Source organism: Azospirillum lipoferum 4B (assembly GCF_000283655.1).
Lineage (GTDB): Bacteria > Pseudomonadota > Alphaproteobacteria > Azospirillales > Azospirillaceae > Azospirillum > Azospirillum lipoferum_C.
The window spans coordinates 167,786-391,751 of the sequence record NC_016587.1; the positions used below are offsets into that span (position 1 = coordinate 167,786).

Here is a 223,966-nt window from a genome sequence, read left to right on the forward strand (position 1 = left end):
GAACGCCCAGCACGATGTAGATGGTGATCAGCGCCGCCAGGATCAGCAGCGGCTGGCTGGAGGAGGATTGCTGGAAGGCCCGCGCGTCGCCCTGGAAGCCGGCGCGGATGCCGGCCGGCATGCCGATGTCCTCCGCCGCGCGCTGGATCACCTCGGTCGCCTGGGACAGCGAGACGCCGGGCGCGAGGTCGAAGGTCAGGTTGGCGACCGGAAAGCCGCTCTGGTGCTGGATGCTGGAGGCCTGGTTGCCGATGACGACGCGCGACACCGCCGACAAGGGCACCATGCCGTCGCGGCCCGGCACGTAGATGCGCTTCAGGTCATCGGGGCCGAGCGCCTCGCGCGGATCGACCTCCAGCACCACCTTGTGCTGGTTCTGCGCCAGATACATGGTGGAGACCTGCCGCTGGCCGAAGGCGTCGTACAGCGTCGCCTCCAGTTCGCTCAAGGTCACGCCGAGGCGCGCGGCGGCGTCGCGGTCGACGATCACATTGGCCTGGATGCCGCCGTTCTGGCGGTCGTTGGCGACGTCCACCAGCTCCGGCAGGGTGCGCATCTTTTCCACCAGCTTGGGCGCCCATTCGTTCAGCGCGGCGATGTCGGGATCCTGCAGGCTGTAGCGGTACTGGCTGCGGCCCTGGAAGCCGCCGACGCGGATGTCCTGCACCGGCATCAGGAACAGCTGCACCCCCGGCACCTTGCCGGCGCGCATGCGCAGCCGCTGGGTGACGGTCGCCAGATCCTCGCGCTCCGCCTTCGGCTTGAGCGCGATGAAGATCTGGCCGGAATAGGTGCCGCCCGGCCCGCCGCCGCCGATGGTGCCGCCGACGCTGGCGACCGCCGGATCGCCGGCCACCGCCTCCTGCAAGGCGCGCTGGCGCGTGACCATGGCGGTGAAGGAGATGTCCGGCGGCGGGTCGCTGAAGCCCATCAGCAGCCCGGTGTCCTGCTGCGGCACGAAGCCCTTCGGCACCTGCCCGTAGAGCCAGACGCTGACGCCGACGATGGCGAAGGTCGCCGCCAGCATGGTGCGGCGATGGGCCAGCACCCAGTCCAGCCCGTCGGCATAGAGCCCGAACAGCCGGTCGCCGATCCAGGCGAGCGCGCGGGCAAGCCGTCCGGGGGGCTTGCGCTCCGAGTCCGGCTGCAGCAGGTGGGCGCACATCATCGGGGTCAGGGTCAGCGAGACCACCGCAGACACCGCGATGGCGACCGACAGCACCACCGCGAATTCGCGGAACAGCCGGCCCTGAATGCCGCCCATGAACAGGATGGGGATGAAGACGGCGACCAGAGACAGGCTGATCGACACCACGGTGAAGGCGACCTGCCGGGCGCCCTTCACCGCCGCCTCGAAGGGTTTGGCGCCCTTTTCGATGTGGCGGACGATGTTCTCGATGACGACGATGGCGTCGTCCACCACGAAGCCGACCGAGATGGTCAGCGCCATCAGCGAGAAATTGTCCAGGCTGTAGCCGACGATCCACATCACGCCGAAGGTGCCCGCCAGCGACAGCGGCACCGAGGCCGCCGGGATGATCGTGGCCCACAGGCGGCGCAGGAACAGCGCCATCACCATCACCACCAGCGCCACGGTGATCGCCAGCGTCTTCTGCACGTCGTCGATCGAGGCGCGGATGGTCGGCGTGCGGTCGGTGCGCACCGAAAGCTGCACCCCCGGCGGCATCCAGCCGCGCAGGGTCGGCAGTTCGGCGCTCACCCGGTCCACCGTTTCCACCACGTTGGAGCCCGGCTGCTTCTGGATGTTGATCAGCACCGCGCGTTGGCCGTCCTGCCAGGCTGCGGTGCGGCTGTTCTCCGGCGCCTCGATCACCTCGGCGACATCGCCGAGCCGGATGGTGGCGCCGTTCTTCTCGGTTACGATCAGCCGGCGGTAGGCGTCGGCGCCGAACAGCTGGTCGCTGGCGCCGATCGACCAGGATTCATGGGTGCCGTCGAAGCTGCCCTTGGGGCCGTTGGCGTTGGCGCGCGAGATGGCGCTGCGGATCGTCTCCAGGCTGACGCCCATGTTGGCGGCGGCGGTGGCGTTGACGCGCACGCGCACCGCCGTCTTCTCCGCCCCGTTGATGGAGACCTGGGCCACCCCCTCGATCTGGCTCAGCCGCTGGCCGATGACGCTGTCGGCGAGGTTGTAGAGTTCCGATGGCGCCAGGGTGGTGGAGGTCATGGCGAGCGTCATCACCGGCGCGTCGGCCGGGTTGATGCGCCGCATCTTGGGCGGGCTGGGCAGGTCGGCCGGCAGGTCGCCGCCGGCGGCGTTGATCGCCGCCTGCACGTCGCGCGACGCCGCCTCCACGTCGCGGTTCAGGTCGAACTGCACGACGACGGAGGTGCTGCCGAGCTTGCTGTTCGACGTCATCTCGGTGATGCCGGCGATGCGGGACAGCCGCCGTTCCAGCGGGGTGGCGACGGAGGCCGCCATCGTCTCCGGGCTGGCGCCGGGAAGCGACGCGGTGACGACGATGGTCGGGAATTCCACCTGCGGCAGCGGCGCCACCGGCAGGAAGCGGTAGGCGACCATGCCGAGGATCATCAGCCCGATCATCAGCAGCGAGGTGCCGACCGGCCGTTCGATGAAGGGGGCGGAGAGCGACAGCTTGGCGGCCGACAGCTTGGGGGAGGCCATGGGCGGCTACTCCGCCGCCGCGCGGCCGGGCGCCCGGTCGTTGCCCGGCAGTGCCGCCGCCTTGGACCCCGGCCGCAGCCAGCGCCGCAGGCGGGTGCCCAGCCGGTCCATGTAGAGATAGACCACCGGCGTGGTGTAGAGCGTCAGCACCTGGCTCAGCACCAGACCGCCGACGATGGCGATGCCCATCGGCTTGCGCAGCTCCGATCCCGTGCCGTTCTCCAGCGCCAGCGGCAGGGCACCCAGCAGGGCCGCCATCGTCGTCATCATGATCGGGCGGAAGCGCAGCAGCGACGCCTCGTAGATCGAGCGTTCCGGCGCCATGCCCTGGTGGCGTTCGGCCTCCAGCGCGAAGTCGATCATCATGATCGCGTTCTTCTTGACGATGCCGATCAGCAGCACGATGCCGACCAGCGCGATCAGCGACAGGTCGTGGCCGGTCGCCATCAGCGCCAGAAGCGCGCCGATGCCCGCCGAGGGCAGGGTCGACAGGATGGTGACGGGGTGGATCGTGCTCTCGTACAGGATGCCAAGCACGATGTAGACCGCGACCACCGCCGCCAGGATCAGCCAGGGCTGGGTTTCCAGCGAGCTGCGGAACTCGGCGGCCGTGCCGGCGAAGCGGGCGGTCGCGGTGTCGGGCATGCCGATGCTGTCGCGCGCCTGCTGGATCGCCGTGACCGCCGCCCCCAGCGAGACGCCGTGCGCCACGTTGAAGGACAGGGTGACGGAGGGGAACTGGCCCTGGTGGGTGATGACCAGGGGCGCGGTCCTGCGCTCCACCGACACCACGGCGCCCAGGGGCACCACGCCGCCGTTGCCGGACTTCACATAGATCTTGGACAGCGACGCCGGATCCATCTGGAAGGACGGCTCCACCTCCAGGATCACGCGGTATTGGTTGGTCTGGGTGTAGATGGTGGAGACCTGCCGCTGGCCGAAGGCGTCGTACAGCGTATCGTCGATGGCCTGCGGCAGCACATTCAGGCGGGATGCGGCGTCGCGGTCGATGGTCAGGTAGACCTGAAGCCCGTCCGGCTGCTGGTCGGTCGCCACGTCGGTCAGCTCCGGCCTTGCGCGGAGTGCGTCGAGCAGGCGCGGGGTCCAGTTCTCCAGCTCGCGCGGGTCGGCGTCCTGCAGGACATACTGGTATTGGGTGCGGCTGACGCGGCTGTCGATCTGCACGTCCTGCACCGCCTGCATGAACAGCGAAACGCCCTTCAGATCGCCGGTGGCGGCGCGCAGGCGGGCGATGATCTCCTCCGCCGAGGAGGTCCGCTGGTCGCGCGGCTTCAGCGCGATGGTCAGGCTGCCGGTGTTGGTGGTGGCGTTCACCGTGCCGGTACCGACGAAGCTGGCCACCCCGGCCACGTCGGGGTCGCGGCGGACGATGTCGGCGACCTCGCGCTGCCGCTCCGCCATCGCCTTGACCGAGATGGACGGGGCTGCGTCGGTCACGCCGGTGATGACGCCGGTGTCCTGCTGCGGCAGGAAGCCCTTGGGCACCACGTCATAGAGGTAGAGCGTGGCGGCCAGCGTGGCGATGGTGAAGATCAGCGTCGCCGGCTGGTGGCGCAGCACGACGCGCAGCGAGGCGGCGTAGCCGTTCAACAGCGCGTCGAAGCCGCGCTCGGTCCAGCGGAAGACGGCGTTGGGCCTGCTTTCAGTTTCGGGCTTGAGCAGGCGGGCGCACATCATCGGCGTCAGCGTCAGCGAGATCGCCGCCGACACCAGAACCGCGATGGACAGGGTAATGGCGAACTCGCGGAACAGCCGGCCGACCACGCCGCCCATGAACAGCAGCGGGATGAACACCGCGATCAGCGACAGGGTCAGCGAAACGACCGTGAAGCCGATCTGGCGCGCCCCCTTGAGGGCCGCCGGCAGCGGCTTCTCGCCCTTCTCGATGTGGCGGACGATGTTCTCGATCATCACGATGGCGTCGTCGACGACGAAGCCCGACGCGATGGTCAGCGCCATCAGCGACAGGTTGTCCAGGCTGAAGCCGCACAGCGCCATGATGCCGAAGGTGCCGATCAGCGACAGCGGCAGCGCCGCCGCCGGGATCACCGTCGCCCACGCCTTGCGCAGGAACAGGAAGATCACCAGCACCACCAGCCCGGCGGTCAGCACCAGCGTCTTCTGCACGTCCACCACCGAGGCGCGGATGGTCTCCGTCCGGTCGGTCAGCACCGCCATGTGGATCTGCGGCGGCAGCGTGGCCTGCAGCGACGGCAGCAGGGCGCGGATGCGGTCCACCGTGTCGATGATGTTGGCGCCGGGCTGGCGCAGCACGTTCAGCAGCACCGCCGGCTTGCCGTCGTGCCAGGCCGCCAGCCGGGTGTTCTCCACCGAATCGACCACGGTGCCGATGTCGGACAGCCGCACCGGGCCGCCGTTCTTGTAGGTGACGATGATCGGGCGGTAGGCGGCGGCGGTCTCGATCTGGTCGTTGACGCCTATCGACCAGGACTGGCGCGGGCCGTCGAAGCTGCCCTTCGGCGCGTTGACGTTGGCCTGGGTGATGGTGGTCCGCACATCCTCCAGCGTCAGGCCGAGACCGGCGACGGCGGCGGGATTGACCTGCACGCGCACGGCGGGGCGCAGGCCGCCCTCGATCCCGACATAGCCGACGCCGTCGACCTGGGACAGCTTCTGCGCCAGCAGCGTGTCGGCGGCGTCGCTGACGGTCTCCAGCCGCAGGGATTCCGAACTCAGCGCCAGCACCATCACCGGCGTGTCGGCCGGATTGACCTTGTCATAGACCGGCGGGTTCGGCAGGCCCTTGGGCAGCGTGCCCGATGCGGCGCTGATCGCCGATTGCACGTCCTGCGAGGCGGCGTCGATGTCGCGGGACAGGTCGAACTGCAGCGTGATGACCGACAGCCCGAAGGAGCTGGTCGAGATCATCGAGGAGATGCCGGCGATCTGGCCGAGCTGCCGTTCCAGCGGCGCGGTGACGGAGGACGCCATCACGTCGGGGGCCGCCCCCGGCAGTTGGGTGGTGACGCGCACCGTCGGGAAATCGACCGTCGGCAGCGAGGAGATCGGCAGTGTGCTGTAGCCCAGCAGGCCCAGCAGCACGACCGCCAGCATCAGCAGCCCGGTGGCGACCGGCCGCAGGATGAAGGGGGCGGAGATGTTCATGAGGGCTGCCGCCCGTCACGCTGGCCGGGCTGGCCGGGAGGGGGAGCGGTGCCGTTGTTCTCGCGCTGCTGCCGCTCGCGCCGCCGCTCCTCGCGGGCGGTCGGATCGGGCGCGGTGCCGGTGGGTGCGTTTGCAGCGGGTGCAGCCCCAGCCGGTGCGGCGGACGCGATGGGCTCGACGATGCGCACCTTGGAGCCGGGCTGCAGGCGGTATTGGCCGTCCACCACCACGCGCTCGCCGGGGGCCAGGCCATCGTCGACGATGGCCTTGTTCTCCTCCTGGCGGGCGACCTTGATCGGGCGCTGCTCCACCGTCAGGTCGTCCTTGATGACATAGGCGTAGGTGCCCTGCGGCCCGCGCTGCACCGCCGTCGAGGGCACCGTGGTGGCGTCTCGGCGGATGGTGGACAGCAGGCGGACATTGACGAACTGGCCGGGCCACAGCTTTTGCGGGTCGTTCGGCATCTGCGCCTTCAGGCGGATGGTGCCGGTGCCGCTGTCGATCAGGTTGTCCACCACGGCGAGAGAGCCGGTGTCGAGCACGCGCCGGCCCTCGCGGTCCTGCACCTCCACCTTGACCGGGCCCTGAGCCTGGGCGGCCAGCACGGCGGGGAGCTGCTTCTCCGGCAGGGTGAAGAGCACGGCGATGGGCTGGATCTGGGTGATGGTGGCGATGCCGCTCTGGTCGCTCGCCCGCACCACATTGCCCTGGTCGACATTGCGCAGGCCGATGCGGCCGCTGATGGGGGCGGTGACGGTGGTGTAGTTCAGCTGGACCCGCACCGCCTCGATCGCCGCCTCGTCGGCGCGGATCTGCGCTTCGTACTGGGCGACCAGCGCGCGCTGGGTGTCGACCGTCTGGCGCGACGCGAACTCCTTCAGGTTCATGTTGCGCTCCAGGTCGCGGCGGGCGTTGGCGAGCTGCGCCTCGTCCTGCGCCTTCTTCGCCTCGGCCTGGGCCAGCTGGGCCTGGAGCGCGCGGGAATCGATGGTCGCCAGCAGGTCGCCGGCCTTCACCAGCTGGCCTTCCTGCAGCGAGACGCGCTGAAGCTCGCCATCGACGCGGGCGCGCACGGTGACGGTGTTGAAGGCCTGGATCGTGCCGATGCCGTCGAACCAGATCGGCACGTCCTCGCGAGCCACCGTGCCGGCCTGCACTGCCACCACGGCGTTGCGGGAGCCGCCCTCAGGGCCGGGAGGGGCGCCGGGCGGACCGGGGGGCGGACCGCCGGCACCGGCGAACGGCGGTGTCGCAGGGGTGGTCAGCTTCTGCTGAACCGCGTAGCCGATGCCGCCGACCAGACCGGCGAGAACCACACCGGCGATCACCGGCTTCCAACGAATCGTCATGACTGTCCCGACGCTTGCCGGGAGGGCCGCAGGGCCGCCCCGGTCTTTCCCTAGTGCCCTTGATACGGGGCGGCGGTGCCAATTCGTCGGGGAGGCGGGAGAAATTTTTTCTGCGCCGGGGCAGTCAGCGCATCGTGCCTGCCGGGTTGGGCGCGGACGCCAGGGCGGCGCGGGCCATCGCCAGCGCGCCGTCGCGCGAGCGGGCGGCGGCGACGAAGCGGTTCAGGTGGCAGAAGATGGCATCCTCCACACCGCAGACGCGGGCGAGCTCGGCATCGCGCAGGCCCGCCCAGGCCGCGGGCAGCGGCAGCTTCTGGGCGAAGCTGCCCGGTTCCGGCGGCATGCAGCCGACCATCCAGGCTTCGCCGCCCTTGTCGGGATAGACGGCGAACAGCACCGGCAGGTCCGCCTCATGCGCCGGTCCCTGCCAGGGCATGCCGCGGCCGAGCTCCAGGATGCGCGGGTCGGCCGAGCGGGCATGCGCCTCCAGCACGATGTCGCGGGCGGCGATCCGGGCGCGGATCTGTTCGATGCGGCCGTCGAGGACGGCGCCCGCGATTTCCGCCGCGCGGGCGAAGCGCTCGTCCTCGGCCGGCGCCCGGTCGGCCGTGGCGGCATCCCAGGGCAGGTTCAGCACCTCGACCAGGGACGGCAGCGCCAGCCCGTCGGCGATCCGGGCCGCCCGGTCGAGCGCCTCGTCGCCGAAGCCCGGAACCGGGCGCAGCCCGTTGTCGGCAAGGTCGACGAGGCGGATGAGCTGCTCGTCCATCTCCGCCCAGATCTGCCCGACGACCTCCTCGCCGCCGCGGCCGGCCAGGACGGTGCGCACCGCATCGTGGCCGAAGGCGGACCACAGCAGGCCCGCCGAGGAGTAGGGCGACCCGTCGGCACGGGCCGGGGCGCCGCGCTGGTGATGGTCGAAGCGCCGCCGCGCCGGGTCGAAGACGCCGCCGACATCCCAGACGATGTCGGCGGCCTCGATGGCGCGCGGATCGCGGGTGCGCAGCAGGGTTGAGGCGGCCAGCGCCTCGGGCGGCAGGGCGCGGCGCAGGATGGCGTAGCCGAGCACCTCGTCGCAGTGGAACGAGCCGCCATGGGTGACAAGTCGAAGTCCGTCGGTCATGCCGCTCTCTCGTCTCCAGGATTTGGGCGTTGCGGCCGCCGTCATTCCGGCGGCGTCTTCCGGGTCAGCGGCGGCCGACCGCAGCATCGGGCTCCAGCGCGTCCTCGCCGAGCGTGTGCAGGACGGCGCCGGATGCCAGGTTCCGCGCCTCTTCCCGTGACATGCTTCCAATCGGGCCGCCGGTGGGGGCGCCGGTGGGGCCGGCCGCCGTCGCCTCGCCGGCGAAGCGGACCGTCACCTCGCGGTGGGCGAAGCGGATACCCTCCCGCTGGAACAGGGCGTGCAGTTCCTGGAACACCCGCCGGCGGATATCCCACTGGTCGCCCGGCCGGGTCATGAACTTGACGCGGAGGATCATCGCCGAATCCTCCATCTGGATGACGCCCTGCGACTTCAGCGGCTGCAGGAACTTCGGCCCCAGCTCCGGATCCTCGAGCAGCGTCTGCCCGAGCTGCTTGATGTGCTTGCGGAGTTTCTCGACATCGGTGTCGTAGGTGATGCGCAACGGCAGCTTCATGATGACCCAGTCGCGCGAGTAGTTGGTCAGCTGGTGGATCTCGCCGAAGGGGACGGTGTGCAGCGGGCCGCGATGGTGGCGGAGCTGCATCGACCGCACGGAGATCTTCTCCACCGTGCCGCAGATCGACCCGATCTCGATGTATTCGCCCTTGCGGAAGGCGTCGTCGATCAGGAAGAAGGCGCCGGAGAAGATGTCGCGGATCAGCGTCTGCGCGCCGAAGCCGATGGCGATGCCGACGATGCCGGCCCCGGCGAACAGCGGCGCGATGTTGACCCCGAGATCCATCAGCACGCTGATCAGGACCGTGCCGACGATCGACAGCAGGATGACGTTGCGCACCAGCGGCAGCAGGGTCGCCAGCCGGCTGGACGAGCCGCCCCCGCCCCCTTCGTCGCCGGGAACGGTGCCGGCCACCGGCCCCTCCTCGGCGATCCGGCGGTCGATCCCGATGCGGACGGCATGGTAGGCGACATAGCCGATCAGGCAGACCGTCATGATGCCGATGAGCCGGTCGGCGGCATCGCCATGCATGCGCGGGACGTTCCACACCGACAGGGTCACCGCCACCCCGGCGACGGCGGCGAGGATGCCCGCCACCCGCCGGGCCAGCGCCTCGTAGCTGTCGAGGGTCGCGGCGCGCGGGGCATCCCGGACTTCGCCGTCGGCATCCTGCGGACCGTCCCCACCTTCGTCCTGGCTTTCATCCAGCGGCCGCCACAAGGTCCGCCGCTGGTGGACCAGCCATTCGGTCGCGTAGGTGACGGCGGCGTAGACGCCGAGGATTGCGCCGGCGACCGCATAGGCGCCGACCAGCATCGGCAGCTCGGTCGGCCAGCGCAGGATGAGGCGGTTGACCATCGCCACCCAGGCATAGGCGAAATAAGCCACCACCACCGGAAACCACAGGCGCAGGGTCAGCCGTTCGAGCGCGGCGACCGTTCCGGCCGGGCGTTCGGCAAGGAAGGCGCGCTCCACCGTCCGCCGGTTGACGTAGAGCGCGCCGAGCGTCGTCAGCACGGTCAGCAGGCCGAACAGCGCGACCAGCACCGCATGCGGGTCGTAGGGCATCCCCAGCGCCTCCAGCCAGATGGAGCCGGTGATCAGGGCGACGCCGAGGGCTCCGCTGACGGTCAGGTCGCGCCGCATCCGGCAGATGGCCGAGGCCAGCCCGTCGTCCGCCGCGGCGCCCGGGGGCAGCACCAGCCGCCAGAACAGGGCGATGGCCCAGACCAGCAGATAGCTGGAACCGGTGAGGATGACGGTCTTCTCGGTCAGCGGCGCCGGGTCGGGGATCAGCGCGGTGGCAATGGCGAATCCGATCAGGCTGGCGAGGATCATGCCGACCAGCGTCAGCAGCGCGCGGGCCGCCAGATGGGGGAAGCGGGCCGCCAGCGCCGAACCGCCCGGTCCGGGCGCGCGCGGGCGCGGCAGAAGGCGCCGGGCGACCGGCCGCTCGAAGACGATGTGCTGCACCGCGTGGCCGACTGCCATCACGGCGAGGGTCAGGCCGACGATCCGCAGGAAATGGCCGGGGTCTCCGGTCGGGCTTCCGGCGGTCAGGGCCTTCGCGACGGCCGACGGGATCTCGGGCGCGGCGCGCAGCCGCTTGGCCAGCTTGCCGCGGAACCCGGCCATGCGGCCCTGTCCCTCGCTGAGGATCGTCATCATCATGCCGTCGGCCGCACCCGCGGCAGCGGGGGGCGTGGCAGCGGGAGGCGCGGCAGAAGAGGGTGCCGGAGCGGCGGGCGTCGCCTGGATGGCCGGTGCGGGCGTCGATGCCGCTTGAGCTGATGCCGCGGCCGGCAGCAGCGCCAGCAGCAGAAGCAGCACGGCGGTCCTGAGCCGGACCGGCCACCGGAGACGCCAGGGGAAGGCGCGGGCGAAAAGCGAGGCGGTCGGCATGGCGTGATATCGCTAAGCTGGCGTCGGGCCCCGCCAGAGTAGCGCAGATCGTGCCTCCGTGAAGCGTCTCCTGAAATCCGGCGGCCGAACCGGCTCAACTGCTGGCGCGTCGCAACGCCGTGGATCGCCTGACGATGGCCTTCAAGCCGATGGGGCCGTCTTGACCCTCGGTCATCCTTGCGTCATGATGATGCATCATACAGCGAATGGCGGCCGGGCGCGGAAGGCAGACGATGAGCGGGTTCGACCTCACCCTTCTCGATCACGACAATCTCGGCAGCACGATCTATCAGAAGCTGTGCGAGGCGCTGATGAAGGGGGCGTTCAAGCCGAACGACCGTCTGAAGATCCGCGATCTGGCCGAACGGCTGGGGACCAGCGTCACGCCGGTGCGCGACGCCATCCTGCGGCTGGTGCAGGATCAGGCCCTGGTGTTGCGCTCGCCACGCGACATCCGCGTTCCGATGCTGACCCGCGCCGCCTATCTGGAGATCCGCGACATCCGCGTCAGCCTGGAGGGGATGGCCGCCGCCCGCGCCGCCGGGAAGGCCACGCCGGCCCAGATCGCGGCGCTGGAAAGCCTGCTGGCGCGCAACGAGGACGCGATGGCCGCCGGCAACACCGCGCTGGCAACCGAACTCAACCAGATCTTCCACTTCAAGCTGGCGGAGATCGCGGACATGCCGGTGCTCGGCGACATCCTGCGGCGGCTGTGGCTGCAGATGGGACCGTTGATCGCCGACGTCTATGGCGGGGCCGGGCGCACGATGATCGACCATCATTACCCGCTGATGGACGCCATCCGCCGCCACGACGGCCCGGCCGCCGCCATCGCCATCCAGGCCGACATCCTGCTGGCCAGCGGCCCGATCCTGGAGCGGATCGACGCGGAGATCCCCGCCCCAGCGCCGGCCCCTGCCGCGCTCGTCTCCTGATCCCGCCGCCAGTCTGCCTGTTTTCACCTCCGCCTGTTTTCATGTCCGCCAGTTGCCGAGCCCCGGTCCGCCGATGACGATGATGCATCAAACATTGAACGCCTCGAACCTCAAGGAGACATCGGCCATGACATCCGGTGACGTTCTGACCACCGTCGCGCCGCCGATCTCCCCGGAGGCCGCCGCCGCCATGATGCAGCGGTGGTTCGGGGTGACCGGCACCATCCGCGAATTGAGCAGCGAGCGCGACCGCAACTTCCACATCGCCGCCGCCGAAGGGCAGGGCTATGTGCTGAAGTTCACCAACCCGGCGGAACCGCAGCCCGTCACCAGCTTCCAGACCGGGGCGATGCAGCATGTCGCCGCGCGCGACCCGTCCCTGCCGGTGCCGCGGGTGGTGCCGACCCTGGATGGCGAGGCGCAGGCGATTGTCCGCATCGACGGACAGGCCATGGTGCTGCGGCTGCTGACCTATCTGGAGGGCACGCCGCTCCATGCGGCGCCGGCCTCACCGGGGCAGATGCGGGCGCTGGGGACGGTGCTGGCACGGCTGGATCTGGCGCTGGCCGACTACGCGCATCCCGGCTCGGAACGTGACCTGCTGTGGGACATCACGCGCACCGCCAGCGTCGCCGACCGGCTGCATTATCTGCCCGACGGCCCGCGCCGCCGGATGGTGGAGCGCTTCGTCGCCCGCTTCGCCGAGCGGGTGGCGCCGCGGCTGTCCGCGCTGCGGCATCAGGTGATCCACAACGACCTCAACCCGCACAACGCGGTGGTCGATCCGGTCGGGCACGAGACGGTCACCGGCATCATCGATTTCGGCGACGCGCTGAAGGCGCCGCTGGTCAACGATCTGGCGACGGCGCTGGCCTACCATGTCACCAGCGGCGAGACGCCCTTCGGCTCGCTGGTCGAGATGACCCGCGCCTACAATGCCGTGCTGCCGCTGACGCCGGAGGAGGTGGAGCTGCTGCCCGATCTGGTGGCGGCCCGGCTGGCGCTGACCATCGGCATCACCGGCTGGCGGGCTGCCGAATATCCTGACAACGCCCCCTACATCCTGCGGAATTCCGAGCGCGCCTATGCCGGCCTGGAAAAGCTGACCGGCGACGAGGCCGCCACCGCGCACCGCCTGCTCCATCTCGCCTGCCAGAGAGTGTGACCCGTCATGACCATGATCAACGCCTACGCGCCCGACTCCGCCGGATCCCTGCCGGAGCGCGAGCGCGCCCTGATCGCCCGCCGCGAGAGGCTGCTCGGCCCGGCCTACCGGCTGTTCTACGCCGACCCGATCCATGTGGTGCGGGGGGAGGGCTCCTACCTCTATGACGCCGACGGCAACCGCTATCTGGACGCCTACAACAACGTCGCCTCGGTCGGCCATTCGCGGCCGGAGGTGGTGGAGGCGATGGCAAAGCAGGCGGCCGTGCTGAACACCCACACGCGCTACCTGACCGACGGCATCCTCGACTTCGCCGAAGCCTTCCTGGCGGAGTTCCCGGCCGAACTGTCGCACCTGATGCTGACCTGCACCGGCAGCGAGGCCAACGACCTGGCGCTGCGCGTCGCCCGCGTCCACACCGGCGGCACCGGCGTCGTCATCGCCCACAACGCCTATCACGGCGTCACCTCGGCGCTGGCGGAGATGTCGCCCTCGCTGGGGGCCGCGGTGAAGCTGGGCGACCATGTCCGCGTGGTGCCGGCGCCCGACAGCCACCGCATCCGGGAGGCGGAGGTCGGCGCCGCCTTCGCCCGCTCGGTGGAGGCGGCCATCGCCGATCTGCGCGAGAAGGGCATCGCCCCGGCGGCGCTGCTGGTCGACACCATCTTTTCCAGCAGCGGCGTCTTCACCGATCCGGCCGGCTTCCTCGCCCCGGCGGTGGAGGCGATGCGCAAAGCCGGCGGTCTCTTCATCGCCGACGAGGTGCAGCCCGGCTTCGGCCGGCTCGGCACCCACATGTGGGGCTTCGCCCGCCACGGGTTGGTGCCCGACATCGTGACGGTCGGCAAGCCGATGGGCAACGGCCACCCGGTGGCGGGGGCGATCTTCCGGCCCGAGGTGATCGAGGCGTTCGGCAAGAGCCAGCGCTATTTCAACACCTTCGGCGGCAACCCGGTCTCCTGCGCCGTGGCGCTGGCCGTGCTGCGCGTCATCAAGACGGAGCGGTTGCAGGAGAACGCCCTGGCCGTCGGCACGCAGATGATCGAGGGCCTGCGCGCGCTGGCCGCCAAGCATGACCTGATCGGCGACGTGCGCGGCAGCGGTCTGTTCATCGGCGTCGAGATGGTGCGCGACCGCAAGCTGAAGACGCCGGCACCGGAGGAGACCGCCCGCGTGGTGAACGACATGCGCCGGCGCCGGGTGCTGATCAGCGCCACCGGGCAGGAGGGGCACATCCTGAAGATCCGCCCGCCCCTGGTGTTCTCCTCCGACGATGCCACGCTGTTCCTCGCCACGCTGGACGAGGTGTTGGCGGCGCTGTGATCCGGGCCGGCCACGGGTGCGGCCGCCCGGTGGCTGCACAAGAGAATGGCCGGAAGCGGCCGGCGGCATCCTGACGGGTCCGCCGGCCGTTACGCCTCAGCCAGCGGCGATGGCGGTGGCGTAGTCGCCCAAATCGTAGCCTTCATAGGGAAGCGCCGCGGTTGCCCACAGCGAAGCCCCTTGCGACTTCCAGCCCTGCATGTCGGACGTCGCCTGCGACGGCGTGACGTTGGGGGGCGCGGTGGTGTCGCAGGAGAAGATCGGCCAAATGAAGGAGGACGCATCGGCGACGCCGGTTCCGGACTCCGCCGCGACGGCCTTCACCCATGCCGTGGGATCGTTCCCGGTGCCGCCGGCATAGATTTGCAGATTGAAACCGACCACGGGCTGGGTGTGCAGGGCCGAGTAAACAGTCGACAGGGACGAAATCCAGGGGGAAACAGCCTGATTTCGTGCCGGCAAATGCTGGAACGGACAGAACGTGAATTTGCAGTTGAATTCATTGTAGAACGCGATGGTCATGTTCGAGACGAGGGTGTGAAGATCCCCTTCGGCCTGCTCGAAATCGAGATCGAAGCCGGCGAAATTGGCGCCTTCGATGCCCTCGATGGCCGCGATGATGGCCTTGAAGTTGCTGAATAGCGTCGTCTTGTTGTCGGCAGGGCCTTCGAGGATGTCGTTGATGTTGGTGAAGGCATTCGAACCCCAGCCGCCGATGGAAAGCCAGACCCGCTGACAGCTTCCCTGTTTGACGCCGGCGCTGACAATTGGGGTGATGATGTCGGATGTGCCCTGCTGTACAACCCCATCGGAGGCCAGAACAGGGCCGGTCAGACCGAAATTGATGTCCGCACTGCTGCTGCTGTTCACATTCAGGCTGAAGATGATGTAGTCGGTGGTTCCGCTGTTCGGGATCTGCTTCAGCGCATTTTGCAGCCCGCTTTCCTGGTCCAGGCTGTTGAAATAGGCACCATTCATCAGCATCGCCATTTATACCCCCCTGAGAGAGATGGAATACAACCCTTGATGAGCGATATATGGGTTGCGTCCATACTATGAGAGAGTTCCTCAAGAACTTCTTGCAATAAATTGCAATATTTTGTAGCGACCTATTCTATTACGTGCATATGAAGGAATAAGAAAAGCCGGCCGGACAGGTCGCGCGGGCCGGCCTGCGATTGCGGGCGGGGCGATCCCGCCGCCCGGTCAGTTGGAGGCGGGATAGAGCGGAAGCAGGGTCTGCTGGCGGCGCTGGTAGCTGATCAGCTCCCAGGCCGTCAGCGGCCTGGCACCGTGCGCCCGGCAGGCGTCGGCGACCTCGAACATCAGCGCCTGCTGGTGGAACAGGGTGGCGTAGGCGTCGGCCAGCCGGAACTCCGGATCCCACATGTGGATGGCCTCGGCGCCCGCTCCGTTCACCTCGATGATGCGGAAATCCTCGCCCACCGCCAGCCGCTCCACCGAGGCGAAGCGCACGTCGAAGCGGCCGAAATGGAAGCCCGGCATCTGGTCGGCGATCTCGTCGAAGCGCGCGGTCAGCGTCGCGGTGACATGGCCGCAGGCATCCTTGTAGAGCCCGCCGACCCGGCTGCTGCCGACCAGCGACAGCCGCACCGTGCGGCCGGCCTCCGGCACCTCGTCCAGCCGGTCGGCCAGCGCCTCGTGGTGCAGGCCGGCCTTCCAGGCGGCGCGCGGGTCGGCGGCGATCAGGTCGCGCAGGCTGGAGCGGCCGTCGCCCACCACATGCGGGTAATAGCGGAAGGTCATGGAGAAGATGCGGCCGTGCCGCTCCCCCGGCTTGCGGACATAGAAGATGCCGGCCTCGCCCGCGTAATCCACATGCTCCTGCAGGATCACCCGCGCTTCGGCCGGGAAGCCGGCGAGATAGGCGTGCAGGTCGGCGCAATCGCGCACCAGCCGCACGCCGATGCCGCGCCAGCCGATGTCCGGCTTGGCGACCAGCGGGAAGGACAGGCCGGCGCCGGACGCCAGCCGATCGAGCGCCGCCGGGGTCAGCGACGGCCGGTTGACCAGCGCGACGGAGCGCGCGGCCCAATGCCGGGCCGCCGGGCCGATCAGGTCCATGCAGGCGATCTTCGATTCGCCCAGCAGCCCGCCGGCCTCGATGGATGGGTTGGCGGCGGTCGGCAGGCTCAGGCTGCGGTGGCGGATGCCCAGCGCGAACCACTGGACCACCAGCGGGATGTAGAACAGCAGCGGCGGAATGCGCTCCGCCCAGCCGATGGTGGGGGCACCGGCCGGCACCACCGGCAGGCCGGGCAGGGCGATGGCGCGCGGCGTCGGGCTGCCGTGCAGCGCGTCGCGCAGGCCGCGGGGCAGATGCGGCTCCGCCGTCTTCCGGATGCGGGCGAACAGGCTGCCGGCGACGGACCGGGCGCGCCGCGTGCGCAGAAGCACCAGCAGGGCCGCGCAGCCGATGCCGATCACCTGCACCTGGATCGCCGCAGCCTCCAGCGACGAGGTCATCAGCGTCAGCAGAAGCCCGACATGCACCCCCGCCGTCACCAGCGTGATGACGATGAAGCGCAGGAACGGCACCCGCATCACGCCGCAGGCGAAATAGGTCGGGAACAGGACGCCCGGAACAAGCCGGCAAGTCACCAGCGTCGGCAGCAGGTTCTTCTGCAATGCCGTGCGGCAGCGCTCAAGCATCGCGCCCTCGGTCCGCCGCCGGATCCAATTGACCCGCAGCGACAACAGGCCGAGGACATAAATGAACAGGTCGCCGACAACAATCCCGCACAGCAACGTGACGGCGGTGACGCCGATGCTGACGGTACCGACGCTGACCAGACTGGCTCCAACCGCAATTGCAACGTCTTCGTGCAGAAGCGTAAGGAAGGCAAGGCCCAGCAAAAGAGGGAATCCGGCAAGGGCGGTTATTGGTTGCAGTGCAGAAAACACGGGCGGGATGTCCGATGGATGAATGGCGGTCAGGGTGCCATCGGCAAAATTGCATAGGTAATCGTAAGCATCACGTTAAAACTTTTGTGGAACCGATTGGATTACGGACTGTTGCTCTTTGTCCATATCGAAAAGTTATGACCAAGATAGAAAATATGTGTTTGCAGGTATGGCGCCAGCACGGCACAGTGCGGTTCAATCAATGACCGGCCACTCGGCAGCTGGCCGGTAACCGGCGGACCAGCCGCCACACGACACGACCAGGAGACGCACCGTGCAGAGCATCCAGTGGGACGACGCCTTCCTCCTTGAAGCCCAGCTGACCGAGGATGAGAAGCTGGTGCGCGACAGCGCCCGCGCCTACTGCCAGGACCGGCTGCAGCCCCGCGTCATCTCCGCCTTCCGCGAGGAACGCTTCGACCGCGAGATCATGAGCGAGATGGGCGAGCTGGGCCTGCTGGGTCCGACCATCCCGGAGGAGTATGGCGGGCCGGGCGTCAGCCACGTCGCCTACGGGCTGGTCGCCCGTGAGGTGGAGCGGGTGGACAGCGGCTATCGCTCCGCCATGTCGGTGCAGTCCTCGCTGGTCATGCACCCGATCTACGCCTATGGCAGCGAGGAGCAGAAGAAGAAGTGGCTGCCGCGGCTGGCCACCGGCGAACTGGTCGGCTGCTTCGGCCTGACCGAGCCGGACCACGGCTCCGATCCCGGCGGCATGAAGACCCGCGCCACCAAGGTCGATGGCGGCTATCTGCTGTCGGGCTCCAAGATGTGGATCACCAACTCCCCCATCGCCGACCTCGCCGTCGTCTGGGCGAAGTCGGACGCCCATGACAACAAGATCAAGGGCTTCGTGGTGGAGCGCGGGACCAAGGGCTTCTCCACCCCGAAGATCGAGGGCAAGCTGTCGCTGCGCGCCTCGGTCACCGGCGAGATCGTGCTGGACGAGGCCTTTGTGCCCGACGAGAACCTGCTGCCCAACGTGTCGGGCCTGGGCGGTCCGTTCGGCTGCCTGAACAAGGCGCGCTACGGCATCGCCTGGGGCGTGATGGGGGCCGCCGAGTTCTGCTGGCACGCCGCCCGCCAGTACACGCTGGACCGCAAGCAGTTCGGCCGTCCGCTGGCCCAGACCCAGCTGGTCCAGAAGAAGCTGGCCGACATGATGACGGAGATCGCGCTGGGCCTGCAGGCTGCCTTGCGCGTCGGCCGCATGATGGACGACGGCAGCTGGTCGCCGGAGGCGATTTCGCTGATCAAGCGCAACAACTGCGGCAAGGCGCTGGACATCGCCCGCGTCGCCCGCGACATGCACGGCGGCAACGGCATCTCCGAGGAGTTCCAGGTCATCCGCCATATGGTGAATCTGGAGACGGTGAACACCTACGAAGGCACCCACGACGTCCACGCCCTGATCCTGGGCCGGGCGCAGACGGGCCTGCAGGCGTTCTCGTAAGGTCTTGAGAAACCCCTCTCCCGCCCCGGGAGAGGGAGGGGCCCACCGTGAAGCGGTGGGAGGGTGAGGGGTGAACCGAGAATCGGTGTGGTTGCGGATTCTCGGACTACCCCTCACCCTCCCCACTCCGTGGGTCCCCTCCCTCTCCCAGGGCGGGAGAGGGTGTTTTCAAGCCGCCTTCACATCCCCCGTCGCCTGCTGGCGCACCTCGGTCAGGAAGCGCTCCACCTCGGCCGCCAGTGCGCGGGTCTGGCCGGACAGGCCGCGGGCGGCGTCCTGCACGCCCAGCGCGGTGCTGCCGGCGCTTTCCGCCGTGTGGGCCAGCGCGGCGATGGTCGCAGACACGTCCTGGGTGCCCAGCGCCGCCATCTCCACCGCCCGCGCGATTTCCCGCGTGGCGGCGTTCTGTTCCTGCACCGACTGGGTGATGGTGCCGGAAATGCCGTCGATCTCGGTGATGGTGCTGCCGATGGCGCCGATGGCGTCGGCCGCCTCGCGCGTCACCGACTGCATGGCGTTCACCTGGGCGGCGATCTCGTCGGTGGCCTTGGCGGTCTGGTCGGCCAGCCCCTTTACCTCGGTCGCCACGACTGCAAAGCCTTTTCCGGCCTCCCCGGCACGCGCGGCCTCGATGGTGGCGTTCAGCGCCAGCAGGTTGGTCTGCTTGGCGATGGCGTGGATCAGCCCGACCACCTGGCCGATGCGCTCGGCATTGGCGATCAGCCCCTGGACGGTGGCGTTGGTGCGGTCGGTGTGGGACACCGCCTCCCCGGCGATGCGGGCGGAATGGCCGACCTGCTCGGAAATCCCGCCGATGGAGCTGGCGAGTTCGGTCGCCGCGGCGGCGGCGGAGCGGACGTTGGACTGGATGTCGTCGGATTCGCGGGCGACGTTGCGGGTCTGGCTCGACGCCTCGCCCACCACCATGGCCATGCGGTCGGCGCTGTCGGCCATGCCGGATGCGGACTCGGCGATGCCCTCGACCAGACGCTTCACCGTGCCCTGGAAACGGTCGGCAAGGTCGAGCAGGGCGGCACGCTTGGCCTCCTCCGCCTTGGCGTCGGCTTCGGCCTGGGCTGTGTGCATGCGCTCGATGGCGCGGGCGTTGTCGCGGAAGACGGTGACGGAACCGGCCATGGCGCCGATCTCGTCGGAGCGGGCGGTGCCGGGCACCTCGACCGACGTGTCGCCGCCGGCAAGCCTTGCCATCGCCGCCGACATGGCGCGCAGCGGGCGGATGACGATGCGGCCGAGCAGGACGTTCAGCAGGGCGATCTGCACCACCAGCGCGATCAGGCAGATGGCGATCTGGTTGCGCATCTGGGTGGCGATGGCGTCGATCTGCTGATCCAGGCTCCAGGCGATCTGCAGGGCGCCGACCAGCCGGTTGCTCTTTCCGGTCACCACCGGCACCGTCACCACGATGTGGCCGTTGGCGGAGCGGGTCTGCGCCCCCTTGCCGGCCAGCACCGCCTCGACCAGATCCTGATCGGCCTTCAGGTCGTATCTGGCGAAGCGCTGGTTGGAGAAGTCGGCCAGCGTTCCCGATGCGGTCGCGGCGCGCAGCGAGGCCAGTTGCACCTCGCTGCTTGCGGCCAGAGGCATGAACTCCGTCTCGATGGAGGCGCCGTCGCCGGCGACGAAGCTGGTCTTGGTGGCATTGGCCAGCATGTCCGTCTTGACGCGGGCGTCATGCGTCGCCAGCCGCACCGCGTCGTCATACTGCATCTTGGCCTGCAGCCCCATGATGACGATGAAGCCGCCGACGATGGCCGCGACGAAGGCCGCCGTCACCTTGCGCCCGACGCTCCAGAACCGCCGCGACCGGGATGCGGCCGCCTTGTCCACTGCCATGCTCTTGCCCCTTCCCATGCCGCCTTCGCTTGCCTCCGATCGCCGACCGACAGGGCACGACGACGCGTCGCCGGCAGGGCCGGCGTTCTTTGGCAAAGCGTCAACGAATTGCAAAATTTAAATGGTATTGTAACAGCATATCATGGTCTGCACCATGATCTTCATCTCTGACTTTCGGAAGATTGCCAGTTGTCATGGCAATCCCAAAGTCGCGGCCCAGATCGGGCAAAGTGAAGGCGCCGCCGTCGCTTGGACAAAGCGGCGCCTTTTCGTGCCGGGACTTTCACAAATCCGACTTCAGTTCTTCTTCGGCTGTGCTTTGACGGAGCCGCTTCAGCCGCGGACCGGTTTGCGCTCCCGCCAGCCGAACGGCCCGGCAGTCTCATAGAGCCACGGATACTGGTTGACCATGCGCCGGGCGATGGCGATGCGATGCGCCGTCAGCGTGATCAGCCCGATCACCACGGTGTGGACGATGAAGCCCCACAGCGACAGCAGCTGCTCGCCGAACAGGCCCCAGGCCAGGAAGCGGTCGCCCAGCCCCAGCAGAAGCGAATAGGCCAGCACGTTCGACACCGGCTTCCAGCCCTCCGCCAGGGTCTGGCCGGTCAGCACGCCGCAGCCGCCGAACACCAGAACCGTCAGGAACACGAAGACCGGAACCGAAGAGCCAAGGATCGTTTCCATCTCAATGGCCCCCTTCCAGATAAGCCGCGCGAACCTCCGGGTCGGCCAGAAGCTGCGCACCCGTCCCCGTCATCGTGATCTTGCCCGTCACCATCACATAGGCCCGGTGCGCCAGCTTCAGCGCGTGGAACGCGTTCTGCTCCACCATGAACACCGTCATCTTCTGTTCCCGGTTGATCTCCTGGATCACCTGGAAGATCTGCTTCACGATCAGCGGCGCCAGACCCAGGCTGGGCTCGTCCAGCAGCAGCAACCGCGGCTGGCTCATCAGCGCACGCCCGATCGCCAGCATCTGCTGCTCGCCGCCCGACATCGTGCCGGCGCGCTGGTTGATGCGCTCCTTCAGCCGCGGGAACAGGGTCAGCACCCGCTCCAGCTCGCGCTCGAAGCTGCCGGGCTGGGCGACGATGGAGCCCATCTGCAGGTTCTCCAGCACCGTCATCCGCGGGAAGATGCGACGGCCTTCGGGAGACTGCGCGATGCCGCGCCGCACGATCTCGTGGGTGGGGAGGTCGGTGATGTCCTCGCCCTCGAAGAACACCCGGCCCTGGCGCGCCCGCGGACTGCCGCAGATCGTCATCAGCAGCGTCGACTTGCCCGCCCCGTTGGCGCCGATCAGCGAGACGATCTCGCCGGCGCCGATCTCGATGTCGATGCCCTTCAGCGCCTCGATGGCACCGTAGAAGGTGTGGACGCCCGATACCTTCAACATGGCTCAGGCCCCCTTCTGCGCGTTTTGCGGCATATGCAGGTCGGCGGCGACCTCCGGCGGCAGGGCCTCGTCCTCGTCCTCGCCCAGATAGGCGCGGATCACCGCCGGGTCGTTCTTCACATGCTCCGGGTCGCCGTCGGAAATCTTCCGGCCATAGTCCAGCACCACCACATGGTCGGAAATGCGCATCACCACGCTCATGTCATGCTCGATCAGCAGCACGCCGGTCCGGTGACCCTGCGGCGTCTGCACATCGCGGATGAAGGTCAGGATCTCGGCCAGCTCCGCCGATTCGCGCGGGTTCAGGCCGGCCGCCGGCTCGTCCAGGCACAGCAGCACCGGCTCCGTGCACATGGCCCGCGCGATCTCCAGCCGGCGCTGGGCGCCATAGGGCAGGTTGCCGGCTTCCCAGTCGGCGAACTCGGTCAGCCGCACCCGCTCCAGCCAGTATTTCGCCAGCTCCACCGCCTCATGCTCGGCCTTGCGGTAGCTGGGGAAGCCCAGCAGCCCGCCGATGGCGAAGGTCGAGGCGCGCATCAGCTTGTTGTGCTGGGCGACGATCAGGTTCTCCAGAACGCTCATGCCGCTGAACAGCCGGATGTTCTGGAAGGTGCGCGCCACGCCGGCCAGCTGGGCGATGCGGTAGCCCGGCATCCGCTCCAGCAGGAACTCCTTGCCGGTGGGATGGCGCAGCGTCAGCCGCCCCACCGTGGGGGTGTAGAAGCCGGTGACGCAGTTGAACAGCGTCGTCTTGCCGGCGCCGTTCGGGCCGATCAGCGCGGTGATCTCGCCCGCCCGCGCCTCGAACGACACGTCGTTGTTCGCCACCAGACCGCCGAAGCGCATGGTCAGGTGTTCGACGGTCAGAAGGGGCTTGTCAGTGCTCATCGGTGCGGCGCTCATTTCGCGGCTCCCGTCGCGGCCGGATTCTTGCCGCCATGCAGGAGGATGGTCGGGTCGCGGTGGGCCAGCAGGCCGCGCGGACGCCACAGCATGATCACCACCATGCCGGCGCCGAAGGCCAGCATGCGGTAGTCGGCCAGCTCGCGGAACGCTTCCGGCAGGCCGATCACCAGCAGCGTGGCCACCACCACGCCGATCTGGCTGCCCATGCCGCCCAGCACCACGATGGCCAGGATGATCGCCGACTCGATGAAGGTGAAGCTCTCCGGGCTGATGAAGCCCTGCCGCGTGGCGAAGAAGGAGCCGGCGAAGCCGCCGAACATCGCGGCGATCGCAAAGGCCGCCAGCTTCATGTTGGTGCGGTTGATGCCCAAGGACGCGCAGGCGATGTCGTCCTCGCGCAGGGCCTCCCACGCCCGGCCCAGCGGCAGCTTGCGCACCCGCAGCGTGAACAGGTTCACCACCAGGGCGAGCGCCAGGATGAGGTAGTAGAGGAAGATGATGCGGTGCAGCGGCGAGAATTCCAGCCCGAACATCTCGTGGAAGGCGGCCATGCCCTCGGCCGGGCTGCGGGAGAAATCGGCGATGCCGAAGAAGCTCGGCCGCGGAATGCCGGAGATGCCGTTGGGGCCGCCGGTGAACTGGTACCAGTTGACCAGGATGATGCGGATGATCTCGCCGAAGCCCAAGGTCACGATGGCGAAATAGTCGCCGCGCAGCCGCAGCACCGGGAAGCCCAGCAGCACGCCGGAGATGGCGGCCAGCACGCCCGCCAGCGGCAGGCAGACCCAGAAGCTGAGCCCGAAGTAATGCGCCAGCAGCGCGTAGGAATAGGCGCCCACCGCATAGAAGGCGACATAGCCGAGGTCGAGCAGGCCGGCCAACCCGACGACGATGTTCAGGCCCCAGCCCAGCATGATGTAGGTCAGCAGCAGGATGCCGATGTCCAGGATCATGCGGTCGGCCAGCGGGGTGAAGGGCAGCACGACGGCAAACGCCACGGCGACCGGGCCGATGTAGCGGCTGGCGTGCTGCACCTTGGCCGCGACGCGGTCCATGCGCTTGTCGCGGTCGGCCTGGGACAGCTTGGAGCGGCCGGTGGCGACGGTCATGGCGGCACGGATGGCGATGACGCCGCCGCCCAGCACCAGCACCAGGCGCAGCACCTGGGTCGGCATCGGCAGCAGCAGCCCGATGCCGGCGCAGACCAGCGCCAGGATCAGCACCGGCAGCGCCATGCCCTGGCGGATCAGCCCGAGCCCGAGGCGGCCGAAGAAGACCAGCAGCAGCGAGGCGACGACCTCCTCCGGCCGGGCTTCGATGCCGAGCCCGGTGGGGCGGTCGACGGTGCGCAGGCCCACCAGCGGAACGGTCAGCAGCAGGGCGACGAAGGCGGCGAGCCCGGCGTCCTTGACGGTGGCGGCCCAGTCGACGCCGCGGGTGGCGGCACGCCCGGAGGACGAGACGGTGTTGGAGTGCATGGTCATGGCGCTTACACCTTCTCGATCTCGGGCCGGCCGAGCAGGCCGGTGGGCCGGAAGATCAGGACGAGGACGAGGATGGAGAAGGTTGCGACGTCCTTCCATTCGGAGCCGACATAGCCGGACCAGAAGGCCTCGATCAGGCCGATGACCACGCCGCCGAGCATGGCGCCGGGCAGCGAACCGACCCCGCCGAGCACGGCGGCGGTGAAGCTTTTCACGCCCGCCAGGAAGCCGATGTAGAAATCGATGACGCCATAGATCAGCAGCACCATCATGCCGGCGACGGCGGCGAGCGCGGCGCCCATGACGAAGGTCAGCGAGATGACGCGGTCGACGTTGACGCCGAGCAGCCCGGCCATCTTCTTGTCCTGCTCGCAGGCGCGCTGGGCGCGGCCGAGCGAGGTGCGGTTGATCAGCATGGTGAAGCCGACCATCAGGACCAGGGTGATGACGATGGTGGCGAGGCGCACGTAGCTGACGGAGACGGCGCCGTCCATCATGGTGAGGTTGCCGGGCAGGATGGGCTGCAGCGGCTTGGAGCGGGCGCCCTGGAGGAGCTGGATGTAGTTCTGCAGGAAGATCGACATGCCGATGGCGGAGATCAGCGGCGCCAGCCGCGGCGAGGAGCGCAGCGGCCGGTAGGCGATCCGCTCCACCGTCCAGCCATAGACGCTGGTGAACAGCATGGAGGCGAGCAGCATGACCAGAAGCGCCAAAGGCACCCAGGTGATGCCCAGCGCGCCGATGGCCAGGAAGGTGATCAGCGCCACGAAGGAGCCGATCATGTAAATCTCGCCATGGGCGAAGTTGATCATACCGATGATGCCGTACACCATCGTGTAGCCGATCGCGATCAGGCCGTAAATCGCCCCAAGCGACAAGCCGTTGATCAATTGCTGTATGAAATAATCCATCAGGCGCTCTTCTCCCACTCTCCCAGATCACCGTGTAGGCAGGCACTCGAAAAAAACTGGATTGAGCCGTGTGCGGCGGCGGAGTTCCGATCCGGATGAACGGGGGAGAACATCCAGGACCGAGGCAGGGGACGCTTGGAACCCCGCCGCCGCACCCGGTTCTTGCCGAAGCCCCGCCGGATGCGGGATCCGGCGGGGCTTCGGTCAAAGGCGGACTGGGGGACCCCTGCGGGTCTGCATGCGGAGGACCGGAACGGTCCGGCGGCCCGGAACCGGGCCGGCGACCATCGGGACGAGCGGCGACGTCGACCGGACGCGCGACGCTGTCATTCGGACGCGCGACACTGTCGCTGGGGCGCGGTCCCGCACCCGGGCGGCATTCCGTCGTTCGGCCATGGTCAAAAGCTCCCACTTGCGCGGCACGGCTTGCGGCCGTGGCGTCCCCACCGGCATCGCTGCCGGGCAAACCTGTTGTGAATCGGCCGGAATGGACGGAACGGCCGCCCAGCCCGGCCCAGTCGGCGAAAGGCGCCGAGCCTTACCCTGTTCTATTCTGTTCTTGGCCTCTCACCCCGGCACTTGGGTGCCGGTGGCGGATGCTACCCTTTTTCTTGTCACAGACAGGTAAAGCAACTTGATCCGTAGACGCAACACTCTCTTTTCTGTGGCGAGAAAAAACAACATTCCTCGCGCCGCCACCGTCGATTTCAGAACGAAATTTCTGGAAATCCTATTCCCGGCAAATTTCGTTCAGTTCTTTGTCAACAGCTGTTCACATGGTCAGCCGACGAGGTTGCGGGGGTCGGTGAAGGGCTGCCCCAGGGCGTCGGCGACCGCCTCGTAGGTCAATTGACCGGCATGGACATTCAGCCCCGCCAGCAGGTGCGGATCCTCGGCCAGCGCCCGCTTCCACCCCTTGCCGGCCAGCGCCTGGACGAAGGGCAGGGTGGCGTGGTTCAGCGCCTCGGTGCTGGTGCGGGCGACGGCGCCCGGCATGTTGGCGACGCAGTAATGCACCACGCCGTCCACCACATAGGTCGGGTCGGAATGGGTGGTGGCGTGGCTGGTCTCGAAACAGCCGCCCTGGTCGATGGCGACGTCCACCAGAACCGATCCGCGGCGCATGCCGGCCAGCTGGTCGCGGCGCACCAGCTTCGGCGCTGCCGCCCCCGGCACCAGCACGGCGCCGACCACCAGATCGCTGTCGGCGACCAGCCGGTCGAGCGTGTCGGCCGAGGCGTAGACGGTCTTCAGCCGCGGCCCGAACAAATCGTCGAGCTGGGCCAGCCGGGGCATGGAACGGTCGGCGATGGTCACGTCGGCACCCAGCCCCATCGCCATGCGGGCGGCGTTGGCGCCGACCACCCCGCCGCCGATGACCAGCACCTTGCCGGGCAGCACGCCGGGCACGCCGCCCAGCAGGATGCCGGAGCCGCCGTTGCTCTTCTGCAAGGCGACGGCACCGACCTGGATCGCCATGCGGCCGGCGATCTCCGACATCGGCGCCAGCAGCGGCAGGCGCCCGGCGCGGTCGGTGACGGTCTCATAGGCGATGGCGGTGCAGCCGCTTTCCATCAGCAGCCGGGCCTGCTCCGGATCGGGGGCGAGGTGCAGGTAGGTGAACAGCACCTGATCCGGCCGTAGCCTGCGACATTCCGCCGGCTGCGGTTCCTTCACCTTCACGATAAGGTCGGCCTTTGCGAACACCTCTTCGGCGGACCCGGCGATCTCGGCACCCGCCGCGCGGTAGGCTTCGTCGGAGAAGCCGATCTCGGCCCCGGCGCCGCTCTGGATCAGCAGGGCATGGCCCTCCGCCGCCAGTTCGCGGACCGATGCCGGCGTCAGCCCGACACGGTACTCGTGGTTCTTGATTTCCTTGGGCACGCCGATGCGCGTGACCATGCGAGAAGTGACCATGAGAGTTCTCCCCGATGCGAACCCCCGTCGAACCCGATCTGGTGTCACTGGAAACCATCGGTCAGGCGGATTGTCTCGGATGGGCCACTATACGTCCGTCCGAGCGGGTGAATCTCTGCAAAGCCTTGCATGAATCCCCCATAGTGTGGTGGAGCTTTCGCATGATCCGCCACGTCTTCGAATAAAGTTGCATGCACGCCCTGGACGCCCTGGACCACAAGATCCTGCGCCTTCTCCGCAAGGACGGCCGGATGAGCAACGCCAAGCTGGCGGCGGAGGTCGGGCTGTCGCCATCGGCCTGCCTGCGCCGCCTGCACATGCTGGAGCATTCCGGCGTGATCCGCGGCTATACCGCCATCATCGAGACGGCGGACGAGGAGCGGTCGGTCACCGTCATCGTCCAGATCACGCTGGAACGCCAGACCGACGAGTATTTGCGCCGCTTCGACGCTGCCGTCCGCCGCTGCCCGGAGGTGCGGGAATGTTACCTGCTGTCGGGCAGTTCGGATTATCTGCTGCGGGTGGTGGCGCAGGACCCGGCCGATTACGACCGCATCTACAAGGACTCGCTGTCGCGCCTGCCCGGCGTCCAGCGCATCCAGTCCAGCTTCGCCATCCGCAGCGTCGTGCGCCCCGGCAGCCTGCCGGTGGAAGAGCCGGCAGGCTGAGCCGCTCCGCCGGATCTACGCCCTGGTCGCCGCGATGTAGCGATGCTCCTGGGTGAGGCCTCCATAGCCGTAGGCGTCGGCCTGCACCTCATGCACCAGGGCATAGCTTTCCTCGTGCAGAGGCCCGAGTTCCGATTCCATGAAGGCGAACAGGTCGCGCAGGTAGCGGGCCTTCTCGTCCTTCAGGTTGGTGCCGTCCACCACCTTGATGTCGAGCCAGAAGCTGGCCTTGCCATGGTCCGCCAGGCTGCGGCCGCCGACGATCCAATGTTCCGGCGCGGTGTAGTCGACGGTGACGGCGGTGATGTCCGGCCGCTTGCGCAGAATGCCGGCGGTCAGCGCGACGATGCCGTCGGCCAGGCGGCGGGTCAGGTCCGGCGAGGGAGCCGTCGAGACTTTCACGGAGATGATGGGCATGGAACGCCTCCTCGGTTGCGATGGGAGGCAGGGTAGAGCGGCTGTGATGAACAGAAAAACGGGTTTATCGGCATCGATGATGCAGTTAAACTGAAGCATGAGCCGCATCCTGGATCTTGCCCAGCTGCGTTCCTTCCTGCTGATCGCGGAAGGGCGCAGCTTCGCCGAAGCCGCCGAACTGGTCGGACGCTCGCCGTCGGCCGTCAGCCTGCACATCCAGAAGCTGGAGGAGGCGGTGGGTGCCAGCATCCTCCGCCGCAATGCCCGCGGGGTGGAGCCGACGCTGGCCGGGGAGAGGCTGCTGGGCTATGCGCGGCGCCTGCTGGCGCTGAACGACGAGACGCTCGCCGCCTTCCGGCCCTCGCCGCGCCGGTCGCTGCGGATCGGCGTCACCCAGGACATCGCCGAGTCGGTCCTGCCCGCTCTGTTGCGCCGCTTCGCCGGCGAGCATCCGGAGGCCGAGTTGATCCTGCGCATCGACCGGTCGCTGGCGGTGATCGAGGCGGTGCAGGCCGGCGGCCTCGACGTCGCCGTCGCCCTGCACCGCGACACGCCGGACAATCTCGGCACGGTGGCGGAGGAACCGATGCTGTGGATCGGGTCTGCGGATTGGCGCGACCGCATGCTGGATGCCGGGGGACTGGATGCCGGGGGATCGGATGGAGGGAGGCCGGCGGTGCCGCTTGCCCTGTTCGAGCCGCCCTGCAGCTTCCGCACGGCCGCTCTCGACGCCCTGTCCGCCAGTGGCCTGCCCCACCGGATCGCGGTGACCAGCCCCAGCCTTGCCGGGCTGCGCGCCGCGGCGGAGGCCGGTGTCGGGCTGACCGTCCGCACCCGCCACAGCCTGACGGGACCGCTGCTCTGCGATGTCGGCAGGGCGCTGTCCCTGCCGCCGCTGCCGACCGCAGCCTTCTGTCTCTATGCCCGCCGCGACGAGGCGTGGCCGGCGCGCGACGATTTCCTGGAACTCTGCCGGCGGCTGGGCTGAGAAGCCGTCCTTCTCACCCGAACAGGTCGAGTTCCGGATCGGGCGCGGTTTCCGGGTGGGTGAGGTCGGTGCAGCCGATGCCGATCAGGCGGAAGGCGCGGCCGTCCACCTCGCGTTCCAGCAGGGCGATGCCGGCGGCGAGGATCGTCTCGGCCGAGCGGGTCGGCTCCACCCGGCGGGAGCGGGTCAGCTGCTGGAAATCCTTGGTCTTCAGCTTCAGCACCACGCTGCGGCCCAGCAGCCCTTCGCGCTCCAGCCGGCGGGCGACCTTGTCGGCCAGCGGGCGCAGCTCCTGCGCCAGGGCGGGCAGGGTGGTGACGTCCCAGTCGAAGGTTTCCTCCGACGAGATGCTCTTGCTCGGCGAATCGGGCTGGACCCGGCGGGAATCCTCGCCGCGGGCATAGTTGAACAGCACCCGGCCCATGGCGCCGTAGCGCTTGACCAGCCAATGCTCGTCCTTGTCCTGCAAATCGCCGACGCGGGTGATGCCGTCGGCGAACAGCTTGCGCTCCAGCGCCGGGCCGACGCCCCACAGGATGGTGACCCGCTTGGGCGCCAGGAAGCCCGCCGCCTCCGCCCGGCCCAGCGCGGAGAAGCCGCGCGGCTTGTCGAGGTCCGAGGCGATCTTCGCCAGCAGCTTGTTGTAGCTGAGGCCGATGGAGGCGGTGATGCGCAGCTCCTGCTCGAAGCGGCGGACGATCTCCACCAGCGCCTGGGCCGGGCTGATGCTGAGCCGCTCCTCCACGCCGGTGAGGTCGAGATAGGCCTCGTCGATGCTGATCGGCTCCACCAGGGGGGTGAAGGCCTCCATGATCGCGCGGGCCCGATGGCCGACCTCTTTGTACTTGGCGATGTCCGGGCGGATGATTGTGGCGTCGGGGCAGCGGTCCAGCGCCTCGCGGATCGTCATGGCGGAGCGGACGCCCGACATCCGCGCGACATAGCAGCAGGCGGCGACCACCCCGCGATGGTCGTCGCCGCCGACGATCACCGGCCGGCTCGCCAGTTCCGGCCGGTCGCGCTTCTCCACCGTGGCATAGAAGCTGTCGCAGTCGATGTGGCCGATGGACAGGCTGTGCAGCTCCGCATGGCGGAACAGCCGCCGGCTGCCGCATTTCGGGCAGCGCGTGACGTCACCCGATCCTGCGCTTGATGGGGCGGCGGCGCAGTCGCGGCAGACGCTGGGCGGGGGCGCGGTCATTTGCACTGGCACTCTGGCTTCAGGTGCAGAAGGGCCACTTTATCAAAGGGCGGATGCCGCGGCCAGGGGTAAGCACATATAGTGAACGGAGCGTGGTGCGCCAGAGCACCTGACTGTTCACTTCCTGCGTTTGCCGTCCGCAACTTGGGGAGGCTGGGAGGGGGGCTGACTGCGCCGTGCCTGCTTCCAGGCATTGATGAAGGCCGGAACAAGGCCAAGGGCGCTTGCCCCAACCAGAGCAAGTGCAACCTGCTCATGGCCGGTGACCGCACAGAAGATCGCGCCGATTATCAAGCCGGCAGCTATCAGGAAGCCAAAGCAGAGACCCCAGAATGAATTTCTGGCCTGCGAGTGGATCGCGGTTCTTTCCCAATGGATCTGGTGGTCGAGCTGGCGCTCTGCCATCGATAACATGCGCTCCGCAGCGCCGGGCACGATCTCTTCATATTGTCGAAGCAATGCGGGCGGCGGCATGGGGCCTTCGAAACGCTCATGCCTTTCAAGGATGCTTACGACGGCGGCACTGGCCTCTTCGGCCTTTTCTGGCCCGAGCATTCCTTCAAGGACCTGCTCGATTGTGTTTTCCAACGGCTCTGGAACAGGAAACGCTCCCTGCTGGGCAGAAGGCGCTTTCGTTGAAGCGGTCTTTTGATTTTTTTGATTGGGCATCATGGGGGCGATGGCGTCAGAAGGCCTGCCCGTCCCGTTCACGCCGCATCACTGTGCGAACATGATCTCCAACCGCCCGCCAGCTGCCGCGAATGCCCTCACCGCTGTAGCGCGGTGGGTTGAATTCGGTTGGTCCGAGCAACGTCATCGCACCCAGCCCCATGACGAGACCGGACCAGAATGCGTGGCCAGCTTTCGGTGTCGCCGACGCACGGTCTTCCCGTTGCCTACGATACACGGCTTTCTTGCTGTTCCCCACGACATCCTCCCCGCTCATCGAGCGTCACATCATGCCATGTGCCTCAATGCGTCTCAACGCGTCATAACATGACACGCTATAACAGATGGATGCGCAGGGTGGTTATGGCAATCTGCACGAACATGCTGTCGGCTTGGCGTATGCAAGTTACTTTCAGGCGCCTGCCACTCCTCACCGCAGCACGTTGCCGCCCACCGCCAGCCGGCCGGCGACCACGGCGGCCTGGGTGCGGCTGACCACGTTCAGTTTGCGCAGGATGCTGGAGACATGGACCTTCACCGTCTGCTCCGACACGTTCAGCTCGCCGGCGATCTGCTTGTTCAGCTTGCCGTCGACGATCATGGTCAGGATGCGCAGCTGCTGCGGCGACAGCGAGGCGAAGCGGCGGGCGGATTCTGCCTCGTCGGCTTCGGATGAGGCGGCGGACAGCGGCGGCGCCCAGGTCTCGCCCGACAGGATGGCGCGGATGGCGTCGGCCATCGCCGGCATCGACAATGATTTCGGGATGTAGCCCGAGGCGCCATAGGCCAGCGCCCGGCGGATGGTGTCGGAGTCCTGAAGCGCCGACAGGATGGCGACCGGCACGGTCGGGTGGTGGGCCAGCATCATGAACAGGCCGGCGAAGCCGTGGGTGCCGGGCATGTTGAGGTCGAGCAGCACGAGGTCGATGTCGGCCGGCCGCTGTCCCACCGCGGTCATCACCGAGTCGAGGTCCGGGCATTCGATCACCCGCACCTCCGGCATCGCCTTGCCCAGCGCGTCGCGCAGTGCCGCCTGCACCAGCGGGTGGTCGTCGCCGATGACGATGGTCGTTCCGTCGCCGGCCGTTGCTTCGGTCGCTGCGCCCGCCGCGCTGTCCTCGCCCATGGCCTTCGTATCCCCCCATTCGCGGCCGTCCGGCTTTTTTCCGGTTCCGGCCTTACCGTTCGGCCACCGCAGACGTCTGCAGGGCCGCCCCGTTCAGGAAGCGGCGCAGCGACGCCGGCTTCACCGGTTTGTAGAGCACGCCGCAGCCGCACCGCTCCGCCTCGGCCCGCACCGCTTCGGACCGGTCGGCGGTCAGCAGCAGCCCCTTGACCGGACGGCCCCACAATTCCCGCAACCGCTGCAGAACCGCAAGCCCCGTCTGCCCTCCGCCTACGTGATAATCCACGCAGACCACATCTGGAAGTGTGCCGTCGAAGGGGGCGAGCGCCGCCAGCGCGCCGGCCACGTCCGACGCCGTCGCCACCCGGCAGCCCCATTGGCCGAGCAGGGCGCGCAGGCCGGCCAGGATCGGCTCTTCATTGTCGATGCACAGCACCAGCAGCCCGGCCGACAGGGCGGCGGGGACGGTGACCGGGCGGGCGACCGGGGCGGCGCGCGCCTGCTCCATCGGCACCTCCACCGCGAAGCCGGTGCCGCGCCCGACGATGGAGTGCAGAGTCACCCGATGGCCGAGCAGCCGGGCGATGCGATCGACGATGGCAAGGCCGAGGCCCAGCCCCTTGTCGGCCGGGTCGCCGCCGCCATCCGCGCCGCCCAGCCGGCGGAACTCCTCGAACACCTCGCGCCGCTTGGCCTCGGGGATGCCGGGGCCGGTGTCCCACACCTCGATGCGCAGGCGGTCGCCCCCCAGAGAATTGTTATGGGTTGGATCGCGGCGGCGCCGGCAGCCCAGCAGCACCCGGCCCTTGGGCGTGTAGCGGATGGCGTTGGACAGGAAATTCTGCAGCACCCGGCGCAGCAGCTGCGGGTCCGACCGCACCACCGCACCGCAGCCGACCACCTTCAACGTCAGCCCGCGTTCCTGCGCCAGGGCGGAGAACTCCACCCCAAGTCCGCCCAGCAATTCGTCGATGGCGAAGCTGCGCATCTGCACCCGGACATTGCCGGCATCCAGCGAGGAGATGTCGAGCAGCCCGCCCAGCAGCATCTCGGTGGAGCGCAGGGCGGCGGCGGCATTGTCGATCATGCCGCATTCGGACACCCGCTGCTCCACCGTCGGCAGGGGAACGCGGATGCTTTCCTCCAGCGCCGAGACGAACAGGCGGGCGGCGTTCAGCGGCTGCAGCAGGTCGTGGCTGGCGGCGGCGAGGAAGCGGGTCTTGCTGGCATTGGCCGCCTCCGCCTCCGCCTTGGCCTGCTGCAGGGCGTCGGTGCGCTCCTGCACCCGGTGCTCCAGGCTTTCGTTGGCCTCGCGCAGGGCCTCGGCGGCGCGGTAGCGCTCGGTCACGTCGGTGTAGGTGGAGACGTAGCCGCCCTCCGGCAGCGGGTTGGCGACGATCTCCAGCACCGTGCCGTCGGGCCGGCGCCGCTCGTAGCGGTAGGGCCATTGCAGGTTGGCGGTGTCGCGGTTGATCAGCAGCGCCTTCATGTCGTGGGCGCTGTATTCGCCGCGCCGCTCGTTGAAGCGGATCAGGTCGGCGAAGGGCACGCCCACCCGCACCATGTCCGCCGGCAGGTCGAGCAGTTCCAGGTAGCGGTGGTTCCAGGCGGCGATGCGGTGGTCGGCGTCGATCACGCAGATGCCCTGGCCGATGTTCTCCAGCGTCGCCTGCAGCAGCTTGCGGTTGAAGCGCAGCGCCTCCGACGCCTCGTCCAGCATCGCCATGGCGTCGCCGCGCGACAGCGACCGCCCCTGGAGCGAGGCCGCCATCACCACCCGCGCCGACGCGGCACCGATGGCGCCGGCGATCAGCGTCTCGGTGAAGCGGACGGCGTCGAGGTCGGCCGGTCCTGCCTCGCCCTTGCGGCCGGCGGCATAGGCGTCGAAGGCGGCGTTGCCGCGTTCCGCCCCGACGAAGCGGATGGCGAGCGCCCGCAGGTCGGCCAGCTTGGCGAGCGCCTGGGGGGTGTCGTCGTCGTCCTGGTCGGCGGTGGCGGTGGTGTAGAAGACGGCCTGCGTGCGCTCCACCGCGCTGGGCCGGGCGAGCAGCGATCCGGCGACGAAGGCGATCAGGTTGGCGAGCAGGCTCCACAGGCTGGCGTGGGAGATCGGGTCCAGCCCCTCGATGCCGAACAGCGCCTGCGGCCGCAGCCAGCCGATGCCCCAGGGACCGACATCGAACAGCGCGTCGGGCACCGGGACGATGCGGGCCATCGACGGCACCAGCAGGGTGTAGACCCACAGCAGGAAGCCGGCGCCCAGCCCCGCCAGCGCCCCCACCCGGTTGGCCCGCGGCCAGTAGAGCCCGCCGAAGAAGGCCGGCCCGAACTGGGCCACCGCGACGAAGGAGAGGAGGCCGATGACGGTCAGCGGATAGTCGCGGTCGACCAGCCGGTGCATCACATAGGCCAGCAGCAGGATGCCCAGCACCGACAGCCGCCGCACCAGCAGCAGCGTGCCGACCATGTCGCGCCGGCCGACGCGGGCGGCGAAGCGCGGTCGGCTGAGCAGCAGCGGCATCGCCACGTCGTTGCACAGCATGGTGCTGAGCGACACCGCGGCGACGATGACCATGCCGGTCGCCGCCGACAGGCCGCCGATGAAGGACAGCAGGCTGAAACCGCTGGCTCCCGCCGCGATGGGCAGGGTGATCATGAAGGTATCGGGGTTGATCCCGTCGCCGAAGGTGACGAGGCCTGCCACCGCGATGGGGATCATCAGCGCGCTGAGCGCGACCAGATAGGTCGGATACATCCAGGCGGCGGCGCGCAGATGGCGGGGATTGTCGTTCTCCACCGTCATCACATGGTACATCTGCGGCAGGCAGAGGAAGGCGATGATCGAGATCGCCGTGTTCGACCACCAGGTCGGATCGGAAAAGCTGGGCGACAGCAGCGGTTCCGCCTGCGGCCGGGCGATCAGGTCGGTGTAGCCGTCGAACATGCCCCAGACGATGAAGGCCGCCACCGCCAGGAAGACGGTCAGCTTCACCAGACTTTCGAAGGCGATGGCCAGCATCAGGCCGCGGTGATGTTCGCTGGCGTTTATGTGGCGGACGCCGAACAGGATGGTGAAGACCGCCATCGACAGCGCCACCGCGAAGGCGGTGTCGCCCCAGATCGGCGGCGGCAGGGCCGCCGGAGAGGCCAGCGAGGGCGCGGTCAGCACGTCGAAGCTGGCGGCAACCGCCTTCAGCTGGAGCGCGATGTAGGGCAGCACGCCGACCAGCGCCGTCAGCGTCACCAGCGCCGCCACCGCCTGGCTCTTGCCATAGCGGGCGCCGATGAAGTCGGCGATGGAGGTGACGTTCTGCGCCTTGGTGATGGCGATGATCTTGGTCAGCACCGGCCTCGCCGCCAGCAGCAGGATCATCGGCGCCAGATAGATCGGCAGGAAATCGAAGCCGCTGGCCGACGCCCGCCCGACCGACCCGTAGAAGCTCCAGCTCGTGTTGTAGATGCAGAGCGTCAGGGCATAGAGAATGCCGGCCGCGCGCGGGGAGGACAGCACCAGCGTTCCGCCCGCGGTGCGCCGGTCGCCCCACCAGGCGATGGCGAACAGAACGCCCAGATAGGCCGCCGACACGGCCAGGACCAGCCAACTCTGCACGACCGACGGACCTCTCGGGAGGGAGGGGAGGGGGAACGGAACGGGGGATGGAAAAGCCGGCAGACCCTATCCCAATCGCCCCGCCGGCAACAATGGCCGGCGGTCCGCGGCTGGAACGATCGGGGGTCTCCGTCGGTTTACTGCGTCGCCGCCGCTGGGAAAGCGTCGCGAAAAGCCCAATCTGTGGCAAGATGGCTTATCGTGAACGAGCCCGGCCCTCGGTGCCGGACCCGGTGCGTGGCCTGAAACGGAAGACGGACACCCAACAGAATGCTGATAGACGCCTATTTGGGGTTCCGGGTCGGGGACATGGTCCTGGATCGCGCGGAGCTTGCCGCCGGTACCGCCACCATCAAGGAGATCCACGTCGTCCCGTGCGACTGGGCGCATGGCCTGACCGGCATCGCCGTCATGGAGAATGGCGCCGAGCGCTTCATCGTCCAGCTGAAGAAGGTGCGCCCGACCGAAGAGGTCGAGACCGAAAGCAACATCCGCCCCCTGCGCCACCGCGCGCGCTGAGCGGAACGATAGTGCGCTGAAGACGGCCTGAGAACGGTGAGGCCCGCCGCCCCGGATCGGAGCGGCGGGCCTTCGTTTTCAGGCGATGACTGCGCTGGCCGGGGAGCCGGGGCGGCGTCAGTGGCGCAGCTGGACGCGTCCGCCGCCCATGCGCGCGTCGTCGACGCGGGCGATGGCGGGCAGGCCGCGCAGGAAGGCGGCGCCGGTGTCGGTCGCCTCGAACAGGACATGGCCCTGGCGGTCCTGGCCGCGCAGGCGCGCCTCGGTCGCCATGCCGGCATTGCGGACGGCGGCCGACAGCTCGGACACGGCCTTCCAGATGCGGGCACGGTGTTCGGCGGCGCTGGAACAGCCGGAGGAATCCGCGACGGCCAGCGTTACGGTAAAGGAATGAAGCTCGATCGCCATGGTGGCACCACGGAACATGAATTTCGGGATTGAAGCACCCGGATCGTTCCGGCCATCGGCCGGATACGGCGCCGGCCCTTGGGATCGAGAAACTCAGTCGTAACGGGGAAGCTTCGACAGGACGATGTCGCTGATGAGGCCGCGGAGCTGGCTGACCGGGAGCTGTTCGACCGGCATGCGGACGGCGCGGGCGTAGGTCTCGCAAACGTGCCAGGCATGGTCGGGTTCGACCAGGATGTGCCGGGCGAGATCTTGGTCGTCGGCGTTCGCCCGACCGGGGAGCGCCTTTTCACAGGCCAGGACGGTTTGCACCATGTCGCTGGCCAGACTGTGCAGATTCATGGATGGCACCTTCCCATGTTCGGAAATTGGTTGGGGGCACGAACAGATTAAACCTTCGAGCCAGTCCCCACAACGGTGCCTATGACGTTCGGCTGTGACAAATGGACGTTCGTGCCACAGCGGGCGCATCGGCAAAGCTGACGGTGGCCGGCCTCTAACCGGCATCAACATAGGTCGGGGCGATTTATTCCGCCTGTGACCGTTTCGCGGGTCAGACGCGGCAAATTCCGGCGGACTCCACCGGCAATCCCCTCTTGCGCCGGCCGCGGTTTTCCCCATTGGGGCAAGGCGTTGCCGGTCGCTCCCGATCCCGGCGGGCCGGGACCGGGAGCTGCCTTCACCCGGCCGTCAGGCGTCCAGCACGGTCCGGCTGTTCTTCACCACCAGCGCCTGGAAATAGGGCTGCAGCTTGGCGTCGTCGAAGCCGAAGGCCTGCTGGAAGCGGATGATCAGGTCGCGTTCGCCCTGCTCCGCCTCGCCGTCGGCCATGGCGCTGTCGATCATGTTCAGCAGGATGCACAGGCGCTGCTGCTCGGTCAGCTTCGGCGCGACCTCTCCCAGGAAGGTGTCGGGCGGGGTGCTGCGCGCGAACTTGAAGCAGCGGTCCAGCTCCTCCCGCGTGGCGTTGCGGCCGAGCACGGAAAGGAGATGGCCCACCTCCTCCGGATCGATTTCGCCGTCCGACCCCATGCAGTAGATCAGCGAGACGACCAGCGCCCGGCGCGGGTTCAGCTCCAGCGGAGCGTTGCCCTTGAACATATCGAACAGACCCATGTTCCTAGCTCCCCAATGGTCGAGATGCCCGCGCATTTGGGCCCGTGGGGTAGCCCGTGCAAGATGGGGGCGGCGGCGATTTTTCCGTGCGAGATCGGCCGATGCCGCCAGCCGCCGCCGCCCTCCATCGGGGCAAACCCTGAGGCGGGCCGCCGTCGAATAGCGCGCCGGCCCGGCGGGTTTCGTGATAGTTTGGACCTGAAGCATCGGTGTGGCCGCGTCGGTCGGGCTGCATCGCGCGGCGGGTCGGGGAATTCCGGGAGGATCTGTGGGACGCTTCGTCCGGGGCGCTCTGGTGGTGGTCGTCGTCCTGGCCGCATTGGCCGGGAACGCGGCGCACAGGATCTATTACGACTACCAGGACACGCAGCAGCGCCGCTTCGCCATGGTCCGCGACATGGCCCGGCTGGTGGACGACCATGTCCACCGGACGGTGCGCACGGCCGACATCGCGCTCGACCAGACGGCGGCGATGGTGGCGGAGGCCGGCGGGCTCCAGAAGGTGCGCGACCTGAAGCACTGGACCCGCCTGCGCGAATACGCCGCCCACATCGAGGGCGCGGACGCGATCTGGATCTATGACGCCGAGGGGCGGGCCGTCCTGGAATCGGCCAGCTTTCCCAACCGCATCGCCGGCTTCGCCGATCCGGCCGGGCTGGAGGCCCTGCGGAGCGGCGTGCGCCTCCATATCGGCGCCGGGCAGCCGGGCCGCACCGGCAGCCAGCCGCTGGTCTTCCCGGTATCCCGCCCCCTGCATGACGACGAGGGGCGCTTTGTCGGCGTGGCGTCCGCCGCGATCCGGGTCGATACCCTCACCGATTTCTACAACATGCTGGGTTTCGAGTTCGATCCGCTGATCGGCGTCTACCGTCCGAACGGCGAGGTCGTCGCCCGCCGCCCGGCGACCGAAGCCTCGGTGGGCCGGTCGGTCGCCGACGGACTGCTGTTCCAGACCAAGCTGCGCGAGGCGCCGGAGGGGCAAATTCTGTTGCCGTCGATGCTGGACGGCGTGCTGCGCATCGCTGCCTACCGCACGATGCGCGATTACGGGCTGGTGGTGCTGACCGGCATCGACCGGACCGAGGCGATGGCCGCCTGGCGCACCCGCACGCTGTACACGGTGGTGGAGACCATCGTCGGGTTGCTGGCGATCCTGGCGGCGCTGGCCTGGGGCCTGCGTTACCTGGACCGCGAGCGCAAGGCGCAGGTGGCGCTGGCCGAGGCGCGCAACGCGGTGGAGCGGACCAGCGCCGAGCGCGACGAGAGCGCCCGGCTGGCCGCCGCGCTCGACCATGCCCGAGACATGGCGGAGACCGCGCGTCAGGCCGCCGAGGCCGCCAACCGCGCCAAGGGCGAATTCCTGGCCGGGCTGAGCCACGAGCTGCGCACCCCGCTGAACGCGGTGATCGGCTTCGCCGACCTGATCGCGCGTGAGGCGGAGGGGCCGGCCGGCACCCCGGTCTACCGGCAATATGCCGCCAATGTCCGCGATTCCGGCCAGCATGTGCTGGAGTTGATCAACGAGATCCTCGACCACGCGCGGGCGGAGGCCGGGGTGCTTCCCATCGAGGAGGGGCGCTGCGACCTGGAGGCGGCGGCCGACTTCGCCGTCCGCATGCTGACCCCGCGGGCCGAGCGTGCCGGCGTGCTGCTGTCGGCGGTGGTGGCGCCGGCGGCGCGGCACCTGCGCGGCGACGAGCGGCGCATCCGCCAGATCCTGCTGAACCTGATCGCCAACGGGGTGAAATACACGCCGTCGGGCGGGGCCGTGACCCTGTCGGCCGCGGTGGATGACGGCGTTCCGGTGATCCGCGTCACCGACACCGGTCTCGGCATCCCTGCCGAAGATGTCGACCGCGTGCTGGAGCCCTTCGCCCGCGTGGAAAGCGCCGCCAACCGCGGAATCGAAGGTGCGGGGCTGGGGCTGCCGCTGACCAAGCGGCTGGTGGAACTGCATGGCGGCACCCTGGCGCTGCGCAGCACGCTGGGCGTCGGAACCACGGTGACGGTGCGCCTGCCCGCCGCCCGCCTGTTGCCGCCGGAACCCCGGCTGGCGCCGCAGCCGATGCCTGCGCCCGCTCCCGCCGCGATCCCTGCCGCTTCGGCAACGCCCCCGGCCCCGACCCCGACCCCGACCCCGACCATGCAGCCGCTGTCGGTCCTGCTGGTGGACGACGATCCGACCGTGCGCGACATGGTGGCCGGGCTGCTGCGCGGCTGGGGGCACCGTGTGATCGCGGCAGCCAATGCCAACGAGGCGCTGGTGATCCTCGACGGGTCGGAACCGCTGGACCTGATGCTGAGCGATGTGGTCATGCCGCCGGGCATGGACGGCACGGAGCTGGCGCGGCAGGCCGCCCGCATGCGCCCCGGCCTGCCGGTGCTGCTGGCCTCCGGCTTCGCCGCGCATGCCGTCGGCAACCCCGCCGCCTTCGGACCAGAGGTGGCGATGATCGCCAAGCCCTTCTCCATCGACGAGTTGCGGCAGCATTTGGCCCGCATCGCCGGTGGGCGCGGGGCGGCGACCCTGACTGCACCGTCCTCCCTCCCGGCCCCTCCCTTGGTTTCCGTGCCGGCTCCTGCCGCACCCCGGCCGGCGGGGCCGCCGCGCCTGCTGATCGCCGAGGATCTGTCGATCAACCGCGAACTGCTGGCGGCCCTGTTCCGCGACAGCGGCTATGGCATCGATCTGGTTGCCGACGGTGCCGAGGCGGTGGAGGCGGTGCGGGCCGGCGACTATGATGTGGTGCTGATGGACGTGCAGATGCCGGGCATGGACGGGCTTGAGGCCAGCCGGGCCATCCGCGCGATGCCGCCGCCCCGCGGCGATGTGCCGATCCTGGCGCTGACCGCCGGCTCATCCGAAGAGGAACGGCGCCAATGCCGCGAGGCCGGCATGAACGGGCATATCGGCAAGCCCTATGACCGCGAGATCCTGCTGCGTCAGGTCGCCCGCACCCTGGCATCCGGCCGCAGCCGCACGGGCGTCGCGTAAACGGTCGTGGACAGCCCTCAGGGCCGCTCGACTCAAGGCTGCTCGAACACCTGCGGGAAATGGGCGAGGCGGCGGCCGAACAGGCTTTGCGCCGTGGCCTCTCCCGAGGTCGAGGTCTGGACCTGGGTCATCGCGGCCGGCATCACCGCAGGCATCGCCGGGGTGGCGGGCAGGGCGCGCGCGGAGGTCGGGCGGGACCGGCGTTCGGACTTCTCGGGCGGGGCGTAGAAATGAAGGGTCAGCTGGCCGTCGGCTTCCGCCGCATAGGGCAAGCCGGGGGCCGTCCGGCGTTCGGCGCCGGGAAGCACATACTGCTCGCCTTGGTCGGTGCGTTCGATATGCGGCATGACCGGTATCCTGTCTCCACCGTACCGATCCTGCCGTTCCCGCCCTTCCGGGTCAAGGCCGCGCTGCTGAACGAAGGGTTTATCCGTTCGCGTCGTGTTCCTGCCCCCGATTCCCCGCCCCGGCCGCCCCTCCCGGTTACCCATCCGGGCGGGCCGGCGGCGTGCCTACGGGCGCAGCAGGCCGGCCACCAGCAGGTAGGACAGGGCGGCGACGATGCCGGAGGCGGGAATCGTCAACACCCAGGCCCAGACGATTCGGCCGGCCAGACCCCAGCGCACCGCCGAGGTGCGGCGGGCGGAGCCGACGCCGACGATGGCGCCGGTGATGGTGTGGGTGGTCGAAACCGGAATGCCCAGCCACGTCGCGCCGAACAGCGTGATGGCGCCCGCGGTCTCGGCGCAGAAGCCCTGATAGGGCTTCAGGTCGGTGATGCGCGAGCCCATGGTGCGGACGATGCGCCAGCCGCCCATCATGGTGCCCAGCCCCATCGCCGCCTGACAGGTGATGATGACCCAGAAGGGCACGTAGAAGGTATCGCCCAGCATGCCCTGGCTGAACAGCAGGACGGCGATGATGCCCATCGTCTTCTGCGCGTCGTTGCCGCCATGGCCCAGGCTGTAGAGTGCGGCGGAGACGAGCTGGAGATGGCGGAACTGTCGGTCGACCGTGAAGGGGGCGGCGCGGCGCAGCACCCAGGACACCACCAGCATCAGCAGCAGGGCCAGCAGCAGGCCGATGCCCGGCGACAGCACGATGGCGACCGCCGTCTTGGTGAAGCCGCTGGCGATGATGGCGCCGAAGCCGGCCTTGGCGATGCCGGCCCCGGCGATGCCGCCGACCAGCGCATGGGACGACGAGGACGGCAGCCCGAGATACCAGGTGATCAGGTTCCAGCCGATGGCGCCGATCAGCGCCGCCAGGATCACCGCCGGGTCCATCACCAGCGGATCGACCAGACCGGTGCCGATGGTGGTGGCGACATGCAGGCCGAAGAACAGGAAGGCGATGAAGTTGAAGAAGGCCGCCCACAGCACGGCCAGCTTGGGCGACAGCACGCGGGTCGACACCACGGTGGCGATGGAGTTCGCCGCGTCGTGCAGGCCGTTGATGAAGTCGAAGGCGAGCGCCACGAAGACGATGAAGACGATCGCCGGCAGGGCGAGCTGGAGGGCGTCCATTGCCGCCGCCTCAGACCTGATCGAGCGTGATGCCCGCGACCAGGTCGCCGACGTCGTCGCAGCGGTCGGTCACCGCCTCCAGCATCTCGTACAGCTCGCGCCGGCCGAGGAAGGCGATCATGTCCGGCTTCTCGGCGATCAGCGACTGCAGCGCGTCGCGCAGCACGTCGTCGGCCTCGTCCTCCAGGTCGGACATGCGGCCGCAGAGATGGTCGATGCGCTCCGCATTGCGGGCGATGGCGCCCAGCAGCGGCATCAGCTCCACCATCACGTCGGCCTGCTGGCGGATCAGGACGACGAAGCGGCGCATCGGCTCGTCGAACGTTTCGATGCCGTAGAGGCCGGCATGGCGCGGCACCTCGTCCATCAGGTCGATGGCGTCGTCCAGCGCGTTGATCAGCGACAGGATGTCCGACCGGTCGAAGGGGGTGATGAAGGCGCGGTGCAGGTCGCGCCCGGCATCCTTGGCGATGCGGTCGGCGTCCTTCTCCACCCGCTTCAGCGCCGCGATCTTCTGCGCCCGCTCCTCTGGCCCTGCGTCCATCACCGCTTCCAGCGCGGCGGCTGCGGCCACGATGTGGCGGGCCTGCTCGACGAACTGGTCGACGAAGCGTTCCTCCTTCGGCATCAGCGAACGGAAAGCGCGCAGCAGCATGGGACGGTGACTCGCGGTGACTGGGGTGATTTGGCGCCGCTCTTAGCACGCTTCGCCGCGCGGTGCAGCGGCGCTTTGTCATGTAACAGTCATGAAACAGTCATCCGGTAGCAAAATCGCCACAGGTTGCGGCCCCTGCGCACTTTCCAGACACGTGACGGAATGATCCGGATCGGCTGTACGGGGCCATGGAAAGGGGGATGCCGCCTCCCCAAATGACCGTCAGGCCCCCTCAAGACCGCAGGTTTGCCCGCATGACGTGCCCATCCAGCCCCATCCGCCGCCTTGCCGTGCCGGCCCTGGCGGTCCTGCTGCTCTCAACCGCCCCGCTGCAGGCGCAGACGGCGGCGCCGGCGGATCCCGCCGGGCGTTGCAGCCCGACCGTCTCGGCCGCGCTCAGCACATGGGACGCCGGCCTGGCGACGGCGGAGCGGTTCGGCGACAGGGCGGTGGCGCTGGCGCGCGAGAAGGGGCGGGAGTATCTGCTGCCTCTGCTGGGCATCGACCCGAAGACGGCGCCGCCCGACGCCGGGAACGGCGGGACGGCCGACGATGTCGGCCGCGCGCTGCAGGAAAGCCGCGACGATCCCAAGCGGCGCGCCGAACTCTGCGCCGCCATCACCCGCGCTGCCGACGAGGCCAAATCCTCCGCCGGGGCCGGGCTGGATGCGCTGAAACGCGCGCTCGACGGCTGGCAGCTGTCGCCTGGGCCGGTCAATCCGCCGGCCGAGCCCTCCAGGACGGACGGGCTGATCCGCACCTGAGGGGATGGGAAGAGGCCGGAGCCTCTTCCACGGTAACAGCCCCTACAGCCAGAACTCCTTACAGCCAGGACTCCTTACAGCCAGTCGGGCACGCGCTCGGCCGCCAGCATCTCCTCCACCGTCGGGCGGGGGCGGATGACGGAGAAGCGGTCGCCGTTGACCAGCACCTCCGGCACCAGCGGCCGGGTGTTGTAGGTCGAGGCCATCACCGCGCCATAGGCGCCGGCCGACAGGAAGGCGACGAGGTCGTCGTCGGCCAGCGGCGGCAGCGGGCGCTGCACGGCGAAGGTGTCGCCGCTCTCGCACACCGGGCCAACCACGTCGTAGGGCTCCGCCGCGACGCCGTCGGCCGGCTCCGCCACCGGGACGATGCCGTGATAGGCGTCGTAGAGCGACGGCCGGATCAGGTCGTTCATCGCCGCGTCGACGATGGCGAAGCGTCGGTGCAGACCCTGCTTCACATAGATGACGCGGCTGACCAGGATGCCGGCATTGCCGACCAGCGAACGTCCCGGCTCCAGCGTGATGCGGCAGCCGAGATTGCCGGTGATGGAGCGCACCATCGCGGCATAGTCGGCCAGATCGGGCGGCGCCTCGTTCCTGTAGGTGATGCCGAGCCCGCCGCCGAGATCCAGGCGCTGGATGTCGTGGCCGTCCTCGCGCAGCTGGTGCAGCAGCGCCGCCACCCGCTCGTAGGCCGCCCGGAAGGGGGCGAGGTCGGTCAGCTGCGAGCCGATATGGACGGCGATGGCGACCGGCTTGATGCCCGGCAGGTCCGCCGCGCGCCGATAAATCTCGCGCGCGTGGTCGTAGTCGATGCCGAACTTGTTCTCTTTCTTGCCGGTGGAGATCTTGGCGTGGGTCTTGGCGTCGACGTCCGGGTTGACGCGGAAGGCGATGGGGGCCTCCACGCCGAGGCTGGTCGCAACCTCGCTCAGCGCCTCCAGCTCCGGCACCGACTCGACGTTGATCTGGTGGATGCCGGCCTCCAGCGCAGCGCGCAGGTCGTCGCGGGTCTTGCCGACGCCGGAGAAGACGATGCGCTCGGCCGGGATGCCGCCGGCCAGCGCGCGCTTCATCTCGCCCACCGACACCACGTCGCCGCCGGCGCCGAGCCGGGACAGGGTGCGGATGACGGCGAGGTTGGAGTTGGCCTTCAGCGCATAGCAGACGCCGGCATCCTGCCCGGCGAAGGCGCCGGCATAGGCGTTGTAATGCGATTCCAGCGCCGCGGTGGAATAGAGGTAGAAGGGCGTCCCCACCTCGCGCGCCACATCCTCCAGCGACACGGACTCGGCGTGCAGCACGCCGTTGCGGTAGGCGAAGACACTCATGGGAGAACCGTTGGGCGAACTATAGGCGGACGAACCGGGGCGGGCGGCGTTCATGGGAACTGGACTCCGGATCCGGCCGGCTTACCGGGCTTCGGGTCCAGCGAGGGGTTGGGGTAGGGGCGCGGGAAGGGATCGGCCTGACCCTCCGGACGCGGGCTGTCGACGGTGCTGGGCTTCTTGCCGCAGCCGGACAGAGCCAGGACGCCGGCCAGGGCGAGGACGGTCAGGGTGACGGTACGGTTCACAGAAAACGCTCCCGGGCGGCCTTCACCGCCTCCTGCACGCGGACAGGGGCCGGCCCGCCGAAGCTGGTGCGGCTGTTCAGCGACGCCTCGATGCTCAGCGCCGGATAGACCGCTTCGGTGATGCGCGGCTCGATGGCCTGCAACTCCGCCAGCGACAGGTCGGTCAGGCCGACGCGGCGGTCTTCCGCCGCCTTCACGGCGCGGCCGGTGACGTGGTGCGCCTCGCGGAAGGGCATGTCGAGCTCCCGCACCAGCCAGTCGGCGAGGTCGGTCGCGTTCAGGAAGCCGCGGTCGGCCGCCTCGCGCATCGCCGGGACGTTCGGCTGCATGTCGCGCACCATGCCTTCCATGGCGGCGATGCACAGCGCCAGCGTGTCATCGGCCTCGAACACCGGTTCCTTGTCTTCCTGCATGTCCTTGGAATAGGCCAGCGGCAGGCCCTTCATGGCGATCAGCAGGCTGTTCAGGCTGCCGATCACCCGGCCGGCCTTGGCGCGCACCAGCTCCGCCGCGTCGGGGTTCTTCTTCTGCGGCATGATGGACGAGCCGGTGGTGAAGGCGTCCGACAGCTTGATGAAGCGGAACTGGGCGGAGCACCAGATCACGATCTCTTCGGCGAAGCGCGACAGGTGCATGGCGCAGATCGACGCCGCCGACAAGTATTCCAGCGCGAAGTCGCGGTCGGACACCGCATCCAGCGAGTTGGCGGTCGGCCGGTTGAAGCCCAGCGCCTCCGCCGTCATGAAGCGGTCGATGGGGTAGGGGGTGCCGGCCAGCGCAGCCGAGCCGAGCGGGCATTCGTTCAACCGGCAGCGGGCGTCGCGGAAGCGGCTGCGGTCGCGCCCGAACATTTCGACATAGGCCAGCAGGTGATGGGCGAAGCTGATCGGCTGCGCCGCCTGCAGGTGGGTGAAGCCGGGCATCACCGTGCCGGTGTGCTGCTCCGCCAGGTCGATCAGCGCGGCCTGCAGCGCGGTCAGGCCGGCGATGGTCCGGTCGATGGCGTCGCGCACCCACAGCTTGAAGTCGGTCGCCACCTGATCGTTGCGCGAGCGGCCGGTGTGCAGGCGCTTGGCCGGTTCGCCGATCAGCTCGGCCAGCCGGGCCTCCACATTCATGTGGATGTCCTCCAGCTCCACCTTGAAGGTGAAGCTGCCGGCGTCAATCTCTGCCTTTACGCGGTCGAGGCCGGCGATGATGGCGTCGGCGTCGGCCTGGGATATGATGCCCTGCTTGGCCAGCATCGCGGCATGGGCCTTCGACCCGGCGATGTCCTGGTCGGCGAGCCGCTTGTCGAAGCCGATGGAGGCGTTGATCTTCTCCATGATGGCGGCGGGACCGCGCGCGAAGCGCCCGCCCCACATCTGGCTGGCGGCGGGCGCGGCAGAGCCGGTGGGGACGCCGGTGGTTGCGGCGGAATTCTGCGGGGTCTGATCGGCGCTCATGGGGACGGTTTTCGCGGCATTCGTGTGAAGGGGAGCGAGGAAGCGTGAGTATGCGGACTTTGGCGGCTGTCGCAACGGTTTGTGTGTGCATGGCCGGGGCCGGCCTGTGGTGGAGCGCCGGTGCGGTGCCCACGCCACCGGAGGTGCTGCGGCTGGGCGCGCCGGACGCCCCGTCTGGCGCTACGCCCGTCGCCTCATCCGGCGTCGACAAGCTGGAGAAATTCAAGGGGGCGGAGCCCAAGCCGATGCCGCCGCTGTCCTTCATCGACGCCGAGGGGCGGCGGGTCGATCTGGCCGACTTCAAGGACCGGGTGATCCTGCTGAACCTGTGGGCGACGTGGTGCGGGCCTTGCGTGAAGGAGATGCCGTCGCTCGACCGGCTGCAGGCCCAGCTGGGCGGCGACGCCTTCCAGGTGGTGGCGCTGTCGCTCGACCGCGGCGGGCGGGCGGCGGTGGAGCCCTTCTACAAGAAGACGGGGGTGGAGCATCTGACGGTGTTCCTCGATCCCGCGTCGGAGTCGATGAAGGCGCTGTCGCTGCGCGGCCTGCCCACCACCATCCTGGTCGATCCGGAAGGCCGTGAGCTTGGCCGCGTCGAGGGCGCGGTGGAATGGGATGCGCCGGAGGTCGTCGCCTTCCTGCGCCAACATCTGGGCCGCGGCGGCGGGCCGGCGCGCGACCGCAGCGGGGTGATGAAGACCGGCGGCTGACGGCCCTGGCGCCATGGGGTAGAGTGCCGCGCTGACCTTTCGCCTCTCCCGAGCCGCTCCATGACGCAATCCGCAGCAACCGGTCCCAAGCGCTTCACCATCGGTGCCGGCATCGTGATGATGCGGCAGGGCGAACGCGCCGACCGGGCATGGCTGATCGAATCCGGCGAGCTGGAGGTGCTGCTGACCACGCCGGACGGCGGCACCCGGCGGCTGGGGGTGGTCGGCAAGGGGGCCGTGGTCGGCGAGATGGCGCTGATCGACGATGGCGAGCGCAGCGCCACCGTGCGCTCGCTGACCGAGGTCGTTTGCGTCGAAGTGACGCGGGAGGCCTTCCGCGGCCTGCTGAAGCGCAGCCCGCCGCTGGCGTCATACCTGCTGCAGAGCCTGATCGCCGCCATCCGCCGCGACTATGGCTTGCCGCCGACCGCAAGGTTCGGCAATCCGGTCGATTTCCGTTCCACCAACTCCTTCCAGAAGGTGGTCGACCGCCGCATGATCCGCGAGGGGCATGTCTTCTTCGGCCCCAACGAGCCGGTCAACGCCGCCTACCTGATCCAGTCCGGCCGGGTGGCGCTCCGCCCCGGTCGCGGCACGCTGGGCGAGGACATCACGACCTTCGGGCCGGGCAGCCTGTTCGGCGAGATCTATCTGCTGACCGGCCGTCTGCCCGACGTCACCGCGGTGGCGGTCGCCGGCGGCATCTGCGAGGTGATCGACAAGCGCAGCTTCGAGGACGCGGTGATGGCGATGCCGCCGATTCTGAAGTCGCTGACGCGGATCTACATCTCGCAGCTGACGAAGGCGAAGGCGGGGTGAAGGGCTGTGAGTTTGTAGGAGTGATGCGGAAAGTTGAATGGTAATTGAAGTTATTCTATGTTTCGTCAGTCGGGTGTGATGGCGCACGCGAATCGGATTGTGAGGACGGGATCGAGTTGGTGATTTTCAGCGTTGCATTTGCGCCTGATGCAGGATCAGCCAGCTCAGGACCGTCAAGGCAGTTCAAACAAGAGTCGCATCTTATCAAGAGATTCGTCAATCAGTGCCTAAAATCACTGGACCGTGTTGAGGCGCACGAAATAGGCCCGCTTCAAAACGCATCGCGGGTTCGCTCCAAAACCAATTTGGACCTGCGCCGATTTTCCGTGATTGTAGAGAACACCGCTTTGAAACATGCGCTGAAACAACACGGCGATGCTTCAAAAGAGGCTAAAAGAGGTCAGGAAGCTGTAGTTGAGGACGATTTCTGCCTGATCCCGGAAATCATCCAGGACGGCACCCCTTCGAACGGTGATGGCTCGAAGCGCGGCGTATCGACGATTTTGTTCCGTAAGTCGATCAATGGCTTTGAATACACAATCGTTGCCGACGTGCGCTCAAGCGCGTGTCAACTTGCTTTCAAAACAATGATGAAAAGCCGGCAAAAACATGCTTAGGGAGAAGCACCTGGGGACCTGCGATGCTGTCTCGTAAGGCGGACGCTCGTGTGAAGCGTATACCGTGCGAAACCCCTCGAGATTGACGTCCGAAACGAGGCCCAGGTGCTGTCAAACAGATAATGTGGTTTTGCCTTGTGGTCAAGTTTCCAGCTGGTGCGATCACCGGAGTTGTATGCGGCGCCTTGTTTTCGGGGCAGAGGAGAATGTCTCCTTCAGTTCACCCACGCACCTCCAGCCCGCGCATGACCAGCGTCCACACCGCTTCGAACGCCGCGGTGCTGTCGGGGGAAGCCCATTCGGCGGCGTGGGCGGGGTTGTGGAAGCGGGCGGTCGCGTCGAGCAGGGCGCGGGCGACCGTGGGGGCGTCGCCGGGGGCGAAGCTGCCGTCGGCCATGCCGTCGGCGACGATGCGGGCGATCTGGCCGCAGAGATGCGCCACATGCTCCGCCACCACCTCGCGGGCTTCGGCGGCGAGCGTCATGTAGGTGGCGAACAGTTCCGGATCGTCGCCGGCCTTGCGGTGCTTGGCCTGGATCAGCGCGTCGAACCAGCGGCGCAGGCGGGCGGGCGCCGGTCCGGATTCCTCGGCGATGGCGGCCAGCGGGTCGGAGACGCGGGCGAGCCAGCGCTCCGTCACCGTGTCGCGGAGCGCGGCCTTGCTGGGGAAATGGCGGTAGACGCTGCCGTGGCTGACGCCCAGCGCGCGGGCGACGTCCACCACCGTGGCCTTGGCGGGACCGTAGCGGCGCAGGACCTCCTCCGCCGCCTCCAGGATGCGGTCCGGGGTCAGCGCCGCCTCAGCCATGCGACACCGCCTCAGCGCCGCTCGCTGTCGAGCATCGCCATCTGTTGCGGGGCGTAGCGGTCGCCGGCGGCCGCACCGGGCGGCACCGCCCGTTCGATCGTGGCGAGGTCATCGGGGGTGAGGTCAAATTCCAGGGCTCCCAGCGCTTCGGTCAGCCGGTCGCGCCGCCGCGCGCCGACCAGCGGCACAATATCCGAACCGCGCGACAGCACCCAGGCAATCGCGATCTGCGCAACGCTGACACCCTTCGCCGCGGCGACCCGGCGCAGTTCCTCGACCAAGGCGAGGTTGTGGTCCAGGTTCTCCCCCTGGAATCGCGGGCTGTGGGCGCGGAAATCGCCGGTCGCGCCGGCGCTGTCCTTCTTCCAATGGCCGCTGATCAGGCCGCGCGACAAGACGCCATAGGCGGTGATGCCGATGCCGAGCTCGCGGCAGGCCGGCAGGATGGCGTCCTCGATCCCGCGGGAGATCAGCGCATATTCGATCTGCAGGTCGCAGATGGGGTGGACTGCGGCGGCACGGCGGATGGTGTCGGCGCCCATCTCCGACAGGCCGATGTGGCGGACATAGCCGGCCTTCACCATGTCGGCGATGGCGCCGATGGTGTCCTCGATGGGCACGTTCGGGTCGAGACGGGCCGGGCGGTAGATGTCGATGTGGTCCAGCCCAAGCCGGCCCAGCGTGTGGGCCAGGAAGTTCTTCACCGCAGCCGGCCGCGCATCGTAGCCGAGCCAGCTGCCGTCCGGCATGCGCAGGGCGCCGAACTTCACGCTGACCTGGAAGCGGTCGCGCGGCATACCGCGCACCGCCTCGCCGATCAGCATCTCGTTGTGGCCCATGCCGTAGAAGTCGCCGGTGTCGAGCAGCGTCACCCCGGCGTCGAGCGCCGCATGGATGGTGGCGATGCCCTCCGCCCGGTCGGCGGGGCCGTAGAAGTCGGACATGCCCATGCAGCCGAGGCCGAGGGCGGAAACGGTGGGGCCGGATGTGCCGAGTGTGCGCGTGTCCATGTGTCCCTCCATCGATGCGTGATGGAGAGGTTATCGGCTGTCGACTGACAAATGTCAATATCTGTCAGTCGTATCCCGTTAGTGGTCAGCTGCGGTCGATGACGATCACCCGGAAATCGTTGACGTTGGTGCGGGTCGGGCCGGTGACGACCAGATCGCCCAGCGCCTTGAAGAAGCTGTAGCCGTCGTTGTCGGCGAGAAAGGCCTTGGCATCCAGGCCCATGGCTTCCGCCCGTTTCAGCGTGTCGGGGCGCAGGATGGCGCCGGCATTGTCCTCCGTCCCGTCGATGCCGTCGGTGTCGAAGGCGGCGGCCCGGATGCCGGGATGGCCGTCGAGCGCGACCGCCAGCGCCAGCAGGAATTCGACGTTGCGGCCGCCGCGGCCCTGGCCGCGCACCGTCACCGTGGTCTCGCCGCCGGACAGGATCACGGCGGGGACCGGTGCCGGCTGGCCGTGGCGGGCGGCTTGACGGGCGATGCCGGCATGGACCTTGGCGACCTCGCGCGCTTCGCCCTCGATGGCGTCGCCCAGGATGACCGGGCTGTAGCCACGGTCGCGGGCGAGTGCCGCCGCGGCCTCCAGCGCGTCCTGCGGGGTGGCGATGATGGTGGTCTCGGCGCCGGCCAGCCGCGGGTCGCCGGGCTTGGGCGTTTCGTCCGCCGCCGCTTCCAGGAAGGCGGCCACGGCCGGCGGCGGGGTGATGCCGTATTTCGCCAGGATGGCGCGGGCGTCGGCGAAGCTGGTCGGGTCTGGCACGGTCGGACCGCTGGCGATCACCGACGGATCGTCGCCCGGCACGTCGGAGACCAGCAGCGAGACGACGCGCGCGGGATGGGCCATGGCCGCCAGCCGGCCGCCCTTCACCGCCGACAGATGCTTGCGCACGCAGTTCATCTCGCCGATGTCGGCGCCGCTCTTCAGCAGCGCCTTGGCGACGGCGCGCTTGTCGTCCAGCGTGATGCCGGGCGCCGGCAGGGCCAGCAGGGCGGAGCCGCCGCCGGAGATCAGGCAGAGCACGAGGTCGTCGGCGGTCAGCCCCTGCACCATCTCGACGATGCGGCGCGCCGCCTCCTGCCCGGCGGCGTCGGGCACCGGGTGGCTGGCCTGCACCACCTCGATCCGCCCGGTCGGCAGGTCATGGTCGTAGCGGGTGACGACGAGGCCGGTCAGCGGCCCCGGCCAATGGTCTTCCACCGTCTTCGCCATGGCCGCCGCCGCCTTGCCGGCGCCGATGACCACCGTGCGGCCCTTCGGCGGCTGCGGCAGGGCCGCCGGCAGCCGGGTCTCGGCGGTCACCGCGGTGAGCGCCGCCTGGAACAGGTCGTGGAGCAGGGCGTCTGTGGTCATGGCGGTGCTCATGGTCGCGTCGGGAGCGGGGCGGATAGGATGCACGGGAATGAGGGGTGGGGGAATGGTGCGGGTGGGGTGGTGAAGTGGTGGCGGCGGTTGCCCCCTCCCTAACCCTCCCCCGCTGGGCGGGGGAGGGGATGAATGCTGATGTGGGAGAGTGGCGGCAGTCCCTCCCCCGCCCAGCTCTCGCACAAAGCTACGCTTTGTGCTGACGCGGCAGGCGGACCGTAGGTCCGCTGAGAGCGGGGGAGGTTAGGTGGGGGCATCGTCAGCCGACGACTCTCCACCCGCTCACTTCGCCCCCACCTCATGCCCCGCCAGCAGTTCCAGCGCGCGCAGCATGCCGGAATGGTCCCAGGCGGAACCGCCCTGCGCGGCGCAGGCGTTGAACAGTTGCTGACAGCTTGCGGTGTGCGGCAGCGACAGGTTCAGCGCCTTGGCGCCGTTCAGCGCCAGGTTCAGGTCCTTCTGGTGCAGCTCGATGCGGAAGCCGGGGGTGAAGTTGCGGTTGATCATCCGCTCGCCATGGACCTCCAGGATGCGGGAGGAGGCGAAGCCGCCCATCAGCGCCTGACGGACCTTGGCCGGATCGGCGCCGGCCTTCGACGCGAACAGCAGGGCCTCGGCCACCGCCTCGATGGTCAGGGCGACGATGATCTGGTTGGCGACCTTGGTGGTCTGGCCGTCGCCGTTGCCGCCGACCAGCGTGACGTTTTTTCCCATCCTGTCGAACAGCGGCTTGACCGTGTCGAAGGCCTCCTGCGGGCCGCCGACCATGATGGTCAGCGACGCGGCCTTGGCCCCGACCTCGCCGCCCGACACCGGCGCGTCGAGGTAGGCGCAGCCGAGATCGTTGATGCGCTTGGCGTATTCCTTGGTTTCGATGGGAGAGATCGAGGACATGTCCACCACGATCTTGCCAGCCGACAGGCCGGCGGCGACGCCGTTCTCGCCGAACAGGGCGGCGCCGACATGGGGCGTGTCGGGAACCATGGTGATGATGACCTCGGCCGCCGCCGCGACCTCCTGGCCCGACGGGCAGGGGATGGCGCCCTTGTCGGTCAGCTCGGCCGGGACCGGCTTGATGTCGTGGACGTAGAGGGTGTGACCGGCGTCGAGCAGATGCCCCGCCATCGGGGTGCCCATGATGCCGAGACCGATGAATCCGACCTTCATGACTGTGGTCCTTCTCTTGAAATTGGTGGGGTGCTGCGGCGGGTGCCCCCTCCCTAACCCTCCCCCTCTTCGAGGGAGAGGGGACTGCCGCCGCTTCGGCAGATGGTTCACTCCTGCAAGCGTCCTGCCCCCTCTCCCTCGAAGAGGGGGAGGGATGGGGAGGGGGCAATCGGCCTTGCCTCAGGCGTGCGCCGGTTCGGTCTTGTAGGGGGCGAACCAGCCGAGCCCCTCGTCGGTCGTCGTCTTCGGCTTGTATTCGCAGCCGACCCAGCCGCTGTAGCCGATGGCGTCCAGATGCTTGAACAGGAAGGGATAATTGATCTCGCCGGTGCCGGGTTCGAAGCGGCCGGGGTTGTCGGCCAGCTGGACATGGGCGATGCGGGCGAGGTTGGCCTCGATGGTGCGGGCCAGATCGCCTTCCATGATCTGCATGTGATAGATGTCGTACTGCACGTACAGATTGCCGGAGCCGACCTTGGCGATCAGGTCCAGTGCTTGGCGGGTGCGGTTCAGGTAGAAGCCGGGGATGTCGCGGGTGTTGATCGGCTCGATCAGCAGCTTGATCTCGGCCCCGGCCAGCGCGTCGGCGGCATAGGCGAGGTTGCCGGTCAGCGTGCTTTCCGCCGCGGCGGCGTCGCCGTCCTGCGGCAGGATGCCGACGAGGCAGTTCACCTGTTTGCAGCCCAGCGTGCCGGCATAGTCGATGGCGCGGGCAACTCCGTCGCGGAACTCCTGCACGCGGTCGGGCATGATGGCGATGCCGCGCTCGCCGCCGCCCCAGTTGCCGGCGGGCAGATTGTGCAGGACCTGGGTCAGGCCATGCTGGCGCAGCTTCTCGGCCAGCGCGTCGGCGGGGAAGTCGTAGGGGAACAGATACTCCACGCCACGAAAGCCGGCATCGGCCGCCGCGGCGAATCGGTCGAGGAAGGGATGCTCGTTGTAGAGCATCGTCAGGTTGGCGGCGAACTGCACCATGGCCGAACTCCCGGTTGCGCGAATTGGCCGCCGCGGATGGAGGGGCGGCCCTTGGGTCGGGAGCTTGACTGCCGCGCCGGGCCTTGAGCCAGTTCGGCGGACGGCTTTTTCATCCAGCGGAAAGCGGGGAGGGCGAACAATGTGGAAGAGGGTGCATGGGTCGTCGCGGAACCATGTTGACGCTTACGTCACCCTGAACTAGGCTCCGCAGCACGGATCATCCGTATCCCCAGCGCCACCAGAAGCGCCGTCTTCACAAGCCGGAGGAACCACCCAGTGACCCAGCCCGTGACCATGTCCGGCTCCCAGCCCTACCCGCATCTGCTGGCCCCGCTCGACCTCGGCTTCACGGTGCTGAAGAACCGGGTGCTGATGGGATCGATGCACACCGGGCTGGAGGACCGCCGCCGCCACTTCCCGCGGCTGGCCGCCTATTTCGCCGAGCGGGCGCGCGGCGGGGTCGGGCTGATGGTGACCGGCGGCTTCTCCCCCAATGTGGAGGGGTGGCTGTCGCCCTTCGGCTCCACCCTGGCGCGGCATGGGGCGGCGCGGGCGCACCGGGTCATCACCGATGCGGTCCATGCCGAAGGCGGCAAGATCGCGCTGCAGATCCTGCATGCCGGCCGCTATGCCTACAGCCCGCTGTCGGTGGCGCCGTCGCGCATCAAGTCGCCGATCACCCCCTTCACCCCGCGCGCCCTGACCGCGCGGGGGGTGGAGCGCCAGATCCGCGCCTATGTCCGCTGCGCCGAGCTGGCGCGCGAGGCCGGCTATGACGGGGTGGAGGTGATGGGGTCGGAAGGCTACCTGATCAACCAGTTCCTGGTGACCCACACCAACCAGCGTACCGACAAATGGGGCGGGCCTTACGAGAACCGCATGCGCTTCCCGGTGGAGATCGTGTCGCGCATGCGCGAGGCGGTCGGGCGAGACTTCATCATCATCTACCGCCTCTCCATGCTGGACCTGATCCCCGACGGCAGCACATGGGAGGAGGTGGTGCAGCTTGCCCAGGCCATCGAGCGGGCCGGGGCCACCATCATCAACACCGGCATCGGCTGGCACGAGGCGCGGGTGCCGACCATCGCCACCAGCGTGCCGCGCGCAAACTTCGCCTGGGTTACCGGCAAGCTGAAAGAGGCGGTGTCGATCCCGCTCTGCACCACCAACCGCATCAACACGCCCGAGGTCGGCGACGCGGTGATCGGGGAGGGGCTGGCCGACATGGTGTCGATGGCGCGGCCGTTCCTGGCCGACCCCGATTTCGTCGCCAAGGCGGCGGCCGGCAAGCCGGAGGCGATCAACACCTGCATCGCCTGCAACCAGGCCTGCCTGGACCATATCTTTTCCGGCAAGACGGCGAGCTGTCTGGTCAACCCGCGCGCCTGCCACGAGACGGAACTTGTGATCGTCCCCGCCGTCACGCGCAAGCGCGTCGCCGTGGTCGGCGCCGGCCCGGCCGGGCTCGCCTGCGCCACGACGGCGGCGGAGCGCGGGCATGAGGTGCATCTGTTCGACGCGGCCGACGAGATCGGCGGCCAGTTCAACATGGCCAAGCTGATCCCCGGCAAGGAGGAGTTCCATGAGACGCTGCGCTATTTCCGCAACCGGCTGGCGGAAACCGGGGTGGCGCTGCATCTGGGCCGGCGGGTGAGCGCCGACGACCTGACGGGCGCCGGGTTCGACGCGGTGGTTCTGGCAACCGGGGTGGTGCCGCGCGACCCGAAGATCCCCGGACAGGACCATCCGAAGGTGCTGACCTACATCGATGTGTTGCGCGGCGCCAAGCCGGTCGGCCGGCGGGTCGCGGTGGTCGGGGCCGGCGGCATCGGCTTCGACGTCAGCGAATTCCTGGCGCATGAGGGGCCGTCGCCCAGCCTGGAGCCGGCGCTGTGGCGCGCCGAGTGGGGGGTTGCCGATCCGGCCGAGGCGCGCGGCGGCGTCGCCGGCATCCGCCCGCACCTGACGCCCCCGGCGCGGGAGATCGTGCTGCTCCAGCGCAAGGCGAGCAAGCCCGGCGCCGGGCTGGGCAAGACCACCGGCTGGATCCACCGTGCCCAATTGAAGATGAAGAACATCCAGGCGCTGTCCGGCGTGAACTACGAACGCATCGACGACGGGGGGCTGACCATCAGCTTCGGCGAGAAGCGCGAGCGGGTGCAGACTCTGGCCGTCGACAGCATCGTGCTGTGCACCGGCCAGGAGCCGTTGCGCGAGTTGCAGGCCCCGTTGGAGGCCGCCGGACTCGCCGTCCACCTGATCGGCGGCGCCGACATCGCGGCCGAACTGGACGCCAAGCGCGCCATCGCCCAGGGGACCAAGCTGGCGGCCGCCCTTTAAGGACGCGCCGCCCATCACTCCACAGCCATGGCGGGAGTGCGGGCGCCTTTGTCACACCCCGACGCAACGGGGGATGAGCGAAATTGCTTGCCGCCCTAGCTGATATATTAGTATTCTGGCGTCAGTCGCTCCTGAGGAGGCTGGACGTCATGCCATCGGGCAACCCGCCGGCCAAAACCGGTTCCACCGCAGCCACCCGTCCGGCCAAGTCCGGCAAGGCCGCTCCGCTCCAGCTCCGCCTGCCGGCACGGCGCGACGTGCGGCGCGGCCCGACGGCGGCCGACGCCATCCACCGCGATCTGCGGGCGGAGATCGTGTCGCTGAGGCGCAAGCCGGGCGACCCCATCGTCGAGAAGCAGATCGCCGAGGCCTATGGCGTCAGCCGCACGCCGGTGCGCGAGGCGGTGCTGAGGTTGGCGGACGAGGGGCTGATCGAGATCTTCCCGCAATCCGGCACCTTCGTCGCCCGCATCCCGCTGGAGGCGCTGCCGGAAGCCGGCGTGATCCGCAAGGTGCTGGAGCGCGCCACCGTGCGTTTCGCGGCGGAGCGCGCCAGCCGCAGCCAGATCGCCGCCCTGCGCGCCTGCCTGGAGCAGCAGCGCGAGGTCGATGCGGCCGGCGACGCCAACGGCTTCCATCAGGCCGACGAGACCTTCCATGCCCTGATCACCGAAATGGCGGGCTATCCCGGATTCTGGACGATCATTCAGCAGGCCAAGGTCCAGCTCGACCGCTGCCGGCGGCTGACCCTGCCGGTTCCCGGCCGCATGCGCACGGTGATCGCCGAACATGAGGCCATCGTCGAAGCCATCGCCAACCATGACCCGGACCGGGCCGAACAGAGCCTGATCCTGCATCTGGACAACCTGCAGATCACGGTGGACGACGTGCGCAATGCCGCACCGCTCTATTTCTCCGGCAGCCTGAGCGACGCAGGACTGACAGGCGCAGCCATGGAAGGAACGCCCTGATGGCCGCCCCGATCGCTCCTTCGGCCGCATCCGGCCGCCGCCGCATCGGCGTGATCGGCCTGGGCATGGCCTCGGCCCCCCATGCGCAGAGCCTGATCGACCTTCGGGACCGGGTGGAGGTGGCGGGCTGTTTCAGCCCGTCGGCCGAGCGCCGCGCCGCCTTCGCCGCCCGCCACGGACTGCCGGTGGTCGAGCGGATGGAGTCGCTGCTGGAGGATCCGGCGCTGTCGGCCATCCTGCTGCTGACCCCGCCCGACAGCCATGCCGAACTGGTCGCCCGCTGTGCCGCCGCCGGAAAGCATGTGCTGCTGGAAAAGCCGCTGGACGCCACGCCGGAGGGCGCGCGCGCCGTGGTTTCGGCGATGGAGGCGGCCGGGCTGACGCTGGGGGTCGTCCTGCAGCACCGCTTCCGCGCCTCGGTGGAGCGGCTGGCCGGGCTGATGCGCGACGGCACGCTGGGCCGGCCGCTGTCGGCGGCGGTGTCGGTGCGCTGGTGGCGCGATGCCGCCTATTACGCCCAGCCCGGCCGCGGCATGAGGTCGCGGGACGGCGGCGGGGTGCTGCTGACCCAGGCGATCCACACGCTGGACGCCTTCGTCGGGCTGCTCGGCCTGCCGGAGCGGGTCGCCGGCTTCGCCGCCACCAGCGTACTGCGCAGCCCGGCCACGGGCATGGGTAAATGCATGGATACGGAAGATGTGGTCGCCGCCGCACTCGGCTATGGCAACGGCATGCTGGCGACCATCGACGCCACCACCGCCGCCTATCCCGGCTATCCCGAGCGGATCGAGATCGCCGGAACCGGCGGGTCCGCCGTGCTGTCCGGCGACCGGCTGGAGGTGCAGCTGGTCGGCGGCGGGCGCATCTCCGCCGGCGAGGACGGCGCCACGCTGGGCGGCGGCGCCGACCCGATGGCCTTCTCGCACCAGCATCACCGCGCCGTTCTGTCCGATTTCCTCGACGCGCTCGACGAAGGGCGCCGGCCGCGGGTGGACGGGCGGGAGGCGCTGAAGGTGCACCGCCTGATCGAGGCCATCCTGCAAGCCGCCGCCGGAAACTCAACCGTGGAGGTCGCCGACCGCTGATCTTGCAACTGCAGACCCATCCGCCGGTCCGCGCGGTGTGCGGCCTTGCGGAATCCACCGCTTTGGCGTAAAGCGCCAGCACCAGGCCGGGCCCCTCTGGCAACCTCACCGGTTGCGATGTCGGACTGGGAACACCAAGGAGCGGCCCGCGCCCCGTGCCCCCGACCGACGCCGCCCGTCGATGCTTCGGCATGACCCGGCCGGTCCGAACAGCCCTCGCGCGGTCGCTCCGACCGACTTTTTCGTGATGCGAGGACATCCGCTCAAATGATGGAGCTATTCACAACTGAGGCGCTTCTCGCGCTGCTTCAGGTCATCATGATCGACCTGGTGCTGGCCGGCGACAACGCCATCGTCATCGGCCTGGCTGCCGCCGGACTGCCGCGGGAACAGCGCGGCAAGGCCATCCTGATCGGCATCCTGGCCGCCACCGTGCTGCGCATCGCCTTCGCGGCGGTCACCACCCAGCTTCTCCAGATCATCGGGCTTCTGCTGGCCGGCGGCGTGCTGCTGCTGTGGGTCTGCTGGAAGATGTGGCGCGAGCTGCGCCAGTCCCATGAGGAGGACGAGGCGGTCGAGGTGCTGGAGGACGACGGCGGAGCCGAGGCGGCCGGCCCGCGCAAGACCCTGGGACAGGCGGTCTGGCAGATCGTCATCGCCGACGTGTCGATGTCGCTGGACAATGTCCTGGCCGTGGCCGGCGCCGCGCGCGAGCATCTGGGGGTGCTGGTCATCGGCCTGACCCTGTCGATCGCCCTGATGGGCCTTGCCGCCAGCGTCATCGCCCGCATTCTGCAGAAGCACCGCTGGCTGGCCTATGTCGGCCTCGCCGTCATCCTGTATGTCGCCCTGCACATGATCTACCGCGGCGCCCTGGAAGTGTGGCCGCTGGTGAACGGTCACGGTTGACCGGCCAGAGAGTATCGGCCTCGATATGACCGGCCGCCGCATTTGAGCGAATGGGGGGAAGGGCTGCGGCGAGAGCTGGGGCCGAATGTCGCACCCAACCCCCTGCGGCGATGCGTGTACTGGCTGAAACCCGCGTCTGCAGCCACTTTGTCTCTCTCCCCGCAAATCCGAATCAGTTTAAAGTCCAAACGGTAGTTGCCGCCTTGAACTTTCAGGCTTGCACGCAGATTGATATACTAATATCCTAAGTGACGTGAACAGGGCGCCGCCGGGGGGCGGCACCGTTGCCAAGCGGAGCGGAACGGGGATGGGGGCAAGGGCAGGGCCTGTGTCGGCCATGCGCAATTTCCGGCCGCGCGTGGCGCGGTCGCAGCGCTGCGAAAAACGGTGGCCGCAACGGGTCCTCACCCACGCTCCGCCTGCAACCGGTCCACGGTTCACCCAGTCACACACGGGCGGCCCACCGGCCACCAGGCAATCCGGAAACACCAGAACAAGAGAGGCCGGCCCGCTCAGGCTCCGGCCCCGCTCTCAGGAGGAGAACCTATGAAGTTTGCACTGACTTCGGTCCGCACCGCGCTGCTGGCCGCCTGTGCCGTCTGCAGCATGATGGCTGCGCCGATGCTGTCGGCTCCGGCCGCCGCGCGCGACTTCCGGTCCGCCGACATCCACCCGACCGACTACCCGACCGTCGAGGCGGCGCGCTATGTCGGCAAGCTGCTGGCGGAACGCACCAACGGCCGTCTCGGCATCAAGGTGTTCCCGAACGGCGCCCTCGGCAACGAAAAGGACACCATCGAGCAGCTGAAGATCGGCGCGCTCGAGATGATGCGCATCAACGTGGCGCCGCTGAACAACGTGGTGCCGGAGACGATGGTCACCGCGCTGCCCTTCATCTTCCGTGACACCGGCCATATGCGCCGCGTTCTGGACGGCCCGGTCGGCGACGAAATCCTGGCGGCGATGGAAAGCCAGGGCATGGTCGGCCTCGCCTTCTACGACAGCGGCTCGCGCAACATGTATTCGGCCGCCAAGCCCTACAAGACTCTGGCCGACATGAAGGGCGCCAAGATCCGCGTCCAGCAGTCCGACCTGTTCGTCGCCATGATCCAGGCGCTGGGCGCCAACGCCACGCCGATGCCCTTCGGCGAGGTCTACACCGCGCTGAAGACCGGCATCGTGGACGCGGCGGAGAACAACTACCCGTCGTATGAGTCCTCGCGCCACTTCGAGGCAGCCAAGTACTACACGCTGACCGAACATGCGATGGCGCCGGAAGTGCTGGTCTTCTCCAAGGTCGCCTGGGACCGCCTGTCGAAGGACGACCAGGCCCTGGTCCGCAAGGCCGCCAAGGAGTCTGTGCCCTACATGCGCAAGCTGTGGGAAGAGCGCGAGCAGAAGTCGAAGGACGTCGTCGTGAAGGCCGGCGCCCAAATCGTCGAAGTCACCAACAAGCAGGAATTCATCGATGCGATGAAGCCTGTCTACGACAAGTTCGCCAACACGCCGAAGCTCCAGAGCCTCGTGCAGCGCGTCCAGGAAACCAAGTAAGCAAGGGGTGAGGCGCGGCGCCGTCCCCGGCGGGACGGTGCCGCCACCCAAGGGGAGCCGCAGCATGGATATCGAGCTGCAAGCAATGGATGTCAGCCCGCCGCATTCCGCCGGCTGGCTGACCCGGATGAACGCGGCGCTGGCCAGGACCGGCATGTATGTCGCCATCATCGGTCTGATGGCAATCGTCGCGGTCGTCTTTTATCAGGTGTTCGGCCGCTACGTGCTGAACAACTCGCCGACCTGGGCGGAAAGCCTGGCCATCGTGCTGGTGCTGTACGTCACCCTGATCGGTGCCGCCGTCGGCGTCCGCGACGCCGGCCACATCGGGCTCGAATCCCTGCTGGTGATGCTGTCTGACAGTGCGCGGCGCAAGATGGACATCTTCATCTACGCGCTGGTCGGAATCTTCGGCGGCTGCATGGCCTACAACGGCTGGGTTCTCGGCAGTTCGGTCATGTCCTACACGATCCCCAACCTTCACATCTCCGAAGCCGTGCGTTACGTGCCGCTGGTCCTGTCGGGTGTGCTGATCGTCCTGTTCTCCATCGAGCATATCGTCGCCATCCTGCGCGGCGAGGAGGTAAAGCCGTCATGGAACTGATGATCCTCAGCATCACCTTCTTCGGCTTCCTCATCCTCGGCATTCCGGTCGCCTTCGCCATCGGCCTGTCGGCGCTCTGCACCATCCTCTATGAAGGCCTGCCCGTCGCGGTGGTCTTCCAGCAGATGATGTCGGGCATGAACGTCTTCTCGTTCCTGGCCATTCCCTTCTTCGTCTTCTCGGGCGAGCTGATGCTGCACGGCGGCGTCGCCGACAAGATCGTCGCCGCGGCGAAGAGCATGGTCGGCCACATCCGCGGCGGTCTCGGCATGTCCAACGTGGTGGCCTGCACCCTGTTCGGCGGTGTCGCCGGCTCCCCCGTCGCCGACGTGTCGGCCATGGGCGCCGTGATGATCCCGATGATGAAGCGGGAGGGCTACCACGCCGACTACGCGGTCAACGTCACCACCCACGCCGCGCTGGTCGGCGCGCTGATGCCGACCAGCCACAACATGATCATCTATGCGCTGGCCGCCGGCGGAAAGGCGTCCATCGGCGCGCTGATCGCCGCAGGCCTGATGCCGGCGCTGCTGCTGATGGTCTGCAACCTGGGCGCCGCCTATTACGTCGCGGTGAAGCGCGGCTATCCCAAGGGGTCCTTCCCCGGCTGGGACATCCTGCTGCACAGCTTCGCCGCCGCCCTGCCGGGCATGCTGATCGTCGTCATCATCCTGGCCGGCATCACCAGCGGCGTGTTCACCGCGACCGAATCGGCCTCCGTGGCCGTGATCTACGCGCTGCTGCTGACCACGCTGGTCTACCGCACGCTGACCCTGGAGAAGTTCCTGGCCGCCGCCGCCAAGACGGTGAAGACCACCGGCGTGGTGCTGCTGCTGATCGGCGTGTCGACGATGTTCCAGTACCTCATGGGGCTCTACGAGGTGGCGGACATGACCGGCGAGCTGCTGGCTGGCATTTCGTCCAACCCCATCGTCATCTTCCTGCTGATCAACATCATCCTGTTCCTGCTGGGCACCTTCATGGACATGGCCAGCACGATCCTGATCTGCACGCCGATCTTCCTGCCGATCGCCATGACCTATGGCATGGACCCGGTGCAGTTCGGCATCGTGATGCTGATCAACTGCGCGCTTGGCCTGAACACCCCGCCGGTCGGCACCACCCAGTTCATCGGCTGCGCCATCGGCGGCGTTTCGGTGGGCGAGGTGATGCGCTCCATCACGCCCTTCTACGGGGCGCTGTTCGTGGCGTTGCTGCTGGTCACCTATGTTCCGGCCTTCTCGCTGTGGCTGCCGCGTCTGCTGATGAACTGAACCGGGGCGGGCCAAAGCGCTCCTGAACAAACACTCTCCTGAACGATTTCTCTCCTGGACTGGGCCGTCGGCTTCTCGCCGATGGCCCATTTTTTTAGCGCCGGCGTCGGGCCATGGGTTTCTGGCTGAAGCGGCGGCGGGTGCCGTCCCTGCACGGGGGTGGCGCCCGTCCCTTCATTCCCCCTGCCAACGGTCGCGGAACACCAGATCCTCCAGCGGCAGGCGCTTGCGCCAGCCCTTGCTTTCCAGTTCCGGCGTCGCCTCGAAATGGGTAACGTGGCCGAGGCAGAGATAGGCGATCGGCACGATCCGCTCCGGGATGCCCAGCGCGTCCCGCAGCGCGTCCTCGTGCAGGATGCTGACCCAGCCGACCCCCAGCCCTTCCGCCCGCGCCGCCAGCCACAGATTCTGCACGGCGCAGACGCAGCTGTAGAGGTCCATCGCCGGCATGTGGGTGCGGCCGAGCACCACCGGGCCGGAGCGTTCGCGGTCGCAGGTGATGCAGAGATTGATCGGCGCCTCGCGGATGCCTTCCAATTTCAGGCGGCTGTAGAGGCTGCGGCGCTCGCCCTCGAACATCGCCGCCGCTTCCTCGGTGGCGCGGGTGAAGTCGGCGTGGATGCGCGACTTCACCTCCTGGTCGGTGATGACGATGAAGTTCCAGGGCTGCATGAAGCCCACCGACGGCGCATGGTGGGCGGCCAGCAGGATGCGGGTCAGCACCTCGTCCGGCACCGGATCGGGCCGGAACTGCCCGCGCACGTCGCGGCGGGAGAAGATCGCCTTGTAGAGCGCGTCGCGCTCGGCCGGCGTGAAGGCGTCATCCTTCTCTTCGGCCATCCGTTACCCCCGCGCGATCAGGTGGACGAAGGACCCCAGCGCCAGTCCGCGCCGGCTGCCGAGCGCGCCCAGGTCGCTGCCGTCCGCTGCCGTGGCATGCAGCAGCGGCGCGTCGTTGCCGCGGGCAAGGGTCGAGGCATAGTGGAACTCGTGCCCCATCAGCGGCGATCCCGCCGGTCCCAGCGGCCCGTCGGCCAGCAGAGCCGCCCGGCGATAGCCCAGATGCAGCCGACGCTTGGCGAAGGAGGTGCGCACCCCCAGCAGCCCGGTCATCGGGTGGGAGACGCCGTCGGCATCCTCCAGCGTCTCCCCCATCACCATGTAGCCGCCGCACTCGCCATAGACCGGCACCCGCTCCGCCGCCGCGCGCAGCCCGTCGCGGAAGGCGTGATTGGCGGCGAGGCGGCCGGCATGCAGCTCCGGATAGCCGCCGGGCAGATAGACGGCATCGGCATCCGGCGAGGGCGCTTCGTCCGCCAGGGGGGAGAAGAAACACAACTCCGCCCCGGCGGCCTGCCAGCCGGCGGTCAGGTGCGGATAGACGAAGGTGAATGCGGCATCCCGCGCGATGGCGATGCGCTGGCCCAGCGGCGGCAGGGCGGGGGCATCGCTGCCGGGACCGGCCTTCGACGGTTTCGCCAGCGCGACGACGCGGTCGAGATCGACATGCTCGGCGACGAAGCGGCCGAGCGCGGCCAGCCGGTCGGCCAGCCCCTCCGTCTCGTCGGCCTGGACGAGGCCGAGGTGGCGTTCGGGCAGGCTGAGATCCGACGCGCGGGGCAGGGCGCCCAGCAGCGGAATGCCCAGCGCCTCGATGGCGTTGCCGGCCAGCGCGGTGTGGCGCGGGCTGCCGACATTGTTCAGCACGACGCCGCCGATGGTCACGTCGTCGCGGTAGGTGGCGAAGCCCTTCACCAATGCTGCGGCCGACTGCGACTGGCCCTTGGCGTTCACCACCAGCAACACCGGCCAGCCGGTGCGCGCCGCGATCTCCGCCGTCGAGCCGGTGCCGGTGGCGCCGACGCCGGCAACCCCGTCGAACAGGCCCATCAGCGCTTCGCAGACCAGCAGGTCGGCGCCCTCGGCGGCGCGGGCGGCCAGCCCGTCCAGCAGGTCCGGCCCCATCGCCCATGTGTCGAGGTTCACGCTCGGCCGGCCGGTGGCGGCGCGGTGGAAGGCCGGGTCGATGTAGTCCGGCCCCGACTTCACCGCCCCCACCGCCACGCCGCGGGCGCGGAGCGCCGCCAGCAGCCCCAGCGTCAGGGTGGTCTTGCCGGTGCCCGAGGCCGGGGCGGCGATGATGAGGCCCTTAGCCATTGTTCTCTCTGGCATTTTGCAGCGCCATCTGGCCCGGCAGCCAGTCCAGCGCCGGGCGCAGCCGCACCATCTCGCCGATCACGATGATGGCGGGCGGCTCCAGCCCGCTCGCCGCCAGATCGGCGACGCAGGTGCCGAGGCTGGTGACGAGGCTCTTCTGGTTGGCGGTCGTCGCCTCCGTCACCACGCCGACGGGGGTGTCGGCGGACAGGCCGCCGGCCATCAGCTCCGCCGCGATGGTCGGCAGCGCCTTCCAGCCCATATAGAGGATCAGCGGTGCCTTGGTGGCGGCCAGCGCCCGCCAGTCCGGCCCGCCGCCCAGCGAGTGGCCGGTCGCCAGGATCACCGCCTGGTTGGTGTCGCGGTGGGTCGCCGGAATGCCGGCATAGGCCGGGCCGGCGATGCCGGAGGTGATGCCGGGGACGATGCGGAAGGGGATGCCGTGGGCGGCCAGCGCCTGCGCCTCCTCCCCGCCGCGGCCGAAGACGAAGGGGTCGCCGCCCTTCAGGCGTAGGACGCGGTGGCCCTCCTTCGCCAGTTCGATCAGGCGGTTGGTGATGTCGTCCTGATGGGCGGAGGGACGGCCGCCGCGCTTTCCGGCGAACTCCAGCCTTGCCGACGGGCTGGCGAGCGCCATGATCCGTTCGGCGACCAGCGCGTCATGGACGATGACGTCGGCTTGCCTTAGACCTTGCAGCGCCAGCAGGGTCAGCAGGCCGGGATCGCCGGGGCCGGAGCCGGCCAGCCAGACGCTGCCGGGGGCGAAGGGGACCAGGACGCTTTCGGGAATGGACGACTCAAACGACATGAACGCGGACTCGGAGCTGGAAGGCGGGACGGCGGACGGCGGGGCCGGAGAGGGTGCCGGCATGCCGGAGCATGCTACACCCTTGCGCCGCGGCTGGACGACGGGAACCTGCGCCACCGCGGCGGCGCGGGCGGCGGCAGAGGCGCTGTTCGGCCGGGAGTTTCCCGATCCGGTGACCGTGACCCTGCCCGGCGGCCAGACCCCGGCCTTCGCGCTGGCGGTGACGGAGCGGGGGGAGGGGGCGGATGGTCCCTGGACCGCGGCCGGCGTGGTCAAGGATGCCGGCGACGATCCCGACGTGACCCATGGCGCGCTGGTGCGGGCGCGGGTCTGGCGCGGCGCGCCCGGCAGCGGCGTGAGTTTCCGCGCCGGCCCCGGCGTCGGCACCGTGACCCTGCCCGGCCTGCCGCTGCCTGTCGGCGAACCGGCCATCAACCCGGTGCCGCGCAGCATGATCGCGCAGGCGCTGGGGGAGGCGGCGCGTGAGGCCGGCCAGCCGGCCGATCTGGTGGTCGAGGTCGGGGTGGAGAATGGCGAGCAGCTCGCCAAGCGCACCATGAACGGCCGGCTCGGGATCATCGGCGGGCTGTCGATCCTGGGGACGACGGGGATCGTCGTGCCCTATTCCTGCGCGGCCTGGATCGCGTCGATCCAGCGCGGCATCGACGTGGCGCGCGCCGCTGGTCTCACCCATGTCGCGGCCTGCACCGGCGACCTGTCGGAAAAGGCGGTGGTGGCGCGCTACGGCCTGTCGGAGCAGGCGCTGCTCGACATGGGCGATTTCGTCGGCGGCACGCTGAAATACCTGCGCCGGCACCCCATCCCGCGCCTGACCCTGTGCGGCGGCTTCGCCAAATTCGGCAAGCTGGCGCGCGGGCTGATGGACCTGCACAGCAAGCGCAACAGTGTCGACTTCGACTGGCTGGCCGGGCGGCTGGCGGAACTGGGCGCCGGGCCGGACCTGATTGCCGAGGTGCGTGGCGCCAACACGGCGGCCCAGGTGCTGGGCATGGCGGACGCCGCCGGCCTGCCGCTGGCCGACCATGTGGCCGAGCTGGCTCGCCGCGCCGCCCAGGATGTGCTGGAGGATGCGCCGATCGCCGTCGAGGTGCTGGTCACCGACCGCCAGGGGCGCATCGTGGGGAGTGCTCCCTCTCCCGCCCCGGGAGAGGGAAGGGGCCCAAGCGAAGCTTGGGAAGGGTGAGGGGTTAGGCACGTAGCCATGCGGTTCGGGATTTTTGGAGGCCCCCTCACCCTCCCCGCCGCGGATGCGGCGGGTCCCCCCCCTCTCCCGGGGCGGGAGAGGGTGATCGTACGCGGGGAGGGAAAACCTCACTCCCCCAGCCCCCGGTAACGCCGCACATGGCTGCCGTCATACAGGGCGCTGCAGCGGAATTCCTCATGGCCCAGCGCCGGGCCGACCAGGATCAGCGCGGTGCGTTCCATCGGTGAGGCCGCCACCTGCGCCGCGATGTCGGCCAGCGTGCCGCGCAGCACCCGTTCGTCCGGCCATGTCGCCCGATAGACCACCGCCGCCGGGCAGTCGGCGCCGTAGAGCGGGGTCAGCCGCTCCACCACCCGGTCGATGACGTGGATCGACAGGTGGATCGCCAGTGTGGCGCCCGAGGCGCCCAGCACCTCCAGCGTTTCGTTCGCCGGCATGGCCGACGCGCGCCCTTCGGTGCGGGTCAGGATCAGCGTCTGGCTGACCTCCGGCAGGGTCAGTTCCCGCCCAAGTGCTGCCGATGCGGCGGCGAAGGCCGGCACGCCGGGGGTGATGGTGTAGGGGATGCCGAGTTCCCGCAGCGCACGGGTCTGTTCCCCCAGCGCGCTGTAGACCGACAGGTCGCCGGAATGCAGCCGCGCCACGTCCTTGCCGGCGGCATGGGCGGCCTGGAACTCGGCGACGATCTCCTCCAGCGTCAGCGGGGCGGTATCGACGATGCGGGCGTCGGCGGGGGCGTGGGCGATGATCTCCTTCGGCACCAGCGAGCCGGCATAAAGGCAGACCGGGCAGCGCGCGATCAGGTCGCGCCCGCGCAGGGTCAGCAGGTCGGGAGCGCCCGGTCCGGCACCGATGAAATGGACGGTCATGAACGGGACTCCGAGAGAGCGACGGCAGGCAGGGCGAGCGCCACGGTGGCGCGGGGGGTGGAGCGGCGCGGCAGCAGCAGGCGCGAACCCGGCCCGGCGGCGGCCAGCGCCGCGGCCTCCGCGACCGACGCCAGCCCGACGGCGGCCAGCACGGTGGAGGAACGGGTGTGGACGCGGTCCTGGGCCGCCAGCATCGCCTCCTCCTCGATGAAGCGCAGCGGCAGGCCGAGCGCGCGGGCAGCCTCCGCCAATCCGGCCTCGTCGGCCTTCATCGCCGGGGCGGCCAGCGCCGCCAGCTGGCGCGCGGCGTCGGGCTGGGCCGCTTCGTCGAAGGCGGCGGCGACCAGACCGGCGATCTCTTCCCAGCCGCAGCCGCGGCGGCAACCCAGGCCAACAAAGACGGGGCCGAACAGCAGGGAGTCGGGCGTCAGGCGGTCCATGCACCCTCCGCATACGGCTTTTCCGCTCGCCACAGCGTGACCGGCATGGCAGCGCGCCAACCGCGGAAGCCGCCGACCGCCGAGGCGCGCGCAACGGCGATCTGGGTCAGCTCGCCGCCCAGTCGCTTGTGCGCGTCTATCAGCACCGCTTCGCTTTCCAGCGTCACCGCATTGGCGGCGATCCGCCCACCGGCGGGCAGGGCGTCCCAGCAGGCCGCCAGCACGCCGTCAGCGGTCAGCCCGCCGCCGATGAAGATGGCGTCGGGCCGCTCCAGACCCTCCAGCGCCGCCGGGGCCTTGCCGCGCGCCAGTGTCAGGCCGGGCACGCCGAAGGCTGAAGCGTTGCTCAGGATGCGGGCGATCCGCTCCGGGTGGTGTTCGACGGCGATGGCACGGTTGGCGGGATCGCGCAGCATCCATTCGATGCCGATGGAGCCCGACCCGGCGCCGACGTCCCACAACAGCTCGCCCCGGCGCGGCGCCAGGAAGGACAAGGTGACGGCGCGCACCTCGCGTTTGGTGATCTGGCCGTCATGCTCGAACCAGTCGTCGGGCAGGCCGGGGGCCAGCGGCAGGACGCGGGCGCCGGGGGCGGCGACGCAGTCCAGCGCGATGGTGTTGAGATCTGCGACCTGTTCAGCGCTCCAGGCATCGGCGGTGGCCTCCAGCCGGCCCTCGCGCGGGCCGCCCATCGCCTCCAGCACGGTCAGGCGCGAAGCGCCGAAGCCGCGGGCGCGCAGCAGGGCGGCGAGCTTCGCCGGAGTCGTTCCGTCCCAGGAAAGAAGTAGAAGCTTGGCGTTCGGTTGCAGATGCGGAATGACCTGCTCCAGCGGGCGGCCGTGAACGGTCAGGCAGCGGCAGTCCTGCAACGGCCAACCCAGCCGTGCAGCGGCAAGACTGAAGGCGGACGGGGCTGGAATCAACGTCGTTTCCGCAGCCGGAACGAGCCGCGACAGCGTGGCGCCGACGCCGTACCAGGACGGATCGCCGCTCGCCAGCACACAGACCCGCTGTCCGCACCGGGCCAGCAGGTCGGGGAAGGCGTCGGTCATCGGCGACGGCCAAGACAACCGTTGCTGTCCCGCAACGACCGGCACGAGATCGAGGTGGCGGCTGCCGCCATAGAGGATTGTGGCGCCTTCCACCGCCGCGCGGGCGGCGGGCGACAAACCGTCCCAGCCATCCTCGCCGATGCCGACGATGGTGAGCCAGCGGGCCGTTCCCATGCTATCCATGGCGCCGATCCTGACGGGTGGGGAGGGGGAATTGGTCAAAGTTCTGATCTTGGGCGGCACGACGGAGGCGACGGCGCTGGCGAAGCGGCTGGCCGGCCATTCCAGCATCGACGCCCGCGTGTCGCTGGCTGGCCGGACGAAGAACCCGGTGCTGCCGCCGCTGCCCACCCGCATCGGCGGTTTCGGCGGGGTGGAGGGGCTTGCCGGTTACCTGCGCGCCGAAGGGATCGGTGCGGTGATCGACGCGACGCATCCCTTCGCGGCGCAGATCTCCGCCAATGCCGCCGCGGCCTGTGCACAGGCCGGCGTGCCGCTGCGTGTCCTGACCCGGCCGGCCTGGGTGGCGGGGCCGGGCGACCGCTGGATCGGCGTGCCGGACATGGACGCTGCGGCGCTGGCGCTGCGCGACCTGGGCGACACCGTGTTCCTGACCATCGGCCGGCAGGAGGTCGCGTCCTTCGAGGCGATGCCCGACAAGCGCTACCTGATCCGCGCCGTCGATCCGCCGGAACCGATGCCGGCCCTGCCGCGCATGAGCCTGATCCTCGACCGCGGACCGTTCACCGTGGAGGGCGAACTGGCGCTGATGCGGGGGGAGCGGATTGAGGTGGTGGTGAGCAAGAACAGCGGCGGGCGCGCCACCGACGCGAAGCTGGAAGCCGCGCGCACGCTGGGCCTGCCGGTGGTGATGGTGGAGCGGCCGGCGGGCAACGGCGTGGCGGAACTGCACGGGGTGGAGGACGCGGTGGGGTGGTTGGAGGGGGTGTGAGGCACTCCACTCCCTCTCCCCCCCGGGGAGAGGGTCGGGGTAAGGGGGATGCACCGCGTGCCTTCCCGAGAATCCACTCCGCGCATCCCCCTTACCCAGCCCTCTCCCCAGGGGGGAGAGGGTTACTCGCGGTGGGTTGGTCGCCGGCATCTCCGCCCGCACTGCCATCACGCCCATCCTCACCCCCGATAATGCCGGGGCGTGTACACCCAGCGCCTGCCGTCGGCCCGCGCGACGAAGCGGGTGTGCGAGGCGCCGATGATGACCAGCGTGCGCATGTCCGCCTGCTCCGCCCGCACCTCGCCCAGCGTCGTCACCGTCAGCTCCTCGTCCGGTCGGCCGACGGCGCGGCCCAGCACGATGGGAGTTTCCGGCGCGCGGATGTCGCGCAGGGCGTCGAAGGCGGCGCCGAGTTGCCAGGGGCGGGCGCGGGAGATCGGGTTGTAGAGCGCGATGACGAAATCCGCCTCCGCCGCGAGACGCAGGCGCTTCAGCACCACGTCCCACGGCTTCAGATTGTCGGACAGCGAAATGGCGCAGAAATCATGCCCCAGCGGCGCCCCGGCCCGCGCGGCGGCGGCCTGCATGGCGGACACGCCGGGATCGACCGACAGATCCACCGCGCGCCAAGCCTCCGGCGCGTCAGGATCGTCGAGTGCCTCGAAGATGGCGGCGGCCATGGCGAAAATGCCGGGGTCGCCGCCCGAAACCACCGCCACCCGCCGGCCCTGCGCCGCCAGATCGAGCGCGAAGCGGGCGCGGTCCAGCTCCACCCGGTTGTCGGAGGCGTGGCGCACCTGATTTCCCGGCGGCACCCGCTCGACATAAGGGAAATAGCCGACGAGGTCGGTCGCTTCGGCCAGATCGCGCCGGGCCTCCGGTGTCAGCCAGTCTTCGGGACCTGGGCCTAGCCCCACCACCTTAAGCCAGCCATTGTTCTCCGGGGCAGTCATCCGCGCTTGCCCTCGCCCGGAATGACGATCTGGGAGAAGTAGGGGGCGACGTCCGGCGCCTCCAGGAAGGGCATGAAGCGCTGTTCGTCCATGCTGGCGCGCTCCACGTACCATGCCCGCTCGGCCAGCCCGGCGGCGGCGATGGCGCGGCGGACCTTGGGCAAATTCTGGCCCAGCTTCATCACCACGCAGGCATCGGCGGCGGTCAGCGCGCGGACCAGCGCCGCCTCGTCCAGCGTGCCGGGGATCACCGACAGCACGTCGTCGCGCAGCATCAGCGGGCGCGGCAGCAGCGAGGCGCTGCAGACCATGCTGGTGACGCCGGGGATGACCTCCGACTTGAAGCGCCCGGACAGCCGTAGGAACAGATGCATGAAGGAGCCGTAGAAGAACGGATCCCCCTCGTTCAGCGCGGCGACGGAGCGGCCGGCGGCGAGATGCTCCGCGATGCGCTCGGCGGACTCGTCGAAGAAGGCTTCGATCTGGCGGCCGTATTCCGGGTGGGTCGGCGGCAGTTCCACCGTGACCGGATAGACCATCGGCAGTTCGATCTGGTCGGGCGTGATGGCTTGGTCAGCGATGCGGCGGGCCTGCCCCCTGGTGCCGCGCTTGCAGAAATAGGCGACGACCGGGCAGGCGCCGATGGTGCGCACCGCCTTCAGCGTCATCAGTTCCGGGTCGCCGGGGCCGACGCCGACGCCGAACAGGGTGCCGGGGGGAAGGGGCTCGCCGCTCATTCGACGTCGCTCGCCAGGGCGTTGACGGCGGCGGCGGCCATGGCGCTGCCGCCGCGCCGGCCCCGGATCGCCAGATAGGGGACGCCGAAGGGGTTTTCGGCCAGTGCCTCCTTGCTTTCCATCGCGCCGACGAAGCCGACGGGGAAGCCCAGGATCGCCGCCGGTTTCGGCGCGCCGGCCGCCAGCATCTCCAGCAGGTAGAACAGCGCCGTCGGCGCGTTGCCGATGGCGACCACCGATCCGCCCAGCCGGTCGCCCCACAGGTCGAGCGCCGCGGCGGAGCGGGTGTTGCCGATGCTCTTGGCCAGATCGGGCACGGCGGCGTCGCGCAGGGTGCAGACCACTGCGTTGTCGGCCGGCAGGCGGGCGCGGGTCACGCCATGGGCGACCATTTCGCTGTCGCAGAGGATGGGTGCGCCGGACCGCAGGGCGGCGCGGGCGGCGCTGCCGACATCGGCGGAGAACAGCAGATCCTGGGCGGCATCGACCATGCCGCAGGCGTGGATGACGCGCACCGCCACCGGCTTCAGGTCGTCGGGAATGGCTGACAGGTCGGCCTCCGCCCGGATTGTGGCGAAGGACTGGCGGTAGATGGCCGCTCCGTCGCGGATATAGTCGTAGAGCGGCTCAGGCACCGGTGGACTCCTCGGTCAACAGATCCGCGACGCGGGCCACGGCGTCGGCGGGGGACAGGCCGGTGTGCCCCTGCTTATGGCGGGTGGCGTCACCGGGTCTTGCGTTCAGGGCGACGTCATACACGCCGTCGCGGGCGGTCAGGGTGACATCGGCGATGGCGGGATGGGCGCAGCCCTTGGCGCAGCCCGACACATGCACCATTCGCACATGGTCCAGCAAGGGGCCTGCGCGCTCGGCGATGGCGAGCGCCGTCGCATGGGTGTCGGTGGTGCCGACATCGCAGCCGCCCGCCCCGCTGCACGCCGTCAGCTTCAGGCGGCGGTCGGTGTGCGACAGGATGGCGCTGCGGGCGCGGGCGATGGTTTCGGCGTCCGGGGAGGGGGCGACGAGGATCAGGGCGCGCCAGGGGGTGATGCGGATCTCGGCGCAGGCGGAAGCCAGGGCGGCCAGGGTGGCGGCGGTCAGGCGGCCGAAGGGGAAGGCGACCACTTTCCCGGCTATAAGTCCCTTCTCCCCCCCGCTCTCGCGCAAACAAAGTTTGCGCTGACGCGACAGGCGGACCTCCGGTCCGCCGATAGCGGGGAGAAGGTTAGGATGAGGGGGTTCGGCAACGCCGAAGAGATCCATGAGGTGCGTCCCCCTCACCTTGATCCTCTCCCCGGGGGGGAGAGGAGAAACCGAAGGGGGAAGGCGCTTTCCTATCTCTTCAGTGCCAATCACCGCGACCAAACCAGCCATGCGGCGCGGTGGTTCCGGCAGCGATGCGCGCAGCTCCAGAAAGGCGCGGCCCAGCGCGGAGGCCACGTCCGCCACATCCTCCGCCCGGCACAGCCCCAGCGGTGCGGCCTTCGCCAGCGTGCCGCCCAACGACACCCGGAACCGCTCCGCGTCCGCCGCGTCGAAGCGTATGTCGGTGCTGCTGCCGGCCAGATGGCCGATGCCGCCGCCGCACACCAGCCAGCCGAATTTCGGCGGCAGGCGGTGCAGGGCCGTATCCGCCGCCAACCGCGCGTCGAGCGTACGTGCCACCGCCCGTACGTCCATCAACGCGCTGGGGTCCAGCCCGGCGGTGGGGGAGCACAGCAAATTGCGCACCGCCTCGCTCGCCGCATCGTCGGAGACATAGCCCATCTCGCGCAGGGCATCGGTCACCGGCTCCAGCGCCTCGGCGGGAATACCGCGCAGCTGCAGATTGCCGCGGTGGCTGAGGTCGATCAGGCCGTTTCCGTAACGATCCCCCAACTCCGCGATGCGGCGGGCGTGGTCGGCGGGCAGCACGCCGGCGGGGACGCGGACGCGCAGCAGGAACCCGTCGCCGACCTGCATCGGCGCCAGCACGCCGGGGCAGGTGCCGCGCCGTCTCGGCTGGTTGGCGACAGGGTTCGTCATGCCGCGATCTCCCGGAGGCGCCGCAGCTCCTCGGCCAAATCCTCCGCGGTGGAGTTGCGGCGGGGATGCCACAGGCCGCGGTCGAGCGCCTCGCTCATGCGCGCCAGAATGTGCCGGGCGGCGGCAGGATTGGCATGCGACAGGAAGTCCCACACCTCCGCATCCTCGACGTACGCGTCATACAGCTGGTCGAAATGGGCGGGACGTACGGCGTCGGTGGTGGCGGCGAAGGCGAACAGCGTGTCGACGCCGGCCGCCAGCTCCGCCGCCCCGCGATAGCCGTGGCGCATCATGCCCTGGATCCAGCGCGGGTTGGCCGCCCGGCCGCGCAGGGTGCGGGCGATCTCCTCCGCCAGGGTGCGGACGGTGAGCTTTTCCGGATCGGCGCTGTCGAGGTGGTAGAGCGCCGGTTCGGACTCCTCCAGCGCCGCCGCGGCGGCGAAACCGCCCTCGAACTGCATGAAGCCGTCGGTGGACAGCACGTCATGCTCGCGCTGGTCCTGGTGGTGGACCAGGGCGTCGGCCCCACCCACCCGGCGGCGGAACAAGGCCGGCAGCGGCACGCCCTCCAGCCCGGCGCCATAGGCGTGGCAGCCGCCCTCCAGATAGGCGGCGCCGAAATCGGCCCGCGCGGTCCAGTCGCCGCGCGCGATCATGCCGGACAGTGCCGTGCCGTAGATGCCGGGGGCGGCGCCGAAGATGCGGGCGGTTGCCCAGCGGCGGGCGTCCGCCGCGTCGGTGCCGGATGTTGCGAGGCGCTGTTCCTCGGCCCGCGCGGTGGCGGCGAGCGGGTTGGTGTCGTCGGGCTCGTCCAGCCCGGCGACGGCGCGCACCGCCTGATCGAACAGGGCGATCTGCTGCGGGAAGACGTCGCGGAACAGGCCGGAGATGCGCAGCGTCACATCCACCCGCGGGCGGCCCAGCACGCCGGCCGGCATGATCTCGTAGCCGGTGACGCGGCCGGAGCCATTCTCCCAGATCGGGCGGACGCCCAGCAGGGCCAGCGCCTGGGCCAGCTCGTCGCCGCCGGTGCGCATGGCGGGGGTGCCCCAGCAATCCACCACCAGCCGCTGCGGCCAGTCGCCATGATCCTGGAGATAGCGGGTGATCAGCGCGTCCGCCGCCTGCCAGCCCAGCGTCCAGGCGGTCGGCGTCGGCACCCCGCGCGGGTCGAGCGCATAGAGGTTGCGGCCGGTCGGCAGGGTGTCCGCCCGCCCGCGCGCCGGCGAGCCGCCGGGACCGGGGCGGACGAAACGGCCGTCCAGCCCGTCGAGCAGCGCCCGCATCTCCGCCTCGCCGCAGGCGTCGACGGCTGTGGCAACGGTGAGCGGATCGGCGGTGCGGGCGACGGCGGCGGTCAGGCGGTCGCGGCGCTCGCCGGCCGGGCTGTGGCCGAAGACATGCAGGCCGTCGCGGATCTGCAATTCCTTGATGTCGCAGAGATGGGCGTCCAGCCGCGACAGGATGGCGTCGGGATCGTCGTCCGGGCGCAGATTGCAGTCGGCGGCGACACCGGATTTCCAGGCAAGGTCGAGGATCGTCTCGCGCAGCATGCCCAGCCGCCGCGGGTCGAGTCCGGTCGCCTGCGAATACTCGTCGATGGCGGTTTCCAGCGCGGCGAGTTCGCCATAGAGGCCGGATTCGACGGGCGGCGGGGTCAGATGGCCGATCAGCACGGCGCCGAGGCGGCGGCGGGCCTGCACCCCCTCGCCCGGATTGTTGACAATGAAGGGATAAAGGGTCGGCAGGGCGCCGCCGACGATCTCCGGCCAGCAATCGGCCGACAGCGCCACCGCCTTGCCCGGCAGCCATTCCAGCGTGCCATGGGCGCCGATCTGCACCAGCGCGTGGATGCCGACGACATGGCGGAGCCACAGGTAAAAGGCGAGATAGCCGTGGCTGGGGGGCGTGTCGGGGTCGTGATGCTGGGCGGTGGTCAGGGGACCGTGGCCGCGGCTGGGCTGCACCGCAACCACGGCATTGCCGCAGGGCAGGGCGCGGAAGGCGAAAGCGTTCTCGCGGCAGGCGGGATCGGTCTCGGGCTCACCCCAGGTCACGGCGATGCGGGCGCGCAGCTCCGGCGGGGCGAGGCGCCGGTAGTCGGCCAGCGACAGGGTCGGGGTGGGGGCGGAGGTCAGGGCCGCCATCAGGTCGGCGCCCCCACCCAAGATGGTGTCCGGGATGGCGGACAGGCCGTAGCCCTCGGCGGACAGGCGGTGAAGCATCGCGATGGTGCTGGCCGGGCTGTCGAGGCCCACCGCATGGCCGATGCCGCCGCCGGGGCCGGGATAGTCGGACAGGACCAGCGCCAGCCGCCGCTCCGCCCGCGGGGTGCGGGACAGCCGGACCCAGCTTGCCGCGAGGTCGGCGGTGAAGGCCACCCGGTCGGGGATCGGGCGCAGGACCGGGGCGGCGAATTGCAGGTCGGGGTCGGGCTCTCCCGCCGTCTTGAAGGCGATGGCGCGGGCGACGATGCGGCCGTCCATCTCCGGCAGCACGACGTTCATGGCGAGGTCGGACGGCGCCAGCCCGCGCGTGGACGCCTGCCAGCCGGCTTCGGGCGTGGTGGAAAGGATCGCCTGAAGGACCGGGCTGCCGTTGGCTTCCAGCGGCGAGCCGTCGTCGCGGGCGGCGGAGAAAGCGGTGGTGTTGACGACGACGGCGGCGTTCTGGGCGGTCAGGCTGGCGCGCGTCCAGGCGGCGCAGTCCGGCTCCTTCAGGCTGGCCACGAACAGCGGGCGGGGGGCGAGGCCGCGGGCGGCCAGCGCGTCGCAGAGCGCGTGGATCGGCGCGAGGTCGCCGGCCAGCAGGTGGGAGCGGTAGAAGACGACCGCGGCGACCGGGGCATTGGCCGGCACGGGACCGCTCCAGCCGTCATAGGCGCCGAAGCGCGGGACCGGGGCAGGGTCCTCATGGGGCAGGGGCGTGCCGGCCAGCGTCGCGGCGCAGGCCAGCAGATGGGCCATGTTGGCCGGGCCGCCCTCGGTGAAATAGCGCCAGAGGCGGTCGGCGGTCTCGGGGGCGACGGTGCCGTAGGCGGTGAGGTTCGGGTCGGGCTGCGCCTCGCCGGACAGGACGGCCAGCGGGATGCCGCGCTCGCGGCAGAGGGCGGAGAGCCGGTCGAGGCCGTAGCGCCAATAGCCGCTGCCGCCTAGCAGGCGCAGGACCACCAGCTTCGCCTTGGCGACGATGGCGTCGGCGTAGAGATCCACCGACAGCGGATGGCCGAGCCGGTTGAGGTTGGCGAGGCGGAGGCTGGGCAGCCGCCCGCGCCCGGCCCGCCACGCGGCGGCGAGCGCGGTCAGGTCGCTGTCGGAGAAGGACAGCATGACGAGGTCGGCCGGCGTCTGCCCCAGGTCTTCCGCCTGGGGGCCGGCGTCCAGTTCGTCCTGGCGGGCGGCGAGCAGGTGCATGGTTCGATGTCCAGGGGCGGCGGTGCCCCCTCCCTCCCGGGCTTACGCCCGGGTCCCTCCCTCCCCCGCTTCGCAGGAGAGGGTGGATTTGCTATGCGGCGGCAGTTCCCTCTCCCACGATCGGACCGGCCTTTGGCCGGCCGAGGGTGGGGGAGGGTTAGGGAGGGGGCAAACGCCGCGACACCCTAACCCTTACCCAACAACCGCCCGCGTCACCGCATCGCGGTCCAGCCCGGTCTCGCCGATCACGACCAGACGGCTGCGGCGCTCCTCGCCGGGCTTCCACAGGCGGTCGTAGTGGGTCTGGATGCGGGTGCCGACGCCCTGGACCAGCAGGCGCATCGGCTTGCCGGGCACGTCGATGAAGCCCTTCAGGCGCAGCACGCCGTGCAGGCCGGCGACCTGCTCCAGCGTCAGCGCCAGACGGGCGGGATCGGGCTGCGGCGGCAGCTCCACCACGAAGCTGGTGAAGTCGTCGTGGTCGTGGCCCTCTTCATCGTCATGGTGGCTGGGACGGTTGGCGAGGTCGTCCTCCACCGCCGCGCCGACGCCGAGCAGGACCAGCGGATCGACGGCCCCTTGCGAGGCCCGCACCAGCTTGGCGTCGCGGCCGACCGTGTGGGAGAGGGCGCCGCGGATGAGATCCTCGACGCGGGCGAGGTCGCCGTCGGCCAGCAGATCGGTCTTGTTGACGACGATCAGGTCGGCGCAGAGCAGCTGGTCCTCGAACACCTCTTCGATCGGCGTTTCGTGATCGACGGTGCCGGCGGCGTCGCGCTGGGCCTCCAGCGCCGCGGGATCGGGGGCGAAACGGCCCTCCGCGGCGGCGGCGGCGTCCACCACGGCGATGACGCCGTCCACGGTCACGCGGGTCTTGATCGCCGGCCAGTGGAAGGCCTGGACCAGCGGCTTGGGCAGGGCAAGGCCGCTGGTCTCGATGATGATATGCTCGGGCGGCTCCGGCCGGGCCAGCAGCTTTTCGATGGCCGGGACGAAGTCGTCGGCGACGGTGCAGCACAGGCAGCCGTTCGCCAGCTCGATCACGTCGTCTTCGGTGCAGGTCGGGTTGCCGCAGGCGCGCAGGATGTCGCCGTCGATGCCGACATCGCCGAACTCGTTGATGATCAGGGCCAGCCGTCGGCCGTCGGCCTTTTCCAGCAGGCCGCGGATCAGCGTGGTCTTGCCGGCGCCGAGAAAGCCGGTGATGACGGTTGCCGGAACCTTGCCGGCGGCCGTCTTGGGAAGGGCGGACATGGGACGTGGCTCCTTAACGCGCGCCGGGCTGGACCCGCAGGGCAGGGCGATGCTCGGCCTCGCCGACCAGACCGCTTATCAGCCAGCCGCAAGTCGCGCCCAGGATCGCCCAGAACAGGGCGGCGCTGCCGAGCGAGGCGGTGACGAAATGGGCGGCCAGCTCCGGCGGGACGGCGCCCTCGGCGCTTTCCGGGTGGGGCGCGCCGACCAGATGGGGCAAGGCGGCGGCGATGACGGCGGCGGCGATGACGAGGCGGTTGCGGGCGAAGGCGAGCGCGGCCATGCCGACGCCGGCCCCGGCTGCGGCGGCCAGCCACCAGAGCTGGCGCAGCTCCAGATCGGCCCCGGCCATGCCCGGCAGTTCCGGCGGCAGGCCGAAGGACGGCGCCAGCGACACGGCGACGAAACCGCCGGCCCCCCACACCAGCCCGCGCCGCGCATCGACCGGCCGGCCGGCAAGCAGCATCGCGGCCGACAGCAGCAGCGCATAGGCGACGCCGGTCAGCAGGTTTGAGACGATGGTCAGGCCGATGCGCTGCATCGCCTCGTCCAGCGTGGTGGGCACGCCTTCGCCGACCTCGCGCACGGGGCCATGCTGATGCGACTCGGCAGCGGCAGCAGCGCCGGGGGCGGCCACGGCCGGAGCGGGCGGCGGGGTCACCACCTCGTATTTCTCGGCTTCAAGGATCAGCGGGACGGTCGTCGCCTGCTGAACGACGGAAGCGGCCGTGCCGGAGAGCACGCCCGCGACCAAAGCGGCTGTGAACAGCCGCCGGATCAGGTCCATGACCCTGGCTTAGTGGCAGGGAAACGCGAAGGAGTGACGGGCATCGTGAGCCGCGTCGTGGATCTGCTGCGGCTGGGCGAAGCCGACGCCGTACAGCAGGAAGCTGCCCAGCAGGATCGCGGCGAAGGCGGCGACCGCGGTCTGGGCGGCGCTGCGGGTCGCGGAACCGGCGGCAGTGTGGATCGAACGGGTGGTCATGGAACGAAATCCTTGCTGTCCCGCCACACCCGGCGGGGTTGGGAAAGGTCGATTCATCCGCCGGCAGGTTTCCTGGCTCGCGGGTCGTCGCATCGCCGTCCGCCTTCCCGGCGCAAAGGCCAGTGGCATGATGGACGGGACGCTCGCCGCACACAGTTGCGGGGGCAGCCGCGGCATTGGACCCCGTGCAACGGAGATCCGCACCGCATTCCCTATTATCCCCGTCATCCGTCAGGACGGGCGGGGCACCGTCGGACGGCCACAATCGCAGTGCGGTGCCGATTTGGCAAGTCCGCAATATGGCGTCGGCCACACGGACGATCTTGCGCACCGACATTTTGGATGGTGTCATGTTTGGTGGACAGAGTGTCCGCGATTCCGACACTTTCCGGCGTCATGATCCGGCGGGAAGAGAGGGAGGCGGAGGCGAACCCGCGGAGAAACAATGGGTCCGCAGGCCCGGACGAAGCGAACCCAGTCGTGGCACGCTTCGTGCGTACAACAAACGGTTAAACGTCCCGCCGCATGGCGGCCCCCGGGCCGGGAGCCCGGATATAAGCCCTGGGCACAAGCCCGGATATAAGGACGAACGGGAGGAGAATTCGCGACCGATGAACGCCGCACCGAACGACGACATCATCCTGGAAGCGCGCAACCTGACGAAGGAGTTCAAGGGCTTCGTGGCGGTGAAGGAGGTGAACCTGCAGGTGAAGCGGGGCACCATCCACGCGCTGATCGGCCCGAACGGCGCCGGCAAGAGCACGGTGTTCAACCTGCTGACCAAGTTCCTGACGCCGACGCGCGGCCAGATCCTCTACAAGGGCCGCGACATCACCCGGACCAAGCCGGCGGACATCGCGCTGATGGGGCTGGTCCGCTCCTTCCAGATCTCGGCCGTCTTCCCGCATTTGAGCGTGCTGGAGAATGTCCGGGTGGCCTTGCAGCGGCCGCTCGGCACCAGCTTCCATTTCTGGAAGTCCGAATCGACGCTCTACGACCTGCATGACCGGGCGCTGGAGCTGATCGAGGCGGTGAACCTCACCCCCTGGGCCGGCCACACCGCTGCCGAGCTGCCCTATGGCCGCAAGCGCGCGCTGGAGATCGCCACCACGCTGGCGCTCGACCCGGAGGTGATGCTGCTGGACGAGCCGCTGGCCGGCATGGGCCATGAGGACATCGAAGGCACCGCGGCGCTGATCAAGCGCGTCGCCGCCGACCGCACCGTGCTGATGGTGGAGCACAACCTGTCGGTCGTCGCCCACCTGTCGGACACCATCACCGTGCTGCGTCGCGGCGAGATCCTGGCGGAGGGACCGTATGAGGTCGTCTCCAAGAACCCGCAGGTGATGGAAGCTTATATGGGGACCGGACATGCCTGACGGCGCGATGACCAAAACCGCGATGCTGGAGATCGCCGACCTGCACGGCTATTACGGCGAAAGCCATGTGCTGCACGGCGTCAGCCTGGAGGTGCGGCAGGGCGAGGTGGTGACGCTGCTGGGCCGCAACGGCGCCGGCAAGACCTCCACCATGCGCGCCATCATGGGGATCATGGGCAAGCGCACCGGCTCCATCCGCTTCCAGGGGCAGGAGCTGATCGGCATGGCGCAGCACAGGATCCCGCGCCTTGGCATCGGCTATGTGCCGGAGGAGCGCGGCATCTTCTCCTCGCTCAGCGTGGACGAGAACCTGACGCTGCCGCCGGTGGTGAAAGAGGGCGGGATGACGATCCCGCAGATCTACGACCTGTTCCCCAACCTGAAGGGCCGCGGCTCGACGCAGGGAACGCGCCTGTCGGGCGGCGAGCAGCAGATGCTGGCCATCGCCCGCATCCTGCGCACCGGTGCCACCATGATCCTGCTGGACGAACCGACCGAGGGCCTCGCCCCCGTCATCATCGAGCAGATCGGCGTGGCGGTGCGGGCGCTGAAGGCGCGCGGCTTCACCATCGTGCTGGTGGAACAGAATTTCCGCTTCGCCGCCACCATCGCCGACCGTCATTACGTGATGGAGGAGGGCCATGTGGTGGACATGATCCCCAACGACCAGCTGAGCGCCAACATGGACAAGCTCCACACCTATCTGGGGGTGTAGGGCGGTCTGGCGGCCGGATGTGGCCGGCGCCACGAGCCTCCTTTCTCCGGCGTTCACAAGCGGAGGGGCGGGCGGTGCCGGCTCATACCTGATTCAAGGTTACCCGATCGAAGGTGGCGGGTCGGGGAGGGAGGTCGGTTTCGGGAGCCCGGCGCCGCCTATCTGCCGGGGTTGATCGGCTTTGTCTCGATCCGCGCCGGCGACGCGACGCTGATTCAGGCGTTCGAGGCGATCATGATCGTGGGCCTGTCGGCCTGTCTCCTGAAAGTCCGGCCAACCATGGGCTTCGTGTTTCTGTCCTGCGTCGCCCTTGCCGGTCTGGCGGTAACCCTGGGCGCGTTCGGTCCGCGCGATGGTGCAAGCTCGCCTTTCGGTATCGCGATGGTCTTTCTCGCCACCGCCACCGCAGCCCTGTATGTGGTGCTTAGTTCACGGCTGCTGGTCGACCATGACCCGATCTTGGCGGGGGGTGATGCGAAGCCGCTGGGCATTTCGCCCGCATCGCGGTACGAACGGGTTTAGCATCCTGGGCTATGGGCCGGGGCTACCGGCCGGCGAGGCAAGTTTCGCATGGCGGAATAATGTTCCGTTGACGCGCTCTTTGCGCGCTGGCAGGATCGTCCCGCAATCTTTTGCGGGAGGTCTCAGGTCATGCGCAGGCGGGAAGAGGCTCTGGTCGCCGACGATCTGGCGGAGGACGAGAAGGACCCGCGCTTCGTCACGGCGCTGGCCCGCGGATTGGAACTGCTGCGCGCCTTCCGCCGCAACGAATCGATGCTGGGCAACCTGGAACTGGCGCAGCGCACCGGCCTGCCCAAGCCGACGGTGTCGCGGCTGACCTACACGCTGGCCAAGCTGGGCTATCTCGCCTACGACCAGAACACCGGCAAATACCGGCTCGGCACCTCGGTGCTTGCGCTGGGCTATGCCAGCCTGTCGGGCATGGGCATCCGGCAGGTGGCGCGTCCGCTGATGCAGGAACTGGCCGACCAGACCGGCCTTGCCGTCGCATTGGGCGGGCGCGACCGGCTGAGCATGATCTATCTGGAATGCTGCAAGGCGACCGGACCGATCACCCTGTCGCTCGACGTCGGCTCCCACATCAAGCTGTCGACCACCGGCATGGGCCGCGCCTATCTGGCCGCCTTGCCGGAGGCGGAGCGCGCGCCGCTGATGGCGAAGCTGGAGGAGCATGAGGGGGAGCGCTGGCCGGAGATCCGCGACGGCATCCTGCAGGCCATCGAGGATTACCGGACGCGCGGCTATTGCCGCTCCATCGGCGCCTGGAAATCGGAGGTGCATGCCGTCGGCGTTCCCTTCGTGCCGCGCGACGGCTCGCAGGTGCTGGCCTTCAACTGCGGCGGGCCGGCCTTCATGGTCGATTTGCAAAAGCTTGAGGAAGAGTTCGCGCCGCGGCTGGTGGCGATGGTCCGGCGGATCGACGCAACGCTGTTCAACGGATGAGAGTGGGGGGCCACCGAATTTAAATCGGGAGCAGCCGCTTGTCGCCACGAAAGCCCTTCTCCCCTTGTGGGGCGGGATCGGCCAAACGCCAACGGCGTTTTGCCGACCCGCGGGTTGGGATGAGGGGAGCCGCCGGCTGAAAGCCGTTGGAAATCAAACTTGCGCCCCCTCACCCCAACCCCTCTCCCGCAAGGGGAGAGGGGCTTTGCGTGCGAACTCGATATGCGACTACCCTAAGGCCGGCGCAACGCCGCCCTTGCCAGCATTGTCCCGTCCCAGCTAACTGTTCGGACAGCCGACCGACAGCCCGGATCCCATGTTCGACAGTTTCCTGCTCGCCTTCACGGCATTGTTCTCCATCGTCAATCCGCTGGCGATGGCGCTGATCTTCAGTCAGGTGACGGCGGACAGCAGCCCGCGCGACCGGGCGCGGCTGGCCGGGCTGGTCAGCCTCTATTCGGCCATCGTCATGCTGACCGCCTTGTGGGCGGGTGCCTATGTGCTGAACTTCTTCGGCGTGTCGATGGCGGCGCTGCGGATTGCCGGCGGCTTCGTGGTGGCGGAACGGGCCTGGGCGCTGCTGTCGGCGCCGGAACGGCACGAGGCGCGCAAGCAGGAGCAGGCGGCCGGCGACGGCGATGGCTTGGCGGAATCGGCCTTCTTCCCGATGACGATCCCCTTCACCACCGGGCCGGGCACCATTTCGGTCGCCATCGCTCTCGGCTCCACCCGCCCGACGCGGGGCGACGGGCTGATCGAGTTCTTCATCGGCATGTCGGGCGCGGCGCTGGCGATCGCCGCGCTGATCTGGCTGTCCTACCGCTCCGCCGACCGCATCGTCGCCTTCCTGGGGCCGACGCGGGTGCGGGTGCTGACGCGGCTGTTCGCCTTCCTGCTGTTCTGCGTCGGCGTCCAGATCCTGCTGACCGGTGTTCTGGACGCCTTCCCGCTGCTGTCGCAGAAGGACTGAGTCTTCTTATCGAGCGTAAAGCCTGACATGTCAGGCTTTACGCTCGCCCTCAAACGGCGGGCGCGGCCGTCCGGCCGCTTGCCTTCGCAGGCATGGGCCTGCGGGGCCGCAGTCGCGGCCCTTACCGCCGAGCGTACGGCTCGGCGGTATCAGCCCTTCGGACGCAGGTCCTGCACGCGCTTGGCCTTGCCGATGGAGCGGGCGATGCCGCCGGGTTCGACCACCTCGACGCGGGTGTTGATGCCGATCAGCGACTTGATCGAATGCTGCAGGTGCTTGGCGTGGCCGTCCCATTCCGACGGGTGGATGCCGTCATGCATCTCCACCCGGACGGCGAGGTTGTCCATGTGGCCGTCGCGGCTCACCACCAGTTCGTAATGGGGAGCGAGGGCGGGGATCTTGCAGATCAGCTCCTCGACCTGGGTCGGGAAGACGTTCACGCCGCGGATGATGAGCATGTCGTCCGACCGGCCGGTGATCTTGTCCATCCGCCGCATGCCGCGCGCCGTCGGCGGCAGCAGCCGGGTCAGGTCGCGGGTGCGGTAGCGGATGACCGGCATGCCCTGCTTGGTGAGCGTGGTGAAGACCAGCTCGCCGTATGAGCCGTCGGGCAGCACCTCGCCGGTGTCGGGATCGATGATCTCGGGGTAGAAATGGTCCTCCCAGATCACCGGGCCGTCCTTGGTCTCGACGCATTCCGACGCCACGCCCGGTCCCATCACCTCCGACAGGCCGTAGATGTCGACGGCGTGGATGTTGAAGGTGCGCTCGATCTCCTCGCGCAGCGCGCCGGTCCAGGGCTCGGCGCCGAAGATGCCGACGCGCAGGCTGGTGCTGCGCGGGTCGATGCCCTGGCGGCGCATCTCGTCGGCGATGTTCAGCATGTAGGACGGCGTGACCATGATGATGGTCGGCTTGAAGTCCTGGATCAGCTGGACCTGCTTCTCGGTCTGGCCGCCCGACATCGGCACCACGGCGCAGCCCAGCCGCTCCGCCCCGTAATGGGCGCCAAGCCCGCCGGTGAACAGGCCGTAACCGTAGGCGATGTGGACGATGTCGTTGCGCGTGCCGCCCGCCGCCCGGATGGAGCGGGCGACGACCTCCGCCCACACGTCGATGTCGCCCTTGGTGTAGCCGACCACCGTCGGCCGCCCGGTGGTGCCGCTGGAGGCATGAACGCGCACGATGTCCTCCATCGGCACGGCGAACATGCCGTAGGGATAGGCGCGGCGCAGATCGTCCTTCACGGTGAAGGGGAACAGCGCCAGATCCTTCAGCTCCTTGAAGTCGTCGGGATGGACGCCCTTCGCCTCGCACTTGGCGCGGAAGGGCGCGACGTTGGCGTAGGAATGGCGAAGCGACCATGCCAGCCGCTCCGTCTGCATCGCCGTAATCTCGTCGCGGCTGGCGAACTCGTAGCGGTCCATGCCGGCTTTCGCGCCTTGGTCGACATTGGTGTCGGTCATGATGGACATGGTGCGCTTCTCCCCTTCGTACTGATGCCCGGCGCTTGGCGGCCGGTTGCCGGTTTTCGTTCAGACCCGCTCCACCATCATGGCGATGCCCTGGCCGACGCCGATGCACATGGTGCAGAGCGCGCGGGTCGCCTTGCGGTCCTCCAACTCCATCACCGCGCTGGCGACCAGACGGGTGCCGCTGGCGCCCAGCGGGTGGCCCAGCGCGATGGCGCCGCCGTTGGGGTTCACATGCTCGGCATCGTCGGGCAGGCCCAGCATGCGCAGCACGGCAAGGCCCTGCGCGGCGAAGGCCTCGTTCAGCTCGATCACGTCGACGTCGCCGATGGAGAGGCCAAGGCGGGCCAGCAGCTTCTGCGTCGCCGGCGCCGGGCCGATGCCCATGACGCGCGGCGCCACGCCGGCCACCGCGGTGCCGACGACGCGGGCGCGCGGGGTCAGGCCATAGCGCTTCATGGCATCCTCCGACGCCACGATCACCGCGGCGGCGCCGTCGTTGACGCCCGACGCATTGCCGGCGGTGACGCTGCCGCCCTCCTTGCGGAAGGGGGTGGAGAGCTTGGCCAGCGCCTCCAGCGTCGTGTCTGGGCGCGGATGCTCGTCGGCGGCGACGATGGTCGGCTCGCCCTTGCGGCGCGCGATGGAGACCGGGACGATCTCGCGGGCAAGACGACCCGATTCCTGGGCGCGGCCGGCGCGCTGCTGGCTGCGGACGGCGAAGGCGTCCTGATCGGCGCGGGAGATCGCGTAATCGGCGGCGACGTTCTCCGCCGTTTCCGGCATGCTGTCGACGCCGAACTTCGCCTTCATCAGCGGATTGACGAAGCGCCAGCCGATGGTGGTGTCGAAGATCTCCGCCTGTCGGGAAAAGGCGCTGTCGGACTTGCCCATGACGAAGGGGGCGCGGGTCATGCTCTCCACGCCGCCGGCGACGATCAGCTCGGCCTCGCCCGCCTTGATGGCGCGGGCGGCCATGCCGATGCTGTCCATGCCGGAGCCGCAGAGGCGGTTGACCGTGGTGCCCGGCACCGTCTCGGGCAGTCCTGCCAGCAGGGCGGCCATGCGGGCGACGTTGCGGTTGTCCTCGCCGGCCTGGTTGGCGCAGCCGAGGATCACGTCGTCGACGGCGGACCATTCGACGCCGGGATTGCGCTCCATCAGGGCCTTCAGCGGCACCGCGGCGAGGTCGTCCGGGCGCACCGGGGCCAGCCCGCCGCCGTAACGGCCGAAGGGGGTGCGGACGGCATCGCAGATGTAGGCTTCACGCATGGGATGCTCCTGGAACGGGAATCACGGTGCCTTGCAGGCGCGCCGACTGGCCGCGGAACAGGCCGACCACCGTGCCGTCCTGGTTGGTGACGGTGACGTCGTAGACGCCGGAACGGCCGCGCTTGTGTACCTCGCGGCATTCGGCGGTCAGCAGGTCGCCCAGCTTGGCCGGAGCCGGGAAGGCGATGGAGCAGCCGGCCGCCACCGTCACCTCGTTCGCCGCGTTGCAGGCATAGGCGAAGGCGGTGTCGGCCAGCGTGAAGGTCATGCCGCCATGGCCGATGTCGTGGCCGTTCACCATGTCCTTGCGCACGGTCATCGCCATGCGGGCATAGCCGGGGGCGATCTCCAGCAGCTCGATGCCATGGGCCTGGGCGCAATGGTCGCGCTCGTACATGCCGCGGCCGACCGCTTCGGCGAGGGATTGGGGGTCGGTGGTCATGCGGAGAGCTCCTTACCCCCTCTCCCCCCCGGGGAGAGGGTTGGGGTGAGGGGGATGCGCGGCGTGGAGTCTGTGGCGGCGTTGGGATTTCCGCTGTTTGCGGAGCCACGCGGCGCGACCCCCTCACCCTGACCCTCTCCCCGGGGGGGAGAGGGGATACGGGATGCGGAGATCCTTCGCCGCAGCAGGGCCGAGGCGCGGTAGCGGTCCTCGCCGTAGGTGCGGGCCAGGGCGTCGAGCACGGACAGCACATGGGGCAGGCCGATGCGGTCGGCCCAGGCCAGCGGCCCCAGCGGGTAGTTCACGCCCTTGGTCATCGCGATGTTGATGTCGGCGGCGCTGGCGACCCCCTGCATCGCCGCGTCCGCCGCCTCGTTGGCGAGCATGGCGACGGTGCGCATCACCACCAGACCGGGGGCGTCGTCGATCACCGACACCGATTTGCCCAGCGCCTGGAACAGCCCGGCGGCGACGGCGACCGCCTCGGACGGCGTGCCGTCGGCGGGGGCCAGCGCGATGCGGGTGGCCTTGGCGTAATCGAGCGCAAGGTCGAACAGCACCAGCGGGGCGATGCCGTCCTCGGCGGCGCGGGCGGTGGCGGTGCGGCCGTCGGTCAGGGCCAGGGTGACGCCATCGACGACGAGCATGCCGGAACCGGGCGCTTCCTCAACGGCGATACCGGCCTCGCGCAGCAGCCCGACCAGCGCCGCGGCGGGGCCGAGGTCGCCCTGCACCGTCACCCGCTGCGGCTTGGGCGCCGGTTCGGCGCTGCGCGGCATCGGATTGGCGGCGCCGGGGCTGTGGTCGTAGAAGCCGCGGCCGGTCTTGCGGCCGAGACGCCCGGCCTCGACCAACTCCTGCTGGATCAGCGAGGGCTGGAAGCGCGGGTCGCCGAAATAGGCGGCGTGGACCGAGCGGGTGACGGCGAAGTTCACGTCGTGGCCGATCAGGTCCATCAGCTCGAACGGCCCCATGCGGAAGCCGCCGGCCTCGCGCGCGACGGCGTCGATGGTGGCGGGATCGGCCGCCTGTTCCTGCACCAGCCGCAGCCCTTCGGCGTAGAAGGGGCGGGCAACCCGATTGACGATGAAGCCGGGAGTGGAGCGGCAGCGCACCGGGCTCTTGCCCCAGGCCTTGGCCGTGTCGAACAGCGTGTCGAGGACGCCTGAATCGGTGGCGAGGCCGCTGACGATCTCCACCAGCGCCATCAGCGGCGCGGGGTTGAAGAAATGCAGCCCGGCCAGCCGTTCCGGCCGCTGCACTCCGGCGCCGATGGCGGTGACCGACAGCGACGAGGTGTTGGTGGCGAGGATGGCATCGCGCCCGACGATGCCCTCGAGCTCCGCGAACAGGCGGCGCTTGACGTCGAGGTCCTCGACGATGGCCTCCACCACCAGACCGGCGGGGGCAAGGTCGGGCAGGCCCTTCACGGCGCGCAGCCGGTCCACCGTGGCGTCACGCTCCGCCGCCGTGCGCTTGCCCTTCTCCACCAGCGCGGTCAGCGCCCTGGCGATGGACTCGACGGCGGCCTGCGCGGCGCCGGGGCGGGTGTCGACCAGCAGGACCGGGTGGCCGGCCTGCGCCGCGACCTGGGCGATGCCCTGGCCCATGGCGCCGGCCCCGACCACCGCGACCGTGACGGAGGGATCGAGCGCCGCCATCACCGCCCCTCGAACTTCGGCGCGCGCTTGGCGACGAAGGCGGCGACGCCCTCGCGGTAGTCCTGCGTGCGGCCGGCCTCGCGCTGGAGGTCGCGTTCCAGGTCGAGCTGAGTGTCGAGGTCGTTGTCCAGCGAGACGTTCAGCGCCCGCTTGATCAGCGCAAGGCCGTGCGTCGGCTGGGTGGCGAGCTGGCGGGCCAGCGCGCCGGCCTCCTCCGCCAGCTTGTCGTCGTCGACCGCCTTCCAGATCATGCCCCAGGCCTCCGCCTGCTCGGCCGAGACCTTGTCGCCCAGCATGGCGAGGCCCATGGCGCGGGCGTGGCCGACCAGACGCGGCAGGGTCCAGGTGCCGCCGCTGTCGGGGATCAGCCCGATCTTGCAGAAGGCCTGGATGAAGCTGGCCGAGCGCGCCGCCAGCACGATGTCGCAGGCCAGCGCGATGTTGGCGCCCGCCCCGGCGGCCACCCCGTTCACCGCGCAGACCACCGGCATCGGCAACTCGCGCAAGCTGCGGACCAGCGGGTTGTAGTTGGTCTCGATGGACGCGCCGAGGTCCGGCGCCTCCTGACCCGGAGCGACCGCACGGTCGGACAAATCCTGCCCGGCGCAGAAGCCGCGGCCGGCGCCGGTCAGCAACAGGCAGCGGACGCTCTTGTCCTCGCGCACGGCGGCCAGTGCCCCGCGCAGTTCCTCATGCATCGCCGCGGTGAAGCTGTTCAGCCGGTCCGGCCGGTTCAGCGTGATTGTGGCGACGCCGTCGGCGATGTCGAGGAGGATGGTCTTTTCGTCGCTCATTGGGCGGTCTCCAGAACCGGAACGCGGCTCTGCACCACGCGGAAGCGGTTGGCGACGAAGGCGAGGTCGCACAGCGCCGCATTGGCCGCCGGGTTGGCGCCGGTGCCGTGGAAGTCGCTGAAGGCCGCCGACTGGTTGACGAAGACGCCGCCGGTGAGGTTGACCGACAGGGCGACGCCGGCCTCGACGAACAGGTCGGTGGCCTGCTCGATCAGCTGCGGGTCGGTGCTGTAGAGGCCGGTGGTCAGCGCGCCCTTGGTCCGGGTCAGGCGGGCGGCGCGTTCCAGGCTGTCGGCGGTGCTGTCGGTCTTCACGATGATGGAGATCGGGCCGAACAGCTCATGCCCGTACTTGTCCTCGTCGGCCGCATCCATGGTCAGGATCAGCGGCGTGCGGATGCGGGCGTCCGGGAACTTCGGATGGGCGATGGCGCGCGACGGCAGCACGACAGTGCCGAGCTTGGCGGCCTCGTCGATGCGGGCGAGCGTGGCGTCGGACTGGATGGCGCCCAGCACCTCGACCGCGCGCTCCGGGTCGGACAGGAACTTGTCGACGCCGCCGGCCAGTGCCGAGACGACCTGATCGAAGCTCATGCGGTCAGCGCCGGCCTGAATGCCGTCCTTGGGCACGAAGATGACCTGGGTCGTCGTGCACATCTGCCCGGAATAGAGGCTGAGCGTGAAGGCGAGGTTGCGCACCATGCCCTTGGGATCGTCGGTGCCGTCGATCACCACCGTGTTGACGCCGGCCTTCTCGGTATAGACCTGGGCCTGACGGGCGTTCTGCTCCAGCCAGTCGCCGAAGCCGGTGGAGCCGGTGTAGTCGATCACCGCCACTTCGGGGCGCAGGGCCAGATCCTTGGCGATGGTGTCGCCGATGGCCAGCGTGACGAGGTTGGGGTCGAGCCCGCACTCCGCCAGCACCTCGCGCGCGATCTTCACGGTGATGGCGAGCGGCAGGATGGCGGTGGGGCCGGGCTTCACGATCACCGCGTTGCCGGTGACGAGGCTGGCGAACAGGCCGGGATAGCCGTTCCAGGTCGGGAAGGTGGCGCAGCCGATGACCAGCCCGACGCCGCGGCCGACCACCTCGAAGCGCTTGTCCAGCACCAGCGGCGGGTTCTTGCCCTGCGGCTTCTCCCAGCGCGCCGCCGGGGTCTGGTCGGTCATCGCCTTCCAGCCATAGGCGACCGCCTCCAGCCCACGGTCCTGGGCGTGCGGGGCGCCGGCCTGGAAGGCCATCATGAAGGCCTGCCCGGTGGTGTGCATCACCGCGTTGGCGATCTCGAAGGACCGCGCGTTCAGCCGCTTCAGGATTTCCAGGCAGACGCCGGCGCGGCCGTTCGGCCCGGCCTTGCGCCAGCCCGGCATCGCCGCCTTGGCCGCCTTCACCAGCGCATCGACGTCCGACACCGGATAGGTGATGCCGAGATCGAAGCCGAAGGGCGAGCGCTCACCCCCCACCGTTCCGGTGACGCCCGGCTGGTCCAGATCGAAGGGCTTGTCGCGGTAGGCCGCGAAGGCCGCCTCGCCATCCGCCGCCGCCGTCTCGCCATAGGCGCGCGGGCTCGGCATTTCGGGGAAGGCCGACCAGTAGGCGCGGCTGCGGCAGGCTTCCACGGCGTTCTGCAGCGTCGCCTCATGCGTCTCGAACAGGGCTTGCGGGGTGGTGGTCATGGCGGGGCGTTTCCTTATTGTCGTTGTTCAGGCGGCGTCGGATCAGGCGGCGTCGAAATCGATGACGACCCGTTCGGTCAGCGGTCGCGACTGGCAGGTCAGGACATAGCCGGCCTCGACCTCCCACGGCTCCAGCGAGTAGTTCTCGGCCATCTCCACCTTTCCTTCGCGGATCTTGGCGCGGCAGGTGCAGCAGACGCCGGACTTGCAGGAATAGGGCAGGTCGGCGCCATGCCGGTGCGCGGCGTCGAGGATGCTCTCGCCGTCGTAGGCCAGCGTGAATTCCTTGCGCTTGCCGTCCTGCAGGATGGCGATGGTCGCGGCATCGGTGGGGGTGTCGGTTGCCGCCATCTTCGCGGCCGGGCGTGCCGAGGTGGTGGTGCCGAACAGCTCCACATGGATGTTGGCGGGGGGAGTGCCGCAGGCGGCCAGCGCGTCGCGCACCTCCTCGACCATCGGCTGGGGGCCGCAGAGGAAGGCGGCGTCGATGTCTTCAGCCTTCAAGGGTCCGGCGCAGAGTTCGCGCACCAGACCGGCGCCGATGCGGCCGCCCAGCAGCCCGGCCTCTTCCGGTTCGCGGCTCAGCACATGGTGGATCACCAGCCGGCCGATGTAGCGGTTCTTCAGGTCCTCCAACTCCTCCCGGAAGATGATGGAGGAGACGGTGCGGTTGCCGTAGACCAGGACGAAGCGGCTCTTCGGCTCCTGCGCCAGCACGGTCTTCAGGATCGACATCACCGGGGTGATGCCGCTGCCGGCGGCGAAGGCGACATAGGTGCGGGCGGCATCGGGGGCGATGGGGGTGTGGAAGCGCCCCATCGGCGTCATCACCTCCAGCACGGCGCCCGGCGCCAGCGACTGGTTGGCGTGGGTGGAGAACAGGCCGCCATCGACCTTCTTCACCGCCACGCGCAGCTCGCCCTCGCCCACGCCGGAGCAGATGGAATAGGAGCGCCGCACCTCCTCGTCGCCGATGCGGGTCTTGAGGGTCAGGTACTGGCCCTGCACGAAGCGGAAGCGGTCGGCGAGATCGGCCGGCACGTCGAAGGCGATCGACACGGTGTCCGCGGTCTCCCGGCGGCACTCGCGGATGGTCAGCGGGTGGAAGCTGGGGGTGGTCATGGGGTGGTCCTCGGTCGGGCCGGTGGAGTGGTTGAAACGTTTGCCCCCTCCCTAACCCTCCCCCACCTTCGGTGGGAGAGGGGACTGCCGCCGATCTGGCGCGTGCTCCCTCTCCCGCGGAGCGGGGGAGGGTTGGGGAGGGGGCATCCATCGAAGCCACTCAATGGCATTTGAACACGTCGAACGGTTCGAGGCAGGCGTTGCAGGCGTGCAGCGCCTTGCAGGCGGTAGAGCCGAAGCGGCTGATCTGGCGGGTGTCTTCCGATCCGCAGCGCGGGCAGGCGATCACCTCGTCCGGCGCCGTCAGCGACCGCTTGCCGGAGTGCGGCGGCGGGACGATGCCGACCTCGGCCAGCTTTTCCCGGCCGCTGTCGCTGATCCAGTCGGTCGTCCAGGGCGGGGCGATCACCACCGAGACGCGGGCGTCGAGGCGCGCACGGGCCAGCGCGGTTTCCGCCTCCAGCACGATGACGCCGGTGGCCGGGCAGCCGGAATAGGTCGGCGTCAAGGCCACCGACAGCCGCCCGTCCTCATCGGCGGACACGGCGCGGACGATGCCGAGATCGACGATGCTCAGCACCGGGATCTCCGGATCCATCACCCCGGCCAGCGCGTCCCAGGCGGCCTTCACCACCGCATCGGCGCCCGGTTCCGGTCCCCAGCAGCCTGCTGCATCCGGCATCTCGCCCTCACCACGTCGCGTCGGGATAGGCGCGCGGCAGGAACTGCATCTCGGCCAGCAGATAGCCCAGATGCTCGCTGTGCTCGCCGCGGCGGCCGCCCTTCTGCATCCAGCCGTCGGCCGGGCGGTCGAGCGTCGCCTCCTCCAGCACCGCTTCGACGCGGGCGCTCCAGGCAGCCTTCAGCCCGGCCGGGTCGGGGACGATGCCGGCGGCGACCAGCGCCTGTTCGGCCTCGTCGCGCTCGAACATCTCGCCGGTGTAGGGCCAGAGCCGGCCCAGCGCGTCGGCGACCTTGGCGTGGCTGATTTCGGTGCCGTCGCCCAGCCGCACCAGCCAGTCGCCGCTGTGGCGGACATGGTAGCGCACCTCCTTCACCGCCTTGGCGGCGATGCCGGCCAGCGTGTCGTCCTTGGAGGCGCACAGCCGCTCATACAGCTCCACCGCCCAGGCATCGTGCAGGAACTGGCGGACGATGGTGTGGCCGAAGTCGCGGTTCGGCTGCTCGACCAGCAAATGGTTGCGATAGTCGAAGACGTCGCGCCGGTAGGCGAGGCGGTCCTCGTCGCGGCCCTTGCCTTCCAGCTCGCCGGCGTAGGTCAGCAGCATGCGGGCATGGCCGACGAGGTCGAGCGCGACGTTGGTCAGCGCGATGTCCTCCTCCAGCTCCGGCGCATGGCCGCACCATTCCGACAGCCGGTGGCCCAGCACCAGCGAGGTGTCGCCCAGCCGCAGCGTGTATGCGAACAGGGCCTCTTTGAGATCCGTGCTCATCAGATGTTCTTCACGTCTGCGGGAATGTCGTAGAAGGTCGGGTGGCGGTAGACCTTGTCGTCGGCCGGATCGAACAGGCTGGCCTTCTCCGACGGGTCGGACGCGGCGATGCTGGCCGCCGGAACCGCCCAGATGCTGACGCCCTCGCCGCGGCGGGTGTAGACGTCGCGGGCATTGTCCAGCGCCATGCGGGCGTCGGCGGCATGCAGGCTGCCGACATGCTTGTGCGACAATCCGTTCTTCGGCCGGATGAAGATCTCGAACAGCGGCCAGTCCTTACGGTCCATCGTCTCTTCCCTCGGATTCTTTGGTCAGCCGGCCTTCTTGAGGGCGCGCTGCTTGCGTTTGGCGGCGTGGGCGACGGCGGCCTCGCGCACCCAGGCGCCGTCGTCCCACGCCTTGCGGCGGGCCTCGATGCGCTCGCGGTTGCAGGGGCCGTTGCCCTTCAGGATCTCGTTGAACTCGGTCCAGTCGATGGCGCCGAACTCGTAATGGCCGGTCTCGGCGTTGAAGCGCAGTTCCGGGTCCGGGATGGTCAGGCCCAGGAACTCCGCCTGCGGCACGGTGGCGTCGACGAAGCGCTGGCGCAGCTCGTCGTTGGAGAAGCGCTTGATCTTCCAGGCCATGTTCTGGGCGGAGTGGGCGGACTGGTCGTCCGACGGGCCGAACATCATCAACGACGGCCACCACCAGCGGTTCAGTGCGTCCTGGGCCATCCGCTTCTGCTCGGCCGTGCCCTGGGCGAGCGCCAGCATCAGCTCGTAGCCCTGGCGCTGGTGGAAGCTCTCCTCCCGGCAGATGCGGACCATGGCGCGGGCATAGGGACCGTAGGAGCAGCGGCAGAGCGGCACCTGATTCATGATCGCCGCACCGTCGACCAGCCAGCCGATGGCGCCGATGTCGGCCCAGGTCGGGGTCGGGTAGTTGAAGATGCTGGAATATTTGGCCTTGCCCGACAGCAGTTGCCCGACCAGCTCGTCGCGCGACACGCCGAGCGTCTCGGCGGCACTGTAGAGGTAGAGGCCGTGCCCGCCCTCGTCCTGCACCTTGGCCAGCAGGGCCACCTTGCGGCGCAGCGTCGGCGCGCGGGTGATCCAGTTCCCTTCCGGCAGCATGCCGACGATTTCCGAATGGGCGTGCTGCGAGATCTGGCGGACCAGCGTGCGGCGGTAGCCCTCCGGCATCCAGTCGCGCGGCTCGATCTTCTCCTCGGCATCGACGCGCTCCTGGAAACGGCCCTGGAGAGCGGCGTCCTGTTCCGTCACCAGCCGGGGAGACGGTTGAGCGCCCTGCTCGGTCTTGGCATCCAAACCTTGCGTGTACATCGGCATCCCCGAGATGGATTGCGCGTCCAGCGAACAATTTCTCAAGGAAAAATATGATACAGATCAACGACTGTAAAGCGGAATTGTGTGTCGCTTCTAGGGTGGGGTGGTGGGAGTGGGAGAAAGCGTTTATTATCAAATTGTTAGGCACTATTGGCCGGATGGAGACGGGGCTGCGTTCTGCTGAAAAAGGAGGGGCGGAGGCATTCGCCGATACACGGACGGTATGGTTTGCCGGATTTTGTGCGATGCGGAAGAGGCAGGCTGAAAAGGGAGATGTACTGCCTCAGGTATAACTGACTATGGCGCTGGAATATCCCCTCTCCCCCCGGGGAGAGGGTTAGGGTGAGGGGGACGCATGGCGTGCCGTCCCGAGAATCCTCGCCACGCATGCCCCCACCAATCCCCTCCCCCGCTGGGCGGGGGAGGGGATTGGTGCTGGTTGGGGGCGAAGGTCTTGGAAGGGGAGCGTCTTACGCCTTCGCGCGGTTTTCGCCGTCCGGGCGGTTGCCGTTGTGGTGATGGGGGGCGTCGGAGAAGGCGCGTTCCAGGCGGCGGGGCGCGCGGATCAGGTGGAGATACAGCTCGTCGAACTGGCCGACGGAGGCGAGCTGGCGCACGTCGTTGACGGTGATGCGCTGGCCGTTCAACTCGATCAGGCCGCTGTCGCGCAGGCGCCGCAGGGTGCGGTTGATGTGGACGATGCTGAGCCCCAGCGCGTCGGCCAGGATCTCCTGCGTCACCGGCAGGGCAATCCCAGCGCGGATAGCGTGACCGCGGCAGGAAGCGGACGGCCGGCGCGCTCAGCCCTGCAGGATGGCTGAGTTGCGGCGGCCGGCGCCTTCAGGCACCGGGCTGCGGGCGGGGTCGCGGCCGGGCCGGTCCTGCCGCGCGTCGCTCAGCAACTGCGCCACCTCCTTGGCGGCGATGGGCTTGTGCAGGATGCGGTAGCCGCTGGCCTGGGCATCGGCGATGCGTTCGGGCGCGGTGTCGCCGGTCAGCACCACGCAGAGCGGCGATGCGTGCCCCTGTTCCTTCAGCGCCGTCTCCACCGCGCCGATCGCCTGAAGACCGGTGGCTCCCGCCTCCAGACGGTAGTCGGCGATCACCAGATCGGGCGGGTGCGGCTGGTCCCGCAGCAGGCGGAGCGCATGGCCGGCGCTGTCCGCTGCGACTGCCCGCCAGCCGAGATCCTCGATCAGCAGGGTCAGCCCCTCGCGCACCAGCGGGTCGTCGTCGATCACCAGGGCGATGCCGCGTCCCGGTTGCGGGGCATCGGCCGCGGCTTCCGCCGCCGGGGCGACGGCCGGCGCGGACAGGGCCGGCATCGGGATTTCCAGCGTGAAGCAGGAGCCGCGGTCGGGCCGGGACGCGACATGCACCCGGTATCCCAGCAGCCGCGCCAGCCGCTCGACGATGGCGAGCCCCAGCCCCAGCCCCTTGCCGCGGTCGCGGGTGGGGTTGGAAATTTGGTAGAACTCGTGGAAGATGCGTTCCAGATGCTCCGGCGGAATGCCGATGCCGGTGTCGAAGATCTGGATGCGCAAGGTCCCGCGGCCGCGGCGGCAGCCCAGCAGGATGCGGCCCCGGTCGGTATAGCGCAGCGCGTTCTCCACCAGATTGCGGATGATCCGCTCCAGCAGGGCCGGGTCGGCGTGCAGCGTCACATCGGTGGGAACGCTGCGGAAGGCGATGCCCTTCTCCGCGGCGCGGAGCCGGTATTCCCCCTCCAGCCGGGCGAAGATGGCGCCGAGCGACACCGTCTGCATGTTGGGGGAGACGGTGCCGGCATCCAGTTTCGAGATGTCCAGGATGGCGTCGAGCAGCCGGCACAGCGCGTCCATCGACGCCTCGATGCTGCCGACCAGCGATGCCGCGGGATGGTCGCCCAGCCGCAGCGCCAGCGCCGAGGTCAGCAGGACCAGCGACTGCACCGGCTGGCGCAGGTCGTGGCTGGCGGCGGCCAGGAAATGGGTCTTGGCGGCGTTGGCGCGCTCCGCCACCATCAGCGCCATCACCGCCTCCTGCCGCGAGCGTTCCTCCTCGTTGCGGGCGCTCTCGGCCTCGGCGCGCGCCTGTTCGGCCCGTTCGGCCAGCGTGCGCTGGATGGTGATCTCCTCCGCCGCGCGCATCTCACGCTCGCGCTGGATCGCCGCGATATGGTCCAGCATGGCGTTGAAGCCGCGGGCCAGTGCCGACACCTCGTCGCTGCCGCGCACCCTGGCGCGCTGGCCGGTGAAGCCGTCGGTGGCGATGGAGCCGGCCAGCCGCTCCAGTTCGCGCAGGGAGCGGGTCATGTGGATGCCGACGGCGCGGCTGCCGATATAGATCGCCAGCAGGGCGGCGAGGGCGACCAGCCCATAGGCCGGCAGCATCCAGGACAGCAGGGCCGTGGTCGGCGTGCCCGGCGCCTCCAGCCGGAGCTGCAGCCCGAGGGCGGACAGCCGGTCCGGCACGGTGAGCGGGACGGTCACCGCAATCATGTCCGGAGGCAGCGGCGGCGGCGGCTCCGCCATGTGCAGAAGTTCCGCTTCCGGATGCAGCACCAGCGAATCGAACGGCACCTTGTAGAGCAGCGCCCCTTCCGGCGACCGGGTGCGGGAATAGATCAGCATCTCCGCCGCCAGCAGGTAATGGGTGCCGTCCTGATGGATCACGGCGGCGGCCGGCTTTCCGGCGGCGATGGCCGCGCGCAGCCAGGCCATGTCGGCGGCGGTGATGGTCAGCGCGCCGGCCTGCCGCCCGTTGTTGGCGATCTGGTCCCCTTCGAAGTCCGTGAAGACGATTGCCAGCGGCACGCTGGCGATGTGGTCGAAGCTGCTCAGGAACGGGACCAGATAGGTTTCCTTGCCGGCGGAATCGACCAGCGCCGTGGCGAGGACGCTGTTGTCGGCCAGCTCGCGCATGGTGGTGACCAGCGTGTCGAGCAGCCCTTCGGTCTGGCGGGCGGCGAGGCTGGCGTTCGCCTCCACATTGGCGAGATGCTGGCGCGCCAGATGGCGGCTCGACACCACGTAGAGGCTGGCGCCGATCAGGATGGCGATCAGCACGCCCAGCATCAGCGACACCAGAGCGAAGCGGCGGGCCAGCCGGCCGGAGGTCAGCATCCGCTGCGCCGCGCTTGGAATGGCGCTCGGGGGGATGGCGCTCGGGAAGCGGTGGGGATCGGGTCCGGTCATCCGCGCGCTCATTCCACCGGGACCAGCACGCCGTCGGGGCGGAAACGCGCCATCAGCAGGTCTTGCGGTCCCAGCGCCTCGTGCCGGCCGGGGGCGAAGGGGCGCTCGAAATCGCGGATCACCCCGCGATAGGGGCCGACCTGCTCCAGCGCATCGCGGACGGCGGCCCGGTCGGTGGTGCCGGCGCGGTCGATCGCCAGGGCCAGGATGCGGGTCAGGTCGTAGGCGTGCAGGAAGCCGACCGGCGACACGATGTCCTCCGGCCGGTGGATGCCGAACAGGCGACCCGCCGTCTCCAGCACCGGAGCCAGCCGTTCGGGCGGGATGCGGAAGGGGCTGACCGTCTGGATCACGCTGAAGTCGACCTCCTGCAGGGCCGGTCCGGCCTGTCCCGTGAAATCGCCGCCGGTGACGCCCCAATGGCTGAGGATCGGCAGCCGCCGGGCGGGCGGCAGGGCCGCCACCTCGCGGACCAGCACGGCGGCCTCGTCGTCGTTGGCGACCAGCAGGATCGCCTGGGCGCCGGCGGCCTCCAGCTCCTCGTACTTGTCGATCAGCTTGCGGTCGCGCCAGTTGTACCAGGCGGTGCCGACCACGCTCGGGCTGTTGCGCCCGGCGAGATGACGCCTGGCCGCCTCCAGGTTGGAGCGCCCCCAGGCGGTGTTGGTCAGCAGCAGCCCGATGCGGGTCAGCCCGCGGTCGGCGGCGCGCGTCAGCAGGAAGGGCATGGCCAGCCCGTCGCGCAGGGACAGGCGGAAGATGTAGTTGGGCTCCATCCCGTTGTCGACGATGCCGTCCGCCGACGACCAGGGCGCCAGGAACAGGGTGCGGGTCTGCCGCAGGACCGGCAGCTCCTCGATCACCACCGGGCTGAACCGGCCGCCGAACACCGCGACCAGGTCGGGGATGGTGGCGAGTTCCCGGATGTTCTTGATGCCGCGGGCGGAGATCGACCGGTGTTCGCGCGTGATCAGGGCCAGCGGCCGGCCGCCCAGCACGCCGCCCCGGCGGTTGATGTCGTCGATGGCGGTCAGGATGCCGCGCTCTATCGCCTCGGCCGAGGTGCTGTTGCTCAGCCCGAATTCGCCGTCCAGCGCCAGGATCACCGGGTCGGGTCCGGCCGCCGTCCTGACGGCCTCGGCCGCAGCCGCCGGTACAGCCCACGCGAGCGCAAGCAGAAGAAGTGCTGGCTTAAGAAGGCGAGTGGCTGCGGCAAACATTGTCCGTCGTTCGATCGATACGGCGGACGGAAGACGGGAGCTTCCGCGCGCGGAACGCGGCACTATGGGTGGGCGGAAGCCGTCGGGTCAATCTGTCCTTCGGCCGAGCCGGCGGCGCTGACGCCCCCTTGCCCTTCCCGACGGTTGTTCTTTTCTGGGTGTTTTATTATCGCGGACAGCACGCCAAGGGCGCCGGATGCGCCGCCCGCCGAGCCGGCGCTGCGTGGTGGGCGGCTGCGTGGGGGCGGCGCATCGGTCGCTGCGGCGTCAGACCAGCTTGGCGGTCAGGCTGATCTCTGTGCCGGCAAGCGCCTTCGACACCGGGCAGTTGGCCTTGGCGCCGGCCGCCTGTTCCTGGAAGGCGGCGTCGTCGATGCCGGGAATCTCCGCCTCGCACTCCAGCTCGATCCGGCTGATGGCGAAACCGGCGCCGGCCTTTTCCAGATGGACCCTGGCGGTGGTGTGGACGCGGGTCGGGGGGTGGCCGGCTTGGGAGAGTCCGGCCGACAGCGCCATGGAGAAGCAGCCGGCATGCGCCGCCGCGATCAGCTCCTCCGGATTGGTGCCCTGTCCGTTTTCGAACCGCGACGGGAAGGAATAGGCGCCTTCGAAGGCGCCGCTGCCAAGCCGCATCTTGCCGCTGCCCGATTTCAGGTCGCCGCGCCATTCGGCGTCCGAGTGCCGCATCGCCATGTCGGTGTCTCCCCTTTCAGGTCATGGTGGTTCCGGCCCGCGCGTCGGGACCGGTCCCGCCTGACCTAGGGCGGTGGAGCGTCGCGGCCAGCGGCATAACACCTTCGCGCTCAACTGGCGCGCTCAACTGGCGCGCCGGCCTTCCGGAGGTCACGCCTCCTGAACGGTTTCGATTTCCGACAGGTCGGACAGGCGGCGGGCCAGCCGTTCGGTGCAGCGGACCTCCAGGATGCCGAAGCCGGCATTGGGGGCGATGGCGTGCAGGTCGCCGGCCATGCCGTTCTCGCTGGCCAGCCGGCGCACGCGCTCCACCATGGCGTCCCGTTCCGGCCGGCCGGGGCGCAGGCCGGGCAGGGGGCGCGTGAAATGGAGCTTGTAGCGTTTGAAGATCGAAGGGGCCATCGGGTCACGGGTGCGAGGTGGGGGCGGTTGCCTCGGACAGAGCGTCTTTGGGCACCGGCCCCCGGATCTCGCACAGGCCGGGCATGCGATGCCAGCCCGAAAAGGCCTTATCCCGGCGGCTTACGTCTTGGGCTCGACATTCTCCGCGCCGGTGCGGGTGCCGCCGAAGCGGTCGGCGCCCTTGGCGTCGGGGGCGTCGGGCTTCTTGTGGTTGCCGGTGTTCTGCTCGCCCTCGGTATGGCGGACGGTCTCTTCGGTGTGGGGCTGCTTGTTCTGCGAACCGGTCATCGGGGGGAAGCTCCCATCATATAAGGTATCCTTCCCTCAACCGGTTCGGGCGCCCTACCGTTCCCGTGCCATCGCCTGCGCCACCGTCATCCACCGCTCCTCCTCGTCGGCCCCCTCATCCCCGTCGCGCAGCGCACGCAAAGGAGGCCAGACGCCGAGCCGGCTGGAACGGCGCAGGGCGAAGAAGCGGTCGAGCTCCTCGTCGGTCGGCAGCCGGTCGTCCTTGCGCTGGTTGCAGCGGCGGTGCGCCAGCACGACGTTGGCCGGATCGTCGATCCCGCCATAGGCCTGGGGGATCAGGTGGTCGAAGGTCGCCTTCGCCCCCACCGGCCCGTCGCAGAAGAAGCAGCGCCCGCCCTGCTGGACGTCCATCAGTCTGGCATCGTCCGGCGTGACGGGCATGGCGCTCCCCCTTCCAAGGCGTTACAGGTCGCGCTCGACGCTGCCCCACAGGTCGTATTCGTCGGCATGCTCGATGGTGACGTCGACCATGTCGCCGGGCTTCAGGCCGGTCTCGCCGTTCAGGAAGACGTTGCCGTCGATTTCCGGCGCGTCGGCATAGGAGCGGCCGATGGCCCCGTCCTCGTCCACCTCGTCGATCAGCACGCCCAGCGTCCAGCCCACCTTCTGCTGGAGCCGCTCGGCGCTGATCGCCTTCTGCGTCTCCATGAAGCGCTCCCAGCGCTCCTGCTTGACCTCTTCCGGGACGGCGCCGGGCAGGTCGTTGGCGGTCGCACCCTCCACCGGCTCGTACTTGAAGCAGCCGACGCGGTCGAGCTGGGCCTCCTTCAGCCAGTCCAGCATGAACTGGAAGTCCTCCTCCGTCTCGCCGGGGAAGCCGGTGATGAAGGTGGAGCGCAGGACCAGATGCGGGCAGTCCTGCCGCCACTTGCGGATGCGGTCCAGCTGCTTTTCCTGGGCGGCCGGGCGGCGCATCGCCTTCAGCACGGTGGGCGAGGCATGCTGGAACGGGATGTCGAGATAGGGGAGGATCTTGCCCTCCGCCATCAGCGGGATGACCTCGTCCACATGCGGATAGGGGTAGACGTAGTGCAGGCGGACCCACAGGTCGAAATTCGCCAGCTCGTTGCACAGGTCGAAGAAGCGGGTGCGGACCTCGCGGTCGTACCATTTCTCCGTCTTGTACTTCACGTCGACGCCGTAGGCGCTGGTGTCCTGGGAGATGACCAGCAGTTCCTTGACGCCGGCGACCGCCAGCTTTTCCGCCTCGCGCAGGACGGAATGGATCGGCCGGCTGACCAGATCGCCGCGAAGGCTGGGGATGATGCAGAAGCTGCAGCGGTTGTTGCAGCCCTCGGAAATCTTCAGGTAGGCGTAGTGGCGCGGGGTCAGCCGCAGCCCTTCCGGCGGCACCAGATCGGTGAAGGGGTTGTGCGTCGGCGGCACCGCCTCGTGCACGGCGCTGACCACCTGCTCGTACTGGTGGGGGCCGGTGACGGCCAGCACGTCGGGGTGGATCTGCCGGATCATGTCCGATTCCACGCCCATGCAGCCGGTGACGATGACCCGCCCGTTTTCCTTGATCGCCTCGCCGATGGCGTCCAGCGATTCCTTCTTGGCGCTGTCGAGGAAACCGCAGGTGTTGACCAGCACGACGTCGGCGCCGTCGTAGCTGGGGGAGATCTCGTACCCCTCCGCGCGCAGGCGCGTCAGGATGCGCTCTGAATCGACGAGCGCCTTCGGGCAGCCGAGGCTGACGATGCCGACCTTCGGGGCGCCCATGCTCTGGGCGGCGGCCGGCGATGCGGACTTCGGAACGGGAGATGTGGTCATCGCGCGCGTATACCGCCGATTGGGAGATTGCGCCAGTGAAACATGGCGGCCAAGCGGATCGGCATGGCCGCCATGCCGATTCCGCCTATGATCCCCAACGGTTTTCCGCGGCCGGGCCTTGGCCGGATGGTCTCGAACGATGCGACAATTCGCAACAAACGGGTAAAGTGTTCACAGTTCCGTTTTCAGTTCAGTCGCGCTACAGTATGTGACGATCTCATGATCGAAGTGGCTGCCGCCTTGCAGCGATAGCTGCGTGCCCCTTTGTACGCCCATCGTATAGCCACTAAACTTTATAGAGTGGAAAAAAATGGACTTTGCAAAAGTGCGCGGCGTTGCTGCGGGCCGTATGGCGGTTCGGAAGAACGGCGCGCCGGATCGCGCTCCGATCGGTTCTCCCATCGGAGCGGGTTCGATCGGAGCCGGGCCCATGGGAGCCGGGCCCATTGGAGCCGGAATGGACATCGCCCACTCGGATCACACCGGCGGCGCGTCGCCGCAGGCCATTGCCGACGTGATGCTGCAGATCGCCCACATCGCGGACAGCCTTGGCTACACCCACGGCCTGAAGCCGTCGCAGTGGACGGCGCTGCGCTATTTCGCCGGCGCCAACAACAGCCAGCGCACCGTGTCGGCCTTTGCCGATTTCCACGCCACCACGCGCGGCGCCGCCTCGCAGATGGTGGAAGTGCTGGTGGGCAAGGAGCTGCTGGTCCGCGTCCCGGTTCCGGAGGATCGCCGCGTCACCCAGCTCCACCCGACGCCCAAGGCGCTGGAGCTGTTGCGCCACGACCCGCTCAACGACTTCGCCGGTGTCATCGGCACCCTGCCGGCCGACGACCAGTATCGACTGGCCGAGACGCTGACCAGCCTGCTGCGCGGCCTGCTGGAACGGCGGCAGTCGGTCTGATCGGTTCGGTCTGATCGGTTCGGTCCGATCCTTTCGGGGCGGCCAGCCGGCCGCACCCCCTCAGGGCTTGCGGCAGACGGCAACCGCCGCTTCCAGCCCGCGCTGTTCCCGCTCGCTCAGGCGATTGGCGACGAAGCCTTCCCACAGCCCATTCCGTGCCAGCTCCGACTGCACGCAGCGGCAATTGGCCGTGCAGGTCGCGGATGCGACGCCGGCGCGCTCGCAGTTCGCCACGCAGGCGGCCTGGAAATCGCGCACCGCCGGCGCCTCCACCGGCAGGATCTGTGCCGCCGCCCAGGCGATGGCGAACAGCAACGGCTGGTGCAGCAGATAGACCGCAAGGCTGTGCCGTCCGGCCAGCGCCAGAATCCGCCGGGCGGCACCGGTCACCGCCACGCCCTCGCCGATCCCCGGCCATAGCCGTGCCAGCCCGATCCCCGTCAGCACGGCGCCGATCCAGGGCAGGACCGGGACGAAATCGTTGGACTCCGGCGCCACGCTGGTCATGCCGATCCAGCGCAGCCATGGACCGTCGAAGACGGGGAAGGACAGCGAGGTGCCGGCGAGCACCGCCGCAGCAGCCGCCGTCAGGGTCAGCGCCGCCGGCAGTCGGACGAAGGCAAGGCCGACGATGCTCGCCAGCACGATGTGGTGCAGCACGCCGAAGAAGATCGGGCTGTCGGGGAACAGGGCATAGGATGCCGCCGACACCGCCGCCGCCCCGGCCGCCACCCGCCCCAGCCGGCGGACGAAGCGTCCGGTGTCCAACCCGTCGCGGGTCGCCAGAACCAGCCCTATGCCGGCCAGCAACAGGAAGCTGGACAGGATCGCCGTGCGGGCGGCGAGCCAGAGCGGGTCGCCCAGCAGGTCGAAGCGGGCGAGCCCGAAATAGGTGGCGTCCCAACTGGCGTGATAAAGCGCCATCGCGACCAGCGCCAGCCCGCGCGCGACGTCGATTGCCGGGCGGCGTGAACCGCCTGTCTTGGAGCCGCCTGCCGTGCCCGGAGTTGAGCCTTGCGCCGGCACACCGTCGACTGCGCTCATGATCCCGTCATCCCCACGCCGAAAATCCATCCTTCCTGCCGCCGCGCCGTTTCGTCCAGCCCCGGCGGCGCCCAGGCCTGCGGCAGTCCGGCGAGCCAGCGCAGGCCGGCGGCTGACACCAGCGCGTCGCTGTCATGGTCGCTGATGATGCCGGTCCGTTCCAGCGGACGCGAGCCCAGCCGGTGCAGCGCCTCGTCCAACTCGGCGGCGTCGCGGATTTTGCGCTGGCCGAAGCCGGTGTGTTTCAGGAACAGGCGCGGGTAGATCTCCACCATCACGCTACGGCCCGCCGCCGGATCTTCGAAGGGCCACACCGCCAGCCGTCCGGGCAGCGCCGCGCGCAGGGCGCGCAGCACCCGCATGCCGGCGAGCGCGCCCTTGCCGACCTGACGCGAGCCGATCAGCTTGTAGGGGCTTTGCGGATGGCCGAGCCCGTCGGCGCGGCAGGCCCATTCGGTTGCCCGGTGCGGGTCCTCGTACCAGTCCGGCTGCGGGCCGCGATGCCAGAAGCCGGCGCCATGCAGCGGATGGACGGCGAAAGGGCCGCCGCCGAAATCCGGCTCATTGGCGCAGACCTCCTCCACCGCGTCCCACAGCTCGAAGACGGTGGCCTCCAGGCCGGGAAAGCCGCGCGCCGCCACCGCGAAGGGGAGGGAGAAGGCGCAGTCGATGCCGACCAAGGCTGGTTCGCGCGCCAGTTCCGTCCTGAGCCAGTCGAACAGAGCCGTCCGCGACCACCAGCCGCCGGGGCCGTCCACCAGGATGGGGGCGGCATCGCCGTCCCGGCACTCCGCCACCGCGATGCCGGCATAGCGCTTGCCGCGGGCGCCGGACCAGTCGATGGCGATGAAGCGGGGGAAGGCCGGTGCCGCCGGTGGCGCGGCCATCATGCCGGCCATCATGCAGGACACCGGCCGTGCCGGTCGGGGGGCGGGGGCGCGTTCCGCCGTTGCCGCTTCCCGGCCCTGGCCATCCGCCGCAAAGTCGGAGTGGAGAAAGTCGGCCAACAACCGGTTGACCGCTTCGGGTTCCTCATGCTGCACCCTGTGGGAAGCCTGCGTCAGGTGTTCAACCTGCACTGTATCGCACAGAGCCGCCGCCGGCACCGCCGGCGAGGCGCAGGATGTCCTCCGCCAGACGGTCGATGCGGAAACCGTCGCGGACCCATCGCCGCGGCCGTCATCATCGCAAGTGGGGATTGTCCGACGGACGGGGGCGGAAGCGCTCAGACGGTGACGGAGACGAGGCCGCCCGGCGAGCCGCCAAAGCCGCCGGCCGTCACGACGGGCGTGAAGCCGCCAGTGGCCGGCGACGTGCCGGTGGAGACGCCGGAAGGGGCGCTTGCGGAGGCTGCCGGTCCGCTGCTGACGGTGGCGCTGGCGAAGGACACGCCGAGGGATGTGCCGCCGCCCGATCCTGTCCCGCCGGTGCTTCGGGTCGCAGCGGAGCCTGTTCCCGATGCCGTCCCGGCCGTTCCGTCGCTGGAACCGGCGGACGGATCGGCCGCATCGCCGCTTGCCATCTGCGTCGCGGCGGCGGATTTCTTCTGCTCGTCCTGCGCAAGACGGCCGGCGGCGCGGCGATATTCCTCGACAACGCGCTGGGACGGAATCTGGTCCTGGGTTTCGCCGGTTTCGAAGTCGCGGAAATAGAGCACAGCGACCCGCGCACCCTGGTCGTAGCGCATATAGGGGCTGATATAGCCGGCGCCGGACGCTTTGTCCGCCTCCGTCCCGGTGGCGGTGGCGGTGGCGGCGCCGGTGGGGGCGGGGGTGCCGCCGGTCTGGATCGGGGCTGGCTGGCTGGAGTTTGCCGACGAGACGGCGACGCCGGCCTCCGTCGGTTGGAAGGCCGTCGGGCGGACTGCCGTCGTGCTGGAAACGCCACGGATCTCCATCGGTGCCTCCCGCGTCTGTTGTCCGCTGACTGGGGCGGGCCTTTTCCGGCTGCCGCTCCGCTCCGCTCTCCCGCCGTTCCGATCCGGATCCCGGTCAGACCGTGATGTTCAGGTTCTGGCCGCGGGTCGGGGTGGTGTTGCCGCCGCCGGAACCGGACTGGACGTTCTGCGCCTCCTGCTGGCGGCGGGTGCGTTCGTCCTGGTCTTCCTGTGCGGATTCGACCTGCGAGGTGGACCGCTGCGCCGCGGCCGGACCGCTGCTGAGCGGGGTGACGTAGGGCTGCTGCTGATAGCCGCCGATACCGCCGATGCTGCTCACGCCCATGATGGTTCCTCCGGTCGCTGGTGCGACGCTTTTTGGACCAGCCGGCGAACAGGTGATGGCTCCGGCCGACCGACCGGGTGCGTCGGGGCCCGGCTGCACCCCAAACTAGGCAAATTTTGCCCGATAGAAAGGGGTAGCGCCAGCGAAATCGACTCGTTGAACAACCATCAGCGGGAATGTCAACGAACAAAGTGCCTTAGGGGGCGTGCGTCACAACTCTTTTTCCATAGGGTGTTCCAACTCGGCAACCGTGATTTCGGAATCCAGCGGCGACTCGGCGTTGCGCCACAGCGCGGCCTCCACCGCCAGGGTCCAGAAGCTTTCCGCCGCCTTGCTCTGGCGGGCGCGGGGACGGACCAGCCGGATCTGCACCGGCACGGTCCAGCGTGGGTCGCCCGCCGGCTGGCCGGCCCGAACCAGGGTTCCGCGGGCCAGATCCTCGGCGATCAGGCTTTCCGGCAGCCACGCCACCCCGCGCCCGTCGCGCGCCAGCGTGCGCAGAACCGCTGCCAGATGGGAGGTGAAGACGGTGTCGAGCGCGTTGGGAAGCGGCTGCGCCGCCCGCACCGCCTCCAGGATGCGGCCCATGCCGGACTCGCGGCTGTAGGACAGGTGCGGCAGGGTCGTGCCTTCCCCTTCGGCCAGCGGATGGCGCGGCCGGCCCGTGGCATCCGGGGCGGTCACCGCCAGCAGCCGGTCGCCGCCGACGACGACGGAGCGGAAGGACTCCGCATCCAGCCGGCCGGCCGCCGCCGGGTGGGCGTGGCACAGCAGGAACTGCGCCTGGCCTGCCAGCATCAGCCGCTCGCAGGCCTCCATGCTGTCCGACGACAGGGTGATGGCGCCCAGCCGCGCCCGCGCCTCCAGCGCCCGCAGCCAGGCGGGGAAGAAGGTCAGCGACAGCGCATGCGTCGCGGCGAAGCGCAGGGTCGCGGCCTCCGACTGGGCGGCGAGCCGGGCCTCCTCGCGTCCCTGCAGCAGGCGGCGCACCGTTTCGTCGGCGAAGGGGCGGAAGCGGCGCCCGGCCTCCGTCAGGGTCACCGGCTGGCCGCTGCGGTCGAACAGCGGGGTGCCGGCCCAATCCTCAAGCGCGCGGATGCGGCGGCTGAAGGCCGGCTGGGTCAGGTGGCGCGCGTCGGCGGCGCGGGAGAAATTGCCGCAATCCACCAGCGCCAGGAAATCGTCGAGCCAGGAAAGTTCCATCGCCCAATCTTCGTCACGTCTGCCGGGCCGGGACCCAGGCGAGGAGACCACTCAAAGCCCCTCTCCCTCGATGGGAGAGGGGTTGGGGTGAGGGTGGCGCCGGCCGGTGCCGGCCGGAATAATTGCTCCCGCCCTTATCGGTCGGGCTGCACCCCTCACCCCAACCCCTCTCCCGCAAGGGGAGAGGGGCTTTGTATGGTTCCCTCCGCCACCCCATGCCGAACCCGCATGATGCGTTCCGGCCTTGGCATTGGCCCGGCGGCCCGCATCATCCCTACAGTGCCGGCACGAAACGCGCCACCACGCTGCAAGAGGAACCGCCATGCGCATCGTCGAAATCCGCGAGCAGACCGCCGGCATCAAGTCCGACATCGCCAACGCCTTCATCGATTTCAGCCAGATGACCTGCAGCGTGGTGGCGGTCGTCACCGACGTGGTGCGCGACGGCAGGCCGGTGATCGGCTATGGCTTCAACTCAAACGGCCGCTATGCCGCGGGCGGGCTGCTGCGCGAGCGCTTCATTCCCCGGCTGATGGGCGCCGCCTCCGACAGCCTGCTGGACGACACGGGCGAAAACCTGGACCCGTTCCGCATCTGGGCGCGGCTGATGACCAACGAGAAGCCGGGCGGCCATGGCGAGCGGTCGGTCGCCGTCGGCACCATCGACATGGCGGTGTGGGATGCCGTGGCGAAGATCGCCGGCGTGCCGCTCTACCGCCTGCTGGCCGACCGCTTCCGCGGCGGGGTGGCCGACGACAGCGTCTGGGTCTATGCGGCCGGCGGCTATTACTATCCCGGCAAGGATGTGACGGCGCTGCAGGACGAGATGCGCAGCTACCGCGACCGCGGCTACAAGGTCGTGAAGATGAAGATCGGCGGCGCCCCGCTGGCGGAGGATCTGCGCCGGATCGACGCGGTGCTGGAGGTCGTGGGATCGGGGGAGAACCTGTGCGTCGACGCCAACGGCCGCTTCGACCTCGACACCGCCATCGCCTACGCGGAGGCGCTGAAGCCCTACGGCCTGTTCTGGTACGAGGAGGCCGGCGATCCGCTGGACTATGCGTTGCAGGCCGAACTCGCCACCCATTACGACCGCCCGATGGCGACCGGCGAGAACCTGTTCTCCCACCAGGACGCCCGCAACCTGATCCGCCATGGCGGCATGCGCCCCGACCGCGACTGGCTGCAGTTCGACTGTGCGCTGAGCTATGGGCTGGTGGAGTATATGCGCACGCTGGACATGCTGAAGGAGAACGGCTGGTCGAGCCGCCGCGTCGTGCCGCATGGCGGGCACCAGATGTCGCTGAACATCGCCGCCGGCCTGCATCTGGGCGGCAACGAATCCTATCCCGACGTCTTCAAGCCCTTCTGCGGCTTCGCCGACGGCATCGCCGTGGAGGATGGCCGGGTGCGCCTGCCCGACCTGCCCGGCATCGGGTTCGAGGCCAAGTCGGAGCTGTTCGCGACCATGAGCGGCCTGCTGGAAACCCGGTAGAATTTGTCGGGCATGGCCCCCGAACCTGTTCGTATGGGAGACGGATGCACCGGCAGTCGAATCGGCCATTGACCCAGCGTTCCGCTGTGTCAATCTATTGTCGGTCGCAACGTTTCAGAAAGGAGGTGATCCAATGTCTCATGGAGCCAGTCCGGTTGTCGCCGCATTGTTCGGTCTCGCCGCACTCCTGACGGCGGGGATCGCCAACGCGGAGTGTTCGTCCAGCCATAGCGCGAGCGTGTCGCCGCCGCCGGCCTCCAGCACCGTCGGATCGGTCGGAACCCCGGCGCCCAGCAGCACGCGCGGCGGGTGATCGCCGGACGCTGACGACCAGGAACGTCCATGCCTTGGAACGGGCCGCCCCTCACCGGGCGGCCCGTTTCCTTTGTGCCATCGGGGCTGCGATTCCACGGTTGCGGGTCGGAATTTTCCGAAACATACCGCAGAGATGAATGATCGTTGCTTTTCCGCCTGGCGGAAGCGCCCATATTGAAATTTTTACCATTTGCCTGCCACCATCGCGCACGAATCCCCCGATATTGGGTTCGGGGCGTGTGGGAGGGCACAATGGATCACTCGACCGGTCATCACCATGGCTGCTGCCAGGGCGAACACAGCTCGCGCCGCGGGTTCCTGAAGCTGGCGACGCTGGGTGCCGGCGTGACGCTGATGGCGCCGATGATGATGAGCCGCCCGGCCCAGGCCGGCAGCGTCGACACCCTTCTGCTGTCCTGCATGGACTATCGCCTGATGGGCCATGTCGCCAGCTATATGAACGCCCGCAACATGCAGGCGAATTACGACCACGTCATCCTGGCCGGCGCCAGCCTGGGCGCCCTGACCGACAAGAAGCCCGCCTGGGGCGAGGCCTTCTGGGACCATGTCGCGGTCGCCAAGGAGCTGCACCACATCAAGCGCGTGATCGTCATGGATCACCGCGACTGCGGCGCCTACAAGGTCTTCCTCGGCATGGACGTGGCGTCCGACCCCGCCAAGGAGACTGCGGTTCACGGCCAGTACCTGACCAAGCTGAAGGCGATGGTCAAGGAACGCCACCCCGACCTCGAGGTCGAGCTGCTGCTGATGAACCTGGACGGCACGGTCGAGAAGCTGGCGGCGTAAGGATTTTGAATTCCCCCTCTCCCCTTGCGGGAGAGGGTCGGGGTGAGGGGTTGCAAATTCGAGCTTCCTTCCGGCCTTCGGCCGGCCGCACCCCTCATCCCAACCCTTCTCCCACAAGGGGAGAAGGGCTTTATTGGGCGATAGACGCGCTGCTCACATATCCAGCCCCAAATCCAGGTTCGGGGCGCTGTGGGTCAGCCAGCCGCAGCTGATCATGTCGACGCCGGTCTCCGCGATGGCGCGGACGGTGGCGAGCGTGACGTTGCCCGACGCCTCGGTCAGCAGCCGGCCGTCCACCATCCGCACGGCGCGGCGCAGCGTGTCCGGGTCCATGTTGTCGAGAAGCACGACATCGACCGGCAGGCCCAGCAGCTCGTCAAGTTGGTCGAGCGTGTCGACCTCCACCTCCACCTTCACCATGTGGCCGATGGCGGCGCGGACGCGCTCCACCGCCGGACGCACGCCGCCGGCGACCGCGATGTGGTTGTCCTTGATCAGAACCGCGTCATCCAGCCCGAAGCGGTGGTTGAAGCCGCCGCCCAGCTTCACCGCATGCTTTTCCAGAACGCGCAGGCCGGGCGTGGTCTTGCGGGTACAGACGATGCGGGCGTTGGTCCCTTCCACCTCGCGCACCAGCGCGCGGGTGGCGGTGGCGATGCCGGACAGCCGGCCCATCAGGTTCAGCGCCGTGCGCTCCGCCGTCAGCAGGGCGCGGGCCTTGCCGGTCAGGCTGGCGATGGTGCCGCCGGGAGGAACGTCGTCGCCGTCGGCGCGCTCGACGGTCACAGAGACGGCGGGGTCGAGCAGGCGGAAGGCGATCAGCGCCGCCTCCAGCCCGGCGACGCGGCCGTCCTTGCGGGCGGCGATGCGGGCGGTCGCCACCGCGTCGGCCGGGATGATGCTGTCGGTGGTGATGTCGCCGGCCCGGCCCAGATCCTCCGCCAGGGCGGCGCGGACGATGGGCTCGACGGTCAGAGGATGCAGCATGCGGCGTCTCCGGGCAGGGGGCCGGCGGTGCCGGCCAGATCGCTGAGGGTCAGGGTGCGGCGGGTAAAGGCGGGATTCGGCAGCGGATGGTCGCTGCGGCAATGGGCGCCGCGGCTCTCCTCCCGTGCCAGCGCGGCATGGACGACCAGCCGGCCGACCAGCAGCCGGTTGCGCGCCTCGCCCCACTGGCGGACGACGGCCGGAGGAGCTTCGCCGTCCTCGCAGCGCAGAGTGTCCAGTGCCGCCGCCAGCCGGTCGAGCTTGCGCCGGGCGGCGAGCAGACCCAGCTCGTCGCGCACCAGCCCGGCGCCGTCATAGAGCGCTGTCCGCGCCTCCGCCCCTATGGCGTCGAGCAGGGCGTGGCCGACATCGGCGGCGACCGCCGGCGGACGGGGCAGGGCGAAGGGCGGCAGCGGAGCCAGGGGGCGTTCGGCTACGTCGCGGGCGACGCGGGCGCCGAAGACCAGCGCCTCCAGCAGGGAATTGCTGGCCAGCCGGTTGGCGCCGTGGACGCCGGTGCAGGCAACCTCGCCGCAGGCCCACAGCCCTTCCAGGCTGGTGCGCCCATCGGCGTCGGTGACCACCCCGCCCATGTGATAGTGGGCGGCGGGCGCCACCGGCATCGGCTCCGCGAACGGGTCTAGGCCATGCTCGGCGCAGAGCGCCAGCACGGTGGGGAAGCCGTCGGGCTTGGCGGCCAGCGCCGGCCGCAGGTCGAGGAACACCGGCTCCCCCGCCGCGACGCGGCGGCCGATGGCGCGGGCGACCACGTCGCGCGGCGCCAGCTCCGCCAGCGGATGTTCGTCCGGCATGAAGCGGCGGCCATCCCGGTCGAGCAGCAGGGCGCCGGCACCGCGCAACGCCTCGGTCAGCAGCGGCACCGGGTCGGCATCGACGGCGAGCGCCGTGGGATGGAACTGCACGAATTCCAGGTCGGCCAGCCGGGCGCCGGCCCGCGCGGCGATGGCCAGCCCGTCACCGGTGGCCTCCGCCGGGTTGGTGGTGCGGGCGAAGGCGGCGCCGATGCCGCCGGTCGCCAGGATCACGCGGGGCGCGCGGTGCAGTACCCAGCCCTGCGGATGACAGGCCAGCAGGCCGCAGACCCGGCCGTTGCGCAGCACGAGATCGACGGCGAAGGCATCCGTCTCCACCCGCACCGACGGGGTGGCGCGCAGGCGCTCGGCCATCGCGGTGACCAGCGTCCGTCCGGTGGCGTCGCCCCCGGCATGGACGATGCGGGCGGCGCCATGGGCGGCCTCGCGGCCGAGCAGCGGCGAGCCGTCCGGCGCGCGGTCGAAGGGCAGGCCATCGGCCAGCAGGCGGCGGATCAGGGCAGCGCCGTCTCGGGTCAGCAGGGCCGCCATCGCGGCATCGACCAGACCGGCGCCGGCGGCGACGGTGTCGGCGGCATGGTCCTCCGGCCGGTCGCCGGGGCCGACGGCGGCGGCAACGCCGCCCTGGGCATAGAGGCTGGAGCCGCCGGGAAGGCCGGCGGTCTTGGTGATGAGCGTGACCGCGCGGGGTGCCAGCTGCAGCGCCGCGGTCATCCCGGCAAGGCCGGAGCCGACGACGATCACCTCGGCATCGCGGACATCGTAAGGCGTGCTGGAGATCATGGGGGACTCCTCGGTCTCCCTCTCCCGCCTCTCGCACAAACTTCGTTTGTGCTGACGGCGTCAGGCGGATCGAAGATCCGCTGAGAGCCCCGGGAGAGGGAAGGGGCCCGCGAAGCGGGAAGGGTGAGGGGTGATCCAAGGATAAGGGGATCCATGTCCAGATCGCCCCTCCCCCTCCCCACGCCATTGGCGTGGGTCCCCTCCCTCTCCCGGGACGGGAGAGGGCGTTTCTAGATGCTCACTTCGGCTTCACCGCCAGCATGCGCTCCACGGAGCGGCGGGCGCGGGCGGCGAGCGCGTCGGGGATTTCGACCCGCGGTTCCAGGGTCTGCAGCGACTCCAGGATGCTCGACAGCGTCACCGTCTTCATGTGCGGGCAGAGGTTGCAGGGGCGCACGAACTCCGTCTCCGGCGAGGCGGCGGCGACGTTGTCGCTCATCGAGCATTCGGTGACCATCAGCACCCGCGGCGGCTTCTCCGAGCCGACGAAGTCGATCATGCGGGCGGTGGAGCCGACGAAATCGGCAGCCTCCAGCACGTCCGGCGGGCATTCGGGATGGGCGATCACGGTCAGCCGGTCGAAACGGCGGCGGAAATCCTCGATCTCCGCGCCGGTGAAGCGCTCATGCACCTCGCAATGGCCCTTCCAGGCGATGATCTCGACCTTGGTCTGGGTCGCGACATATTTCGCCAGATACTCGTCCGGCAGGAAGATCACCCGGTCGACGCCCAGCGATTCCACCACCTCCACCGCATTGCCCGAGGTGCAGCAGATGTCGACCTCCGCCTTCACCTCGGCCGAGGTGTTGACATAGGCGACCACCGGCACGCCGGGATGCGCCTCGCGCAGGAGCTGGACATCGGCGGCGGTGATGCTGTCGGCCAGCGAGCAGCCGGCGTTGCGGCTGGGGATCAGCACCGTCTTGGCCGGGTTCAGCAGCTTCGCCGTCTCCGCCATGAAATGCACGCCGGCCAGAACGATGACGTCGGCGTCGGTCTGGGTCGCCTTGGCGGCCAGCGCCAGGCTGTCGCCGACGATGTCGGCCACGCCGTGAAAGATCTCCGGCGTCTGGTAGTTGTGCGCCAGGATGACGGCGTTGTGCTCCCGCTTCAGCTCGTTGATGGCGTGGACAAGCGGCGCGTGGAAGGGCCACTCGATGGCCGGCACGACACGCTTCATCCGGTCATAGATCGGCGCGGTCGCCGCGGCGACGGCGGGGGTGTAGGCGAGTTCGGCGACCTCGGGCATCGGACTGCTCCGCTGTATGCTCTTTCTGAGCAAAACCATATTTGCTCCGTTGGAGCATATCAAGCGGAAAAGAGGACGTGGAAACATTCAGGGTCCGGCGGTGTTGTGGCCGGGTTGGGTGACGTCCGGACCGCGGGCTCGCCCGTTCGGGTGCTGTCTGGAGAATCGCCGATGAAAGCCTTCCTTGCCGCGCTCTGCGCCATCGTGGTCCTGGCCGCCGGCGCCTGGGCGGTCCTGCCGGCCCTGTTCGCCCGAACCGCCGACGAGACCTTCGCCTCTGCCGGCGCGCGGGTGGGGGAGGATGCGTCCGTCGAGCACCGCAACTTCTCCGGCCCTCCGCAGGCCCGCCCGCAGGCCCCCCCGCAGGAGTGAGTCCGCGGATGGGGGAAAAGGATGACCCCGGCGGGATATCCCCGACCGGGTGAGGCAACCTTTGCCCCTGCGGACCGTTAACCCAGTTCAGGCCGAACATGGCCTTCGGGACGTATCGGGAGCGGCTTGCGGGAGTGCGATGACGGTTCATGATGCGGAAAGCGGCGCGGATGCCTTGCGCGCCGACGTCTACCGGCTGCTGGCGCTGACGCTGGCGGCCCCGCCCTCCGCCGACCTTCTGGGGCTGCTCGGCGGCCTGGCGGGCGATGCCACGGCGATCGGCCGCGCCTTCGACGACCTCGCGTCGCGCGCCCGCAGCACCAGCCCGCAGGAGGCGGAGCGGGAGTTCAACGCGCTGTTCATCGGCGTCGTCCAGGGCGAGCTGGTCCCCTATGCCTCCTACTACCGCACCGGCTTCCTGACCGACCGGCCGCTGTCGGCCCTGCGCGCCGACCTGCAGGCGCTGGGGCTGGAGCGAGCGCCCGACGTGTCGGAGCCGGAGGACCACATCGCCGCGCTCTGCGATGTGATGGCGGTGCTGATCCGCGAAGGGGCCGCCCATGCTGTGCAGCGGCACATGCTGGACAGCCACCTGACGCCCTGGGCCGGGCGCTTCTTCCAGGATTTGGAGGTGGCGGAGGCTGCCGGCCTCTACCGCCCGCTCGGCACCGTCGGCCGCCTGTTCCTGGAGATCGAGCGGGAAGCCCTCGATAGACAAACCGACCTGCTGGAGGGAGCCGACGCATGAAGACGCCGCCAGAACCCGCGCGCAATCCCCTGCAGCGCCGCGACATCCTGAAGACGCTGGGGCTGGGGGCTGCCGGCGCCGCCGCGGCCACCGTGCTTCCCGGCGGCGAGGAGGCGCAAGCCATGGAATCGCCGCAGGAGCAGGTGAAGGCCCGCTACCGCGAAACCGAACACGTCAAGCGCTTCTACGCGCTGAACCGCCTCTGAAGTGCGGTCGCGTCGGACGGAATCGTCCGACGCGTGAATCGCACGCAAAATCAAAAGACCGGACCCCATCGGATGCTCATTGAAGCATCCGATGGGGTCCGGAGCGGTCCGGAGGGTGTCCATGCTGGTCAAACGGTCCTCAGCGAAAGCGTCGCGCGGCAAGCGCTCCGGTCTGGTCGGCGCGCTGGCCGACAGTCTGGAGTACGGCGTCAGCCGCCGCGGCTTCCTGCGCCGGTCCGGCCTTGCCGCGGGCGGCATCGCCGCCGTCGGCGCGCTGCCGGGCGCCATGATCCGCAAGGCCGAGGCGGGTCCCATCCTGCCGAACATCGAGGTGGTGACGCGCAAGAATGTCTGCACCCATTGCTCGGTCGGCTGCACCGTGATCGCGGAGGTGCAGAACGGCGTCTGGGTCGGGCAGGAGCCGGGTTGGGAAAGCCCGATCAACCAGGGCACCCACTGCGCCAAAGGTGCGTCGGTGCGCGAGCTGACCAAGGGCACCCGCCGCGTCAAATACCCGCTGAAGCTGGTCGACGGCGCTTGGCAGCGCATCAGCTGGGACCAGGCGATCGAGGAGATCGGCAACCAGTTGCTGGAGATCCGGCAGGCGTCGGGACCGGACGCGGTGTTCTGGCTCGGCTCGGCGAAGTTCTCCAACGAGGGCGCCTATCTGTACCGAAAGCTGGCGGCCTTCTGGGGGACCAACAACGTCGACCATCAGGCGCGCATCTGCCACTCCACCACGGTCGCCGGCGTGGCGAACACGTGGGGCTACGGCGCCATGACCAACAGCTACAACGACATCCAGAACTCCAAGGCGCTGCTGATCGTCGGCGGCAACCCGGCCGAGGCGCATCCGGTGTCGATGCAGCACATGCTGCGCGGCAAGGAGCACAACCGCGCCCCCTTCATCGTCATCGACCCGCGCTTCACCCGCACCGCGGCGCACGCCACCGACTATGTCCGCATCCGCCCCGGCACCGACATTCCCATCGCCTGGGGCCTGCTGTGGCACATCTTCGAAAATGGCTGGGAGGACAAGGAGTATATCCGCCAGCGCGTCTACGGCATGGACGAGATCCGCGCCGAGGTGAAGAAATGGACGCCCGAGGAGGTGGAGCGGGTCACCGGCGTTCCCGGTTCCCAGCTGCGCCGGGTGGCGGAGGTGCTGGCGAAGAACAAGCCCAGCACCGTGATCTGGTGCATGGGCGTCACCCAGCACACGGTGGGCACCGCCAACGTCCGCGCGCTGTCGATCCTGCAGCTGGCGCTTGGCAACATCGGCGTGGCCGGTGGCGGCGCCAACATCTACCGCGGCCATTGCAACGTGCAGGGCGCCACCGACTTCGGCCTCGATGTCAGCACCTTGCCCGCCTATTACGGGCTGGCCGAAGGGGCCTGGAAGCATTTCGCCCGCGTCTGGGATGTCGGGTACGACGATCTGAGGGGCCGTTTCGGCTCCAAGGACCTGATGGAGGCCAAGGGCATCCCGACCACCCGCTGGTTCGATGCGGTGCTGGCCAAGCCGGGCGACATCGACCAGCCCAGCCCCTTGCGCGCCATGATGTGCTTCGGCCATGGCGGCAACACCGTCACCCGCATGCCGGAGATGGTGAAGGGGCTGGAGAAGCTGAGCCTGCTGGTCGTCGCCGACCCGCATCCGACGACCTTCGCGGCGATCAAGGAGCGGCGCAACGGCACCTACATCCTGCCGGCCTGCACCCAGTTCGAGACCGACGGGTCGCGCACCTGCTCCAACCGCTCGATGCAGTGGGGGGAAAAGGTGGTGGAGCCGATCTTCGAATCGAAGGACGACTACACCATCATGTATCTGCTGGCCCGCAAGCTGGGCTTCGCCGACGAGATGTTCAAGCACATCACGGTGGAGAACACCCGCCCGGTGCCGGAGGACATCCTGCGCGAGATGAACCGCGGCTGCCTGTCCATCGGCGCCACCGGCCAGTCGCCGGAGCGGCTGAAGATGCACATGAAGCATCAGGCCGATTTCGACAAGATCACCATGCGCGCCTCCTCCGGCCCCTGCGCCGGCGACTATTACGGCCTGCCCTGGCCCAGCTGGGGCCATCCGGAAATCCGGCATCCGGGATCGGCGGTGCTCTACGACACCTCCAAGCACGTCATGGACGGCGGCGGCGTCTTCCGCGCCCGCTTCGGGGTGGAGCGCAACGGCGTCTCGCTGCTGGCCGACGGCTCCTATTCCAAGGGGTCGGAAATCGAGGACGGCTATCCCGAATTCACCATGGCGGTGCTGAGGAAGCTGGGCTGGGACAAGGACCTGACGCCCGAGGAGATGCGGGTCATCCAGGCCATCGGCGGGGGGGAGGGCAGCGCCGAGATCGACAATGTCAGCTGGCAGACCGACCTGTCGATGGGCATCATCCGCGTGGCGCTGAAGCATGGCTGCGTGCCGCACGGCAACGCCAAGGCGCGCGCCGTCGCCTGGAACCTGCCCGACCCGGTGCCGATCCACCGCGAGCCGATCTATTCCCCGCGGCCGGAGCTGGTGAAGGCCTATCCGGCCATCGAGGACCGGCGCGACTTCCGTCTGGTCCAGCTTGCCCGCTCGCTGCAGTTCAAGGTGGCCGACAGCGACCTGCGCCAGCGCTTCCCCATGGTGCTGACCTCCGGCCGGCTGGTCGAATACGAGGGCGGCGGCGAGGAGACGCGCTCCAACGTTTGGCTGGCCGAATTGCAGCAGGACATGTTCGTGGAGATCAACACCGGGGATGCCCAACGGTTGGGAATCAAGGACGGCGCCTGGGTCTGGGTCCATGGGCCGGAGGATGGCGGCAAGGCCAAGGTGAAGGCGCTGGTGACCGACCGCGTCGGCGGCGGCACGGTGTTCATGCCCTTCCACTTCTCCGGCTTCTGGCAGGGCGAGTCCCTGCGCGGCAACTACCCGCCCAACACCGACCCCATCGTGCTGGGCGAACCGGTCAACGGGGTGACGACCTACGGCTACGACCCCGTCACCTTCATGCAGGAAACCAAGGTCACCCTCTGCCGGGTCGAGCCGGCATGAGCGGAACGCGACAGGGAAGCAGGTAGAATATGGCCCGGATGAAGTTCCTGTGCGACGCCGAACGCTGCATCGAATGCAACGCCTGCGTCACCGCCTGCAAGAACGAGCATGAGGTCCCCTGGGGCATCAACCGCCGCCGGCTGGTCACGCTGAACGACGGCAAGCCGGGCGAGCGGTCGATCTCCATGGCCTGCATGCACTGCAATGACCCGCCCTGCGCCGCGGTGTGCCCGGTCGACTGTTTCCTGCAGACCGCCGACGGGGTGGTTCTGCACAGCAAGGACCTGTGCATCGGCTGCGGCTATTGCTTCTACGCCTGCCCGTTCGGCGCGCCGCAATTCCCGCGCACCACCGATTTCGGCAGCCGCGGCAAGATGGACAAGTGCACCTTCTGCGCCGGCGGTCCCGAAGCGGACAACAGCGTCGAGGAATACCAGAAATACGGCTCCAACCGCTTGGCGGAAGGCAAGCTGCCCTTGTGCGCGGAGATGTGCTCCACCCGCGCGCTGATGGGCGGCGACGGCGCCGTGCTGGCCGACATCTATCAGGAACGCTCGCTGCGCCGAGGGTATGGCTCCGGTGCGCCGGGCTGGTCCACCGCCTACGGCCGCAACGACCGCGGCTCCCCCTTCGCGCCCGGCGGGCCGGGGACGGGAGGGGCGTGAGAGGAACTGCGCCGCTTTGCCCCCTCCCCATCCCTCCCCCGCTCCGCGGGAGAGGGGGTAGGAGCGTTGCGGAGGTTCTGCAAAGGAGCGGCGGCAGTCCCCTCTCCCTCGAAGAGGGGGAGGGTTAGGGAGGGGGCAACCGGCGCCTCTTCCAAATGAGAGACAATTCCGGGAGACCACCATGCGCCCCCTGCACGCCCTGCTGCTTCTGTTCGCCCTGCTGGCCGCTCCGACTTTCGCACAAGCGCAGCTCTATCAGGTGCCCGGCCCCAACTCGCCCACCACCAAGGAGCAGGTGCCGCTCTACGTCCCGCAGGACGACAAGGTGATCGGCCGGGTCAGCATCCCCGACGAGAAGCTGGCGGTGCTGGTCCAGCCGGAAGGGCGGGAATGGCGGGAATGGCGCAGCCACACGCTGAGGCTTGCCATCGGCGGGCTCGCCATCGGCATGACGGCGGTGCTGACGGTCTTCTTCCTCTATCGCGGCACCATCCGCATCCATGGCGGAAAGGCGGGGCGGCTGGTCCTGCGCTTCAACGGGCTGGACCGCTTCGCCCATTGGACGACGGCGGTCAGCTTCCTGGCGATGGCGCTGACCGGCGCGATCCTCACCTTCGGCCGGACGCTGCTGATCCCGCTGATCGGCCATCAGGCCTTCACGCCGCTGGCGGAATATTCCAAGTCGATCCACAACTTCGTCAGCGTGCCCTTCGTCGTCGGGCTGCTGATGATCGTGGCGCTCTGGATGCGCGACAACATTCCCGAAAAGTCCGACTGGCAGTGGGTCAAGACCGGCGGCGGCCTGTTTTCCAAGGCCGGCGGCCACCATCCGGAAGCCGGGCGCTTCAACGCCGGACAGAAGGGGGTGTTCTGGGGAATCGTGCTGGGCGGGACCGGCATGATCGTCACCGGCTATCTGCTGATGGTCCCCTTCGCCTTCACCGGAATCGGCGGCATGCAGATCATGCACGTCATCCATGGGCTGCTGGCGGCCGTGCTGATCGCGGTGGTGATCGGACACATCTATATCGGCACCATCGGCATGGAAGGCGCCTTCGACGCCATGGGCAGCGGCGATGTCGACGAGGCCTGGGCCATCGAGCATCACCGCCGCTGGTACGAGGAGCAACTGCGCAAGGGCTATGTCGAGGGCCGGCAGCCGGCGGAGTGAGCGGCCCGGTGCGGCGTTCGCATAGGGTGGTGAACGAACAATCCCACCCCCGCACCGTCTCCTTCCATAGTACAATTTACCCTGCACCTCCCAGAGTGGCTGAATGGCGCAGACAAACGCGCTGGACCGGGGACCTGTCCGGTTCGCCACACTGAGAGGAACGGCCCAAATGCTCCACCAGGCTCTCGACACGCTCCAGAAGCAGATCGCGCTCCGCCCCCGCTACGACAACTATATCGGCGGCCAGTGGGTTGCTCCGGTGGACGGCCAATACTTTACCAATCTCACGCCGATCACCGGCAAGCCGCTGTGCGAAGTCGCCCGTTCCCAGGCCGCCGACATCGAGCTGGCGCTCGACGCCGCCCACGCCGCCAGGACCGCCTGGGGCCGCACCTCGCCGACCGAGCGCTCGAACATCCTGCTGAAGATCGCCGACCGCATGGAAGAGCGGCTGGAGGTCATCGCGCTGGCCGAGACGCTGGACAACGGCAAGCCGATCCGCGAGACCCGCGCCGCCGACGTTCCGCTCGCCATCGACCATTTCCGCTACTATGCCGGCTGCATCCGCGCCCAGGAAGGCTCGATCGGCGAGATCGACCACCACACCTACGCCTACCACTTCCATGAGCCGCTGGGCGTCGTCGGCCAGATCATCCCCTGGAACTTCCCGCTGCTGATGGCGGCCTGGAAGCTGGCCCCGGCGCTGGCCGCCGGCAACTGCATCGTGTTGAAGCCGGCCGAGCAGACCCCGATGGCGATCATGGTGCTGGCCGAGATCATCGGCGATCTGCTGCCGCCGGGCGTGCTGAACATCGTCAACGGCTTCGGCCTCGAGGCCGGCAAGCCGCTCGCCACCAACAAGCGCATCGCCAAGATCGCCTTCACCGGCGAGACCTCGACCGGCCGCCTGATCCTGCAATACGCCGCGGAAAACATCATCCCGTCGACCGTCGAGCTGGGCGGCAAGTCGCCGAACATCTTCTTCGAAGACGTGATGGCCGAAGACGACGATTTCCTGGACAAGGCGCTGGAAGGCTTCGCGATGTTCGCGCTGAACCAGGGCGAGGTCTGCACCTGCCCGAGCCGCGTCCTGATCCAGAAGTCGATCTACGACCGTTTCATCAAGCTGGCGGTCGAGCGCGTCGCCAAGATCGCACAGGGCCATCCGCTGGACGGCGGCACGATGATCGGTGCCCAGGCCTCGCAGGAGCAGCTGGAGAAGATCCTCTCCTACATCGAGATCGGCAAGGCCGAGGGCGCCAAGGTGCTGCTGGGCGGCGAGCGCGCCCATCTGGGCGGCGAGCTGGAAGGCGGCTACTATGTCCAGCCGACCATCCTGGAAGGCCACAACAAGATGCGCATCTTCCAGGAGGAAATCTTCGGTCCGGTCGTGGCCGTGACCACCTTCGAGACCGAGGAAGAGGCGCTGGCCATCGCCAACGACAGCGAGTTCGGCCTGGGCGCCGGTGTCTGGACCCGTGACGGCAGCCGTTACTTCCGCATGGGTCGCGCCATCCAGGCAGGCCGCGTGTGGACCAACTGCTACCACCTGTACCCGGCGCATGCCGCCTTCGGTGGTTACAAGAAGTCCGGCATCGGCCGCGAGACGCACAAGATGATGCTCGACCACTACCAGCAGACCAAGTGCCTGCTGGTCAGCTACAGCCCGAAAGCGCTCGGCTTCTTCTGAGCCCCGCTCCTCCCTATCGGGCAAACCTGGGCCGGGGGCGCGTCCCCCGGCCTTTTTTCTTTCCCCGCGTGGTTTCGTGATAAAGGACCGCCATGACCGACCGCGTGACCGCCACTCCCGAAGCCGTCGCCCTGCTGAACCGCCTGTCGGCCAAGCACGGACCGCTGATGCTGCATCTGTCGGGCGGCTGCTGCGACGGGTCGGCCCCGCTCTGCCTGCCGCTGGGGGAGTTCCGGCTGGGCGGGCGCGACCTTCAACTCGGCACCGTCGCGGGTGCGCCCTTCTGCATGTCCGACGACACCTTTCAATGGTGGCGCAACACCCAGGTCATTCTGGACGTTATCCATGCGCGCGGCGGCGGCTTCTCGCTGGAGGCGCCGGACGGGGTGCGCTTCACAGCAAAGGCCCGCCTGTTCACGGATGAAGAATTGGCGGGCCTTTCCGATCCGCAACCTGCAAACACTCTCTGACAGACCATCACCGGGGAACCATCCTCCACCATGTCCTCCTTCACCGGCCCGCGGATTGGCCTTGCCCGCCGCCATCCCTGGAGTACCCTTGCCGGATCGCATCCGCGGACGGAGCGGGAGGTGCAGGGGGAAGCCATGTCCGCACGGGAGACTTCCATGAAGGAACCCGCGAGGATGGCAGCCGGCGACGGCATGCCGCGCGCCGTCACCCATGCCGAACGCCCCGACGAAGCGGCAAGGGAACTGCGCGCCGGGCTGGGCGACGCGGCGCTGGAACTGGTGCTGGTTTTCTGCGCGCCCAGCTATGACCGCCATGCCCTGGCCGATGCGCTGGCGGCGGAGTTCGGCATGGTGCCGGTGATCGGCTGCACCACGGCGGGGGAGATCGGCCCCGGCGGCTACACCACCAACGCGCTGGTGGCGGTCGGCTTCCCGACCGAGGATTTCTGCGTCGTCACCGCGCTGGTCGACCATGTCGACCGCTTCGAGATCGCCGACAGCACCGCCATCGCGCGCTCCCTGCTGTCGCGGCGCGACCGGGCGCTGGCCTCGCGGCCGGTGCCGCTGGGCGAGGACGCCCGCAGCTTCGCCATGCTGCTGATCGACGGGCTGTCGATGAGCGAGGAGACGGTGGTCAGCGCGCTGCACAATGCGCTGATCGACATCCCGCTGTTCGGAGCCTCGGCCGGCGACGACCTGCATTTCGAGCGTACCTTCGTCCTGCATGAGGGCGCGTTCCACCCCAATGCGGCGGTGGTGGCGCTGTTCACCACGACGCGGCCCTTCACCGTCTTCCGCACCCAGCATTTCGTCAGCTCCGACCGCAAGATGGTGGTCACCGGCGCCGATCCGCAGCACCGCATCGTCCATGAGATCAATGCCGAGCCGGCGGGCCGCGAATATGCCCGGCTGGTCGGGCTGGAGGGGGAGCCGCTGACGCCGATGATCTTCGCCTCCCACCCGGTGGTGGTGCGGGTCGGCGGCCAGTATCATGTCCGCTCCATCCAGAAGGTGAACGACGACGAGAGCCTGACCTTCTTCTGCGCCATCGACGAGGGCATCGTCCTGACCGTGGCGGAGGGGGTCGATCCGGTCGCCAATTTCGACGGGCTGATCGAGGGCATCGAGGCGGAGGTCGGCGCCCCCGACCTGATCCTCGGCTGCGACTGCATCCTGCGCCGGCTGGAGATGGAGCAGCGGCAGCTGAACGCGGTGATGTCGGACCGGCTGGCCCGCCACCGCGTCGTCGGCTTCTGCGCCTATGGCGAGCAGGTCAACGGCATGCACGTCAACCAGACCTTCACGGGCGTCGCCATCGGAGGGCGCTAATCCATGGTCGGCATCCGAACCCACAACTGGACACTCGACCCCGCCGACCGCATCGCCGAGCTGGAGCGGGAGAATGCCAAGCTCCAGCGCATCAACAAGGTGCTGATGGACCGTGTCGAGCGGTCGATGGATTTCCAGGGCGGCGCCTTTTCGCTGTTCCAGACCGCCATCGTGCTGGAGCAGAAGATCCGCGAACGCACGCTGGAGCTGGAACGCGCCCTGCACAAGCTGGAGGACAGCAACCGCGACCTCGCCCGCGCCAAGGAGCTGGCGGACACCATGCGGACCCGCCTGTTCGAAGCCATCGAGTCGGTGAACGAGGGGTTCGCCCTGTTCGACTCCGCCGACCGGCTGGTGCTGTGCAACCGCAAATACCTGTCCTATTGGCCGTCGGTGGCCGGCCGCATCCAGGCCGGCATCCGCTTCAACGATCTGGTCGCCATGGTCGCCGCCGCCGGCGCGGTCAGCGAGCCGCCGCCGGACGTCTGGCTGCGCGAGCGGATGGAGCACCGCCACGACCTGAAGGGCGTCTTCCTCAATCGGCTGTCGGACGGCCGCTGGATCCAGGTGAACGAGCGGCGCACCCGCGATGGCGGCATCGTCGGCGTCTACACCGACATCACCGTCATCAAGCATGAGGAGGAGCGGCGGCGCGAATCCGAACAGGCGGAGAAATCCGCCCTGATGATGCTGAACGACCAGCTCCAGCAGGCGAAATCCCAGGCCGATCAGGCCAATTTGTCGAAGACCCGCTTCATCGCCGCCGCCAGCCACGACCTGCTGCAGCCGCTGAACGCCGCCCGTCTGTTCGTCTCGGCGCTCGCCGACCTGGAACAGCCGGACGCCAATGTCGAGCTGGTGGAGAACATCGACGTGGCTTTGGCGTCGGTGGAGGATCTGCTGTCGGCGCTGCTGGACATCTCCAAGCTCGACGCCGGGGCGGTGACGCCGGAGCTGACCGACTTCCCGCTGCGCGGCATCCTGGCGCCGCTCGCCACCGAATATGCCGCGGTGGCGGCGGAGCGCGGCATCGACCTGAAGGTCGTCGGATCGGGGGCGGTGGTGCGCAGCGACATGCGGCTCTTGCGCCGGATCGTGCAGAATTTCCTGTCCAACGCGCTCCGCTATGTCCAGGGCGGCCGGGTGGTGGTCGGCTGCCGCCGCGCCGGCGACGGCATCCGCATCGAGGTGTGGGACAACGGCCCCGGCATTCCGCGCGACAAGATCACCGAGATCTTCCAGGAATTCCGCCGGCTCGACACCCCCGTCACCAAGGGGCGCGACCGCGGCATGGGGCTTGGCCTCGCCATCGTCGACCGCGTCGCCCGCATGCTGGACCACCCCATCACTGTGCGGTCGGAGCCGGGCCGCGGTTCGGTCTTCGCCGTCACCGTGCCGCGCGGCACCGAGCGCCGCGCCGTGCGCCCGGCCAGCATCGCCGCGCGGCCGATGACCAACCGGCTGGCCGGGACCTCCGTTCTGGTGCTGGACAACGAGCCGGCGGTGGTGGCGGGGATGGAGGCACTGCTGCGCGGCTGGGCCTGCGACGTGGTGTCGGCCACCAACGGCGACGAGGCGCTGGCCCTGCTGTCCGGCATGCCGCAGCCGCCGGATTTGCTGATCGCCGACTATCACCTCGACGACGGGGCGCTGGGCGTCAACGAGGTGGCGCGGCTGCGCGCCGCCTGCGGCCGCATCCTGCCCGCCGTGATCGTCACCGCCAACCGCACGCCGGAACTGGCGGACGAGGCAAAGGCGGCCGGCTGTCTGGTGCTGAACAAGCCGGTGAAGCCGGCGCAGCTGCGCGCGGTGATGTCGGGGCTGGTGGGATAAGAAAGACCGCCGGCCACAGGCGTTCCTCGTCGGAACGCGCGCCGCCGGCGGGTTGCAACGGGTTCTATCCGGCCTTGCCGCTGTCAGCTGGACTGGGCAGGCAGGCAGAGCTTTCCGTTGGTGAGATCATACAGCACCGGAAATTGCAGGAACATGCCGAGTCCGGTGTTGACGCAGCCATTGCCCCGGTCGCCGTTGCCCCAGGCGGTAAGGTCGTCGCATTGTTCGCTTCCGGCGGTGAAATTCATCACCGTCTGACCATCGGTCAGATTCAGCACGATGGTATCGCCAGGCGCGGGCTGCATGTTGGTGCCGAGATTGGTCCCCGGATAGAAGGTGGTCTCCGTGGCGCCGGTGTCCATCACATAGCTGATGTCCGTGGCACTGTTGTAGGGGCTGCCGGTGGTCTGCACATAGGCCGTTCCGGTCGCGACCCCTTCCGCATAGGCGTTGATCGTGGTCTTGCTCCCAAAAAGCTGGGTGTAGGTTCCCGCCGACGGCATGGTGTAGGGCAGCGGGAAGCTGGTCGCGAGCGTGTCGATGCCGCCCAGGATGAGCCGACCGACCAGCGTTCCCTGAGGCAGTTCGTCGCCGACATAGGGAACGGTGTTCACGAGGTCGACGATGAAGCCGGCTCCGTTGTTGTAGGGAAGCTGGGAGAGCACGCCCAGCATTTCCGGCATGGTGGAGGGCGGCGCATAGGGCGAGGGAAGTTGGTGCTTCAGCGGCAACTGGGGCGTGGACGCGGTGTTCTGCAGGGATGCGCCGAAATCGCCGGAGAAGTAGTTGAAAATGGGAAAGGCCGAAACGCTTTCCTGCTGGTCCTTCGGTCGCAGGATGGTATCCACCGCCGCGATGGTGGCCTTGGTGGTGACCGGACCGGGACCGGTTTCGGCGAGGAGGGATACATAGACGTCCCTGGCCTTGCCGAAATAGGTGATGCCGCTGGTGTATTGGGTGAAAACCTCGCCATGATCGGTGCAGCCGGTCAGTGACGGCAGCTTCTCGCGGTCGGCCCAGAACGCCTTGCCGCCGGTATCGAATTCGAACAGAACCGGATCGGGTAGCTGTGACCCGTGCGTCGGCTCGTCCGGCGTGACGATCACCGGAATACCGACCTTGCGGGCCGAGGGATTGGTCGGGTCGAAGGGAACGATGAACAGCGGAACGATGGTGGCGCCAGCGCTCAGGATCTGCTCGGTGGTCAGGTTGAGCCGCGACGGCAGCGGAGTGCTGGGCGGAGCCGGGGGAGGAATGGTCGGGGCCATGTTCGATTCCACGCTTGAGCGATAGGAAGGGGGAAATTGGAAAGGGAAGCGCGTGTCAGGCGGGATAGGCGGCGTAGCCGACCTGACCGACCTGCGCGTCGAAATAGAGCTGATAGCTGTTCAGCAGATGGAAGCCGGTGTTGACGAAATTGCCCGCACCGCGAGGCACCAGATATTTGGGCGGGATCACGCCCGGTTCCGCGTCGGTCGTGAAAACGAAGCTTTCGGCACCCTGGCCGAGCTGCACGGATTCGGAACCGGTGATGCCGAAGCTGTAGCACACCTTGACGGTCGACGGTTCGACCGGAACCTCGATGGCGATCATCGAACCCGCCTTGATTTCGCTGTCCAGATTGCCGAGCGGGGACTTCACCATTGCCAGATCGACCCCGGTGTCCATCAGGATGTCGTAGCTGGTTGTGTCCGTCGGGTTGATGTTGCTCACCCGGAAATAGCCCTTCGGCGTTGTCCACTGGCTGGAGTTGTGCGGCGCGGGCGTCTCGGTGCCTTCGTAGGTGAGCTTCTGGAAGCCGAAGACACTGCTGCCGAGCTGCTTGGCCGCCAGTTCAGGCGTCAGGCCGAGCCAGATGCCCTTGGTGGTCAGCAGGAACGAGGGATACATCTCCCCGGTGGACATTCCGATGAGCGACAGGAACGGATTGCTGGCCAGTACGGGGCGGCCGAAGCCGATTCCGCACATGTGCGGCGTCTTGTCGACCGCACCGATCGCGGTGATCTGGGTGGTGGCCGCCGCGGCCTTCCCGTCCTGAACGCCGATGCTCAGCGCCGGAATGGTGAAAATGAACCCATGAATATCGTCTTGCGACGGCTGATAGACGACGGTGGTCGGCCCATGAATTTCGACACCCGGCATCAAGGTGCCGGACGTGATCTTATTCTGGGCCGCGTCATAGGTATAAACGCCGTCCTGGTAAAAGAACGAGGCGGGAAGGACCAGGCCGGTCGATCCCGTATCAAGCTGAACCACCGCATTTCTGGCGGAAACGCCATTCGATCCCGGGATCTGGATGGCAACGTGGAAAGCACCCTCATCCTCACCCACCAGGGGAATTCGGATGGCACTGATCGCGGGCGTGCTCGACATTGAAATTTCCTTTCCGAGAAATGAAGAATGCGGGATCATCTTTGGAGAGAAAATTGTCGGAAACAACCAACCATTTGGATCGAAATCAAACGAAAATCGCCTCTTTAAATAATCATACCAATGAATGAAGCAATTTTTGGATTTATCTCCCTGACCTTGAGTTGTGCGCCCTGGGCGTCCGATTCCGTATTGTTTTACCGGTTGGAGACGTTGGGGCAATGGGGCCGGATATGAGGAAAGCGATTGTGGGCATATGATTTACCGGTAACAGCTTTTTGACGGCACCGACTCCCGCGCTTGGCTCTTTGTAAGTGTACGCTAACGGTTAGCCATGGCTAACGTTTCAAGTGTCTTCGCCGCCCGCACCGCCTATGAGTCGGAAAATGGCTGGAGCGGCTTGCTGGCCGGATTCGCCGCGGCTCCCGACTTCCCACGTTTTGTGCATTGCAACACGCAGCCATTCCCAGAATGCAGGGCCATTCACCGGCGGTCGGGCGCATATAAGATTGCGTGAGCGACGAAGACGCCGCTCCGATCTTCATAAGAAGAGGCCTGAGGTGATTCACAAGATTCTGGACGCGATCGATACCATCATCGCGGAAAAGCGGGAAAACGGCCAGCTTGAGGAATGGCTCAAGAGCGGAGCTGCGCGCCGTTTCTGCGAGAAGATTTCGTCAGAGCGCAAGCACTACTATCCCGCTCTGCTCCTGTACTTGGAGCGCAATGGCGGGCAACACGTCTGACAGCATATGGGTAACGGGGACGGGCCGCGGAATTCCGCGGCCCGCCCGTTTTTGAGGACCCTTATTCGGCCGCCAGCGGCTTCGGCATCATGCTGCCGGTCTGCTGGAAGCGGGTGTGCCAGGCGAAGGCCTCCTCCAGCAAATGCGGGGTGTGGCCGCCGCGCTGCAAGGCCCGGCGGTGATAGTCGGCCGCCAGTTCGCGATAGCTGGGATGGACACAGTTGCGGATGATGGTCTCCGCCCGTTCGCGCGGCGCCAGCCCGCGCAGGTCGGCCAGACCGACCTCCGTCACCAGGACGTCGACGTCATGCTCGTTGTGGTCGACATGGCTGACCATCGGCACGACGCTGGAGATGGCGCCGCCCTTGGCCAGCGACTTGGTGACGAAGATGGCGAGATGGCTGTTGCGGGCGAAGTCGCCGGAACCGCCGATGCCGTTCATCATCTGCGTGCCGTTGACATGGGTGGAGTTGACGTTGCCGTAGATGTCGCACTCCAGCGCGGTGTTGATGCCGATGACGCCCAGGCGGCGGATCACCTCCGGATGGTTGGAGATCTCTTGCGGACGCAGCAGCAGCCGGCCCTTGTAGGAGCCGATCTTCGGCAGCACCTCGGCATATTTCCCGGCGCTGAGCGTGATCGAGGAGCCGGAGGCGAAGGTCAGCTTGCCGGCGTCGAACAGCTCGAAGGTGCTGTCCTGCAGCACCTCGCTGTACATGGTCAGGTCGTGGAACGGCCCGTCGATCAACCCGTGCAGCACGGCGTTGGCGATGGTGCCGATGCCGGCCTGCAGCGGCGCCAGCGAGCGGCTCATCCGGCCCTGCTTCACCTCCCGGCCCAGGAACTCGATCAGGTGGCCGGCGATGGCGTTGGTCTCGTCGTCCGGCGGCAGGATGCTGGCGGAGCTGTCCTGCTTGCGCGTCACCACGATGGCCGCGATCCGCGACGGGTCGATCGGGATATAGGGCAGGCCGGCGCGGCTTTCCGCCGTCACCACCGGGATCGGTTCGCGGAAGGGGCGGCGGGTCGGGATATAGACGTCGTGCATCCCCTCCAGATCCAGCGGCTGGGTCAGGTTCAGCTCGACGATGATCTTCTCGGCCAGGATGGCGAAGGTCGCCGAATTGCCGATGGAGGTGGTCGGCACGATCCCGCCGTTCTCGGTGATGGCGCAGGCCTCGATCACCGCGATGTCGACCGGCCCCATCTGGCGCGAGCGCAGCAGCTCCACCGTTTCCGACAGGTGCTGATCGACGAACATCACCTCGCCGCGGTTGATCGCCTTGCGCAGCACCGGGTCGGCCTGGAAGGGCAGGCGGCGGGCCAGAACCCCCGCCTCGGTCAGGATGCGGTCCACGTCGTTGCCCAGCGAGGCGCCGGTCATCAGCGTGATCTTGAGATTCTCGGACGCGGCGCGTTCGGCCAGCGCCAGCGGCACGGCCTTGGCGTCGCCGGCGCGGGTGAAGCCGCTCATGCCCACGGTCATGCCGTCCTTGATCAGGAAGGCGGCCTCTTCCGCCGGCACGACCTTGCCCCACAGCGACTTCAGGCGAATGCGATCTCGGTACATCGGGCGTTCCTTTTATGAGTGCTTTTTGGCGAATGGAGAACGATCCGTTCCCATGCGGTCATATTTCTTGTTTGAAAATACTCATAAGGAGGCGCTGTCCGGCGCCGCAATTGTTCGTCCGGAATATCAGGCCATCCTGATGTGAATGGGTGGGCGAATATCGGCAGATCGGTGCGGAATGCGGACGGAAACTTGCGATGGTGTGGGATCGAAAAATGAAACTGAGTTTCAGTCCTGCAGATTTTTCCCGGTTACTTGATGCCTGCTCCCCTCACGCCGTCAGCGGCAGAGCCTCGTCGCAGGCGAAGGCCGTCATCACCATCGCCTCGGCGGCATCGGCCGACAGCGGGCGCGAGATCAGAAAGCCCTGCAGGCAGTTGCACCCGGCCTCGGCCAGCCAATGGCGCTGTTCGGCGGTCTCCACCCCCTCCGCCACGGTGGACAGCAGCAGCTTCTGGGCCAGGGCGATGACGGTGGAGGCGATGTCCGGGGCGTGCGGCAGGTCGTTGACGAAGCTGCGGTCGATCTTCAGCACGTCCACCGGCAGTTCGCGCAAGTAGGCCAGCGAGGAATAGCCGGTGCCGAAATCGTCGATGGCGATGCGCACCCCCAACGCCCGCAGGCGGTTCAGCGTCGGCAGATGGTGGCGCACGTCCTTCATGATGACGGTCTCGGTGATCTCCAGCTCCAGCAGGCCGGGCGGGGTGCCGTGGCGCTGCAGCACCTGTTCGACCAGCCGGGCGAAGCCGGGATCGGCGAGCTGGCGGGCGGAGACGTTGACCGCCACCGGCACCGGGCCATGGTCCAGCGCCCAGCGGGTGGCGGTGCGGCACGCCTCCTCCAGCACCCAATGGCCGATCTCGATGATCAGGCCGGTATCCTCGGCGACCGGGATGAAATCGGCGGGGGAAATCGCCACCCCCTCGTGCCGCCAGCGGATCAGCGCCTCGAAACCGGTCAGCCGGCCGCCCGCAGCCTCGATCTTCGGCTGGTAGACCAGTTCGAAGGATTTGGCCGCGGCGGCCTCGCGCAGTCCGGCCTCCAGCCGCAGGCGGGTCTCGGCGCGGTCGGTCATGTCGCGGGTGTGGAAGACGAAGCGGTTGCCGCCCGCCGCCTTGGCGGTCTGCATCGCCGAATCGGCCATCCGCATCAGCCCGGCGCCGTCCGCGCCGCCGTCCGCGCCGCCACTGCCGCCCGCGGCGTCCATGGGGTGGAGGACGATGCCGATGCTGGCGGTGACATGGATGCGGTGGTTGCCCACCTCGCGCAGGGCGGACAGGCCGTCCAGCAGCCGTTGCGCCACCATCGCCGCCTCCTCGCCGTCGGCGACGCGCTCCAGCACCACCACGAACTCGTCGCCGCCCAGCCGTCCGACGGTGTCGCAGCGCCGGACGCAGGCGCCGAGCCGCTCCGCCACCCGGCAGAGCAGCAGGTCGCCCACCCCATGGCCCAGGCTGTCGTTGATCCGCTTGAAGCGGTCGAGGTCGACGTGGAGCACCGCCAGCCGTCCGGTGCCCGGCTCCCGCGCGCGCTCCGCCAGATCGATGGCATGGTCCAGCCGGTCGAGCAGCAGCGCGCGGTTGGCCAGACCGGTCAGCGGGCAGCGGGTCGCCAGCCGGCGCAGTTCGTCATGCTCCTGCTCCAGCAGGGTCAGGGTCTGGTTGAAGCGGGCGATGACGAAACCGAGTTCGTCGTCGGCATGGCCGCGCGGCACGACCAGCGGCTGGCCATAGGGCTTTTCCGGATCGATGCGCGCCACCGCGCGGCCGATCTGCAGGAGCGGGCGGGTCAGCAGCCGGTGGAACACCGCCGCCATCGCCAGCCCGATCAGGAGGTTGCGCAGGGTTCCGGCGACCAGCGCCGCAGAAACATAGGCGAGGAAGCCGGCCGCCGCCCGCCCGGTGTCGATCCCGACCGTCAGCCGGCCGACGATCCGGCCGCTGCCCGCCGGCGTGCTGCGGTCGGCTGCGGGGAGGGGGAGGTCATGGACCAGCGTCGGCCGGTCGGCAAAGAGCAGCGCGGTCGCCGCCTGTCCCAGCAGCGACATCGGCGTGGCCGTCTGTTCGCGCCGGGCCAGCAGCGTGCCGTCCCCAAGGCGGATCTCCGCCCAGCCGGCATTCGCGCGCACCACGCCGTCCAGCACCTGCCCGGCCAGATCGCCGTCGATCAGCCAGGCGGCGGTGGCGGCCGGCCCCTCCACCAGATTGGCGACCTGCTCGATCCGGGCCAGCGCCGCAGCCCGCTCACGCGAAGCGGTCCAGGCGAACTCCGCCGCGGTGATGGCGAACCCGATGACGAAGGCGGCGAGGACCGCATGAATCGCCTGCTTCAGCGTCAGGCTGCGCAGGATTGGGATCGCCATCGTACCGTTCCTCGACCGCGTGTTTCGCACCGCCATGCAACCCAGGAGGTAACCCTTCCGGGGGTATGGCAAACCGATGCATTAATGGGACGGGCGATGACTCGAACGCGGCGGTTCTATGAAATTTTTGTAACCGAAAGTCCCGGCTTATTGCTGACAATGCATATTGCTGCATAGGGCCATTCCCGGGGCGCATGGCTACCATTCAGCATTGGTAATACCAGTTCGTGTGCGGCGCAGCATATCTTGGCCCTGCCCATTCTCGGGGCGTTTCCTCCCTAAACTTCAGGGCCGCGCATTTGCGCGGCCCTTTTTCTTTGCGGAAACGGAGGGGAGCGGGGCGGGCGCGTCAGACCCGGCGGGCGAGCGCCAGCAGGCCGCCGGCGCCGATCATCAGGCCGCCGGTCAGCCGGTTCAGCGACTTCGCCGCCGCCGCCGTCGTCAGCTTCGCCGCCAGACGGTCGCCGCCGGTGGCATAGGCCATGATCCAGCCGAACTCGATCACCACCATGGTGGCGACCAGGGCGATCAGCTGCGGCGCCAGCGGCGCGCCGGCATCGATGAATTGCGGGAACAGGGCGCCCATGAACACCAGCGCCTTCGGGTTGCTGAAGGCGACCAGGGCGCCGCGCAGGAACAGCCGCGCCGCCGACCCCTCGCCGGTCGCGGAGGCCGCGGCGTCGCGGTTGCCGGCCGGCTCCACCGGCGCCCGCCATGCGGCGATGCCGAGCCAGGTCAGATAGGCCACGCCGGCCCAGCGCACGATCTCGAAGGCAAGCACGGAGGTGGAAAGCAGGGCGCCCAGCCCGAAGGCCGACAGCGCCGCCATCACCGCCAGCGCCGCGCACATGCCGGCCCCGCCCCAGGCGGCGCGCCGCGCGCCGAAGCGCAGGCCCAGGCTCATCGCCAGCAGCATGTTCGGCCCCGGCGTCATCGAGATCACGAAGGCGGTGGCGAAGAAGAAGGCGAGCGTCTGACACGTCATGGTCTGGGGCCTCGACAACGGGGGTGGGCAACAATCGGATGCACCACAGCACCATGCGCGTGGTTCCGCCGCAAGCGGTGCCGGCGAAACACTGCCATGCCTTGCCGTTGCGAGTTAGGGGAAAGCCGCCTGGACCCGCCATGCGCGGAAGGCGAGGTTGGCCGAATCCTGGTCGGGACGCCGGTAGGCGGCAAAGCGGCGGTCGCGGATGCGGGCGCGGGCGCTGGTCCACACCGCGCTCCAGTCGATGGTGCCGTCGGCCAGCAGCCGTTCCTCGATGATGGCCAGCAGCGTTTCGTTGACGGCCGACACGCCGATGTTCTGCGTCGCCAGAACCAGCGCGTCGGGCGCCCGCTCCAGCGTGGCGCGAAGCCGCGTGTGGCCGCCGCAGGATCCCCAGAAGACCAGCGCCGTGGCCGGCCCGATCTCCGTCATCGTGCCGTCCTCGTGATAGCTGTGGCCGCGGTGGATGACGATGGACGGGGTCAGCCCCTCGCGCGCCATCCAGTCCCAGGCCGCGGCCCGTCCGGCATCGCCGGCGCCGGGCACGTCGGCGACGATGACGATGCGGCGGTCGTGGCGGTCGGGACTGACGGCGACGACGAAACCGGACCGGCTGTGCAGCGCCCAGCCCTGCATCCGGTGCTGCCGCAGGAAGCCGCGGAAGGACGTGCGCCCGTCGGGATCGTCGTAGAAGGTCATCCGCTGCACGTTGAGGCCGTTGCGGAACAGGCGCTGCGCGGTCAGGACGGGCGGGGTGCCCAGCGAATGGCGCTGGAGAAACCGCTCCGCCTCGAAGGCGGGGGTGGCCGGCCGGCCGGACAGGCGCATCGCGTGCAGGCTGCCCGCCAGCCCGGCCATCGCCTTGACGGAGCCTTCGCCCGCGTCGCGGTACCAGGCCGCCAGTTCATCCTCAAGCGCGGCGCGGACGGCGCGGTTGTCGAGGTCCATGGCGTCGGCCAGCACGCCGATGACCACCGCAGGATCCGGCATGCCGCTCGTTGCCGGTGCCTGCGGAGTCTGCGGCGTCCGGATGGCCGGCAGCAGGGCCTGGATGCTCTCGCGCATCAGTTCCCGCGCGGTGGCGGGGTCGGTGCCGAACAGGCTGCCGGCCCGCCCGCCGCCGACGACGGCGATGAAGAAGTCCGCCCACAGCGGCCGGGTCCGCGTGCCGCGGGCGAGGTCGAGGATGCCGCGCCGCTCCTGCTTCAGCTGGATCCGGAGGATGTTGACCAACCCGTCGAGCGAGGAGGTGTAGAGCTGCGGCCCGATGCGGGCGATCAGGCCGAACAGGTCCTCCGACGACAGGGCCAGCGTGATGCGGAAGCGGTCGGCCGGCGGATCGTCCACCATGTCGTCCAGCAGCAGGCCGATCTTCGGCGCCATCGGCACCGGATCGCGCGCCAGCGATGCCGCCAGCGCCTTGGCCGCCTGGGCTTCCAGCAGGCGCAGATGCTCCTTGGACAGGCGTTTGCGCAGCTCGTGCCGCGTCTCGTAGAAGGGCAGGCCGCTGTCCAGCGAGCGCGTCAGCAACCCGATGTCGAGCGCCCGCGCGATCACCTCCGCACCGCCGGGACGGGTGGACAGCTGGTCCGCGGCGCCCACGGCGTCGAAGGGGGCGAGCAAGACCGCCTCCCGCAGGGCGGCCAGGGCAGCCTCGCCGGGGAACAGGCTGGAACAGCGGAATGCCTCGGCCGGGTTGCTGCGGGCCAGTTCCGCGAAGGCCGCATCCCCGCCGAACAGCGCGTCGAGCACGGGCTTGCCCGCGGGTTCGTGGTCGGCGCAAGCCGTGTGCGCATCGATGGTGCGGATTGCGGAAGTCTGCGGCTTGGGCAGGTCGGGCGCCATCAGTTCGGCAGAATGCAGCGGCGCAGGCGCGGTCTGCGCCATCGCAGATCCAAACCAGCCGCCGGGCCAGCCGACAGTCAGGACGGCCAGAAGGGCGCACAGGGTCCATGCCTGCCGCGGCGAAGCGGCGGAGAGTGAGCGGCCTGCAGGCGCGTCGATGGCTGATGCGGACATGAACTGCCGGGCTGGGGCGGGTGCGTGAGAGCGCGGGGCCTCCGCCGGTCGGCTTACCCCTTACGGCTTAGCCTATGCAGGCAATCGGGTCCTTGTCACCCGTTACCGGTGCCGCCGCCACGGATTGTGCCGGTCATTCCGGGTTGCGATGGCGGCGGAGTACTCCGCCTTGGCCTTTCGGTGCCGCCGGAATCGCCCGGCAGGGCATGGACAGAGACCGTTCGCATACCAATCCTCAATCCTTCGTCCGACGCCAGGCGTCCGGACAGCGGTGGCGAAGGGGGTGCGTATGCGTGCATACCGTCTTTTGGCCCAACTCCTTGCCGGTTTGCCGGCCTGCGTGCTGATCCTCACCTCCTTATGCCTGTCCTTGTCCGCGGTCCCGGCCGCGGCCCAGACGCCGGTGGACCTGGAACTGGTCCTGGCGGTGGACGTGTCCGGCAGCGTCGATCCGGACGAGGCGAAGCTGCAGCGCAACGGTTATGTCCAGGCGCTGCTGAACCTGAAGGTGCAGGCGGCGATCCGCGGCGGCCCCTTCGGCCGGATCGGCGCCACCTATGTGGAATGGGCGGGGGAGGGCCACCAGCACACCGTGGTGCCCTGGACCGAACTGAGCGATCCGGCCAGCATCGAGCGCTTCGCCGGCATGGTGGCGGAGGCGCCGATGATGACGGAGCAATGGACCTCCATCAGCGCCGCCATCGACTATGCCGCCCCGCTGTTCGAGAACAACGGGTTCGAGGGCACGCGGCGGGTCATCGACCTGTCGGGCGACGGCGAGAACAACCGCGGCCGTCCGGTGGAGGAGGCGCGGGACGCCGCCGTCGCCCGCGGCATCACCATCAACGGGCTGCCGATCCTGAACGAGCGGCCCAACCCCTGGGGCGGAGCGCCGCCGAACGACCTGGAGGGCTATTACCGCGACCATGTCATCGGCGGTCCCGGCGCCTTCCTGGTTCCTGCCCGCGACTTCGACGCCTTCGCCGACGCGATCCTCAGCAAACTGCTGCTGGAAGTGTCGGGCATCCAGCCGGCCGGGCGGGAGCGGGACCTCGCGGCCCGCTGAGCGAGCCGGGATTCAGTCCACCGCGCGGTCGACGGCGCGGCCGGCCTTTTCGGCCGGACCCGGCGGATCGATGGCGTCCTTCACGCTCTGGCCGGCGTTGTCGATGGACTCGCCGGCACGCTCGGCCGGGCCTTCATTGTGGCAGGCGGCCACGGCGACCAGCGGCAGGACCAGGACGGCGGTGCGCAACAGCGTCAGCATGACGATCTCCTTCTTGCATGGCGCGCGGCGTCCGGCGATGGGCGGCGCGCTGCGGTGCGAGATGAACGGCATGGCCGGGCTTGAGGTTCGGCCGCCTACCCAATTGCGCCGCCGAAGGTCGCGCTTGGGCCGGTGCTTACGCAGATGGGCTATCCCCCCTCTCCCGTCCCGGGAGAGGGAAGGGGCCCGCCGCGAAGCGGTGGGAAGGGTGAGGGGTAGTGCAAGGAACCATGCGGTTCAGAATTCTTGGACCACCCCTCACCCTCCCCACTTCGTGGGTCCCCTCCCTCTCCCGGGGCGGGAGAGGGAATTCTCACGAAGGTCGAACGCTGCATTTTGTGTTCTACGGTCAACTGCCCGCCGTCCGTCCCGTGCCACTCTCGCCCGAGGGATGAGACGGGCGGGAGGCCGGCATGGCTGGGTACCATTGCGATCTGGGGCGGCAACGCCACCGTTTCGACGACCTGAAGGCGCTGATGGCCTGCGCCTCGCCGCGGCGGTCGGGGGACGAGCTGGCGGGCATCGCCGCCGACAGCGACGAACGGCGGGTGGCGGCGCGCATGGTGCTGGCCGACCTGCCGCTGAAGACCTTCCTCACCGAGGCGCTGGTCCCCTACGAGACCGACGAGGTGACGCGCCTGATCGTCGACAGCCATGATGCCGAGGCCTTCCGGCCGGTGGCGCACATGACGGTCGGGCAGTTCCGCGACTGGCTGCTGTCCTACGAGGCCGATACCGCTGCGCTGACCGCGCTCGCCCCCGGCCTGACGCCGGAGATGGTGGCGGCGGTGTCCAAGCTGATGCGCAACCACGATCTGGTCTGCGTCGCTGCCAAATGCTCGGTCGTCACCCGCTTCCGCACCACGGTCGGGCTGCCGGGGCGGCTGTCGAGCCGGCTGCAGCCCAACCATCCGACCGACGACCCGACCGGCATCGCCGCCTCCACGCTCGACGGGCTGCTCTACGGCATCGGCGACGCGGTGATCGGCATCAACCCGGCGACCGACAATGTGCCGGCCTGCATCGCGCTGCTGGAGATGCTGGACGCGGTGCGCACCCGCTTCGACATCCCGGTGCAGTCCTGCGTTCTGGCCCATGTCACCACGACGATGCAGGCGATCGAGCGCGGGGCGCCGGTCGATCTGGTGTTCCAGTCCATCGCCGGCACCGAGAAGGCCAATGCCGGCTTCGGCGTCACCCTGTCGCTGCTGGCCGAAGCGCAGGAGGCGGCCAAATCGCTGAAGCGCGGCACCATCGGCGACAACGTGATGTATTTCGAGACGGGCCAGGGATCGGCGCTGTCGGCCGACGCCCATTTCGGCATCGACCAGCAGACGGTGGAAACCCGCGCCTATGCCGTCGCCCGCGCCTTCGACCCGCTGCTGGTCAACACGGTGGTGGGCTTCATCGGCCCCGAATATCTCTATGACGCCAAGCAGATCACGCGGGCCGGGCTGGAAGACCATTTCTGCGCCAAGCTGCTGGGCGTGCCGATGGGCTGCGACGTCTGCTACACCAACCATGCCGAGGCCGACCAGGACGACATGGACGTCCTGATGACGATGCTGGCGACCGCGGGCGTCAATTTCCTGATCGCGGTGCCCGGCGCCGACGACGTCATGCTGAATTACCAGAGCCTGTCCTACCACGACGTGCTCGGCCTGCGGCATCTGCTGAAACGCCCGCCGGCACCCGAGTTCGAGGCGTGGCTGGAGAAGGCCGGCTGGCTCGACGAGCAGCGCCGCCTGCCGCCCTGGCCCGACCAGAGCCTCGTCGTCTCCGCCCTGCTGGGGAGCGCCGCGCCATGAGCGACACCCGGAAGGACAATCCGAAGGATCCGTGGGCGCGCTTCCGCAGCGCCACCCGCGCCCGCATCGCGCTGGGCCGCAGCGGCGACGCCCTGCCGACCAGGGCGCTGCTGGAGTTCCAGCTGGCCCATGCCCGCGCCCGCGACGCGGTTCACAGCGCGGTCGATTTCGACCGGCTGGCCGCCGACCTCGCCCCGCTGGAAACCCTGCGCGTCCACAGCGCGGCCGCCGACCGGCCGACCTACCTGCGCCGGCCCGATCTCGGCCGCCGGCTGGATCCTGCCAGTGCGGCGACCCTGCCGGGTGGGGAGTGGGACCTGCTGTTCGTGATCGCCGACGGGCTGTCGGCCGCCGCGGTGCAGGTGAATGCGGCCCCGCTGGTCCATGCCTGCATGGAGCGGCTCCCGCATCTGCGCATCGGCCCGGTGGTGCTGGCCGCGCAGGCGCGCGTGGCGCTGGGCGACGAGGTGGCGGCGGCCATGGGCGCCCGTCTCGTCGCGCTGCTGGTGGGGGAGCGGCCGGGCCTGTCGGCGGCGGAATCGCTGGGGGTCTATCTGACCTGGGACCCGAGGCCCGGCCGTGCCGATTCCGAACGCAACTGCATTTCCAACATCCATTCCGACGGCCTGTCCATACGGGCGGCCGCCGACAAGCTGTGCTGGCTCGCAACCGAGGCGGCGCGGCTGAAGCTGACGGGGGTCGCCCTGAAGGAGGACGCCCCGTCCCTGGCCGGTCCGGACAACGAGAAAAACCAACTGACAGACCGGTCGTGAAAGAGCGCTGCCATAGACACCAACGCCGTGACTTTCAAAGCCTTGAACAGGGGCAGGAGGCAACATGTCTGGGAACACGAAGCCTGAATTGAGCAAGAGCCTGAGCGGGCTCCATCTGTGGGGGATCGCCGTGGGGCTGGTGATCTCCGGCGAATATTTCGGCTGGAGCTACGGCTGGGCGGCGGCGGGGACGCTGGGCTTCCTCGTCACCACGATCCTGATCGCGGCGATGTACACCACCTTCATCTTCAGCTTCACCGAGCTGACCACCGCCATTCCCCATGCCGGCGGTCCCTTCGCCTACAGCTATCGCGCCTTCGGACCGAAGGGGGGCTTCGTCGCCGGGTTCGCCACGCTGATCGAGTTCGTCTTCGCGCCGCCGGCCATCGCGCTCGCCATCGGCGCCTATCTGAACGTGCAGTTTCCGGGGCTCGACCCCAAGCTGGCGGCGGTCGGCGCCTATGTCATCTTCATGGGGCTGAACATCGCCGGCGTGTCCATCGCCGCCACCTTCGAACTGTTCGTCACGCTGCTGGCGATCTTCGAACTGGTGGTGTTCATGGGCGTGGTGTTCCCCGGCTTCTCCTGGGCCAACTTCACCGCCAACGGCTGGGCCGGATCGAACAGCTTCAGCGTGGACGCTTTCGGCGGCATCTTCGCCGCGATCCCCTTCGCCATCTGGTTCTTCCTGGCCATCGAGGGCGCCGCGATGGCGGCCGAGGAGACCAAGGATCCCAAGCGCACCGTGCCGCGCGCCTATATCGGCGGCATCCTGACGCTGGTGGTGCTGGCCTTCGGCACGATGATCTTCGCCGGCGGCGTCGGCGACTGGACCGCGCTGTCGAACATCAACGACCCGCTGCCCCAGGCGATGAAGGCGGTGGTCGGCGAGTCGAGCGGCTGGCTGCACATGCTGGTGTGGATCGGCCTGTTCGGGCTGATCGCGTCCTTCCACGGCATCATCATGGGCTATTCGCGCCAGATCTTCGCGCTGTCGCGCGCCGGCTTCCTGCCGCCGGTGTTCGCCCGGCTGCACCCGACCCGCAAGACGCCGCACTGGGCGGTTCTGGCCGGCGGCGTGGTCGGCATCGCCGCCATCTATTCCGACGAGTTCATCCAGATCGGCGGCCTGCCGCTGACCGCCAACATCGTCACCATGTCGGTGTTCGGCGCCATCGTCATGTACATCATGAGCATGGCCGCGCTGTTCCGCCTGCGCGCCACCGAACCGGCGCTGGAGCGTCCCTACCGCGCGCCCTTCTATCCGGTGTTCCCGGCGATCTCGCTGGTGCTGGCGGTGCTCGCCCTGCTGACGATGATCTACTACAACGCCCTGGTGTTCGGGCTGTTCGTGGCGCTGTTCGCGCTGGGCTACCTGTTCCACATCGCGACGGCCGACATGCGGGTCAAGGCCGGCGGCACGTCCGGGCTGGGGCACATGGATGCCTTCACCGAGGCGCGGACGATGGTGGATTGAGGGGTGGTGGGGTGCCTAACGGGTGCCCCCACCCTAACCCTCCCCCGCTTCGCGGGAGAGGGGACTGCCGCCACTTTGCAAACTCTCCCCTCTCCCGCAAAGCGGGGGAGGGAGGGACCCGCTCACCAGAGCGGGAGGGAGGGGGCACCCGCAGCCGGCGCCCCCATCGCTCTCACTCCCCGTCGTGGCTGCGGATGAAGCTGCGGATTTCCGGGAGGATGGCTTCGCGCCAGCGGCGGCCGTTGAAGATGCCGTAATGGCCGACACCCTTCTGGAAATGCGTCTTGCGCATCCCGTCCGGCAGCGACGAGCACAGCCGCTGCGCCGCGATGGTCTGGCCGGGGGCGGAGATGTCGTCCAACTCGCCTTCCACCGTCATCACCGCGGTCCTGGCAATCGCAGCCGGTTCCACCTTGCGGCCGCGCGAGACCATCCTGCCTTCCGGCAGGGCGTGCTTCTGGAACACCGTCTCGATGGTCTGCAGGTAGAATTCCGCCGACAGGTCCATCACCGACAGATATTCGTCGTAGAAGCGGCGGTGCTGCTCGGCCGAATCGCCGTCGCCGCGGACGAGGTGGCGGAACAGCCCGACATGCTCGTTGATGTGGCGGTCGAGGTTCATCGACATGAAGCCCGACAGCTGGATGAAGCCCGGATAGACGCGGCGGAAGGCGCCGGGATAATAGACCGGGACCGTGGCGATCACGCTGCGCTCGAACCACTTCAGCGGGCGTTCCATCGCCAGCTTGACCGGGGTCGTCGGGTTGGCCATCGGGTCGATGGGGCCGCCCATCAGGGTCATGCTGCGGGCCTGCACCGGCTCGTCCGCCGCCGCCATCAGCGACACCGCCGCCATCACCGGAACCGCCGGCTGACACACCGCGATGACGTGGGTGTTGGGGCCCAGGAAGCGGATCAGCTCCGCCACCGTGTCGATGTAGTCGTCCAGGTCGAAGCGCCCGGCCGACATCGGCACCAGCCGCACGTCGATCCAGTCCGTGATGTAGACGTCGTGGTCGCGCATCAGCGCCTCCACCGTGCCGCGCAGCAGCGTGGCGTGGTGGCCCGACATCGGGGCGACCAGAAGCACCTTCGGCTGGCGCGGCGTGCCTTCCGGCTTGGCGAAGTTCAGCAGCTTGCAGAAGGGCGATTGCCAGACGAACCGCTCGGTGACCGGCACGGTCTGCCCGTCGACCACCGTCTCCGCCAGCCCGAAAGCCGGCTTGCCGAAGCGGCGGGTCGTCCGCTCCACCAGCTCCGCCCCGGCGGCGACCGCCCGGCCGAGCCTGGTGTAGGACAGCGGGACCAGCGGATTCTGGAAGGTGTGCTGGGCGGCTTCGGCCCAGAAACGCATCGGCCGCATGGCGGCATGTTGCATGTCGTACAGGTGATACAGCAAATCAGATCCTCACGTCACGGCTACCCCCGGTCGGCCAGGGCTCGTTGGTCCGGTTCGTTGTTCCTTCGACCACTTATTGATCGTATTACCAACCATATCCTTCGTCAGGGGTCGCGTATAGGTCAAGAGCCTCTTCGCATTTGCAAAGCTCTGTTGTTGAAAGAACATTGCGCTGCACAAAAAATTATCAACTGCAACAATCCCGCTATGACCCCGGCGCGCGGCTCCGTTGGTCATACTGACGTTCAGGGAAATGGCTGACGATCAGGGGACGGCCAGCACGGCGCGGACCGGCAGATGGTCCGATGCCCGACGGGTCAGGATGCTGCGCACCACCTCGAACGCGGGGATTTGCAGGCCTCCGGTCACATAGATGCGGTCGAGCCGCAGGGTCGGCATGCGGGCGTGGAAACTGCGCGGGTTGGCGACGTCGGCGAAGGAGGCGGCCAGATGGCGCAGCCGCGGCGAGCTGGGCGTCCATTCGTTCAGGTCGCCCATAAACAGGGTGGGCAGCTCCGGTTGCCGCTCCACCCGCGACACTATGTCGCCGACCTGTTTGGCCCGTTCCCAGGGGTCGAGGCCGAGATGGGCGACGATCACCCGCACCGGGCGGCCCTGTACCTCCACCACCGCATCGATGGCGCCGCGCGGCTCGCGCTTGCCGACGGAGAGGTCCATCGTCTCCATCGAGCGCACCGGCAGGCGGGTCAGCAGGCAGTTGCCGTAATGGGCGCGTTCGCTGTGCTTGGTCGGGCCGGCATAGGCCTTCAGGCCCGTGTGCTGTTCCAGGAAGGCGAACTGGTCCATCCCCGATTCGCCGCGATGGTGCCAGCCGACCTCCTGCAGCCCGATCAGGTCGACTTCGAGGTCGCGGATCACCTGGGCGATGCGGTCGGGGGCGAATCGGGCATCCAGCCCGACGCAGCTGTGGATGTTCCAGGTGGCGACGCTGAAGGCGGCCATGCCGTCCGGAACGGGCGAATTGCGGCTGTCGGCGGGGCGGGGACGGCGGGCGCGGGCTGCGCGCAACGCGGCGGCGATGCGCTGGACACGCTCACGGCTGAAACGGATCACGGTTCCAAAATCCTTTCGTCTGGCCTGTCGTCCTGCTGGCCTTCTTCCCCTGCCGTCCGGCCGGGCTTCCGCCCCGACCGGCCGAGCAGCCGGCTCGTCAGCCAGCCGAGCCCGATCGCCACCGCTCCCATCGCCACCAGCAGCGCGATGTCGGCGGCGCCGGGATCGCTGATGGTCCGCTCAAGCTGGTGCCCGAGCAGATTGAAGGCAAGGATGCCGGGCGCAAGACCGACCATGGTGCCGATCACATAATCGCCGAAACGCAGCTTCGACGCACCTGCGGCAAGGTTCACCACGGTGTAGGGCGCCACCGGCACGGCGCGTACCCCGGCCACCGCGGCGATGCCGCTGTCGGCCAGCCTGTCGTTGAGCCGCGCGATCAGCGGGCCGCCATGACGGTCCAGCAGGTCGCGCCCCGCCATCCGTCCGGTCCAGAACATCGCCACCGCCGAGGCGACCGCCCCGCCCATGGCGGTGGGGAAGCCCCACCAGGGACCCATCACGATGGCGGTGGCGGCGATCATCACGGTCAGCGGGAACATGACGTAGCCGCCGGCGACATAGGCCAGGATCAGCCACAGCGGCGCCAGCGGGCTGTCGCGCAGGTTCTGGAAGACCGCCAGCACGGCGTCCAGCGTCGCCCATTCCTGCAGCGCGGTGTAGCGCCACATCCCCCACAGCCCCAGAATCGCCAGGACTCCGGCCAGCATCAGCCAGTGGCGGGTGCGCGGGATCCGCGACGGCAGCACCCGGCGCACGATGTCCACCGCGTCGACCGGATGTTCGGGATCGAAGACGCGGGCGTCGGCGACCGCGGCGGCCAGCCCGTCCGGCTCGGGTTCGTGCAGCGGCTCCAGCCTGCGCCCCATCGGCCGGCGCAGCTCGTCGATCGCCGCGGCGAGCGAGCCCAGCCGCCGCTGTGCCGCCGCCACCGCCTCCGGACGGGTGCCCAGATGCTCGGCGATCAGGTCGTTGCGGGTGTGGCGGATCGCCCGGCGGGTCTCGGCGTCCTCCGGCCCCGGCCCGGCTTCCAGCGCCAGGTCGCATTCGGTGTCGAGCCCCATCGAGCGGTTGTTGAGGTTGGCGGAGCCGATGCGCAGCAGCCGGTCGTCCACCACCATCACCTTGGCATGCACGGTGATGAAGGTGCCGCCGTCGGTCAGCGCGGCGAACAGGCGGAAACGGCCGTGCCGGTCGGCCTCGCGCAGCTCGCGGGTCAGGCGGGCGCGGGCGCCCAGCATGACGGTGTTCTCCAGCCAGCTGGTGGTGCGCACCGGATTGACGACGATCACCTCCGGCCCGTCCGGTTCCGCCAGCCGGGCCTTCAGCGCCTCGGCCACGGCGGTGGAGGCGAAATATTGGCTTTCCAGATAGATGACCTCGCGCGCCTGGGCGATGGCCTCCAGATAGAGCGCCTCCACCTCGCGCACCGCCTCGCGGCCGTTGCAGGCGGGATCGGTGCGGGCGATGCCGACGCGCACGCCGCGCAGCAGCGGCTCGAAGCCCGGCGGCCAGGGGTCGGCGGCCAGCGGATGGCGGCGCGGCGGCCGGCCGGGCGACGCGGGCGGCGGCGGCAGCGTCTCGCCGGTCGCCCGCGCCCAGCGCTCGCGGAACATCTCGCCCAGCGCGCGGGCGGCGTCGCCGTCCACCGCCATCATCACGTCGTGGAACGGCTCATAGGGCTTGCCGTCGGGCTGGCGCCGCCGGGGGTCATGCGCATGATGGGCGCGGGTGTCCCAGCGGTTGGCGGTGATGTCCAGCCCGCCGCAGAAGGCGACCCGGTCGTCGATCACCAGCAGCTTCTGGTGATGGCAGGCGCCGGTCGGATGGTCGCCGTCCAGCCGGTATTGCAGGCGCCGGTGGGTCAGCCAGTTGCGCAGCATGAAGGGGTGCGACCAGCGGGCGAGGTCGAACAGCTCGGCATAGTCCCATTTCAGCACATGGATGTGCAGGTCGGGCCGCGTCGTCGCCAGCCAGTTCAGCAGCGTGCCCAGCCGGTCGGGCCGGCGCGGCCGGCGCGTCTGCGGCATCAGGCGGATGCGGGCGTCCAGGTCCCAGGCGGTGAGGTAGATGGTGCGCCGGGCCCGCCGCATGGCGGCCTTGGCCAGCGCGAAGTAATCCTCGCCGTCGACGATGACCCCCAGCCGCGCCGTCTCCTCCACCCGCCAGCAGGTCCGCCCCGGTTCCAGGATCGGCCGCAGCGCGCCGGCGGATCCGGTGGCGTCGGGCGGCGGTCCGTCGGAGGGGAGCGGCTGGGGCGAATGGGCGTACATGGGGTCCGGTCGGCTGTGTGTCCTGGGTCATAACATCTGGGAAGGCCTTTCCTTCCCCGCCCTCAGCCATTTGGTGAAGGCCGCCGGGAATTGCAGCCACCCCGGCCACGCTGCCGGTCGAAAAAGTCGGATGGGGCGGCTTTTCCGCTGCGGATCCGGGGCCGGCGCTAATTCTGTTGCCCCATGGGGGTGGGGACGCTTACGGTCGCATGTCGCACCCGATACGCCGTTTTCCCCCCGATACCGTCCTTATCAATGCCGCGCCTCCTGATCCGCCGCCTGATCGATGCCGTGCCGACCGCCATCCTGCCGATGGCGGCGGGGGTGGGGCTGTCGGCACTGGTGGCGCCGCAGCCGGACGCCGCGACGGCGCTGCTGAGCGGGCTGGCGGTGACGCTGCTGCTGACCCTGCCGTCTCTGGCGGTGGGCACCGCGCTGGGCGCCCTGGCCGGCGCCTGGGCGGCGGTGGCCCCGCGGTCGGCGGGCGGGCTGATCGGACGGTTCCTGGCCGGGGCGGGTCCGCTGCTTCCGGGATTCCTGCTGGCCGCCGTCGCGGCGCTCGCCGTGCGGGCCGGGGCGTCGGCCGCACCGCTGGGCTTGACCGCGCTCGCCATTCCGGCCGCCTGCCAGGCGGCGAGGCTGTCGCGCCCGGCGATGGAGCGCGCGCTCGGCGCCGGGCCGGAGGGCGGCGCGGTGCGCATGGCCCGCGGCCTTGGGCTGGACGAACGGGCCGTGCTGCGCCACCACGCCCTGCCGCAGGCGGTCGCCCCGGTGATGAGCGGCCTGCGCGCCGCGGTTCTGGCCGCGGTGGTCGGGGCGGTGGCGCTGGAAAGCCTGTTGGACCTGCCGGGGGCGGGGGCGCTGATGATCGACGCTGCCCGCGCCGGGTCGGCGGCGGGGTCGCTGCCGGTGCTGGTGGCGCTCTGCGGGCTGACCGTGCTGCTGGGCGCTCTCGGCCTCGCCGTGCGCGACTGGATCGATCCGGCCAACCACAGCTCCACGCCCTATGACGGCGCGTGACGGACGAAGGGACCCGATGGCCGAACTCGACCAACCGCCGCCGTCCCAATCACCGCCATCCCACCCGGTGCCGTCCCACCCGGTGCCGCCGCGCGCCGGCTTCGCCCGCGGCCTGTCGGGCGCCGCGGTGCTGGTCGCCCTGGCGCTCGCCTCGGCTGCCGCGCCGCTGATGGCCGACGGGGCCGCCATCCACCGGCTGGACGCCGATCCGGTGGCCGCCGCCCTGCTCGACGGGCGGGGCAGCCTGTCCTTCGCGCTGCTCGCCGCGGTGCTGGGCGGGGCGCTGGGCATCGGCTGGGCGCTGCTGGCCTGGCTGCTCGGCAAGCTGTCGGGAGCCCGGGCGGAGCGGCGGACCATCGCCGCCGCCCACCGGCTGGCCGGCCTGCCGCTCGCCCTGCTGGTGCCGCTGGCCGGCGGGCTGGCCGGCGGGCTGGTGGGGGAGGTCGGGCCGCTGGCCGTCGTCACCGCGCTGACCGCCGCCCCCGCCGTCGCCGCGCTCGCCCATGCCGAGCTGTCGGCGCTGCTGCGGGCGGAGTTCCTGACCGCCGCCCGCGCCGCCGGCCTGACCGAAGGCGAAGTGCTGCGCCGTCACCTGATCCCCAACGCGGCACGCCCGCTGCTGGCCGCCGGGACGCTGGCCCTGCCGCGCGTGCTGGCGGCGGAGAGCGCGGCGAGCCTGCTCGGCCTCGGCCTGCCGCCGGCGCTCGGCAGCTGGGGCGCTTCGGTCGGGCTCGCGGCGCGGTTGGGCGACCCGGTGGCCTTCGTCCCGCCGGCCCTGCTGCTGGCGCTCGCCCTCTGGGCCGCCTGCGCCATCGCCGATGCCGCGGTGGTGGGACATCCCAAGCAATGAACCATATCGCCCCAAAATCCGCTCCGGTGGAGACGGAGGCGCTGACCCTGATGGTCGGCGACCGCGTGCTGCTCGACCGCGCCACCTTGCGGGTGGAGCGGGGGGAGGTGCTGGCGATCACCGGCGGCGCCGGCAGCGGCAAGACCGCCCTGCTCGGCGCGCTCGCCGGCCAGCCGCTGGCCGGTGTGGACATGGCCGGCAGCGCCCGTGTCGAGGGGCGCCTGCTGATCGCCCAGGGCGGGCAATTGGCGCCGCGCCGGCCGCTGGCCCTGCAGGTGGCGGAGGTGGTCGGCCATCATCTGGGACTGGACCTGCGCGGCGCGCTGCGCCGGATGGCCGACGGGCTGGACCGCATGGGCGTGCCGCCCGCCGCCCGCCGGTTCGACCTGCCGCCCGAACAACTGCCGGACTCCCTGCGCTGGGCCTGCCTGTTCGCCATGGCGGCGGCCGTGGGGCCGGCGGTGCTGCTGGCCGACGCGCCGGCCGCCGGGCTGGACCCGACCGTGCGGCTGCGGCTTCTTCACCGGCTGGCCGACTGGGCGCGGGCGGACGGGGTGGCGCTGATCCTGGCCGGACGGCCGGAGGACGGCGTCGCCGGCCCCGCCGACCGCGTGCTGTCCCTGCGCCGCGGCCGTCTGCTGCCCTACGAGCCGCCGCGCATCGCCCCGGTGGAACCGATGGAGGCGCCGGGGACCGCGCGGCTGCATGCCCGCGGTGTCGGCATGGCCTATCCGCTCGCCCCCGGCCCGAAGGGGGAGGCGCGGGCGCTGACCGTCCTGCACGGGATCGACCTGGATGTCGGGCTGGGGGAGACGCTGGCCCTGCTGGGCGAGACCGGCAGCGCCAAGGCGACGCTGGCCCGGTCGCTGCTGTGCCTGCCGCCGCCGACGGCGGGTGCGGTGGTGTGGATGGGCCGCGACCTTGCCGCCGCTGCCGCCCCGCCGGCCGACGCGGTGGGGGAGGATGCGGATCCCGGCGGCATGCGCCGCGCTCGGCGTGATCTGCAGCCGCTGTTCCCCGACGCGGCCGCCTCCTTCGATCCCGCCATGACCATCGGCGACCAGTTCGCCCTGGCGCTGGAAAGCCTGCGCCCCGACATCGCCGCCGACCGCCGCGACCGTCGCATCGACGAGGCGCTGGAGGAGGCCGGCCTGCGCCCCGACACGGCGCTCCGCTTGCCCGGCGGACTTGGCAAGGCGGAGGCCGCCCATGCCGGGCTTGCCCGCGCCCTGCTGCCGGAACCGCGGGTGCTGATCGCCGACGAGCCCGCAGCCAGCCTGTCGGCGGAGGAGCGCGAAGCCTTCCTCGACCGGCTGACGGCGGCGCGCGACCGGCGCGGTCTGGCGCTGGTGATGGCGACCGACCGCTATCTGGAGGGGCTGCGCGATGCCCATCGCGGCATGGTGATGCTGTCCGGCCGGGTGGTGGAGAGCGCCGATGCCGAGACGCTGCGGACGGCGCCGCTGCATCCCTACAGCCGGGCGATGCTGGCCGCGGCCCTTGGCGAACGTCCGGCCCTGGAGGGTGACGCGCCGTCGGCCTTCAGCCCGCCCGGCGGCTGTGCCCTGCGCCGCCGCTGCCCGCTGGCCCGTGACTTCTGCGCCCAGGCCGTCCCGCCGCTGGAGGAGGTGGCGCCCGGCCACCATGTGGCCTGCCATTACTGGGACACGGCGCTCGACGGCGGCGCGCCGTTCCTGGATTCGTAAAGCGCTTCATCGACGCGTTCTGGACATGAAAAAGCCCCCGCTCCATCGGAGCGGGGGCTTTTTCACATCACAACGACCGATGAGAGATCAGGCCATCTCGATGCGCTGAGCCTCGGGGCCCTTGGCGCCCTGGCGGATGGTGACGCGGACCTGCGCACCGTCGTCCAGGCCGCTGATGCCCGACCGCTCCAGCGCACGGATGTGCACGAAGATGTCCTTGCCGCCGGTGGCCGGGGCGATGAAGCCGAAGCCCTTCGACACGTTGAACCACTTCACCGTGCCGTCGACGGTCTCGCCGCCGTCCGAATCGCCGTAGCTGTCGGCGCCGTAGCCGCCACGGCTGCCGCCGTAGCTGTTGCCGCCGCCGTAGCCGCCGTCGTTGCCCCAGCTGTCACGCTCGCGCGGGGCGCGCGGACGGCTCGGAGCGGCGGTCGAGGTGTCGACCGCGTGGATGGTGGCGACCTGCGGGCCCTTGGGGCCGCGCGACAGGTCGCAGGTGATGGTCGCGCCTTCGGGCAGGCTGTCGTGTCCGCAGAACTGCAGAACCGTGGAATGCAGGAAGGCATCGGGCGAACCGTCATCGGGGGTGACGAAGCCGAAGCCCTTGGTGGCGTTGAACCACTTGACGGTGGCGCGGATGTCGCGCTGGGTGATTTCAGGAGCGCGGAAGGAAGAGCGCTGCGGACGGTCGAACATCAGTATCGTCTCATCTGTCGTGTTAAACCCCATCCCGGCAAAGCACCAAAGAAGGGAGACCCGGAACAGGGCCAGCGAAGGATGATCGGTTCCGCCCCATAATTCAATCGTCATTGCGCGATTCGAGCATGCGCGCACAACAAAAGCACCGCCGCCGCCCGAACGGTGGGCGGGGCGGGGCGATTTCGCCGAAATTGTGCAGGTGCGGCGTGACGATTCAACCGCGACTCAGGGCTTGCGCCGTCAGGCGTGCAGGCTCAGGCGCCGTGGCACTTCTTGTACTTCTTGCCGCTGCCGCAGGGGCAGGGATCGTTGCGGCCGACCTTCGGTCCGCTGCGCGGGCGGGCGCCCAGCTGGCCGTCCACATAGAACCAGCGGCCGTCCTGGTGGGTGAAGCGGCTGGTCTCGTGATGGGTCATCGGCTTGCCGTTCATGCTGAAACGGGCGACGAACTCCACGATGCCCTCGCTGTCGCCGGGCTGGCCGGCCTCGGTCGAGCGGATTTCCACGCCAGTCCAGACGCTGTTCTTGGCCCAGGTCTCGATCTCTTCACGGTTGAAGTCGTCGCGGGTGCTGGGCAGCAGCGTGTCGTGCAGATAGTCGATGTTGCCGGTGGCGAAGGCGGAATAGCGCGAGCGCATCAGCGCTTCGGCCGTCGGGGCGGGCATGCCGGCCAGATAGGGACCGCAGCAGGCGTCCAGCGGCTTGCCGGAACGGCAGGGGCATTCGGCGGCGGTCTGGGTCGTATCGGTCATGGCCTGCTCTCGGGTGATGGCGTGGTCCGGCGTCGCCAGCCGCCGTCCGGGAGGGGCCGGCGGGCTTGCGGGGCGCATCCATAGCGCAGCCGCGCTTCGCTTCTCAAGAGCTTGGTTGACGCAAGTGGCCGCGGCCTTGCGCCCGGAATTCGCTGCCGCTATCAAGCGGCCCCATCCCACCCCCTTCCGGAAGGCAGCCCGCACATGCCCCGCAAAGCCGCCGTTCCCCGCGCACGCCCCGACCTGTCGCTGGAGGCCGGCTTCGGCCCCGGACGCCGCGTCTGCGGCATCGACGAGGTCGGGCGCGGCCCGCTCTGCGGCCCGGTGGTCGCCGCCGCCGTCGTGCTGCCGCCCGAAGGGCTGCCGCCGGAGATCGCCGCCCAGATCGACGACAGCAAGGCCGTCACCCGCCGCCTGCGCGAGGAGATCGAGCCGGCGATCCGGGCACACGCGCTCGCCTTCGCCATCGCCGAGGCGTCGGCGGCGGAAATCGACGAACTGAACATCCACAAGGCGACGCTGCTGGCGATGAAGCGGGCCTATCTGGCGCTGCCCGGCGCACCGCCCGACGCGGCGCTGGTGGACGGCAAGTTCACCCCGGATATCGCGTGCGAGAGGGTGGCGGTCGTCAAGGGCGACAGCCGCAGCCAGTCCATCGCCGCCGCCTCTATTCTCGCCAAAGTGGCGCGCGACAGCGAGATGTTGCGGTTGTCGGCTCAGTATCCCCACTATGGATGGGATCGAAATGCCGGCTATCCGACGCCCGAGCATCTGGACGCGCTGACCCGCCATGGTGTCACGCCGCATCACCGAGTCAGTTTTGCACCAGTGAAACGGCAAAAGGCACTAAGCGGCTGAGCCGTCGTCACTTGGCAAAGAAAGCTGTTGACGGCGACTCGGCCGCGACTCATTGTCCGGCCGAGTCCCAGTTCTTTGCCGGTCGTAAAATGCTCCCTGAAAACCGTATCCTGGTCGGCGATTGCATCGCTCTCATGAACGATCTGCCGCCCGCGTCGGTCGATCTCGTCTTCGCCGATCCGCCCTACAACCTGCAGTTGGGGGGCGAGTTGCTGCGGCCGAACCACACCCGCGTCGCCGGGGTGGATGACGAGTGGGACAAGTTCGACGATTTCGAGACCTACGACCGCTTCACCCGCGACTGGATGACGGCCGCCCGCCGCATCCTGAAGCCGGAAGGCTCGCTGTGGGTGATCGGCAGCTATCACAACATCTTCCGCGTCGGCGCCACGCTGCAGAATCTGGGCTTCTGGATTCTGAACGACATCGTCTGGCGCAAGACCAACCCGATGCCGAACTTCCGCGGCACCCGCTTCGCCAACGCCCACGAGACGATGATCTGGGCGGCCCGCGACAAGGATGCGCGCTACCGCTTCAATTACGACGCGATGAAGAACCTCAACGAGGATCTTCAGATGCGCAGCGACTGGCTGCTGCCGATCTGCAGCGGCGGCGAACGCCTGCGCGACGAGGAGGGCAAGAAGACCCACCCGACGCAGAAGCCGGAATCGCTGCTGTACCGGGTGATCCTGTCCTCTTCCCGCCCCGGCGACGTGGTGCTGGATCCCTTCTTCGGCACCGGCACCACCGGCGCGGTCGCCAAGCGGCTCGGCCGCAAATGGATCGGGCTGGAGCGCGACGACACCTATGTCAAGGCGGCGCAGGCCCGCATCGACGCGGTGGAGGAAGCGCCGGAGGCGGCGATCCTCGACACCCCGCCCAAGCGCAGCGCGCCGCGCATCCCCTTCGGCTGGGTGGTGGAGCGCGGGCTGCTGCGCCCCGGCTCGACCCTGTTCGACCAGCGCCGCCGTGTCGCCGCCCGCGTGCGCGCCGACGGCACGCTGATCGGCTCCGGCCCGCGCGGCGACCATCGCGGCTCGATCCATCAGGTGGGTGCCGCCATGGCCGGCCTGCCGGCCTGCAACGGCTGGACCTTCTGGCATTATGAGGAGGGCGAGGATCTGCGCCCGATCGACGTGCTGCGCGAGCGCATCCGTTCGGAAATGCACTGAGTCCGCCCCAGACCTGTCCGTCCGGCATGGGCGTTGTCCCGGTCGGCTGCTTGGCAGCGGTGGCGCCGTCGTGTTAGGGCTTCAGTCCATGAACAAGCTCTTCGCCACCGTCACCGCCCCGGTGCCTCGCTCGGCCCCGGCGGCGCTGTCCACCCGTTGTTTCGTGCGCGATCTGGTGATGGACGCGCTGATCGGCGTCTATGCCCATGAACGGGCGAAGCCCCAGCGCATCCGCCTGAACCTGGACCTCGAGGTGATCGCCCCCGGCGTCACTGGCGAGGACATGGCGACCATCGTCAAGGGCGTGGTCACCCAGGGCCATGTCACGCTGGTGGAAACGCTGGCCGAGCGCATCGCCGAGCGCTGCCTCGCCGACGCGCGGGTGACGATGGCCAAGGTTCGGGTGGAGAAGCTGGACGTCTTTCCCGACGCCGCCAGCGTCGGCGTGGAGATCGAGCGCGCCCGCGCCTGACCGTTTTCCAACTCATAAGAGAGGAAGCCGTCTCCTGTGTCCTTGCTCGCCGTGCTCACCGCCGAACAGACCGCCGCCCGTCTTCCTTTCCCCGCCTTGTGCGACGCGGTGGCCGCAGCCGCCCGCGACTATGCCGCCGGCCGCATCGCCAGCCCGGAACGGCAGGTGCTGCCGCTGCCGGACGGCGGCGTGCTGCTGTCGATGCCGGCCACGGCGCCGGACATCGCCATCCACAAGCTGGTGAACGTCAATCCAGGCAACGGCGCCAAGGGTCTGCCGACCATCCATGGCGTGGTCAGCGCCTTCGACGCCGCGACCGGCGCGCCGCAGCTGATCCTGGACGGCCCGACCGTCACCGCGCGCCGCACCGCCGCCGTGTCGATGCTGGCGATCCGCACGCTGGCCCAGGCCCCGCGCCACGTGGCTCTGCTCGGCGCCGGCACCCAGTCGGCCGGCCATGTGGCGGCGCTCGCGGCGCTCTTTCCCGGCATCCGCATCGACGTCCACAGCCGCAGCATCGACAGCGCCGCCGCCTTCTGCGCCAGGCAGGAGGGGCAGGGGGTGGAGTTGCGGCCGATGAGCGGCCCGGTCGATCCGGCCGCCGGGGTGGTGATCGCGCTGACCACCAGCCTGTCCCCCATCTATGACGAGACGCCGTGCCCGGACCGGCTGCTGGTCGGCGTCGGCGCCTTCAAGCCGGAGATGGCGGAGTTCGGCCCGACCGCCGTCCATGGCAGCGAGCTGTTCGTCGACGATCCCGCCGGCGCCCGCCACGAGGCCGGCGACTTCATCCAGGCCGGCGTGGACTGGGCGACGGTGAAGTCGCTGGTCGATGCACTGGACGGCCGCGCGACCGACGGGCGCCCGCGCCTGTTCAAGAGCGTCGGCTGCGCGGCGTGGGATCTGGCCGCCGCGCGTTGCGCGCTGGGGCAGGGGTAAGGCACCGGCCGGAGCTGCCGCCCCGTCCACTCACTCCAGCGTCGGCTCCACCCGCTGTCCCACCCGGCGCTGGGAATCGACGGCGGCGCGCAGGCGGTCACGGGCGGCGCCGCGGCTTCCCGCGTCCGTGGCCGGGCGCAAGCCGTTGAGAGCCGCCAGGAAATTGGAGCCCGCACGCGCTTTCGGTTCGACCGCCCGGCGGGGCAGCGACGGGACTTCCTGGGTCACCACTTCGCGGTCGGCGGCCATGCCCTTCGCTTCCGCACGGGCCTGCTGCGCCTCCACCCGCGCGCGGGCGACGATGCGGTCGCGCAGCTCGGCGTCGAGCGTGCGGAAGACGCGCGAGGCCTCGGTCAACTCGCGTTCCCGCCCGCTCTCCAGCGTACGCTTCAGGGCGTTGGCCAGCAGGCGGCATTCCAGGACGCCGGGCACCCGCTCGCGCTCCACCGCGCGGACAAGGATGCCGACGGCTTCGAGGGTTTCGCGGTCGAGGGTGCCGTGAGGCATGGTGAGGCCTGATCCGAAAGGGTTAGGGCCGACACTATCGGCGGGCAAGCGTCCGTATTCAACCCGCTTGTTAACCTTTTGTGCGATGCAGCCGGATCAGCGCCCCACCGCCGCCTCCGGCCGATCCTGCTCCACCGCGCCGCGGCGCTGCAGCCATTCGGCGATCATCCAGCAGAAGGCCGCCCAGGCGGCGCCGACGCTCCAGCCGGCCAGAACGTCGGTCGGCCAATGGACGCCCAGATAGACGCGGCTCGACCCGATGACCAGCGTCAGCAGCATCGCCCAGGTCAGCAGATAGGCCTTGGTTCGCCGGCCCTCGACGAACTGGGACATCAGGGCGCCCAAGGTCAGGTAGACCACGGCCGACTGCATGGCGTGGCCGCTGGGGAAACTGGCGGAGATCACCTGATCGCCGTGCGGCACCAGATCGGGGCGGGCGCGGTCGTACAGCATCTTCAGCAGGGTGCTGAGCGTCCCACCGCCGCCGACCGACACCAGGACCAGCAGCGCCGCCGCCCGCTTGTGCAGCAGAAGCAGGAAACCCAGCGTGGCGACGGTGACGATGGTGAGGATGGTTGTGCTGCCGAGCGAGGTGATGTCGCGCGCCATCCGGGCCAGCCACCAGGGGCCGCCGGGCTGGTCGGGATTCAGCGGATCGCGCAGAGCCAGCAGCAGGCGCTTGTCGAAGGCGCTGGTTTCGCCCTCCATCACCTCGCCGGCCAGTTCGACGAAGCCGAACAGCAGGCCGGCGACCACCGACATGCCGATCAGCATGCCCAGCTGATGCCGGCCGATGCTTGCCCAGAAACCGCCCCGGACGCCGTCTCCAACCCTGTTCCGCCAGCTCACCGGTGCCCTCCGCCTCTGTTTCCCGTTCAGGCGGGAGAGAGCAGCCGCACCGGTGAACCGGCCGTCCAGGCCAGGATGTCCTCCAGCGCGTCGCGGTAGAACACCGCGTAATTCTCCCGCGTCACGTAGCCCAGATGGGGCGTCGGCACCGTGTTGGGAAGGTCAAGCCAAAGGCTGTTTTCGGGCAGGGGTGCGCGTCGAGGATGGCGACGCGCATGGAGCCCGGCCCTTTACTTGGTGAAGTAGGGCGCCAGGTTGGCGCGGATGCGGTCGAGAATCGGAACGGCGGTCGCCGGCAGCTCGAACGGGCGGCCGGTGATGGTCTCGCCGGCTTCGATGTAGACGCGGGCCGCTTCCAGAACCACGTCGCCGGGGATTTCCGGCACGTCCTGGGTGTAGGGATCGCAGCGGGCGACCACCCAGTTGCGGACGAAGTCCTTGTCGAAGCTCTCCGGCTTCTCGCCGGCCTCGAACCGCTCCTGATAGCTGGCGGCGAACCAGTAGCGCGAGCTGTCGGGGGTGTGGATCTCGTCGGCCAGCAGGATGTTGCCGTCCTCGTCGAAGCCGAACTCATACTTGGTGTCGACCAGGATCAGGCCGCGGTCCGCCGCCATCTTCTGGCCGCGGGCGAACAGGGCCAGCGCCTTGTCCGACACCTCGTCCCACTGGGCGCGGGTCAGCAGGTTGCGCTCCACGATCTCGGTCGCGGTCAGCTCCTCGTCATGGCCGGCGTCGAAGGCCTTGGTGGTCGGCGTGATGATGGGGGTGCCCAGCTTCTGGTTCTGGCGCAGACCGTCGGGGAAGATGTGGCCGTACATCTCGCGCCGGCCCTGCTTGTACATCGACCAGATCGAGGTGCCGGTGGTGCCCGCCATGTAATCGCGAACCACGACCTCGACCGGCATGATGGTCAGCCGCTTCGCCACCACGACGTTGGGGTCCGGGTATTCCAGGACGTGGTTGGCGCAGATGTCCTTCGTCGCCTCGAACCAGAAGCGCGCGGTCTGGGTCAGCACCTGCCCCTTGAAGGGAATGGCGGTCAGGGCGCGGTCGAAGGCCGACAGCCGGTCGGTGGTGATCAGGATGCGCCGCCCGTCCGGAAGGTCGTAGTTTTCACGCACCTTGCCGCGGTAATGATTGGGCAGCTCCGCGATGAAGGCGTCGCGAAGAACGTTGGTCAGGTGCGGGGCGAGCAGGGCGGTGTCAACCATGGGATCCTGGTCCGGATGCTGGGGCGGATGCGAGAGGCGCGCATGATACCCCAAAGCCCTGCCGGAGCCAGGACGCTAAATCAAGAGGGAGGATCGCTGTCCGATGCATGACATGAACGTCACGGTGGCGGCGGGCGGGTGCGCCGACGATTATGTCCCCAGGCCCGGAGTCGTCCGCGTCTGGTTCGCCGATCTCACCGCCTTGTCGGCGCACAAGGGTGCGATGCGCGCCCTGCTGTCCGCCGACGAGGTGGAACGCGCCGACCGCTTTCTGATGGAACGGCTGACCGACCGCTTCGTGCTGCGCCGCGGGCTGCTGCGGCTGCTGCTGGGGCGCTGCACCGGCCGCGATCCGGCGGAGCTGGCCTTCGACTACGGCACGCACGGCAAGCCGGCGCTGCCCGGCGGTCCGTCCTTCAACCTCAGCGACAGCGAGGACAGCCTCGCCATCGCGGTGGCGGCGCAGGGACGGATCGGCGTCGACATCGAGCGGCTGCGGCCCATCGAAAGCGCCGACGGCATCGCCGACCGCTTTTTCCACGCGACCGAACGCGCGGCCCTGCAGGCGCTGGGGCCGGAGGGGCGGGACGAGGGCTTCCTGCTGGCCTGGACGCGGAAGGAGGCCTTCATCAAGGCGGCCGGAGTCGGGCTGTCGATGCCGCTCGACCAGTTCGCGGTGGAGGTCACGCCCGGCGTGCCGCCGGCCCTGCTGGAGATCGGCGAGGGGCTGCGGGGGGACGTCGGGCTTCCGGCGGACTGGAGCCTGTTCGACCGCCGGGTGCTGCCGGGCACCGTCGCTGCCATCGCGGCGCATGGGACGGGATGGGCGGTTGAGACGCGGGTGGTGGATGCGGAGTTCGTGGGGTAGGAAAACGCCCTCTCCCGTCCCGGGAGAGGGAGGGGACCCGCCGAAGGTGGGGAGGGTGAGGGGTGATCCAAGGAACCGGAAGCGCATGGTTCCTCGCACTACCCCTCACCCTTCCCATGCTCCGCATGGGCCCCTTCCCTCTCCCGGGGCGGGCGGGAGAGGGAGATTCACTCCCCGCCGGCCAGCGTGCCGGTCAGGCGGTTGCGGATGGCGGAGACGGCGCATTCCAGGGGGCGGTCGTCGTCGGGGCGCGGGGCCTTGTCCATCACGTCGGGGCACATGTCCTGCGCCATCCACACCTGCGGCTTGGGCGGGACCGGAGCGTTGGCGTCGCAGGTGGCGGGGTCGGGGTGGGTTTCCTCGGTGTTGCCGTGGGTCGGCTTGACCTCCAGGTTCGGCGAGACGCCGAAGCAGTCCACCAGAGCCCCCGACGGGCGGTAGTAGCGGGCGGTGGTCAGGCGGATGCCGGTGTCGACGCTGAGCGAGGAGATCGTCTGCACCGACCCCTTGCCGTAGGAGCGCGAGCCGAACAGCAGCGCGCGGTGATGGTCCTGCAGGGCGCCGGCCACGATCTCCGATGCCGAGGCCGAGCCGCTGTTGATCAGCACCACCACCGGCAGCCCGGCCAGCAGGTCGCCCGAGGTGCCGCGGTAGGAGCGGGATTCCTCCGGGTCGCGGCCGCGGACGGAGACGATGTCCACCGTCTCCAGGAAGCGGTCGGCCACCTGCACCGCCTGCTCCAGCAGGCCGCCGGGGTTGTTGCGCAGGTCGATGACGGCTCCGGTCAGCCGGCCCTTCGCCTGCCGGCGCATGTCCTCCACCGCCGCGTCCAGCGCCGAGGAGGTCGACTGGTTGAAGGTGGCGATGCGGATATAGGCGACGTTGCCCTCCAGCCGGTAACGGACGGGCTGGATCTTGACGATGGCGCGGGTCAGCGAGACGCGGGTGTTGGCGTCGGTCGCCGGCGGGCGGCGGATCGACAGGGCGACCGAGCTGCCGACGGGGCCGCGCATGCGGGCGACGGCATCGTGCAGGTTCAGCCCCTTGACCGCCACGTCGTCGATGCGGGCGATCAGGTCGCCGCTGCGCAGGCCGGCGCGGGCGGCGGGCGAGCCATCGATGGGGGACACGACCTTGATCAGGCCGCTTTCCTCGTCCATCGTCACCTCGATGCCGAGCCCGCCGAACTCGCCCTGCGTCTGTTCGCGCAGGTAGCGGTAGCGTTCGCTGTCGAGGAAGCTGGAATAGGGATCGAGCGAGCCCAGCATGCTGTCCAGCGCCGCTTCGGTCAGCATGCGGTCGCTGGCGCGCGGGTTCTCCGCCTTCTTCTTCTTCAGCCCGTCTTCCGCCTTGTCGACCAGAACCTGCGGATCGAAGGGCTTCACATGCTCCGTCAAAACGCGGCGCATGGCGTCGGAGAAGAGGACATAGTTGCGGTCGGAGGCGGACAGCGACCCATAGCCGCGGATCTTTGCGAAATCGGTGCGGTATCGGTCGAGCGCCGCGACGGTGTCGGCACGGCTGGTCGGCGCCACGGCGCAGGCGGGCCCGATCGCCACCATCATCAGCAGCAAGGCAGCCAGCAGCTTCGCCATTCTAGGCCCCTCTTGACTGGCCGGTCCGGCCGGCGGTCTTACGCTCATCGTTCACTTATACCAGGGTTTCGCCGGTTGGCCCGACCCTAGCACGTCGTTCCGCCATTCTCAAAGTCCACCCCGGATTCGGCAAGAGTGTCATGCAATAGGGACGGCGGCAGGGGATCGGTTCCTGCGCAGGCTGCTTCGCACGGGCATAAGGTCTTCTGCCGGACATGGTGTCCGCAAACGGCAATGTCGCGCGCCCCGATGGGACGCGCGACCGGTGTGAAGGGATGAGTGCTTTCGGAAGGGTGGGAGTGAGGATGCTCAGTAGGCGCCGCTGCCCTTCACCACCACCCGCACGGTGCGCAGCATGATGCCGATGTCGGTCCAGAAGCTCCAACCCACCACATAGGCGGTGTCGAGCTGGACCCGCCGCACGTAATCGACGTCGCTGCGGCCGCTGACCTGCCACAGCCCGGTCAGGCCGGGGCGGCAGCGGGTGTAGAAGGGGAAGCAGGCGCGGTAATAGGGGACCTCGTCGTCGATGATCGGGCGGGGACCGACCAGGCTCATGTCGCCGCGCAGGACGTTGATCAGCTGCGGCAGCTCGTCCAGGCTCGACTTGCGCAGGAAGCGGCCGACCGGGGTGATGCGCGGGTCGTTGCGCAGCTTGCGCGTCGCCAGCCATTCGCTGCGCGCCGTCTCGTCGGTGGCGAGCAGCCGCTCCAGCACCTCGGCGGAGTTCACCACCATGGAACGGAACTTCAGGCAGGTGAAGGGTCGCCCGTCGGCGCCGACGCGCCGGTGGCCGAACACCGCCGGGCCGCCGTCACGCGCCACCATCCAGGCCAGAAGCAGCATCAGCGGCCCGAACAGCGCGAGCAGCCCCAGCGAGCCGACGATGTCGAAGGCCCGCTTCACCCGGTGCCTGTGCAGGGGTGGGCAACCGGGCAGCCGGTCCATCGCCTGCATCGCCGACCGGGTGCCGGCCATGCGGCCGGGGTCCAGGCGAGGTGCGCCCAGAAGAGCGATGTTGGACAACGCCATAATATTCTCTCGTCGCTGAACGTCTCTGGTCAGGGCATAGGACCATCCGAGAGAGGCAACGGCCAGCGCGCGAAAGGGGTCCTGCCGAAAAGACAGGACTTTTGGAAAGGGTGAGTTAGCCCGCCGGTACGGGTCAGCAGATCCGGGGAAGCTGTTCTCCGGTCAGCCAATCCACGATCCGGCGGCCGCCGAAGCGGGTCTCCATCTGAACGAAGTGGTGGGGGTCTTCCACCACGCATCCGATGCAGGCGGCATCCCGTCCCAGCGGGTGGTCGCGCATGGCGGCGAGCATCCGGTCGCACTCCTCCGCCGCGCAGATCGCGATCAGCTTACCTTCGTTGGCGGCATAGAGCGGGTCCAGCCCCAACAATTCACAGGCCGCCGTCACCTGCGCCCGAACGGGGATGTCGGATTCGCGCAGCCGCATGCCGACACCGGACTGGTGGGCGATCTCGTTCAGCGTCGTCGCCAGCCCGCCGCGGGTGGGATCGCGCAGCACATGGACGTCGGGCACCGCCGCCACCATTGCCGCGACCAGACCGTTCAGCGCCGCGCTGTCGGACAGGATCGCCGTTTCGAAGCCCAGGTTGTCGCGGGTCGACATGATGGCGACGCCATGGTCGCCCATGGTGCCGCTGACCAGGATGACGTCGCCCGGCCGCGCCCGGTCGCCCGACGGGGCGACGCCCGGCGGCACCATGCCGATGCCGGTGGTGGTGATGAAGATGCCGTCGCCCTTGCCGCGCTCCACCACCTTGGTGTCGCCGGACACGATGGCGACCCCGGCCTCGCGCGCTGCGGCGGCCATGCTGTCGACCACCCGCTTCAGGTCGGCGAGCGGGAAGCCCTCTTCGATGATGAAGCCGGCGGTCAGGTGCAGCGGCACGGCGCCGGCCATGGCGACGTCGTTCACCGTGCCGTGGACGGCCAGCGAGCCGATGTCGCCGCCGGGGAAGAACAGCGGCGAGACGACGAAGCCGTCGGTCGTCATCACCATCCGTCCGCCCGGCACGTCGAAGGCGGCCTGATCGTTGCCCTGGTCGAGATACGGGTTGGCGAAGGCGGCGGCGAACAGCTCGCGCACCAGCTGCGCCATCGCCTTTCCGCCCGACCCGTGGGTCATGTCCACCGCCCCGCGGGCGATGTCGAGCTTGCGGGTGAAGAGGCGGCGGTCGGTCATGGCGGGTGGTCCGGGTGGTCGGCGGGTGCGTGTGGGGGAGGCGTCAGGCCGCGGCTTCGGCTTCCGCGACCTCGGCCAGCAGGGCGAGCGTCCGCTCGGCTTCCTCGGCGTCGAGGCGGGACAGGGCGTAGCCGACATGGACGATCACGTAATCGCCGACGGCGACATCCTCCACCAGCTCCAGCGAGCAGGTGGAGGTGACGCCGCCCAGGCTGACGGTGGCGCGGTCGTCGGGCAGCAGGGCGGTGACCAGGGCGGGGACGGCAAGGCACATGGCGGCGGTCCTTCGGCTCAGACGACAGCGGAAGCGGTGTGGGAGGCGCGGGCCTCCGCCAGCCCGTCGGCGATCCAGTCGTACCACTCCTCCAGCCCCTGGCCGGTGGTGGCCGACAGCTGGATCACCGCCAGCGACGGGTTCAGGCGCTGGGCATAGCCGATCATCCGCTCCACATCGAAGGTCAGGTGGGGCAGCAGGTCGATCTTGTTGACCACCAACAGGTCGGCGCGGACGAACATGTCCGGGTATTTCAGGGGCTTGTCCTCCCCCTCCGTCACCGAGAGGACGACGACGCGGTGGGTCTCGCCCAGGTCGAAGCCGGCGGGGCAGACCAGATTGCCGACATTCTCGACGAACAGCACGCCGTCCTCGGCGAATCCGCCCTCGGCGGCCAGCTTGTCGGCGGCCTGCGCCACCATGGAGGCGTCGAGGTGGCAGCCCTTGCCGGTGTTGACCTGCACCGCCGGGGTGCCGGTGGCGCGGATGCGGTCGGCGTCGAAGCTGGTCTGCTGGTCGCCCTCGATCACCGCAACGGGGAAGCGGCCCTTCAGGTCGGTCAGGCTGCGGGTCAGCAGGGTCGTCTTGCCCGAACCAGGGCTGGACATCAGGTTCAGCACGAACACCCCGCGCTCGGCGAAGCGGCGGCGGTTGACGGCGGCCAGCCCATCGTTTTTCGCCAGGATGTCGCGTTCGATGGTGATCAGCCGCGGCTGGTTCAGCGCGGCGCCGCCGTCGATGGCGTCGGGGCGGTCGGGACGGTGGTGCGCGTGGACGTGATCATGGTCGCCATGGTCGTGGTCATGGTCATGGTGCGCGTGACCGGTGTGGCTGTGGCGGAACACCGTGCCGTCGGGGGCGACATGCTCGTGGGTGTCGTCGTGATGGTGGTGGGCATGGCCGTGCCCACCATCATGGCCGTGCCCCCCGTCATGGCCGTGCCCATCGCCGTGGCGGTGTCGGTAGACCTTGCCGTCAGGGCCGATATGCTCATGCTCCGCATCGGTGGCCTTGCCGTCGATCCGGGTTTCGCCTTCTCCGCAACCGCAAACCGTGCACATCACGCGCTCTCCCACTCTTCGATCCGCAAAGCGACCGTTTCATCCGTTCGGCAACCCATCATCGGACGGCCCGGCCGCTTCGGCAAGAGATCGTCATTCGTGTACCTCTATGCCGCAGGCGACGCAGGGGTCGAGCATCGCGACCAGCAGCCGCGCCCGCTCCGCCGCATCGTCGCGGCCGCTCACCTCGGCACCGGCCAGTCCGCGGGCCAGCGGGCCGTTGGCGGCGAAGTTCCAGTCGGTCGGGGCCACCATGCGGGCATCGGCGATCCGCCCGGCCTCGTCCAGCCGCAGCCAATGGGCCAGCCGCCCGCGCGCCGTCTCCGCCACGCCGCAGCCCGTGCCCGGCGCCGGACCTGACGCCGTCGCCGGATCGGCTGGGCGCAGATCGGCGATGGCCGCCTCCATCCGCCGCGGCAACTCCGCCAGATCGGCGAGCCGCGCCGCGAACAGCCGGGCCAGCCCGTCGCCGAAGCGCTCCGTCACCGAAACCACCAGCGGATGCGCCGCCTGACGTTCCAGCGGGCCGGTCAGCGCCGGGCCGCCTTCGTACTGCGGCCGGGTGGCAAAGGACGGGTCGCCGGCAAGAGCCGCGGCGAACCAGTCCGGCGCGCGTTGGCTCAGCAGCGGCACGCCGCCCGTTCCCCAGCCGGCCAGATCGGGGTTCAGCAGCCGGGCGGCCAGACGCGCCGCATCGCTGGCGCTACGTCCGGCCCAGCGGGCGAGCTCGTCGGCATCCCGCGGCGGCGGTCCGGCGAAGACCTCCGCCGCCAGCCAGCCATTCATCCGGTCCAGCGCGCCGCGCAGGGCCGCCGCGTCGGGCCGCAGGACACCGCCCCCCGGCCGCAGCCCGTCCTTGGCCGGATAGAGCGCCGGCATGACCGCGGACACTGTCTGGCGCAGGGTACGCAGGGCAGCCGGCCGGGGAGGGGCGCCAAGGCGCGCCGGCCATTCGACCACCGCCTGCCAGCCATGGCTGTCCAGGGCCTCCGCGTCGGTCAGCAGGCGGCGCGCGGTCTCCTGCGCGGCCGCGTCGATCCCCCCCGCGTCCATCCCAAGCGCCGCTTCGCAGGCGCGGGCGACGGCCAGCCCTTGAGCGGTGCCGCACAGGCTGAACAGCAGGGGCGCCAGCCGCACCGCCTCCTCCGCCCGGCGGCCGACCAGGGCGGCGGCGGCGCGCGGGCGGCGGGCGGCGACCTCGGCCCGGCCGATGGTGTCGGCGCCCGTCTTGCCGGCGCCCGTTTTGCCGTCGAGCCCCAGCCGGACGGATACCGATCCCTCTGCGGGAGATGTGGCTGCGGTCATGGTGAAGTCCTGGGGCGGCGGCGGGTCCATCCTGACGGAACCGGGTGGCAACTCATTGACCTGCGTCAAAATACGTAGATCCGGCGGGGCGGAAACCGTCTCTCGGCCATGGCCGAGATGGCGCTTTCTGGCTACACTTCACCCCGACCGCGCCCTGCGACCCGGTTCTCCATGCGTCGGGGGGGAGAGAGCCGTGGCGGGCGCGACACGACATCAGAGGATGCTTGTCCATGAAACGTTTCCGTCTCGCTTCGGCCGTCCTGCTGGCCGGGCTGGTGCTGCCCGCCGTCGCCGACGCCCACACCTTCGGTGCCCATGATGCCGGCTTCGTCCACGGCTTCCTGCATCCGGTCGGCGGCTGGGACCATCTGCTGGCGATGGTGGCGGTCGGGCTGTGGGCGGCGCAGCGCGGCGGCGCGGCGCTCTGGGCGCTGCCGGCGGCCTTCGTCACCGCCATGATCGGCGGCGGCCTGCTGGGCATGGCCGGCATCGGCCTGCCGGCGGTGGAACTGGGGATCGCCGGCTCGGTCGTCGCGCTGGGCGCCCTGGTCGCCGCGCAGTCGCGCCTGTCCCTGCCGGTGTCGCTGGCGGCGGTCACCCTGTTCGCGCTGTTCCACGGGCATGCCCACGGGGCCGAGATGCCGGAGGCGGCGCAGCCGCTGCTCTACGGCCTGGGCTTCGCGCTCGCCACCGCCCTGCTGCATGGGGCCGGCGTCGCCGTGGCCCTGTCGCTGCGCGGTGTCGCCCGCGAAGGCAAGGGCGGGCTCGTGCTGCGCGGCCTGGGTGCCGCCATCGGGCTGGGCGGCGTGGCGCTGGTCACGCTGGCCTGATCCCAGGCCGCGGACTCCCTGGTTCAAGGACGGGTCATAAGGACGGGGCCGGGAGGGAGACCTCCCGGCCCTTTGCCTGTGCAGGTCAGGCCGGAACAATCGCCTCCCCCTGGTGTTGCAAGCCGGCAGCCCCCACAGGAGACGTCCGGCATGACCAACCACAACGACGCCATTCCGTCCGCCGCTCCGTCTGCGTCGGTTCCCTCCGACCGCGAGGCCGCTGCCGGGGCCACGACAGCGACGCAGAACCGGCGGCCCGAAGAGATCGAACACGAGATCGAGTCGATCCGCGCCCGCATGGACTCGGTGATCGACGAGATCGAATTCCGCCTGTCGCCCGGCCAGATGTCGGGCGGGGTGGTGCAGGTGGTGCGTGACGTCATCCAGGGCGGCGGCGACGGCATGTCCGGCCGGATCGCCCGTGCCGTCCGCGCCAACCCGATCCCCGTGGCGCTGATGGGCGTCGGCGCCCTCTGGCTTGCCTGGGCGGTCGCCCGCACGCCGGAGTCCACCACGGAATTCGACGATTACGATCCCCGCGGCCGGCAGCTGGACCCGCGCAGCCGGCATCTGCTGACCGACCTGATCGCCGCCTGCCGCGACGGCTCGGACGCCTTCCGCCGTGCCGACATGAGCATCGCCGATCCGGCCCTGTCCTCCCGGCTGGAGGCTCTGGCCGACCAGCTCGACCGCAGCGCCATGGCGCTGGACGCCGAACTGCGCAACGGCGGCGGCTGGATCGAGACCGCGGAGGACGGCGGACGGGTCTGGTCGCCCCTGCATGGTCTGGCGGAGGCGAGCGCGCGCAGCGTGGTGGCGGGCGTCGGCGGAACGGCCGGGCGGGGCGACCTGCTGGCGCGGCTGGAAAGCGGGCTGGACGGTACGCTGGCCCTGTTCCGCGATGCCCTGCGCGATGCGCCGGACGATCATCTGCAGGTCGTCATCGGCGCCCAGTTCCATGCCGTGGAGACCGCCCGCCACAGCGTCGGCGCGCTGCGCGAAGCCGTGGTCTGAGGGGACGGATCATGCTGGGGTTGAGCCGCCGCCATTACTACGAGCACCGGAACCGTGCGAACGCGCACCATGCGGCCGGGCGCGCCGCCAATGACGCGCACGGCGGAAGCCGGGGCGGGGGCGGGCGGTCGGCGGAAAGCCCGGCCGACATTCCCGCGAAGGGATGGAAGGACATCCTGCTGCGGGTGTGGGACGAGCAGAGCAAGGACAACGTGTCGATGCTGGCGGCGGGCGTGGCCTATTACGGGCTGCTCGCCATCTTCCCGGCCGTCGCGGCGCTGGTCTCCATCTACGGCCTCGTCGCCGACCCGGCGCTGATCGAGAACCAGCTGAGCCAGATGGGCGGGCTGCTGCCGCCGGAAGCCCTGTCCATCGTCAGCGACCAGGCCCGCAAGGTGGTCACCACCCCGTCCCAGGGGCTGGGTTTCGGCCTGATCTTCGGCCTGCTGCTGACCCTGTGGAGCGCGTCGCGCGGCACCAATTCGCTGGTGACGGCGCTCAACATCGCCTATGGCGAGCAGGAGACGCGCGGCATCATACATCTGGCACTGCTGTCGATGGCCCTGACGATCGCCGGCCTGCTGTTCGTCATCGTCGCCATGGTGATGATCGTCGCGGTGCCGGCCGCGATCAACATCATCGGGCTGCAGGACACGCCCATCGGCTGGATCGCCAGCCTCGCCCGCTGGCCGATCCTGGCGGTGGCGATCATCCTGGGGCTCGCCGTCTTCTACCGCTACGCCCCCGACCGGCGGGAACCGCAATGGCGCTGGGTCAGCTGGGGGTCGGCGACGGCCACCCTGGTCTGGCTGCTGGGGTCGCTGGGCTTTTCCATCTATGTCTCGAACTTCGGCAGCTACAACGAGACCTACGGGTCGGTCGGCGCGGTCGTGGTGCTGCTGCTGTGGTTCAACCTGACCTCCTACGTCGTGCTGCTGGGGGCCGAGCTGAACGCGGAGATCGAGCACCAGACCGCCCGCGACACCACCGACCGGGATGGCCGGCCCGCCCGGCCGCTGGGTCAGCGCGACGCCTATGTCGCCGACACGGTGGGCGAACGCAAGGCGGGCTGACCGCGAAAATGCCGCTTGGCAGGGCGGCGGCCACGCGCTATGGTCGCCGTCATGCAACAGGCGCTTTCCATCGCGTCCTCCGGACGCTCCCGATATTTTGGCCGCTGGTTTCGTCCGGCGGCCTAGGAACGCGCATCTGTCGCTCATTCCCGAAGCCGCCCGGACCGACCCGCGGCGGCTTTCGCGTTTGTGACCCCAGCCCCTGATGGGCTGCACATCCTCAAAATCCGAACACGGGCGATCCGGGCGGCCTCATCATCCGCAAGAGAGGTTGTCATGTTCGATTTCGATGTCGTCACCGGCCCCACCCAGCCGCCCCACTGCCCCCTGGCCGACGAGCCGGCCCGCCCGGCCTCCTCCGAGTCGGCCCAGCCGGCGGCGGCCCTGTCCGCCGCCGCCGCCGCGCACACCGCACCGACCCCGGGAATGGAAGGAAAGCCGCGATCCTGAGCCGGGATCGGGCCGCCGATTCCGGCATGCAGGCCCCGCATCCCAGCTTTGGACCAAAAAAATCACGAATCCTGCCTATGTTCCGCCGGCTGTTGTCGTATACTCCCTTAGGGCAGACGTGTCCGGGTGGCGGCGCAGCCGGCCGCACATCAGTGGGTAATCTCGGCGGCATCCAAATCCGTGCGTTCGGGTTTGGGCGTGTTGGTCGGATCGGAAGAAGGATGACGGATCATGGCGGATGATGCTCTCTCAAGCGTCAGCTCTATGGTGTCCAGCCTCAACGCGTCGATCAAGAACGCGGTCGATGCGATCAAGAAGTCGCAGAGCAACCAAGCTGTCGGCGACGTCCAGGAATTTTCCAAGACGGTCAAGAAATCGGCGCTGACCACCACGGCCGGCGCCACCGACATCGGCGTGCTCGCCAAGAACGCCACCCGCCTGAACGTCGCCAGCACGCTGTCGGCGAACGACAAGGTGGATTTCTACAAGTTCAAGGTCACCACCAAGGGTGAGATGACCATGGGTCAGGTCGGCGACGACGGCGTGCGCGTCCAGCTGATGAACCGGCTGGGCCGGGTGTTGGCCGACAGCGACCCGAAGTCCGGCGACGATTATGACTCCTTCAAGAAGCTGCAGGCCGGCAACCTGACGGTCGACAAGGGCGACTACACCCTGCGCGTCACCCGCGACAAGGGCCAGCCGGACAAGGACCCCAAGAACTACGCCATGCAGCTGGTGATGGGGAACTACAGCAAGGACTACGACACCGTGGCCAAGGCGCCGGCCAAGGGCGATACCGGCCTCGCGCTGACCACCGGGCAGCAGGCGACGCTGGACGGGCTGAACAGCGCCATCGGCAGCCTGAACTCGATCCCCACCGGCCAGACCGGCACGCAGAAGCTGATGGGCAGCTTCAACCTCTTCGCCTGAGGCATCGGCACCGGCTGTGCTATGACGGTGCGGAGTTCATCCGCGCCGGAGGCTGACCTTGCCCACCGTGACCCTTCTGAGCCCTGCCGATCACCGCCGCGTTCCCTGGAAGAATGGCGGCGGCGTCACCACCGAACTTGCGGTGGAGCCGGCAACGGACGGCCGATTCCTCTGGCGGGTCAGCATCGCCGATGTCGTCGAACCCGGTCCATTTTCGGCCTTTCCCGGCTATGACCGTCTGATCGCCGTGGTGGAGGGCGACGGCATGCGCCTGTCCGTCGACGGCGCCCCGCCGGTCGAGCGGCGCCGCCTGGACCCCGCCTTCGCCTTTCCCGGCGAAGCGGCGGTGTGGTGCGAGCCGACCGCCGGCCCGATCCGCGACGTGAACCTGATGCTCGCCCGCGCGTCGGCCACCGGCACCCTGTCGCTGCTTACGGGTCTGGCCGGCCAACATGCCGACGGCGATGTGGTGCTCGTCCACGCCCTTGCCGGATGCCTGTCCGTCACGCCCGATGGCGGAGACACCCTGCCGGTTCCCGAAGGACACAGTCTGCTTCTGCGCGACGGCACCGCGCGGGTGGAGGTGCCGGAGGGCGCGGAGGGCGTGTGCGCGGAGGTGCGGCGGCGTTAGGCCTTCGCCGACCGGATCAGCTCCGCATACCAGCGCGCCGAGTCCTTCGGCGTGCGGGCCAGGGTCTGGAAGTCCACATGGACGATGCCGAAGCGTTGGCCATAGCCGCTGCCCCATTCGAAATTGTCCAGCAGCGACCAGACGAAATATCCCTGCACATCGGCACCCTGGGCCATCGCGTCGCGCATCGCGGCGTTGTAGATGGTCAGGTAGTTGATGCGGTGGGGGTCGTGGACGGCGCCGTCGGGGCTGACGGTATCGCTGCCGCCGCAACCGTTCTCCGTCACCACGATGGGCAGGCGGTAGCGGCGCTGGATGGTCAGCAGCTCGTCCCGGAAGGCGTCGGGGAAGATGGCCCAGCCGACGCCGTGGGTCGGCGAATCGGGCGGCGCGTCGCCCCAGCCATAGCCCCAGCTCCGAGCCGGGTCGGCCTTGGCGAAGATCGGGCCGTAGTGGTTCAGCCCGAACCAGTCCACCGGCCGGGCGATGCGCGCCATGTCGCCGGCCTGTACGTAAGGCTCGATGGCGGCGGCGGTCTGCGGCGGATAATGGCCGAGGATCTGCGGGTCGCAGAAGACGAGGTTCCAATGCTCGTCCAGCAGCGACGCTGCGGCGCGGTTCTCCGGCGTGTCGGTCTCGGGAATCACGACCTGGCGGTTGTGGATTGCGCCGATGGAGGCGCCCGGCACCAGATCGCGCAGCACGTCCACCCCGGCGCCGTGGGCGAGGTTGACGTGATGGATGGCGCGCAGATGCTGCGCCCGGTCGACGATTCCCGGCGCCGCCCACGGAATAGCATAGCCGAACAGGGTGAAGACCGAGAACTCGTTGAAGGTGATCCAGCGCTTCACCCGGTCGCCATAGCGCCGGGCGCAGAGCGCGGCATAGTCGGCATACCAGCCGGCGCAGTCGCGGGCCGACCAGCCGCCCATATCCTGCAGCGCCTGCGGCAGGTCCCAGTGATAGAGACACAGCCAGGGCTCGATCCCCGCCTCCAGCAGCCGGTCGATCAGCCGGTCGTAGAAGTCCAGCCCGGCTTCGTTCACCGCCCCCTTGCCACGCGGCAGCACCCGCGGCCAGGACACCGAGAAGCGGTAGGCGTCGACGCCCAACCCCTTCATCAGCGCCACATCCTCCGGCATCCGGTGGTAATGGTCGCAGGCGACGTCGCCGGTGTCGCCGTTCACCACCCCGCCCTGGGTGCGGCAGCGGACATCCCAGATGCTGGCGCCGCGCCCGTCCTCGGCCGCCGCGCCTTCGATCTGGTAGGCGGAGGTGGAGACGCCCCAGACGAATCCGGGCGGATAGGAGGAGGTCGGGTCTGTCATCTCAGGCGGCAATCTGGTTGATGCTGCGGCAGCGGTTCTCGAACTCGTCGGAGATGAACTCGGGGCGCTTGTAATAGCCCTTGATCCAGCTCGCCAACAGGCAAAGCTCCTCCAGCTTCACCAGCTCGTCCAGCGTCCCTTCGGGGAATCGGATGCCGAAGCTTTCGGAGATGTATTCCAGAACCTGTTCGATCTGGTCGATCGACAGCTGGATGTCGGTTTCCAGCGTCGCATTCCGGGTCAGCAGAGCTTCGTCCACCCCGTACTCGTCGCGGATCAGCTTCACGATCCAACGGAACATGTGCATCCAGTTGGATACACCTTCGATCGACTTGCTCATCGCGACGCTCTGTTCGGGTTGCGCGAAAGGGGTAGGCGACAGCGACTGTACCCACGGATCGTTAAAGAATATCGCAGCCTCCATTGCGGTCTCTACCCCGCGCGGCAAAAAACCGCGCGGGATCTGCCACCTGTACGGGCATTTTCCTGCCGCATATGCCCAAGAACTGCGCAGGAGCGTCGGGAGCCCGCCGAACAAGCGGGGGCGGCGATGCGGCACGGCCCATGCATCGCGATGCCGCACAACAGGACAGCGAGGCTTGCGCCATGACACGCGCCACCGACAAGACAGCCGCCCATCCCGTCGACGAGGTGCTGCCGCCCTGGCGGCTGCTGGCGCTGGGTCTGCAGCATGTGCTGGTGATGTATGCCGGGGCCGTCGCGGTGCCGCTGATCATCGGCGGGGCGCTGAAGCTGCCCAAGGACCAGATCGCCATGCTGATCAACGCCGACCTGTTCGCCTGCGGCGTGGTCACGCTGATCCAGGCGGTGGGGTTCTGGCGCTTCGGCATCCGGCTGCCGATCATGATGGGCGTCACCTTTGCCGCCGTCGGGCCGATGGTGGCGATGGCGGCCAACCCGTCGCTGGGGCTCCTGGGGATCTATGGCGCGGTGATCGGATCCGGCATCTTCGCCATGGTGGCGGCGCCGCTGGTCGGCCGGCTGCTGCCTTTGTTCCCCCCGGTGGTGACCGGCAGCGTCATCGCCATCATCGGCATCTCGCTGATGCGGGTCGGGGTGGGCTGGGCCGGCGGCGGGGTGGGCAACCCGCGCTTCGGCGATCCGGCCTTCCTGGGGGTTGCCGCCTTCGTGCTGGCGACGATCCTGGCGCTGATGAAGCATGGCCGCGGATTCGTCCGCAACGTCGCGGTGCTGCTGGGGCTGGTGGCCGGCATGGTGCTGGCGATGGCGCTGGGCATGGTCAATTTCAGCGGTCTGGCCGAGGCACCGTGGGTGGCGCTGGTCCAGCCCTTCCAATTCGGCCTGCCGGTCTTCGACCCCATCGCCATCCTGACCATGTCGCTGGTGATGATCGTGGTGATGATCGAGTCGACCGGCATGTTCCTGGCCGTCGGCGACATGGTCGGCCGCCCGGTGACGCAGGAGGATCTGGTCCGCGGCCTGCGCACCGACGGGCTGGGCACGCTGATCGGCGGCGTCTTCAACACCTTTCCCTACACCTCCTTCTCGCAGAATGTCGGGCTGGTCGGGGTGACCGGCGTGCGCAGCCGCTGGGTCTGCGCGGCTGGCGGGCTGATCCTGCTTCTGCTGGGGCTGCTGCCGAAGCTGGCCCATGTGGTGGCGTCGGTGCCGGCCTTCGTGCTGGGCGGCGCCGGGCTGGTGATGTTCGGCATGGTGGCGGCGACCGGCGTACGGATCCTGTCGCAGGTCGATTACGCCAACCGGCGCGAGAACCTGATCGTCGTGGCGGTCAGCGTCGGCGTCGGGCTGATTCCGCTGGTGTCCGACAAGTTCTTTTCGCAGATGCCGGCCTTCCTGTCGCCGCTGCTGCACAGCGGCATCCTGCTGGGCACCCTGACGGCGGTGGCGCTGAACTGGTACTTCAACGGCCTGGCGACGGGCGCCCGTGCCCGTCACGACGCCGCCGCCGCGGCGCATGGGGTGGAGGCCTAGGGCGTGTCGTCAGTTATGGGATTCCCAGCGGTAGGAATGCGTGATTCATAGAGGGTCGGCTGACGGGAGGGCCGACGAATGCGACGCTATGCTTTGCGCGACGATCAGTGGGAGCGGGTCCAGGATTTTCTGCCGGGGCGGGTAGGCCATGTCGGGGGGACGGCGAAGGACAACCGCCTGTTCGTCGAGGCGGTGCTGTACCGTTACCGGGCTGGCATTCCCTGGCGCGACCTGCCCACCCGGTTCGGGGATTGGAAGAACACCCACCGCCGCTACCGCCGCTGGTGCGAGAGCGGGGTGTTCGAGCGCCTTTTCAAAGCCCTGGCCGAGGACAGCGACAACGAGTACATGATGCTCGACGCGACCATCGTCCGCGCCCACCAGCACAGCGCCGGGGCGCGAAAAAAGGGGGCGCCTGCCAAGCCATCGGCCGATCACGAGGGGGGCTGACGACGAAGATCCATGCCATCGTGGACGCCTTGGGCAACCCGGTGGCGATCTCCCTGACCCCCGGTCAGGCCTCTGACTTCAGCCAAGCCGCCCCTCTGCTCGACGCGGTCGAGCCGCAGGCCCTCATCGCCGACAAGGCCTATGATGGCGACGCCCTGATCGACGCATTGAAGGAGCGCGACATCGTCCCCGTCATCCCGTCCAAGGCTAATCGGCTGATCGCCCGCGATACCGATTTCGCCTTGTACCGCGAACGTAATCTCGTCGAGCGATTCTTCAACAAGCTGAAGGGCTTCCGAGCCATTGCAACTCGATACGACAAGCTTGCCAGCACTTTCTTGGCGGCTGTTTACCTCGTGTCGGCTGTCATCTGGCTCAACTGACGACACGCCCTAGGACTTCCGCAGCAGCAGGTCCTTGCTTGCCAGCAGCGAGCCGCCGGCGATCAGGGCGCAGGACACCCAGATGATCGCCGAATTGGCGGCGAGGCCGAACAGGACCAGCAGCAGGGTCGACAGCAGCGGCGCCAGATAGGACAGCGCCCCCAGCGCCCGGATGTCGCCGTGGCGCACGCCGTAATCCCAGACGAAGAAGGCCGCCCCCACCGGTCCCAGCCCCAACAGCAGCATCGCTCCCCAGCCGGCGGCGGTCTCCGGCCACACCGTCTGTTCCAGCGCCAGATGGCAGAGCAGCGACAGGATCGCGGTGGCGAGGCAGAAGGCGCTGACGGCGTCGGTCGGCGCCTCGCCGATCTGGCCCAGCCGGCGGCGCAGCACCGAATAGCCGGCCCAGGTGACGGCGCTGCCCAGGGCCGCGGCATAGCCCGGCAGATGCGCCGGATCGATGGAAAGCCCGCTCCCCAGGCCGCCGCTTCCGCCGCGGGCGATCAGCAGCGCGGTGCCCGCCAAGCCGGCGACGGCGCCGCCGACATGCCACGCCCGCAGCCGCTCCCCCGGCAGCAATGCCGAGAACAGCACGATCAGCAGCGGCCACAGATAGTTGATCAGGTTGGCTTCCACTGGCGGCGCCGCCTGCAGCGCCATGAAATAGAGGAAGTGGAAGCCGAACAGCCCGCCCACCCCCAGCGCCCAGGCGGCGGGCGGCTGGCGGAAATAGCGCAAGGGGTTGTCGCCGCGCAGCGCCGTCCAGCAACTGCCGACCAGGAAGGCCAGCAGGAAGGAGGTCGCCACCAGCTGGAACGGCGGCACCATCGAGGCCAGCGTCGCCAGCGGGGCCAGTGTCGCCCACAACAGGATGGCGATGAAGCCGACCAGCGTCGCGCGGTTGACGGCACGGCGGTCGGACAGGGCGGGGCGGGCGGCAGTTGAGGCGGGCATGATGCGGATCGGTCGGTTGACGCGGAGGGAGCGACCATAGCCGGTGAACGGCAGACTGTCTTGACCGGGGCTCCGGCCGGGATTGACCGATTCTCCGGCGGAAGGGATCCTATGTGTGCCTGTACGCTACGGGGCTGACGGCGTAGCATGGCCGCTCCAACCCGTTCCCCAGGAGTCCGACGGCGTGGCGTCCCCGCATCGGCCGAGCGTCAGCACCCGCAGTTACGACGGGTTCGAGCGGCGGCACGCGCATGAGCATCACCAGATCGTCCTGCCCATCGCCGGGACCCTCGACATGGAGGTCGGCGGCGCTTGCGGGCGGGTGGGCGACGGGCGCGGTGTGCTGGTGGCGGACGGGATGCCGCACAGCTTCCGCAGCGCCGGGACCAACCGCTTCGTCGTGCTGGACGTGCCGGCCGGCGGGCTGGTGCCGGAGGCCGCGGTACAGGCTTGCGACGCCTTCTTCGCCATCGACACGGCGCTGGATGGATTGGTGCGCTATCTGGCGGCGGAGGCGTCCGACCGGCCGCTCGATCCGGTGCTGGCTCATCATGCGGCCGGGCTGCTGCTGCGCGCCCTGGAAGCGCGCCGTCCCACCCCCGCCGCGCCGGACGATCCGGTGGAGCGGGCCCTGGCCCTGATGGCGGAACGCTGCGAGGAGCCGTTGACGGTGGCTGACCTGGCCGCCGCGGTCGGGCTGGCGCCCAGCCGATTCCATGAGCGCTTCCGGGCGCAGACCGGCACCACCCCGGCCCGCCGGCTGGCCGAGCTGCGGCTGGACCGGGCGGAGGCGCTGCTTCGCGCCGGAGATCTGCCCTTGGCGGACGTGGCATTGTCGGTGGGCTTCTCCGACCAGAGCGCCCTGACCCGCAGCCTGCGCCGCCGCCGCGGCACCACGCCGGGGGCGTTGCGGAACCGACTCTAGACCGCGGCGCGCGCCGCCTCGACGATCACCGCCGCAACGGCGTCCGGGTGCGACAGGTGGGGGGCGTGGCCGCTCTCGACCTCGACGGTGCGGGCGCCGATGCGCCCGGCGGTGGCGCGCAGGAAGTCCGGCGGCAGCATGCGGTCCTGGGTGGCGACGATGTACCAGGCGGGCTTTGCCTTCCAGGCGGCGGCGGAAACCCTGGTGGCGAAGCAGGCGGCTGCCACCGGCCCCTGGGTTGCGGCCAGCAGGGCGGCCTCTTCCGGTGCCAGATCCTGGGCGAAGTTGCGGGCCATGCCTTCCGGTGTCAGGGTGAGGAAACGGCCCTTGTCGACCGAGACGCCGGACAGGCCGGCCGATGGCGGGAAGGGCTTCAGCGTATCGTTCGGCGATTGCCCGGCATCGGGGGCGAAGGCGGCGACATAGACCAGCGCCTTCACCCGCTCCTGATCGCCGATCTGGGTGATGACCGCCCCGCCCCAGGAATGGCCGACCAGCAGCACCGGCCCCTTCGTCCGGTCGATGGCGCGCTGGACATGGGCGACATCGTCGTCGAGCGACACCAGCGGGTTCTGCACCGCGACCGCCGCCAGCCCCTCCGCCTGCAGGCGGGGGATCACCCGGTTCCAGCTGGAGCCGTCGGCGAAGGCGCCGTGAACGAGGATGATGGTCGGGGTGGAACTCATGGGTCGTTTCTCCCGCTGGCGGTCGGACCCACCAGGGAGAGCATGCGGCCTGCGGCGGCGTCCAGCCGGGGCGGGGGAGTTTTCCTCTTGATGGAATTCCTCTTGCCGGAAATCCGGGCCGTTACTCGGCCGGCTGACGGGCGGTGCGGCGGCCGAAGGTGGCAACGCGATAGGCGTACCAGAGGGCGATGCCCACCGCGACGATGTTCGACACCGGGTTCAGCCAGCCGGCGACCTGCTGGTAGCGGTCCTCCAGCAGATAGCCGGCGGTGGCGAGGAAGGTCGTCCAGATTACGGTGCCGAGGGTGGTGTAGAGAAGGAAGGGAGTCAGTGCCATTCCGGAGACGCCGGCGGGGATCGAGATCAGCGTGCGCACCGCCGGAATCATCCGGCCGATCAGCACAGCCCGCCCGCCATGCTCGCGGAAATGGGCGCTCGCCCGGTCCACTTCGTCGGGGGCGATGGTCAGCCAGCGGCCATGGCGTTCCGCCCAGTGCTTCAGCCGGTCGCTGCCGACCCAGCGGCCGATGACGTACCAGAACAGCGCGCCCGCCAGCGCGCCGGCCGTGCCGGCGGCGACCACCAGGGGCAGGCTCATGTCCCCTCGCGCGGCGGTGAAGCCGGCCAGCGGCAGGATCAGCTCCGATGGAATGGGCGGAAACAGGTTCTCCGCGAACATCAGCAGCGCCACGCCGAGATAACCGGTCTGCTCCACCATCCTCACGATCCAGTCGAACACACCCATCCTCCTGTGTCTGCCCGACCGGAGAACACCGGACGGGCCGATTGGTTGCGCCGGGGGGACTCGCAGTCGCCGCCCGCCCGGCATATGTTCCCCTAGATGATGGTTCCCGGTGCGGATTGAAGAGAGACGGAATGGCGACGATCAAGCTCGACCGGCATGAGAAGGGAATTCTGGCGGCCCTGCAGGAGAATGCCCGCCTGACCATGCAGGAGTTGGGCGATACGGTCGGACTGTCTGCCTCCCCCTGCTGGCGCCGGGTGCGGTCGATGGAGGATATCGGCGTCATCCGCCGCTACACGGTTCAGCTCGACCCGCGCAAGCTGGGGCTCGGCGAATGCGTCTTCGCCCATGTCACGCTGGAGCGCCACAAGGAGAATGCGGTCGAACAGTTCGAGACCGCCATCGCCGGCATGCCGCAGGTGCTGGAATGCTTCGCCGTCACCGGCGACGCCGACTATCTGCTGCGCATCGTCGTGCCGACCACCGAGGATTACGGCCGCTTTCTCAGCGAACGCATCTTCTCCATCCCCGCGGTGTCGCACGTCAAATCGAGCGTGACCCTGAAGGAGGTCAAGTTCGAGACCCGGCTGCCGCTGGATCATCTGGAATGATCGAAGCGTCTGCTCCAGTCTGCTGCAAAGCCCCAGCAAGGGCCGGAGCCAGATCGCTGCCGCCCACCACCGTCACGCGCTCCAGCCCCAGCCAGCCGGCCATCCGGCGCAGTTCCGCCGCCAGGGGCGGGGCGACGGCCTCGGGGCTGGCGTGGGGTTCGGTGTGGGCGGCCTGGACCAGCAGGGTGCAGGCCTTGCGGTCGGATTTCAGGTCGACGCGGGCGGCGATGCGCTCGTCCATCAGGAAGGGCAGCACGTAATAGCCATGCTCCCGCTTGTGGGCGGGGGTGTAGATCTCCAGCCGGATGCGGGCGCCGAACAGGCGTTCGGTGCGCTGCCGTTCCCAGATCAGCGAGTCGAAGGGGGAGAGCAGGGCGCGGGCCGGAGCCTTGCGGGGAATGCGCAGGTCGGGGGTGACGTAGGCGGTGCGCTCCCAGCCCTCCACCGTCACCGGCAGCAGTTCCCCGGCCTCCACCAGCTCGGCGATGCGCAGGCGGGTGTCGGCGACCTCCAGCCGGTGGTAATCGCGAAGGTCCCGTTCGGTCGCCACGCCATGGGCACGGGCGGCGATGCGCAGCAGGGCGCGCTGGGCCTCGGCCTCCTCCGGCGTCGGGGTGTCGAGCACGGCGGCAGGCAGCACCCGCTCCGGCAAATCGTAGAGCCGTTCGAAGCCGCGCCGTCCGGCGGTGGTGACCAGACCGGCCCAGAACAGGTATTCCAGTGCCCGCTTGCCGTCGCTCCACCCCCACCAGCCGCCGGCCCCGCGCCCGGCCCCGCTGAGTTCCGAAGCCCCCATCGGTCCGCACGCCGCAACCTCCGCCAGGACGGAGTCGATGTAGGAGCGGCGCTCGACGGCGAAGCGGGCGAGTTCACCATAGATGCCCTCGCCGCGCTCGGCCCGCGCCATGCGCCAGCGGAACAGCGGCTGCTGCTCCACCGGGATCAGCGAGGCTTCGTGGCCCCAATATTCGAACAGCGCCCGGCGCTTGCCGCCATAGGCCAGCCGGTCGAGCAGTGCCGCTTCATACGGCCCCAGCCGCGAGAAGAGCGGCAGGTAATGGGAGCGCACCAGCACATTGACGGAATCGATCTGCACCAGCCCCAGCCGGCCGATCAGGCGCCGGGCATGGCGGGATTCGACCGCGGTGGCATCGGAAGCGCCGCTGGCGAAGCCCTGTGCCGCGATGGCGATGCGGCGGGCCTCACGCAGGGACAGGCTGTCGAAACGGGGCATGGGCAGAACGACCGTTTGAAGCCCCTCTCCCCTTGCGGGAGAGGGGTTGGGGTGAGGGGTAAGCATACGTACGGCACTGGCACAGAACAGGTTTCCGGCCGGTATGCACCGGCGCCACCCTCACCCCAACCCCTCTCCCATCGAGGGAGACGGGCTTCAAACGGGCGCTCCGCAGGCAGGGAACCCTGGGAGGGTGGGGGACGAGCTTGCGAATGCGTTTGATTTTCGTCAAGGCAGGGGTGGGGTTCCGGGCTCACGCTGGCGGCCGATCCTGCACCGCAGCACCCGTTTTGGGGAGTCCCCGTTCATGTCCTCACCCAGTCTTGCCGGCCGCGACGACGGCCCCGCGATCCCGATCCTGTTCCAATATGGTTTCCGCTTCTTCTTCCTGTTCAGCGGCGTGGCCGCCGTCGGGCTGCTGGCCGCCTGGCTAGGCGTGCTGGCGACCGGGGAATGGCCGCAGCATGCCGCCGGCGCCAGTGCCTGGCATGCGCATGAGATGCTGTTCGGCATGGTGGTGGCCGCCGTCGCCGGCTTCCTGCTGACCGCCGTGCCGAGCTGGACCGGCACCAAGGCGGTGGCCGGCGCGCCGCTGATGGCGCTTGCCGCGCTGTGGATGGCCGGCCGCGTCGCCGTGTTTCCCTGGGCGGGAGTGCCGGAACCGGTGGCGGCGGCGATCGACATCGCTTTCCTGCCGGGGCTGGGCGTGGCGCTCGCCCGGCCGCTGGTCGCCGCCGGCAAGTGGCGCAACAGCGCCTTCCTGATCCTGCTGGGACTGCTGACCACCGCCAACCTGCTGATCCATCTGGAGTGGCTCGGCCTGCTGGACGGCGGGGCGGAGGCCGGATTCGCGCTCGGCCTCGGCATCGTGCTGATGATGGTGACGGTGATCGGCGGGCGCATCCTGCCGGCATTCACCCGCAACGGGCTGGGCCGCGCCGGTCTTGGCGTGCGCTCATGGCCGCTGGTGGAGCGGGCAACCCTCGTCCTGACGCTGGCGCTGATCCCGGCGACGATGGCGGCGCCGGAGTCGGTGGTCACCGGGCTGATCGCGCTTGCCGCCGCCGTGGCCCATACCGCGCGGCTGGCCGGCTGGCAGGGCTGGAAGGCCTGGCGCTCGCCGATCCTGTGGATCCTGCATGTCGGCTATCTGTGGGTGCCGGTGGCGCTGCTGCTGCGCGGGCTGCACGCGCTTGCCGACGTGCCGGCCGCGGTGGGAACCCATGCGCTGACGGTCGGCGCCTTCGCCACGCTGATCCTGGCGGTGATGAGCCGCGCCTCGCTGGGGCATACCGGCCGTCCGCTGGCGGTGTCGCGGCTGACGGTCGCCGCCTATGTGCTGCTGACGGTCGCGGCCGTCGCCCGCACCTTGTCGCCGATGCTGCCGGTGGAGTGGGTGTGGGCGGCGCTGCAATGGTCGGGCTATGGCTGGGTCGCCGCCTTCACCCTGTATCTGGCCGCCTATGCCCCGGTCCTGCTGTCGCCGCGCGTCGACGGCCGTCCGGGTTGATGGTGTGGGGCCTTCAAGCGGCGCCGCGGAAGTAGCGGTCGATGGCGTCGGTCATCTCGACCTCGCGGAAGGGCTTGGTCAGGACGGGGCGGTCCTGATGGCCCTTCGGCAGGCCGGCGGCGCCATGGCCGGTGGTGAAGACGAAGGGGATGCCCTGGGCGCTCAGCGCGTCGGCGACGCTGTCGACGCGCTCCCCGCGTAACGAGACGTCGAGCAGGGCCGCGTCGATCCCCCCCTTGGCGATCAGGTCCAGCGCCTCGGCCACCGTGCCGGCCGGGCCGATGACGCCGACATTCTGGACTTCCAGCGAATCCTCGATGGCCATGGCCACCAGCGGCTCGTCTTCCACGAGCAGGATGCGCAAGGGCTTGGACTGATCGGCTTCCATGGGCATGCGGCTCGCTGATGGTCTGGGCGATGGTCAGGCCGGAGATGGGGACCGAAATCCCATGCGGCAACCGGCGTGAGCTTTTCCGTTCGGCCAACCGCTTGTCCATCCTGACCTTGGTCATCGCCCATTGGGCCATCGCAAGCTGCAACCGGACTATCACCCTAGATCATCGAGCGCCTGTTGGAGGGACGGATAGAGGGCTTCCACCATGGAACCGTCCGGCCGAACCGGCGACGGCAGGACGTCCGCCCCCTCCAGCGCGCGGGACAGCGGCAGGCCGCCGACCTCGACGAAGCCGCCGCGTTCGCCATATTGGCCGACGATCCAGTCCCCGACCGTCGGGTCGCCGTCGAGCGCGTTGTTGTGCGAGATCAGCGCATGGTTGCCGTCGTCGGAACGGCGAAACCAGGCATGGCAGCCGTCGCCCAGATCCATGGGCCGGAAGCCGGCCGCCGTCAGGGGGTCCCGAACCGTCGCGCGCACCGTGTCGGTCCGCAGGCCGGTCGGCCGGTCGAGATCGTCCGCAAGCTCGCTCATGTCGCCTCTCTGATCGTGGTCCTGGATGGACAACGCCGCAGAAAGGCTTTTGTGCCGCGCAGACCTGTCCGAACGTGGAGGGCGGAACCGCCCGTCGGTGCAGGACCGGCCGCCGGCCTACCCGTTCAGATGCTCAATTCAGGCACTCAATTCAGGCGCCCTGGGGCTGGCGGGCGCGCAAAGCGGCCAGCGAGCGGTCGAGCAGGTCGTAGAGCCGGGTCTCCTGCGCCAGGACCGTGGCGGACGGGGCATGTTCCAGCTCCTTCGCCAGACGGCCCAGCGCGGCGGCGCCGAGATTCAGCGAGGTGCCCTTCAGCGTGTGGGCCGTGCGGTTGTGCGGCTCCCCGGCGCGGGCCTGGGCGATCAGCCCGTCGATGGTCTTGCGGCCGTTGTCGGTGAAGCCGTCCAGCGAAGCGCTCCAATCCTCGGCGGTCAGCACCTCCAGCAGGAGGGAGACCTGTTCCTCGTCCAGAAGGCCATCATCCGGGGCGTTGTGGGTGTCGGTCATGGCAGCCTCCGGGGCAGCGGCGTGGTGGGCGGGCGGTGGAGGGGCAGGCGGGGTTGGCACGGTCTTGTCCAGCACCGACGCCATCTCGGCGAAGAGGGCGGCCGGGCGCAAGGGCTTGGTGACGAAACCGTTCATTCCCGCCGACAGGCATTCCGGCCGCGAACTGCCGGAGGCATGGGCGGTCAGCGCCAGGATGGGGACCTGTCCCTTGGGGTTGGCAAGCTCGCGCACCCGGCGGGTGGCGGTCAGCCCGTCCATGCCCGGCATCTGGATGTCCATCAGCACGAGGTCGAAGGGCTGTTCGCGCACCAGGCGCACCGCCTCCCCGCCGCTGGCGGCCAGCGCCACGCTGTGGCCGGCACGCTCCAGGATGCCGCGGACGATGTCGCGGTTGACCTCGATGTCGTCGACCGCCAGCACGCGCAGCGGCGGCAGCGCCGCGACGCGCGCGGCCTCGCCGACGCTCGTGGACTGGGAGGGATCGACCCGGCGCAGGGCCGACGGATCGCCAGGACGGGCGACGATGGTGAAGCGGAAGACGCTGCCCCGGCCGGGCGCGGTGTCGACCTCGATGCCGCCGCCCATCAGCAGGCAGAGGTCGCGGCAGATCGCCAGACCCAGCCCGGTCCCGCCATAGCGCCGGGTGATGGAGCTGTCGGCCTGGGTGAAGCGGTCGAACAGCGTGGGCACCGAGCCGGGGGCGATGCCGATGCCGGTGTCCTCCACCTCGAACTCCAGCCGGAAGGAGTCCGGGTGGCGGCGGGCGACCGGGCCGTCGGGATCGCGGTCCAGCCGGCGCACCCGCACAGAGACATGACCCTCCTCGGTGAATTTCACGGCATTGCCGACCAGATTGAACAGGATCTGGCGCAGGCGGGCCGGGTCGGTGACGATCACCTCCGGCACCGAGGGCATCAGCCGGGCCGACAGCTCCAGCCCCTTGTCGGCGGCGTTGGGGCGCAGCAGCTCCAGGACGCCGTCGATCAGCTGGGGCAGGGCGCAGTCGGCCTCCTCCAGCTCGATGCGGCGGGCCTCCAGCTTCGACAGGTCGAGGATGTCGTCCAGCAGCCGCAGCAGCGTCTCGGCCGACCGGCGGGCGATATCGGCCAGCCGCTTCTCCTCCGCCGGCAATTTCCCGTCGGCCAGCAGGGTCAGGTTGCCGAGCACGCCGTTCATCGGGGTGCGCAGTTCGTGGCTGACGGTCGCCAGGAATTCGGTCTTCGACCGGCTGGCGGCCTCCGCCTTCTCCTTGGCCAGGAGCAGCTGTTCGGCGGCGCGGCGCGGTTCGGTCACGTCGATGCACAGCCACAGCTTGCCGATGGCGGCCCCGGCGGCGTTGCGCACCGGGACATTGTGCCAGCTGGCGATCCGCCCGTCGGTCAGCGTCATCTCGCGCCGCTCGTCGGCATCCACCGCCGACAGCAGGGCGTGATCGGTGTCCAGCGGGGCGTTGCCGGCATTGGCCAGCGTCTCGTCCAGCCGGTGGCCGACCGGCGCGCCGGCAACCGTGAACAGGGCGGAGAAGGCCGGGTTGGCATAGGCGATGCGGCCGTCGCCGCCGACGAACAGCACGCCGAAATCCATCGCCGACAGCAGCGCGGACAGGCGGGCGCGCTCCTGCTCCACGTCGCGGGCGAGCGCCTCCTGCTCGTCCAGCGCCACGGTCAGCTGGTCGACGCGCTCCTTGATGGCGTGCGACATGGTGTTGAAGGCGGCGCCCAGCCGGCCGATGTCGTCGTCACCCTCCGCCAGATCCGGCGGGCTGTAGTCGCCGGCGGCCACCCGTTCGCTGGCCCGCGCCAGCGCCGCCAGATGCCGGGTCAGCCACAGGCCCAGCAGGACCAGCAGTCCGGCCGACAACAGGATCTCCGACAGGGCGATGGCGATGCCCTGGGTCAGCAGGTCGCGCCGCGCCTGGACGATGTGCAGCAGGTCCAGCCCGAACTGCACCGCCCCCAGCCTTTGCCCGGCCAGCGACACCGGCACCGCCACGTCATAGCGGGCGACGCCGTCCTTGCCGTCCAGCGACAGGGACGGATCGGGATCGGGAAGTTTGCGGTCCTGCGGCCAGCCGCTGATCGCCACCAGCTTTCCCTTGCTGTCGCTGACGGCGAGATAGAGCAGCCCGCCGGTCGACCGGCTTTCGTCCAGGATCGCCTGCAGGGTCGCATAGTCGCGCTGGGCCAGCGGAGCCACCAGCGCGGCGTTCAGCACCGGCGCCACCTGATCGGCGTGCAGCCGGGCCTGTTCGGCGAGACTGCCATAGAGCAGGCGCACGCTGTTGGCGACCAGCAGCGTCAGCATGATCGCCTCGACCGCCATCGCGGCGGCCAGCATGCGCCCGCGCAGGGTCTTCCAGGGTGCCAGACGGGTCAGGATCATTTGCCGGCCTTCAGCACGCGCCGCACCTCTTCGGCCATCGGCTCCATCGCCTCCAGCTCTGCGTCGGTGAGCGGACGATAGCCGCCCAGCTGGTTGCTGTCGAAATAGGTCTTTCCCTCATTCGTCGCGCCGAAGGCGAGCAGGGCCTTGCGCAGCGGCTCCGCCAAGGCGGCCTCCTTGCCGTTCAGCATATAGGCGCGGCCGGCCATCGGCGGGCTTTCGGCGATGGTGGCGAGCTGGGCCTGCACCTCCGGCGACAGCTTGGCGAGGTTGGCGAGCGACATGAAGCCGGCCGATGCGTCGCCGGCCAGGATCAGCTGGGCCACGCTGTCGGCGGCGCTGACATAGCGGAGCTGGATGTCGGGCGTAGCCCGGTCGGCCAGCCAGCGCTGACCCCACAGCGTCACCAGCGAGGACGGGCTGAGCCCCAGCACGGTGGTGCCGGCCAACGACTCCGCCGTTCGGTAGGGTCCCTTGGCCGCCGTCACCACCAAGGCGCGGAAGTCCGCCTTGTAGGTCAGCAGCGGCAGATAGCCGGCGTCCTTGCGCAGAAGCTGCGCCTGATGGCCGGTGGTCACGGCGACGTCATAGTCCTGATCGAGCGCGCGGCGGGCGAAGGCGGTGAAGTCGGGTGCCGTCACGATTTCCACCGGCCGGCCGAGCGCCTGTTCCACCGCCCGGCGCACCGGCTGGTACTGTTCGACGATGACGCGGGCGCTGGTGTGCGGGGCGATGCCGATGCGCAGCGCCTGTTCCTCCGCCCGGGCCGGCATGGCCGCCGTCAGGCTGCAGAGGAGGGCGGAACAGAGCGCGAGGATGCCGGCGGACAGGCGCTTGGTCATGGGGATTCGATCCTTGCGAAGTGCAGGCGCGCGAAGGGACGGCTGTGACGACGGCAGCGGCTCGGCCCAGGGTCTGGGCCAAAACATCTAACATCGGATAAATGTCATAGATAGGGACAGGAGCGCGCAGGGCAGGCGATGCGCCCGCTTGTCACGGGCAGGGGCTTTACTGCCGTCATGTCTTTGAAATTTCCGGCAATTCCACTCGCACCATTGTTCCGGTTCCGCGCTGATCCGGAGCCGGCCGGTGGAGCCGGAGCCGGCTCGCAGCCCAGAAAGATCACGGTTTGGTTGCGGATTGGTCCGCTATGTGTCGACGGACATCATCTCCCACCAGGGACTCCGCCGTGCCGGAACGATCCGCCGACCCGCAATCCGCCATTTGCCGTGCCATCCGCCTGTTGCGCGAACACAGCCGCAGCTGCGACAGCGTGGAAACCCGGCGCCTCCTGATCGATACCGAACGCTGGCTGATCTGGATGCTCCGCCGCGAGGAGGGCGAAGAGCTTCCGGTGCCGGGGGATTTGGCGGAGTGAAGTTCCGCGAGCCGGTCCAGAGGCGCATCTGCTTCCATCGCAGGTCTTGCAGCGCCGATCCTCCATCTTTCGCCATTTTTTGAAGCTGTTGGGACAGGAGCGTGGTTTTCCGCACCCGCTCACTCGCCGTAGACTCCCACCCGGAGAGTCCAGTCCCGGACCCTGACCGGAAGGAGCGCGCGTGTGATGGAGCCCATCCTGTGGGAGTGGATCAACGCCCTGGCGCGGTGGCTGCACGTCGTCACCGCCATCGCCTGGATCGGATCGTCCTTCTACTTCATCCATCTCGACGCCTCGCTGCGCCGCCGTGCGGGGGCGCCGGCCGGGACGGCGGGCGATGCCTGGCAGATCCATGGCGGCGGCTTCTACCACATGACCAAATACATGGTCGCCCCGCCGCAGCTGCCGGAGGAGCTGACCTGGTTCAAGTGGGAATCCTACGCGACGTGGCTCAGCGGCTTCTTCCTGATGTGCGTGCTGTATTACCGCGGCGCCGACCTGTTCCTGATCGACCAGGACGTGATGGCGCTCGGTCCCTGGCAGGCGGTGGCGATCAGCGTCGCGGCGCTGGTGGCGGGCTGGGTCGCCTATGACCTGATGTGCAAGTCGCCGCTGGGCCGCAACGACAGGGCGCTCGCGGCCGCCGGTTTCGTGCTGCTGGTGGCGACCGCCTGGGGCATGACGAAGATCTTCAGCGGGCGCGGCGCCATGCTGCAGGTCGGTGCGCTGATGGCGACCATGATGGCCTGCAACGTTTTCATGATCATCATCCCCAACCAGCGCAAAACGGTGGCCGCCCTGCTGCGCGGCGAGACGCCGGATCCGTCGCTGGGCAAGAAGGGAAAGCAACGGTCGCTGCACAACAATTACCTGACCCTGCCGGTCGTCTTCCTGATGCTGTCCAACCATTATCCGCTGGTCAGCTCCACCCGCTACAACTGGGTGATGGTGGCGCTGGTGCTGGTGGTCGGTACGGCGATCCGCCACTTCTTCAACAGCCGCCATGCCGGCAAGCCGACGCCCTGGTGGACCTGGGGGGTTGCCGCCGCCGGAATGCTGGGCTGCGTCTGGCTCAGCACCATGGGGCCCGCCAGCGGCGACACGGCCGCGGCGACGCCGGAGAAGGTCGGCTATGCCCAGGTGGAGGAGATCGTCGCCACCCGCTGCAGCATGTGCCACGCCGCCCAACCGGTGTGGGACGGCATCGCCACCCCGCCGCGCGGCGTGGTGCTGGAAGGCGACGGCATCCGCCGCCATGCCGAGCAGATCCGCCTGCAGGCCGGCTTCAGCAGCGCCATGCCCCCCGCCAACATCACCGGAATCACGCCCCAGGAGCGCGCGGTGTTGGCGGCGTGGTCGGGGGGCATTAAGTAACCCGCTCTCATAGCTTTCTTATCGAACCGGATCCCCATGCCCGACCAGTCAATCACTGCCGCCATCCGCGGACGCCTGCTCAGCTTCCACCGCCCGCCCGCCGGGCCGGGCGATTTCGATGCCGTGCGCCATCACGAGGACGGGCTGCTGCTGGTGGGGGCCGACGGGCGGATTCTGGAGGTCGGGGACTGGGCGGACCTGCGCGGCCGGGTGCCGGAGGGGGTGGCGGTCGACGACCACGGCGGCAAGCTGGTGCTGCCGGGCTTCATCGACACCCACATCCATTTCCCGCAGACCCAGGTGATCGCCTCCTACGGCGCCCAGCTGCTCGACTGGCTGGAAAAATACACCTTCATCGAGGAGCAGCGCTTCGCCGACCCGGTCCACGCCGCCGCCAACGCCGCCTTCTTCATGGACGAGCTTCTGCGCAACGGCACGACCACGGCGGTGGTCTATGGCTCGGTCCATCCGCAGTCGGTCGACGCCCTGTTCACGGAGGCCGAATCCCGCGGCGCCGGGCTGATTGCCGGCAAGGTGATGATGGACCGCCACGCGCCCGCCGCCCTGACCGACACGGCGGAGAGCGGCTACCGCGACGGCAAGGATCTGATCGGCCGCTGGCACGGCAAGGGGAGGCAGCGCTATGCCGTCACCCCGCGCTTCGCCATCACCTCGACCGAAGCGCAGCTGGAGGCGGCGGGCGCGCTGCTGCGCGAGCATCCCGGCGTCCACATGCAGACCCACCTGTCGGAGAACACCGACGAGATCGCCGAGGTGCGCCGCCTGTTCCCCGGCGCCCGCGACTACACCGACGTCTACGACCGCTTCGGGCTGCTGGGTCCGACCTCGCTGTTCGGCCACTGCATCCACCTGTCGGAGGCGGAGATGGGCCGGCTGTCGGAAAGCGGGTCGGTCGCCGTCTTCTGCCCGACCAGCAACCTGTTCATCGGCAGCGGCCTGTTCGACCTCGACGCCCTGTCGATGCCGCAGCGTCCGGTGCGCACCGCCCTCGCCACCGATGTCGGCGGCGGCACCAGCTATTCGATGCTGCGCACGGCGGCGGAGGCCTACAAGGTGCTGCAGCTGCGGCGCCAGAACCTGCCGGCGCTGTCTGCCCTGCACTGGATGACCCGCGGCAATGCCGAGGCGCTGGGCATGGCCGACGAGATCGGCAGCCTGGAGCCCGGCCGCTGGGCCGACCTCGTCGTGCTCGACCCCGCCGCCACGCCGGCTATGCGACATCGCATGAAGGCGGTCGAAGGAAACCTGGAGGAGGAGCTGTTCATCCAGGTGACCCTGGGCGACGACCGGTCGGTGGCCGCCACCTACCTGCGCGGCCGGAATTCGCATCTGCGGCAATCGGGCGCTTGACCCAAGCCCCTAGTCCGGATAGGACTTCCGCCGTCATTGGGGAGTAGCCACCCGCCGGCATTCGGACCGGGCGGGGTTCGCGTCAACAGACTTGGATGGTTCCGGCCTCCGGCCGTTACCGCCATGGCGCGCACGGCGGCCAGCGGGCCGACCCGGCGAGACCAGTGGATCGGGCATCTCCGCGGCCAGCCGGAGTCCGTCCGGTTCCACTGCGTTGTCTGGCCCGGGAATAGCCATGATCGCCACGTCCCTCGCGCTCGCCTTCAGCCTGTCCATGGATTCCTTCGCCGCGGCGCTCGGCCGCGGTGCCTGTTCGCGCCGTGCCGGCCTGCCCGAGGCGGTGCGCGTGGGTGCGGCCTTCGGCGCCTGCCAGTTCGCGATGCCGCTGGTCGGCTGGGGCATCGGCATCGCCTTTGCCAGCCTCGTCGAATCGGTCGATCACTGGATCGCCTTCGGCCTGCTGCTGGCGGTCGGCGGCGCGATGCTGCGCAACGCCATCATGGCCGGCGAGGATGAGGGCGAGGAGGATTGCGGACCGGTGCGCAGCGCGCGCGCGGAATGGCTGGCCCTGCTGACAACCGCCGTCGCCACCAGCATCGACGCCGCCGCCGTGGGGGCGGGTCTGGCGCTGGTCGATGTGGATATGGTAACGACGTCGGCACTGATCGGCGTCGTGACCTTCGCGGTGGCGTTCGGCGGGGTGCTGATCGGGCGCGCCGCCGGCAAGCATCTGGGGCGCTGGGCGGAAATGGCCGGCGGCGTGGTGCTGATCGGGCTGGGTTCCAAGATCCTGCTGGAGCATACGCTGGGGTGAGACGCCGCGACCGATCGCTCATGCGGACTCCCGCTCTGGCCCAAGCACCGACCGACGTCCTGCAACGATGCCTTCAGCCATGACTGCGGATTCGACCGTCACCATCCTTTGGAACGAGGGCACCGTCGGCGAATGGGGCCGGCATTACGCCGCGATCCCACGCTCGACGCTGCCGCAGTGCTTCGGCTATGCGAGCGCGATGGCGAAGACGCACGGCTATGTCCCGCGCCTGGGCCTGATCCATGAGGGGGAGCGTCCGATCGGGCTGGTGCAGGTGCTGCAGCGCCGTGCGCTGAAGCTGTTCCGCCAGACACACATCCATCGCGGCCCGCTGTGGTTCGGCGAGACGCCGACCCCGGATGTCGCCGAGGCCGCGTTCAGGCTGCTGCGGCGCGAATACCCCAACACTCTGTTCAGCCGTGTCAGCTTCCTGCCCGAACTGCCGGCCACGCCGGAGATGGCGGCGGTGATGGAGCGTTGCGGCTTCCGCCGCATCGGCCCCGGTTACCAGACGGTCTGGATCGACCTGTCGCCGAACCTGGAGGCGATCCGCGCCCGCTTCGCCGGTTCATGGCGCAAGGGTTTGAAGGCTGCCGAGTCGGCCGGGCTGGTTCTCGATGTCGATCCGGCGGCGCAGAACCTGCCCTGGCTGGCCCGCCAGGACCAGAAGCAGGCGCAGACCAAGGGATACCGCAGCGCCTCGGGGCCACTGATCGTCCGGCTGCGCAATGCGATGCACAAGGCCGGCGGCGTGCTGATGATCACGGCGCTTGCCGGAAAGGAACCGGCGGCAGCGGCTCTGCTGTTCATCCATGGGCAGGCGGCGACCTACCAGATCGGCTGGTCGAACGAGGCCGGGCGCAAAACCAACGCCATGCGGCTTGTGCTGTGGCGGGCCATCGGGGAGCTGAAGGCGCGCGGCGTCACCACGCTCGATCTCGGTGGCATCAACCCGGACGATGCGCCGGGCGTCACCGAATTCAAGCTCGGCCTGGGCGGGGAGAAGGTGGAGACGGTCGGCCTGTACCGCTGACGGGGGCCGACGCGCTCCCGCACATGCGCCACCCTCACCCCGCCAGCGTCATTCCCATTTCCCAGAAATCCGCCTCCAGGCGGCAGGCCTGCCGGAATACCGTCAGCAGCCGCGGGAAGCGCGCCTCCGTCATCCCGTCGGCCGCCAGCCGGTCCAGAGTCTCCCGCGCCGCCCGCGCCACCTCCTGATAGGCGTCGCCGGCATATTCGGCGATCCAGGCGCGGTAGGGGTTGGCATCGTCCAGCGCACCGGGCAACCCGGCCAACCGCCGGCCGATCTCGGCATAGCCGATGACGCAGGGGCTGAGCGCCACATGCAGATCCAGCAGGTCGCCGCGCAGGCCGGTTTCCAGCACATAGCGGGTGTAGGCCATCGTCGCCTTGGCCTCCGCCGCCTGTTCCAGCTCGGCCGCCGGCAGGCCCCAGCCGGCGCACAGGCCGACATGCAGATCCATCTCGACGTCCAGGATCGCCTTCAGCCCGCCCAGCGACGCCCGCATCTCGCGCAGGTCCCGGCCCTTGTAGATGGCGAGCGCATAGGCACGGGCGAAATGGATCAGGAACAGGTAATCCTGCACCAGATAATGGCGGAAACACGCCTGCGGCAGCGTTCCGTCGCCCATCCCGCGCACGAAGGCGTGGTCGACATAGGCCGTCCAGTCCGGCCGGGACTCGGCGACGAGCCGGTCGAACAGGTCGGGGCGGGAAGCGGGGGCGGTCATGGCTGCGGACTCCGGTGTCTCTGACGAAGGTGGGCGCACAGTCTAGCGATCATTCGCCCGTTTGCAGCAACGCTCCGCGCACCCGCGCCTGACGGAAGGCGTAGAGGAACACCGCCACGCCCGCCGCCATGTAGAGCGCGTTCAGCCCGACCGCCCAAGCCAGATGGTCCCAGCGCAGGGCACCCTCGAACACCAGCGCCCGCATGCCCTCGAACACATGGGCGGACGGCAGGGCCAACGAGACCGGCTGGAGCCACGCCGGCAGGACCGAGACCGGGTAATAGACGGCGCTGACCGGGGCCAGCATGAAGACGACGATCCAGGCCAGCCCCTCCGCCCCCATGCCATAGCGCAGGATCAGCGCCACGATCAGCAGCCCCAGCGACCAGCCCAGCACGATCAGGTTGGCGAAGAAGGCGGCCAGCGGCAGGCCGAGCGCGAAGACCGAATAGCCGAAGAAGGGGATCGCCAGCGCCGCCGCCGGCAGAACGCCGATCAGGGTGCGCAGCAGGCTCATGGTCATCAGCGCCGTCACCCATTCGCCGGGGCGCAAGGGGCTGACGAACAGATGGCCGAGGTTGCGCGACCACATCTCCTCCAGAAAGGAGATGGAGACGCCGAGCTGGCCGCGGAACAGCACGTCCCACAGCAGCACGGCGCTGACCAGCACGCCGGCCCCCTGCGCCACCCAGCCGCTGCCGCCGCCGCTGGATGAGGCCATGAACTGGTTGATGTAGCCCCACAGGATCATCTGCATGGTCGGCCAATAGGCCAGCTCCAGGATGCGCGGCCAGGACCCGCGCAGCAGATACCAGTAGCGCAGCACCATGGCGCCGACCCGGCGCAGCGAGAAGTTGGCCCGCGGGATCGGCTGTGGAGCGGTCGCGTCATTCGGCTGCATCGGCGGCCTCCCCGGCCAGGATCGTTGCGCCGTCGGACGCGCGCGCGATGTCGAGGAACACCTCCTCCAGCGTCTGGCGGCCATAGCGGGCGAGCAGGGCGGAGGGCGCGCCGCGGTCGACGATCCGCCCCTGCCGCATCATCAGCACGCCGTCGCACAGCCTCTCCACCTCCAGCATGTTGTGGGAGGCGAGCAGGATGGTGGCGCCGGTGCGGGCGCGGTAGCGCTCCAGATATGTGCGGATCCAGTCGGCGGTGTCGGGGTCGAGCGAGGCGGTCGGCTCGTCCAGAAGCAGAAGCTCCGGGTCGTTCAGCAGGGCTTTCGCCAGCGCCACGCGGGTTTTCTGCCCCGCCGACAGCCCGCCGGACGGACGATCGAGAAAACGCGTCAGGTCAAGATGCTCGGACAATTCCCGGACGCGCTTTTTGACGCATGTCAAACCGTAGAGGTGGGCATAGACGGTAAGGTTCTCCCGCACCGTCAGCCGATGGGGCAGCTCGACGTAGGGGGAGGAGAAGTTCATGCGCGGAAGCACGGCATGCCGATGGCGCGCCATGTCGACGCCCAGGATCTCCACCGTCCCGGCCGTCGGCAGCAACAGCCCCAGCAGCATCGAGATGGTCGTCGTCTTGCCGGCGCCGTTGCCGCCCAGAAGGCCGGTCACGCTGCCGCGCGGAACGGTGAAGTCGATGGCGTCGACAGCCGTCACCTCCCCGCCGCCGGGCGTGGGGAAGCGCTTGGTCAGCCCGGCCACCCGGATGGCGGGCGGATGCTGTGGGATGGTTCGCTCGGTCATGGGCACAGAATATGGCGGCGGGAGCCGCAACCGCCAGGGGCATGCGGGCGACGGGCATGCAGGCCAGGGGTATCGATCATGATGACGCTCGCCAGCGTATTGCCCGCCCCGGTTCCGGCCGCCGCGCCGCCGCAATGGGCGCAGCCCGACGGCCGCATCACGCTGCGCACGCTGATCCTGATCCGCTGGGTCGCGGTGATCGGGCAGCTGGCGGCGGTCGGATTCGTCAGCCTGGGCCTGGGCTTCCCGCTGCCGTTGGGGCCGGTCCTGGCCGCCGTCAGCGCGTCGGCCCTGCTGAACGTGGTGGCGATGGCGCAGCAGGGTGGCCGGCTGCGGCTGGCCGACCGCGACGCGGCGCTGTATCTCAGCTATGACATGCTGCAGCTGACGCTGCTGCTCTATCTGACCGGCGGCCTGAGCAACCCCTTCGCCATCCTGCTGCTGGCGCCGATGACGGTGGGTGCCGCCATCCTGTCGCGCTACAGCACGGTGCTGCTGACCGGGCTGAACCTGATCTGTCTGACCGCGCTCGCCCTCTGGCACTTTCCGCTGCCGTGGGAGGAGCCGGTGCGCTCGATGGCGCCGCTTTATGCCTTCGGCGTGTGGCTGTCGCTGTCGGTGTCGTCGGTCTTCATCGCCGGCTATGTCTTCCGCGTCGCCGCCGAGGCGCGGCGCTTCGCCGATGCGCTCGCCGCCTCGCAGGTGGCGCTTGCCCGCGAACAGCGGCTCGGTGCCCTGGGCGCGCTCGCCGCCGCCGCCGCGCATGAGCTGGGCTCGCCGCTCGGCACCATCGCCGTGGTGGCGAAGGAGCTGGCGCGCGACCTGCCGCCCGACAGCCCCTATGGCGAGGATGTCGAGCTTCTGCAGAGCCAGGTGATGCGCTGCCGCGAGATCCTTGCCGATCTGGCGCGCAAGCCCGAGGCCGACGGCGGCGACCCGTTCGAACGGCTGCCGCTGACCACGCTGATCGAAGCCGCCGCGGCGCCGCATCGGCTGGGCCATATCGACTTCGTCGTGGAACCCCACCCGGTTGGCGAGGCGGAAGAACCCTTCCTGCGCCGCAGCCCGGAGATCATCCACGGCATCGGCAACTTCATCCAGAACGCCCACCAGTTCGCCCGCCACAAGGTGACGGTCGCCGCCGCCTGGGACGGCCGCGGCGTCACCATCACGGTGATGGACGACGGTCCGGGCTTCCCGCCCCATCTGCTGGGCCGCATCGGCGAGCCGTACCTGTCCGTGCGCGGCGAGCGCTCCGGCCCCAAGGGGCAGACGGGCGGCGGGCATATGGGGCTGGGCATCTTCATCGCGCAGACGCTGCTGGAGAAGACCGGCGCGACGGTGCGCTACACCAACAACTCTCCGACCAACAACCCGCCGGCCGGCACCCCGCCCGCCGATCAGACCGCCGGCGGGCATTCCAATCAGGGCGGAACGGGTGCGCGGATTTCCGTGCGCTGGAAAACCATCAACGCCAAGAAATGAGGTTTTACGGTGGACACCCTCAAAACAACCGATGACCTGCTGTCGGGCGATGCCGTCAAACTGACATTCACTGGCGACGTCACCCGCAGCCTCCTGATCGTCGACGACGACGCCCCCTTCCGCACGCGGCTGGCCCGCGCCATGGAAAAGCGCGGCTTCAACGTCGTCGCGGTCGATTGCGTGCAGCTCGGCATCGAGGTGGCGCAGGAATCCGCGCCCGCCTTCGCGGTGGTCGACCTGCGGCTGGGCGACGGCAACGGGCTGGACGTGGTGTCCGCCCTGCGCGACGCCCGCCCCGACGCCCGCGTCGTCATGCTGACCGGCTATGGCAACATCGCCACCGCCGTCGCGGCGGTGAAGGCCGGCGCTGTCGACTATCTGCCCAAGCCCGCCGACGCCGACGCTGTCGAATCGGCCCTGCTGGCCGACGGCCGTCCGCTGCCCCAGCCGCCGGAAAACCCGATGTCGGCCGACCGCGTGCGGTGGGAGCATATCCAGCGCGTCTTCGAACAGTGCGACCGCAACGTCTCGGAGACCGCGCGCCGCCTGAAGATGCACCGGCGCACCCTGCAGCGCATCCTGAACAAGCACGCCCCGCGCGCCTGAGCGCGGGGAGTTCCTGGAGAAAATGCGAACGGCCCGCCACGAAAGGCGGGCCGTTCGCATGTCCGGCGGATGCGCCCGTCAGGCGGTGCGGTCTTCCGTGCGGCAGGTCTTGATGCCCAGCAGCGTATAGGCCGGGCAGTAGCCGACGAAGGCCGTCAGCAGCGGCACCAGCCCGACCAGCCCCCACAGGGTCTGCGGCCCGACGACGGTCAGCGAAAGCAGGATCAGTCCGACGATGGCGCGCAGCGCGCGATCCACCGGGCCCATATTGCGGCAATTCATGGCGGCACCTGTCCGGTATTGAAGCGATGTCCACGGGACCCGAGTCCCGCATCGCACCGGTTTATGCCGCGATGGTACCGGCCGTCTGTGACGGAGTCACAGGGGGTCGGATCAGGTGGCGTTCGTGTCGAGAACCTCTTCGACGGCAGACAGTATGGCTTCCACATCGCCGAAAGCCGGTTCCGCTTCGATGTCCCCATGTACGATTCTATTGCGCAAACCGGTCAGCTCACGCATGCGGCGTTCCGTCGCAGGGGCGATATAGCCGTTCATTGCGAGCGTCTGGATGAGGGAACCGGGCGTGTGTGCGGAATTTGGCTTGCGTTCAGCCTCGCCCACCAACTGGACGGCAGCTTCCAGCAGTGCCCAAGCCATGACGAATGCAGGACGACGGTGCCCCAGGGCACTCAGCGCCCGTGTCTCCTCCAGGCGGCGGCGGATGGCCGCCGGCGGAGCGGTCGGAACCACGACGGCTTGCCCCGATGCTGCGGCCCGGTGGACAACGCTCAATTGCCAATCCGGATGTCCGTCGAACAGCCGCCGGATGTCCTGCAACTGCCAATCGGCGGGTCGGGTCGGGTGGCGCTTCACCTCGATGGCGATGTTCTGTCCCGGCTTCCGGGCCAAGGCGTCGGGGATGTACGACCCCAGGAAAGGCGGCAACAGGGAGGACTCAGGGGCGATTGTGAAGGTATATCCCTCAGCCTCATAGCGTGCGCGCAGGCCTTCGAGGAATTCCGCCTCGGTCTCTTCCGACCAGGCGTGAGCCGGCATGCTCATTGAACTCTCCTCCAGACCAGATCGTCATCGACGCGAATGTACAGCACCGGCGGCTCGATATCCAATGCAAGGGCCAGACGGTCGCTCGGTGTCCGGAACTCCCAGCCGACATCCGGTTCGAACTTTTGGACGGTTACGCGCTCGACCACCCGGTCATCCAGATAGGCGATACCGATCATCGCATCCATGATCGGCTTGACGATATTGTCGATGTCGCCGGTCATCGGATCGCTGGGAAAATAGTAGATGGTAACGGCGAGAGGGCGATCGTCGAGAAAACCCAGCTCATAGCTTTCCCTCTGGCGCTCACGGGCGGCAGCCGCAACCCGTTCCTTCCAGGCATCCCTATTTTTGGCGCTTTTGCTTTGAAGCGAGGCAGGAACGCCCTGCAGCACCACTTCAAAAGGGTAAAGCGTGTCGATGTCCGGCATTCGCCCGCTTTGATTGCATCGTGTTTGGCGCTGCTCAGCTTTTATATGAGGAAAATGAGCGCTTCAATGCCCGAAGCGCGTATTCTGTGAAGGTTAAGGCAGATGATGGGTGAATGGACGCCCGGTCGGCGCCTTACCGATCCTCCGCCAGCGCCACGAGCGCTACCGGGTCGAGCACCTGGATCCGGCCGCGCGACAGCGCCACGAACCCGCGGCGTTCGAACTCCTTCAACTGGCGGCTCACCACTTCGCGCGCGGTCCCCAGTTCCACGGCAAGGGCCTGATGCGTGATGTCCAGCCCCCCGGCATCGTCGCGCCGGTCGGCCAGGAAACGGGCGAGCCGCAGGTCGATGCGGCCGAAGGCGACCTCCTCGATCAGCATCATCATGCCGGTCAGCCGGTTGCCGAAGGACGCAAAGACGAAGTCGCGGAAGGCGGCGGAGCGGGCCACCAGATCGTGGAAGGGGCCGGCCGCCAGCGCCACCGCGTCGATGTCGGTCTCGGCCACCGCTTCGGCGCTGTAGGGATTGTCGGTCAGCAGACAGGCGGTGGTGACGATGCAGGTCTCCCCGCGGGAAACGCGGTAAAGCACGATCTCGCGCCCGGTTTCCGACGCCATCTGCACCCGCACGGCGCCGTCCAGCACCATCATGAAGGTGTGACAACGGTCTCCGGCACGGAACAGGACGGTTCCGCGGGGAACGTTCACCCGCCGGCCGGCGTTGCCCAGGCAGGCCGCCGAGTCCGGTTCGAGCCTGGCCAGCGTTGGGAAGAGCGTGGGGATCAGCGCAGCCCAGTCGGTCCGTTCGCCCGCTCGTTCGCCCACTCGTTCGTTGGTCATGGAACCTGTCCTTCCGAGTAACCCCTATTATCCCCCGTCCCGTCCCTGCGGTCCATACTGCACTGCAGCAGGGTCAGGAAGGCTACCCACTGCGCGCCCATTGCTCGCCGCATGCACTGGATGGTCGATGCAACGGCTGGACTAACACTGCGTTTCAGCCAATCGGACGAACCGCCGAGCCTGCCCGCCGGACAGCAGCCACTGTCCGAAACGGCGGATCGGGCTAACGGACGGTCCTATGGCCGCGCATTCGGTCGTTACGCGAGGAGGACCCCTTGGCCACCCAGGAACTTCAGGAACAACCCCGACGCAATAACCCTGAATCTCGGCGGGGTCCAGGTTCCGTCTCCCCCGGTATCTCATACGATCTGTCGGCCAGCGCCGCCAGCGCGGTGCGCCGGACCACCGGGCTGTTGCGGCGGCACAAGCTGCTGATCGGCACGGTGATCGTGGTCGGCACCGGACTGGCGGTCCTCGCCGCGTTCCGGATGACGCCGCTCTACACGGCCGAGACCCTGATCATGGTCGAGCACCGCAAGAACACCGTCCTCAATTTCGAAGGCGTGGTGTCCGACATGACGCCCGACGTCAGCGCCCTGCAGAGCGAGGTCGCCATCCTGAAGTCGCCGGCCTTCGCCGAGAAGGTGGTGGCGAAGCTGAAGCTGATGAACGATCCGGAATTCAACGCCTCGCTGCGGCCGCCGTCGCCAGGATGGGTGACGGCGCTGAACCCGCGCAACTGGATTCCCGACAGCTGGAAGCAGACCGGCGGCGTGCCGCTGTCGCCCGAGGAGATCGAGCGCAACCAACTGACCTCCGTGGTCAACGAGGTGCTCGACAACACGTCGGTCCGGCCGCAGGGCCGCTCCTACGTCATCGCCGTCAGCTTCGACAGCGAGGACCCGCGCAAGGCCTCCCTGATCGCCAACACCATGGCCGACCTTTATCTGGTCGACCAGCTCGACGAGAAGTTCAAGGCGTCCAAGCGCGCCACCCAATGGCTGGAGGAACGGCTGGCCGACCTGCGCCGGGAAGCGCAGACCACCGGCGACGCGGTGGAGAAGTACCGGACCCAGCATGGCCTGACCACCTCGTCGGTCAATGAAAGCACCGTGGTCGGCCAGCAGCTGAGCCAGCTGAACGCCGATTACATCCTGGCCCGCACCAAGCGGCAGGAGGCGGAGACCAAGCTGCGCGACGTCACCGCGATGGCCAATTCGCCGCGCGGCGCCTCGGCGGTCGGCGACGTGCTGGGATCCCCGCTGATCCAGGCCCTGCGCGAGCGCGAGGTCGATCTGCAGCGGCAGATCGCCGACGCCACCAACCGCTACGGCAACAGGCACCCGATGCTGCAGGCCCTGCAGAGCCAGCTGCGCGACCTGCAAGGCCAGATCAGGTCCGATGTCGGCAAGATCGTCTCCAACCTCAGCAACGAGGTGGAACTGGCGAAGGGCCGCGAGCAGGGGCTGAAGGCCAGCCTGGATCAGGCTGAGGCCAAGCAGAACGAACAGCAGCAGGCGACCGTCGGCCTGCGCACCCTGGAACGCGACGCCACCACCGCGCAGGCGATGTACGAGTCGCTGCTGACCCGTTCGCAGCAGATCGCGGCACAGACCGACATGCGCCAGCCCGACGCCCGCGTGGTGTCGGAGGCGTCGATCCCGCTCGACCCGTCTCAGCCCAACCGCAAGCTGATCGTGCTTCTGGCGCTGGTGGCGTCGGGTACCCTGGGCGTGCTTCTGGCCATGCTGCGCGAACGGGCCGACGGCGGCTTCCGCAGCCCGCACCAGTTCGAACTGGCGACCGGCGTGCGCAGCCTGGGCATCGTGCCGCGCATTCCGCGCTTCGGCGGCTCGCCCGCCAGCTACGTCGTCGACAAGCCGGTCTCCGCCTTCGCGGAATCGATGCAGAACCTGCGCACCTCGCTGCTGCTCGCCAATCCCGACGGGCGGCACCGGGTGATCCTGTTCAGCTCGTCGGTTCCGGGCGAGGGCAAGAGCTCGGTCGCCGCGGCCTTCGCCCGCACCTGCGCCAACGCCGGCCAGCGGACGATCCTGGTCGACTGCGACCTCAGGCGGAAGTGCCTGCACGAGATGCTGGGCATGGCCAACAACCGTGGCCTGTCGGAGGTGCTGGCCGGCACCGCGGCGCTGGAGGACGCGATCCAGGTCGATCCGCGCACCGGCCTGCACGTCATCTCCGCCGGCCATGGCAGGTCGCTGCCGCAGGATGCCCTGGGCTCGTCCGGCATGCACCAGCTGCTGTCGCGCCTGTCGGTCAACTACGACCGCGTGGTCCTGGATTCGCCGCCGGTCCTGGCGGTGTCGGAAGGCAAGCTGCTGGCAGCGCTCGCCGACCAGACCGTCTTCATCGTCCGCTGGGGGCTGACCAAGCGCGGCACCGCCATGGCCGGCCTGAAGGAGGTGGTCGAGGCCGGCGGCGAGGTGGTGGGCGTCCTGTTCAGTCAGGTCGATACCCGGCGCCACGCCCAGTACGAGTTCCCCGACAGCGGCCGGTACCACGGCTACCGCCGCTACTACGCGAACTGAGGAAGGCTCCCCCCTCTCCCGCCCCACAGGGCGGGAGAGGGCTTTTTGCCGCGTGATTCAAAAGACGTTTCCACCACCGAAGAGCCTGTGAATGTCCGCTGGCCACCGCATCTTCCGGAACATCCGAGCCCTTGCCGCCGCGAAGGCGGCGACGATGGCGAGCGGGCTGGTCACCGCCGCCTGGACCGCGCGGGTGCTGGGCCCGGACAGCTTCGGCGTGCTGGGATTCGGCACGTCGCTGATGGCCTATGCGGCCCTGTTCGTGAACATGGGCCTGTCCACCTACGCCATCCGCGAGATCGCGCGCGACCGCGATCGGAACGACCACCGCGACCGGGCAGCGGAGCTGTCGGAGCATGTGCTGACCCTTCGAACCGTCCTGGCCCTGTTGGTGGGTGCCGTCTATGCAGTCTTCATCCTGTCTTTGGACAAGCCGATGGAGGTGAAGGCGGTTCTTCTGATGCAGGCGGTGCAGCTGCTCGGGAACGCCCTGGTGCTCGACTTTGTTTATCAGGCGACCGAGAAGATGGGGGTGATCGCAACGCGGGAGATCGGGACCTCCATCGGCTCCATGCTGCTCGTCTTCCTGCTGGTGCGTGGACCTGAGGACGCCATCACCGCGGCCGCCATCACCGGCGGCTCCATCACCGTCAACGCGCTGATCATGATCGGCCGTTTCCGCCGCGATTTCGGCACGCTGCGCCCGAGGATCGACCTGAAGGTGTGGCGCCGGATCCTGACGGCGGCGACGCCGATGGCGGTCGGCGTCTTCGCCTGGGCGATCTTCACCCATCTGGACGTGGTGATGCTGGGCTTCCTGGCCCCGCACACCGAGGTCGGCTGGTACAGCGCGGCAGTGAAGATCCAGACCCTGGCGAATCTGGTCGGCAACATCGTGATGAACGCCTTCCTGCCGCAATTGGCTGCCTCTTATGGCGAGATCGGGCCGATGCGCGACCGGATGCGCGCCTATGCCGGCGTCATGCTGGCGGTCGGCGGGCTGGTCATCGCCGGCGGCTTCGCCCTGGCGCCGGTCATCCTGGGCACGCTGTTCGGCGACGCCTACGCCCCGGCGACGCTGGCGCTGCGGCTGCTGATGCTGGCCTCGGCGGTGGTCTACGCCAACATGATCCTGGGCAACCCGCTGCTCGTCTGGCACCGGCAGACCGGCTACATGATCGCCATGCTGTCGGGTGGTGCGCTGAACGCCCTGCTGAACATCTGGTGGATTCCCCGCTACGGCATCGAGGGCGCGGCAATGGCGACCTTCACCGCGGAACTGGCCGCCACCGTCGCCATCGCCTGGATCCACCGTCGGGCGGTGGGCGAGCTGTATGTCGGGATCGCCGCGCGGGCGATGCTGTGCGCCGGCGCGGCCATCGGCACGGCCTTCGCCCTGGCCCATGTCGGCGCCCCGTTCTTCGACCGCATGCCGGCGCTGGTGCATTTCGTCGCCGGCAGCGCGGCGATGGTCGCGGTCTATGCGCTGGTGGCCGTTCTGACCGGTCTGGTGCGTCCGAAAAGGCTGCGCCGGCTGACCAGCGCCACGGCGTGAGGAGGGTGAAGCATGACAGTCGGGTTGTCCGTCCCGGCGACTGCACCCGACAAGTTTGCAATGCCGGTCTTCGCTTTTCGGCTGCGGAAACGGAATGTGCCTATTGCACCACTTTCGAACGTCTCTGTTGGTGCCTCCAAGCATTCATTGGGACGCGGCAAGGGTTAGTACCATTAATACGGCCGTGATCTGCAATCATGGTCTTTCCATCGGACGGCGATTTCTGAAACACTTCGCGCTGCACAACGCCGGTAACGAGGTACTTCATCGTCACGGCGAAGTCACAACAAGAAAACAATTTCGAATTCCGAGGTTTCTCCGTCTGCATCCTTGGCAACAGGGCAGGGCAGCCGGGGCGTCTCCAAACTCTCTCGGCAACCCGCCTCCGGTGGCGGGGCCTCAGCAAACGGCAGGAGCGACGATGCTTCCCAAGACTTTTTCCGATCGTAACGTCAGCGTCCTCGGGCTCGGCTATGTCGGCCTGACGCTGGCGGTGGCGATGGCGGACGCCGGCTTCCAGGTGCATGGGGTCGAGGTGCGGCAGGACGTGCTCGACAAGCTCGGCCAGGGCAACCCGCATTTCCACGAGCCGGGCCTGACGGAGAAGCTGCGCCACGTCATCGCACGCGGCCGCTTCACCTTCAGCCGCAACCAGCAGGATTCCAGCAAGGCCAGCGTCTTCATCATCACGGTCGGCACGCCGCTCGGCAAGGACGGCCGGGTCCGCACCGACATGATCGAAGCGGCCACCCGTCAGGTCGCCAGCTGCCTGCATGACGGCGATCTGGTCATCCTGCGCTCCACCGTGAAGCTGGGCACCACCCGCAACGTCGTGGCGCCGATCCTGCGCGCCACCGGCAAGCAGTTCGACATCGCCTTCTGCCCGGAACGCACGCTGGAAGGGCAGGCGCTGCTGGAGCTGAACCAGCTGCCGCAGATCATCGGGGCGGAGAGCCTGGACGTCGCCACCCGCGCGGCGCAGATCTTCGGCTTCCTGACGCCGACCACCGTCAAGGTCTCCACCCTGGAGACGGCGGAGCTGATCAAGCTGGTCGACAACACCTATCGCGACGTCACCTTCGCCTTCTCCAACGAGATCGCCAAGCTGTGCAACGCCATGGAGATCTCGGCGGTCGAGGTGGCGCGCGCCGGCAAGCTGGGCTATCCGCGCACCAACCTGCCGCTGCCCGGCCCGGTCGGCGGCCCCTGCCTGGAGAAGGACCCCCACATCCTGATCGAGGCGGCGCGCGAGGTCGGTGTCGAGATGGCGATCACCGCCGCCGGCCGTCTGGTCAACGAAAGCCAGCCGGTCGAGGTCGCCGACTTCCTCGGCAAGCTCGCCCATTCGATGCAGGGCTTCCCGGAGGTGCCGACCATCAGCCTGATGGGCCTCGCCTTCAAGGGCCGGCCGGCGACCGACGATCTGCGCGGCACCATGGCAAAGCCGGTGCTGGAGGAGCTGCGCCAGCGCTTCCCCACCGCCCGCCTGCGCGGCTTCGACGCGGTGGTGCGGCCGGACGACATCCGCTCCTTCGGGCTGGAGCCGGCGGCCAACATGACCGAGGCGGTGTCCGGCGCCAATCTGGCGGTGATCCTGAACAACCACCCGGTCTTCACCTCCATGCCGCTGCCGGATCTGGCCGAGCGGATGGACCGGCCGGGCGTGATCTACGACTTCTGGAACAACTTCAACAGCCGCGATGTCGACCTGCCGGACGGCACCGCCTATGTCGCGCTCGGCAGCCATGGCGCCGCCCGCTACGCGCATGTGGCCTGACGCAATCCGGGCCTGAAGAGGAATCGAACCGACATGAAACACTATCTCGTCACCGGCGGCAGCGGCTTCATCGGCGCCGCACTGGTCCAGCGGCTGGTCCGTGACGGCCACCGCGTCCGCGTGCTGGACGACAATTCGCGCGGGCACACCGGGCGGCTGGCCGGCGTGCTGGACGACGTGGAGTTCGTCCAGGGCGACATCCGCGACCCGGCCGCCGTGCGCGAGGCGGTGCGCGGCGTCGACGGCGTGCTGCATCTGGCCGCCGTCAACGGCACCAGGCATTTCTACGAGAAGCCGGAAGTGGTCCTGGACGTCGGCGTGCGCGGCATGCTGAACGTGCTGGACGCCTGCCGTGCCGACGGGGTGGGCGACCTCGTCGTCGCCTCCTCGTCGGAGGCCTACCAGACCCCGCCAGTGGTGCCGACGCCGGAGGACGTGCCGCTGGTGGTGCCGGACGTGCTGAACGCCCGCTACAGCTACGGCGGCTCCAAGCTGATCTCGGAGCTGCTGGCCGTCAACTGGGGCCGCAGCGGCTTCGACCGCGTGGCGATCTTCCGTCCGCACAACGTCTACGGCCCCGACATGGGCTGGGAGCATGTGGTGCCGGAATTCTCCCGCCGCGCGGTGGAGGCGATCGCCAGCCACCCGAGCGGGCCGGTGCCCTTCCAGATCCAGGGCGACGGCCGCCAGACCCGCGCCTTCGTCCACATCGACGACGCCATCGACGGCATCGTGACGGTGGTCGACAAGGGCGAGCATCTCGGCATCTACCATATCGGCAACCCGGAAGAGGTCACCATCGCCGACCTCGCCCGCCAGACGGTGTCCTGCCTCGGCCGCGAGGCCCAGGTGATGCCGGGTCCTGCCGCCCCCGGCGGCACCGACCGCCGCAGTCCCGACATCGCCAGGCTGACGGCGCTGGGCTTCACCCCGCGCATCCCGCTCTCCGCCGGCCTGCCCGGCGTGGTGGAGTGGTACGCCGAGCGCGCACGGGCGGAACTGGGGCGCATGGGGCAGGCGGCGGAGTAGGGGGGCAGCGTTTTGCCCCCTCCCTAACCCTCCCCCGCTTCGCGGGAGAGGGGACTGCCGCCGCTTCGGCGGTCAGGTCACGCCGACAAGCGTTCTACCCCCTCTCCCGCGAAGCGGGGGAGGGATGGGGAGGGGGCAAATAGCCTCCCCCCAAGTCACCTCTTCATCAGGAGACGGCCCGCATGGACCGCAACAGCCGTATCTTCGTCGCCGGCCACCGGGGACTCGTCGGGTCCGCCATTCTGCGGCGGCTGACGGAGGCCGGGCATACCGACCTCGTGATCCGCGACCGGTCGCAGCTCGACCTGACGGACCAGGCGGCGGTGCGCGCCTTCTTCGACCGCGAAGGGATCGAGCATGTGATCCTGGCCGCGGCGAAGGTGGGCGGCATCCTTGCCAACGACCGCTTCGGCGGCGACTTCATCCGCGACAACCTGTTGATCCAGAACAACGTCATCGACGCCGCATGGCGCGCCGGCGTGAAGAAGCTGCTGTTCCTCGGCTCCTCCTGCCTCTACCCGAAGCATGCCGAGCAGCCGATCAAGGAGGAGGCGCTGCTGTCCGGCCCGATGGAGCCGAGCAACAAGCCCTACGCTGTCGCCAAGATCGCCGGCATCACCATGTGCCAGGCCTACCGGCGCCAGTACGGCTTCAACGCCATCTGCGCCATGCCGTCCAACCTCTATGGTCCCGGCGACCATTTCGATCCCGAGACCTCGCACGCGCTGCCGGGCATGATCCGCCGCTTCCACGACGCCAAGCTGGCGGGCGATCCGACCGTCACGCTGTGGGGCACCGGCACGCCGCGGCGCGAGTTCCTCTATGTCGACGACATGGCGGACGCCTGCCTGCACCTGATGGACCATTACGACAGCGAGGAGATCATCAATGTCGGCCCCGGCGACGACATCGCCATTGCCGACCTCGCGGCGCTGATCCGCGATACCGTCGGCTACACCGGCACGTTGACCCACGACCTGAGCAAGCCCGACGGCCACCCGCGCAAGCTGATGGACGTGTCGCGTCTGTTCGCCACCGGCTGGCGCCCCAGGGTGTCGCTGGAGGAGGGGCTGCGCCGCACCTACGACTGGTTCCTGGAGAACGCTGCTCCGGACCGTCGCCAAGCTTCCAAGCAGGCTGCGGAGTAAAGCCCCGATGCCGGACGATTCCATCCATCTGCGGGAGCCGGTCACCGACCGGCCAGCCTCCAAGGCCTCTCCCAGCTCGCTTTCCCTGTCGGACGTGCCCGTGCCGGAAGAGCTGCTGCTGGTGGCGCAGAGCTATTGGCCGGAGCCGGCCGGCAGCGCGCCGATGATGACCGACCTCGCCACCGCCTTCGCGGCGGCCGGGGCCGAAACGACCGTGCTGACCGCGCGGCCCAACTATCCCGGCAACAAGGTCTATGACGGCTATGCCGACGGGTCGCAGGACAGCAAGACGGTGGACGGGGTGCTGATCGAGCGACTGCCCACCATCCCCCCGGCCGGCGGCGGCATGAAGGCCCGCCTGATCCACGAGGGCGTGCTGCATGCCGGCTTCGCCGCCGCACTCGCCCGCGGCCGGGTCGGGCGGCACGACGCGGTGCTGTCGCTCTGCCCGTCGATCCTGTCGGTGGCCGTCGCCGACCGCCTCACCACGCCGGGCGGCAGGCATATCGCCATCGTCCACGACATCCAGTCCGGCCTTGCCGGCGCGCTCGGCATGGGCGGCAAGGCGGCGGTCAAGGCGATCCGCGCCATGGAGCGCACGGCGCTGAACCGGGCCGACGCCATCGTCGTCCTGTCGGAGCCGATGCGCGGCGTGCTGGAGGAGTTGGGCGTCACCAGGCCGATCCATGTGATCCCGCCCCATGTCGATGCCGACGCGGTCCATCCGCTGCCGCGCCCCGACCAGCCGCCGACCGCGCTCTACAGCGGCGCCTTCGCCCGCAAGCAGGGGCTGGAGCAGGTGCTGGACATGGCAGGCCATCTGGCGGAGCTGATGCCGCAGGCCCGCATCAAGATGCGCGGCCAGGGCGGGCTGGAGGAGGAGCTGAAGTCGCGCGCCCGCGCCATGGGCCTCGGCAACGTGATCTTCCAGCCGCTGGCGCCCAAGGACCAGTTGAACGAAGCGATGGCGGAGGGCGACGTCCATCTCGTGCCCCAGCGGCCCGAGGGGGCGGCCTTCGCCATGCCCGGCAAGGCGGTGACCATCCTCGCCGCCGGCCGGCCCTTCGTCAGCACCTGCCTGCCGGGGTCGGCGCTCGCCACGCTGGAGGCCCAGGTCGGCGCCTTCCTGTGCACCCCGCCGGAGGAGCCGCGCGCGATGGCGGAGGCGGTGGCGGCGCTGCTGTCCGATTCCGCCCGCGCAACCGCGATGGGCCGCCGCGGCCGCGCCTGGGTGGAGGCCAATGCCACCCGCGCCGTCGCGCTCGACCGATACGCCCGTCTTCTGTTGGGAGTGGCAGCATGAAGAAGCCCGCGCTGGTCTTCAGTTGGGAGATGTTCGGCCCCTACCACATGGACCGGCTGGAAGCGGTCGGCCGCCGGCTGGGCCATGTCTATGACGTGATCGGGCTGGAGGTCGGGTCGAAATCGCACACCTACGCCTGGGATTCGACCGGAACGGGGCAGAATTTCCGCAAGATCACCCTGTTTCCCGGCCAGTCGAAGGCAGACCTGTCGAAGGTCGCGGTCTACCGCGCCCTGCTGCGCGAATGCCGGCGCGTCGACGCGCGCTTCGTCTTCCTGTGCCATTACGAGGATCCGGACGTCTTCGCGCTCGCCCTGACCATGCGGCTGACCGGGCGCAAGGTCATCAACATGAACGCGTCCAAATACGACGACAAGCCGCGCATCCTGTGGCGGGAGATGGTCAAGAGCGTCTTCTACTCCCCCTATCAGGCGGGGATCGGCGGCAGCCACCGCACGGTGGATTACTTCCGTCTGTTGGGACTCCCGAAAGACAGGCTCTATATCGGGTACGACACGCTGTCGCTGGACCGTATCCGGCGCCTGTCCGGGATGGAGCCGGCCCCTGGGGGAGTACCCTTCGCCGACCGCCACTTCACCATCATCGCGCGCTTCGTCCCGAAGAAGAACTTGTTCCGGGCGGTCGAAGCCTACGACATTTACCGGCGGCTGGCCGGCCCGGCCGCCCGTCCGCTCCACCTCTGCGGGTCCGGTCCCCTGGAGGCGGATCTGCGGGCGGAGGTGACGCGGCGCGGGCTGGACGGATCGATCGTCTTCCGCGGTTTCCTGCAGGAGAAGGGGATTGCGGAAACGCTGGGGTCCACGCTGTGCCTGCTGCTGCCGTCCTTGGAGGAGCAGTTCGGCCTGGTGGTGAACGAGGCATTGGCCATGGGGGTTCCGACCATCCTGTCCGATCAGTGCGGCGCCCGCGACGTGCTGATCCGCAGCGGGCTGAACGGCCACATCGTGGAGCCGGACAACCCCGAGGGGCTGGCGCGCTACATGCTGTCGGTCGCGGGGGACGAGGATGAATGGCGCCGCCTGAGCCTGAACGGGCGGCCCTTCCAGGCCTTGGCCGATGCCAGCTTCTTCGCCCAGTCGGTGGAGAAGGCCGTGGTGGCGCTGGGCGGCCCGAAGGCGGAGCGCAGCGCGGACACGAAGTATGCGTCCGACTATTCCGCCGACCCGGAGGGTGGCCAGCATGGCCGGTCCGCCGGAGCGGCACTGACCGGGAGTTGACGATGGAACGGAACGCGCGCACCCATGTGGTCGTCTCGGGACGGCTGCCGCCGCCGGTGGACGGGATGAGCCGGGTGACCGCCCTGGTGCTGGACCGTCTCAAGGACCGCATGCGGGGGCGCGGCCGGGTCGAGGTGGCCGACCTGTCGCCGGGATGGAACGGCGGCGGCGGCGCCTACCACCTGCGCAAGATGGCGCGGGTGTTCGGAACCATGGGCAGGCTCGCCGCCGGCCTGGGGAAGGCCGACCGGCGTTTCTACATGCCGGTCGATTCCGGCTGGGGAGCGCTCTATACAGCGGCACTCGCCGGCACCGCGCGCCTGTTCGGCTACGAGCGGGTGCTGCACCACCATTCCTTCGCCACCATCAGCAAACCGACATGGCGGATGCGGCTGCTGACGCGGGTCGCCGGGGCCGACTGCACCCATGTGCTGCTGTGCCCGGCGATGCAGATGCGCTTTCAGTCGATCTATCCGGCGGCGCGCAGCTGCATGACGATGTCGAATGCCATCTTCTCCACCCCCGACGCCGCCCCGCGTCCGCGGCGCGACGGCCCCCTGCGCATCGGCCACCTGTCGAACCTGTGCAGCGAGAAGGGGCTGGACACGCTGTTCGCCCTGCTGCGCGCCCTTCAGTTGGAAGGGGTGGACGCCAAGCTGGTGCTGGCCGGCCCCGGCCTGAAGCCGAAGGACAACGCGATGATCGCCGCCGGGCTGATGGCCTTCGACGGGGCGGTCGAGTATCACGGCCCGGTCCATGGCGAGGCCAAGGAGGCCTTCTACCGCGACATCGACGTCTTCGTCTTCCCCACCCGCTACCGGAACGAGGCGCAGCCGCTGGTCCTGTTCGAGGCGATGGCGGCGGGCGTGCCGGTGCTGGCCTATGAGCGCGGCTGCATCGGCTCGGACATCCCCGCCGACGGTCTGGTGCCGCAGAATGCCGATTTCGTGAAGGCGGCGCTGCCGATCCTGGCGGCCTGGGCCGACGACCGCGATGCGCTCGCCGCCGCGTCCGCCCAGACGCTGACCCGCGCGCGGGTCGCCTACGAGACCAGCCGCATCGGCCTGGACCTGTTGCTGGACCGCATCGCCGGCCCGCACCCCGCGACCGCCGCGACCGCCGTGCCGGCCAAGCGCCGGGTGGCGGGGTAGCTCCCTCTCCCCCCGGGGGGCTACGGGATGCACACATTTCGGATTTGCGAAAAGACGTGCAGCTTGGCATTGAGGACAGCCCCTCTCCCCTCGCGGGAGAGGGGTTGGGGTGAGGGGCGGAAACTTGATTTCCACGGGCTTTCAGCCGGTCGCACCCCTCATCCCAACCCTTCTCCCGCAAGGGGAGAAGGGCTTTTCACTACCTTTGGTTGCCGATATCTCGCAGAGGTGAGATGTGTGAATGCCATAGCCCCGGGGGAGAGAGGGGATTCTTGCTAAGCCCCCAGCGTCCCCCCCAATGGCAACGCGGTCTCGAACTTGATCTCCTTCAGGGCGAAGTTGGAGCGGATGCGGACCTGGAAGGGCAGCTGAAAGACGAACTCCTCCAGGAAGCGGTTGTAGTCGGCGATCGCTCGCACCGCGACCCGCAGCAGATAGTCCGCATCGCCCGACACCGCATAGCATTCCAGCACCTCCGGCCGCTTGCGCACCGCGTCGATGAAGATTGCGGCGGTCTCGGCCGAATGATGGTCGAGCGTCACATGGGCGAACACGCACTCCCCCACCGACGCCGCCTTCGGATCGACCAGCGCCGTGTAGCGGCGGATCACCCCGGTCTCCTCCAGCGACTTCAAGCGGCGCCAGCAGGAGGAGGGCGAGGTGCCGACCCGGTCGGCCAGCTCCTGCACGGTCAGGCGCGAGTCCTCCTGCAGGGCGATCAGGATTCTGACGTCGATTTCCGATAGGGCGGCAGGCAACGGCAAATTTCTCCGGTGGGGCAGCGGTCAGCGAAAAATCCTGCCAAAATCATAGGTGTGCCCGCCCCACTTTGAAAGCTATTTCCACGGACAGTCCGGCATACTGATCGCATAACGAACCAAGGGAGAGGCGATCATGGCCGACATGTGGGAAAACCCGATGAAGACCGATGGGTTCGAGTTCATCGAATTCACCGCGCCGGACACCGTGGCGCTGGGTCGCCTGTTCGAGCAGCTGGGCTTCTCGGCAATCGCCCGCCACCGGTCCAAGGACGTGACGCTCTACCGCCAGGGCGACGTGAACTTCATCGTCAATGCCGAGCCGTCGGGCTTCCCGCGCAATTTCGCCGCCCAGCATGGCCCGTCGATCTGCGCCATCGCCTTCCGCGTTGCCGACGCCGCCTTCGCCTACCGCCGTGCGGTCGACCTCGGCGCTTGGGGCGTCGAGAACCGGGTCGGCGCGATGGAGTTGAACATCCCCGCCATCAAGGGCATCGGCGATTCGCTGATCTACCTCGTCGACCGCTATGGCGAGCGCGGCAGCATCTATGAGGTCGATTTCGTGCCGCTGCCGGGTGTGGACCAGCATCCGAAGGGCGCCGGCCTGACCTACATCGACCATTTGACCCACAACGTCCACACCGGGCGGATGGAGGAGTGGGCCGGCTTCTACACCCGCCTGTTCGGCTTCCGCGAGATCCGCTATTTCGACATCGAAGGCAAGCTGACCGGCCTGCGGTCGAAGGCGATGACCAGCCCCTGCGGCAAGATTCGCATTCCGATCAACGAATCCGCCGACAACAAGTCGCAGATCGTCGAATATCTGCGCGACTACAAGGGCGAAGGCATCCAGCATGTCGCGCTCGGCACCGACGACATCGTCCACACGGTGGAGACGATGCGCGGCATGGGCACCCCGTTCCAGGACACGCCCGACACCTATTACGAGCGCATCGACGCCCGCGTGCCCGGCCACAACCAGGATCTGGAGCGCCTGCGCGCCAACCGCATCCTGGTGGACGGTGCGCCGACCGAGGGCCAGGGCCTGCTGCTGCAGATCTTCACCCAGAACGTCATCGGCCCGATCTTCTTCGAGATCATCCAGCGCATCGGCAACGAGGGCTTCGGCGAAGGCAACTTCAAGGCGCTGTTCGAGTCCATCGAACTCGACCAGATCCGCCGCGGTGTGCTGAGCGAGAACGCGGCCTGATCATCGGGCGGGTTCCACAGGCAGGGTTCCGAACGCCGTCCGGTCGTAAGGCCGGGCGGCGTTTCCGCTTTGGGAGGCACTTGAATTAAATTTCCATAATGCTGATTATGTGTTTTTGGCGTGTGAGCGGGGTAGGTTCTATTCTGAAGTGCAGCTTTCTTGTAATCACAGGGCTTTACGGGCCTTTTGGTGATGATGGGGCAGACATAGTCCGCCACAACCACCTTTATTCCTCAAGTGAGGAGGATGGGTTCATCGGGTATCCAAGCGAACCATCCCGTACAAGCCAAGCGATGTCGTCCGCATTGGGCTTCACTCCGACAGCAAGCATAGCGAACGCGGCGATTTTCAGATCAATCCGTCCAGAATCTCGCGAAATCTTTACAAGCTCACGTGCGATTGCCGCCTTGTCGACCTTTCCGCCCTCCCCTTCGAGCCAACAGTCGACGCTATGAAGTGCGGACTTCATCTCCGGATGTTCCCAATATCCGAGCTCCCGACCCGAAATTGGCGGTGGTGCGGGGATCGGCTTTCCCGTAAACCTCAACAGCAACTCTTGAACGGCATTGATGCCGCTTTCCGGTGCGGTGCCAAATGAATCGCTTGTGGTCCGAAAGATACTCCGCTCGGCGATAGCCTTGTCCGTCTCAGTCAGAATGCCGATCTGAACGAGCGCAGTGAGGATGCGGTCTGAAAAGCCATCGAGCGTCTCGTTCGATCGAGATGGCGCATATGGGGCGAGATTCGCAAGCTTACACAAGGTGAAGAAATTCGCCACTCCGAGGCTGGAATGGCGAATCTGTGTTCGGAAAAACATTTTCTCGAGGTGGCTGCCCCAGGCCTTGTTCGATACTTCATCGCAAAGGGCAATGGCCACATACTCCACGACCTCACCTCGCTCCACAGCGTCCCTATAGGCGGCTGGTGTGTTGGATGAGTGGTCTACCGGCAGGTTTTTAGCATCAGACCCCGCCGGCTTGAGCAGCCAGGAGAGCGGCACTGCATGATCGACGTTCGACGAGTGAAAAAGGTCATTGGGAACATCTTCCAACACATCGGCATAGTGCATGCGTACAAACGCCTTGAAGTCCTGCACATAACGCGTGTAGCCGATTGCTTTGCGGCCTCCGTACAGAAGGTTCTTGCGCCGGGTCTTGACGAAGAGTTGCTTGACAAGCCGCGCCTCGTTGGTGCGTCGCGTCGCAACGAACGCATTGTCGTTCTGATATAGCCGCGAAAGCGTTTCGATACGTCCCGTTTCTAACTCTCGAGAGAGATCAGTTCGTGATCCGTACCAAAGCGTGAATGCATCGCGTAGCAAGTGTTTCTGATCGTCCTTCAAACGCGATAGAATGTTAGAAGTGACCTTCATGGATTTCCTGAAAAAGAAGTGACATGCAAAGCGACAGGTCTCCATAGCTTAATACCAAAGCAACAGATTGGAGTGCTACCACCTTCCGGCCTTCACTCCGCCCGCGTGTGGGCGTCGAAGCGTTCGCGGTCGCTCTTGTCGCTCATGAAGATGGCGAAGGGACGCAGCGCGTCGGCATGGTTCAGGGTGATGGCGATCAGCACCGCCATCGGGGCGGCCAGCAGCGCGCCGGCGGCCCCCCACAGCCAGCTCCACAGCAGGAGCGCGATCATCACCACCAGGGGCGAGATCGCCAGCTGCTTGCCCTGCATGTGCGGCGCCACGAAGTTGCCCATCACCTGCTCGATCACCAGCAGGCCGGCGGCGACCGCCGTTGCGGTGCCGGCGTCCTTGGTCGCCACGGTCAGCAGGACCGGGAGCGCCCCGGCCACCACCGATCCCACCACCGGCACATAGTTCAGCAGGAAGGCCAGCAGGCCCCACAGCAGGGCCAGATCCACCCCGAACAGCGACAGCCAGCCGATATAGAGCGCACCGGTGATCAGCCCCAGCACGCTGCTGACCACCAGATAGCGGCGGAACTGCTGGGCGATGGCCGCCACCGCCTCCACGGCGGTCCGGCAGCGCTCGCGGCCCAGAGCCATGACGATCTTCTCACGCCAGACCGGCGCTTCCAGCTGCATCAGCAGGGCGAGGAAGACGGTCAGCACCAGAATGGAGGCCGTCTGGCCGGCCGATGACAGCGCCGCCTTGGCGAAGCCGGTGATCGGGTCGACCGGCACCTCGCCGCCGCCCTGCCCGGCCTGCTGACCGCTCCCCTGCCCGGCTGCCGGCGCAAGATCGGCCTTGGCACCCTGGACCCACTGGTTGACCTTCGCCCACAGCTTGCCCAGCGCCTCGGCATATTGCGGAAAATCCTCCGCCACGCGCTGGGCCACCAGCGCCATGCCGCCGAAGAAGGCGGCCAGGATGCCCAGGATCAGCAGCATCGACGCGGCCAACCCCAGCCAGGACAGGCGGCGCGGCACCCGCTCGCGCACCCAGCGGCTGACCGGGGCGACGGCAACGGCGACGAAGAAGGCCGAGATGACCGGGATCAGGATCGAGGCCGCCGCCTGCAACAGCCACAGAACCGCGACCCCGGCCAGGATGCCGAGCAGCCAGAGCGCGAGGTTGAAGCGGTCGATGCGCCCCCTGCCCGGCCCCGACCCGTCGTTCCCCGGCCCGTCATCCCCCGGCCCGTCATCCCAATGCCCGCCGTCCGTTCCGCTGTCCACGCTCTCCGCCTCCGCATGCCGCATCCTGCGTCGCCGGGACGCTCGTTCTAGACGCAGTTCCGGGCCTTTCGGTTCCATTCGCCCGACAGGCTGTCTCCCGTGGGAGGTGGTGCCGTCATGCCAAGTCGGTGCTTCGAAAAAGCGGCGTTTTAGCTTATTCCGCAACGCCTTCGGCAAATACAAACAGCAAAGCTCAAGGTAACAGGGAAAAATCTGCCGGCTTGATGCTCCGGGTTTCCACGGAGCGCTGAGGTTTCGTTTCTGGCTGAATCATGACCAAGGATCGATGCCCGTTTTTTGTCTCATTCATGCCACGGGAAACCGCCTCATTCATAATTTCCTAACCATAAGTGTTAGTACCCGATTAAGGCTAACAGACGAGCCTGCGGAACAAGGCGATACCCATAAAGCGGAGTTCCAAAATGGCTACCACCAACACCGACGGCACGATCCAGGTCACCTTCGCGGTCAATGCCTGGGGCACCGTGGCCGGCGGGAAATGGCCGCATTTTCAACTGCTTATCGATGGCAAGGTCATCGGCGACGCCACCGTCGCCTCCGCCAGCCAGTCGCGCTATGTCTTCACCGCCAACGTGCCGGCCGACAAGGCGCATGCCCTCCAGCTGGTCTACGACAACGACGACACGGTTAACGGCGTCGACCGCAACCTGTTCGTCAAGTCGTTCGAGGTGAACGGCAAGACCATCCTCGCCATCGATCCCTCGGTGAAATACGACACCGGCAAGATCGACGGGCTGCACGTCATCGCCGGGCAGAGCGAGATGTACTGGCCGGGCGCGCTGAACGTCGCGCTGCCCGCCACGCTGTTCTCGACGGCCCCGGTCGATACCGGCAGCGATACCGCGACCATGACCACGACCATCAAGGTGAAGGCCTACGGCATCGGCGCCGGCGGCCAGGCCCCGCACTTCAAGCTGCTGGTCGACGGCGAGGTGGTGGGCGACGCCTGGGTCAACGCGACCTCGGCCACCGACTACACCTTCACCGCCAAGGTGGACCCCAACGAGGCCCACAAGATCCAGATCTGGTACGACAACGACGCGACCGTGAACGGCGTCGACCGCAACCTCTACGTCAAATCGATCGACATCGACGGCAAGACCATCTCCGCCACCTCAGAAATGGCCTCCTACGACAAGGGTCCGGTGGACGGCAAATATGTGGTCGCCGGCCAGGAAGGGCTGTTCTGGGGCGGCGCCCTGTCCTTCGGCGTGCCGGAGGAGTATTTCGGCGGCGCCTATGTCCCGCCGCCGCCGCCGATCCCGACCAAGCCGGTCGACATCGTCGTCAACGCCTACGGCACCTCGGCCGGCGGACAGGCGGCGCATTTCAAGCTGCTGGTCGACGGGCAGGTGATCGGCGACGCCAAGGCGTCGGCCACCACCGCGGGCTACAAGTTCACCGCCGACATCGACCCGACCAAGGCCCACACGGTCCAGGTCTGGTACGACAACGACGCCACGGTGAACGGCGTCGACCGCAACCTGTTCGTCAAGTCGGTGGTCATCAACGGCAAGACCGTCCCCGTCACCGACAGCATCGTCACCTATGACAAGGGTGCGGTCGACGGCAAGGACGTGGTCAAGGGCCAGGAAGGCCTCTATTGGGGCGGCGCCCTCAACATCAAGGCCGGTGCCGAGATGTTCGGCGACACGCCCGTCCCGCAGAACCCGGTCCCGACCACGCCGACCAAGCCGGCCTTCTATGTCGCCGCCAACGGCAAGGACAGCTGGTCGGGCAAGCTGGCAGCCCCGAACGCCGACGGCACCGACGGTCCCTTCGCCTCGCTGGAAAAGGCGCAGGCCGCCATGCGGGCCAGCTCGACCATCGACACCACCTATGTCCGCGAGGGCACCTATCACCTGACCAAGACGCTGGAGCTGACCTCGCTCGACAACGGCCACAGCTTCAAGAACTATCCCGGCGAGACGCCGGTGCTGAGCGGCGGCGAGGTGGTGAAGAACTTCACCAGCGAGGGCAACGGCCTCTATTCGGCCAAGCTCGCCACCGCCAGCAACCTCGACCTGATCGTCGGCGACGTGCGCCAGCATCTGGCCGAGAAATACGCCTATGACGCCGGCGACGTCACCAGCGGCTGGCGTTTCGCCGACGCGGCAGCCGGTGGGCCGAGCGGCTGGTACATCCGCTCCCACGGCAGCGAGGTGACCGCCGCCGACATCCAGCCGGGCACGATGATCCAGGTGATGGACGCAGAGCGGCTGGGCGACACGCTGACCAGCATCGAAAGCTTCAACGCGACCACCCGCACCATCAAGCTGAAGAACGGCGCCTCGCTGCCGTTTGCGGAAGGCACCACCTACAAGCTGCTGAACAACGCCTCTTACGTCGATCAGGCGGGCGAGTTCGCCTGGCGCGCCTCGGACGGCAAGCTGCTGTACAAGGCCGCCAGCTCCGGCTTCGCGTCGACCGGCGTGGAGGTGCCGCGGCTCGGCACGCTGATCAAGCTGACCGGCGCCAGCGACGTCACCATCGACGGGCTGACCTTCAAGAACACCACCACCGGCGGCGACGCCCTGCTGCTGAACAATGCCGACGGCAACCACATCAGCGACAACAGCTTCCTGAACGTCGGCACGGCGATCCGGCTCAGCTCGGGCTCGTCGAACAACCAGATCGCCCACAACACGCTGAACCATCTGGCGGAAAACGGCATCGAGATGGACGGCCGCAGCAACGGCAACACCATCTACGCCAACAGCATCAGCAACATCGGCGAGGTGCGCAAGGCGGTGTCCGGCATCTTCGGGACCGGCGTCGACAACAACGTCATCTCCAACAACGACATCGACCACAGCGCCCGCTACGGCATCTCGTTCAAGGATTACGGCGGCAGCACCAACACGGCCAACCACAACAACATCATCCAGTACAACAACGTCTCCTACACCGGGCTTGAGACCGCCGACGGCGGCGCCATCGAGATCCTGGGCCGGTCCAGCACCAACACCGGCCTGATCATCCAGGGCAACCGGATCGAGCACGCCAACGGTCTCGCCACCAGCGCCCAGGACAGCTGGATGTTCGGCCAGAAGGGCTTCGGCATCTATCTGGACGACATGGCCGGCGGCGTCACCGTCAAGGACAACTTCATCAAGGATGCCGACTGGGCCTCGGTGCAGATCCATGGCGGCGACAACAACGTGGTGACCAACAACTTCTCGGTCATCGCCAGCAACAAGGAAGACTTCATCCGCATCGAATGGCAGCCGGTGCACGGCACGGCCGGCGATCCGCACAACAACACGATCACCAAGAACGTGGTGATGGGGACCCTGCCGCTCGACGACTACATCGAACTGCTGAGCGCCAACGACTTCGTCATCGACCAGAATCTGGTCTACAACGTGCCAACCTATGGCGACCGCGACGTCAGCGCCAAGCCGATGTTCACCAACCCCTACTGGGGCGACTACTCGCTGGAGGCGTCCTCGCCGGCCTTCGACATGGGCATCCACGACCTCGCCTGGGCGAAGATGGGCATCGTCGGCACGGCGGCGGCCGGGATGGAACAGTTCTGGGACGGCGTCTGATCGCAAGATCCCGGACGGCGGCACCGGAGGCCGATCCCTCCGGTGCGCCGAGCTTCGCAATGGGCGGAGTCCAGTGGGCGGATCCTGTCCTGCTCGACGGTGTCGGGCAGCGATGGGCTCCGCCCTTCGGCGTTCGTCCACCGGCATTTCCGGCGTGGGCCATTGCCCCGGCTTGGCTCCAGCCTTGCCGCGCACCATATGCGGAGTCCCGATCGAGACCGGACGGACAGAGACCGTTTCCATTTGATGACGCAGATGAGCAGGACCGCGGGAACAGCGGGCGGGTTGGTGGCGGCGATGGTGGCCGGCCTCCTGATGTGCATCGCCGGCCCGGCGCCGGCCCGGGCGCAGGAAGACCAGAAGCCGAAATTCGGGCCCGACGCGGTGCCGATCACCCGTGACGCCGACTATCTGCGCAGCGCCCCGGCGCCGGATTACTGGGCGCTCAGCCCCTTCTACGTGCCGCAGACGACCAGCGCCTCCTGTTCGCTGGCCAGCGTGACGATGATGCTGAACGCCCTGCGCGGGCTGCCGGCGCAGGCATCGGAGCGGCTGGTGACCGGGCGGCATCTGCTCGACCGGCTGGACGACGACCATTGGCGCGCCGCCACCGCCGAGGATGGCGAGGGCATCTCCTTCGCCGAACTGGAGCGCTATGTCCGCCGCAGCCTCGCCGCCTATGGCATCGACGCGGAGGTGGAGGTCTGGCGCCCGCGCGACGCCTCCCCCGCCACGCTGGCGGAGCTGCGCCGCATCCTGGCCGAGAACGAGCGCAGCGCCGACGACATCATCCTGCTGGCCTTCGACCAGGGCACGCTGACCGGCGACATCGGCCTCGGCCATATCGCGCCGCTGGGAGCCTATGATCCGGCGACGCGGCGCGCGCTGGTGATGGACCCCGACCGGCTGTGGTACGTGCCCTATTGGACCGGCGACGCCCGGCTGCTGGACGCCATGCTGAAACCGGACCGCGCCGATCCGGAGGGCAGCGGCCTGATCCGCGTCCGCGCCCGCCGGGTTTCGGGGTAGGCGGCGCTACTTCACTTCCCGGCTGGTGAGGTCGGAGGGATTCTGCGAGCGCGTCGGCTCGTTGGGCTGGTCCGGCTCGCTCGCCCACTGGTTCGGGCGCGGGACCGGGGTGCCGTTCAGGTCCGGCGGGGCCCGACGGACCTCGGCGAGCGCCTGTTGCAGTTCCCCGCTGCCGGTGGCGGCGGAACTGGACGAGTCGGGCGGCTTGTTCCCCTGCTGGCTGGGGAGCGGGTCCTGGCTCTTCCGGACACCGTTGTCGCGGGCAAGCGCGTCGCCGGTCGTCTCCTTCGCTCCGGAATCGACCGGCTGGGTCGGTTGCTGCTGGGCCGGCTCATGCTGGGCCGGCTGCTGGGCAATGGCGGCGGGCGGCAGGCCGGCGAGAAGGCTGGACAGCAGCAGGGCGGCGGCGAACTTGCGCATGGCGCATCCTCAGGTTCGGGGGCGATTAGGAGGCATTTGGCGAGCTGGCGGCACCAATCGCCCGACGGCGCGTTGTAGCGGGGACGGAGTCCGCCTCCAGCCCATCAGGAACACCGCCCATGCCCACCGAGTTCCCGTCCGCGCAGGCCTTGTCCGCAACTCACCCGGCCTCTCCGCCCGACCGTGCCGAACGGCGGACGGTCGGCGTCGTGGTGGAGCGGCGGCGTGTCGACAATCCCTGGATCGAAGCGCGCTGGCAACCGGTCCTTCTGGTCCCGCCCGAACCCGACCGGCCCGACTGGAGCGTGGTGGCGGAGGGGCCGGACTGGAGCCGCCATTATGCCGGCACCGCCGAGATCGCCCTGTTCCCGACCGAGGCGGAGAACTACAAGCACAATCTCGACGGCGGCAAGCCCTGCGCCTACGTCATCCTGCGGCCGGGCGGTCCGGCGCCGGGGATGCGGCTGCTGGCCGTCACCGTGGACCCCGGCGAGATCGACACCCATGCCGAAGCCGGCGACGACGTGATCGAGCCGCTGGCTCTGCCGATTCCCCTGGTGCTGTGGATGGACGGCTTCGTCGCCCGCCATCATGTCGAACGCCCCTTCCACAAGCGCAAACGCGACCGCGCCGACACCGAAGCCCTGGCCCGGCACCGCGGGACGGAGCGGCCGCGGCATGGCTGACCCCGCAGGCACGGAAGGCTTCCTCGGCCGCTGGTCGCGGCTGAAGCGCGAGACGCAGACGGAGGAGGCGCCGGTCGAGATCGCAGTGCCGGAGCGGATGGACGACGCCCCGGCCGCGGTTTCGGCGGAGGTCGGGGCGGAGGTCGGGGCGGAGATCGCGCCCGCCCCTCCGGCGGAGGAAGAGGCGCCGGACCTGCCCTCGCTCGACAGCCTGAATGCCGGCAGCGACTACACCGGCTTCCTGCGCAAGGAGGTGCCGGAAGAGCTGCGCCGCCAAGCCCTGCGCAAGGCCTGGGCCAGCGACCCGGCCATCGCCGGCTTCCGCGGCTTCGCCGAATATGACTGGGACTACAACGCCCCCGGCTATGGCGCCCTGCGGCCCACCGACGACATCGCCCGCCTGCTCGACGCCGTGCTGCCCGACGAGAAGCGGGAGGAGGAGGTGGTGGTTGAGGAGGTGGTGGCGGAGGGGGATTCGGCGGACGGCGACTTGCCTGTCGACAGCACTTGCCCCCACCCCAACCCTCCCCCGCTGGGCGGGGGAGGGAGCGAGTGCTCATGCGAAAGAGTGGCGGCAGTCCCTCCCCCGCCCAGCGGGGGAGGTTAGGTGGGGGTCTAACGTCCCATAGGAATCCAGCCCCTCACACGCACCGCCCGCCATCGACCTCCAGGCACACGCCGGTCAGGAAATCCGCCTCGTCGGAACAGAGGTAGAGCGCCGAGTTGGCGATGTCGTCGGGCGTCGACAGCCGGCCGAGCGGGATGCTGCGCAGGAACTGCTCGCGGCGTTCCGGTGAGTCCTGCCCCATGAAGCGGTGCAGCATGCCGGTCTCGCCCGCCACGGGGGCGATGGCGCAGACGCGGATGCGGTCGGGCGCCAGTTCGGCCGCCATCGACTTGGTCAGGGTGATGACCGCCCCCTTGGAGCCGTTGTACCAGGTCAGGTTCGGCCGCGGCCGCAGGCCCGCGGTGGAGGCGATGTTCAGGATCACGCCGCCGCCCTGGGCGCGGAACACCGGCACGGCATGGAGGGCGCCGTGATAGATCGATTTCACGTTGACGGCATAGATGCGGTCGAAGGTGGCCTCGTCCACCTCCAGCATCGAGCCGTAGCGGTGGGTGTAGCCGGCATTGTTGACCAGGATGTCGAGCCGCCCGAACTCACCGAGTGCGGCGGAGACGATGGCCCCGTAATCCTCTCCCACCGCGACGTCGGCGCGCACGGCGAGCGCGGTGTCGCCCAGGCTGTCGGCGACGCGGCCGGCCGCCGCCTCGTCCAGGTCGGCGACGATGACGCGGGCCCCTTCGGCGGCGAAGCGTCGGGCGATGCCCTCGCCGAAGCCCGATCCGCCACCGGTGACGACGGCGACTTTTCCTGACAAACGCATGAGCGGTTCCTCCCCGGCAACTCGCGATCCCATAAGCGCGCGGCCGTTCGGCACGCGGACTCCGTACAACAGGGAACCGGCGCCTTCGGCCGCATCGTGGACACGGCGAAGAACGCATGATAGCGCGAAGCCGCCCGGTGGGGCAGTCGCCATCATCCGCTATATCGTTTTGAGGAGGTAGAAAAGAGAATGGCGCGAGTGACGGGACTTGAACCCGCGGCCTCCGGCGTGACAGGCCGGCGCTCTAACCAACTGAGCTACACCCGCGCGATGGCTCCCGGTGCTGGACTCGAACCAGCGACAAGCGGATTAACAGTCCGCTGCTCTACCAACTGAGCTAACCGGGAACAGAGGCCGCCTTATAAAAGCGCTGGCGGATCCTGGCAAGCGGAAAAATGCAAAGCTGCGCATTTTTTCCGGAGACGCGAGGTTTTGCGCCGTTTGACTGTGACAACGCATGGCCGGCGCAGCCATCGGTTGCCGCAGCCCAGGCTTGCTCTTGACAGTTCGGGCCATCTCAGGCTTTTTCTCGCCCTCCCCATCCCACCATTGCCGCAGGCCCCGATGTCCGAGGTCGTCCCCTTCGCCGCCGCCCGCGAGGCGCTGCTCGCGCGCCTGACCGAACAGCTGCCGCCCTCGTCGGAATGGGCGGGCCGGCTGATGCTGATGCCGGACGGGAGACGGGTGGAGCCGATGCCGGCGGCGGACGCGGCGGCATCGCTGCGCGCCTTCCGCGCCGGGCTGGGTGAGGCCATCGGGGCCGCCGCCTGCTCGGTCGGCGGCGTCTGGGTCGGCCGGGAGGATTGCCTGGACTGGGACGGGTTGCTGGCGCCGCTGGCGGTCGCCGCCGCCTATGTGGTCGGCCGCACCCAGTCGGCGGGTGGTTTCGCCGCAGAGCTGTTCCGCTGCAAGGACGCGCTGGCCGGCTGGGGCGTGCGCGGCCTGCGCGGCGACCCGGCCGTCGCACGCGCCGCCGGCTATGCCGTAGTGTCGGTCAGCCGCCGCCCGGACGACCAGGAAATCGTGCTGGACCGGGTGATGGACACCTTCGCTTTCGTCATGCGCAGCCAGGGCGAGCCCACGGTGACAGCCGCCGACATGGACCGCCGGCTGGTGAAGCGGGCGGTGCCGCTGCGGCGTTGATCCCTCACCCCGCGGTGGCGAGCGCCGCCGTGCGCTCCGCGTCCTTGGCCCGGCGGGCCTTGCGCTTCAGCCACCACATCCATGTGCCGGTGACGGCGAACAGCGGCGGCAGGACACCGGACAGGAAGACCGCCCATTTCCACAAGGGCCCCAGCCCCTCGCCTGCATGCAGCGGGCGCTGCCACGCCATCACCGTCTCGCCGGCGCTGTAGGTGGCGGGATCGCGCACTTCGGCGACGCGGGCCGTCCAGGGATCGACGAAGACCGTCGCCGTCGGTGCGCCATGCGCCTGCCCAACCGCGGCAAGCCCGATGCGATAGGCCTGGTCCGGCCGGGCCGGCGGCGAGACGGAGCGCAGTTCGGCCCCCGGCAGTGCCTTGCGCGCCAGCACGACCGCGCGGTCGACGTCGATGGGTGTGGCGCCCTTGACCGGCTGGACCGTCACGGTGGCGCGCAGGTCGCGGGCCGGCAGGACCGACGACACCCCGGCTCCCAAGCTCTGCGGGAAGGCGAGATAGACGCCGGAAAAGGTGACGACGATGAAGACCGCCAACGACCAGATGCCGACCGCGCCGTGAAGGTCGCGGTGCAGGCGGACACCGCGGGCGCCGGACTTCACGGTGAAGGCGGCCTTCCAGCGGCCGGGCCGCGGCCACCACAGCACCAGACCGCTGACGCCCAGCACCAGCATCGCCACGCCCAGCCAGCCGACGATCTCGCGCCCGCTGCGGTCGCGGATCAGCAGATTGCCGTGCAGGATGTGAACCGTGCGCAGGAAGCCGGCGGACGCCTGGGCCGGATTGGCATCCCCGACCACCGCCAGCGACACCGGATCGATGCTGAGCGTTCCCATCGGCCCCTGCGGCGGCCCGCCCTGGGGAGCACCGCCCCGCTCCCCGCCCCGTTCCCCGTTACGCGCTGCCACCAGACGGACGACGGCCGGGCGGCCCGGCTCCTCCGGCAGGATCAGGAAGCCGGGCTGGGTGCCGGCCGGGGCCGCGGCGCGGGCGGCGGCCAGGATCGCCGATACCGGCTGCAGCGGCCCGTCGGCCATCGCCTGGGCGGGCGTGTCGCCGCTCAGCCCGCGAATCTCGTCCTCCACCACCAGGATGGAGCCGGTGATGCCGAGAAGGACCAGCGGCAGGCAGAGGATCAGGCCGACCCACAGGTGGATGTTCTGAAGCGTGCGGTACCACAGGCGCTGGCTGCGCGGCTTGCTGGCGTAGGCCATGGCGACGACCTTGAGGGGGATGGCGGGACGGGACCTAACGGATGAAGAACTGGACCGGCACGACCAGTTCGATGCGGTCCTGCCCCATCTCCTCCGGCGGGGCCGGCAGCGGGGAGGCGCGGCGGACCATCTCCACCGTTTCCTCGTCCAGCGCGCTGTGGCCGGAACTGCGGTCGAGCTGGACCGACAGGACGCGACCCTCGCGGTCGATGGTGAAGCGGACCTGGGCAACCCCTTCCTGCCGGCGGGCCTGGGCGGAGCGCGGATAGCGCTTGTGCCGTTCCAGATGGCCGAGCACCCGGCCCTGCCAGGTCGGAACCGCGCGGCTGGGGGCGGCCGACGGCGCCGGGGCCGCCGGAACGGGTGCCGCGGCCGGGGCCGGCGGAGCTGCGACAGGCGCCTGCTGGACCGGCTGGGCCACCGGGCGGGGCGGCTTCGGCTTCTCGGGCTTGGGTTTCTCCGGTTGCGGCTTCGGCGGTTCCTTCTTCACCTCGGGCTTGAGCTTCGGCGGTTCGGGCGGCGGCTTGGGCAGGACCACCTCCGGCTCGACCACCGGCGGCGGCTCCGGCGGCGGGGGCGGCTCCTCGACCACCGGTTCGGGTTCCGGCGGCGGCGGTTCGGGAAGCGGCTCGATCACCGGTTCGGGCATCGGTTCCGGCAGGGGAATGTCGATGGCAGGTGCCGGCTCCGGCGGGGCGACCGGCAGCGGGGCCAGTTCCAGCAGCACGGCGGGCGGTTCCGCTTCCGACGGCGTGATCGGCACATGCCACGCCACCATCGCGACGCCGGCCGCGGCATGGACGCCCAGCGCCAGCATCAGGCTGCCGCCCCAGCGGGCGACCCCGCGGACCGGCCGCTCGCTGCCGTCGTCGGAAAGGGTGGCGG

204 protein-coding genes, 2 tRNA genes, 1 pseudogene and 2 riboswitches (2 of these 209 cut by a window edge) are annotated in these 223,966 nt (G+C 69.0%); of the genes and pseudogenes, 85 read left to right on the forward strand and 122 right to left on the reverse strand.

The annotated features are described in order from the left end of the window. The 5 genes from AZOLI_RS25020 to AZOLI_RS25040 all read right to left on the reverse strand — a co-directional run. A protein-coding gene (locus tag AZOLI_RS25020) for an efflux RND transporter permease subunit (RefSeq protein ID WP_014189425.1) crosses the window boundary here: on the reverse strand, positions 1-2,647 show its 5' portion. Its footprint begins 473 nt before the window's first position; 2,647 of the gene's 3,120 nt are visible here — the first part of the coding sequence; its start codon is at positions 2,645-2,647; the stop codon falls past the left edge of the window. Positions 2,648-2,653: 6 nt separating this feature from the next. After that, positions 2,654-5,794 carry a multidrug efflux RND transporter permease subunit gene (locus AZOLI_RS25025; RefSeq protein WP_014189426.1) on the reverse strand — a complete coding sequence of 1,047 codons (3,141 nt, stop codon included), beginning with the start codon at positions 5,792-5,794 and terminating at the stop codon, positions 2,654-2,656. After that, positions 5,791-7,143, reverse strand: a complete 1,353-nt coding sequence (locus tag AZOLI_RS25030) for an efflux RND transporter periplasmic adaptor subunit (RefSeq protein ID WP_014189427.1) — start codon at positions 7,141-7,143, stop codon at positions 5,791-5,793. The genes AZOLI_RS25025 and AZOLI_RS25030 overlap by 4 nt, the downstream gene beginning before the upstream one ends. Positions 7,144-7,267: 124 nt before the next feature. Then, the gene (locus tag AZOLI_RS25035) at positions 7,268-8,266 is read right to left on the reverse strand and encodes an MYG1 family protein (protein ID WP_014189428.1); all 999 of its coding nucleotides are present in this window, start codon (positions 8,264-8,266) and stop codon (positions 7,268-7,270) included. 64 nt (positions 8,267-8,330) lie between these two features. After that, positions 8,331-10,688 carry a mechanosensitive ion channel family protein gene (locus tag AZOLI_RS25040; RefSeq protein WP_014189429.1) on the reverse strand — a complete coding sequence of 786 codons (2,358 nt, stop codon included), beginning with the start codon at positions 10,686-10,688 and terminating at the stop codon, positions 8,331-8,333. A gap of 233 nt (positions 10,689-10,921) precedes the next feature. Between AZOLI_RS25040 and AZOLI_RS25045 the strand changes: the two genes are divergently transcribed. From AZOLI_RS25045 to AZOLI_RS25055, 3 genes are all read left to right on the forward strand, one after another. Further along, a complete protein-coding gene (locus AZOLI_RS25045) occupies positions 10,922-11,623 on the forward strand; it encodes a GntR family transcriptional regulator (protein ID WP_014189430.1) in 702 nt (233 codons plus the stop codon). Between the two features lie 127 nt (positions 11,624-11,750). Continuing rightward, the gene (locus AZOLI_RS25050; protein ID WP_014189431.1) at positions 11,751-12,788 is read left to right on the forward strand and encodes a phosphotransferase; all 1,038 of its coding nucleotides are present in this window, start codon (positions 11,751-11,753) and stop codon (positions 12,786-12,788) included. 6 nt (positions 12,789-12,794) lie between these two features. Next, complete coding sequence (locus AZOLI_RS25055; RefSeq protein ID WP_014189432.1) at positions 12,795-14,111, forward strand: aspartate aminotransferase family protein; 1,317 nt, start codon at positions 12,795-12,797, stop codon at positions 14,109-14,111. 96 nt (positions 14,112-14,207) lie between these two features. Here the strand turns inward: AZOLI_RS25055 and AZOLI_RS25060 are convergent, their stop codons facing one another. Both AZOLI_RS25060 and AZOLI_RS25065 read right to left on the reverse strand, forming a co-directional pair. Continuing rightward, entirely contained in the window at positions 14,208-15,101 is an 894-nt protein-coding gene (locus AZOLI_RS25060; RefSeq protein ID WP_044553132.1) for a hypothetical protein, read from the reverse strand. Between the two features lie 216 nt (positions 15,102-15,317). Beyond that, positions 15,318-16,988, reverse strand: coding sequence for a VTT domain-containing protein (locus tag AZOLI_RS25065; RefSeq protein ID WP_244442665.1), 1,671 nt, complete (start codon positions 16,986-16,988; stop codon positions 15,318-15,320). A gap of 322 nt (positions 16,989-17,310) precedes the next feature. On the opposite strand from AZOLI_RS25065, the gene AZOLI_RS25070 reads away from it, so the two are divergent. Next, positions 17,311-18,489 (forward strand): acyl-CoA dehydrogenase, encoded by a 1,179-nt coding sequence (locus tag AZOLI_RS25070; protein ID WP_014189436.1) that lies wholly within the window; start codon positions 17,311-17,313, stop codon positions 18,487-18,489. Between the two features lie 168 nt (positions 18,490-18,657). Here the strand turns inward: AZOLI_RS25070 and AZOLI_RS25075 are convergent, their stop codons facing one another. The 7 genes from AZOLI_RS25075 to ald form a co-directional block, all read right to left on the reverse strand. Further along, positions 18,658-20,343 carry a methyl-accepting chemotaxis protein gene (locus AZOLI_RS25075; protein WP_014189437.1) on the reverse strand — a complete coding sequence of 562 codons (1,686 nt, stop codon included), beginning with the start codon at positions 20,341-20,343 and terminating at the stop codon, positions 18,658-18,660. 333 nt (positions 20,344-20,676) lie between these two features. Continuing rightward, positions 20,677-21,030: a DUF6867 family protein gene (locus tag AZOLI_RS25080; RefSeq protein WP_014189438.1), complete on the reverse strand. Its 354-nt coding sequence runs from the start codon at positions 21,028-21,030 to the stop codon at positions 20,677-20,679. Position 21,031: 1 nt separating this feature from the next. Beyond that, positions 21,032-21,742, reverse strand: coding sequence for an ABC transporter ATP-binding protein (locus AZOLI_RS25085; protein WP_014189439.1), 711 nt, complete (start codon positions 21,740-21,742; stop codon positions 21,032-21,034). Between the two features lie 3 nt (positions 21,743-21,745). Next, the gene (locus AZOLI_RS25090) at positions 21,746-22,630 is read right to left on the reverse strand and encodes an ABC transporter ATP-binding protein (protein WP_014189440.1); all 885 of its coding nucleotides are present in this window, start codon (positions 22,628-22,630) and stop codon (positions 21,746-21,748) included. Between the two features lie 11 nt (positions 22,631-22,641). Beyond that, the gene (gene livM, locus AZOLI_RS25095) at positions 22,642-24,132 is read right to left on the reverse strand and encodes a high-affinity branched-chain amino acid ABC transporter permease LivM (protein ID WP_014189441.1); all 1,491 of its coding nucleotides are present in this window, start codon (positions 24,130-24,132) and stop codon (positions 22,642-22,644) included. A gap of 5 nt (positions 24,133-24,137) precedes the next feature. Then, positions 24,138-25,043 carry an ABC transporter permease subunit gene (locus AZOLI_RS25100; RefSeq protein WP_014189442.1) on the reverse strand — a complete coding sequence of 302 codons (906 nt, stop codon included), beginning with the start codon at positions 25,041-25,043 and terminating at the stop codon, positions 24,138-24,140. A gap of 780 nt (positions 25,044-25,823) precedes the next feature. Then, positions 25,824-26,945 carry an alanine dehydrogenase gene (gene ald / locus AZOLI_RS25105; RefSeq protein WP_014189445.1) on the reverse strand — a complete coding sequence of 374 codons (1,122 nt, stop codon included), beginning with the start codon at positions 26,943-26,945 and terminating at the stop codon, positions 25,824-25,826. 206 nt (positions 26,946-27,151) lie between these two features. Here ald and AZOLI_RS25110 point away from each other — a divergent pair, with 206 nt between their 5' ends. Continuing rightward, the gene (locus tag AZOLI_RS25110; protein WP_014189447.1) at positions 27,152-27,628 is read left to right on the forward strand and encodes an Lrp/AsnC family transcriptional regulator; all 477 of its coding nucleotides are present in this window, start codon (positions 27,152-27,154) and stop codon (positions 27,626-27,628) included. A gap of 15 nt (positions 27,629-27,643) precedes the next feature. Here AZOLI_RS25110 and AZOLI_RS25115 read toward each other — a convergent pair whose 3' ends face one another. Beyond that, positions 27,644-28,045: a tautomerase family protein gene (locus AZOLI_RS25115; RefSeq protein ID WP_014189448.1), complete on the reverse strand. Its 402-nt coding sequence runs from the start codon at positions 28,043-28,045 to the stop codon at positions 27,644-27,646. Between the two features lie 97 nt (positions 28,046-28,142). Between AZOLI_RS25115 and AZOLI_RS25120 the strand changes: the two genes are divergently transcribed. Continuing rightward, the gene (locus AZOLI_RS25120; RefSeq protein ID WP_014189449.1) at positions 28,143-29,033 is read left to right on the forward strand and encodes a LysR substrate-binding domain-containing protein; all 891 of its coding nucleotides are present in this window, start codon (positions 28,143-28,145) and stop codon (positions 29,031-29,033) included. A gap of 13 nt (positions 29,034-29,046) precedes the next feature. Here the strand turns inward: AZOLI_RS25120 and AZOLI_RS25125 are convergent, their stop codons facing one another. From AZOLI_RS25125 to AZOLI_RS25140, 4 genes are all read right to left on the reverse strand, one after another. Next, positions 29,047-30,234 (reverse strand): DNA polymerase IV, encoded by a 1,188-nt coding sequence (locus tag AZOLI_RS25125; RefSeq protein ID WP_014189450.1) that lies wholly within the window; start codon positions 30,232-30,234, stop codon positions 29,047-29,049. 117 nt (positions 30,235-30,351) lie between these two features. After that, positions 30,352-30,906, reverse strand: a complete 555-nt coding sequence (locus AZOLI_RS25130) for a DUF2335 domain-containing protein (RefSeq protein WP_081506018.1) — start codon at positions 30,904-30,906, stop codon at positions 30,352-30,354. A 427-nt stretch (positions 30,907-31,333) separates the two neighbouring features. Beyond that, complete coding sequence (locus AZOLI_RS25135; RefSeq protein ID WP_014189452.1) at positions 31,334-32,029, reverse strand: LuxR C-terminal-related transcriptional regulator; 696 nt, start codon at positions 32,027-32,029, stop codon at positions 31,334-31,336. Between the two features lie 52 nt (positions 32,030-32,081). Beyond that, on the reverse strand, positions 32,082-35,639 hold the full coding sequence (locus AZOLI_RS25140; protein ID WP_014189453.1) for a hybrid sensor histidine kinase/response regulator: 3,558 nt from the start codon (positions 35,637-35,639) through the stop codon (positions 32,082-32,084). Between the two features lie 309 nt (positions 35,640-35,948). On the opposite strand from AZOLI_RS25140, the gene AZOLI_RS25145 reads away from it, so the two are divergent. Further along, complete coding sequence (locus AZOLI_RS25145) at positions 35,949-36,158, forward strand: hypothetical protein (RefSeq protein ID WP_193353760.1); 210 nt, start codon at positions 35,949-35,951, stop codon at positions 36,156-36,158. A gap of 117 nt (positions 36,159-36,275) precedes the next feature. On the opposite strand, the gene AZOLI_RS25150 is transcribed toward AZOLI_RS25145, so the two are convergent. From AZOLI_RS25150 to AZOLI_RS25160, 3 genes are all read right to left on the reverse strand, one after another. Further along, complete coding sequence (locus tag AZOLI_RS25150) at positions 36,276-36,566, reverse strand: hypothetical protein (protein ID WP_014189455.1); 291 nt, start codon at positions 36,564-36,566, stop codon at positions 36,276-36,278. Between the two features lie 93 nt (positions 36,567-36,659). Then, positions 36,660-36,908: a hypothetical protein gene (locus AZOLI_RS25155; RefSeq protein ID WP_014189456.1), complete on the reverse strand. Its 249-nt coding sequence runs from the start codon at positions 36,906-36,908 to the stop codon at positions 36,660-36,662. Positions 36,909-37,256: 348 nt separating this feature from the next. Next, complete coding sequence (locus tag AZOLI_RS25160; RefSeq protein WP_014189457.1) at positions 37,257-37,682, reverse strand: TerB family tellurite resistance protein; 426 nt, start codon at positions 37,680-37,682, stop codon at positions 37,257-37,259. Positions 37,683-37,950: 268 nt separating this feature from the next. Here AZOLI_RS25160 and AZOLI_RS25165 point away from each other — a divergent pair, with 268 nt between their 5' ends. Further along, positions 37,951-40,677, forward strand: a complete 2,727-nt coding sequence (locus tag AZOLI_RS25165; RefSeq protein WP_014189458.1) for a response regulator — start codon at positions 37,951-37,953, stop codon at positions 40,675-40,677. Between the two features lie 32 nt (positions 40,678-40,709). On the opposite strand, the gene AZOLI_RS25170 is transcribed toward AZOLI_RS25165, so the two are convergent. From AZOLI_RS25170 to AZOLI_RS25180, 3 genes are all read right to left on the reverse strand, one after another. Then, a complete protein-coding gene (locus tag AZOLI_RS25170) occupies positions 40,710-41,024 on the reverse strand; it encodes a hypothetical protein (protein WP_014189459.1) in 315 nt (104 codons plus the stop codon). A 165-nt stretch (positions 41,025-41,189) separates the two neighbouring features. Continuing rightward, positions 41,190-42,203: an inorganic phosphate transporter gene (locus AZOLI_RS25175; protein ID WP_014189460.1), complete on the reverse strand. Its 1,014-nt coding sequence runs from the start codon at positions 42,201-42,203 to the stop codon at positions 41,190-41,192. 10 nt (positions 42,204-42,213) lie between these two features. Next, positions 42,214-42,858 (reverse strand): DUF47 domain-containing protein, encoded by a 645-nt coding sequence (locus AZOLI_RS25180; RefSeq protein ID WP_014189461.1) that lies wholly within the window; start codon positions 42,856-42,858, stop codon positions 42,214-42,216. 254 nt (positions 42,859-43,112) lie between these two features. Here AZOLI_RS25180 and AZOLI_RS25185 point away from each other — a divergent pair, with 254 nt between their 5' ends. Beyond that, positions 43,113-43,622 (forward strand): hypothetical protein, encoded by a 510-nt coding sequence (locus AZOLI_RS25185; protein ID WP_014189462.1) that lies wholly within the window; start codon positions 43,113-43,115, stop codon positions 43,620-43,622. 74 nt (positions 43,623-43,696) lie between these two features. On the opposite strand, the gene lysA is transcribed toward AZOLI_RS25185, so the two are convergent. Genes lysA through argH form a run of 3 tightly spaced genes read right to left on the reverse strand, consistent with a single transcriptional unit; the run spans position 43,697 to position 46,646 of the window. Beyond that, entirely contained in the window at positions 43,697-44,956 is a 1,260-nt protein-coding gene (gene lysA, locus AZOLI_RS25190; protein ID WP_014189463.1) for a diaminopimelate decarboxylase, read from the reverse strand. 50 nt (positions 44,957-45,006) lie between these two features. Beyond that, positions 45,007-45,201: a hypothetical protein gene (locus tag AZOLI_RS25195; RefSeq protein ID WP_014189464.1), complete on the reverse strand. Its 195-nt coding sequence runs from the start codon at positions 45,199-45,201 to the stop codon at positions 45,007-45,009. After that, positions 45,198-46,646: an argininosuccinate lyase gene (argH, locus tag AZOLI_RS25200; protein WP_014189465.1), complete on the reverse strand. Its 1,449-nt coding sequence runs from the start codon at positions 46,644-46,646 to the stop codon at positions 45,198-45,200. The genes AZOLI_RS25195 and argH overlap by 4 nt, the downstream gene beginning before the upstream one ends. Positions 46,647-46,735: 89 nt before the next feature. Here argH and AZOLI_RS25205 point away from each other — a divergent pair, with 89 nt between their 5' ends. The 3 genes from AZOLI_RS25205 to AZOLI_RS31765 all read left to right on the forward strand — a co-directional run bounded on the left by AZOLI_RS25205 (position 46,736) and on the right by AZOLI_RS31765 (position 48,792). Beyond that, positions 46,736-47,356 (forward strand): TlpA family protein disulfide reductase, encoded by a 621-nt coding sequence (locus AZOLI_RS25205; protein ID WP_244442667.1) that lies wholly within the window; start codon positions 46,736-46,738, stop codon positions 47,354-47,356. Between the two features lie 60 nt (positions 47,357-47,416). Then, a complete protein-coding gene (locus AZOLI_RS25210) occupies positions 47,417-48,175 on the forward strand; it encodes a cyclic nucleotide-binding domain-containing protein (protein ID WP_014189467.1) in 759 nt (252 codons plus the stop codon). A gap of 119 nt (positions 48,176-48,294) precedes the next feature. Beyond that, a complete protein-coding gene (locus AZOLI_RS31765) occupies positions 48,295-48,792 on the forward strand; it encodes a hypothetical protein (protein ID WP_162488426.1) in 498 nt (165 codons plus the stop codon). 220 nt (positions 48,793-49,012) lie between these two features. Here AZOLI_RS31765 and AZOLI_RS25215 read toward each other — a convergent pair whose 3' ends face one another. The 5 genes from AZOLI_RS25215 to hyi form a co-directional block, all read right to left on the reverse strand. Next, positions 49,013-49,600, reverse strand: coding sequence for a TetR family transcriptional regulator (locus AZOLI_RS25215; protein ID WP_014189469.1), 588 nt, complete (start codon positions 49,598-49,600; stop codon positions 49,013-49,015). Positions 49,601-49,611: 11 nt separating this feature from the next. Beyond that, entirely contained in the window at positions 49,612-50,610 is a 999-nt protein-coding gene (locus AZOLI_RS25220; RefSeq protein WP_014189470.1) for an aldo/keto reductase, read from the reverse strand. Between the two features lie 85 nt (positions 50,611-50,695). Beyond that, positions 50,696-51,958: a glycerate kinase type-2 family protein gene (locus tag AZOLI_RS25225; RefSeq protein WP_014189471.1), complete on the reverse strand. Its 1,263-nt coding sequence runs from the start codon at positions 51,956-51,958 to the stop codon at positions 50,696-50,698. A gap of 294 nt (positions 51,959-52,252) precedes the next feature. Continuing rightward, entirely contained in the window at positions 52,253-53,137 is an 885-nt protein-coding gene (gene glxR, locus AZOLI_RS25230) for a 2-hydroxy-3-oxopropionate reductase (RefSeq protein WP_014189472.1), read from the reverse strand. 180 nt (positions 53,138-53,317) lie between these two features. Next, positions 53,318-54,112, reverse strand: coding sequence for a hydroxypyruvate isomerase (hyi, locus tag AZOLI_RS25235; RefSeq protein WP_014189473.1), 795 nt, complete (start codon positions 54,110-54,112; stop codon positions 53,318-53,320). A 294-nt stretch (positions 54,113-54,406) separates the two neighbouring features. Here hyi and AZOLI_RS25240 point away from each other — a divergent pair, with 294 nt between their 5' ends. The 7 genes from AZOLI_RS25240 (at position 54,407) to AZOLI_RS25270 (ending at position 62,846) form a co-directional block, all read left to right on the forward strand. Next, the gene (locus AZOLI_RS25240) at positions 54,407-56,452 is read left to right on the forward strand and encodes an NADPH-dependent 2,4-dienoyl-CoA reductase (RefSeq protein WP_044553327.1); all 2,046 of its coding nucleotides are present in this window, start codon (positions 54,407-54,409) and stop codon (positions 56,450-56,452) included. Positions 56,453-56,601: 149 nt separating this feature from the next. Then, complete coding sequence (locus AZOLI_RS25245; protein WP_014189475.1) at positions 56,602-57,423, forward strand: GntR family transcriptional regulator; 822 nt, start codon at positions 56,602-56,604, stop codon at positions 57,421-57,423. Next, positions 57,423-58,508: a Gfo/Idh/MocA family protein gene (locus AZOLI_RS25250; protein ID WP_014189476.1), complete on the forward strand. Its 1,086-nt coding sequence runs from the start codon at positions 57,423-57,425 to the stop codon at positions 58,506-58,508. The genes AZOLI_RS25245 and AZOLI_RS25250 overlap by 1 nt, the downstream gene beginning before the upstream one ends. Positions 58,509-58,775: 267 nt before the next feature. Next, complete coding sequence (locus AZOLI_RS25255; protein WP_014189477.1) at positions 58,776-59,417, forward strand: TerC family protein; 642 nt, start codon at positions 58,776-58,778, stop codon at positions 59,415-59,417. A gap of 546 nt (positions 59,418-59,963) precedes the next feature. Continuing rightward, entirely contained in the window at positions 59,964-60,968 is a 1,005-nt protein-coding gene (locus tag AZOLI_RS25260; RefSeq protein ID WP_014189478.1) for a TRAP transporter substrate-binding protein, read from the forward strand. 64 nt (positions 60,969-61,032) lie between these two features. Continuing rightward, on the forward strand, positions 61,033-61,572 hold the full coding sequence (locus tag AZOLI_RS25265) for a TRAP transporter small permease (RefSeq protein WP_014189479.1): 540 nt from the start codon (positions 61,033-61,035) through the stop codon (positions 61,570-61,572). Continuing rightward, entirely contained in the window at positions 61,563-62,846 is a 1,284-nt protein-coding gene (locus AZOLI_RS25270) for a TRAP transporter large permease (protein ID WP_044553145.1), read from the forward strand. The genes AZOLI_RS25265 and AZOLI_RS25270 overlap by 10 nt, the downstream gene beginning before the upstream one ends. A 174-nt stretch (positions 62,847-63,020) precedes the next feature. Here the strand turns inward: AZOLI_RS25270 and bluB are convergent, their stop codons facing one another. The 3 genes from bluB to cobA are packed head-to-tail and all read right to left on the reverse strand — an operon-like array spanning position 63,021 to position 65,811. Further along, a complete protein-coding gene (gene bluB / locus AZOLI_RS25275; protein WP_014189481.1) occupies positions 63,021-63,686 on the reverse strand; it encodes a 5,6-dimethylbenzimidazole synthase in 666 nt (221 codons plus the stop codon). Between the two features lie 3 nt (positions 63,687-63,689). Further along, entirely contained in the window at positions 63,690-65,018 is a 1,329-nt protein-coding gene (locus AZOLI_RS25280) for a cobyrinate a,c-diamide synthase (protein ID WP_014189482.1), read from the reverse strand. Next, a complete protein-coding gene (gene cobA, locus AZOLI_RS25285) occupies positions 64,996-65,811 on the reverse strand; it encodes a uroporphyrinogen-III C-methyltransferase (protein ID WP_014189483.1) in 816 nt (271 codons plus the stop codon). Before cobA ends, AZOLI_RS25280 begins: the two co-directional genes overlap by 23 nt. 61 nt (positions 65,812-65,872) lie before the next feature. Between cobA and AZOLI_RS25290 the strand changes: the two genes are divergently transcribed. After that, on the forward strand, positions 65,873-67,015 hold the full coding sequence (locus AZOLI_RS25290) for a cobalt-precorrin-5B (C(1))-methyltransferase (RefSeq protein ID WP_014189484.1): 1,143 nt from the start codon (positions 65,873-65,875) through the stop codon (positions 67,013-67,015). 128 nt (positions 67,016-67,143) lie between these two features. Here the strand turns inward: AZOLI_RS25290 and cobM are convergent, their stop codons facing one another. Genes cobM through AZOLI_RS25305 form a run of 3 tightly spaced genes read right to left on the reverse strand, consistent with a single transcriptional unit; the run spans position 67,144 to position 69,571 of the window. After that, positions 67,144-67,905 (reverse strand): precorrin-4 C(11)-methyltransferase, encoded by a 762-nt coding sequence (gene cobM / locus AZOLI_RS25295; protein ID WP_014189485.1) that lies wholly within the window; start codon positions 67,903-67,905, stop codon positions 67,144-67,146. Beyond that, on the reverse strand, positions 67,902-68,345 hold the full coding sequence (locus AZOLI_RS25300) for a cobalamin biosynthesis protein (RefSeq protein ID WP_014189486.1): 444 nt from the start codon (positions 68,343-68,345) through the stop codon (positions 67,902-67,904). Before AZOLI_RS25300 ends, cobM begins: the two co-directional genes overlap by 4 nt. Beyond that, entirely contained in the window at positions 68,333-69,571 is a 1,239-nt protein-coding gene (locus tag AZOLI_RS25305; RefSeq protein WP_014189487.1) for a bifunctional cobalt-precorrin-7 (C(5))-methyltransferase/cobalt-precorrin-6B (C(15))-methyltransferase, read from the reverse strand. The genes AZOLI_RS25300 and AZOLI_RS25305 overlap by 13 nt, the downstream gene beginning before the upstream one ends. Between AZOLI_RS25305 and AZOLI_RS25310 the strand changes: the two genes are divergently transcribed. Further along, positions 69,570-70,349: a cobalt-precorrin-6A reductase gene (locus AZOLI_RS25310; protein ID WP_044553146.1), complete on the forward strand. Its 780-nt coding sequence runs from the start codon at positions 69,570-69,572 to the stop codon at positions 70,347-70,349. The genes AZOLI_RS25305 and AZOLI_RS25310 overlap by 2 nt on opposite strands. 179 nt (positions 70,350-70,528) lie before the next feature. On the opposite strand, the gene cobJ is transcribed toward AZOLI_RS25310, so the two are convergent. The 8 genes from cobJ to AZOLI_RS25350 form a co-directional block, all read right to left on the reverse strand. Then, positions 70,529-71,302, reverse strand: a complete 774-nt coding sequence (gene cobJ / locus AZOLI_RS25315; protein ID WP_014189489.1) for a precorrin-3B C(17)-methyltransferase — start codon at positions 71,300-71,302, stop codon at positions 70,529-70,531. Continuing rightward, a complete protein-coding gene (locus AZOLI_RS25320; protein ID WP_014189490.1) occupies positions 71,299-72,039 on the reverse strand; it encodes a precorrin-2 C(20)-methyltransferase in 741 nt (246 codons plus the stop codon). Before AZOLI_RS25320 ends, cobJ begins: the two co-directional genes overlap by 4 nt. Continuing rightward, the gene (locus AZOLI_RS25325; RefSeq protein WP_014189491.1) at positions 72,036-72,674 is read right to left on the reverse strand and encodes a precorrin-8X methylmutase; all 639 of its coding nucleotides are present in this window, start codon (positions 72,672-72,674) and stop codon (positions 72,036-72,038) included. The genes AZOLI_RS25320 and AZOLI_RS25325 overlap by 4 nt, the downstream gene beginning before the upstream one ends. Further along, positions 72,667-74,064 carry a precorrin-3B synthase gene (cobG, locus tag AZOLI_RS25330; RefSeq protein ID WP_014189492.1) on the reverse strand — a complete coding sequence of 466 codons (1,398 nt, stop codon included), beginning with the start codon at positions 74,062-74,064 and terminating at the stop codon, positions 72,667-72,669. Before cobG ends, AZOLI_RS25325 begins: the two co-directional genes overlap by 8 nt. After that, on the reverse strand, positions 74,061-77,477 hold the full coding sequence (gene cobN, locus AZOLI_RS25335; RefSeq protein ID WP_014189493.1) for a cobaltochelatase subunit CobN: 3,417 nt from the start codon (positions 77,475-77,477) through the stop codon (positions 74,061-74,063). Before cobN ends, cobG begins: the two co-directional genes overlap by 4 nt. Positions 77,478-77,669: 192 nt before the next feature. Then, entirely contained in the window at positions 77,670-78,731 is a 1,062-nt protein-coding gene (gene cobW, locus AZOLI_RS25340; RefSeq protein ID WP_014189494.1) for a cobalamin biosynthesis protein CobW, read from the reverse strand. A 13-nt stretch (positions 78,732-78,744) separates the two neighbouring features. Next, entirely contained in the window at positions 78,745-79,518 is a 774-nt protein-coding gene (locus AZOLI_RS25345) for a CbtA family protein (protein ID WP_014189495.1), read from the reverse strand. A gap of 9 nt (positions 79,519-79,527) precedes the next feature. Beyond that, entirely contained in the window at positions 79,528-79,716 is a 189-nt protein-coding gene (locus AZOLI_RS25350; RefSeq protein ID WP_014189496.1) for a CbtB domain-containing protein, read from the reverse strand. Positions 79,717-79,761: 45 nt separating this feature from the next. After that, positions 79,762-79,984, reverse strand: a riboswitch (cobalamin riboswitch). Between the two features lie 343 nt (positions 79,985-80,327). Here AZOLI_RS25350 and AZOLI_RS25355 point away from each other — a divergent pair. The 5 genes from AZOLI_RS25355 (at position 80,328) to AZOLI_RS25375 (ending at position 84,244) form a co-directional block, all read left to right on the forward strand. Continuing rightward, positions 80,328-81,095, forward strand: a complete 768-nt coding sequence (locus tag AZOLI_RS25355; RefSeq protein ID WP_014189497.1) for an ABC transporter ATP-binding protein — start codon at positions 80,328-80,330, stop codon at positions 81,093-81,095. Then, positions 81,088-81,810 (forward strand): ABC transporter ATP-binding protein, encoded by a 723-nt coding sequence (locus tag AZOLI_RS25360; RefSeq protein ID WP_014189498.1) that lies wholly within the window; start codon positions 81,088-81,090, stop codon positions 81,808-81,810. The genes AZOLI_RS25355 and AZOLI_RS25360 overlap by 8 nt, the downstream gene beginning before the upstream one ends. A gap of 171 nt (positions 81,811-81,981) precedes the next feature. Beyond that, positions 81,982-82,332 carry a hypothetical protein gene (locus tag AZOLI_RS25365; RefSeq protein ID WP_014189499.1) on the forward strand — a complete coding sequence of 117 codons (351 nt, stop codon included), beginning with the start codon at positions 81,982-81,984 and terminating at the stop codon, positions 82,330-82,332. Positions 82,333-82,461: 129 nt separating this feature from the next. Then, entirely contained in the window at positions 82,462-83,274 is an 813-nt protein-coding gene (locus AZOLI_RS25370; protein WP_014189500.1) for an IclR family transcriptional regulator, read from the forward strand. A gap of 316 nt (positions 83,275-83,590) precedes the next feature. Beyond that, complete coding sequence (locus AZOLI_RS25375) at positions 83,591-84,244, forward strand: MarC family protein (RefSeq protein ID WP_014189501.1); 654 nt, start codon at positions 83,591-83,593, stop codon at positions 84,242-84,244. Positions 84,245-84,393: 149 nt separating this feature from the next. Here the strand turns inward: AZOLI_RS25375 and paaK are convergent, their stop codons facing one another. The 19 genes from paaK to rimO form a co-directional block, all read right to left on the reverse strand. Beyond that, the gene (gene paaK, locus AZOLI_RS25380) at positions 84,394-85,719 is read right to left on the reverse strand and encodes a phenylacetate--CoA ligase PaaK (protein ID WP_014189502.1); all 1,326 of its coding nucleotides are present in this window, start codon (positions 85,717-85,719) and stop codon (positions 84,394-84,396) included. 60 nt (positions 85,720-85,779) lie between these two features. Beyond that, a complete protein-coding gene (gene pcaF / locus AZOLI_RS25385; protein ID WP_014189503.1) occupies positions 85,780-86,988 on the reverse strand; it encodes a 3-oxoadipyl-CoA thiolase in 1,209 nt (402 codons plus the stop codon). Beyond that, positions 86,981-87,430 (reverse strand): hydroxyphenylacetyl-CoA thioesterase PaaI, encoded by a 450-nt coding sequence (gene paaI, locus AZOLI_RS25390; RefSeq protein WP_014189504.1) that lies wholly within the window; start codon positions 87,428-87,430, stop codon positions 86,981-86,983. Before paaI ends, pcaF begins: the two co-directional genes overlap by 8 nt. Beyond that, positions 87,427-89,091: a 3-hydroxyacyl-CoA dehydrogenase PaaH gene (gene paaH, locus AZOLI_RS25395; protein ID WP_014189505.1), complete on the reverse strand. Its 1,665-nt coding sequence runs from the start codon at positions 89,089-89,091 to the stop codon at positions 87,427-87,429. Before paaH ends, paaI begins: the two co-directional genes overlap by 4 nt. After that, the gene (paaG, locus tag AZOLI_RS25400; protein ID WP_014189506.1) at positions 89,091-89,885 is read right to left on the reverse strand and encodes a 2-(1,2-epoxy-1,2-dihydrophenyl)acetyl-CoA isomerase PaaG; all 795 of its coding nucleotides are present in this window, start codon (positions 89,883-89,885) and stop codon (positions 89,091-89,093) included. The genes paaH and paaG overlap by 1 nt, the downstream gene beginning before the upstream one ends. Then, positions 89,882-91,561: a phenylacetic acid degradation protein PaaN gene (paaN, locus tag AZOLI_RS25405; RefSeq protein WP_014189507.1), complete on the reverse strand. Its 1,680-nt coding sequence runs from the start codon at positions 91,559-91,561 to the stop codon at positions 89,882-89,884. Before paaN ends, paaG begins: the two co-directional genes overlap by 4 nt. Before the next feature lie 42 nt (positions 91,562-91,603). Next, complete coding sequence (gene paaE, locus AZOLI_RS25410) at positions 91,604-92,683, reverse strand: 1,2-phenylacetyl-CoA epoxidase subunit PaaE (RefSeq protein ID WP_014189508.1); 1,080 nt, start codon at positions 92,681-92,683, stop codon at positions 91,604-91,606. Positions 92,684-92,843: 160 nt separating this feature from the next. After that, a complete protein-coding gene (gene paaD / locus AZOLI_RS25415) occupies positions 92,844-93,365 on the reverse strand; it encodes a 1,2-phenylacetyl-CoA epoxidase subunit PaaD (RefSeq protein ID WP_014189509.1) in 522 nt (173 codons plus the stop codon). Positions 93,366-93,372: 7 nt separating this feature from the next. Further along, positions 93,373-94,137, reverse strand: coding sequence for a 1,2-phenylacetyl-CoA epoxidase subunit PaaC (gene paaC / locus AZOLI_RS25420; RefSeq protein ID WP_014189510.1), 765 nt, complete (start codon positions 94,135-94,137; stop codon positions 93,373-93,375). Continuing rightward, a complete protein-coding gene (paaB, locus tag AZOLI_RS25425; protein ID WP_014189511.1) occupies positions 94,137-94,424 on the reverse strand; it encodes a 1,2-phenylacetyl-CoA epoxidase subunit PaaB in 288 nt (95 codons plus the stop codon). The genes paaC and paaB overlap by 1 nt, the downstream gene beginning before the upstream one ends. Before the next feature lie 24 nt (positions 94,425-94,448). Beyond that, positions 94,449-95,462, reverse strand: a complete 1,014-nt coding sequence (gene paaA, locus AZOLI_RS25430) for a 1,2-phenylacetyl-CoA epoxidase subunit PaaA (RefSeq protein ID WP_014189512.1) — start codon at positions 95,460-95,462, stop codon at positions 94,449-94,451. 473 nt (positions 95,463-95,935) lie between these two features. Next, the gene (locus AZOLI_RS25435) at positions 95,936-96,229 is read right to left on the reverse strand and encodes a Crp/Fnr family transcriptional regulator (protein WP_343206334.1); all 294 of its coding nucleotides are present in this window, start codon (positions 96,227-96,229) and stop codon (positions 95,936-95,938) included. Positions 96,230-96,265: 36 nt separating this feature from the next. Continuing rightward, positions 96,266-98,641: a hybrid sensor histidine kinase/response regulator gene (locus AZOLI_RS25440; protein ID WP_162488427.1), complete on the reverse strand. Its 2,376-nt coding sequence runs from the start codon at positions 98,639-98,641 to the stop codon at positions 96,266-96,268. An 8-nt stretch (positions 98,642-98,649) separates the two neighbouring features. Then, positions 98,650-99,747, reverse strand: a complete 1,098-nt coding sequence (locus AZOLI_RS25445) for an ABC transporter substrate-binding protein (protein ID WP_014189514.1) — start codon at positions 99,745-99,747, stop codon at positions 98,650-98,652. A gap of 381 nt (positions 99,748-100,128) precedes the next feature. Beyond that, positions 100,129-100,554: an OsmC family protein gene (locus AZOLI_RS25450; protein ID WP_014189515.1), complete on the reverse strand. Its 426-nt coding sequence runs from the start codon at positions 100,552-100,554 to the stop codon at positions 100,129-100,131. Between the two features lie 150 nt (positions 100,555-100,704). Continuing rightward, positions 100,705-100,956 (reverse strand): hypothetical protein, encoded by a 252-nt coding sequence (locus AZOLI_RS25455; RefSeq protein WP_014189516.1) that lies wholly within the window; start codon positions 100,954-100,956, stop codon positions 100,705-100,707. Between the two features lie 120 nt (positions 100,957-101,076). Continuing rightward, positions 101,077-101,244 (reverse strand): hypothetical protein, encoded by a 168-nt coding sequence (locus AZOLI_RS32935; RefSeq protein WP_014189517.1) that lies wholly within the window; start codon positions 101,242-101,244, stop codon positions 101,077-101,079. Between the two features lie 54 nt (positions 101,245-101,298). Then, the gene (locus AZOLI_RS25460; protein ID WP_014189518.1) at positions 101,299-101,646 is read right to left on the reverse strand and encodes an HNH endonuclease; all 348 of its coding nucleotides are present in this window, start codon (positions 101,644-101,646) and stop codon (positions 101,299-101,301) included. A 21-nt stretch (positions 101,647-101,667) separates the two neighbouring features. Further along, on the reverse strand, positions 101,668-103,038 hold the full coding sequence (rimO, locus tag AZOLI_RS25465; protein WP_244442669.1) for a 30S ribosomal protein S12 methylthiotransferase RimO: 1,371 nt from the start codon (positions 103,036-103,038) through the stop codon (positions 101,668-101,670). Positions 103,039-103,495: 457 nt separating this feature from the next. Here rimO and AZOLI_RS25470 point away from each other — a divergent pair, with 457 nt between their 5' ends. Beyond that, entirely contained in the window at positions 103,496-103,948 is a 453-nt protein-coding gene (locus AZOLI_RS25470) for a MarR family winged helix-turn-helix transcriptional regulator (protein ID WP_044553154.1), read from the forward strand. A 60-nt stretch (positions 103,949-104,008) separates the two neighbouring features. On the opposite strand, the gene AZOLI_RS25475 is transcribed toward AZOLI_RS25470, so the two are convergent. The 5 genes from AZOLI_RS25475 to AZOLI_RS25495 form a co-directional block, all read right to left on the reverse strand. After that, positions 104,009-104,992 carry a DUF1624 domain-containing protein gene (locus AZOLI_RS25475; protein ID WP_162488428.1) on the reverse strand — a complete coding sequence of 328 codons (984 nt, stop codon included), beginning with the start codon at positions 104,990-104,992 and terminating at the stop codon, positions 104,009-104,011. Continuing rightward, complete coding sequence (locus AZOLI_RS25480) at positions 104,989-105,999, reverse strand: hypothetical protein (RefSeq protein ID WP_244442670.1); 1,011 nt, start codon at positions 105,997-105,999, stop codon at positions 104,989-104,991. Before AZOLI_RS25480 ends, AZOLI_RS25475 begins: the two co-directional genes overlap by 4 nt. A 218-nt stretch (positions 106,000-106,217) precedes the next feature. Further along, complete coding sequence (locus AZOLI_RS32735; RefSeq protein ID WP_048816574.1) at positions 106,218-106,889, reverse strand: hypothetical protein; 672 nt, start codon at positions 106,887-106,889, stop codon at positions 106,218-106,220. A gap of 94 nt (positions 106,890-106,983) precedes the next feature. Then, positions 106,984-107,214 carry a hypothetical protein gene (locus tag AZOLI_RS25490; protein WP_014189526.1) on the reverse strand — a complete coding sequence of 77 codons (231 nt, stop codon included), beginning with the start codon at positions 107,212-107,214 and terminating at the stop codon, positions 106,984-106,986. 210 nt (positions 107,215-107,424) lie between these two features. Beyond that, entirely contained in the window at positions 107,425-108,417 is a 993-nt protein-coding gene (locus AZOLI_RS25495) for a LysR substrate-binding domain-containing protein (RefSeq protein WP_014189528.1), read from the reverse strand. Positions 108,418-108,739: 322 nt separating this feature from the next. On the opposite strand from AZOLI_RS25495, the gene AZOLI_RS25500 reads away from it, so the two are divergent. Both AZOLI_RS25500 and AZOLI_RS25505 read left to right on the forward strand, forming a co-directional pair. Beyond that, a complete protein-coding gene (locus tag AZOLI_RS25500; protein ID WP_014189529.1) occupies positions 108,740-109,912 on the forward strand; it encodes a mandelate racemase/muconate lactonizing enzyme family protein in 1,173 nt (390 codons plus the stop codon). A 567-nt stretch (positions 109,913-110,479) separates the two neighbouring features. Next, positions 110,480-111,034 (forward strand): carbonic anhydrase, encoded by a 555-nt coding sequence (locus AZOLI_RS25505; protein ID WP_014189531.1) that lies wholly within the window; start codon positions 110,480-110,482, stop codon positions 111,032-111,034. 153 nt (positions 111,035-111,187) lie between these two features. Here AZOLI_RS25505 and nadC read toward each other — a convergent pair whose 3' ends face one another. The 3 genes from nadC to nadA form a co-directional block, all read right to left on the reverse strand. Then, positions 111,188-112,021, reverse strand: coding sequence for a carboxylating nicotinate-nucleotide diphosphorylase (gene nadC / locus AZOLI_RS25510; RefSeq protein WP_014189532.1), 834 nt, complete (start codon positions 112,019-112,021; stop codon positions 111,188-111,190). After that, on the reverse strand, positions 112,006-113,637 hold the full coding sequence (locus tag AZOLI_RS25515) for an L-aspartate oxidase (protein WP_014189533.1): 1,632 nt from the start codon (positions 113,635-113,637) through the stop codon (positions 112,006-112,008). The genes nadC and AZOLI_RS25515 overlap by 16 nt, the downstream gene beginning before the upstream one ends. Positions 113,638-113,875: 238 nt before the next feature. Then, on the reverse strand, positions 113,876-114,925 hold the full coding sequence (gene nadA / locus AZOLI_RS25520) for a quinolinate synthase NadA (protein ID WP_162488429.1): 1,050 nt from the start codon (positions 114,923-114,925) through the stop codon (positions 113,876-113,878). 132 nt (positions 114,926-115,057) lie between these two features. On the opposite strand from nadA, the gene AZOLI_RS25525 reads away from it, so the two are divergent. From AZOLI_RS25525 to AZOLI_RS25570, 10 genes are all read left to right on the forward strand, one after another. Beyond that, positions 115,058-115,258, forward strand: a complete 201-nt coding sequence (locus AZOLI_RS25525) for a hypothetical protein (protein ID WP_014189535.1) — start codon at positions 115,058-115,060, stop codon at positions 115,256-115,258. Positions 115,259-115,397: 139 nt separating this feature from the next. After that, positions 115,398-116,006 carry a TorD/DmsD family molecular chaperone gene (locus AZOLI_RS25530; protein ID WP_014189536.1) on the forward strand — a complete coding sequence of 203 codons (609 nt, stop codon included), beginning with the start codon at positions 115,398-115,400 and terminating at the stop codon, positions 116,004-116,006. Then, positions 116,003-116,212 (forward strand): twin-arginine translocation signal domain-containing protein, encoded by a 210-nt coding sequence (locus AZOLI_RS25535; RefSeq protein WP_014189537.1) that lies wholly within the window; start codon positions 116,003-116,005, stop codon positions 116,210-116,212. Before AZOLI_RS25530 ends, AZOLI_RS25535 begins: the two co-directional genes overlap by 4 nt. Before the next feature lie 121 nt (positions 116,213-116,333). Further along, complete coding sequence (locus AZOLI_RS25540) at positions 116,334-119,252, forward strand: formate dehydrogenase subunit alpha (RefSeq protein WP_014189538.1); 2,919 nt, start codon at positions 116,334-116,336, stop codon at positions 119,250-119,252. A 29-nt stretch (positions 119,253-119,281) separates the two neighbouring features. Beyond that, positions 119,282-119,917 (forward strand): formate dehydrogenase FDH3 subunit beta, encoded by a 636-nt coding sequence (fdh3B, locus tag AZOLI_RS25545; RefSeq protein WP_014189539.1) that lies wholly within the window; start codon positions 119,282-119,284, stop codon positions 119,915-119,917. Between the two features lie 181 nt (positions 119,918-120,098). Next, positions 120,099-121,088: a formate dehydrogenase subunit gamma gene (locus AZOLI_RS25550; RefSeq protein WP_014189540.1), complete on the forward strand. Its 990-nt coding sequence runs from the start codon at positions 120,099-120,101 to the stop codon at positions 121,086-121,088. 169 nt (positions 121,089-121,257) lie between these two features. After that, entirely contained in the window at positions 121,258-122,778 is a 1,521-nt protein-coding gene (adh, locus tag AZOLI_RS25555; protein ID WP_014189541.1) for an aldehyde dehydrogenase, read from the forward strand. Positions 122,779-122,870: 92 nt separating this feature from the next. Next, positions 122,871-123,248, forward strand: coding sequence for a DUF779 domain-containing protein (locus tag AZOLI_RS25560; RefSeq protein ID WP_014189542.1), 378 nt, complete (start codon positions 122,871-122,873; stop codon positions 123,246-123,248). A gap of 156 nt (positions 123,249-123,404) precedes the next feature. Continuing rightward, positions 123,405-124,577: a nitric oxide-sensing protein NosP gene (gene nosP / locus AZOLI_RS25565; RefSeq protein ID WP_244442671.1), complete on the forward strand. Its 1,173-nt coding sequence runs from the start codon at positions 123,405-123,407 to the stop codon at positions 124,575-124,577. A gap of 3 nt (positions 124,578-124,580) precedes the next feature. Further along, positions 124,581-126,410 carry a hybrid sensor histidine kinase/response regulator gene (locus tag AZOLI_RS25570; RefSeq protein WP_014189544.1) on the forward strand — a complete coding sequence of 610 codons (1,830 nt, stop codon included), beginning with the start codon at positions 124,581-124,583 and terminating at the stop codon, positions 126,408-126,410. 83 nt (positions 126,411-126,493) lie between these two features. Here AZOLI_RS25570 and AZOLI_RS25575 read toward each other — a convergent pair whose 3' ends face one another. Together AZOLI_RS25575 and AZOLI_RS25580 are read right to left on the reverse strand one after the other, a co-directional pair. Next, a complete protein-coding gene (locus AZOLI_RS25575; protein WP_014189545.1) occupies positions 126,494-127,678 on the reverse strand; it encodes a hypothetical protein in 1,185 nt (394 codons plus the stop codon). Positions 127,679-127,733: 55 nt separating this feature from the next. Continuing rightward, positions 127,734-128,783: a hypothetical protein gene (locus AZOLI_RS25580; protein ID WP_044553167.1), complete on the reverse strand. Its 1,050-nt coding sequence runs from the start codon at positions 128,781-128,783 to the stop codon at positions 127,734-127,736. A gap of 557 nt (positions 128,784-129,340) precedes the next feature. On the opposite strand from AZOLI_RS25580, the gene AZOLI_RS25585 reads away from it, so the two are divergent. After that, entirely contained in the window at positions 129,341-129,526 is a 186-nt protein-coding gene (locus AZOLI_RS25585) for a hypothetical protein (protein WP_014189548.1), read from the forward strand. Between the two features lie 61 nt (positions 129,527-129,587). Here the strand turns inward: AZOLI_RS25585 and AZOLI_RS25590 are convergent, their stop codons facing one another. From AZOLI_RS25590 to AZOLI_RS25605, 4 genes are all read right to left on the reverse strand, one after another. Beyond that, on the reverse strand, positions 129,588-131,096 hold the full coding sequence (locus tag AZOLI_RS25590; protein WP_014189549.1) for an acetyl-CoA hydrolase/transferase family protein: 1,509 nt from the start codon (positions 131,094-131,096) through the stop codon (positions 129,588-129,590). Between the two features lie 271 nt (positions 131,097-131,367). Continuing rightward, complete coding sequence (locus AZOLI_RS25595; protein ID WP_014189550.1) at positions 131,368-133,458, reverse strand: putative bifunctional diguanylate cyclase/phosphodiesterase; 2,091 nt, start codon at positions 133,456-133,458, stop codon at positions 131,368-131,370. 349 nt (positions 133,459-133,807) lie between these two features. Further along, positions 133,808-134,443 (reverse strand): LysE family transporter, encoded by a 636-nt coding sequence (locus tag AZOLI_RS25600; protein ID WP_014189551.1) that lies wholly within the window; start codon positions 134,441-134,443, stop codon positions 133,808-133,810. A 114-nt stretch (positions 134,444-134,557) separates the two neighbouring features. After that, entirely contained in the window at positions 134,558-136,333 is a 1,776-nt protein-coding gene (locus tag AZOLI_RS25605) for a hypothetical protein (protein ID WP_014189552.1), read from the reverse strand. Positions 136,334-136,754: 421 nt separating this feature from the next. Between AZOLI_RS25605 and AZOLI_RS25610 the strand changes: the two genes are divergently transcribed. Continuing rightward, positions 136,755-137,531: a DUF1194 domain-containing protein gene (locus AZOLI_RS25610; protein WP_014189554.1), complete on the forward strand. Its 777-nt coding sequence runs from the start codon at positions 136,755-136,757 to the stop codon at positions 137,529-137,531. Positions 137,532-137,543: 12 nt separating this feature from the next. Here AZOLI_RS25610 and AZOLI_RS25615 read toward each other — a convergent pair whose 3' ends face one another. Next, the gene (locus AZOLI_RS25615) at positions 137,544-137,804 is read right to left on the reverse strand and encodes a hypothetical protein (RefSeq protein ID WP_014189555.1); all 261 of its coding nucleotides are present in this window, start codon (positions 137,802-137,804) and stop codon (positions 137,544-137,546) included. A 341-nt stretch (positions 137,805-138,145) separates the two neighbouring features. On the opposite strand from AZOLI_RS25615, the gene AZOLI_RS25620 reads away from it, so the two are divergent. The 3 genes from AZOLI_RS25620 to eat all read left to right on the forward strand — a co-directional run bounded on the left by AZOLI_RS25620 (position 138,146) and on the right by eat (position 141,790). Next, entirely contained in the window at positions 138,146-139,540 is a 1,395-nt protein-coding gene (locus tag AZOLI_RS25620) for an ethanolamine ammonia-lyase subunit EutB (RefSeq protein WP_014189556.1), read from the forward strand. Beyond that, positions 139,537-140,313: an ethanolamine ammonia-lyase subunit EutC gene (gene eutC / locus AZOLI_RS25625; protein WP_014189557.1), complete on the forward strand. Its 777-nt coding sequence runs from the start codon at positions 139,537-139,539 to the stop codon at positions 140,311-140,313. The genes AZOLI_RS25620 and eutC overlap by 4 nt, the downstream gene beginning before the upstream one ends. A 64-nt stretch (positions 140,314-140,377) precedes the next feature. Then, entirely contained in the window at positions 140,378-141,790 is a 1,413-nt protein-coding gene (gene eat / locus AZOLI_RS25630; RefSeq protein WP_014189558.1) for an ethanolamine permease, read from the forward strand. Between the two features lie 172 nt (positions 141,791-141,962). On the opposite strand, the gene AZOLI_RS25635 is transcribed toward eat, so the two are convergent. The 3 genes from AZOLI_RS25635 to AZOLI_RS25645 form a co-directional block, all read right to left on the reverse strand. Next, complete coding sequence (locus AZOLI_RS25635; protein ID WP_014189559.1) at positions 141,963-143,189, reverse strand: polyhydroxyalkanoate depolymerase; 1,227 nt, start codon at positions 143,187-143,189, stop codon at positions 141,963-141,965. 264 nt (positions 143,190-143,453) lie between these two features. After that, positions 143,454-144,263 carry an endonuclease/exonuclease/phosphatase family protein gene (locus AZOLI_RS25640; protein WP_014189561.1) on the reverse strand — a complete coding sequence of 270 codons (810 nt, stop codon included), beginning with the start codon at positions 144,261-144,263 and terminating at the stop codon, positions 143,454-143,456. Then, positions 144,260-146,536 carry a VTT domain-containing protein gene (locus AZOLI_RS25645; protein ID WP_014189562.1) on the reverse strand — a complete coding sequence of 759 codons (2,277 nt, stop codon included), beginning with the start codon at positions 146,534-146,536 and terminating at the stop codon, positions 144,260-144,262. Before AZOLI_RS25645 ends, AZOLI_RS25640 begins: the two co-directional genes overlap by 4 nt. A gap of 255 nt (positions 146,537-146,791) precedes the next feature. On the opposite strand from AZOLI_RS25645, the gene AZOLI_RS25650 reads away from it, so the two are divergent. The 3 genes from AZOLI_RS25650 to AZOLI_RS25660 are packed head-to-tail and all read left to right on the forward strand — an operon-like array spanning position 146,792 to position 150,112. Next, entirely contained in the window at positions 146,792-147,556 is a 765-nt protein-coding gene (locus AZOLI_RS25650) for an ABC transporter permease subunit (protein ID WP_014189563.1), read from the forward strand. A gap of 16 nt (positions 147,557-147,572) precedes the next feature. Beyond that, on the forward strand, positions 147,573-148,406 hold the full coding sequence (locus tag AZOLI_RS25655; protein ID WP_044553171.1) for an ABC transporter permease subunit: 834 nt from the start codon (positions 147,573-147,575) through the stop codon (positions 148,404-148,406). Beyond that, complete coding sequence (locus tag AZOLI_RS25660; protein WP_014189565.1) at positions 148,403-150,112, forward strand: ABC transporter ATP-binding protein; 1,710 nt, start codon at positions 148,403-148,405, stop codon at positions 150,110-150,112. The genes AZOLI_RS25655 and AZOLI_RS25660 overlap by 4 nt, the downstream gene beginning before the upstream one ends. A gap of 87 nt (positions 150,113-150,199) precedes the next feature. Here AZOLI_RS25660 and AZOLI_RS33680 read toward each other — a convergent pair whose 3' ends face one another. Next, the gene (locus AZOLI_RS33680; RefSeq protein ID WP_014189566.1) at positions 150,200-150,808 is read right to left on the reverse strand and encodes a cold-shock protein; all 609 of its coding nucleotides are present in this window, start codon (positions 150,806-150,808) and stop codon (positions 150,200-150,202) included. 257 nt (positions 150,809-151,065) lie between these two features. Then, positions 151,066-151,563, reverse strand: coding sequence for a YchJ family protein (locus AZOLI_RS25670; RefSeq protein ID WP_014189567.1), 498 nt, complete (start codon positions 151,561-151,563; stop codon positions 151,066-151,068). Between the two features lie 204 nt (positions 151,564-151,767). On the opposite strand from AZOLI_RS25670, the gene AZOLI_RS25675 reads away from it, so the two are divergent. The 4 genes from AZOLI_RS25675 to lhpI all read left to right on the forward strand — a co-directional run bounded on the left by AZOLI_RS25675 (position 151,768) and on the right by lhpI (position 155,004). Then, a complete protein-coding gene (locus tag AZOLI_RS25675) occupies positions 151,768-152,421 on the forward strand; it encodes a ribonuclease HII (RefSeq protein ID WP_014189568.1) in 654 nt (217 codons plus the stop codon). Between the two features lie 89 nt (positions 152,422-152,510). Beyond that, on the forward strand, positions 152,511-153,593 hold the full coding sequence (locus AZOLI_RS25680) for a site-specific DNA-methyltransferase (RefSeq protein ID WP_044553174.1): 1,083 nt from the start codon (positions 152,511-152,513) through the stop codon (positions 153,591-153,593). 88 nt (positions 153,594-153,681) lie between these two features. Beyond that, positions 153,682-154,065 (forward strand): dihydroneopterin aldolase, encoded by a 384-nt coding sequence (locus AZOLI_RS25685; RefSeq protein WP_014189570.1) that lies wholly within the window; start codon positions 153,682-153,684, stop codon positions 154,063-154,065. A 36-nt stretch (positions 154,066-154,101) separates the two neighbouring features. Further along, complete coding sequence (gene lhpI / locus AZOLI_RS25690) at positions 154,102-155,004, forward strand: bifunctional Delta(1)-pyrroline-2-carboxylate/Delta(1)-piperideine-2-carboxylate reductase (RefSeq protein ID WP_014189571.1); 903 nt, start codon at positions 154,102-154,104, stop codon at positions 155,002-155,004. Positions 155,005-155,034: 30 nt separating this feature from the next. On the opposite strand, the gene AZOLI_RS25695 is transcribed toward lhpI, so the two are convergent. The 4 genes from AZOLI_RS25695 to AZOLI_RS25705 form a co-directional block, all read right to left on the reverse strand. After that, positions 155,035-155,511: a hypothetical protein gene (locus AZOLI_RS25695; protein WP_014189572.1), complete on the reverse strand. Its 477-nt coding sequence runs from the start codon at positions 155,509-155,511 to the stop codon at positions 155,035-155,037. Between the two features lie 96 nt (positions 155,512-155,607). Further along, on the reverse strand, positions 155,608-156,360 hold the full coding sequence (locus AZOLI_RS25700; RefSeq protein ID WP_014189573.1) for a phosphatase PAP2 family protein: 753 nt from the start codon (positions 156,358-156,360) through the stop codon (positions 155,608-155,610). Between the two features lie 26 nt (positions 156,361-156,386). Next, positions 156,387-156,509 carry a hypothetical protein gene (locus tag AZOLI_RS32740; protein WP_429725913.1) on the reverse strand — a complete coding sequence of 41 codons (123 nt, stop codon included), beginning with the start codon at positions 156,507-156,509 and terminating at the stop codon, positions 156,387-156,389. A gap of 81 nt (positions 156,510-156,590) precedes the next feature. Further along, complete coding sequence (locus AZOLI_RS25705; protein WP_014189574.1) at positions 156,591-157,571, reverse strand: phosphoribosylaminoimidazolesuccinocarboxamide synthase; 981 nt, start codon at positions 157,569-157,571, stop codon at positions 156,591-156,593. Between the two features lie 103 nt (positions 157,572-157,674). Between AZOLI_RS25705 and AZOLI_RS25710 the strand changes: the two genes are divergently transcribed. Further along, positions 157,675-158,439 (forward strand): 4'-phosphopantetheinyl transferase family protein, encoded by a 765-nt coding sequence (locus AZOLI_RS25710; RefSeq protein WP_014189575.1) that lies wholly within the window; start codon positions 157,675-157,677, stop codon positions 158,437-158,439. 167 nt (positions 158,440-158,606) lie between these two features. On the opposite strand, the gene AZOLI_RS25715 is transcribed toward AZOLI_RS25710, so the two are convergent. The 6 genes from AZOLI_RS25715 to AZOLI_RS25740 form a co-directional block, all read right to left on the reverse strand. After that, positions 158,607-160,034, reverse strand: coding sequence for a S41 family peptidase (locus tag AZOLI_RS25715; RefSeq protein WP_014189576.1), 1,428 nt, complete (start codon positions 160,032-160,034; stop codon positions 158,607-158,609). A gap of 309 nt (positions 160,035-160,343) precedes the next feature. After that, the gene (locus tag AZOLI_RS25720; RefSeq protein ID WP_052315476.1) at positions 160,344-161,066 is read right to left on the reverse strand and encodes a sugar transferase; all 723 of its coding nucleotides are present in this window, start codon (positions 161,064-161,066) and stop codon (positions 160,344-160,346) included. Positions 161,067-161,199: 133 nt separating this feature from the next. Continuing rightward, positions 161,200-162,246 (reverse strand): hydrogenase expression/formation protein HypE, encoded by a 1,047-nt coding sequence (hypE, locus tag AZOLI_RS25725; RefSeq protein WP_014189578.1) that lies wholly within the window; start codon positions 162,244-162,246, stop codon positions 161,200-161,202. Between the two features lie 43 nt (positions 162,247-162,289). Continuing rightward, positions 162,290-162,520 carry a HypC/HybG/HupF family hydrogenase formation chaperone gene (locus tag AZOLI_RS25730; protein WP_014189579.1) on the reverse strand — a complete coding sequence of 77 codons (231 nt, stop codon included), beginning with the start codon at positions 162,518-162,520 and terminating at the stop codon, positions 162,290-162,292. 17 nt (positions 162,521-162,537) lie between these two features. Then, the gene (gene hypB / locus AZOLI_RS25735) at positions 162,538-163,581 is read right to left on the reverse strand and encodes a hydrogenase nickel incorporation protein HypB (RefSeq protein WP_014189580.1); all 1,044 of its coding nucleotides are present in this window, start codon (positions 163,579-163,581) and stop codon (positions 162,538-162,540) included. Between the two features lie 93 nt (positions 163,582-163,674). Then, positions 163,675-164,886 (reverse strand): nickel-dependent hydrogenase large subunit, encoded by a 1,212-nt coding sequence (locus AZOLI_RS25740; RefSeq protein ID WP_244442648.1) that lies wholly within the window; start codon positions 164,884-164,886, stop codon positions 163,675-163,677. A 230-nt stretch (positions 164,887-165,116) separates the two neighbouring features. Between AZOLI_RS25740 and AZOLI_RS25745 the strand changes: the two genes are divergently transcribed. From AZOLI_RS25745 to AZOLI_RS25765, 6 genes are all read left to right on the forward strand, one after another. Next, positions 165,117-165,716 carry a HupE/UreJ family protein gene (locus AZOLI_RS25745; protein WP_014189582.1) on the forward strand — a complete coding sequence of 200 codons (600 nt, stop codon included), beginning with the start codon at positions 165,117-165,119 and terminating at the stop codon, positions 165,714-165,716. A gap of 150 nt (positions 165,717-165,866) precedes the next feature. Beyond that, entirely contained in the window at positions 165,867-166,730 is an 864-nt protein-coding gene (locus AZOLI_RS25750) for a DUF3618 domain-containing protein (RefSeq protein WP_014189583.1), read from the forward strand. Positions 166,731-166,741: 11 nt separating this feature from the next. After that, on the forward strand, positions 166,742-167,803 hold the full coding sequence (locus AZOLI_RS25755) for a YihY/virulence factor BrkB family protein (protein WP_014189584.1): 1,062 nt from the start codon (positions 166,742-166,744) through the stop codon (positions 167,801-167,803). A 276-nt stretch (positions 167,804-168,079) separates the two neighbouring features. Next, on the forward strand, positions 168,080-168,253 hold the full coding sequence (locus tag AZOLI_RS32745; protein ID WP_162488431.1) for a hypothetical protein: 174 nt from the start codon (positions 168,080-168,082) through the stop codon (positions 168,251-168,253). 231 nt (positions 168,254-168,484) lie between these two features. Continuing rightward, complete coding sequence (locus AZOLI_RS25760) at positions 168,485-169,183, forward strand: hypothetical protein (RefSeq protein ID WP_044553176.1); 699 nt, start codon at positions 168,485-168,487, stop codon at positions 169,181-169,183. 67 nt (positions 169,184-169,250) lie between these two features. After that, positions 169,251-169,814 (forward strand): HutD/Ves family protein, encoded by a 564-nt coding sequence (locus AZOLI_RS25765; protein ID WP_244442674.1) that lies wholly within the window; start codon positions 169,251-169,253, stop codon positions 169,812-169,814. On the opposite strand, the gene AZOLI_RS25770 is transcribed toward AZOLI_RS25765, so the two are convergent. Continuing rightward, entirely contained in the window at positions 169,811-171,142 is a 1,332-nt protein-coding gene (locus AZOLI_RS25770) for a GH1 family beta-glucosidase (protein WP_014189587.1), read from the reverse strand. The genes AZOLI_RS25765 and AZOLI_RS25770 overlap by 4 nt on opposite strands. A gap of 1 nt (position 171,143) precedes the next feature. Then, entirely contained in the window at positions 171,144-171,482 is a 339-nt protein-coding gene (locus AZOLI_RS25775; RefSeq protein WP_014189588.1) for a hypothetical protein, read from the reverse strand. Between the two features lie 266 nt (positions 171,483-171,748). Between AZOLI_RS25775 and AZOLI_RS25780 the strand changes: the two genes are divergently transcribed. The 3 genes and pseudogenes from AZOLI_RS25780 (at position 171,749) to AZOLI_RS31810 (ending at position 173,949) form a co-directional block, all read left to right on the forward strand. Further along, entirely contained in the window at positions 171,749-173,116 is a 1,368-nt protein-coding gene (locus AZOLI_RS25780) for a nucleobase:cation symporter-2 family protein (RefSeq protein WP_044553356.1), read from the forward strand. Between the two features lie 78 nt (positions 173,117-173,194). Next, positions 173,195-173,443 (forward strand): annotated as a pseudogene (locus tag AZOLI_RS33685) (transposase); the annotation flags it as partial. Further along, positions 173,401-173,949 (forward strand): IS5 family transposase, encoded by a 549-nt coding sequence (locus tag AZOLI_RS31810; RefSeq protein WP_244442499.1) that lies wholly within the window; start codon positions 173,401-173,403, stop codon positions 173,947-173,949. The pseudogene AZOLI_RS33685 and the gene AZOLI_RS31810, both read left to right, overlap by 43 nt. A 9-nt stretch (positions 173,950-173,958) precedes the next feature. Here the strand turns inward: AZOLI_RS31810 and yddG are convergent, their stop codons facing one another. After that, on the reverse strand, positions 173,959-174,903 hold the full coding sequence (yddG, locus tag AZOLI_RS25795; RefSeq protein WP_014189590.1) for an aromatic amino acid exporter YddG: 945 nt from the start codon (positions 174,901-174,903) through the stop codon (positions 173,959-173,961). A 184-nt stretch (positions 174,904-175,087) separates the two neighbouring features. On the opposite strand from yddG, the gene AZOLI_RS25800 reads away from it, so the two are divergent. After that, entirely contained in the window at positions 175,088-175,828 is a 741-nt protein-coding gene (locus AZOLI_RS25800; protein ID WP_044553178.1) for an AraC family transcriptional regulator, read from the forward strand. Here the strand turns inward: AZOLI_RS25800 and AZOLI_RS25805 are convergent. After that, positions 175,825-176,514: an alpha/beta fold hydrolase gene (locus AZOLI_RS25805; RefSeq protein ID WP_014189592.1), complete on the reverse strand. Its 690-nt coding sequence runs from the start codon at positions 176,512-176,514 to the stop codon at positions 175,825-175,827. The genes AZOLI_RS25800 and AZOLI_RS25805 overlap by 4 nt on opposite strands. A gap of 121 nt (positions 176,515-176,635) precedes the next feature. Then, the gene (locus tag AZOLI_RS25810) at positions 176,636-177,259 is read right to left on the reverse strand and encodes a DedA family protein (RefSeq protein WP_014189593.1); all 624 of its coding nucleotides are present in this window, start codon (positions 177,257-177,259) and stop codon (positions 176,636-176,638) included. 131 nt (positions 177,260-177,390) lie between these two features. On the opposite strand from AZOLI_RS25810, the gene AZOLI_RS25815 reads away from it, so the two are divergent. Further along, the gene (locus AZOLI_RS25815; RefSeq protein WP_014189594.1) at positions 177,391-177,870 is read left to right on the forward strand and encodes an Lrp/AsnC family transcriptional regulator; all 480 of its coding nucleotides are present in this window, start codon (positions 177,391-177,393) and stop codon (positions 177,868-177,870) included. On the opposite strand, the gene AZOLI_RS25820 is transcribed toward AZOLI_RS25815, so the two are convergent. Beyond that, a complete protein-coding gene (locus AZOLI_RS25820) occupies positions 177,830-179,104 on the reverse strand; it encodes a winged helix-turn-helix domain-containing protein (RefSeq protein ID WP_014189595.1) in 1,275 nt (424 codons plus the stop codon). The two genes, AZOLI_RS25815 and AZOLI_RS25820, sit on opposite strands and share 41 nt — an antisense overlap. A gap of 307 nt (positions 179,105-179,411) precedes the next feature. Here AZOLI_RS25820 and AZOLI_RS25825 point away from each other — a divergent pair, with 307 nt between their 5' ends. Continuing rightward, positions 179,412-180,614, forward strand: a complete 1,203-nt coding sequence (locus AZOLI_RS25825) for an NnrS family protein (RefSeq protein WP_014189596.1) — start codon at positions 179,412-179,414, stop codon at positions 180,612-180,614. A 13-nt stretch (positions 180,615-180,627) separates the two neighbouring features. On the opposite strand, the gene AZOLI_RS25830 is transcribed toward AZOLI_RS25825, so the two are convergent. From AZOLI_RS25830 to AZOLI_RS25845, 4 genes are all read right to left on the reverse strand, one after another. After that, positions 180,628-181,002, reverse strand: coding sequence for a response regulator (locus AZOLI_RS25830; RefSeq protein WP_014189597.1), 375 nt, complete (start codon positions 181,000-181,002; stop codon positions 180,628-180,630). Positions 181,003-181,161: 159 nt separating this feature from the next. Continuing rightward, a complete protein-coding gene (locus tag AZOLI_RS25835) occupies positions 181,162-181,542 on the reverse strand; it encodes a hypothetical protein (protein ID WP_014189598.1) in 381 nt (126 codons plus the stop codon). Between the two features lie 151 nt (positions 181,543-181,693). Next, positions 181,694-184,432: a hybrid sensor histidine kinase/response regulator gene (locus tag AZOLI_RS25840; RefSeq protein WP_014189599.1), complete on the reverse strand. Its 2,739-nt coding sequence runs from the start codon at positions 184,430-184,432 to the stop codon at positions 181,694-181,696. Further along, positions 184,429-185,274: a phosphate/phosphite/phosphonate ABC transporter substrate-binding protein gene (locus AZOLI_RS25845; protein WP_014189600.1), complete on the reverse strand. Its 846-nt coding sequence runs from the start codon at positions 185,272-185,274 to the stop codon at positions 184,429-184,431. Before AZOLI_RS25845 ends, AZOLI_RS25840 begins: the two co-directional genes overlap by 4 nt. 347 nt (positions 185,275-185,621) lie before the next feature. On the opposite strand from AZOLI_RS25845, the gene AZOLI_RS25850 reads away from it, so the two are divergent. The 5 genes from AZOLI_RS25850 to AZOLI_RS25870 all read left to right on the forward strand — a co-directional run bounded on the left by AZOLI_RS25850 (position 185,622) and on the right by AZOLI_RS25870 (position 190,402). Further along, positions 185,622-185,810: a hypothetical protein gene (locus tag AZOLI_RS25850; RefSeq protein WP_014189601.1), complete on the forward strand. Its 189-nt coding sequence runs from the start codon at positions 185,622-185,624 to the stop codon at positions 185,808-185,810. A gap of 186 nt (positions 185,811-185,996) precedes the next feature. Beyond that, positions 185,997-187,184, forward strand: coding sequence for a urate hydroxylase PuuD (locus tag AZOLI_RS25855; RefSeq protein WP_044553182.1), 1,188 nt, complete (start codon positions 185,997-185,999; stop codon positions 187,182-187,184). Between the two features lie 36 nt (positions 187,185-187,220). Further along, positions 187,221-188,555 carry a guanine deaminase gene (gene guaD / locus AZOLI_RS25860; protein ID WP_014189603.1) on the forward strand — a complete coding sequence of 445 codons (1,335 nt, stop codon included), beginning with the start codon at positions 187,221-187,223 and terminating at the stop codon, positions 188,553-188,555. A gap of 26 nt (positions 188,556-188,581) precedes the next feature. Beyond that, positions 188,582-188,708, forward strand: a riboswitch (yybP-ykoY riboswitch). A gap of 82 nt (positions 188,709-188,790) precedes the next feature. Further along, the gene (locus tag AZOLI_RS25865) at positions 188,791-189,369 is read left to right on the forward strand and encodes a manganese efflux pump MntP (protein ID WP_014189604.1); all 579 of its coding nucleotides are present in this window, start codon (positions 188,791-188,793) and stop codon (positions 189,367-189,369) included. A 79-nt stretch (positions 189,370-189,448) separates the two neighbouring features. Next, positions 189,449-190,402, forward strand: coding sequence for a lipid II:glycine glycyltransferase FemX (locus AZOLI_RS25870; RefSeq protein ID WP_014189605.1), 954 nt, complete (start codon positions 189,449-189,451; stop codon positions 190,400-190,402). Between the two features lie 34 nt (positions 190,403-190,436). Here AZOLI_RS25870 and tenA read toward each other — a convergent pair whose 3' ends face one another. The 3 genes from tenA to AZOLI_RS25885 are packed head-to-tail and all read right to left on the reverse strand — an operon-like array spanning position 190,437 to position 192,820. Continuing rightward, positions 190,437-191,123 carry a thiaminase II gene (tenA, locus tag AZOLI_RS25875; protein ID WP_014189606.1) on the reverse strand — a complete coding sequence of 229 codons (687 nt, stop codon included), beginning with the start codon at positions 191,121-191,123 and terminating at the stop codon, positions 190,437-190,439. A gap of 49 nt (positions 191,124-191,172) precedes the next feature. Further along, positions 191,173-192,024, reverse strand: a complete 852-nt coding sequence (locus tag AZOLI_RS25880) for an ABC transporter permease (RefSeq protein ID WP_014189607.1) — start codon at positions 192,022-192,024, stop codon at positions 191,173-191,175. Then, the gene (locus tag AZOLI_RS25885) at positions 192,011-192,820 is read right to left on the reverse strand and encodes an ABC transporter ATP-binding protein (RefSeq protein WP_014189608.1); all 810 of its coding nucleotides are present in this window, start codon (positions 192,818-192,820) and stop codon (positions 192,011-192,013) included. The genes AZOLI_RS25880 and AZOLI_RS25885 overlap by 14 nt, the downstream gene beginning before the upstream one ends. Before the next feature lie 78 nt (positions 192,821-192,898). Between AZOLI_RS25885 and AZOLI_RS25890 the strand changes: the two genes are divergently transcribed. Both AZOLI_RS25890 and AZOLI_RS25895 read left to right on the forward strand, forming a co-directional pair. Next, positions 192,899-194,305, forward strand: coding sequence for an ActS/PrrB/RegB family redox-sensitive histidine kinase (locus AZOLI_RS25890; protein ID WP_014189609.1), 1,407 nt, complete (start codon positions 192,899-192,901; stop codon positions 194,303-194,305). A gap of 36 nt (positions 194,306-194,341) precedes the next feature. After that, entirely contained in the window at positions 194,342-194,911 is a 570-nt protein-coding gene (locus AZOLI_RS25895) for an ActR/PrrA/RegA family redox response regulator transcription factor (protein WP_044553362.1), read from the forward strand. A 78-nt stretch (positions 194,912-194,989) separates the two neighbouring features. On the opposite strand, the gene AZOLI_RS25900 is transcribed toward AZOLI_RS25895, so the two are convergent. From AZOLI_RS25900 to AZOLI_RS25915, 4 genes are all read right to left on the reverse strand, one after another. Beyond that, positions 194,990-195,193, reverse strand: a complete 204-nt coding sequence (locus AZOLI_RS25900; RefSeq protein ID WP_044553183.1) for a YgaP family membrane protein — start codon at positions 195,191-195,193, stop codon at positions 194,990-194,992. Between the two features lie 111 nt (positions 195,194-195,304). Then, complete coding sequence (locus AZOLI_RS25905; protein WP_014189612.1) at positions 195,305-195,973, reverse strand: hypothetical protein; 669 nt, start codon at positions 195,971-195,973, stop codon at positions 195,305-195,307. Then, positions 195,970-196,404: a RusA family crossover junction endodeoxyribonuclease gene (locus AZOLI_RS25910; protein WP_014189613.1), complete on the reverse strand. Its 435-nt coding sequence runs from the start codon at positions 196,402-196,404 to the stop codon at positions 195,970-195,972. The genes AZOLI_RS25905 and AZOLI_RS25910 overlap by 4 nt, the downstream gene beginning before the upstream one ends. 133 nt (positions 196,405-196,537) lie before the next feature. Next, complete coding sequence (locus AZOLI_RS25915) at positions 196,538-197,245, reverse strand: Crp/Fnr family transcriptional regulator (protein WP_014189614.1); 708 nt, start codon at positions 197,243-197,245, stop codon at positions 196,538-196,540. Positions 197,246-197,637: 392 nt separating this feature from the next. Between AZOLI_RS25915 and AZOLI_RS25920 the strand changes: the two genes are divergently transcribed. The 8 genes from AZOLI_RS25920 to AZOLI_RS25955 all read left to right on the forward strand — a co-directional run bounded on the left by AZOLI_RS25920 (position 197,638) and on the right by AZOLI_RS25955 (position 208,995). Next, entirely contained in the window at positions 197,638-199,794 is a 2,157-nt protein-coding gene (locus AZOLI_RS25920) for a GumC family protein (RefSeq protein ID WP_244442649.1), read from the forward strand. Between the two features lie 91 nt (positions 199,795-199,885). Continuing rightward, the gene (locus AZOLI_RS25925; protein WP_014189617.1) at positions 199,886-201,349 is read left to right on the forward strand and encodes a flippase; all 1,464 of its coding nucleotides are present in this window, start codon (positions 199,886-199,888) and stop codon (positions 201,347-201,349) included. 421 nt (positions 201,350-201,770) lie between these two features. Continuing rightward, positions 201,771-203,126: a nucleotide sugar dehydrogenase gene (locus AZOLI_RS25930; RefSeq protein WP_044553184.1), complete on the forward strand. Its 1,356-nt coding sequence runs from the start codon at positions 201,771-201,773 to the stop codon at positions 203,124-203,126. Between the two features lie 33 nt (positions 203,127-203,159). Then, entirely contained in the window at positions 203,160-204,155 is a 996-nt protein-coding gene (locus tag AZOLI_RS25935) for an NAD-dependent epimerase/dehydratase family protein (RefSeq protein WP_014189619.1), read from the forward strand. Between the two features lie 182 nt (positions 204,156-204,337). Further along, complete coding sequence (locus AZOLI_RS25940; protein WP_014189620.1) at positions 204,338-205,303, forward strand: GDP-L-fucose synthase family protein; 966 nt, start codon at positions 204,338-204,340, stop codon at positions 205,301-205,303. A gap of 7 nt (positions 205,304-205,310) precedes the next feature. Next, positions 205,311-206,606: a glycosyltransferase family 4 protein gene (locus tag AZOLI_RS25945; protein ID WP_014189621.1), complete on the forward strand. Its 1,296-nt coding sequence runs from the start codon at positions 205,311-205,313 to the stop codon at positions 206,604-206,606. Continuing rightward, positions 206,603-207,844, forward strand: a complete 1,242-nt coding sequence (locus AZOLI_RS25950; protein ID WP_014189622.1) for a glycosyltransferase family 4 protein — start codon at positions 206,603-206,605, stop codon at positions 207,842-207,844. Before AZOLI_RS25945 ends, AZOLI_RS25950 begins: the two co-directional genes overlap by 4 nt. Before the next feature lie 2 nt (positions 207,845-207,846). After that, positions 207,847-208,995 carry a glycosyltransferase family 4 protein gene (locus AZOLI_RS25955; protein WP_044553187.1) on the forward strand — a complete coding sequence of 383 codons (1,149 nt, stop codon included), beginning with the start codon at positions 207,847-207,849 and terminating at the stop codon, positions 208,993-208,995. 275 nt (positions 208,996-209,270) lie between these two features. Here AZOLI_RS25955 and AZOLI_RS25960 read toward each other — a convergent pair whose 3' ends face one another. Then, on the reverse strand, positions 209,271-209,753 hold the full coding sequence (locus tag AZOLI_RS25960; protein ID WP_014189624.1) for an Lrp/AsnC family transcriptional regulator: 483 nt from the start codon (positions 209,751-209,753) through the stop codon (positions 209,271-209,273). 136 nt (positions 209,754-209,889) lie between these two features. Between AZOLI_RS25960 and hppD the strand changes: the two genes are divergently transcribed. Further along, positions 209,890-210,963 (forward strand): 4-hydroxyphenylpyruvate dioxygenase, encoded by a 1,074-nt coding sequence (gene hppD / locus AZOLI_RS25965; RefSeq protein WP_014189625.1) that lies wholly within the window; start codon positions 209,890-209,892, stop codon positions 210,961-210,963. A gap of 226 nt (positions 210,964-211,189) precedes the next feature. Here the strand turns inward: hppD and AZOLI_RS31815 are convergent, their stop codons facing one another. Both AZOLI_RS31815 and AZOLI_RS25975 read right to left on the reverse strand, forming a co-directional pair. Continuing rightward, entirely contained in the window at positions 211,190-212,335 is a 1,146-nt protein-coding gene (locus tag AZOLI_RS31815) for a hypothetical protein (RefSeq protein ID WP_162488433.1), read from the reverse strand. Positions 212,336-212,427: 92 nt separating this feature from the next. Further along, positions 212,428-213,612 carry an AI-2E family transporter gene (locus tag AZOLI_RS25975; protein ID WP_244442650.1) on the reverse strand — a complete coding sequence of 395 codons (1,185 nt, stop codon included), beginning with the start codon at positions 213,610-213,612 and terminating at the stop codon, positions 212,428-212,430. 422 nt (positions 213,613-214,034) lie between these two features. Between AZOLI_RS25975 and AZOLI_RS25980 the strand changes: the two genes are divergently transcribed. After that, complete coding sequence (locus AZOLI_RS25980; protein ID WP_014189628.1) at positions 214,035-217,184, forward strand: carbohydrate-binding domain-containing protein; 3,150 nt, start codon at positions 214,035-214,037, stop codon at positions 217,182-217,184. A gap of 255 nt (positions 217,185-217,439) precedes the next feature. Then, positions 217,440-218,213, forward strand: coding sequence for a phytochelatin synthase family protein (locus AZOLI_RS25985; RefSeq protein WP_244442651.1), 774 nt, complete (start codon positions 217,440-217,442; stop codon positions 218,211-218,213). A 6-nt stretch (positions 218,214-218,219) separates the two neighbouring features. Here AZOLI_RS25985 and AZOLI_RS25990 read toward each other — a convergent pair whose 3' ends face one another. Further along, positions 218,220-218,633, reverse strand: a complete 414-nt coding sequence (locus AZOLI_RS25990) for a hypothetical protein (protein WP_014189630.1) — start codon at positions 218,631-218,633, stop codon at positions 218,220-218,222. 119 nt (positions 218,634-218,752) lie between these two features. Here AZOLI_RS25990 and AZOLI_RS25995 point away from each other — a divergent pair, with 119 nt between their 5' ends. Beyond that, entirely contained in the window at positions 218,753-219,319 is a 567-nt protein-coding gene (locus tag AZOLI_RS25995; RefSeq protein ID WP_014189631.1) for a DUF3305 domain-containing protein, read from the forward strand. Continuing rightward, positions 219,312-219,926 (forward strand): DUF3306 domain-containing protein, encoded by a 615-nt coding sequence (locus tag AZOLI_RS26000; protein WP_014189632.1) that lies wholly within the window; start codon positions 219,312-219,314, stop codon positions 219,924-219,926. The genes AZOLI_RS25995 and AZOLI_RS26000 overlap by 8 nt, the downstream gene beginning before the upstream one ends. 34 nt (positions 219,927-219,960) lie before the next feature. Here AZOLI_RS26000 and AZOLI_RS26005 read toward each other — a convergent pair whose 3' ends face one another. The 3 genes from AZOLI_RS26005 to AZOLI_RS26015 all read right to left on the reverse strand — a co-directional run bounded on the left by AZOLI_RS26005 (position 219,961) and on the right by AZOLI_RS26015 (position 221,054). Beyond that, entirely contained in the window at positions 219,961-220,707 is a 747-nt protein-coding gene (locus AZOLI_RS26005; protein WP_014189633.1) for a glucose 1-dehydrogenase, read from the reverse strand. A 190-nt stretch (positions 220,708-220,897) separates the two neighbouring features. After that, positions 220,898-220,974 (reverse strand) — tRNA-Asp (locus AZOLI_RS26010). Positions 220,975-220,978: 4 nt separating this feature from the next. Then, positions 220,979-221,054: transfer RNA gene (locus AZOLI_RS26015), tRNA-Asn, on the reverse strand. A gap of 217 nt (positions 221,055-221,271) precedes the next feature. On the opposite strand from AZOLI_RS26015, the gene AZOLI_RS26020 reads away from it, so the two are divergent. Then, positions 221,272-221,850, forward strand: a complete 579-nt coding sequence (locus tag AZOLI_RS26020; protein WP_162488435.1) for a hypothetical protein — start codon at positions 221,272-221,274, stop codon at positions 221,848-221,850. Between the two features lie 4 nt (positions 221,851-221,854). Here AZOLI_RS26020 and AZOLI_RS26025 read toward each other — a convergent pair whose 3' ends face one another. Both AZOLI_RS26025 and AZOLI_RS26030 read right to left on the reverse strand, forming a co-directional pair. Continuing rightward, complete coding sequence (locus AZOLI_RS26025) at positions 221,855-223,081, reverse strand: PepSY-associated TM helix domain-containing protein (protein WP_014189635.1); 1,227 nt, start codon at positions 223,079-223,081, stop codon at positions 221,855-221,857. A 34-nt stretch (positions 223,082-223,115) separates the two neighbouring features. Beyond that, positions 223,116-223,966: the 3' portion of an energy transducer TonB family protein gene (locus tag AZOLI_RS26030; RefSeq protein WP_014189636.1), read on the reverse strand. 37 nt of this gene lie beyond the right edge of the window; 851 of the gene's 888 nt are visible here — the last part of the coding sequence; its start codon lies beyond the right edge, outside the window; it ends in the stop codon at positions 223,116-223,118.

Excerpts from the sequence above, each read along its gene's own strand:
- AZOLI_RS25025 (WP_014189426.1), bottom strand. The coding sequence starts at position 5,794 with ATGAACATCTCCGCCCCCTTCATCCTGCGGCCGGTCGCCACCGGGCTG.
- AZOLI_RS25030 (WP_014189427.1), bottom strand. The coding sequence starts at position 7,143 with ATGACGATTCGTTGGAAGCCGGTGATCGCCGGTGTGGTTCTCGCCGGT.
- AZOLI_RS25035 (WP_014189428.1), bottom strand. The coding sequence starts at position 8,266 with ATGACCGACGGACTTCGACTTGTCACCCATGGCGGCTCGTTCCACTGC.
- AZOLI_RS25040 (WP_014189429.1), bottom strand. The coding sequence starts at position 10,688 with ATGCCGACCGCCTCGCTTTTCGCCCGCGCCTTCCCCTGGCGTCTCCGG.
- AZOLI_RS25045 (WP_014189430.1), top strand. The coding sequence starts at position 10,922 with ATGAGCGGGTTCGACCTCACCCTTCTCGATCACGACAATCTCGGCAGC.
- AZOLI_RS25050 (WP_014189431.1), top strand. The coding sequence starts at position 11,751 with ATGACATCCGGTGACGTTCTGACCACCGTCGCGCCGCCGATCTCCCCG.
- AZOLI_RS25055 (WP_014189432.1), top strand. The coding sequence starts at position 12,795 with ATGACCATGATCAACGCCTACGCGCCCGACTCCGCCGGATCCCTGCCG.
- AZOLI_RS25060 (WP_044553132.1), bottom strand. The coding sequence starts at position 15,101 with ATGGCGATGCTGATGAATGGTGCCTATTTCAACAGCCTGGACCAGGAA.
- AZOLI_RS25075 (WP_014189437.1), bottom strand. The coding sequence starts at position 20,343 with ATGGCAGTGGACAAGGCGGCCGCATCCCGGTCGCGGCGGTTCTGGAGC.
- AZOLI_RS25080 (WP_014189438.1), bottom strand. The coding sequence starts at position 21,030 with ATGGAAACGATCCTTGGCTCTTCGGTTCCGGTCTTCGTGTTCCTGACG.
- AZOLI_RS25085 (WP_014189439.1), bottom strand. The coding sequence starts at position 21,742 with ATGTTGAAGGTATCGGGCGTCCACACCTTCTACGGTGCCATCGAGGCG.
- AZOLI_RS25090 (WP_014189440.1), bottom strand. The coding sequence starts at position 22,630 with ATGAGCACTGACAAGCCCCTTCTGACCGTCGAACACCTGACCATGCGC.
- livM (WP_014189441.1), bottom strand. The coding sequence starts at position 24,132 with ATGACCATGCACTCCAACACCGTCTCGTCCTCCGGGCGTGCCGCCACC.
- AZOLI_RS25100 (WP_014189442.1), bottom strand. The coding sequence starts at position 25,043 with ATGGATTATTTCATACAGCAATTGATCAACGGCTTGTCGCTTGGGGCG.
- ald (WP_014189445.1), bottom strand. The coding sequence starts at position 26,945 with ATGGTCACGCGCATCGGCGTGCCCAAGGAAATCAAGAACCACGAGTAC.
- AZOLI_RS25110 (WP_014189447.1), top strand. The coding sequence starts at position 27,152 with ATGCACGCCCTGGACGCCCTGGACCACAAGATCCTGCGCCTTCTCCGC.
- AZOLI_RS25115 (WP_014189448.1), bottom strand. The coding sequence starts at position 28,045 with ATGCCCATCATCTCCGTGAAAGTCTCGACGGCTCCCTCGCCGGACCTG.
- AZOLI_RS25120 (WP_014189449.1), top strand. The coding sequence starts at position 28,143 with ATGAGCCGCATCCTGGATCTTGCCCAGCTGCGTTCCTTCCTGCTGATC.
- AZOLI_RS25125 (WP_014189450.1), bottom strand. The coding sequence starts at position 30,234 with ATGACCGCGCCCCCGCCCAGCGTCTGCCGCGACTGCGCCGCCGCCCCA.
- AZOLI_RS25130 (WP_081506018.1), bottom strand. The coding sequence starts at position 30,906 with ATGATGCCCAATCAAAAAAATCAAAAGACCGCTTCAACGAAAGCGCCT.
- AZOLI_RS25135 (WP_014189452.1), bottom strand. The coding sequence starts at position 32,029 with ATGGGCGAGGACAGCGCGGCGGGCGCAGCGACCGAAGCAACGGCCGGC.
- AZOLI_RS25145 (WP_193353760.1), top strand. The coding sequence starts at position 35,949 with ATGGTCCTGGATCGCGCGGAGCTTGCCGCCGGTACCGCCACCATCAAG.
- AZOLI_RS25150 (WP_014189455.1), bottom strand. The coding sequence starts at position 36,566 with ATGGCGATCGAGCTTCATTCCTTTACCGTAACGCTGGCCGTCGCGGAT.
- AZOLI_RS25155 (WP_014189456.1), bottom strand. The coding sequence starts at position 36,908 with ATGAATCTGCACAGTCTGGCCAGCGACATGGTGCAAACCGTCCTGGCC.
- AZOLI_RS25160 (WP_014189457.1), bottom strand. The coding sequence starts at position 37,682 with ATGGGTCTGTTCGATATGTTCAAGGGCAACGCTCCGCTGGAGCTGAAC.
- AZOLI_RS25170 (WP_014189459.1), bottom strand. The coding sequence starts at position 41,024 with ATGCCGCATATCGAACGCACCGACCAAGGCGAGCAGTATGTGCTTCCC.
- AZOLI_RS25175 (WP_014189460.1), bottom strand. The coding sequence starts at position 42,203 with ATGGACGCCCTCCAGCTCGCCCTGCCGGCGATCGTCTTCATCGTCTTC.
- AZOLI_RS25180 (WP_014189461.1), bottom strand. The coding sequence starts at position 42,858 with ATGCTGCTGCGCGCTTTCCGTTCGCTGATGCCGAAGGAGGAACGCTTC.
- AZOLI_RS25185 (WP_014189462.1), top strand. The coding sequence starts at position 43,113 with ATGACGTGCCCATCCAGCCCCATCCGCCGCCTTGCCGTGCCGGCCCTG.
- lysA (WP_014189463.1), bottom strand. The coding sequence starts at position 44,956 with ATGAGTGTCTTCGCCTACCGCAACGGCGTGCTGCACGCCGAGTCCGTG.
- argH (WP_014189465.1), bottom strand. The coding sequence starts at position 46,646 with ATGAGCGCCGATCAGACCCCGCAGAATTCCGCCGCAACCACCGGCGTC.
- AZOLI_RS25205 (WP_244442667.1), top strand. The coding sequence starts at position 46,736 with ATGGCCGGGGCCGGCCTGTGGTGGAGCGCCGGTGCGGTGCCCACGCCA.
- AZOLI_RS25210 (WP_014189467.1), top strand. The coding sequence starts at position 47,417 with ATGACGCAATCCGCAGCAACCGGTCCCAAGCGCTTCACCATCGGTGCC.
- AZOLI_RS25215 (WP_014189469.1), bottom strand. The coding sequence starts at position 49,600 with ATGGCTGAGGCGGCGCTGACCCCGGACCGCATCCTGGAGGCGGCGGAG.
- AZOLI_RS25220 (WP_014189470.1), bottom strand. The coding sequence starts at position 50,610 with ATGGACACGCGCACACTCGGCACATCCGGCCCCACCGTTTCCGCCCTC.
- AZOLI_RS25225 (WP_014189471.1), bottom strand. The coding sequence starts at position 51,958 with ATGACCACAGACGCCCTGCTCCACGACCTGTTCCAGGCGGCGCTCACC.
- glxR (WP_014189472.1), bottom strand. The coding sequence starts at position 53,137 with ATGAAGGTCGGATTCATCGGTCTCGGCATCATGGGCACCCCGATGGCG.
- hyi (WP_014189473.1), bottom strand. The coding sequence starts at position 54,112 with ATGGTGCAGTTCGCCGCCAACCTGACGATGCTCTACAACGAGCATCCC.
- AZOLI_RS25240 (WP_044553327.1), top strand. The coding sequence starts at position 54,407 with ATGTCCGGCTCCCAGCCCTACCCGCATCTGCTGGCCCCGCTCGACCTC.
- AZOLI_RS25245 (WP_014189475.1), top strand. The coding sequence starts at position 56,602 with ATGCCATCGGGCAACCCGCCGGCCAAAACCGGTTCCACCGCAGCCACC.
- AZOLI_RS25250 (WP_014189476.1), top strand. The coding sequence starts at position 57,423 with ATGGCCGCCCCGATCGCTCCTTCGGCCGCATCCGGCCGCCGCCGCATC.
- AZOLI_RS25255 (WP_014189477.1), top strand. The coding sequence starts at position 58,776 with ATGATGGAGCTATTCACAACTGAGGCGCTTCTCGCGCTGCTTCAGGTC.
- AZOLI_RS25260 (WP_014189478.1), top strand. The coding sequence starts at position 59,964 with ATGAAGTTTGCACTGACTTCGGTCCGCACCGCGCTGCTGGCCGCCTGT.
- AZOLI_RS25265 (WP_014189479.1), top strand. The coding sequence starts at position 61,033 with ATGGATATCGAGCTGCAAGCAATGGATGTCAGCCCGCCGCATTCCGCC.
- AZOLI_RS25270 (WP_044553145.1), top strand. The coding sequence starts at position 61,563 with ATGGAACTGATGATCCTCAGCATCACCTTCTTCGGCTTCCTCATCCTC.
- bluB (WP_014189481.1), bottom strand. The coding sequence starts at position 63,686 with ATGGCCGAAGAGAAGGATGACGCCTTCACGCCGGCCGAGCGCGACGCG.
- AZOLI_RS25280 (WP_014189482.1), bottom strand. The coding sequence starts at position 65,018 with ATGCCAGAGAGAACAATGGCTAAGGGCCTCATCATCGCCGCCCCGGCC.
- cobA (WP_014189483.1), bottom strand. The coding sequence starts at position 65,811 with ATGTCGTTTGAGTCGTCCATTCCCGAAAGCGTCCTGGTCCCCTTCGCC.
- AZOLI_RS25290 (WP_014189484.1), top strand. The coding sequence starts at position 65,873 with ATGCCGGAGCATGCTACACCCTTGCGCCGCGGCTGGACGACGGGAACC.
- cobM (WP_014189485.1), bottom strand. The coding sequence starts at position 67,905 with ATGACCGTCCATTTCATCGGTGCCGGACCGGGCGCTCCCGACCTGCTG.
- AZOLI_RS25300 (WP_014189486.1), bottom strand. The coding sequence starts at position 68,345 with ATGGACCGCCTGACGCCCGACTCCCTGCTGTTCGGCCCCGTCTTTGTT.
- AZOLI_RS25310 (WP_044553146.1), top strand. The coding sequence starts at position 69,570 with ATGCTATCCATGGCGCCGATCCTGACGGGTGGGGAGGGGGAATTGGTC.
- AZOLI_RS25305 (WP_014189487.1), bottom strand. The coding sequence starts at position 69,571 with ATGGGAACGGCCCGCTGGCTCACCATCGTCGGCATCGGCGAGGATGGC.
- cobJ (WP_014189489.1), bottom strand. The coding sequence starts at position 71,302 with ATGACTGCCCCGGAGAACAATGGCTGGCTTAAGGTGGTGGGGCTAGGC.
- AZOLI_RS25320 (WP_014189490.1), bottom strand. The coding sequence starts at position 72,039 with ATGAGCGGCGAGCCCCTTCCCCCCGGCACCCTGTTCGGCGTCGGCGTC.
- cobG (WP_014189492.1), bottom strand. The coding sequence starts at position 74,064 with ATGACGAACCCTGTCGCCAACCAGCCGAGACGGCGCGGCACCTGCCCC.
- cobN (WP_014189493.1), bottom strand. The coding sequence starts at position 77,477 with ATGCACCTGCTCGCCGCCCGCCAGGACGAACTGGACGCCGGCCCCCAG.
- cobW (WP_014189494.1), bottom strand. The coding sequence starts at position 78,731 with ATGTCCGCCCTTCCCAAGACGGCCGCCGGCAAGGTTCCGGCAACCGTC.
- AZOLI_RS25345 (WP_014189495.1), bottom strand. The coding sequence starts at position 79,518 with ATGGACCTGATCCGGCGGCTGTTCACAGCCGCTTTGGTCGCGGGCGTG.
- AZOLI_RS25350 (WP_014189496.1), bottom strand. The coding sequence starts at position 79,716 with ATGACCACCCGTTCGATCCACACTGCCGCCGGTTCCGCGACCCGCAGC.
- AZOLI_RS25355 (WP_014189497.1), top strand. The coding sequence starts at position 80,328 with ATGAACGCCGCACCGAACGACGACATCATCCTGGAAGCGCGCAACCTG.
- AZOLI_RS25360 (WP_014189498.1), top strand. The coding sequence starts at position 81,088 with ATGCCTGACGGCGCGATGACCAAAACCGCGATGCTGGAGATCGCCGAC.
- AZOLI_RS25370 (WP_014189500.1), top strand. The coding sequence starts at position 82,462 with ATGCGCAGGCGGGAAGAGGCTCTGGTCGCCGACGATCTGGCGGAGGAC.
- AZOLI_RS25375 (WP_014189501.1), top strand. The coding sequence starts at position 83,591 with ATGTTCGACAGTTTCCTGCTCGCCTTCACGGCATTGTTCTCCATCGTC.
- paaK (WP_014189502.1), bottom strand. The coding sequence starts at position 85,719 with ATGTCCATCATGACCGACACCAATGTCGACCAAGGCGCGAAAGCCGGC.
- pcaF (WP_014189503.1), bottom strand. The coding sequence starts at position 86,988 with ATGCGTGAAGCCTACATCTGCGATGCCGTCCGCACCCCCTTCGGCCGT.
- paaI (WP_014189504.1), bottom strand. The coding sequence starts at position 87,430 with ATGACCACCGACCCCCAATCCCTCGCCGAAGCGGTCGGCCGCGGCATG.
- paaH (WP_014189505.1), bottom strand. The coding sequence starts at position 89,091 with ATGGCGGCGCTCGATCCCTCCGTCACGGTCGCGGTGGTCGGGGCCGGC.
- paaG (WP_014189506.1), bottom strand. The coding sequence starts at position 89,885 with ATGAGCGACGAAAAGACCATCCTCCTCGACATCGCCGACGGCGTCGCC.
- paaN (WP_014189507.1), bottom strand. The coding sequence starts at position 91,561 with ATGACCACCACCCCGCAAGCCCTGTTCGAGACGCATGAGGCGACGCTG.
- paaE (WP_014189508.1), bottom strand. The coding sequence starts at position 92,683 with ATGACCACCCCCAGCTTCCACCCGCTGACCATCCGCGAGTGCCGCCGG.
- paaD (WP_014189509.1), bottom strand. The coding sequence starts at position 93,365 with ATGCCGGATGCAGCAGGCTGCTGGGGACCGGAACCGGGCGCCGATGCG.
- paaC (WP_014189510.1), bottom strand. The coding sequence starts at position 94,137 with ATGAGCACGGATCTCAAAGAGGCCCTGTTCGCATACACGCTGCGGCTG.
- paaB (WP_014189511.1), bottom strand. The coding sequence starts at position 94,424 with ATGGACCGTAAGGACTGGCCGCTGTTCGAGATCTTCATCCGGCCGAAG.
- paaA (WP_014189512.1), bottom strand. The coding sequence starts at position 95,462 with ATGTACACGCAAGGTTTGGATGCCAAGACCGAGCAGGGCGCTCAACCG.
- AZOLI_RS25440 (WP_162488427.1), bottom strand. The coding sequence starts at position 98,641 with ATGACCGGACCCGATCCCCACCGCTTCCCGAGCGCCATCCCCCCGAGC.
- AZOLI_RS25450 (WP_014189515.1), bottom strand. The coding sequence starts at position 100,554 with ATGGCGATGCGGCACTCGGACGCCGAATGGCGCGGCGACCTGAAATCG.
- AZOLI_RS25455 (WP_014189516.1), bottom strand. The coding sequence starts at position 100,956 with ATGGCCCCTTCGATCTTCAAACGCTACAAGCTCCATTTCACGCGCCCC.
- AZOLI_RS32935 (WP_014189517.1), bottom strand. The coding sequence starts at position 101,244 with ATGACCGGTTCGCAGAACAAGCAGCCCCACACCGAAGAGACCGTCCGC.
- AZOLI_RS25460 (WP_014189518.1), bottom strand. The coding sequence starts at position 101,646 with ATGCCCGTCACGCCGGACGATGCCAGACTGATGGACGTCCAGCAGGGC.
- rimO (WP_244442669.1), bottom strand. The coding sequence starts at position 103,038 with ATGACCACATCTCCCGTTCCGAAGTCCGCATCGCCGGCCGCCGCCCAG.
- AZOLI_RS25470 (WP_044553154.1), top strand. The coding sequence starts at position 103,496 with ATGGACATCGCCCACTCGGATCACACCGGCGGCGCGTCGCCGCAGGCC.
- AZOLI_RS25475 (WP_162488428.1), bottom strand. The coding sequence starts at position 104,992 with ATGAGCGCAGTCGACGGTGTGCCGGCGCAAGGCTCAACTCCGGGCACG.
- AZOLI_RS32735 (WP_048816574.1), bottom strand. The coding sequence starts at position 106,889 with ATGGAGATCCGTGGCGTTTCCAGCACGACGGCAGTCCGCCCGACGGCC.
- AZOLI_RS25490 (WP_014189526.1), bottom strand. The coding sequence starts at position 107,214 with ATGGGCGTGAGCAGCATCGGCGGTATCGGCGGCTATCAGCAGCAGCCC.
- AZOLI_RS25495 (WP_014189528.1), bottom strand. The coding sequence starts at position 108,417 with ATGGAACTTTCCTGGCTCGACGATTTCCTGGCGCTGGTGGATTGCGGC.
- AZOLI_RS25500 (WP_014189529.1), top strand. The coding sequence starts at position 108,740 with ATGCGCATCGTCGAAATCCGCGAGCAGACCGCCGGCATCAAGTCCGAC.
- AZOLI_RS25505 (WP_014189531.1), top strand. The coding sequence starts at position 110,480 with ATGGATCACTCGACCGGTCATCACCATGGCTGCTGCCAGGGCGAACAC.
- nadC (WP_014189532.1), bottom strand. The coding sequence starts at position 112,021 with ATGCTGCATCCTCTGACCGTCGAGCCCATCGTCCGCGCCGCCCTGGCG.
- AZOLI_RS25515 (WP_014189533.1), bottom strand. The coding sequence starts at position 113,637 with ATGATCTCCAGCACGCCTTACGATGTCCGCGATGCCGAGGTGATCGTC.
- nadA (WP_162488429.1), bottom strand. The coding sequence starts at position 114,925 with ATGGTTTTGCTCAGAAAGAGCATACAGCGGAGCAGTCCGATGCCCGAG.
- AZOLI_RS25525 (WP_014189535.1), top strand. The coding sequence starts at position 115,058 with ATGAAAGCCTTCCTTGCCGCGCTCTGCGCCATCGTGGTCCTGGCCGCC.
- AZOLI_RS25530 (WP_014189536.1), top strand. The coding sequence starts at position 115,398 with ATGACGGTTCATGATGCGGAAAGCGGCGCGGATGCCTTGCGCGCCGAC.
- AZOLI_RS25535 (WP_014189537.1), top strand. The coding sequence starts at position 116,003 with ATGAAGACGCCGCCAGAACCCGCGCGCAATCCCCTGCAGCGCCGCGAC.
- AZOLI_RS25540 (WP_014189538.1), top strand. The coding sequence starts at position 116,334 with ATGCTGGTCAAACGGTCCTCAGCGAAAGCGTCGCGCGGCAAGCGCTCC.
- fdh3B (WP_014189539.1), top strand. The coding sequence starts at position 119,282 with ATGGCCCGGATGAAGTTCCTGTGCGACGCCGAACGCTGCATCGAATGC.
- AZOLI_RS25550 (WP_014189540.1), top strand. The coding sequence starts at position 120,099 with ATGCGCCCCCTGCACGCCCTGCTGCTTCTGTTCGCCCTGCTGGCCGCT.
- adh (WP_014189541.1), top strand. The coding sequence starts at position 121,258 with ATGCTCCACCAGGCTCTCGACACGCTCCAGAAGCAGATCGCGCTCCGC.
- AZOLI_RS25560 (WP_014189542.1), top strand. The coding sequence starts at position 122,871 with ATGACCGACCGCGTGACCGCCACTCCCGAAGCCGTCGCCCTGCTGAAC.
- nosP (WP_244442671.1), top strand. The coding sequence starts at position 123,405 with ATGAAGGAACCCGCGAGGATGGCAGCCGGCGACGGCATGCCGCGCGCC.
- AZOLI_RS25570 (WP_014189544.1), top strand. The coding sequence starts at position 124,581 with ATGGTCGGCATCCGAACCCACAACTGGACACTCGACCCCGCCGACCGC.
- AZOLI_RS25575 (WP_014189545.1), bottom strand. The coding sequence starts at position 127,678 with ATGGCCCCGACCATTCCTCCCCCGGCTCCGCCCAGCACTCCGCTGCCG.
- AZOLI_RS25580 (WP_044553167.1), bottom strand. The coding sequence starts at position 128,783 with ATGTCGAGCACGCCCGCGATCAGTGCCATCCGAATTCCCCTGGTGGGT.
- AZOLI_RS25590 (WP_014189549.1), bottom strand. The coding sequence starts at position 131,096 with ATGTACCGAGATCGCATTCGCCTGAAGTCGCTGTGGGGCAAGGTCGTG.
- AZOLI_RS25595 (WP_014189550.1), bottom strand. The coding sequence starts at position 133,458 with ATGGCGATCCCAATCCTGCGCAGCCTGACGCTGAAGCAGGCGATTCAT.
- AZOLI_RS25600 (WP_014189551.1), bottom strand. The coding sequence starts at position 134,443 with ATGACGTGTCAGACGCTCGCCTTCTTCTTCGCCACCGCCTTCGTGATC.
- AZOLI_RS25605 (WP_014189552.1), bottom strand. The coding sequence starts at position 136,333 with ATGGCGCAGACCGCGCCTGCGCCGCTGCATTCTGCCGAACTGATGGCG.
- AZOLI_RS25610 (WP_014189554.1), top strand. The coding sequence starts at position 136,755 with ATGCGTGCATACCGTCTTTTGGCCCAACTCCTTGCCGGTTTGCCGGCC.
- AZOLI_RS25615 (WP_014189555.1), bottom strand. The coding sequence starts at position 137,804 with ATGCCGTTCATCTCGCACCGCAGCGCGCCGCCCATCGCCGGACGCCGC.
- AZOLI_RS25620 (WP_014189556.1), top strand. The coding sequence starts at position 138,146 with ATGGCTGGGTACCATTGCGATCTGGGGCGGCAACGCCACCGTTTCGAC.
- eutC (WP_014189557.1), top strand. The coding sequence starts at position 139,537 with ATGAGCGACACCCGGAAGGACAATCCGAAGGATCCGTGGGCGCGCTTC.
- eat (WP_014189558.1), top strand. The coding sequence starts at position 140,378 with ATGTCTGGGAACACGAAGCCTGAATTGAGCAAGAGCCTGAGCGGGCTC.
- AZOLI_RS25645 (WP_014189562.1), bottom strand. The coding sequence starts at position 146,536 with ATGTACGCCCATTCGCCCCAGCCGCTCCCCTCCGACGGACCGCCGCCC.
- AZOLI_RS25650 (WP_014189563.1), top strand. The coding sequence starts at position 146,792 with ATGCCGCGCCTCCTGATCCGCCGCCTGATCGATGCCGTGCCGACCGCC.
- AZOLI_RS25655 (WP_044553171.1), top strand. The coding sequence starts at position 147,573 with ATGGCCGAACTCGACCAACCGCCGCCGTCCCAATCACCGCCATCCCAC.
- AZOLI_RS25660 (WP_014189565.1), top strand. The coding sequence starts at position 148,403 with ATGAACCATATCGCCCCAAAATCCGCTCCGGTGGAGACGGAGGCGCTG.
- AZOLI_RS33680 (WP_014189566.1), bottom strand. The coding sequence starts at position 150,808 with ATGTTCGACCGTCCGCAGCGCTCTTCCTTCCGCGCTCCTGAAATCACC.
- AZOLI_RS25670 (WP_014189567.1), bottom strand. The coding sequence starts at position 151,563 with ATGACCGATACGACCCAGACCGCCGCCGAATGCCCCTGCCGTTCCGGC.
- AZOLI_RS25675 (WP_014189568.1), top strand. The coding sequence starts at position 151,768 with ATGCCCCGCAAAGCCGCCGTTCCCCGCGCACGCCCCGACCTGTCGCTG.
- AZOLI_RS25680 (WP_044553174.1), top strand. The coding sequence starts at position 152,511 with ATGCTCCCTGAAAACCGTATCCTGGTCGGCGATTGCATCGCTCTCATG.
- AZOLI_RS25685 (WP_014189570.1), top strand. The coding sequence starts at position 153,682 with ATGAACAAGCTCTTCGCCACCGTCACCGCCCCGGTGCCTCGCTCGGCC.
- AZOLI_RS25695 (WP_014189572.1), bottom strand. The coding sequence starts at position 155,511 with ATGCCTCACGGCACCCTCGACCGCGAAACCCTCGAAGCCGTCGGCATC.
- AZOLI_RS25705 (WP_014189574.1), bottom strand. The coding sequence starts at position 157,571 with ATGGTTGACACCGCCCTGCTCGCCCCGCACCTGACCAACGTTCTTCGC.
- AZOLI_RS25710 (WP_014189575.1), top strand. The coding sequence starts at position 157,675 with ATGCATGACATGAACGTCACGGTGGCGGCGGGCGGGTGCGCCGACGAT.
- AZOLI_RS25715 (WP_014189576.1), bottom strand. The coding sequence starts at position 160,034 with ATGGCGAAGCTGCTGGCTGCCTTGCTGCTGATGATGGTGGCGATCGGG.
- AZOLI_RS25720 (WP_052315476.1), bottom strand. The coding sequence starts at position 161,066 with ATGGCGTTGTCCAACATCGCTCTTCTGGGCGCACCTCGCCTGGACCCC.
- hypE (WP_014189578.1), bottom strand. The coding sequence starts at position 162,246 with ATGACCGACCGCCGCCTCTTCACCCGCAAGCTCGACATCGCCCGCGGG.
- AZOLI_RS25730 (WP_014189579.1), bottom strand. The coding sequence starts at position 162,520 with ATGTGCCTTGCCGTCCCCGCCCTGGTCACCGCCCTGCTGCCCGACGAC.
- hypB (WP_014189580.1), bottom strand. The coding sequence starts at position 163,581 with ATGTGCACGGTTTGCGGTTGCGGAGAAGGCGAAACCCGGATCGACGGC.
- AZOLI_RS25740 (WP_244442648.1), bottom strand. The coding sequence starts at position 164,886 with ATGACCGCAGCCACATCTCCCGCAGAGGGATCGGTATCCGTCCGGCTG.
- AZOLI_RS25745 (WP_014189582.1), top strand. The coding sequence starts at position 165,117 with ATGAAACGTTTCCGTCTCGCTTCGGCCGTCCTGCTGGCCGGGCTGGTG.
- AZOLI_RS25750 (WP_014189583.1), top strand. The coding sequence starts at position 165,867 with ATGACCAACCACAACGACGCCATTCCGTCCGCCGCTCCGTCTGCGTCG.
- AZOLI_RS25755 (WP_014189584.1), top strand. The coding sequence starts at position 166,742 with ATGCTGGGGTTGAGCCGCCGCCATTACTACGAGCACCGGAACCGTGCG.
- AZOLI_RS32745 (WP_162488431.1), top strand. The coding sequence starts at position 168,080 with ATGTTCGATTTCGATGTCGTCACCGGCCCCACCCAGCCGCCCCACTGC.
- AZOLI_RS25760 (WP_044553176.1), top strand. The coding sequence starts at position 168,485 with ATGGCGGATGATGCTCTCTCAAGCGTCAGCTCTATGGTGTCCAGCCTC.
- AZOLI_RS25770 (WP_014189587.1), bottom strand. The coding sequence starts at position 171,142 with ATGACAGACCCGACCTCCTCCTATCCGCCCGGATTCGTCTGGGGCGTC.
- AZOLI_RS25775 (WP_014189588.1), bottom strand. The coding sequence starts at position 171,482 with ATGAGCAAGTCGATCGAAGGTGTATCCAACTGGATGCACATGTTCCGT.
- AZOLI_RS25780 (WP_044553356.1), top strand. The coding sequence starts at position 171,749 with ATGACACGCGCCACCGACAAGACAGCCGCCCATCCCGTCGACGAGGTG.
- yddG (WP_014189590.1), bottom strand. The coding sequence starts at position 174,903 with ATGCCCGCCTCAACTGCCGCCCGCCCCGCCCTGTCCGACCGCCGTGCC.
- AZOLI_RS25805 (WP_014189592.1), bottom strand. The coding sequence starts at position 176,514 with ATGAGTTCCACCCCGACCATCATCCTCGTTCACGGCGCCTTCGCCGAC.
- AZOLI_RS25810 (WP_014189593.1), bottom strand. The coding sequence starts at position 177,259 with ATGGGTGTGTTCGACTGGATCGTGAGGATGGTGGAGCAGACCGGTTAT.
- AZOLI_RS25815 (WP_014189594.1), top strand. The coding sequence starts at position 177,391 with ATGGCGACGATCAAGCTCGACCGGCATGAGAAGGGAATTCTGGCGGCC.
- AZOLI_RS25820 (WP_014189595.1), bottom strand. The coding sequence starts at position 179,104 with ATGCCCCGTTTCGACAGCCTGTCCCTGCGTGAGGCCCGCCGCATCGCC.
- AZOLI_RS25825 (WP_014189596.1), top strand. The coding sequence starts at position 179,412 with ATGTCCTCACCCAGTCTTGCCGGCCGCGACGACGGCCCCGCGATCCCG.
- AZOLI_RS25830 (WP_014189597.1), bottom strand. The coding sequence starts at position 181,002 with ATGGAAGCCGATCAGTCCAAGCCCTTGCGCATCCTGCTCGTGGAAGAC.
- AZOLI_RS25835 (WP_014189598.1), bottom strand. The coding sequence starts at position 181,542 with ATGAGCGAGCTTGCGGACGATCTCGACCGGCCGACCGGCCTGCGGACC.
- AZOLI_RS25840 (WP_014189599.1), bottom strand. The coding sequence starts at position 184,432 with ATGATCCTGACCCGTCTGGCACCCTGGAAGACCCTGCGCGGGCGCATG.
- AZOLI_RS25845 (WP_014189600.1), bottom strand. The coding sequence starts at position 185,274 with ATGACCAAGCGCCTGTCCGCCGGCATCCTCGCGCTCTGTTCCGCCCTC.
- AZOLI_RS25855 (WP_044553182.1), top strand. The coding sequence starts at position 185,997 with ATGGAGCCCATCCTGTGGGAGTGGATCAACGCCCTGGCGCGGTGGCTG.
- guaD (WP_014189603.1), top strand. The coding sequence starts at position 187,221 with ATGCCCGACCAGTCAATCACTGCCGCCATCCGCGGACGCCTGCTCAGC.
- AZOLI_RS25865 (WP_014189604.1), top strand. The coding sequence starts at position 188,791 with ATGATCGCCACGTCCCTCGCGCTCGCCTTCAGCCTGTCCATGGATTCC.
- AZOLI_RS25870 (WP_014189605.1), top strand. The coding sequence starts at position 189,449 with ATGACTGCGGATTCGACCGTCACCATCCTTTGGAACGAGGGCACCGTC.
- tenA (WP_014189606.1), bottom strand. The coding sequence starts at position 191,123 with ATGACCGCCCCCGCTTCCCGCCCCGACCTGTTCGACCGGCTCGTCGCC.
- AZOLI_RS25880 (WP_014189607.1), bottom strand. The coding sequence starts at position 192,024 with ATGCAGCCGAATGACGCGACCGCTCCACAGCCGATCCCGCGGGCCAAC.
- AZOLI_RS25885 (WP_014189608.1), bottom strand. The coding sequence starts at position 192,820 with ATGACCGAGCGAACCATCCCACAGCATCCGCCCGCCATCCGGGTGGCC.
- AZOLI_RS25890 (WP_014189609.1), top strand. The coding sequence starts at position 192,899 with ATGATGACGCTCGCCAGCGTATTGCCCGCCCCGGTTCCGGCCGCCGCG.
- AZOLI_RS25900 (WP_044553183.1), bottom strand. The coding sequence starts at position 195,193 with ATGAATTGCCGCAATATGGGCCCGGTGGATCGCGCGCTGCGCGCCATC.
- AZOLI_RS25905 (WP_014189612.1), bottom strand. The coding sequence starts at position 195,973 with ATGAGCATGCCGGCTCACGCCTGGTCGGAAGAGACCGAGGCGGAATTC.
- AZOLI_RS25910 (WP_014189613.1), bottom strand. The coding sequence starts at position 196,404 with ATGCCGGACATCGACACGCTTTACCCTTTTGAAGTGGTGCTGCAGGGC.
- AZOLI_RS25915 (WP_014189614.1), bottom strand. The coding sequence starts at position 197,245 with ATGACCAACGAACGAGTGGGCGAACGAGCGGGCGAACGGACCGACTGG.
- AZOLI_RS25925 (WP_014189617.1), top strand. The coding sequence starts at position 199,886 with ATGTCCGCTGGCCACCGCATCTTCCGGAACATCCGAGCCCTTGCCGCC.
- AZOLI_RS25930 (WP_044553184.1), top strand. The coding sequence starts at position 201,771 with ATGCTTCCCAAGACTTTTTCCGATCGTAACGTCAGCGTCCTCGGGCTC.
- AZOLI_RS25935 (WP_014189619.1), top strand. The coding sequence starts at position 203,160 with ATGAAACACTATCTCGTCACCGGCGGCAGCGGCTTCATCGGCGCCGCA.
- AZOLI_RS25940 (WP_014189620.1), top strand. The coding sequence starts at position 204,338 with ATGGACCGCAACAGCCGTATCTTCGTCGCCGGCCACCGGGGACTCGTC.
- AZOLI_RS25945 (WP_014189621.1), top strand. The coding sequence starts at position 205,311 with ATGCCGGACGATTCCATCCATCTGCGGGAGCCGGTCACCGACCGGCCA.
- AZOLI_RS25950 (WP_014189622.1), top strand. The coding sequence starts at position 206,603 with ATGAAGAAGCCCGCGCTGGTCTTCAGTTGGGAGATGTTCGGCCCCTAC.
- AZOLI_RS25955 (WP_044553187.1), top strand. The coding sequence starts at position 207,847 with ATGGAACGGAACGCGCGCACCCATGTGGTCGTCTCGGGACGGCTGCCG.
- hppD (WP_014189625.1), top strand. The coding sequence starts at position 209,890 with ATGGCCGACATGTGGGAAAACCCGATGAAGACCGATGGGTTCGAGTTC.
- AZOLI_RS31815 (WP_162488433.1), bottom strand. The coding sequence starts at position 212,335 with ATGAAGGTCACTTCTAACATTCTATCGCGTTTGAAGGACGATCAGAAA.
- AZOLI_RS25980 (WP_014189628.1), top strand. The coding sequence starts at position 214,035 with ATGGCTACCACCAACACCGACGGCACGATCCAGGTCACCTTCGCGGTC.
- AZOLI_RS25985 (WP_244442651.1), top strand. The coding sequence starts at position 217,440 with ATGAGCAGGACCGCGGGAACAGCGGGCGGGTTGGTGGCGGCGATGGTG.
- AZOLI_RS25990 (WP_014189630.1), bottom strand. The coding sequence starts at position 218,633 with ATGCGCAAGTTCGCCGCCGCCCTGCTGCTGTCCAGCCTTCTCGCCGGC.
- AZOLI_RS25995 (WP_014189631.1), top strand. The coding sequence starts at position 218,753 with ATGCCCACCGAGTTCCCGTCCGCGCAGGCCTTGTCCGCAACTCACCCG.
- AZOLI_RS26000 (WP_014189632.1), top strand. The coding sequence starts at position 219,312 with ATGGCTGACCCCGCAGGCACGGAAGGCTTCCTCGGCCGCTGGTCGCGG.
- AZOLI_RS26005 (WP_014189633.1), bottom strand. The coding sequence starts at position 220,707 with ATGCGTTTGTCAGGAAAAGTCGCCGTCGTCACCGGTGGCGGATCGGGC.
- AZOLI_RS26020 (WP_162488435.1), top strand. The coding sequence starts at position 221,272 with ATGTCCGAGGTCGTCCCCTTCGCCGCCGCCCGCGAGGCGCTGCTCGCG.
- AZOLI_RS26025 (WP_014189635.1), bottom strand. The coding sequence starts at position 223,081 with ATGGCCTACGCCAGCAAGCCGCGCAGCCAGCGCCTGTGGTACCGCACG.